The sequence below is a fragment of the Mesorhizobium sp. WSM3866 genome, from assembly GCF_002294795.1.
GTDB lineage: Bacteria > Pseudomonadota > Alphaproteobacteria > Rhizobiales > Rhizobiaceae > Mesorhizobium.
Map to the genome: position 1 here is coordinate 1 of NZ_NSGC01000011.1, position 177,219 is coordinate 177,219.

The 177,219-nt window shown below is 59.4% G+C and carries 140 protein-coding genes, 20 pseudogenes, 1 riboswitch and 1 other annotated feature; of the genes and pseudogenes, 59 read left to right on the top strand and 101 right to left on the bottom strand.

The features are described from left to right. Window positions 1–121: 121 nt before the first annotated feature. A riboswitch (TPP riboswitch) is annotated at window positions 122–233 on the bottom strand. Between the two features lie 119 nt (window positions 234–352). From CK222_RS23420 to CK222_RS23475, 12 genes are all read right to left on the bottom strand, one after another. Beyond that, the gene (locus CK222_RS23420) at window positions 353–1,249 is read right to left on the bottom strand and encodes a 2-dehydropantoate 2-reductase (protein ID WP_095802027.1); all 897 of its coding nucleotides are present in this window, start codon (window positions 1,247–1,249) and stop codon (window positions 353–355) included. 29 nt (window positions 1,250–1,278) lie between these two features. After that, the gene (locus CK222_RS23425) at window positions 1,279–2,262 is read right to left on the bottom strand and encodes a beta-ketoacyl-ACP synthase III (protein ID WP_095802028.1); all 984 of its coding nucleotides are present in this window, start codon (window positions 2,260–2,262) and stop codon (window positions 1,279–1,281) included. Then, entirely contained in the window at window positions 2,259–3,527 is a 1,269-nt protein-coding gene (locus tag CK222_RS23430) for an adenosylmethionine--8-amino-7-oxononanoate transaminase (protein ID WP_095802029.1), read from the bottom strand. Before CK222_RS23430 ends, CK222_RS23425 begins: the two co-directional genes overlap by 4 nt. Continuing rightward, window positions 3,524–4,162, bottom strand: a complete 639-nt coding sequence (gene bioD / locus CK222_RS23435) for a dethiobiotin synthase (protein ID WP_095802134.1) — start codon at window positions 4,160–4,162, stop codon at window positions 3,524–3,526. The genes CK222_RS23430 and bioD overlap by 4 nt, the downstream gene beginning before the upstream one ends. Then, entirely contained in the window at window positions 4,159–5,301 is a 1,143-nt protein-coding gene (locus CK222_RS23440; RefSeq protein WP_095802030.1) for an 8-amino-7-oxononanoate synthase, read from the bottom strand. Before CK222_RS23440 ends, bioD begins: the two co-directional genes overlap by 4 nt. Continuing rightward, a complete protein-coding gene (gene bioB, locus CK222_RS23445; protein WP_095802031.1) occupies window positions 5,298–6,296 on the bottom strand; it encodes a biotin synthase BioB in 999 nt (332 codons plus the stop codon). The genes CK222_RS23440 and bioB overlap by 4 nt, the downstream gene beginning before the upstream one ends. Before the next feature lie 59 nt (window positions 6,297–6,355). After that, a complete protein-coding gene (gene panD / locus CK222_RS23450; RefSeq protein ID WP_095802032.1) occupies window positions 6,356–6,808 on the bottom strand; it encodes an aspartate 1-decarboxylase in 453 nt (150 codons plus the stop codon). A gap of 68 nt (window positions 6,809–6,876) precedes the next feature. Continuing rightward, entirely contained in the window at window positions 6,877–7,209 is a 333-nt protein-coding gene (locus tag CK222_RS23455; RefSeq protein ID WP_095802033.1) for a hypothetical protein, read from the bottom strand. A 10-nt stretch (window positions 7,210–7,219) separates the two neighbouring features. Beyond that, entirely contained in the window at window positions 7,220–8,101 is an 882-nt protein-coding gene (gene nadC, locus CK222_RS23460; RefSeq protein ID WP_095802034.1) for a carboxylating nicotinate-nucleotide diphosphorylase, read from the bottom strand. 1 nt (window position 8,102) lies between these two features. Then, on the bottom strand, window positions 8,103–9,644 hold the full coding sequence (locus tag CK222_RS23465) for an L-aspartate oxidase (RefSeq protein ID WP_095802035.1): 1,542 nt from the start codon (window positions 9,642–9,644) through the stop codon (window positions 8,103–8,105). Continuing rightward, a complete protein-coding gene (nadA, locus tag CK222_RS23470; protein ID WP_095802036.1) occupies window positions 9,641–10,615 on the bottom strand; it encodes a quinolinate synthase NadA in 975 nt (324 codons plus the stop codon). The genes CK222_RS23465 and nadA overlap by 4 nt, the downstream gene beginning before the upstream one ends. A 64-nt stretch (window positions 10,616–10,679) precedes the next feature. Continuing rightward, window positions 10,680–11,648 carry a hypothetical protein gene (locus CK222_RS23475; protein WP_095802037.1) on the bottom strand — a complete coding sequence of 323 codons (969 nt, stop codon included), beginning with the start codon at window positions 11,646–11,648 and terminating at the stop codon, window positions 10,680–10,682. A gap of 364 nt (window positions 11,649–12,012) precedes the next feature. Here CK222_RS23475 and CK222_RS23480 point away from each other — a divergent pair, with 364 nt between their 5' ends. Then, window positions 12,013–12,225 carry a cold-shock protein gene (locus CK222_RS23480; protein WP_095802038.1) on the top strand — a complete coding sequence of 71 codons (213 nt, stop codon included), beginning with the start codon at window positions 12,013–12,015 and terminating at the stop codon, window positions 12,223–12,225. Between the two features lie 162 nt (window positions 12,226–12,387). Here CK222_RS23480 and CK222_RS23485 read toward each other — a convergent pair whose 3' ends face one another. Both CK222_RS23485 and CK222_RS23490 read right to left on the bottom strand, forming a co-directional pair. Further along, window positions 12,388–12,843: a MucR family transcriptional regulator gene (locus tag CK222_RS23485; protein WP_176477724.1), complete on the bottom strand. Its 456-nt coding sequence runs from the start codon at window positions 12,841–12,843 to the stop codon at window positions 12,388–12,390. 366 nt (window positions 12,844–13,209) lie between these two features. Next, complete coding sequence (locus CK222_RS23490) at window positions 13,210–14,406, bottom strand: DUF1173 domain-containing protein (RefSeq protein ID WP_095802135.1); 1,197 nt, start codon at window positions 14,404–14,406, stop codon at window positions 13,210–13,212. A gap of 354 nt (window positions 14,407–14,760) precedes the next feature. Between CK222_RS23490 and CK222_RS23495 the strand changes: the two genes are divergently transcribed. The 6 genes from CK222_RS23495 to CK222_RS33000 all read left to right on the top strand — a co-directional run bounded on the left by CK222_RS23495 (window position 14,761) and on the right by CK222_RS33000 (window position 20,854). After that, the gene (locus tag CK222_RS23495; RefSeq protein ID WP_095802040.1) at window positions 14,761–15,957 is read left to right on the top strand and encodes a DUF932 domain-containing protein; all 1,197 of its coding nucleotides are present in this window, start codon (window positions 14,761–14,763) and stop codon (window positions 15,955–15,957) included. Between the two features lie 198 nt (window positions 15,958–16,155). Beyond that, window positions 16,156–18,303, top strand: a complete 2,148-nt coding sequence (locus CK222_RS23500) for a ParB/RepB/Spo0J family partition protein (RefSeq protein WP_095802136.1) — start codon at window positions 16,156–16,158, stop codon at window positions 18,301–18,303. Window positions 18,304–18,475: 172 nt separating this feature from the next. After that, window positions 18,476–18,865: a hypothetical protein gene (locus CK222_RS23505; protein ID WP_095802137.1), complete on the top strand. Its 390-nt coding sequence runs from the start codon at window positions 18,476–18,478 to the stop codon at window positions 18,863–18,865. 198 nt (window positions 18,866–19,063) lie between these two features. Further along, complete coding sequence (locus tag CK222_RS23510) at window positions 19,064–19,648, top strand: DUF1419 domain-containing protein (protein WP_095802041.1); 585 nt, start codon at window positions 19,064–19,066, stop codon at window positions 19,646–19,648. A 418-nt stretch (window positions 19,649–20,066) separates the two neighbouring features. Beyond that, the gene (locus tag CK222_RS23515) at window positions 20,067–20,363 is read left to right on the top strand and encodes a DUF982 domain-containing protein (protein ID WP_095802138.1); all 297 of its coding nucleotides are present in this window, start codon (window positions 20,067–20,069) and stop codon (window positions 20,361–20,363) included. Window positions 20,364–20,467: 104 nt separating this feature from the next. After that, a complete protein-coding gene (locus CK222_RS33000) occupies window positions 20,468–20,854 on the top strand; it encodes a DUF982 domain-containing protein (RefSeq protein ID WP_245433201.1) in 387 nt (128 codons plus the stop codon). Between the two features lie 276 nt (window positions 20,855–21,130). Here CK222_RS33000 and CK222_RS32475 read toward each other — a convergent pair whose 3' ends face one another. Further along, complete coding sequence (locus CK222_RS32475) at window positions 21,131–21,298, bottom strand: hypothetical protein (RefSeq protein WP_176477725.1); 168 nt, start codon at window positions 21,296–21,298, stop codon at window positions 21,131–21,133. A 216-nt stretch (window positions 21,299–21,514) separates the two neighbouring features. Between CK222_RS32475 and CK222_RS23530 the strand changes: the two genes are divergently transcribed. The 5 genes from CK222_RS23530 to CK222_RS23550 all read left to right on the top strand — a co-directional run bounded on the left by CK222_RS23530 (window position 21,515) and on the right by CK222_RS23550 (window position 29,730). Continuing rightward, the gene (locus CK222_RS23530) at window positions 21,515–26,050 is read left to right on the top strand and encodes a strawberry notch family protein (RefSeq protein ID WP_095802043.1); all 4,536 of its coding nucleotides are present in this window, start codon (window positions 21,515–21,517) and stop codon (window positions 26,048–26,050) included. A 12-nt stretch (window positions 26,051–26,062) separates the two neighbouring features. Beyond that, complete coding sequence (locus CK222_RS23535; RefSeq protein ID WP_095802044.1) at window positions 26,063–27,106, top strand: toprim domain-containing protein; 1,044 nt, start codon at window positions 26,063–26,065, stop codon at window positions 27,104–27,106. A gap of 244 nt (window positions 27,107–27,350) precedes the next feature. Continuing rightward, complete coding sequence (locus tag CK222_RS23540) at window positions 27,351–28,292, top strand: DUF2493 domain-containing protein (protein WP_095802045.1); 942 nt, start codon at window positions 27,351–27,353, stop codon at window positions 28,290–28,292. Window positions 28,293–28,486: 194 nt separating this feature from the next. Continuing rightward, window positions 28,487–28,996: a GNAT family N-acetyltransferase gene (locus CK222_RS23545; RefSeq protein WP_095802046.1), complete on the top strand. Its 510-nt coding sequence runs from the start codon at window positions 28,487–28,489 to the stop codon at window positions 28,994–28,996. A 200-nt stretch (window positions 28,997–29,196) separates the two neighbouring features. Beyond that, window positions 29,197–29,730 carry a hypothetical protein gene (locus CK222_RS23550; protein WP_095802047.1) on the top strand — a complete coding sequence of 178 codons (534 nt, stop codon included), beginning with the start codon at window positions 29,197–29,199 and terminating at the stop codon, window positions 29,728–29,730. A 133-nt stretch (window positions 29,731–29,863) separates the two neighbouring features. Here the strand turns inward: CK222_RS23550 and CK222_RS33005 are convergent. After that, window positions 29,864–30,025 (bottom strand): annotated as a pseudogene (locus tag CK222_RS33005) (DUF736 family protein); the annotation flags it as partial. 421 nt (window positions 30,026–30,446) lie between these two features. Here CK222_RS33005 and CK222_RS23560 point away from each other — a divergent pair. Both CK222_RS23560 and CK222_RS23565 read left to right on the top strand, forming a co-directional pair. Next, window positions 30,447–30,770 carry a DUF736 family protein gene (locus CK222_RS23560; RefSeq protein WP_006339490.1) on the top strand — a complete coding sequence of 108 codons (324 nt, stop codon included), beginning with the start codon at window positions 30,447–30,449 and terminating at the stop codon, window positions 30,768–30,770. A gap of 58 nt (window positions 30,771–30,828) precedes the next feature. Continuing rightward, window positions 30,829–31,170 carry a hypothetical protein gene (locus CK222_RS23565; protein WP_095802048.1) on the top strand — a complete coding sequence of 114 codons (342 nt, stop codon included), beginning with the start codon at window positions 30,829–30,831 and terminating at the stop codon, window positions 31,168–31,170. A gap of 79 nt (window positions 31,171–31,249) precedes the next feature. On the opposite strand, the gene CK222_RS23570 is transcribed toward CK222_RS23565, so the two are convergent. The 4 genes from CK222_RS23570 to CK222_RS23585 form a co-directional block, all read right to left on the bottom strand. Further along, the gene (locus tag CK222_RS23570) at window positions 31,250–31,480 is read right to left on the bottom strand and encodes a hypothetical protein (protein WP_095802049.1); all 231 of its coding nucleotides are present in this window, start codon (window positions 31,478–31,480) and stop codon (window positions 31,250–31,252) included. Window positions 31,481–31,592: 112 nt separating this feature from the next. Beyond that, window positions 31,593–31,901: a hypothetical protein gene (locus CK222_RS23575; RefSeq protein ID WP_095802050.1), complete on the bottom strand. Its 309-nt coding sequence runs from the start codon at window positions 31,899–31,901 to the stop codon at window positions 31,593–31,595. Between the two features lie 286 nt (window positions 31,902–32,187). Beyond that, window positions 32,188–32,442, bottom strand: coding sequence for a WGR domain-containing protein (locus tag CK222_RS23580; RefSeq protein ID WP_095802051.1), 255 nt, complete (start codon window positions 32,440–32,442; stop codon window positions 32,188–32,190). Between the two features lie 626 nt (window positions 32,443–33,068). Continuing rightward, entirely contained in the window at window positions 33,069–33,593 is a 525-nt protein-coding gene (locus CK222_RS23585; RefSeq protein WP_095802052.1) for a helix-turn-helix transcriptional regulator, read from the bottom strand. Window positions 33,594–34,002: 409 nt separating this feature from the next. On the opposite strand from CK222_RS23585, the gene CK222_RS33010 reads away from it, so the two are divergent. Further along, window positions 34,003–34,272: a hypothetical protein gene (locus CK222_RS33010; protein ID WP_245433204.1), complete on the top strand. Its 270-nt coding sequence runs from the start codon at window positions 34,003–34,005 to the stop codon at window positions 34,270–34,272. Window positions 34,273–35,222: 950 nt separating this feature from the next. Here the strand turns inward: CK222_RS33010 and CK222_RS23600 are convergent. After that, window positions 35,223–35,654 (bottom strand): hypothetical protein, encoded by a 432-nt coding sequence (locus CK222_RS23600; protein ID WP_245433207.1) that lies wholly within the window; start codon window positions 35,652–35,654, stop codon window positions 35,223–35,225. Between the two features lie 297 nt (window positions 35,655–35,951). On the opposite strand from CK222_RS23600, the gene CK222_RS23605 reads away from it, so the two are divergent. From CK222_RS23605 to CK222_RS23640, 8 genes are all read left to right on the top strand, one after another. After that, window positions 35,952–36,632, top strand: a complete 681-nt coding sequence (locus CK222_RS23605; protein ID WP_095802055.1) for a ParA family protein — start codon at window positions 35,952–35,954, stop codon at window positions 36,630–36,632. Further along, window positions 36,629–37,039, top strand: coding sequence for a hypothetical protein (locus tag CK222_RS23610; RefSeq protein WP_141247115.1), 411 nt, complete (start codon window positions 36,629–36,631; stop codon window positions 37,037–37,039). The genes CK222_RS23605 and CK222_RS23610 overlap by 4 nt, the downstream gene beginning before the upstream one ends. A 491-nt stretch (window positions 37,040–37,530) precedes the next feature. Beyond that, window positions 37,531–37,938 carry a hypothetical protein gene (locus CK222_RS23615; protein ID WP_095802057.1) on the top strand — a complete coding sequence of 136 codons (408 nt, stop codon included), beginning with the start codon at window positions 37,531–37,533 and terminating at the stop codon, window positions 37,936–37,938. Further along, complete coding sequence (locus tag CK222_RS23620) at window positions 37,935–38,699, top strand: hypothetical protein (protein ID WP_095802058.1); 765 nt, start codon at window positions 37,935–37,937, stop codon at window positions 38,697–38,699. The genes CK222_RS23615 and CK222_RS23620 overlap by 4 nt, the downstream gene beginning before the upstream one ends. Continuing rightward, window positions 38,696–40,165 carry a relaxase/mobilization nuclease domain-containing protein gene (locus tag CK222_RS23625; RefSeq protein ID WP_095802059.1) on the top strand — a complete coding sequence of 490 codons (1,470 nt, stop codon included), beginning with the start codon at window positions 38,696–38,698 and terminating at the stop codon, window positions 40,163–40,165. The genes CK222_RS23620 and CK222_RS23625 overlap by 4 nt, the downstream gene beginning before the upstream one ends. A 319-nt stretch (window positions 40,166–40,484) precedes the next feature. Continuing rightward, the gene (locus CK222_RS23630; protein WP_095802060.1) at window positions 40,485–41,699 is read left to right on the top strand and encodes a hypothetical protein; all 1,215 of its coding nucleotides are present in this window, start codon (window positions 40,485–40,487) and stop codon (window positions 41,697–41,699) included. Then, window positions 41,696–42,142 carry a three component ABC system middle component gene (locus CK222_RS23635; protein WP_095802061.1) on the top strand — a complete coding sequence of 149 codons (447 nt, stop codon included), beginning with the start codon at window positions 41,696–41,698 and terminating at the stop codon, window positions 42,140–42,142. Before CK222_RS23630 ends, CK222_RS23635 begins: the two co-directional genes overlap by 4 nt. Beyond that, window positions 42,139–43,998 carry a DUF3732 domain-containing protein gene (locus CK222_RS23640; RefSeq protein ID WP_095802062.1) on the top strand — a complete coding sequence of 620 codons (1,860 nt, stop codon included), beginning with the start codon at window positions 42,139–42,141 and terminating at the stop codon, window positions 43,996–43,998. The genes CK222_RS23635 and CK222_RS23640 overlap by 4 nt, the downstream gene beginning before the upstream one ends. An 823-nt stretch (window positions 43,999–44,821) precedes the next feature. On the opposite strand, the gene CK222_RS23650 is transcribed toward CK222_RS23640, so the two are convergent. From CK222_RS23650 to CK222_RS23705, 12 genes are all read right to left on the bottom strand, one after another. Next, window positions 44,822–46,972, bottom strand: coding sequence for a type IV secretory system conjugative DNA transfer family protein (locus tag CK222_RS23650; protein WP_095802063.1), 2,151 nt, complete (start codon window positions 46,970–46,972; stop codon window positions 44,822–44,824). Between the two features lie 13 nt (window positions 46,973–46,985). Then, on the bottom strand, window positions 46,986–48,011 hold the full coding sequence (gene virB11, locus CK222_RS23655) for a P-type DNA transfer ATPase VirB11 (protein WP_095802064.1): 1,026 nt from the start codon (window positions 48,009–48,011) through the stop codon (window positions 46,986–46,988). A gap of 1 nt (window position 48,012) precedes the next feature. Further along, the gene (gene virB10, locus CK222_RS23660) at window positions 48,013–49,470 is read right to left on the bottom strand and encodes a type IV secretion system protein VirB10 (RefSeq protein WP_095802065.1); all 1,458 of its coding nucleotides are present in this window, start codon (window positions 49,468–49,470) and stop codon (window positions 48,013–48,015) included. After that, the gene (locus CK222_RS23665) at window positions 49,470–50,264 is read right to left on the bottom strand and encodes a TrbG/VirB9 family P-type conjugative transfer protein (protein ID WP_095802066.1); all 795 of its coding nucleotides are present in this window, start codon (window positions 50,262–50,264) and stop codon (window positions 49,470–49,472) included. Before CK222_RS23665 ends, virB10 begins: the two co-directional genes overlap by 1 nt. Beyond that, on the bottom strand, window positions 50,261–50,980 hold the full coding sequence (locus CK222_RS23670) for a type IV secretion system protein (protein WP_095802067.1): 720 nt from the start codon (window positions 50,978–50,980) through the stop codon (window positions 50,261–50,263). Before CK222_RS23670 ends, CK222_RS23665 begins: the two co-directional genes overlap by 4 nt. A gap of 66 nt (window positions 50,981–51,046) precedes the next feature. Beyond that, the gene (locus CK222_RS23675) at window positions 51,047–52,090 is read right to left on the bottom strand and encodes a type IV secretion system protein (RefSeq protein ID WP_095802068.1); all 1,044 of its coding nucleotides are present in this window, start codon (window positions 52,088–52,090) and stop codon (window positions 51,047–51,049) included. Window positions 52,091–52,272: 182 nt separating this feature from the next. Next, a complete protein-coding gene (locus tag CK222_RS23680; RefSeq protein WP_095802069.1) occupies window positions 52,273–53,007 on the bottom strand; it encodes a type IV secretion system protein in 735 nt (244 codons plus the stop codon). A gap of 9 nt (window positions 53,008–53,016) precedes the next feature. Continuing rightward, a complete protein-coding gene (locus tag CK222_RS23685; protein WP_095802070.1) occupies window positions 53,017–54,174 on the bottom strand; it encodes a transglycosylase SLT domain-containing protein in 1,158 nt (385 codons plus the stop codon). Continuing rightward, on the bottom strand, window positions 54,158–56,560 hold the full coding sequence (locus tag CK222_RS23690; protein ID WP_095802071.1) for a VirB4 family type IV secretion system protein: 2,403 nt from the start codon (window positions 56,558–56,560) through the stop codon (window positions 54,158–54,160). The genes CK222_RS23685 and CK222_RS23690 overlap by 17 nt, the downstream gene beginning before the upstream one ends. Next, the gene (locus tag CK222_RS23695; protein WP_095802072.1) at window positions 56,557–56,850 is read right to left on the bottom strand and encodes a VirB3 family type IV secretion system protein; all 294 of its coding nucleotides are present in this window, start codon (window positions 56,848–56,850) and stop codon (window positions 56,557–56,559) included. The genes CK222_RS23690 and CK222_RS23695 overlap by 4 nt, the downstream gene beginning before the upstream one ends. Before the next feature lie 3 nt (window positions 56,851–56,853). Further along, a complete protein-coding gene (locus tag CK222_RS23700) occupies window positions 56,854–57,168 on the bottom strand; it encodes a TrbC/VirB2 family protein (RefSeq protein ID WP_095802073.1) in 315 nt (104 codons plus the stop codon). A 12-nt stretch (window positions 57,169–57,180) separates the two neighbouring features. Continuing rightward, window positions 57,181–57,645 carry a lytic transglycosylase domain-containing protein gene (locus CK222_RS23705; RefSeq protein WP_176477726.1) on the bottom strand — a complete coding sequence of 155 codons (465 nt, stop codon included), beginning with the start codon at window positions 57,643–57,645 and terminating at the stop codon, window positions 57,181–57,183. Window positions 57,646–57,921: 276 nt separating this feature from the next. Between CK222_RS23705 and CK222_RS23710 the strand changes: the two genes are divergently transcribed. Further along, window positions 57,922–59,070: a hypothetical protein gene (locus CK222_RS23710; RefSeq protein WP_095802075.1), complete on the top strand. Its 1,149-nt coding sequence runs from the start codon at window positions 57,922–57,924 to the stop codon at window positions 59,068–59,070. Further along, window positions 59,067–59,231 (top strand): hypothetical protein, encoded by a 165-nt coding sequence (locus CK222_RS32480; RefSeq protein WP_176477727.1) that lies wholly within the window; start codon window positions 59,067–59,069, stop codon window positions 59,229–59,231. The genes CK222_RS23710 and CK222_RS32480 overlap by 4 nt, the downstream gene beginning before the upstream one ends. Here CK222_RS32480 and CK222_RS23715 read toward each other — a convergent pair. Further along, complete coding sequence (locus tag CK222_RS23715) at window positions 59,228–59,572, bottom strand: hypothetical protein (RefSeq protein WP_095802076.1); 345 nt, start codon at window positions 59,570–59,572, stop codon at window positions 59,228–59,230. The two genes, CK222_RS32480 and CK222_RS23715, sit on opposite strands and share 4 nt — an antisense overlap. A gap of 332 nt (window positions 59,573–59,904) precedes the next feature. On the opposite strand from CK222_RS23715, the gene CK222_RS23720 reads away from it, so the two are divergent. Both CK222_RS23720 and CK222_RS23725 read left to right on the top strand, forming a co-directional pair. Beyond that, on the top strand, window positions 59,905–61,521 hold the full coding sequence (locus CK222_RS23720; protein ID WP_095802140.1) for a hypothetical protein: 1,617 nt from the start codon (window positions 59,905–59,907) through the stop codon (window positions 61,519–61,521). After that, complete coding sequence (locus CK222_RS23725) at window positions 61,511–62,536, top strand: dienelactone hydrolase-related enzyme (protein WP_095802077.1); 1,026 nt, start codon at window positions 61,511–61,513, stop codon at window positions 62,534–62,536. Before CK222_RS23720 ends, CK222_RS23725 begins: the two co-directional genes overlap by 11 nt. A gap of 439 nt (window positions 62,537–62,975) precedes the next feature. Here the strand turns inward: CK222_RS23725 and CK222_RS23730 are convergent, their stop codons facing one another. Next, window positions 62,976–63,482, bottom strand: a complete 507-nt coding sequence (locus CK222_RS23730; RefSeq protein WP_245433213.1) for a helix-turn-helix transcriptional regulator — start codon at window positions 63,480–63,482, stop codon at window positions 62,976–62,978. 117 nt (window positions 63,483–63,599) lie between these two features. Between CK222_RS23730 and CK222_RS23735 the strand changes: the two genes are divergently transcribed. Both CK222_RS23735 and CK222_RS33410 read left to right on the top strand, forming a co-directional pair. Next, the gene (locus tag CK222_RS23735) at window positions 63,600–64,196 is read left to right on the top strand and encodes a hypothetical protein (protein WP_095802079.1); all 597 of its coding nucleotides are present in this window, start codon (window positions 63,600–63,602) and stop codon (window positions 64,194–64,196) included. A 1,461-nt stretch (window positions 64,197–65,657) separates the two neighbouring features. Continuing rightward, window positions 65,658–65,789: a hypothetical protein gene (locus tag CK222_RS33410; RefSeq protein ID WP_280951783.1), complete on the top strand. Its 132-nt coding sequence runs from the start codon at window positions 65,658–65,660 to the stop codon at window positions 65,787–65,789. A gap of 107 nt (window positions 65,790–65,896) precedes the next feature. Here the strand turns inward: CK222_RS33410 and CK222_RS23755 are convergent, their stop codons facing one another. Next, window positions 65,897–66,391, bottom strand: coding sequence for a hypothetical protein (locus tag CK222_RS23755; protein WP_095802081.1), 495 nt, complete (start codon window positions 66,389–66,391; stop codon window positions 65,897–65,899). A 232-nt stretch (window positions 66,392–66,623) separates the two neighbouring features. Continuing rightward, window positions 66,624–67,251, bottom strand: a pseudogene (locus CK222_RS23760) (IS630 family transposase); the annotation flags it as partial. Window positions 67,252–67,304: 53 nt separating this feature from the next. Here CK222_RS23760 and CK222_RS23765 point away from each other — a divergent pair. Then, on the top strand, window positions 67,305–68,339 hold the full coding sequence (locus tag CK222_RS23765) for an IS110 family transposase (RefSeq protein WP_095802082.1): 1,035 nt from the start codon (window positions 67,305–67,307) through the stop codon (window positions 68,337–68,339). 83 nt (window positions 68,340–68,422) lie between these two features. On the opposite strand, the gene CK222_RS33415 is transcribed toward CK222_RS23765, so the two are convergent. From CK222_RS33415 to CK222_RS23815, 11 genes are all read right to left on the bottom strand, one after another. Then, a complete protein-coding gene (locus CK222_RS33415) occupies window positions 68,423–68,962 on the bottom strand; it encodes a transposase (protein WP_280951785.1) in 540 nt (179 codons plus the stop codon). Between the two features lie 222 nt (window positions 68,963–69,184). Beyond that, window positions 69,185–69,598, bottom strand: coding sequence for a hypothetical protein (locus tag CK222_RS32715; protein WP_210201940.1), 414 nt, complete (start codon window positions 69,596–69,598; stop codon window positions 69,185–69,187). Between the two features lie 11 nt (window positions 69,599–69,609). Beyond that, window positions 69,610–69,780: a hypothetical protein gene (locus tag CK222_RS32485; protein ID WP_176477728.1), complete on the bottom strand. Its 171-nt coding sequence runs from the start codon at window positions 69,778–69,780 to the stop codon at window positions 69,610–69,612. Beyond that, window positions 69,777–71,144, bottom strand: a complete 1,368-nt coding sequence (locus CK222_RS23780) for an ATP-binding protein (protein WP_095802083.1) — start codon at window positions 71,142–71,144, stop codon at window positions 69,777–69,779. Before CK222_RS23780 ends, CK222_RS32485 begins: the two co-directional genes overlap by 4 nt. A 9-nt stretch (window positions 71,145–71,153) precedes the next feature. After that, a complete protein-coding gene (locus CK222_RS23785) occupies window positions 71,154–71,903 on the bottom strand; it encodes a hypothetical protein (RefSeq protein WP_141247116.1) in 750 nt (249 codons plus the stop codon). A gap of 25 nt (window positions 71,904–71,928) precedes the next feature. Next, window positions 71,929–73,137, bottom strand: a complete 1,209-nt coding sequence (locus tag CK222_RS23790; protein WP_095802085.1) for a DEAD/DEAH box helicase — start codon at window positions 73,135–73,137, stop codon at window positions 71,929–71,931. 43 nt (window positions 73,138–73,180) lie between these two features. Beyond that, window positions 73,181–74,173, bottom strand: a complete 993-nt coding sequence (locus tag CK222_RS23795) for an HNH endonuclease (protein WP_095802086.1) — start codon at window positions 74,171–74,173, stop codon at window positions 73,181–73,183. Window positions 74,174–74,175: 2 nt separating this feature from the next. Beyond that, window positions 74,176–75,270, bottom strand: coding sequence for a site-specific DNA-methyltransferase (locus tag CK222_RS23800; protein ID WP_095802087.1), 1,095 nt, complete (start codon window positions 75,268–75,270; stop codon window positions 74,176–74,178). 2 nt (window positions 75,271–75,272) lie between these two features. Next, entirely contained in the window at window positions 75,273–76,673 is a 1,401-nt protein-coding gene (locus CK222_RS23805) for a restriction endonuclease (RefSeq protein WP_095802088.1), read from the bottom strand. After that, entirely contained in the window at window positions 76,673–76,882 is a 210-nt protein-coding gene (locus CK222_RS23810) for a ribbon-helix-helix domain-containing protein (RefSeq protein ID WP_095802089.1), read from the bottom strand. Before CK222_RS23810 ends, CK222_RS23805 begins: the two co-directional genes overlap by 1 nt. A 369-nt stretch (window positions 76,883–77,251) precedes the next feature. Further along, the gene (locus tag CK222_RS23815) at window positions 77,252–77,677 is read right to left on the bottom strand and encodes a hypothetical protein (RefSeq protein WP_095802090.1); all 426 of its coding nucleotides are present in this window, start codon (window positions 77,675–77,677) and stop codon (window positions 77,252–77,254) included. Window positions 77,678–78,014: 337 nt separating this feature from the next. On the opposite strand from CK222_RS23815, the pseudogene CK222_RS23820 reads away from it, so the two are divergent. Continuing rightward, window positions 78,015–79,423 (top strand): annotated as a pseudogene (locus CK222_RS23820) (ISNCY family transposase). 175 nt (window positions 79,424–79,598) lie between these two features. Here the strand turns inward: CK222_RS23820 and CK222_RS23825 are convergent. The 10 genes and pseudogenes from CK222_RS23825 to CK222_RS23865 all read right to left on the bottom strand — a co-directional run bounded on the left by CK222_RS23825 (window position 79,599) and on the right by CK222_RS23865 (window position 90,693). After that, window positions 79,599–79,895: a hypothetical protein gene (locus tag CK222_RS23825; protein ID WP_245433216.1), complete on the bottom strand. Its 297-nt coding sequence runs from the start codon at window positions 79,893–79,895 to the stop codon at window positions 79,599–79,601. 429 nt (window positions 79,896–80,324) lie between these two features. Further along, window positions 80,325–81,367 (bottom strand): annotated as a pseudogene (locus tag CK222_RS23830) (IS110 family transposase). 530 nt (window positions 81,368–81,897) lie between these two features. Next, entirely contained in the window at window positions 81,898–82,068 is a 171-nt protein-coding gene (locus CK222_RS32490) for a hypothetical protein (RefSeq protein ID WP_176477729.1), read from the bottom strand. A gap of 82 nt (window positions 82,069–82,150) precedes the next feature. Further along, window positions 82,151–82,938: pseudogene (locus tag CK222_RS23835) on the bottom strand (crotonase/enoyl-CoA hydratase family protein). Beyond that, the gene (locus tag CK222_RS23840) at window positions 82,938–83,792 is read right to left on the bottom strand and encodes a hydroxymethylglutaryl-CoA lyase (RefSeq protein WP_095802091.1); all 855 of its coding nucleotides are present in this window, start codon (window positions 83,790–83,792) and stop codon (window positions 82,938–82,940) included. Before CK222_RS23840 ends, CK222_RS23835 begins: the two are co-directional and overlap by 1 nt. 287 nt (window positions 83,793–84,079) lie before the next feature. Beyond that, window positions 84,080–86,248 (bottom strand): acetate--CoA ligase, encoded by a 2,169-nt coding sequence (locus CK222_RS23845; protein WP_095802092.1) that lies wholly within the window; start codon window positions 86,246–86,248, stop codon window positions 84,080–84,082. A gap of 8 nt (window positions 86,249–86,256) precedes the next feature. Then, complete coding sequence (locus tag CK222_RS23850) at window positions 86,257–87,030, bottom strand: enoyl-CoA hydratase/isomerase family protein (RefSeq protein WP_095802141.1); 774 nt, start codon at window positions 87,028–87,030, stop codon at window positions 86,257–86,259. A gap of 258 nt (window positions 87,031–87,288) precedes the next feature. Next, window positions 87,289–88,434 (bottom strand): annotated as a pseudogene (locus CK222_RS23855) (IS256 family transposase); the annotation flags it as partial. A gap of 271 nt (window positions 88,435–88,705) precedes the next feature. Further along, window positions 88,706–89,684 (bottom strand): annotated as a pseudogene (locus CK222_RS23860) (transposase); the annotation flags it as partial. Between the two features lie 175 nt (window positions 89,685–89,859). Further along, window positions 89,860–90,693: a transporter substrate-binding domain-containing protein gene (locus CK222_RS23865; protein ID WP_095802093.1), complete on the bottom strand. Its 834-nt coding sequence runs from the start codon at window positions 90,691–90,693 to the stop codon at window positions 89,860–89,862. Between the two features lie 1,119 nt (window positions 90,694–91,812). Between CK222_RS23865 and CK222_RS33015 the strand changes: the two are divergent. After that, window positions 91,813–91,949, top strand: a pseudogene (locus CK222_RS33015) (IS3 family transposase); the annotation flags it as partial. 48 nt (window positions 91,950–91,997) lie between these two features. Here the strand turns inward: CK222_RS33015 and CK222_RS23870 are convergent. Both CK222_RS23870 and CK222_RS23875 read right to left on the bottom strand, forming a co-directional pair. Further along, a pseudogene (locus CK222_RS23870) lies at window positions 91,998–92,144 on the bottom strand (succinyl-CoA--3-ketoacid-CoA transferase); the annotation flags it as partial. 172 nt (window positions 92,145–92,316) lie between these two features. After that, entirely contained in the window at window positions 92,317–93,279 is a 963-nt protein-coding gene (locus CK222_RS23875) for a LysR family transcriptional regulator (RefSeq protein WP_095802094.1), read from the bottom strand. Between the two features lie 91 nt (window positions 93,280–93,370). On the opposite strand from CK222_RS23875, the pseudogene CK222_RS23880 reads away from it, so the two are divergent. The 4 genes and pseudogenes from CK222_RS23880 to CK222_RS23895 all read left to right on the top strand — a co-directional run. Continuing rightward, window positions 93,371–93,894 (top strand): annotated as a pseudogene (locus CK222_RS23880) (transposase); the annotation flags it as partial. Beyond that, window positions 93,653–93,769 (top strand) — a sequence feature (AL1L pseudoknot). (Overlaps the previous pseudogene by 117 nt.) Window positions 93,895–94,448: 554 nt before the next feature. After that, window positions 94,449–95,423, top strand: coding sequence for an amino acid ABC transporter permease (locus CK222_RS23885; RefSeq protein ID WP_095802095.1), 975 nt, complete (start codon window positions 94,449–94,451; stop codon window positions 95,421–95,423). 107 nt (window positions 95,424–95,530) lie between these two features. Continuing rightward, window positions 95,531–96,280 (top strand): amino acid ABC transporter ATP-binding protein, encoded by a 750-nt coding sequence (locus CK222_RS23890; RefSeq protein WP_095802142.1) that lies wholly within the window; start codon window positions 95,531–95,533, stop codon window positions 96,278–96,280. Between the two features lie 689 nt (window positions 96,281–96,969). Further along, window positions 96,970–97,223: pseudogene (locus CK222_RS23895) on the top strand (transposase); the annotation flags it as partial. Between the two features lie 217 nt (window positions 97,224–97,440). Here the strand turns inward: CK222_RS23895 and CK222_RS23900 are convergent. The 6 genes and pseudogenes from CK222_RS23900 to CK222_RS23915 form a co-directional block, all read right to left on the bottom strand. Then, complete coding sequence (locus CK222_RS23900; RefSeq protein ID WP_348628813.1) at window positions 97,441–98,028, bottom strand: UPF0149 family protein; 588 nt, start codon at window positions 98,026–98,028, stop codon at window positions 97,441–97,443. Further along, a complete protein-coding gene (locus tag CK222_RS32720) occupies window positions 98,025–98,606 on the bottom strand; it encodes a transposase (protein WP_280951786.1) in 582 nt (193 codons plus the stop codon). Before CK222_RS32720 ends, CK222_RS23900 begins: the two co-directional genes overlap by 4 nt. Next, window positions 98,515–98,799 (bottom strand): annotated as a pseudogene (locus CK222_RS33550) (transposase); the annotation flags it as partial. The gene CK222_RS32720 and the pseudogene CK222_RS33550, both read right to left, overlap by 92 nt. Further along, window positions 98,741–98,977 (bottom strand): transposase, encoded by a 237-nt coding sequence (locus CK222_RS33425; protein ID WP_210201942.1) that lies wholly within the window; start codon window positions 98,975–98,977, stop codon window positions 98,741–98,743. The pseudogene CK222_RS33550 and the gene CK222_RS33425, both read right to left, overlap by 59 nt. Continuing rightward, a complete protein-coding gene (locus tag CK222_RS32730) occupies window positions 98,880–99,593 on the bottom strand; it encodes an IS66 family transposase zinc-finger binding domain-containing protein (protein WP_348628814.1) in 714 nt (237 codons plus the stop codon). The genes CK222_RS33425 and CK222_RS32730 overlap by 98 nt, the downstream gene beginning before the upstream one ends. Window positions 99,594–99,957: 364 nt before the next feature. Beyond that, a pseudogene (locus CK222_RS23915) lies at window positions 99,958–100,296 on the bottom strand (ATP-binding protein); the annotation flags it as partial. On the opposite strand from CK222_RS23915, the gene CK222_RS31875 reads away from it, so the two are divergent. The 3 genes from CK222_RS31875 (at window position 100,234) to CK222_RS23925 (ending at window position 103,630) form a co-directional block, all read left to right on the top strand. Beyond that, on the top strand, window positions 100,234–100,497 hold the full coding sequence (locus CK222_RS31875) for a hypothetical protein (RefSeq protein ID WP_141247117.1): 264 nt from the start codon (window positions 100,234–100,236) through the stop codon (window positions 100,495–100,497). The pseudogene CK222_RS23915 and the gene CK222_RS31875 sit on opposite strands and share 63 nt — an antisense overlap. A gap of 256 nt (window positions 100,498–100,753) precedes the next feature. Further along, window positions 100,754–102,529 carry a CocE/NonD family hydrolase gene (locus CK222_RS23920; protein ID WP_095802096.1) on the top strand — a complete coding sequence of 592 codons (1,776 nt, stop codon included), beginning with the start codon at window positions 100,754–100,756 and terminating at the stop codon, window positions 102,527–102,529. Between the two features lie 42 nt (window positions 102,530–102,571). Beyond that, a complete protein-coding gene (locus CK222_RS23925) occupies window positions 102,572–103,630 on the top strand; it encodes a C45 family peptidase (RefSeq protein WP_095802097.1) in 1,059 nt (352 codons plus the stop codon). Between the two features lie 1,113 nt (window positions 103,631–104,743). On the opposite strand, the gene CK222_RS23930 is transcribed toward CK222_RS23925, so the two are convergent. From CK222_RS23930 to CK222_RS23950, 6 genes and pseudogenes are all read right to left on the bottom strand, one after another. Beyond that, window positions 104,744–105,136: a hypothetical protein gene (locus CK222_RS23930; protein WP_095802098.1), complete on the bottom strand. Its 393-nt coding sequence runs from the start codon at window positions 105,134–105,136 to the stop codon at window positions 104,744–104,746. 1,014 nt (window positions 105,137–106,150) lie between these two features. Beyond that, window positions 106,151–107,797, bottom strand: a complete 1,647-nt coding sequence (locus CK222_RS23935) for an MFS transporter (protein WP_095802099.1) — start codon at window positions 107,795–107,797, stop codon at window positions 106,151–106,153. Between the two features lie 349 nt (window positions 107,798–108,146). Continuing rightward, on the bottom strand, window positions 108,147–108,305 hold the full coding sequence (locus tag CK222_RS31880; protein ID WP_176477730.1) for a hypothetical protein: 159 nt from the start codon (window positions 108,303–108,305) through the stop codon (window positions 108,147–108,149). A gap of 262 nt (window positions 108,306–108,567) precedes the next feature. After that, window positions 108,568–108,795, bottom strand: coding sequence for a DUF982 domain-containing protein (locus CK222_RS23940; RefSeq protein ID WP_245433235.1), 228 nt, complete (start codon window positions 108,793–108,795; stop codon window positions 108,568–108,570). Window positions 108,796–109,108: 313 nt separating this feature from the next. Then, a pseudogene (gene pmtA, locus CK222_RS23945) lies at window positions 109,109–109,696 on the bottom strand (phospholipid N-methyltransferase PmtA); the annotation flags it as partial. 362 nt (window positions 109,697–110,058) lie between these two features. Then, complete coding sequence (locus tag CK222_RS23950; protein WP_095802100.1) at window positions 110,059–111,711, bottom strand: MFS transporter; 1,653 nt, start codon at window positions 111,709–111,711, stop codon at window positions 110,059–110,061. Between the two features lie 364 nt (window positions 111,712–112,075). On the opposite strand from CK222_RS23950, the pseudogene CK222_RS33025 reads away from it, so the two are divergent. Next, window positions 112,076–112,320, top strand: a pseudogene (locus tag CK222_RS33025) (IS6 family transposase); the annotation flags it as partial. A gap of 750 nt (window positions 112,321–113,070) precedes the next feature. Here the strand turns inward: CK222_RS33025 and ehuA are convergent. The 5 genes from ehuA to CK222_RS23980 all read right to left on the bottom strand — a co-directional run bounded on the left by ehuA (window position 113,071) and on the right by CK222_RS23980 (window position 117,474). Then, window positions 113,071–113,877 (bottom strand): ectoine/hydroxyectoine ABC transporter ATP-binding protein EhuA, encoded by an 807-nt coding sequence (gene ehuA / locus CK222_RS23960; RefSeq protein ID WP_095802101.1) that lies wholly within the window; start codon window positions 113,875–113,877, stop codon window positions 113,071–113,073. Between the two features lie 2 nt (window positions 113,878–113,879). After that, entirely contained in the window at window positions 113,880–114,548 is a 669-nt protein-coding gene (gene ehuD / locus CK222_RS23965) for an ectoine/hydroxyectoine ABC transporter permease subunit EhuD (RefSeq protein ID WP_095802102.1), read from the bottom strand. Then, the gene (ehuC, locus tag CK222_RS23970) at window positions 114,545–115,210 is read right to left on the bottom strand and encodes an ectoine/hydroxyectoine ABC transporter permease subunit EhuC (protein WP_095802103.1); all 666 of its coding nucleotides are present in this window, start codon (window positions 115,208–115,210) and stop codon (window positions 114,545–114,547) included. Before ehuC ends, ehuD begins: the two co-directional genes overlap by 4 nt. Before the next feature lie 58 nt (window positions 115,211–115,268). Further along, the gene (ehuB, locus tag CK222_RS23975) at window positions 115,269–116,114 is read right to left on the bottom strand and encodes an ectoine/hydroxyectoine ABC transporter substrate-binding protein EhuB (RefSeq protein ID WP_095802104.1); all 846 of its coding nucleotides are present in this window, start codon (window positions 116,112–116,114) and stop codon (window positions 115,269–115,271) included. A gap of 181 nt (window positions 116,115–116,295) precedes the next feature. Further along, entirely contained in the window at window positions 116,296–117,474 is a 1,179-nt protein-coding gene (locus CK222_RS23980) for a M24 family metallopeptidase (RefSeq protein ID WP_095802105.1), read from the bottom strand. Between the two features lie 424 nt (window positions 117,475–117,898). Here CK222_RS23980 and CK222_RS23985 point away from each other — a divergent pair, with 424 nt between their 5' ends. From CK222_RS23985 to CK222_RS24015, 7 genes are all read left to right on the top strand, one after another. Continuing rightward, on the top strand, window positions 117,899–119,191 hold the full coding sequence (locus tag CK222_RS23985) for a methylaspartate ammonia-lyase (protein ID WP_095802144.1): 1,293 nt from the start codon (window positions 117,899–117,901) through the stop codon (window positions 119,189–119,191). Further along, entirely contained in the window at window positions 119,188–120,339 is a 1,152-nt protein-coding gene (locus CK222_RS23990; RefSeq protein ID WP_176477731.1) for a CaiB/BaiF CoA-transferase family protein, read from the top strand. Before CK222_RS23985 ends, CK222_RS23990 begins: the two co-directional genes overlap by 4 nt. Before the next feature lie 11 nt (window positions 120,340–120,350). Next, window positions 120,351–121,235 (top strand): CoA ester lyase, encoded by an 885-nt coding sequence (locus tag CK222_RS23995; RefSeq protein ID WP_095802145.1) that lies wholly within the window; start codon window positions 120,351–120,353, stop codon window positions 121,233–121,235. Window positions 121,236–121,345: 110 nt separating this feature from the next. Then, on the top strand, window positions 121,346–122,281 hold the full coding sequence (locus CK222_RS24000) for a LysR family transcriptional regulator (RefSeq protein WP_095802107.1): 936 nt from the start codon (window positions 121,346–121,348) through the stop codon (window positions 122,279–122,281). A gap of 144 nt (window positions 122,282–122,425) precedes the next feature. Then, on the top strand, window positions 122,426–123,859 hold the full coding sequence (locus CK222_RS24005) for an aldehyde dehydrogenase family protein (protein ID WP_095802108.1): 1,434 nt from the start codon (window positions 122,426–122,428) through the stop codon (window positions 123,857–123,859). Then, window positions 123,849–125,399, top strand: a complete 1,551-nt coding sequence (locus CK222_RS24010; RefSeq protein ID WP_095802109.1) for a fumarate hydratase — start codon at window positions 123,849–123,851, stop codon at window positions 125,397–125,399. The genes CK222_RS24005 and CK222_RS24010 overlap by 11 nt, the downstream gene beginning before the upstream one ends. Before the next feature lie 208 nt (window positions 125,400–125,607). Next, complete coding sequence (locus CK222_RS24015; protein ID WP_095802110.1) at window positions 125,608–128,103, top strand: FAD-dependent oxidoreductase; 2,496 nt, start codon at window positions 125,608–125,610, stop codon at window positions 128,101–128,103. Between the two features lie 302 nt (window positions 128,104–128,405). On the opposite strand, the gene CK222_RS24020 is transcribed toward CK222_RS24015, so the two are convergent. Both CK222_RS24020 and CK222_RS24025 read right to left on the bottom strand, forming a co-directional pair. Continuing rightward, entirely contained in the window at window positions 128,406–129,812 is a 1,407-nt protein-coding gene (locus CK222_RS24020) for an aminotransferase (RefSeq protein WP_095802111.1), read from the bottom strand. A 70-nt stretch (window positions 129,813–129,882) separates the two neighbouring features. Next, entirely contained in the window at window positions 129,883–131,046 is a 1,164-nt protein-coding gene (locus tag CK222_RS24025; RefSeq protein ID WP_095802112.1) for a M20 aminoacylase family protein, read from the bottom strand. A 648-nt stretch (window positions 131,047–131,694) separates the two neighbouring features. Between CK222_RS24025 and CK222_RS24030 the strand changes: the two genes are divergently transcribed. Beyond that, complete coding sequence (locus CK222_RS24030; protein WP_095802113.1) at window positions 131,695–133,503, top strand: CocE/NonD family hydrolase; 1,809 nt, start codon at window positions 131,695–131,697, stop codon at window positions 133,501–133,503. A 387-nt stretch (window positions 133,504–133,890) separates the two neighbouring features. Continuing rightward, a complete protein-coding gene (locus CK222_RS32495) occupies window positions 133,891–134,091 on the top strand; it encodes a hypothetical protein (RefSeq protein ID WP_176477723.1) in 201 nt (66 codons plus the stop codon). A gap of 55 nt (window positions 134,092–134,146) precedes the next feature. Here CK222_RS32495 and CK222_RS33030 read toward each other — a convergent pair. Next, window positions 134,147–134,299, bottom strand: a pseudogene (locus CK222_RS33030) (M24 family metallopeptidase); the annotation flags it as partial. Between the two features lie 208 nt (window positions 134,300–134,507). On the opposite strand from CK222_RS33030, the pseudogene CK222_RS24045 reads away from it, so the two are divergent. After that, window positions 134,508–134,927, top strand: a pseudogene (locus CK222_RS24045) (IS21 family transposase); the annotation flags it as partial. Window positions 134,928–135,113: 186 nt separating this feature from the next. Here the strand turns inward: CK222_RS24045 and CK222_RS24050 are convergent. The 9 genes and pseudogenes from CK222_RS24050 to CK222_RS24090 all read right to left on the bottom strand — a co-directional run bounded on the left by CK222_RS24050 (window position 135,114) and on the right by CK222_RS24090 (window position 148,683). Then, on the bottom strand, window positions 135,114–136,880 hold the full coding sequence (locus CK222_RS24050; RefSeq protein ID WP_095802114.1) for a CocE/NonD family hydrolase: 1,767 nt from the start codon (window positions 136,878–136,880) through the stop codon (window positions 135,114–135,116). A gap of 54 nt (window positions 136,881–136,934) precedes the next feature. Then, a complete protein-coding gene (locus CK222_RS24055; protein WP_176477732.1) occupies window positions 136,935–138,761 on the bottom strand; it encodes a CocE/NonD family hydrolase in 1,827 nt (608 codons plus the stop codon). A gap of 239 nt (window positions 138,762–139,000) precedes the next feature. After that, on the bottom strand, window positions 139,001–139,495 hold the full coding sequence (locus CK222_RS24060; RefSeq protein ID WP_141247120.1) for a hypothetical protein: 495 nt from the start codon (window positions 139,493–139,495) through the stop codon (window positions 139,001–139,003). A 614-nt stretch (window positions 139,496–140,109) separates the two neighbouring features. Then, window positions 140,110–141,693, bottom strand: a complete 1,584-nt coding sequence (locus CK222_RS24065) for an ABC transporter substrate-binding protein (protein WP_095802117.1) — start codon at window positions 141,691–141,693, stop codon at window positions 140,110–140,112. Window positions 141,694–142,198: 505 nt separating this feature from the next. Further along, a pseudogene (locus CK222_RS24070) lies at window positions 142,199–143,186 on the bottom strand (IS481 family transposase). 443 nt (window positions 143,187–143,629) lie between these two features. After that, window positions 143,630–145,297: an ABC transporter ATP-binding protein gene (locus tag CK222_RS24075; RefSeq protein ID WP_095802118.1), complete on the bottom strand. Its 1,668-nt coding sequence runs from the start codon at window positions 145,295–145,297 to the stop codon at window positions 143,630–143,632. Then, complete coding sequence (locus tag CK222_RS24080) at window positions 145,297–146,121, bottom strand: ABC transporter permease (protein ID WP_095802119.1); 825 nt, start codon at window positions 146,119–146,121, stop codon at window positions 145,297–145,299. Before CK222_RS24080 ends, CK222_RS24075 begins: the two co-directional genes overlap by 1 nt. A 7-nt stretch (window positions 146,122–146,128) precedes the next feature. Continuing rightward, window positions 146,129–147,094 carry an ABC transporter permease gene (locus CK222_RS24085; RefSeq protein ID WP_245433221.1) on the bottom strand — a complete coding sequence of 322 codons (966 nt, stop codon included), beginning with the start codon at window positions 147,092–147,094 and terminating at the stop codon, window positions 146,129–146,131. Between the two features lie 5 nt (window positions 147,095–147,099). Beyond that, the gene (locus tag CK222_RS24090) at window positions 147,100–148,683 is read right to left on the bottom strand and encodes an ABC transporter substrate-binding protein (protein ID WP_095802120.1); all 1,584 of its coding nucleotides are present in this window, start codon (window positions 148,681–148,683) and stop codon (window positions 147,100–147,102) included. 435 nt (window positions 148,684–149,118) lie between these two features. Here CK222_RS24090 and CK222_RS33430 point away from each other — a divergent pair. Then, a pseudogene (locus tag CK222_RS33430) lies at window positions 149,119–149,328 on the top strand (IS21-like element helper ATPase IstB); the annotation flags it as partial. A gap of 448 nt (window positions 149,329–149,776) precedes the next feature. On the opposite strand, the gene CK222_RS24100 reads toward CK222_RS33430, so the two are convergent. The 10 genes from CK222_RS24100 to CK222_RS24145 form a co-directional block, all read right to left on the bottom strand. After that, complete coding sequence (locus CK222_RS24100) at window positions 149,777–150,181, bottom strand: hypothetical protein (protein ID WP_095802121.1); 405 nt, start codon at window positions 150,179–150,181, stop codon at window positions 149,777–149,779. Window positions 150,182–150,404: 223 nt separating this feature from the next. Then, window positions 150,405–151,799: an MmgE/PrpD family protein gene (locus CK222_RS24105; RefSeq protein WP_095802122.1), complete on the bottom strand. Its 1,395-nt coding sequence runs from the start codon at window positions 151,797–151,799 to the stop codon at window positions 150,405–150,407. 26 nt (window positions 151,800–151,825) lie between these two features. After that, window positions 151,826–153,220: an MmgE/PrpD family protein gene (locus CK222_RS24110; protein ID WP_095802123.1), complete on the bottom strand. Its 1,395-nt coding sequence runs from the start codon at window positions 153,218–153,220 to the stop codon at window positions 151,826–151,828. Window positions 153,221–153,325: 105 nt separating this feature from the next. Next, window positions 153,326–153,454 carry a hypothetical protein gene (locus CK222_RS33435; protein ID WP_280951784.1) on the bottom strand — a complete coding sequence of 43 codons (129 nt, stop codon included), beginning with the start codon at window positions 153,452–153,454 and terminating at the stop codon, window positions 153,326–153,328. Between the two features lie 283 nt (window positions 153,455–153,737). Then, window positions 153,738–155,162: an aspartate ammonia-lyase gene (locus CK222_RS24115; RefSeq protein WP_095802124.1), complete on the bottom strand. Its 1,425-nt coding sequence runs from the start codon at window positions 155,160–155,162 to the stop codon at window positions 153,738–153,740. A gap of 155 nt (window positions 155,163–155,317) precedes the next feature. Then, window positions 155,318–157,792: an FAD-dependent oxidoreductase gene (locus CK222_RS24120; protein ID WP_095802147.1), complete on the bottom strand. Its 2,475-nt coding sequence runs from the start codon at window positions 157,790–157,792 to the stop codon at window positions 155,318–155,320. Window positions 157,793–158,783: 991 nt separating this feature from the next. After that, on the bottom strand, window positions 158,784–159,965 hold the full coding sequence (locus CK222_RS24125; protein WP_095802148.1) for a Xaa-Pro peptidase family protein: 1,182 nt from the start codon (window positions 159,963–159,965) through the stop codon (window positions 158,784–158,786). A 1,026-nt stretch (window positions 159,966–160,991) separates the two neighbouring features. Continuing rightward, window positions 160,992–161,891: a succinate--CoA ligase subunit alpha gene (gene sucD / locus CK222_RS24135; RefSeq protein WP_095802126.1), complete on the bottom strand. Its 900-nt coding sequence runs from the start codon at window positions 161,889–161,891 to the stop codon at window positions 160,992–160,994. Between the two features lie 14 nt (window positions 161,892–161,905). After that, complete coding sequence (locus tag CK222_RS24140) at window positions 161,906–163,090, bottom strand: malate--CoA ligase subunit beta (protein ID WP_095802127.1); 1,185 nt, start codon at window positions 163,088–163,090, stop codon at window positions 161,906–161,908. A 19-nt stretch (window positions 163,091–163,109) separates the two neighbouring features. Then, the gene (locus CK222_RS24145; protein ID WP_095802149.1) at window positions 163,110–164,072 is read right to left on the bottom strand and encodes a CoA ester lyase; all 963 of its coding nucleotides are present in this window, start codon (window positions 164,070–164,072) and stop codon (window positions 163,110–163,112) included. 541 nt (window positions 164,073–164,613) lie between these two features. On the opposite strand from CK222_RS24145, the gene CK222_RS24150 reads away from it, so the two are divergent. The 5 genes from CK222_RS24150 to CK222_RS24170 all read left to right on the top strand — a co-directional run bounded on the left by CK222_RS24150 (window position 164,614) and on the right by CK222_RS24170 (window position 171,472). Further along, window positions 164,614–166,086 (top strand): NAD-dependent succinate-semialdehyde dehydrogenase, encoded by a 1,473-nt coding sequence (locus tag CK222_RS24150; RefSeq protein ID WP_095802150.1) that lies wholly within the window; start codon window positions 164,614–164,616, stop codon window positions 166,084–166,086. A 12-nt stretch (window positions 166,087–166,098) separates the two neighbouring features. Continuing rightward, on the top strand, window positions 166,099–167,502 hold the full coding sequence (locus CK222_RS24155) for an aspartate aminotransferase family protein (RefSeq protein ID WP_095802128.1): 1,404 nt from the start codon (window positions 166,099–166,101) through the stop codon (window positions 167,500–167,502). 348 nt (window positions 167,503–167,850) lie between these two features. Then, the gene (locus tag CK222_RS24160; protein ID WP_176477733.1) at window positions 167,851–168,921 is read left to right on the top strand and encodes a GlxA family transcriptional regulator; all 1,071 of its coding nucleotides are present in this window, start codon (window positions 167,851–167,853) and stop codon (window positions 168,919–168,921) included. A gap of 192 nt (window positions 168,922–169,113) precedes the next feature. After that, a complete protein-coding gene (locus CK222_RS24165; protein ID WP_095802130.1) occupies window positions 169,114–170,292 on the top strand; it encodes a M24 family metallopeptidase in 1,179 nt (392 codons plus the stop codon). Window positions 170,293–170,332: 40 nt separating this feature from the next. Further along, window positions 170,333–171,472: an amidohydrolase gene (locus CK222_RS24170; protein WP_095802151.1), complete on the top strand. Its 1,140-nt coding sequence runs from the start codon at window positions 170,333–170,335 to the stop codon at window positions 171,470–171,472. Between the two features lie 215 nt (window positions 171,473–171,687). Here CK222_RS24170 and CK222_RS24175 read toward each other — a convergent pair whose 3' ends face one another. Further along, window positions 171,688–172,149 (bottom strand): Lrp/AsnC family transcriptional regulator, encoded by a 462-nt coding sequence (locus tag CK222_RS24175; protein ID WP_027163259.1) that lies wholly within the window; start codon window positions 172,147–172,149, stop codon window positions 171,688–171,690. 399 nt (window positions 172,150–172,548) lie between these two features. Here CK222_RS24175 and CK222_RS24180 point away from each other — a divergent pair, with 399 nt between their 5' ends. The 3 genes from CK222_RS24180 (at window position 172,549) to ehuB (CK222_RS24190) (ending at window position 176,201) form a co-directional block, all read left to right on the top strand. Continuing rightward, window positions 172,549–173,619, top strand: a complete 1,071-nt coding sequence (locus tag CK222_RS24180; protein ID WP_245433223.1) for an aminotransferase class V-fold PLP-dependent enzyme — start codon at window positions 172,549–172,551, stop codon at window positions 173,617–173,619. Window positions 173,620–173,655: 36 nt separating this feature from the next. Then, on the top strand, window positions 173,656–174,801 hold the full coding sequence (locus CK222_RS24185) for a M20 family metallopeptidase (protein ID WP_095802132.1): 1,146 nt from the start codon (window positions 173,656–173,658) through the stop codon (window positions 174,799–174,801). Window positions 174,802–175,328: 527 nt separating this feature from the next. Further along, a complete protein-coding gene (gene ehuB, locus CK222_RS24190) occupies window positions 175,329–176,201 on the top strand; it encodes an ectoine/hydroxyectoine ABC transporter substrate-binding protein EhuB (RefSeq protein WP_095802133.1) in 873 nt (290 codons plus the stop codon). Window positions 176,202–176,369: 168 nt separating this feature from the next. On the opposite strand, the pseudogene CK222_RS33040 reads toward ehuB (CK222_RS24190), so the two are convergent. Continuing rightward, window positions 176,370–176,775 (bottom strand): annotated as a pseudogene (locus tag CK222_RS33040) (DDE-type integrase/transposase/recombinase); the annotation flags it as partial. Between the last annotated feature and the right edge of the window lie 444 nt (window positions 176,776–177,219).

A 177,219-nucleotide genomic window follows, 5' to 3' on the forward strand; every position in this document is an offset into this window, starting at 1 on the left:
GGCATTCATGAGTGAGCCTCCTTGCTCGAGTGCAACGGAGACCCAGTCCACGCGATGAGGAGGAAGTGACGCTTCGCCTAGGACACGGGGGTTGCCCGAATGCCGAAGCCGGATTGCCGACCCGCGAAACCTCGCACCGTCCCTACGCCAGTATGAACTGGATCAGGTTCAACGGGTCACTGCGCGCTCTAGCAGTATCTCAGCCCCTTGCCGGGACTCCCCTGGTGAGGCGCCTAGGTTGGACGATGAGATGTCGCCCTGTCAACTCGTACTGAAGCACTTATTGTTGTCGTGTTGTTGTCGTGCTTCGCTAAGGAAATTGATCAGCCACTGCCTGCCCCTCGGGTTACCGTCAGGCAACATTCCTTCGTTCAATCAGTTTCACCATGACGAGAAGCGCCCGGTTCGCCGAAGTCGAAATGCCGAGTTCGGTTCCTTTGCGCACGACGAAGCCATTTAGGAAATCAACTTCGCTTCTTCTGCCGCGCGCGAGGTCCTGAGCGGTCGATGAAACTTGGCCGGGCATGTCCCCAGCCAAAGCAAGAACGGAGTGCAACGTGTCGGGTGGCATGACGACGCCCATCGCCTGCGCCACCGCGGTACATTCGGCTACGACATCGCGCACGACATCGGCAACCTCGCCCACATTGAAGATCTGTCCGTAGGGGAGTTGCGATACCGCTGAGAGCGCATTGTATGCGCAATTGACGGTCAGCTTGCTCCAAAGTGCCGCAAGCACATCGTCGGAGACAGTGGTCGGGATGCCCGCACCGGTGAACGCCTCCGCAATCCGTTGGCTCGCGAGGGAAGGGCCGATCACCATTTCCCCACGTCCGCGATGCTTGACATGCCCTGGTGCCGTGATCTCGGTCGCGACGTATACGGCGGCTGGGACAACGGCGCTCCCAAGCACTTCTGCCAGGCGATCAGCATTGTCGACCCCGTTCTGAAGACTGAGAACGGCGGTATGCGCATCCAGATGAGGGCCGAACAACCGCCCCACCGCTTCGGTATCTCCCGACTTGACCGAAACAAGTACGACATCGGTGCCCGCTACGCCCGAAGGCTCGGTCGTAGCGCCGATTGGGACGTAGCCCTGGAATGTCTTTGCTTCGACCAACAGGCCGCGCGCCGCTATGGCTTCTATATGGCTCGGCCTGCCGATGAGCATCACCTCGTGCCCGGCTCGCGCGAGCACGGCGCCGAAATAGGAACCGACGGCTCCGGCACCCATGACTGCCACCTTCATGCAGAATCCCTCCGTTGCACGCTGGGTACCTACACCTCGACCACCAGTGCCCCGCCGGTGAAGCCTGCGCCGGCCGCAGCCAGCAGCAGCTTCTCGCCCGGTCGAAAGGGATTGGCGTTGTGGGCAACGGACAGTGACAGAGGGATCGTCGCGGCCGACGAGTTGCCATGGTCGGCAATGGTCTTGACGATGCGGTCATCCTCGATGCCAAGCGACTTGCCGACAGCGTTGAAGATGCGGGCATTTGCCTGGTGCGGCACGAATCGGGCGATCTCCGGCGCTGAAAGGCCGGCCGCTGCCAGTGCCTCGACGGAACAGCGGCTCATCATCTCCACGGCCTTGACGAAGACCTCGCGGCCGTTCGCGATGGTCATGCGGGTTTCGGCAATGTCGATTTCTTGCGCGAACGGACGGTTGCTGCCGCCCGCCGGGATGTGGATCAGGCCGTAGGCGGATCCATCCGAGGCAAAAGAGGCGCCGAGAATGCCGTGGCCGGGATCGCTGGAGGGGGCCAGCACCACCGCGCCGGCGGCATCGGCGAACAGCACGGCGCTCGCCCGCTCGGCCGGGTTGATCCGACGGCTCAATATGTTGGCGGCAATCACGATGGCTGGCTTGTTGTGCAGGCGCACGAAGCCGTCGGCGAAGGTCATGGCGTAGATGAACCCCGCGCAGGCACCGGACAGGTCGACCCCACCGGCCTTTTCAAGGCCGAGCCTGTGCGCCACCAGTGGCGCGCTCGGCGGCAGCAAATGGTCAGGCGTCGAAGTCGCCAGAAGCAGCAGGCCGATCTCCTTGCGATCGATGCCGGCTGCCTGCAGCGCCATGTCGCCCGCTTTGGCCGCCAGTCCGGAAAGCGTGTCGCCAGGCTCTGCCCAGAAGCGCGTGCGGATGCCGGTGCGCCCCTCGATCCAGCCTGCTTCAAGCCCGAGACCTGCCTCGATCTCGGCATTGCCGACCTTGCGCGCCGGGACGTGATGGCCAAGGCCAATGATGCGCGCTGTGCGGTTCACCTTTTGTCACCCGCAAGTCCGGCCGCCTCGTCTATTGCCGCGTAGAGGCGATCGAGTTCGTCCGACGTCACGCAATAGGGCGGCAGCACGTAGATGATGTTGCCGAGCGGTCGCACCAGCAATCCGCGATCGAGGAAAAAGGCGCGCAGCCTCGGGCCGACCTCGGCCAGATAGCCGGCATTGCCGACGCTGAGGTCGAGCGCGGCGATGGTGCCGGCCGTGCGCACATTCTCGAAACGCGGATCCCCGTTGAACCGCGCTACCTTCTCCGCCTGCATCCGCGACAGCGCGGCCACGCGCTCCACCACCGGCTCGTCGTTCCAGATACCAACATTTGCCAGTGCTGCCGCGCAGGCGATCGGGTTTGCAGTGTAGGAACTCGAATGGAAGAAGGTCTTGGACCGATCCGTCGAATAATGCGCTTGGAAGATCGCGTCGGTGACAAGCGTCGCCGCAAGCGGCAACGATCCACCCGTCAGTCCCTTGGATGTGCACAGAATATCGGGCGCGACCGCCGCCTGTTCGCAGGCGAACATGGTGCCTGTGCGGCCCCAGCCGGTCATGACTTCATCGGCGATGAAAAGCGTCCCCGAGCGCTCGGCAATGCGCTTGAGTTCGGCGAGAACTGAGGCCGGATACATCAGCATGCCACCGGCGCCAAGCACCAGCGGCTCGACGATCAGTGCGGCAACCTCGCGGTCGCGCGCCAGCCGTTCGAAGGCGTCGAGCGTTTGCTGCTCCTGGCCCGCGGCCGGGAAGGGGATGGTGTCGACCTGAAACAACAGCGGTTCGTAAGCGGCGTTGAAGACGCCGCGCGCGCCGACGCTCATCGTGCCGATGGTGTCGCCGTGATAGCTGTGCTCGATGACGACGATGCGCGAGCGCGCCGCGCCGGAATTGCGGTGAAAGCCGAGAGCCATCTTCAGCGCCACCTCGACGCTGGTCGAGCCGCTGTCGGAATAGAAGACCCAGTCGAGGCCCGCTGGCGCCATGTCGACCAGCGCCGAAGCCAATCGCTCGGCCGGCTCGTGGCTGAGGCCGGCGAAGATCACCTGGTCGAGCGATTCGGTCGCCTCACGGATCGCCTCCACGATCTTCGGATGGCGGTGACCGTGGCTGATGACCCACCAGGAGGAGATCGCATCGAGGATGCGCCTGCCTTCGCGCGTCTCGACATAGGCGCCCTCAGTCCGCACGATCGGCGGCGGCGCCGGCTCGGTGGCGTGTTGGCTGAAGGGATGCCAGACAGCGGAGCGGCGACTCATGGCCGGATCTCCGCGAAGTCGGCGGCGTTAAACGAAGTCTTCATGGCCGCGGAAAGTGTTCCAGGGGTCAGCGACTGGAGAAAGGGGAGACGACCCAGCACGCGAACCTTGCCCATCTGGACGATCGTTTTTTGCGTATCGACCATCCTGTCGCCGATGAACACCACGCCGAGCAGCGGGATTGAGCGGGCGCGCAGCGCCTCGATCGAGAGCAGCGTGTGGTTGATGGTGCCGAGCGCGGTGCGGGCGCAAAGCACCACCGGCGCGTTCCACTGTGCGAAGACGTCGATGTAGAATGTGCGCCTGTTCAACGGCACCATCAGTCCGCCGGCGCCCTCCACGACGAGCGGACGGTCCGTCCTAGGCAGTGCGAGTTGACCTGCATCAATCTCCACCCCGTCCAACTCCGCGGCGCGGTGTGGGGACAGCGGCTCTCTAAGGCGCCAGGCTTCCGGCAACACCCGGTCAGTAGACAGTCCTGCCAGAAGAGAGACAACCTCGCTGTCGGTCTCTTCGCGGTTGCCCGCCTGCACCGGTTTCCAGTAGATGCCATCGAGAAGCGCCGTAAGGCCCGCTGCGAACACCGTTTTGCCGATGCCGGTGTCGGTGCCGGTAATGATAATCTGCACCGTCATCGGGCGCGCTCCCATTCCGCAGCCAAAGCATCAAACAGTGCCGAGACGTCGGCCTCGCCGACATTGAGCGTCAGTGAGATCCGCAGCCTTGCCGTGCCTTCGGGCACGGTCGGAGGGCGGATGCCGCGCACGTCGAAACCGCGCGACTGCAGGGCCGCTGCCAGCGCCATAGTGCCGGCATTGTCGCCGACGATGATCGGCAGGATCTGAGAACCGCTCGGAGCCAAGCCAAGGTTCTCGGCCCTCTTGCCCACAAGCGCGACCAGCCCTGCCAATCGCTCGCGGCGATCCGGCTCCTGGACGACGATATCGAGGGCCGTTGCCGCCACCACGGCCATCAAAGGCGAGGGCGCGGTGGCGTAGATGAAGGGACGGCAGCGATTGACCAGATAGTCGCACAGCACAGCGGGCGCGGTAACCAGCGCGCCGGATGCGCCCAGCGCCTTGCCGCAGGTATGCAGCACCACGACATTGTCTCGGCCTTCGAGATCGTGCGCCAGGCCGCGCCCATCCGGGCCATAGACGCCGGTGGCGTGCGCCTCGTCGACGAACAGGAATGCGTCGTGGCGGTCCGCGACCTCGATCAGTTCGCCGAGCGGCGCCCGGTCGCCATCCATGCTATAGAGGCTCTCGGCCACGATCCAGGGCCGGCCGCCGCCGCCGCTCGCGCGCCAGCTCCGGATTGCGTCGTCCACGGCGCCCGCATCGTTGTGCGCGGCTAGCATGACTTCGGCGCGGCCGGCGCGCGCCCCCTCATGCGCACTGGCATGGATGAGTTCATCCAGCACGATCAGATCGCCCTTCTGGGGCAAGGTCGTGAGCGCCGCGAAATTGGCGACATAGCCGCCGCCGAAGAACAGCGCGCGCTCGGCGCCGAAGAAGCGGGCCGCCTTGGCTTCGAGCGCCTCGTGCTCAGGCGTGTTGCCGCGCAGCAGCCGCGACCCGGTCGCCCCGACGGGGGTGCCGGCGGCGAGCGCGGCGGCGACCGCCTCTGCCATACGCTTGGAGCGCGCGAGGCCGAGATAGTCGTTGGAGGCGAAGTCGGCGCCCGAGCGGCTGCTCAACGTGCGCAGCCGGTGCTTGCGAGCAAGACCATCTAAGGTCGCCCTGTAGCGGTCGAGGAAGCCACTGCCGTTCACAAGGCCTCACGCGCAAATGGCTTGATGCCCAGCCGGCGGAACAAGGCGCTGTCCTTGTCCTCTCCCGGGTTTTCGGCGGTCAGCAAGGTGTCGCCGACGAAGATCGAGTTGGCGCCGGCGAAGAAGCACAGCGCCTGCATCTCGTCGCTCATCGCCGTGCGGCCGGCCGAAAGCCGCACATGCGACTTCGGCATCATGATGCGGGCAAGCGCGATCGTGCGCACGAATTCGATCGGTTCGATGGGGTCCGCCTCGGCGAGCGGCGTGCCCTCGATCGGGATCAGCATGTTGATCGGCACGCTGTCGGGTGGCTCCGGCAGGTTGGCGAGCGTGACCAGCATGTCGATGCGGTCGGTCTGCTCCTCGCCCATGCCGACGATGCCGCCGCAGCAGACCTTGATGCCGCTGTCGCGGACATTGGCAAGTGTGTCCAGCCGCTCAGTGAAGGTTCGTGTCGAGATGACCTCGCTATAGTAGCGTTCGGAGGTGTCGATGTTGTGGTTGTAGTAGTCGAGCCCGGCCCGCTTGAGCCTTTGCGCCTGATCGAGGTCGAGCATGCCGAGCGTCATGCAGGTCTCGATGCCGAGAGCCTTCACGCCCTCGACCATGGCGACCACCGCGTCCATGTCGCGCTCCTTGGGGCTGCGCCAGGCGGCGCCCATGCAATAGCGCGTGGCACCGGCATCGCGCGCCTTCCTGGCCTCGGCGATGACGCGCTGAACTTCCATCAGCTTCGAGGCCTTGAGGCCTGACTGGTGATGGGCGGACTGGCTGCAATAGCCGCAATCCTCGGGGCAGCCGCCGGTCTTGATCGACAGCAGGCGCGATAGCTGCACCCGATTGGGATCGAAATGCTCACGATGGATGGTCTGGGCCCGGAACAGCAGGTCGTTGAACGGCAGGTCGTAGACTGCCTGGGCTTCCGCTCGGGTCCAGGGCGGATGGGCCCAACCGAGAGGGTCCGATGTCAGGTCCGGGCCAAGCTCCGCGTTCATTCCACCTCCATCAGCAAAAACGTTTGGGTATCAGCCGAGAAAACGGGCTTCGGAGCCCGTCACGATCTACCCACCAGCGCCGGCACGGGCATGACGTTGTTGGTTTCATTGAGTATGCAAAAGCTGTAGCCTCCGCCCGCATCGCGCTCGACCGAATAGGTAAGGCGGTCGAGGATTCGATTATCCTTGTCGAAGGTCAGCACACGCGGTTTGAGCGCGGTGAGCTCCGCCTGGTCCACATAGACCGAGTTGCAGATGATGACCTGGTCGCCTGGCTGGCAGGTGCGGGCCGCGGCGCCGTTGAGAATGCAGCAGCGCGCGCCGCGTTCGCCGAGGATGACATAGGTCGAAATCCGCGCGCCAGAATTCTTGTTCCAGATATCGACGAATTCCATCGGCAGGATGCCTGCCTGTTCGCAATGGTCGGGATCAAGCGTGATCGAGCCGTGATAGTCGAGATTGGCCTCGGTGACATGGATGCCATGCAGCTTGCCGGCAACGATTTTGCGCATCCCTTCCTCCCAAAACGACTTTCGATCCTGCCCACCCGCCCCCTGGCGGCCGATGGTGGTATTGGACGCTAGCCCGTGGTTTCTTGGCCGTGAGCGGATAAACGCTCCCTTCTGATCGCGTCGCATGACTCATTGAATGCGACGTCCAAAAGGTAGCCGATAAGTTCCAGCCCCTGCGAGGCAGCCAGCTGGCGCAGCTCATCGAGCCGGCAGACGATTACGCCAAGTGCTTCGACGCGGTCTTTTGCTTGTCCCTTTTCCGTCAACTCTCCCTCCCCACCCATGGAACCGTATTGCCGGTCATTGCGCAGCCTTTCGTCGACAATCGGTGGAGGTGCAACTGGAGCGGACCTCTCGCAGGTCATCCTGCGGCCAAAGGAGTTCCTGCGATTGCGGTTCATGTCCTCTCCGTCAGTTCAGATGCCTGCGGCAATTCCGGTCAGCCGGCATATCCAGGCCGATGTCGAGGATGGGGGCACTGTGGGTGAGCCAGCCGACCGAGATAAGGTCGACGCCGGTCGCCGCGATTGCGGGAGCCGTTTTCGGTGTCACCCGACCCGACGCCTCTGTGAGAGCTCTGCCTCCGACCATCGCCACAGCCTGGGCGAGGTCCTCGAGCGACATGTTGTCGAGAAGTACGGCGTCGACGCTCGCCTGCAGCGCCATCTCCAGTTGGTCCAGCGTGTCGACCTCGACCTCGATCTTGACCATGTGACCTATGGCGCCACGCGCCCTCTCGATCGCGGTGCGGATGTCACCGGCAATAGCGATGTGATTGTCCTTGATGAGCACGGCATCGTCGAGCGCGAAGCGGTGGTTGGCGCCGCCACCGGCGCGCACGGCATATTTTTCCAGAACACGCAGGCCAGGCGTCGTCTTTCTTGTGCACACGATCTTTGCGTTATAGCCCCGCACCGCGTTGACCAGCGAGGCTGTCGCCGTTGCGATGCCGCTCAGCTTGCATAGAAAATTGAGCGCCGTCCGTTCCGCAGTCAGCAGGCTGCGCGCTGGCCCGTTTACGATCGCGATGGTTTCGCCAGCCGAAACCTTGCCGCCCTCCGGACAGCGCAACTGCATGCTGATCCCAGGATCGACCAGCAGAAAGGCAAACATTACCAGATCGAGCCCGGCAACGACACCAGCCTGCCGGGCATTCAATGCAAGCGTCGCCTTGCAATCGGCGGGGATGATGGCATCGCTGGTGATGTCGCCGGCCCTGCCAAAATCTTCCAGAAGGGCGCTGCGCACGATCGGTTCCAGGATGATCTGGGGGAGCGGTGCAAGGGAAGTCATATCAACGGCTCCGTTCGGATCTCTGCCAGCTGAGCGCGACGGCATTCTCAAAGGCTGCGCAGAGCGTCAGTCGCGAGGGGAGGGCGGCAGCATCGCGCCCAGTGAAATCGGACCGGTAGTGCGAACCGCGGCTTTCCTCGCGGCGGAATGCTGCGATCGCGATCAACAGCGCAACCAGGGCCGGGTCGGCCGCGGCGGTCTCGCCAACGGCGATCGGCAGAAGCGTCGGGATCGCCTCGCGCAGCACTTTGCCATTTCGAAAGATGCCAAGCGCATTAGAGACAAGTTGGCGTACAGGTGAGGGGTCGGGTCGCAATGGAAAGACTGCCGGCAGCCTGGGCCATTGCCGGCCGGTTGAGGTGCCAGCCACACTTGCCGCGACCCAGGCGGCTGTTGCAACGGCTTCGCTCAGCGAGTTGCTGGCGAGACGGTTGGCGCCATGGAGCCCTGTGCATGCGACCTCGCCGCAGGCCCACAAGCCGCCAACGGAACTGCGCCCTTCAGCGTCTACCGCCACGCCGCCCATGTGATAGTGAGCCGCCGGACGCACAGGAATGGGCTCCATGGCCGGATCAATGCCGGCCTGCTTGCAAGCGGCGTCGATCGCTGGGAAGCGTTTTTCGAATTTTTGCCCGAGGCATCGTCGGGCGTCGAGATAGACACGATGCCCGGCGGCGAGCTGATTGGCGATTGCGCGGGCGACCATGTCGCGCGATGCGAATTCAGCGCCAGGTATAGCGGCAAGGAAGCGGTGACCGTATTCGTCCACCAGCACCGCGCCCTCGCCCCGTACCGCTTCGCTTATAAGCGGCATTGGCCGGCGCGGCGTGTCGAGCGCGGTCGGGTGGAACTGCACGAATTCCAGATCGGCGAGCTCCGCGCCGGCACAGGCGGCCAGCGCAAGACCATGCCCGTATGAGGAAAGCGGGTTCGTGGTATCGCCAAAGAGGCCGCCGATACCGCCAGTCGCCAGCACCACACGGCGGGTGGGCAAAGCAAACACGCGTGAATGCAAGGCGGCCAACAAGCCCACAATGCCGCCCTCTGCAACGACCAGGCGAAGGGCTGTCGCACCTTCCATGACTGTTATCGAACGGGTTCGCCACGCCACGGCGAGCAGCGCGCGGAACAACTCGCGGCCGGTGGCATCACCTGCGGCATGGACAATGCGGCGCCGCGAATGAGCCGCCTCCAGGCCGAGCCGCAGTTTTCCGTCTAACGCGCGGTCGAAAGGAGCGCCAAGACGAATGAGGTGGTCGATGGTTGCGGGGACTGACTCGACGACTCGCCTGGCGATCGCTTCATTGCAAAGGCCGTCGCCGGCAGCAAGCGTGTCGGTCAGATGGAGTTCGGGGCTGTCGTCGTCCCCCAGGCTCGCGGCAAGGCCGCCCTGGGCCAGCGTGCTTGAGGTTTCGGTTCCGAGCGGAGCGCGGGAAAGAATAACGACCGGCTGTGGCGCCAGGTGCAGCGCGGTCATCAGGCCGGCGATGCCAGCGCCGACAATGACCGGCGCCCCGCCAATGTCATGGATGTCTGGGGTCATACGAAGAGCATGCGCTCGACGGCCCAGCGGGCCCGCTCGGCTACACGCGGATCGATGGTGACGATGTGACGGTTCTCCTCGATCGCGCTGCGGATGTTACGAAGCGTGATGCGCTTCATGTGCGGGCAAAGATTGCACGGACGCACAAAATCCACGTCCGGGTGTTCGACCGCGACATTGTCGCTCATCGAGCATTCCGTCATCAGCACGACGCGCGCCGGTTTGTGCCGTCCGACATAGTCGGACATTGCCGCTGTCGAGCCGGCGAAGTCGGCCTTAGCGACGACCTCCGGTGGGCATTCGGGATGGGCAAGTACGGTCACGCCGGGATGCGCTCCCCGTAGCTCGCGGATATCGGCCGCGGTGAAGCGCTCATGCACCTCGCAGCGTCCCTTCCAGGCGATGATCTCGACTTTCGTTTGTGCGGCGATGTTCCTCGCCAGATATTCGTCGGGCAGCATGATGACGCGAGGCGCATTGAGCGACTTCACGACGGCCAGCGCATTGCCCGACGTGCAGCAGATATCGGATTCGGCTTTCACGGCCGCGGATGTGTTGACGTAGGTGATCACCGGGACGCCAGGATAGCGCTGGCGCATCAGGCGCACGTCTTCGGCCGTGATCGAGTCAGCCAGCGAACAGCCTGCGGCAAGGTCCGGAATGAGGACGGTCTTGCCGGGATTAAGGAGCTTTGCGGTCTCGGCCATGAAGTGCACGCCGGCGACGACGATCACGTCTGCCTCCACAGTCATCGCCTTGCGGGCCAGCGCCAGGCTGTCGCCAACGATGTCGGCCACGCAATGGAAGATCTCTGGCGTCTGATAATTGTGCGCCAGGATGACGGCGTTGCGCTCGCGCTTCAGCGCCAGGATCGCATCGATGTCGTCGGCAAAGGCCGGCCATTCGATCGGCGGGATCACCCGCCGGACGCGCTCATACAGCGACGCGGCCGTTGGTAACGCGCCAATCATCCGCGCCTCCGCTTATATTCGGGCTGACAACAAGCGGCATATATCTACGTCGACTATAAAGGTGTCAAGCCCGCGAAAGCGGCAATTTCGTTCCCAACACGACAGCGTTGTCGTCGAGAACAGCACGGCGGAAGCGGTAGAGCTTTGCTGGCCGGCCGCCTGTGTCGAGGGACGTCTCGCCGGTCTCCTCGACCAGCTCCTGCTGCTCGACAAGCCTGCGGAAGTTCGGCTTGTTGATGAGCCTGCCGACCAGCCCTTCCACGGTCCGCTGCAGCTGCAGCAGCGTGAAGGTCGGTCGCATGAGCTCAAAGACGACAGGCCGGTATTTGATCTTTGAGCGCAGCCGCGCGATCCCTGTCGCCAGGATCCGGCGATGGTCGGCGACCATTGCCCTGCCCGATACGCAAGCGGCGGGAGCGGCGTTCGGATCCACACCAGCCTCCTCGACCAGCGCGGCTTCATAGAGCAGTTCGTAGCGCTGGAGCGTGAGCTCCTCGTTCCAGGGACGGTCGTCGAAGGAGAATGCGATCGCCGCTCGCTGGCGGCGGTCGCGCCGGGAGGCCGCGTTCTCTGCGCCTTTCGCCCAGGCAATCAGGCGCCGCCGCAATAGATCCAGCGCTTCCGGCACGCCGGAGCGGTGATCCTCCCAGGGAAAATAGTCGTACCAGCTTCTCCAATGGGATTTGCGTGACGCCGTCATGGCGTCCTGCCGGGTCAGCCCGAGATAGCTGATGGAGATGCTGCGTTGCTCAAGGCCGGCGATGATCCGGTCGCGGTCGGCAAAGGTATAGAGTTGCTCGATATAGCCGAGCGGATGGCCTGTCTGCTGTTCGACCCAGTCTCTGAGGCCAGACTGCAGCGATCGGTGGCTGAGTTCGAACGGACCCGACGGAAGGGAATCCCGCTGCCCGACGGTGAGAACACAAGGCTCACGGTCGCTCACGGCGGCGACGACCGCGATCAGATCCACGTTGATGTTGCGGCCCTTGCGGGCGGTGCTTGCTTTTTTGCTTCGTGTTGGCTGGTCGTGCATGTTCCAGATCGTGGCCGCGCCGGAAGGCAGCTAAACCGATTTAACTAACGTGGACTATGCGCGGCTGCGCGTCAACTGCGTACCTGTACGGTTTAGGTCTTCGCACTGCCACGGGACTTCGCCAAACGCGACATCCGCGATGGGTAACCCAAGGGAAGTGCCCATTTTCGGCGAGACGGGGTAAGCGCAGTAAATAATGCGGTGGTCGAGAGGGGAGCAAAGGCATAGTCGGTATCCGGCAATTGGTTTTGCCGGACCCCGTGGCCTTGCGATTCCTCGCTTTTCCTGCGCTTATCCCAACGTCTGAAAGTTAACCGGCTAGGCCGTGAGCCAGACACGCTGCACTGACACAAAGGAAAAATGAATGGCGACTGGAACTGTGAAGTGGTTCAACAACACGAAGGGGTTCGGCTTCATCCAGCCTGATGGCGGTGGACCGGACGTGTTCGTGCACATTTCTGCAGTGGAGCGCGCGGGTCTCTCGACGCTCGCTGATGGCCAAAAGGTCAACTATGAGATCGAGCAGGACCGCCGCACCGGGAAATCCTCGGCCGGCAATCTCAGCAAAGCGAGCTGACTGCCGATGGCGTGCCCAAGAGCAGGCCGATGGCGAGGCATGTTCCGGCCGCCGCAGATGAAATCGCGCCTGGCGCAGCTACTGAGGCCTACCGGGTGAAACTAGAACGTCTCAGCGAAGGCGGGGTTCTCCCGCCTTTCGCGTTCCGGAACCCGACAACGTTCAGGCCGCGCCGTTGTTGCGGGCCCTCTTTACAGGCGCAGCCTGTTCGGCCTGCTTTCTACCCAGGCCCATGGTCTTGGCCAAAGCTGAGCGCGCTGCGGCATAGTTCGGGGCGACCATCGGATAGTCTGCCGGCAAGCCCCACTTGGCGCGGTATTCGTCGGGCGTAAGGCCATAGTGCGTAGAAAGGTGCCGCTTCAGGGACTTGAACTTTTTTCCGTCCTCCAAGCTGATGATGTAGTCGGGCGTGACCGACTTTCTGACCGGGACTGCAGGCTTGAGCTCCTCAGGCTTGGCGGCCGCTCCACCGATCGTGCCCTTCAACGCAGCATGCACGTGGTCGATCAGGGCCGGAAGTTCGCCCACGGGTACTGGATTGTTTGAAACGTACGCAGACACGACGTCGGCGGTAAGCTCGATGAGAGCGTCGGTATTGTTCTCGGCTTCTTCTGTCACGGAATCCTCCTGGTTTGCTCGTGGGCGAAATTTGGCTTCCCTAATGATGGCAGGAATAGAACGCAATGGAAGTTGCAGCAGGCCTGTCTCCATAGAGCCCGGCCCCAGGCAACACACGATTGTGGTAGCGGCGAGAAAAACCAGCCTGCATTGATGCCGGCTTAAAAATGCATGGCATCCCGTTCGGATGCGTTGATGATGAACAATTCTAATCCAATCTTAACCATCAGATGCGACCTTCACGGGGCGGATAAGTGCTGCGTACCGACATCCAAGCCCACTCGGCCACAGCCGGGTGGGCTTTCGCCCCTTCGTTCGCGTGGCGTTGCATGCGAGCGCCGTCGGCCAGACCGCTGCATGAAGTGATCATCCGGCGGGCAGCGGCGGCATTTCTCCCTCCGCCGTCCTCCATTGCCAGGCATCGATGTCGGGTCGCGAGGCGATCAACTCCTCAAGTGCTTCCATGTAGGACGGTTCGGAAGTTGGCGGGACGACGTAAAGCGCGGTCGGCCGCAGCTGCCCCTGCAACAAGGCGGCCGCTGCCGGCCGATCTGCCGGCAAATTGTAGCGCAGGCCCTTTATGCTGCGCGTGTTCACGCTGGCCAGTGCATCGACCAGCTTCTTTTCGTAGGCGGACTCGTAGGGCACCCAGTTTTCCGCCACCGCCATCAGCGCCAGTTCCTCGATGACGGCGAGCCCGGTCGCGGTGAGCGCAAATGTGGCGATCGCGATCAGGTGGGACGCCTCATCAGCGTCCCACAGCATGAGCTCGGTCTCGAAGCGAGACTGAAGCCGGAGATAAAGCCCATCGTCGACCAGGAATACGAACCCCGGCATGTGCTTGATGATCAGCTTGTGGCCGCTACGCGCCGGCGCGAACTCCTTGACCTCGCCAACCAGGATCATCAGCCGCCTCGGACCTGTCGCCGGCGGCAGGGCAGGCGCGAGCGCCAGGACACGTCGCTGCTCGATCCCGGTCTTTTCGGCGGACCGGAACGGCTCCGGCACGAACAGGATCTCACTCAACATGCCGCCCTTCGCCGTCATCTGCCGGGCGGCCTCAATCAGGTGCCAACGGATATTCCACCAATGGCGCTTGCCGGTCCAACGTGACGTCCATACCGTCAATTCGGCTTCGTGCCAAAGATAGTGAAGCAGGCTGCGCAAGGACAATTTCCTTGCGTCGCCAACTACGCTGTCCGAGTTGCCAGCAGCGGCCACAGGTTTTGCCCGGCTGCCGACCTTCGACAGGCTGAAATCCAGCTTCAGCGACGCCAACCCACTCTCGGGATCGACCTGGATTGCGCTGCCCATCAGCATCCCGAGACCTGATAGCTCGTCTGGCGGATCGTAGGACGAACAGGAGGGATCATGCCCGCCGCCTGAGGAGGGCATACGCTTGACGATGTAGTGGTCGCCGACCCGGGCAATATACATCGCCGCACCCGGCTCCCTGCACAAGCAAAGTGGCCGGATCTTGCGCTGATAGGCATCCGCAAGCACCGCCTGCAGGTTGGACACCGCTTCCTCGATGACCTGATCAGCAATTCTGAAGCGTCGCATCGCCTCCATCGCTCCGGACGCCGCCGCATCCCCTGGACGTGCATTGAGTCACGCCTTCGCCAGCATGGCAACCGGGATTGTTGTCGCCGGCAGGTCAATGAGCCCTTGAGGGCGTCCGGCCGATCCTCAGTAGTGACCAGGTGAGGCCGGTGTCTTCCTGGCCCCCGCCTCCGCTGGAAACCGATCTACGGCCGGTCTTCGCCATTCGGATGTGCATGCGTGATGCAGCCCTGCAGCAACGCGGCGCTCCGGCTGGCTTCGCTGGCGCCGGCAGAGGGAGAGGGTGGAGCGAATGCGGGGCGGCGGATGAAGGCCTGGAGAGTGGCTCCTGGCGTCCGCTGCGGAGCGAGAGCTATGACCCAGATGGAAATTCAGGCGCCCAGCCGGATCGGAACCAATGGTTACAAGGTGGATCTCAGCCGCGGCCAGCGCATTGGCCGCGTCTCGTCCGAGTGGTTCAACCGCCCGGCGGACGAGCGCTATCTTTCACTGGCCGATCTCAACAATTCGGTGAAGCGGCGATCGGAGCGCAGCCGCACGCGCATCGTCGAAAGCGAGGCGATCCGCGTCGAGGCCAGCCGCGACAATCCAGAGCGGCTGACGCTCATGCTGCCCGGCGCCGGGGCACCAGTCGCCCCGACCCACTGGAGCTTCGGGCAGCTCGCCAGCCTGGTCGGCGCGCCGGCGAATTACCTGCGCCAGCTTCCCGCGCCGCTCGCCGCAATCAACCTGCAATTCGGCCTGACCTCGCACAGGGCGGAACAGGTCAAGACGCTCGAGATCGACAATGAGCGCGTCGAACTGCGCGCGGTCACCGGGCCCGACTATGGCCGTATATTCGATAGCTATCTGGTCGAGGCCGTGCGCAAGATTGCCGGCGACGGCACAGGTGACACACGCTGGAAAGTGCCGGGCGTACTCGACTGGTCGAGCGGCGTCTACAATCCCAATGTCGACGTCTCAAGGGATACGACCACGCTCTATGCCTCCGACCGCGACGTCTTCATCTTCCTGGTCGACGATCTCAACCCGATTGAGGCCGGCAAGCTGCCGAATGGCGAGCCGGATCTTTATTTCAGGGGGTTCTACTGCTGGAACTCAGAAGTCGGGGCGAGATCCCTCGGCATCGCCAGTTTCTACCTGCGCGCGGTATGTCAAAACAGAAATTTGTGGGGCGTTGAGGATTTCGAGGAAATCACCATCCGGCATAGCAAATTCGCCCCGCAGCGCTTCGCCCGCCAGGCGGAGCCGGCGCTGATCCAGTTCGCCGAATCCTCGCCCATGCCCTTCGTCAATGGCATCAAGGCGGCGCGGGAGCGGATCGTCGCTCGCGATGATGAGGGCCGCGCGGAATTCCTGCGCAAGCGCGGCTTCTCCAGGGCCGAGACGACCAGGATCATCGACACGGTGCTGCTCGAGGAAGGCCGGCCGCCTGAGAGCATCTTTGATTTCGTCCAGGGCATCACCCGCATCGCGCGCGACAAACAGCACCAGGATGTACGGCTCGACATGGAGGGCAAGGCGAAGAAGCTTCTCGATCGGGCTTCGTGACTGCGCCTGCTGGCACAACGCCTCGGCGCGCGCAAGACGCCCTTTCGTCACTGGTATCCGGCGTCGCCGTCTGAAGCGGCGGCGCCTTTTCGTTTGTGGCCAGCGGCGGACGAGAGACAGAGGGGGGAAGGGAGTTTTTCTGACGGGCTAGGAGGTTCGGGGAGAGGCCCCGGGCCGCCCGTCATGGAGACTCTGACCATGGCAAAGGCCAACCAGAAGATCGCTATGAATGCCGCGGAAAACATTGGCTATGACAAGCTCGTCTTGTCGCAGAAGAACGTTCGCCGCGTGAAGGACGGCGTGTCGATCGAGCAGCTTGCCGACGACATTGCCCGGCGAAAGCTCCTTCAGAGCCTGAATGTGCGACCCGTGCTTGCCGAAGACGGCCAGGAGACTGGCACGTTTGAGGTCCCCGCCGGCGGGCGTCGTTATCTGGCGCTCGGCATGCTCATCAAGCAGAAGCGGCTGGCTAAGGACGAGCCCATCCCCTGCATCGTCAATCGCTGGGCCACCACCTCGGCGGAAGAAGATTCGCTCGCCGAGAACATCCACCGCGAAAACCTCCATCCGCTCGACCAGTTCCGGGCATTCAAGACCCTTGGCGACCAGGGCCTCGACGTCGAAGAGATCGCCGCCCGGTTCTTCGTGTCGGCAGCCACGGTGAAGCAGCGTCTGAAGCTTGCGTCGGTGTCGCCAAAGCTGCTCGGACTCTACGAGAAGGACGAGATCCGGCTCGACCAACTCATGGCGTTTTCGATCACTGACGATCAGGCGCGGCAGGAACAGGTGTGGGAGCGAATTTCGGCCTCCCACATGCAGGAGCCCTACTACATCAAGCGTCTGCTGACGGAGACCACGGTCCGTGCCGATGACCGCCGCGCCGTCTATGTCGGCGCGCAAGCCTACGAGGCGGCCGGCGGCATCGTGCTGCGTGACCTGTTCGAGCAGGACGGCGGCGGCTGGTTCCAGGACGCCGCACTTCTCGAGCAGCTCGTCTTCGACAAGCTGAAGGTCGATGCGGAGGCGATCCGCACCGAAGGCTGGAAGTGGGTCGAGCCGGCGATCAGCTTCCCTTACGGCCACACTTCCGGCATGCGGCGCATCTATGCCGAACCGCGGGAACTGAGCGCCGAAGAGATCGCGCGTTACGCCGCGATCAAGGCCGAGTACGAAAAGCTCGATTCAGAATACGCCGCAACCGACGAGGCCGACGAAGCGGTCGAGGAAAAGCTCGACCGGCTCGGGGCTGAACTTGACGCCCTGGATGATCGTCCGCGCCTCTACGATCCGGCGCAGAAGCCGATCGCGGGCGTCTTCGTGACGCTCGCGGCCGATGGGCAGCTTCAGGTCGAGCCTGGTTTCGTTCGCCCTGAGGACGAGCCGCGCGCCGAGACCGGCAACGGCATCGATGGTGGGGAGGGCGAGGAGGGCGATGCGCCCTGCTCGGCCGACGGCGTCGCCAGCGGGGTTGTCGTCGGCCAACCAGTGAACGGGGCGCCCGATGCAAATGAGGAAGTCGAGGACGACGGCATCAAGCCGTTGCCCGAACGCCTCGTCTTCGACTTGACCGCGCAGCGCACACTGGCATTGCGCAACGCGCTCGCGAGCGACGGCGACATCGCCTTTGTCGCGGTCCTTCATGCGCTCACGCTGCAGGCCTTCTATCGCTTTGCTCAGGACACCTGCCTTGAGATCAGCATGAGGAGCAACAGCTTCGGCCAGGTTCAGGACCTGGGCGAGACGCCCTGGGCAAAGGAGATCGCGGAACGCCATGAGGCCTGGGATCGTGATCTCCCGCAAAGCGAAGGCGATCTCTGGGATTTTCTCCTTGGTCTCGATGAGGCAAGCCGCAAGGCGCTCTTTGCGCACGGCGCCGCGCTCTCGCTAAATGCCGTCGTCGAGCCCTGGAACAGGCGCCCGGGAGCACTGGCGCACGCCGATGTTCTTGCCCGTGCTCTCCAGTTCGAGATGGCGTCGGCTGGCTGGACACCCACGGTGGAGAACTATCTTGGCCGCGTGACCAAGACACGGATCGTTCAGGCTGTTCGCGAGGCCCGTGGCGAAGAATCCGCGCAGCTGATCGACCATATGAAAAAGGACCTGATGGCCCGTGAAGCCGCGCGCCTTCTCGAAGGATCGAACTGGCTGCCCGAGCCGCTGCGTCTCGAACAGGAAGGTCCTGTTGCGGACATCGGCGAACCCGTGGTCGGCGACACTTCGGACGATCCTTCCGCCGCTGATCCGGCCGAATTGCCGGCCTTCCTGACCGACAGTGCCGATCCCCCGTCCGGCGAGCGCGCCTCTGGCGTCGAAGACGAAACAGACGAGCTTCAGGCCGCGGAATAATTGGCGTCCCGATCACAAGGGGTCCGGCACCGTGCCAGGAGCCTTGTGGGGCTTAGCCGACGAGCCTGGCGCCGATGTAATCGAGGACCGGGCGTCATCTGACCATTCCAACCATCAGGAACAGGCCTGCGGTCGCGCGACATCAGGCCTGTTCCCATTCATGGAGATCGACATGTTCGACTGGAACAAAAGCTGCGCCTACGATGGTGAGCAAAAGAGACGCTTTCATGCGACGGCCAGGTCAAGGTTGAAGAGGCTCGCCGCCGAGCTAGCCCTGCCATCAGGCAGCTACGAGCTGCGTTCAAACAAGGGGGGTATCGCGGTTTCCGGCGAAATCATCCTCCATCATGATCGCGCCTATATTCAGGTTGGCCAGTTCGGGCTCTCCTCGGGTCACGGTATTCTCATTCGCACCTGCAACGGCCGCACGGATTTTACCGGCGGCGCCAATCACTTTGTAGCACTCTCCCTGCTGAACGACATCCCGGCGCTCGCCGCCGCTGTTCGCGCCATCACCGGCATCGTTGCCAGTCGCCACGTGGCGGCTGCTCGCGCCGCCTGACGCCGCCTCCAGGGGAAGGAAGCCGGCCGACAGGCCGGACCTCCCCCCATCCCGAGAACGATTGAGCTCTGGCTCAACCGGCCGCGCACAAGCGCGACTCCACCGACCGTCAATCCACGACCAGAACCGGCACGTGGCCGCCCCGTTGCAGGAGCATTCCCGCGCGCGGGTTTGGCGTGCCTCGAAGGAGAAACCTCCATGCCTACACATCCTCCCTTCAGAAAAGTGTTCAACGGCATCGCGACGCGCGAGCAGATGTTTAGGCTGTTCAACCGGCAGCATGACGTGCCAGGCACAGACCCGCTGTCGGGCGCTCCCTACGCCGGGGAGTGGTTCGAGATCTCAAGTGTCGAGTACCATTTCATGCTTGGGCTCCTGCCGCCGTTGTTCCAGCGCACCGGCATGTTCGGCCTATCGGAATACAAGGCCGGCTATGTCACCAGCGTCTTCTTTGCGATCAGGGTTCGCGGTCGCGAACGCTGGTTCCACGGCTTCTGTGACCTATCCGACAAACACAGTCCGGATGCCATGCGGGCCGCCATCATTGCTCATGAGACGGGCGCTGCCGACAGCATGACGCGCGAGGAGAAACTCGAAGCGATCTGGAACGCCACGCATGCGGATTGCAAGGGGCGCGCCGGCGAGATCGACCCTGAGGCCTGGCCACAACAACACCGGGGCAAGCGGACGATTATGGTCAATGCCGGCGGCGAGGGCGCCGTTCTCAAGCTTCTCGAGGATCTGTCTGATGACGAGGTCGATCGCCTTTTGCCGACCAGGTGAGTCAACTCGAGGCCACTCATTTTCCATCGAGTCCAATCCCGGCGGCGCGCCAAATCCGATCGCCCAAGCGTGCTTGCGGAACGCCTTCGCAAGGAGAATGCCGAGCTGAAGAAAAAGCTCGGGCTCGACTGAGTCGTCAAAGCCAACATTTTCTGCTCAAGATCCTGCTCAGGTTGGGCCATCATGTAGTCCGTCCAGCACTGTGCCTGCGTCGCGGTTTCCCCAGCTGAACCGCTTTGGTGTCCGTCGTTCGGAAGGTGAAGGTGATTCACCATGGTCCCTTCTCGGAGCACGCCGCGGTTCTCACAAATTGACGCCTGTTCCCTTGAGTCGTCATCTCTCTGACAGCACATTGTGCTATGTCGCAGGGCTTCAGTGCCCCTGCCTCGGACCGGCCGTTAAGCACGTGGAGGACGAAATGCAGGCTGAGGCTTTCAGCAGCCCCATTTTTGTGAAGCGCGCCACATACATCGTGCAAGAGATCGCCAGTCTTGCCGACGCGATCGACTTTCTGGAGGAATGGCCCGAAGACTGCAGGAACATCATCCACGAGACCGCCCTGAAGGCCTGCTATGATGCGTATGACGGCCGCAAACCATTGAGCGCCGCGCGCCAGGCCTTCCAGGGCTTCGTCAAGCGCGTCGCTATATTGGAAGATCCGAGCTCCGCCATGCAGTGGATTGGCGCTTGCAAATCGGTCACCGGAAAAGTGTAAGTTGATGTTGATGGATCAGCAGTTGGGGCTGGCGCGAGGCACGCAGGAAGGGCATTCTGTCGTGACTTCACAATCGGCGAAGCAGAAACAGTCCTGAAATCCAGTTGAACGACGGCGTCCAATCCGATCAGGCGGCCGCGTCTGGCCGGCTGGATCACGGTGGCCGGGGCTCTCATGCAGCGGTTCCGTTCAGCGAAGCGTTGCGGGGCGAAACCTGCATCGTGGCTGTAGAGGAGGGGGAGATGGCAGGCTTGAGCAGGTTCGAGAGGCCAGTGGTCGTTCAGCTTGGCCGCCACGGCGCGGACCGCATCGTCCTCGATGTCAACGACGCAGCCACAATATTGCTGCGCAATGTTCCTCATCAAACCGAGAAGCGCCGGAGAGCAATGGACGCCTGCCTACAGGTGCTGCGTGGTCAGGCTCATCCCCCAGCCGCGCGGCGGGCTTTCGTGGCAGCCGCCCTCGAAGCAAATATCCTGCGTAGCGATTAAGACCCATACGCCGCCGCCACAAGCCTCAGATTTCGTGCGGGAGCGCGGTCGATGCTGCGTCTGCCAGAATGAAAGGATCGTAACTCGTGCCGGTCGGATCTAAGGGCCTGTAGCACCGCCGGTCGTGGGCTTCCTCGCCGGTGGCAATGCACGTGACGCGGACGGCGTGTCGATCACATCGCGCTTATCAAGGGCGCATGTTCGCCGTCGTGACCATGCCATGACACGGAAAAGCTGCTTCGCTATTTCCCACCAAAGCGAGAAATCTGATATCGCTTAGCGATGAGGGAAACCGTACTGGCGATGCTGGAGCAGCATGTGCTCTTGGGCGAGCGCCACATCGCGCGGCAGCGTGAGATCGTCGCGGATTTCCATCATAAGGGTTTCAGGACAGACTTGGCCGACGACCTTTTGAACCTGTTCGAGCAGATGCAGCTTTTGCACGTCGCTCACCGGGATCGGATTTTGCGTTCAAACTAAGACACCGCCACCGGATATCTTCGGTCGTGCCGCTGCTCGCTGTTCGGCCCCGGATCCCCTGAAGCGGCATTCCGGCGCGCTGTGTTCCTGGAGGCAGAGAGGGGCGGGGAGTGTGCGGGCCAGGCGGCGCAGAGAGAGCGCCGTTGGTCCCGGACCCTCTCCAGGACAAGGAACGACCCCATGAACATACTCGCCGCGCCGGCTGCCGCCACGGCCGCCGCCCATATCGCCACGCCTGCACTCGGCGCGCCCGCGCCAACTGACGCAATCCTTCAGACCGCCCATCTTCTTCTGACCTCACTAGAATGCGGGCGGCCGATCAGCACCAATGTGCTGGGGTCCGCCATGTCTTCGTGCTTCGGCGGGACCGACGCGGAGGGCTGCTGGATCTGGAAGGACGCCTACGAGGCACTCGAGGCCGCCCAGGTCTTGTTCATCCGCAAGTTTGGAGCGGCAATTCTTTCTCGCTCGGCTTCGTCGGAGGCAGCGCTGGCGATGCTGAAGAAAGTCGCGCAACTCGTGCCCACGCACACGCGGTGCTCACAAGAAAGCCAGGCGATGCAGCAGCTCTCCACGCCGCTGCCGCTTGCCTTTGTAGTCGCCCGAGCCGCGGCCATTGCTTCATCGGATTTGGTGCTCGAGCCCTCGGCCGGCACCGGCCTGCTTGCCGTCCATGCCGAAATCGCGCACGCCTCGCTCGCGCTCAACGAGCTCGCTGCCACGCGCGCCGATCTGCTCGACGTGCTGTTTCCGGGCGCTGCGCGCTCCCGTTATGACGCGGCTCACATCGACGACTATCTCGACGCCGGGGTCAAGCCATCCGTGGTGTTGATGAACCCGCCGTTCACCGTCGGCGCCTTCGTCGACGGCCGTGTCGCCGACGCCGGATGGCGACATCTGACGTCAGCGCTAGCCCGCCTTCAGCCCGGCGGGCGGCTGGTCGCGATCACCGGCGCCGACCTTTCGCCGGACAACTCAAAATGGCGATCGGCTTTCATACGCCTGCAGGAGAAGGCTACCGTCGTGTTCACGGCAGCAATCGACGGCCGCGTCTACGCCCGCCATGGCACGACGGCCGAGACCCGGCTCACCATCATTGACAAGCTTCCAGCCGCCGATCCGACCCGCTTCGCCGCCTCGCCGGGCCAGGCTCGGGATGTGGAGGCGCTGCTGTCGTGGATTGGCAAATTGCCGCCACGAACGCCGGGCGGCTATCCCGATTCCATTGGCGCACTTGCCAGCGGGGTGCTGCGCACCGCCGCGCGACGGATGGCTGGCCGATCCGCGGCAAGGCTCGCGCCCGCCGGCGCCTTGGCGAGCCCTGCGAAGGTTCTCCGGCCGGGTCGCCCGGTTGCCGGGATCGTGCGGGCCCGACCGCTCGCGGGAAACATTGTGCCGCTCGACCCCCTTGCCTACGAGCTGCGCGATTGGGCGCCGGAAGCTGGCGGCCGACTTACCGACACGATCTACGAGCCCTACGCGCTCCAGTCGATCTGCATCCCCAAGGCGAAGCCGCATCCCACCCCACTCGTACAGTCGGCCGCCATGGCCGCAGTGGCGCCACCGAAGCCGTCTTATCGCCCTTTGTTGCCGCAGGCCGTCGTAGATGAAGGCCTGCTCTCGGACGCCCAGATCGAAAGTGTGATCTATGCCGGCGAAGCCCATTCGGGTCATCTCGCCGGTACATGGACGATCGATGAAACCTGCGATGCCGTCTCGGCCGCCCCTGAAGGCGCTGAAAACGCCATCCGCTTCCGCCGCGGATGGTTCCTGGGCGACGGCACAGGCTGCGGCAAAGGCCGGCAGGTCGCCGGCATCATCCTCGACAACTGGCTCCAGGGCCGCCGCCGCGCGATCTGGATTTCCAAATCCGACAAGCTGCTGGAGGACGCCCAGCGCGACTGGGCAGCGCTCGGCCAGGAAAAGCTCCTCGTCCAGCCTTTGTCGCGCTATCGGCAGGGCACGCCGATCCGGCTGACCGAAGGCATCCTCTTCACCACCTACGCGACGCTCCGCTCGCAGGAACGCGACGGCAAGAAATCCCGGATCGCGCAGATCATCGACTGGGTCTGCCAAGCGGCGGGGAACGTCGACTGCCCGACGGGAACCGAACCAAGCTCGGCGCAAAGCGGAGAAGCCACGGCCGGACCGAGACAATCTTTCGATGGCGTGATCGTCTTCGATGAGGCGCACGCGATGGCGAACGCCGCCGGCGCAAAAAGCGAGCGCCGAGACGTCGCACCCTCGCAGCAGGGAAAGGCGGGCCTGCGCCTACAACATGCCTTGCCCGACGCCAGGGTGGTGTATGTGTCGGCGACAGGTGCGACAGCCGTCGAGAACCTCGCCTATGCCCAGCGCCTGGGTATTTGGGGTAGCGATGATTTTCCGTTCGCCAACCGCGCCGAGTTCGTGGCGGCCATCGAGGATGGCGGAGTCGCGGCGATGGAGGTGCTCGCCCGCGATCTGAAATCGCTCGGTCTCTATGCGGCGCGTTCGCTCTCTTATGACGGCGTCGAATACGACCTGCTCGAGCACGAGCTGAGCGAGGCTCGGATCCGCATCTACAACGCCTATGCGGACGCCTTCCAGGTGATCCACAACAATTTGACCGCCGCGCTCGAGGCGGCCAACATCACCAGCCAATCCGCCAGGCTCAACCGCAACGCCAAGTCTGCGGCGCGTTCGGCCTTCGAGAGCACCAAGCAGCGCTTCTTTAGCCATCTGATCACCTCGATGATGACGCCGACCTTGATCGGCGCTGTCGAACGGGATCTCGCCGATGGCCACGCCGCGGTCGTGCAGATCGTCTCGACAGGTGAAGCGCTGATGGAACGGCGCCTTGCAGAAATTCCGACCGATGAATGGGCCGACCTCAACGTCGATGTCACGCCGCGCGAGTATGTCGGCGGGTATCTGATGCACTCCTTCCCGACGCAGCTGTTCGAAGAATATTCGGACGCCGAAGGAAACGTCTCTTCGCGTCCCGTGCACGACAAGGACGGCAATCCGGTCCAGTGCCGCGACGCGGTCCGACGGCGCGACGAGATGATGGAAAGGATTGCCTCGCTGCCACCGGTCGGCAGCGCGCTCGACCAGATCATCCATCATTTCGGGACCGATATTGTTGCCGAGGTGACGGGCCGGGCGCGGCGCATCGTCAAGAAGATGGGTCGCGACGGCATCGACCGGCTCGCGGTGGAGAACCGTCCGGCCTCGGCCAATCTGGCCGAGACTCAGAGTTTTATGGATGACGACAAGCGCGTACTGATCTTCTCCGATGCCGGTGGCACCGGTCGCTCCTACCATGCCGATCTCGGTGCGAGAAACCAGAGGCTGCGCAAGCACTATCTGCTCGAAGCCGGCTGGCGCGCCGACAACGCCATCCAGGGACTGGGACGCACCCACCGCACCAATCAGAGACAACCACCGCTGTTCCGGCCAATGGCCGCCAATGTGAAGGCGGGCAAGCGCTTCCTGTCGACGATCGCCAGACGGCTCGACACGCTCGGCGCCATCACGCGCGGCCAGCGCCAGACCGGCGGGGCAGGGCTGTTCCGAGCCGAGGACAATCTCGAAAGTCCGTACGCACGCGCGGCACTGCGCCAGTTCTATATCTTGCTCCATCAGGGCAAGGTCGAGCGCTGCTCGCTAACCACCTTCGAGACTGTCACCGGCCTCTCGCTCACCACGGAGGAGGGCGGCCTGCGCGACGAGCTGCCGCCAATCACGACCTGGCTCAACCGGCTGCTGGCGTTGCGCATCGAAACGCAGAACCTGCTGTTCGAAGTGTTCGAGCAACTGATGACGGCGAAGATCGAAGGCGCTGTGGCCGCCGGCAATTATGACAAAGGTCTTGAAACAGTCACGGCGGAAAGCATTGTCGTCACCGACCGCCGCACCGTCTACACGCACCCGGTCTCAGGCGCGAAGTCGCACATACTAACCGTCGACCGCAAGGATCGCATTCGCCCCCTCGGCCTGGCCGATGCCCTCGGCATTGCACGGGCCGAGCCGCGGTCGGGCCTGCTCGTCAACACTCGTTCGAACCGCGCCGCGATACAGCTTCCGACTGCAAGCCTCATGCTTGACGACGGCAGCGTCGAACATCGCGTGCGCTTGTTGCGGCCAACCGACGAGCTGCGCTTCGGCTACGGCGCGCTTGCCGAAACGCATTGGCAGCCGGCGGAAAAAAAGCTGTTTTGCGAATGCTGGGAAGCGGAAGTGTCCGCGGTTCCGGAGTTCAGCACCAGCACCTTCCACATCGTTGCCGGCCTCCTCCTGCCGATCTGGCGGCGTTTGCCCGACAATGACTGCCGGGTCTACCGCATCCAGACCGATGTCGGCGAGCGCATCATCGGGCGCCACATCGCGCCGACGCTGGTCGCGACCATGTTGCGCAATCTCGGCCTCGACGATGTGCCGAGCCTCGCTCCGAACGAGGCGTGGACCGGCCTGATCGAGGGCCGGATCGGGTTGCAACTTGCCGACGGCATGATCCTGCGGCGCAGTCGGGTCATGAACGATTACCGCGTCGAGCTGATCGGCTTCACCGACGCGATAATCCCTCGGCTGAAGGCCCTCGGCCTGATCTCCGAAATCATCTCCTGGAAGTTGAGGCTGTTCATCCCGACCAGCGCGCAAGGCTGCGCCATCCTTGCCTCACTTCTCGAACGCCACACGCTGATCGTGGTCACCGACCGCACTGCGGCACGGTGATGGGAGGCGATCATGACCGGCTCAGCCTCCGAGCTGGCACGCCGTCTTGGCGAACATGCCGAGGCGGTATGCCGCGAATATCTCTCCAACGGTCATCGCTCCGGTAACCACTGGATCGTCGGTGATGTCCGCAACACGCGCGGCCGCTCCATGCACTTGCGGCTGAACGGCAATGCCAAAGGGCCTGCGGGGAAGTGGGTCGACGAGCAAAACGGTGAACATGGCGATCTGCTCGATGTCATCCGAGAAAGCTGCGGCCTCATCGAGTTCCGCGATGTCGCGGATGAAGCGCGTCGGTTCCTCGCCATACCGCGACCGCAGGCCCAAGACCCGGGCGCGCAGAGCCAGCCTGCCGCGATACGCGGCTCCCCCGAAGCGGCTCGTCGCCTGTTCGGCATGTCGCAGCCGATCGCCGGCACGCTGGCCGAACGCTATCTGGCCGGCCGTGGCATCCCCTTGACCGCCCGCGAGCGCGCCCTGCGCTTCCACCCCGGCTGCTACTACCGCGATCTCGTGACCGGCGCGACGCAGACCCTTCCCGCATTGATCGCTGCCGTGACCAGTCTCGACGGACGCATCACCGGCCTGCAGCGTACCTGGCTCGCTCCGGACGGCAACGGCAAGGCCCAACTTGACGATCCGCGCCGCTCGCTCGGTCACCTGCTCGGCAACGCCATCTGGCTCGGCCTTGAGCCCGGTCTACCTATTCCGGTCATGGCCGCCGGCGAAGGCTTCGAGACGATGGCCTCGCTGCGCACCGTGATGCCGGCACTGCCTGTGGCCGCCGCGACCTCGGCCAATCACCTGGCGGGCCTGTTCTTCCCGGCGGGCTGCCGTCGCCTCTATATCGCAGCCGATGCCGACGCCGCCGGCCGTCACGGCATCGAGCGTCTCAGCCGGCGCGCAGCCGAGTCAGGGATTCTCGCCCTGGTGCTGCGGCCGCAGCTCGGCGACTTCAACGACGATCTGCGCCATCTCGGCCCGGCCCATCTCGCGGCGTGGCTCAGCGATCAGTTCGTCCCGGAGGATGCCCGTCTTTTCCTGCCGCCCGGGTGAATGGCCCGAGCCGGCAGGCGGGCGAGGGGCGTCACCGGAATGCCGCAGGCATGGCGGCGGTCCGCGGGAGAGGCCGCGCCCACGGCCTGCCCGAGAGGCGACCCCTGCCACCCCCCGTTCACGGCCGCAACGGCTGCGCCGTCCTCCGCTCGCGCTCCGGCCTTCGGTGCGGCCGCGTCCGGGGCGCGGCCGGAATGCGCTGTCAGGCCGCGATAGGCGCGGCCACAACCGACGGAGACACGCCATGACCTACGAGCTTCCTTTCGACGATGCCTATGAGCCCTACCACGCCTCCTCGCCGACCGACCGCGTCATCCTCGAACTGCAGATGTACGGCCATCGCCCGCATCAGGACGAACCGGATCCTCGGCCACTTCCCGACGACGAAGTGATCCGGGCCGGGCTTGCCGGGATCGTCGAGACCTTCGCCGGCATGCTTGGCGACACCAGGCTCGAACCCGACCTCGACGACCTGCTCTGGTCCTTCGCAAACGTCTTCCACCGTGCCGCCGAGCGCGTCGCCCGCAGCCTCGACCGCAACGAAGAGGCCCAGCGTTCGAGCCAGCAGGAACAGGACGGTTCCGAGGTGAAGTCGGTTGAGCTGGAGCGGCTCACTGCCGAGGGCATCACCTATATCGAGCGCCGCAACGTGCTCGAAATCATGCGCGACGAGGTCGCCGACCTCTACGAGGCGCATACCGGTTCGGCATGGCGGCCGCGCACCGGCTCCAAGGTCAGCCACCAGGCGATGACCGCGTCGGTGATCGACAGCCGCGACTTCCTCGCTGCCCGCCGCCACGCCGAAACCGAGGTGCTCGTTCCGGCCGGCACCAAGATCGCCTTCGCGGGTGGTCTCGACTGCAACGATCACGACCGGATCTGGGACGCGCTCGACAAGGCCCGCGAGAAGCATCCCGACATGGTCCTGCTCCACGGCGGCAGCCCGCGCGGCGCCGAACGCATCGCCGCTTGCTGGGCCGAGAACCGGAAGGTCACCCAGATCGCCTTCAAGCCGGACTGGAACCGTCACGCCAAGGCCGCTCCCTTCCGCCGCAACGACCAGCTGCTCTCGGTGGTGCCCTACGGCCTGATCGTCTTTCCCGGCTCCGGCATCACCGACAATCTTGCGGACAAGGCCCGTCAGCTCGGCATCCCCGTCTGGCGGTTCGCGGAGGGCGGCGCGTGAAGCGCCGGTTTCCTCGCATCCGCACCATCGAACCCGACCGCGCGGTCGGGTTCAGGCCTGCGCGCGAAGTGCAGAAAAGCCCGCGCACGAAGCAGCCTCCCTCCATCTCCACGAATCGGTAGCGACGCGGTACCGCCGCGCCCCCGCCCAGGGCGGCCGAGTGGCTGCGTCGGTCCCCGCCCTGGGATCGCTAGGTGGCGCTTTCAGGCATTGAACTCCTCGACGACGCGCACCGCCTCGACAGCTTCGATTGCGGCAAGCCGGCGCTCAACGCTTGGCTGGCCGGCTTCGCGCGAACGAACGAGGCCCGCGGGTTCACCCGCGTCCTGGTCGTTCACGACCAGGGAAAAGTCGTCGGCTATTACGGCCTCGCGCCGGTCGTGATCCAGCCAAACAGAGCGCCGCGCGCCATCCGCACCGGACGCCCGCCCGACCCGATCCCCTGCCTGCTGATCGGACAACTCGCCGTCGACCATCGCTATGCCGGACAAGGCATCGGCAGCGGCCTGGTCAAGGACGCGCTGCATCGCTGCGTCGCCGGCGCCGACATCGTCGGCGGCCGCGCGATGGTTGTGCGGGCGATCGACGCCGAGGCCGAGCGCTACTGGCAGAGCTGGGGCTTCATTCCCGCGCGGGACAATCCGTCGGTGCTCATGCGCTCGATCCAGGACGTGAGCCTCTGGCTGGCCGACAAAGGCAACTAGCTCCACGCGCGTAGCGCCTCCGGCAGCGGCAGGGTCCGGGCGCGCCGGCCTGCGGCCGGCCGGGCTCTAGTCGCGGCGTCCCGCCGCTCCCCGCGCCGGCTTCGCCGTCTCGGCCTTCGGGTGACGATCCCTCGCGCGGGGCCAGAGGGAGAGGGCGGCCGGCGCCGGGCGGGGGACGCTGGAGAGAAGGGAAGGTCACGATGTCGATGATATTCATAGGTGGATCACGCGAGATATTCGAGCTGCCGGAACCTGCCATCACTCGCATCGGCGCAATCGTTGCTGCCGAGCACGGCGTGCTGATTGGCGATGCGTCGGGAGCCGATGCCGAGGCGCAGGGCCTGCTCGCCGGCTACAAGTACGAACATGTCGGGGTCTTCCATACCGGCAAGGAACCCCGCAACAATCTGGGCGACTGGGCCGCCTACCATGTTCCTTCTCCTGAGGATGCGAGAGGGTACTGGGTCCACGCCGCCAAAGACCGGGAGATGGCGCGGCGGGCCGACTTTGGCATGATGATCTGGGACGGCGCATCACCCGGCACGGCGGTCAACGTGCTTCGGCTCGCCATCGCGAACAAGCCGTGCGTCATTTACGATCTGGTCAGGGGCAGCGTGACGACCACGTACAATGTGGAAGACTGGTGCACCATGCTCGGCCATGCCGGTCCCGACAGTCGCCGCCAAGCCGAAGCCTGCATGACGCCGGACGAGCGTCTGGCGTTGCCAGGATGATGTAAGTGCGGTCCCGCCGACAGCCCGGCGGGTGCGAACCGATATGCTTGATCCGGCACCCGAGCCCTAAATCCACTTGTATGAGCGGCCGAAGCCGGCCCCTTTCGAAACCGGCCCACGCGCAGAGCCGCAGGGGGTTGTGCAGGACAATCATCTTGCCTGCCTCGCCACCCGGGGCGGGAGCGAGATCGCCGAAGATCACGCCGATCTCGGGGGCTTCCAGCTTGACCGAGAGGTATTCCTCGCCCGAACGCTGGGAGATGCGGTGCCAGCCGGCTCCGATCTCAAAACCGCTGTGCCGCCATACCGAACGCACAAGGCGGTTCACGCGCCAGGCTGCTGTTCGAGATGTGACAACGCAGACGGCATGACCCGAGAGGTGCGCGACAAACATGTTCCGGCGATCCGGCAGCGTGTGCGGCCAAGCGATGGCGGCCTGAGTTCTTTTCCTTCGGTCCATCCGGGGCCATTCCCGTTTCATGTCGCCTTTGTAGACGACCGCCTGCTTTGTGCGGTCAACCCCCGTTGGGGGTACACTCGGCGAAAATTCAGGAAAATTCGATTTCTGTTTTTTGTCTGCGGACAGGCGAAGGGCCTGCCCGCACTTTTTCGGCAAATAGAATTTTCCAGAATTTTCGCCGAGATGACCGCAGCAGGACGGCCCTCTCCTTTGGCGCCATCGGGAATGGTCCCGATGCAACCGAAGGAGAACTACCATGGCCACCACGATCGCAAACCTCACCACCAAGTCTGACGGCTCGATGGAAGGCGTCTTCGCCACGCTTCGGGTCAACGCCCCGATCACCCTGATCCCGAACACCAACAAGTCGCGCGAGGACGCGCCCGACTACCGGATCGTCAACAAGCGCACGGGCTTCGAGATCGGAGCCGGCTGGCACCGCATCTCCCAGCGTTCGGGCGAGGAATACCTCTCGGTCAAGCTGGAAGCCCCCGAGATCGGCGTGATCTTCGGCAATCTCGCTCCCGCCCCGGGTGGCGAGGAAAACAAGAAGGTCATCCTCTGGAACAACCCCCAGTGAGGCATCGGTGGCCGGCCCCTCGAGGGGCCGGCTTCCCCACCGGCAAAAGGAGGTTGCAATGAGCCGCTACACCATCACTGTCACTGGCACCGTCACCGGACAGGTCCGCTCGGATCCAGACGCTGTCATCGGCTACGACCCACCGCTTCGGACCTACTTCCTGCAAGCGTTCCCGCACGAAGAAACCGACGAGCCCGCGCTCTGGCTTGGCACCCGCGATCACGCGTTCGAAGCGCTTGAGGATCTTCGCCACGCAGCCATCTCACACGGCTACGACTTCATGCCGTTGTCGCCCAAACTGGCCGCAAAGTTGGTCGACGACAAAGCGGCAGCTAGCCGGCGTCCGGAGCGGGACGGCATCCTCGGGGAACTGCTGAAACACCGCAACCAACCCAAGTAGGCAAACACGTCTCAGGGCCCGCGACGAAGTGCTCCGTCGCGGGCCTTTTTTTGCGCGTCGTGACGAAGCTGTCCTTCCGTCAAGTCATAGCGGGAACGCTGATCAGGCAACCTTCCTTCTTCGATTTTCCATCGTTCAGGGCACAAACCCCTGCGGCGGCGGAAGAATCGAAGTTGGCGACGCCAGTGGCAAGCTCGCCCAGGCAGACCGAGCAATGGAACAGCAGCGGACGTTCAACCAGGGCGCGCGCGACGTCTGGCAATTTCCCTGAGGCGAACATGATGTAGACGGTGGTGTCCGGCACGAACATCGGGCGGCCGGGCAGATCGATGTCTGAAGCCGCGACCAGCCTTTCTCGCGGTCGCGGCTTCAGCTGGGTCGTTCGGGCTTGTAGCGCCGAAGTGCCGCGCGCAGATCAGAAGTCAAGCTTGTGACCCGCGCCAAGGCTGCCATGCGTGCGCTTGAGGAACTGATGCCACGGGGTCCGGCTGGGCAAGAGTCGCCAGCGCGAGAATGCCAAGGTCCGTCGGCGACTCGATGCCGCTTTCCCGCTTGGCCGCCTCGATCAAGGCCTTCGGTGCGCGGAAAGAAAGATGTTCGGTCCTCTCGCCATCGAGCAGGCCTGCCTGCCTGGCGTCTTCGAGCGCCACAGCCAGCGCGGGCGCCCTGGCGACCTGGTGCGTCTTGCCCGAAGCCCTGCCTCGCGAGGCTTTGATGGTGGTTGCGGTCATTTCCGTGTTCCGTGTTTATATGTGTGCAATTTAAAGCGCTTTGTCCCACAAAACAAAGGCTGATGGGACGCGCCGTCCTCCTGCGCTGCGTGCTTGTAAGCCACACATGGGCAGGTCTGTTCCTGAAGCCCAGATCGTCGCGCAGACAGCACCAGCCGCCATTGTCAAAAGCAAGACGGCCAGTCGCGCGCAGCCAAGTCGAAGTCCAATTGACGCTCAAGAGCGTGCTATCACGTTTGCATCATGCATATTTCGAGACCGTGACTGAGCGTGGCATTCACGACTCTCAAGCCGGATCGCTGGCGCGATATCCGCGCCGGCGCTTGGCATGCTGAAGCTTCATTGACGCGGTGACCGCATCGTCCTCGCTGTCAAAGGTTTCTATCATCGACTGACCGTTGGTTCCGATCCGGCCCCAGTTACGAATAACCGATGCCCCACCGAATAAGGTCGGTTGGATGGAAAGCGTGTAGAAGCGCCGCATGTTCTGCGACGGCTCTATGCGGCGAAAGTGAACCGAGCCGGCCTCTCCGTTTTCCATGGCCGGGAACTTCGCCTTCTTTGAAGGTGCAGTCCAATGCGTTCTTTGAATCGAACCGGCTCAACCGATTCGTTGCGCTGATGGGTCGCCGGCCACGGGTATCGCCAAATGCTAAGCTGAAGCTCGCGATCGCACAAAAAATGCGTCGTTGCTTCTAGCGACAGCCACGCGGCGTCGGCTCTCACCATTCTCGTCCTGGCGCTTTCGCCGACGACGGGTGCGGTCCGACTGAGGGCGGGCTTCCGCCTTCTCTCGTGAACCGCCGCAGGTAAACCCGCCATGACGATGAGCCCTCGTCACGGCGATCTTGATCGTTGCGCCTCCGGGGTAAGTTGCGACCTCGCCGTAAAGCCGGCACGCCCGACCTGCTACGCGTCACCGAGCGCAGCAATGTGAGCCAGGAACCTTCCGAATTATATTGTTGTCCTGCATCGTCGCCAGATCGCCTGGATTGCGAAGTCCACAGGAAGCCGACCCGACTGGCCCCCGGACGGGTTGAGGCCATTCTCTAGTCGCGAACCGCCGACCGGCTGACGCCTTGACGGCCAAAACCACGCTTGCCGCAGAACCTCTAAAAGCGGCACGAGGCTGTTTTCAAAGCAGCCTTTGCGATTGGCCGCGCTACATCAAGCCGGTTGATGCTGTCTGTAGGGTTCCTGAAACAGGAAGGTTGCCGGATCGCGACCGAGCGCCTCGCCGACGGCGGCGATCGTATCGACGCTGATGTTGCCGCTCGCGCGCTCCAGCTTGGTGAACGTAATCTCCGAGACGCCCAGGAGCTCCGCCATTTGATAGCGGACCAGATTGCGGCGCTTTCGCTCGCTGTCGATGATCGCGGCGAGACGCGCGCGGATCGATTTTTCGGTGAGCTTGTGCGCCCAGGGTTCCAGTTCAGCACCGCCGACCAGAAGTGTCGCGATCGACACCTGCAGCGCCTGAGCCATCTGTTCGACCGTGCGCAGCGTCACGTTGTTTCGCTTTCTCATGGTGCGAATGTAGGTGCGGTATGCGAGTCCTTGACCAGGCGACGTTTTGAACAGTTCAGCCATGTGTTGATGGCGAAGCTTTCGACTACGGCGCTCGGCTTCGAGGAACCACGCGATATTGTCCCGGAGCGGATTGTTCACCTCGCCTGCTTCATTTGGCAGCATGAACCTATGTATTCGCACGGGCCCGCCCGTTCGGTCTGCCCTTTTCCCGGACCCGAATCCATAGTAAAGTGTCAAAAAGCCTTAGAGGAAAGGGGCCACGACCGTGCTGAAATGTCTCGTTATGGGCGCTGCCGCTATCGCGGGCGCCGCGTCTGTTCCGTCCCAAGCATTCGCATCCGAGTGGGGATGTCAGGTCCTGCTTTGTCTGTCTGGTGACTGGCAGGGCACGCCCTCCTGTCATCCGCCAATAGATCGGCTGATCGACGCCATGGGATCGCCCGGGTTTTCGTGGCCAACTTGTCCGCAGGCCAATTCGTCCGGGGCCCGCTACGACCCGTACGAGGCCTGCCCACAAGGGTGGACGCCTTACGCGCCGGCTAGCGACCGGCCCGGACAAGGCCAAGCCAGCATGTGCCGAATCGCGGCTAACAATCTCGGTCAGCCTGCCAGCTCTGGACCGCGGCATGGTCAGGCCGACGGAAATGCGTCGGCGACCATCCAGCTCGGCGGCCGCACCGTGCCGGTCCAACTTACCTATGTCTCCAGCGGAGCGCATAACGATCGAACAACCACCTATTACGACATTCAACGCGCGCGCCGCGCAAAGCCTTACTACATCGATTACGACGACGCGAATGGACTGCGGCAGCGCAGCTGGTTCAACCTTAGCAGACCGTAAGCTCGAGTCACCCTGGCCGGCTAAATTAGTTCTACTGAAAGAGGCAGTTATAAGATGAAAAGCGTCAACAGGGTCACCATCCATGGCAATGTCGGGTCGCTTGCGCCCTTCGACAAGGCGACGATCCTGGAGGAGAAGCAAGCCGCCTGGCTGGGGAGGACGCCAAGCCCGGCGATGTCGTCTTCCTCGAAGGCCGTATCAGCAACTACTCTTTCAAACGCCATGGTGAGACGGTCTATACGACGGACCTTATCGCCTCGACTTTCAACGTTTTTCCGAAGCCGTAATCATGTTCAATGCGGGGGCCCTTATCATGGCGGCGGCATCCGGAACCTTGGTCTGCATAGGCGGCACGCTCGCTCTTTATCGGACACGACACCAGCTCTCCGCGGCGATTGCGTCCGAGCCGGCGCTCTGTGCGCAGTGGGCCGCAGCCGGGCTTGAGATTCCATCTCCGGCCGAGGCTTTGGAAGCTTTCCGGCGAGCAAAGAACACGGATCAAGCGACGCTGCGGCTGGGGTACTGCTCGAAGAACACCATGAGACCTGGCGTGCAATGCACCGTGAAATACAAGCTGCGCACTGCCTGGAAAGACGAAGGTGATGGCGTGGTTGCGTTCTCCAGGGACCTGATGGCTGGTAAGCGGTGCAACTGCAATAATTGTCTGCTAGCGAATGTCTGGTTTTGCTCAGTTCCGCGGTCCACCAGCACCCCCCTCGAAACCCCTCCCGCAGTGATCGCCCGCTGATCACACAGGCCTATCTGACCTGCCATCCGGTCCGTCGAAGCACCTTCTTTTGTGTCGCCGCAATTCCCATGCCCAAAGAGGCGGAGCCGGAGCGCGCCCTCAATAGCGCCTTAGGGACGGCGGAGGCCGGAGATGGCGGGTCGCTGGCGGTTCCGGCTCTACACAAGCGGTCCGCGCCTGGCGCGGTGCCGGTTCGCGGCGCTCACTTGTGCGGAGTGCAATAGACGCCTTGGGATTCCAAAAGGACGGCGCCGCCCTTCAATTCCGTCAGCGCGCCGACCCAGGCATCGGAATAGGTGTGACTGGCGTCCACCGCCGTCAGCCAGATGACGCGATTGTCGGCAAGCTCCACCTTGACCTCGCTTTGCAGAGGACTTGCCTGGACCGTTTGCTGATAATGCCGCTTGATGCGGACATTGCCGCTCGCAAACTCGATATTGTTGTTGTCGTAGTTGAGCAGGAATGGAGCATCCCCTTTAGCGACCTTGCACGAGCCGTTGCGCTCACACACAATTTTTGCCGCCGTCGCGCAATCCCATCGCAGCCCCGCAGGCCACATCGGATTGCTGCCGGCCCTCTTGGACTGATCACCTAGAGCGGCGGCGCCGACGCTTGCCGCCGCCGCGACGGCCACCAATATTGCCCTTATCATCCGTTCCACACGCCTCACTGTTCGCCACCATCAAGATCAGATCGCGCAGGCGCATCATGCCGACGGAGGCGAGGCGCTGTAATGCGCCAACGTGGCGGCTGCCGCATCGAGCGCGGCCTCGCAGCCGCCTCGCGTCGAGATCTCGGCTAATGCTGCCCTAAACACGGCTGTCCTGTCCGGTTGATCGCTCATAAATTGACACTACACTTTGGGTTCAGCTATGACAATCGCCGGGCAGGCGGTTGGCATAAAAGCGGTTCATAGAAGGTCCCTCGAGCTATGATCATATCTGCCGCTATCGCCAAAGGTGGCACTGGCAAATCGACCTTGCTGCGCGCGCTCGCATCGGTCGCTCTTGATCGCGGCTACGCGGTGACACTCATCGACGGCGACGTTCGCCAGAACATGAGCCGGTGGGCCCAGATGCTGAAGGAGGCCGGCAATCGTCCCGAGACACTCCAGCTCGTCAGCGCCACGACGCCGCACGAGATCCTGGAGGCGGCGGAGCTGCACAATGGGGACCGTAGCGTGGTGCTGATCGACACCGAAGGCACCACGAACGACAATCTCATGGCCGGGCTATTCGCCGCCGATATCGTCGTGGTGCCGATCTTCTTCGCGCTTGACGACGTGACCGCCGCAATCCAGATCACCGATCACTACATTCCGCTCGCGGTCGAAACACGCCGGCGACCTCTACCAGCGGTGTTTGTCCTGACAAAGCAGACCATCATTGATGCGAAGGCGAGAGCATTAAGCGAACTGCGCGCGATCATTCAGGCGAACGGCACGCCGATCGCAGAACATGCGCTGCAAAACCGTGTTGCCTATCGGGACCTGCAAAGCGGCCAGACACTCTATAGCCCAGATCAGCCTGACGCGAAGGCGATTGCCGAAAGTGAAGGGGTCTTCGACGATGTCCTCAAAACCTTCACCGAAGCAATGAGGCAGGCCTCATGACCGAAAAAAGCACCCCGCAGACGCAAGACGATAAGAAGGCACGCATGATGCGAGCGATCTCCACTGAGCCGCCTACTCTCCCGAGCATGTTCATCGCTCCGAAATCCGATCCCGCCCCTCAGCAGCTTGCCGCCGCATCCGCGGCGGCATCGGAGGCTGAAGCAGCGCCGACGTCACCTCGGCCGGACTTCCGTAAAATGCTGCGGCAGGGCCAGAAGAAGGATCCGGTAGCCGGCAGGAAGATCCGCGAAGAGGAAATGGTGCGCTGCGGCTATTACCTTACGGCCGGCGAACAGCGCCAATTCAAGCTGCTCGCGGTCAGCAATGGCCACAGCATGACCGAGTTGCTGCGCCAGGCGGTGCAGGACTACATCAAGGCCCATAAGCACAAGCTACCCAACGAATAGGTCGGCCCGCCCCCGCGGCATCCGCGGGGGTGAGGCTTGCAGTGAACGCTCAGGGCCCCGCAGGCCGGGCCGAGCAGAGGCTCGGCCCGGCGCAAATCAGCTGTGCCCGTCGGCCTAGGTCGCATGCCTTAGCTTATCCGCCCTACCTAGCACACGGGGACGCCGCGATCCCGATCGCACGTTCCCTGCTCGTTGCGATTTGTCTCCATGTTAGCATGATGATTCCGCAGCAAGGCAACATGTTGGCGCAGAAACATGTTGCAAAGTTGACCTATCGACAAGTTGAAAATGCAAAATGTCCCCGAGGAAACGCGTTTCCTTGCTAACATGTCTAGGTTATTGCGGAATGAAAGCTGGATTCGTCGAGGAGACCACCTAAATATTTTTGCAATGATGAGTTTTATCTTTGGCAGGATAGCCTATTTTGTGATACACACAAAATAGGCGGCGCGGCCCTGGCGGGCCTTAGCGCCCGCAAGCGGGCTTGAAAGATGGATGCAGACGCCCAGAAAACAGCGGTGAAGAGCGCATCACGACGCTACGGCGAGGTGACGCACATCCGCTTTTCGGCTAGCGAGCTGGCCGGCCTCAAAGCCTTTGCGGAGCGCGACGACGCAACTGTCAGCGAGATCGTCCGGCGTCTGGTGCGGGCTGAAGCCGGGCATCTGCCTATCGCATCAGAGGCTTTGCGGCCGGCGATCGAGGACATGACCGATCAGCTGCGGCGTGTCGGCGTTAATTTCAATCAGGCCGTGCGCGCCATGAACGACGGCCGAGTTGCCCCTGATGAGGATCTTGAACAGGCGTTGATCGCCGTGGGCGACCTCGTGCGGCAGTTCCGCGACGAACTGAAGGCGATGACTGGCGGATCCCGCAAGGCGAGGGAGGCCAGACCATGAGCGGTCGTCTTGCTGGCTACGCGGCCGAAATCGAACGCTATCTGCGGGCCGAGGCCGGCGTGAAGCGTGAGGAGCTGGACGACGACAAGTCCGCGACGGGCGCCCGGCGCGCGGCCAGCGAATTCCAGGCGATGAAGAATTATGAGCGGGCCGGTCGCGGCGGACGCCTCGGGCAAGCACAAGCCGGCTCGACTGTAGGTGGCGGTAGCAACGCCCCTCGTTCTTCGCCGGGAGGGGCAAGCCTGGCGGTGAGCTCCGTCTCCAGCAAGCCTCCGAAGGCTGCGAGCTCACCCGAGGCCACTGGCGTGCCCATCATGGTCTATGGCGCCACGCTCGCCGGTTTTCGGCCGGAAGAGGAGGAGGAAGACTGGAAGCGGCACGGCGGTGGGGGCGGCCGTGGTGCTGGTCGCCCGAGCGGTACAGGCCGAGCGGCGAGGGCGGGCTATCAGGCGGGGGCCGTGGCGGCACGGGCAGGCTATGCGGCGGGCGCGCAGCCTGCGGTGTTCAAGGTCATGCCCAATCCGCCATCGACCAAGGAAGCCGCCGCTCGGCTGCTCAATTACATTGGGAAGCCGAGGACGAAAAAGGCGAGAAGCACGACATCGAGATTTTTGACGAGGATGGACAGGTCCTTGCGACAGGCGGCGCACGAAAGGCGTTCCTGGAAAGGTTTTGCGAGACGTTCGAACCACCCCTGGAAAATACCAATTTTATCGAGGTTCGTTTCGAGCTCGCCGGCGAGGTCACCGATGCCGCCTTGAGCGAGGCGTTGAACAAGGCCTTCGGCGCAAAACCGTTCATCTATGCACAGTATGGTCAGGCGGTGGAGGTATACGCGCACACCGATGAGCGGGCCGGACCGCTTGCGAGAGTCCTTGCCGGTGGTCGGGAGAATTCGCGCAGCAAGGCTCTCGACAAGATCGAGGCGCGCTTATCTGAAGCCATGGGCGCGGCGGGGGTGGTAGCCAAGGCAGAAGTAACGGCGGCCGTGAGCCGTGAACCCAAAGCGAAATATTTCCTGCAGAAGTTCATTCGCACCCACAGCCAAGTGCGGTTTGCAAATGGCGAGCCTGTGCCTCGGGCAAAGAACCCTACCAAGGCGGCGGCTTCGGTCTATGAACAATGGCGCCCGCAGTTTTCGGCACGTGAACGCCGCAATGCTTATCACCTGCTTTTCTCGGCAAAGGCCGGCACCGATGCCAACGCCGTCATGACCGCGGCGCGCGCCGTGCTCGAGGAGCGAGCGCCAGGATACAAGTTCGTCCTGGCGCATCACAAGGACACCAAGCACGTCCATATCCATGCCATGGTGCAAGCACGGTCAGCCGACGGTGAGCGCCTGAAATTTTACAAGCCAGATCTGGTCGCCTGGCGCGAGACTTTTGCGGAAAAAGCACGCGAGAACGGCATTGCGATGGTAGCGACGCGGCGCATGGATCATGCGATGACACGGCCATTCACCAAGGAGCACGCCGGAGCCTATCGCCGCGCCCAGAGCGATCCGCGCTACCAGGTCAGCGCCAGGACGATCGAGCGAGTGGAGGCCAAGCGGCAACGCCGTTTGGATGGGCAATCCCTTGTCGTTAACGGCGATGCAATCGCTGCCGCATGGCAAAAGACTGTGACGACGATGCGGACCGCGGGCGTGGTCGGTCAGGCTCTCACGGCAGCGGAGTCGATCGGCAATAATTTTCGGAAGTTCCATCGCGATCGGACAGGGGAGGGGCAGCTAGGGTCTGCCGCGGGTCGCGGAGCTGATCAATCGGGGGAGAAGTCTTTCCTGTCCCATCCCGGTATGAGAGAATTGAATGCACTGATAGGAGATTTGAACATGGGGCAAACCCCCTTGGAAATGCGGCGTCAGATGGCTCGCGTCAATCAGGCTCTCGACAACATGCGCGAGACGCTGCCGCCGGCGCATCAAGGACAGTTCGAACAGTATCGTGAAGAGGTCAACGACAAGATGCACGACCGTCTCGCGCGGCTGCAATTCGAGCGGCAGCAACAGCGTCGTGGTGGTGGCGGTGGCGAGCCGATCCCCGAGCGCGAGGCGCGAGAGCGAGACCTTCCAACTCGGGACGAACCCCGCCACCCGGAGCAGCCGCGCACCGGCACTGAGCCGGAGATGAGAGCCAAGCAGAAGGATGCCAAAAAGCAGAAGGCGCATCAGGCGGAAGAGCAGGACCGCAAGACGCAGCGCTCGAACGATAACGATTACGAGCGCTGAGCAAGGGCCAACCTTGCGTCCTCGCGCGGCGGTCTATCAAAACGACGCATTCGTCACAGAATGATCAGGCTGTATGGCAGTAATGCGCCTCTTACCGGTCACCTTCGACAGTCGGGCCCCCGCTGAACCCGGACATGCTCGCCGCCTTTACCGAAGGAGACACCTTCCCCCTCAATAGCGGAGAAGGCGAAGTCGGCGACTGAATCGGTTGGATCGATAGCTCAATTCGCACTGTTGATAAATTGCAATAGCGATTTGCAACTGCTGGGTGTCGGGATAAACACTTGATGTCTGTTTTTGCGAAATCTGTAGGTAGCCCATGAGCGCGAGGTCGCGTGTCGATACGACTAGTGCGGAAGATAAATCAATCGGTTTCGACTATCAGTATTATTACTTTCTCGATGAGTTGCTAAAATTGAAGAGCGGGCAAGTCGTAGGCCTTGAGGTTCTCGATGATGTCCACGTTGAACGTCCTGATGGCAGCCATTTGCTGATCCAGTTGAAGCACACCGTACAGCGGAACGCGCAAGACCTCCCCATCAATCTTACGACCATGGACAGTGACCTGTGGAAGTCGCTATCGAACTGGTGCAAGGTGATCATCGACCCTGCGGAGGGGCGGATATCCGTCCCCGCTCAGCTCGCCTTCATCGAGAAGACCTCGTTCTTGCTCGCCTCCAACAAGTCTGACAGCGACAAAAACACCGTGTTGGTGTCAAGCGTCTCTTTTAGGGCTGGCACCAAGACCCACGCTGAACTGATCGCAGACATCACATCGATAAAGGCGCAGAGCAAAGACGCGACGATACAGGGCTACATCGACGATGTGCTCAAACTTGATCCCGCTGTTTCGCAGGGATTTTTCTACCATTTGCAGTTTGCGTTGGGTCGAGACCAGGTCATCGAAGAATGCAAGAAATCAATCGCTGAAAAGCAGATTGACGCGTCGCGGATCGATGACGTGTTTCATGCGGTCGACTCCGAGGTGAGGCAGAACTGCTTCGCTACTGTCAAGGCAGGGAACAAGATCACGATCAGCTTTGACGATTTCACCATCAGATACCGAAGGCATTTCGACAAAGCTCGGAGCAGCGGTCTGCTTTTCAGGAAATTTCCTTCTGTTTTGCCGGACAATCTCCTCCACCAGACGTTCATCAAGCAACTGGTGGATATCAATGACGTCTCGGAGGATAGCATTGATTTTCATACGAAGTTCACCACCAGGCGGCTGCACTTTCGCGACAACATGGAGCGACTGATCCAGGACGGAGATATCACTCAATCCGATATCGACGACTTGGAGGACGAGGCCTGCGTCATTTGGGAAGGCAAGTTCCTCCAAGCCTACTCGGGTCAGCCGTCAGTCGGTGACGAGAGCGAATCTGCCCGCGCGATTGTCGCAGATCTGCGGCAGAAAAAGCTGACGCTTGCTTCTCAGGAGCTTCCGATAGCCATGAGCAATGGCGGGTTCTACGATCTCTCTGATCGGCCGGTGATTGGTTGGCTGCGTAACTGGAAAGACCGCTACAAGTGAAGTTCAGCTCATATTACAACAACCTGGGGATCAACGCGTTCGCGATCTCATCAGTCCTGAAAGAAGCGAGATTTTTAACGGTCCCCAAAATTTCGTTGATTTTGCCGGTTGTTGCGCATCGCCAGATGTTGAAGACTCTCGCCCATGGCAGCTTCCGCTTCATAAGCTTTGAGAACTATCTAATTGACAACATCGAATTCTTCTACAATTTCAATGAGAGATATCTGGCGTCACTTGGTCCGACCATCAATTCTCTCCAATTTTTGCATGAAATTGGCGTCGTCCAATTGAAGGATGACGGTGCGGTCATTGCATCTGACTTGCCATTCGACGCCTCGATGGGCAAGCGCGCCGAACGTGTTAGGCGTGCGTCAGCCAACATAGCTGCCCTGGTATCGGGCAATGCCGAAGTGTTCTACCTCAATGCGAGGATTGTTCTGTGAAATTCTACATTCAAAGCCTGCACCTGTGGCTCCGTAGCGGGCAGAAAAGGTCTGTGAGCTTTCTGCCTAACAAGGTGAATGTGATCACCGGCGAAAGCCATACCGGGAAGACAGCCATCCTCGACATCATCGATTACTGCATGTTCGCAAGCAAGCATCGAATTTCTGAGAGCATTATCAACGAAAATGTCCTCTGGTACGGACTTCGTATTCACGTGAACGATAAAGTCTACACGCTGGCGCGACGAGCGCCTATGGGGACAAGCCCGTCGCCTGAATATTTCTTTTCGTCGCTAGGGGAGGTGCCAGAATCCGCGCCGAGCCCGAACGTTAGCGAGAACGTCTTGAAGAAGCAGTTGAGCGCTGATTTCGGCATCGACCAAGACGTCAAAATTCCTTTCGGTGGGAGAATGCTGCAGGCCGGCTCTCGCGTGTCGCTGCGATATTTCCTTCTCTTCAACACAATATCGCAAGACATAATCACTCACAGCGATCAGTTTTTCGACAAGCAAAGCGAGTCTCGCTATCGGGAGGCGCTGCCACGCATATTCGATATCGCTGTGGGGATCGACACGGTCGAAAACATACTCAAGCGTGACAAGTTGGCCGAGTTGGAGCGAAACCTCGCCCGCCTGCAAAAGCTGTCGGCGAAAACCCAGGAGAAGCGCGATCAGTTTAATGCGCAGCTGGCCGAAACCGTCGCTCGAGCTAAGGGGTATGGACTAATCACGGATAACACAGACGCTGATGCTTCAGTCACCGCATTGAAGCGAATGGTCACCGAGCGGGAAAGTGGCTCCGATCTGCATGTATCCGCGCAATATGAGGAGATTTCATCTCAGTTATACCGGGTTTCTCGTAAAATCAGGGGTCTTCACAAATTCGCTTCGGAGTATGGAAATCATAAGGTGACGCTCAAGGAGACGGCGGATAGCCTCCAGCCCGTCGAATATCTGATGAGGAACTACGAGGAGACCGTTCGAACATCCGTATTCGGCGATATCCTCAAAAACCTTTCCGACGGTTTACAGCAGATTAAAGGCGCTACCGCTGGCAACACGCCTTTGGACAGCAACATCTCTGAGATTATCAAGGCATTGGAATCTCAGCGTCAGAATCTCGAAAAAGACCTTCGTGCCCTTCCCACCGAGATGGAAAGCTTCGAGACCGACAAAGATAAGTACATGTTCATCGGCGAAATCAAGGCCAAGCTCGAGCTTTACGGCGATTCAGAGTCAGACAAGGCTCCGGACAACAGCGACTTGATCGCAAACCTGGAAGCTGAAATCGAAGGCCTGGCTGTGACGCCTGTCAACGACCGGCAGGAACTCTTCACCAGTGCTCTTGATGAAGCAATTCAAGATTATATTTCTCTAACAAAGGCGGCTCTCGGGAACTATGGCGACTATCGCTCCGCCTTCAATTACACGGAGAAGAAGCTTCATCTGCGCAAACCCAAAACAGCATCGACCGAGAACGTCGGCAGCAGTTCCAATCATATGTTCCTTCACCTGTTTCTGTTCCTTGGCTTGCATGAACTGATTATGCAGAACGGCGGCGTTCATGTGGCGCCGTTCTTGATTATTGATCAGTTCTCCAGGCCTTACTGGGGCGAGGATGATAAGAAGGACAGTGACGGCGAGAAGGATGTCGACGAGAGCGATGTCGCGAAGGTCAAGTTGGCACTGGAGCTTTTGGACCAGTTCATCACTACGGCAAACGAGATGGGAAAAGAGTTCCAGATGATCGTCTTCGAGCACATAAATCCGCGATATTGGGATGGGCTCAAGAACGTGCACCTGGTCGAAATCTTCCGGGATGGAAACGCCTTGATCCCGGTTTCTAGAATGGACTAGGGCGTATCGGTGCGAACGGCTGCCACCCGCAATTGATCTGGCAGCCGCCATATCACGTGGCCGTTTCCGGGGGCAGCGCTGCTATCTGACCGTCACGAGGGCGGGGAGCGATACGGCCGTTATTCGTCGCCTTTGGACGGAACCGGACGGACCGCTCCCGTGAAGAGTTTCGGGCGCCGGCAGGCGTACGAAAGTCCCCGAGGAAGGAACCCGCGGGTCACAGGCGACGGCTACGGGGATTTCGATTTGCGGCCGGTGTCGGCGATGGCGCGACCGTCGTCGGGAAGCTCTGGGGTGAATGCGGATAGACCGCTTCGATCATAACCGGGCCGGCGCAACAGCTGGCGACCGGTCAGGTGCCCGATGATTGTCGTTCGAGGATGTCCGATCGCCTCGATGATACGCTCCGTCTGTTCCTTCTAGGGCTTGAAGCGGCTGTGCACGCTCGTGACGACGAAATCGAACTGCTCCAAAACGTTATCCGGATAATCGAGTGAGCCGTCTTCCAGGATACTCTCATCTTTCACACCAGACTCCTTAGCCAAGCGTGAGGCGAGAGGTCTCCTCGGTGTGTTGCGCGCCGCAGTCGCCTCCGGGCTCGGGTATGTGAACCTCCTATTACGCAATCGGCAGACAGACATAATGTTCCAGGTCTACGGGACGGCGTGGCGTTCGTTAGTTGCTAAGGACCATGCCGCGCGTTCGCCGCTGTTGTTTCTGACCAAGGGAGGAACCCCAATGACACAAGGAAGCGCGATTTTCGCGACCGCGACCGAATCATCGCCCGGGTGGAGCAACTCGGCCGCCGCATCGGAATGCTAGGCTACCCATCGACTATCTCAGGCAAAGTATCTTCGACGACGCTCAAATTCCTATCGAAAGCTTCGATATCGGATGCGTTGGCGCGCAGAGACCGCACCTTGTTCAGAATCGCGGCAACCGCCGCTTCTTTGTCGGGCGCTAGGCGTGTAGTCTCCGCCTTGGCTGCCAAAGCGGAAAAGTCTATGGCCGCGTAAGCCGGCACGGTTGCAGAGTTGGTTGCTTTCTGCCGTTCTTTTGTGACTACGCGCCGGCCCGGCGGCGGAGCTATACGGCCCGCTTTTGCGGCAAATGTCGCGCCGCGCCGCAGGCGGGTCTGTAAGAGGCCTGAGCGGTACGCGGGTGCTGTCGGCACAATCGTCGGGAGCGCAGGAGAGGGAACCTCCGCGGAAGCGTCCGATGCAGGATTTTTCGTGCGCGAAACGTCGGTAGAGGCGGGCAGGTGCATGAACGCGCGTTTGGCGAGCCGGCCGTCGGCGAAATAGAAATTGCGCATGCCGAGGATCGGCAGTTCCCCACGCGGCAATATGATGACCTTATTCTTGTCGAGCGTACGGATTTCATCTGGCCGCATCAGGGGCCGCCGCACTTCCTTGTGGTGCTCCGAGCGCGTGTAATAAGTGTCGAACAACGTTGCCTTGGTGCGCGTCACGTCCTTTTGCACGTCCGACGTCTCGCCTAGCTGCTCGGAAACGTAGCGCAGATCGTCAGCGTCCTGCGCCCCGAAAAAGATCTGCACTCGAGCAGCGTTGATGAGCGTCTTGCGCCCCTCCTGGCGATAGATCTCGTCTACGGCCTTGAGCGACTGCACGAAAAACCACATGGAAACGCCGTTGCCGCCGAGCACGCTCGCCATCTCGGTCACATTCTCAAGCTTGCCGAGGTTCTGGAACTCGTCGAGCAGCACAAGCACCGGATGCTCGTCCGGACCCGGCATAGTTTCCGACATGAAGTTCATCATCTGCGTAATCAGGACGTTGAACAACGGTCCAAGAGAGGTGATCTGCTCGCGCCGCACGTCGAGATAAAGAGAGATCCGGTCGCGCTTCAGATTGCGAATATCGAACGTGCTGCGCGAGGTAGCTCCCATCAGGCGCTCGTTGAGAAAGGGGGCCATGCCGGTTCGGACGCCGGCGTAGATTCCGGAAAACTGCCGCTCAGACATTTCGAAATATGGCAGCAGGGTTTGCAGGGTGAAATGCGAGCATTCGCGGCGGCGTTCCTCGCGCAGCGAGCCGATGAATTCGAGGAGCGGCTGCTCGGCGCCGTTCATGACCTCGAGTATTGTGGAGAAGGTCTTCTTCTCGTTTGGGATCGCAGGCGATTCCATGACGAAGGACGCTATGCCGGTAAAAAGGAGGCGGGCATCGTTGACCCAATATGGATCTGCGTTGGACGGGGGGCGCGGAAACAGCGCCGCTGCGATATTGCGAAGGTCGATGTCGCGCTGCGCCGAATCCAGCGAGATGAAGTCCATCGGATTGTAGCGTGCGGTATTGCCGTCCGGATCAGCCGGCGCGAAACGCACCACACGGCTCATGGTTGAACGGTAGCCGGCAGTTGCCGCATAGGTCTCGCCCCGCAGGTCGAGAACCACGAGGGAATGCGGCCAGGTCAAGGAGTTCGGGATGATGAGCGACGTGCCCTTACCGGAGCGCGGCGGGCCTATGACGAAGCCGCCGACATCATCGCCATCAATCCACAATTTCTTGCCGCCGATAAGCTTCCGCTGCGTCAAGCGGATCCTGCCGGAGCGCTGATCGCGGCTGGGCGTCAAAATTTCGGCAAGCCTGCCGCCGGCCCGACCGATGAAGACGCCGCCCACTTTCGTCAGGCCGGTTTTCGATATGTCGCTCATAGTCATGAAGCGAGAGTCATTGCGCCTTCTCGGACGCATGAGAAACAAGCTGACCAGTGGCAAGAGAAACCCAAAAAATCCCGCCGCAATGGCGTATTGCACCCGGTCAAAATTTCTCGCAGTCACGTCAGCCCAGGCCAGACGAACAACCGGCAAGGGATTGGCGTTCAGCTGGTCGAACAGGACGTGGGAGCCAGCCCGGTACCAATCAGTCGCGGCATAGGCGACCGTGAAAAGCAGGGCGCCCATGGCCATCGCCATGAGCACCATGAAAATTGCTGTTGCGATTTTCTGCATGGGTGGGGCCTCGCTAGATCGTCTCCGCCTTGGTGAACTTGATCTCGCTGATGCCGCGCCGGCCGCCTTCGGTGCGGACCATCTGGACGACCACTGGAATGACCTCGCGCAGGTAATCGAGGATTTCACTCCGTGAGAGGCCCGTACTGCCCTGCATGACCATCAGCGCCAGCCGGTCGTAGGCGGACCGGGCGGAATTGGCATGAACGGTGGTGAGGGAACCAGGATGGCCGGTGTTGATCGCCTGGAGGAACGCGAAGGTTTCAGCGCCGCGCAACTCGCCCAACAGCAGGCGGTCGGGTCGCATGCGAAGCGAGGCCTCGAGCAGCTGTTGCGCGGAGACTTTGGCAAGGCCCTGGTCACCCTTCGAGGCAATCAGTGTGACGTTGTTGGGAGCCGGCAACCTCAGTTCGCGGGTGTCTTCGATCGTGATGATCCGTTCATGCGCCGGGATTTCCTTCAAGAGCGCATTTAGAAACGTCGTCTTGCCGGTCGACGTCCCGCCTGAAACGACGATCGAGACGCGGTTGCGCACTGCGTACTGCAGGAACTCCATTGGCGACGTGTCGTGCAACATCTCGACAAGTTGCTTTTCTTCGGTTGAAAGCGCTAGGCCGCTGCCCATCGTCGTGTTTTCGAATGCGCCGAGATCCTTGTAGGCAGCAAGGCTCATATCCATGATGACCTGCTTGCGGATCGAGATCGCCCCGCCTTCAGGAGCCGCGGGCGGCAGGATGCATTGGATGCGCTCACCTGAGGGTAGGGCGGCCGACAGGACCGGCTTTTCTTCGTTGATGACCTGATTTGTCGCCGAGGCGACGCCCGTCGAGATATTCCTAATCCAGCCAGGCGTGACCTCGCGCTTGACGATTTGCTCCATTTCCTTTGCGCCGAGGCGTTCGATGAACAATTCACCTGGCCTGTTGATCGCAATCTCGGAAACGGCGTCTTCGTTCAAATAGGACCATATTGGCTCCAGATGCGCGCGCAGGACCGGGGCTCTTGTCCAAGGGTCGGGGAGGGGATGCACGGCGTTCATTTCACCGGGCTCCCATAGCCGGATAAAAATGATCCTTTGGCGTCGCGTAAAGAGGCGTCGGATCGATCGCGGTCTTCGGCCGCCCACCTGCCTTCATTCGTGCCACTTCCTCCTGAACGGGATCGGCGTAGAAATCCGAGAAATCGAGATCTCGCCGCACCAGCACAACAACCGATGTGCCCTGGTCGACATAAACTGTCGGGCCAATGTTCTGCGTGTCGCGAAACGCCTCCTGCGCGAGTTGCTGCAGGGCGGTCGATGACTTGTCAAACGCGATGCCGCGGGCGTCGCGCTGCGAGCCATTGCCACCATAAGTTACGGTCGTGGTCTCACCGGTCGCGGGATCGATCGTCGACACCTGGCGCTGTTGTCCATTCTGGCTGCTGTCGCCAAGCGAGGACAGATATTCAGAGACGCCGCCAACGACCGAAAGCATGATGGCGTTGCCGTACCGTTCAACCCAGTGCGTATTGACACGGCCGCCCATGCCACCGCGGCCGAGCGCGTCAGCCCCTGGCGACTTGATATCGACGGAAATGCCGTCCGCGCGAATGACCCTGTTCCAGACGATGAAAACACGCTTTTGACCGCGCGCGAGCCCAGAGCGGTATTCCCCGGTCAGGCGCGAGCCCTTCGGAATGAGGATCCGCCTTCCGTCGAGCGAAAAGACATCCTCACGCACGACAGCGCGCACCGCACCGGGAAGGTCGGTGTTAACAGCGGTATCCAAATAGCCGCGAAGGATCGTTCCTTCAGGGATCAAGGCGTCGGTGCGTCGGAAGACCCTGGCTTTGACACCGCCGGAAGAACTTGCCTCAGACTGCGCCAGGAACGCCTTGTTGGGATCACTGTCGGCGCCAGGGACCGGGACGATCTGACCGTCGGGCGCGATTTCGACCTGTGCCGCCTGGGCGCCGGCATCTGTTGAGCCGGTTTCACCATTTGTCACCATCTGGTTCGACCGCAGGCGTTCCCACACCGCTTTTTCGTGCTCGGCGGCCTCAGCCTTGCGGCGAGCCTCGTCCTCAGCCGCGACCTTGCGGCGGGCTTCGTCCTCTTCGGCCTTGCGGCGAACCTCCTCGGCCGCCATTTGCGCCTCCAGCGCGCGCCGCTGCGCATCGAGATCCGCGCCCTCCTGCACAGTCTGATCGACATTGTCGGCTTGCTGCGTGCCGCTCTGGTCGGCGGCCGGCGGCGGCACGACGATCTGGTCGATCGTGCCGTCGGCCGGTTGAGGCGGCTCGTTCAACGCCGGCGGGCGAAACTCCGGCGGGTTGAAGTTTTCCTCGCCATCGGTGCGAAGATCGCGCGATACCGGCTCCCGGGGCCAGTTCAGCCATATCAGCGCGCCTACGAGCACCGCCCCGAGGCCGACCAGCGCAATCCTGGTACCCACGCCCGCACCGCGGCGCGCGACCGCCGGGCTGCCGTCCAGTTGGTTATAGTCGATCTGGGTCATCACCGCTCTCCGCTGGATCCGAACAGGAAACCACCTGTCAGTTTCGTTGGACCGTAGACTTGCTCGACTGGATCGATAGCGTTGGGTCGCGCCCGGTTGTAGAGGCAGAGCGTCTTGCCATCGGCCCGCAGGGTGAATTGCCGCCCGACTTTGTCGATGACGGTGTATTTGCCCTGCGTGCGAACGTTGACCAGCGACTCTTGGCGCTTGTCGTCGACAACAAAAATCGCCGGAATGTCACCCTTGAACTCCAAAAACACCTTGGTGCCGTCATCGAATACGGTGCGCGGCTTTAAGCTGTCGTCGCCCTTATAGGCATAGTCGTAATTGAGATCGGCATAGTTCAGGTCCTTCAAATCCGGATCGGCGGCGCTCTCCTTGGCCTGTGAGAGCAGGCTCGCGTTGACATCCTCGTCCGGGTATTTGAACCGGACCTGGAAGGATGCCCGATCACGGCTATCGTCAGTCGCCTGCAGCAGCAGGGAATAGACGCGCCGGTTGGTGACGACGTTAACGTTGGTCCAGGCATCGCGCTCCAGCGGCTTGACAAACAGAAATCGCGATCCGCGTTTGGGGATGATCGACCAGCCTTTCGTGTCGCCGGCGGAGACGGTTTCGATGACTTCGGTCGGGCTGAGCTCGACCATCGTCGAAATGCCAAGAGCTGCGCGCACCGACGTCACGTCGTCGTTGTTGAACGTGACATATCGGATGCGTCCGTCGCGTGCGGCCGCGGCGTGGATTGGGCCGAGCAGAAGGACGGCCGACAGCGCGAGGCTTACGCGCCATCTCATTGCAGGCTCCCCGCGGCCGGCGCCGATTCCTGGTCGCGGCGGTAATCAGTAACCTGAAATCCCAACGGGTTGTCGAAACGCCATTCGTTCTTGAGGGGTGTCGAGGTGTAGCGGAATTTTATCACCGCCACCCAATTGTCGGCCGTGGATGAATTGTCCCGACGCGTCGTCGTGCCAAAGCGCACCGAGGCTGTGTTGCGATTGAGCAGGGAAACCGACTTGATCTCGACCGCCACGGTGACATTGCGGCCATAGATCTTGTCTAGCGATTGGGGATTTGCAGGCGTGAAAAGCCATGTCAAGTCCTTGGACGCAGCGTCGGTGGAGTAGAGCTGCGCCAAGTCGTAATTCTGTTTCAGTTCACGGGAATCGAAGGTTTCGCGGGCCCTGATGTAGCGCACCAGATTTGCCGCCGTGACGGCCTCGTTCTGCGACAAATCTCCAGGCTTGAGCGCGCGCATGATCTCGAGGTAGCCCGTCGATTTGTCGACCTCGACAACGTAGGGTTCGAACTGCCGGAGCGGCAGGATCAACACGAGCGCCAGCAGCGAAAGCACCGCCACCAATCCGGAAACGCCGCTGACGATCCATGCCAATGTACGCGATCGCCGCATTGACCTGTGCGTGTCGTCTTCCCAGGTCGCGCCCGCCCTGTAATAGCGTCTGTCGACGAGCTCGCTGCCGCTGTTACCAGCTGTTTCCGATGGAGTTGACACTTGCTATTGCCTCGTTTGCGTGACGCATCCTGATCCAGGGCCGCGATCGATGATCGTTCGTGTGTTCTAGGCCAAAGGCCTGGCGTTATCGCGCGCGCCTTGCTGGATGGCGGACCGAGCCGCGTCGTCCGCCCTCGCTGCTCGCGGAGATCGGAAGCTGTTTGCCGCTAGCTGTCGGGCGCCCCGAGCGGCGCGGCCGGCGGCCCATTGGGCACCAGAGTAGCGCACGGCGTTTGTGCCGAAGTTTCTATAAGGGTTGTATGCGCCCACGGTGCTGAGATACCCGCCGCCATTCAGGATGGAAGCAATCGAGGGTATCTGCATGAGAACGTAGATCCCGATGATCGTCACCAGCACCAGGGGCAGCACCAGCGACATCTTGCTGTCCATGGTCGCTCCGCCTGATGTGGCGGTGTTCAGCGCCGCATTGACGAGCGAGAAGTAGAAACCGAGAAAGCCGTAGATCAGGATTTGCTGGATCATGAGAAAGGTGGTGAGCGAAAGGAAGCCTTCGCTCATGCGCGAGGACCAGCGGTAAAGCCAAAGAATGATCCATATCGGCGCCAGGGCGAGCGTGATGAACAACATCACTTTGGCGGCGATGATCGCAGCAATTGCAAGCGCTGCGAAGATGATGGCCGACAGCAGGACGAGCAGCGACAAGAGCGCGCCAAAAATGTCGTAGAAGGATCCGCTATAGACCTGATTGGCGACGTCCTGCGCCCCTTGATAGAGATTGTCGATAAGCGCTGGAATTGCCGCCTGGTCGTTGAGCTGATTCCCGGTGGCTCGCGACACGGCGCCAACGATAACCTTGCCGACCTCATCTGGAATGCTTTGGACAAGCTGATAGATCGTCGCGGAAAATGTGCCCCATCCGGTCAGCAGCAGATAGATGATGACGGCGCGGCCGAGGCGATAGGCCGCTTCGAGCGGCGAAATCGACTCCCGCCCGCTCAGGATCGAATAGCCCCACCACACGATATAGAGGGTCAGCATGAGGGTGAAGACGTTGCCCATCGCATTGCCCAACTGCATATAGACGGTGCGGACGAAGTCCTCACCGATGTTGTCAATGCCACCGAGAATGCTTGCGGCGAGACCGTTCATGGATCCTCGTCAATGATGCTGGCGAACGGTGTTGAATTGACCGGTTTTAGCGCGCCGCATTCGTCTACGTCGGCATACGCCAAAGGCCCGCACGGCGCTTTCCGTTCGCGATTGGCGCACCCCAACAGCACTGCGCCGAGCCCAATCACAACGCATATGCGCAGCACTCGCCTCGACAAGCGCTAGCCTCCGCTCTTGCCAAATTCCGCGAACGGATTGACGTTGCGCGGCGTCATCATCTTCTGCACCTGGCTCTGACGAAGAAGATCCCCCTTCAGCTTCTCATTCAGGGCCGCGACCGCACCGTTCTGGACACCGATCAATTCGTTGACCGCGCGCGCGTTTTCCAGCTGCATTCGTGTGTTCTGGTCCACCGATCCCTTGACGTCCTGAGACTGCCCGATCTGCCCGCTCGCGGACAGCAAGGACTGTTGGCGCTGGGTGACGCCCTGCGAGGCCTGCGAAGTCAGCGCGCTTAGCAGCGAGGCCACATTGACGCTGCCGCCATAGGCTGTGTTGACGGCGCTTGTCTCCTTGCCGGCAATCTGCTGGAGTTGCTTCACCAGCTGGAGCCCATTGATGACGGCGCCGGCGATTTTCTGGATTTCCGGCGACAGGCCACCAAAAGAAAGCGCGCCGCCGTTCAGGATCGATCCGAACGACGGAGCCTGGGCAATCGACATATTGCCGCCGAGCCCCATTTGTCCGATGCCGAGCGAACCGTCACGACTGCCGCTGAGCGCCTGCAGGATCTCCTCGCTCTTTTTCAGAATATCCTTATTCGAATCCATGATGGAGTTGGTGTTGTCCGCATTCTTGCGGGCGACATCGAGATTGGCGCCATCGATGACCGCAATCTGTGCAAAGCCCGCGCTCGTCCAAAGCGCCATGCCGGCAGCAATCGCGAATTTCTTCATGTCAGCCTCCTATTGCTGTAGGGAATTGATCACGCTGGCAGCACCAGCAGGGTCGGTGGAGATGATCGTCGAGCGGCTGTCGTCCGAGCTTGCCGCCGCGTTCTCAACCGCACATGGTAGCCACCGGCCGCGATCAATCTTCAACCGCTCCAGTTCCGCCGGATCACAAGAGAACGGGTTTGGAGAGCCGCTCTTCGGCTGTTGCACCACCTTGGACGACTGCGATGCCTGAACATTCTGCAACGACAGAAGTTGGGCCAGCAACGCCGTGAAATCACCCGCCTGGGCGAGGTACTGGTTGGTGATACCCGTGTTGACCCCCCGAGCCGACGAATTCAGCTCCCAAGCGTCCTTGTATTCGGTCACCTGGCCAACATTGCCCGAAAGCGCGTCGATTGCCGCGTTGTTGGCGCCCATCTGCGATGAGCTTGCATCGAGGCCGCCAGCCGCCTTTCTCACCGCGCCCATAGTGTCGTTCTGGGCCGAGCCGCCCGCGCCGTCGGCGGTGACGATCGAGAAGGGTGGCGGTGCGGCGGCCGGAGCCTTGCCGCTCGATACATAGTCGTTGAAGTAGCTGTTCCAGCGGCCGACACCGCCGGCCCACCCTCTCTGCTCGGCAGCATTCGATCCGTTGTAGAAGGAGGCGAGACAGCTGTAATTCGTCGCCCCGCATTGCTTCACGCCCATTCCGAGATACTTGACACCGCCTTCGACGTTCTGCTCGTTCACGTCGCGGTCAAGTCCCATGGACTTGCCGGTGCCCTTGGTCAGTTGCATGACGCCTTTGACGCCGGTGTGGCTGCCGGCGCATGTGTCGAAGCGCGATTCCTGATAGGCAACGGACAGCGCCAGGCCTTCCGGCACGCCGTACTTCTGCGCGTAATAGCGGATCATCTTCACGTTGCCAGCGTCACGCTGCAACGCTTCGGCAGGCGACCGGCGAAACATCTGCGAGCGGTATCTGTTCGAATACGTGCAGACGACGCTTTTCTTCTTGTCGGTTTCGTCCTTCTTGGCCTCATCCGACTTTGTGCTGTGCTGCTCGTCCTCTTGCCGCTTGTCGAGGTTCGGCCCGTCGATGACCGCGATCTGAGCGACAGTCACGGTCGTGCTTTCCGCCGTCGCGAGAGCCACGGCTAGACAAAAGCTGCTAAGCCGCTTCGTCATGCTCGTCCTCCCATCCGCAGAAGTACGGCAACCACATCTCCGGCTCGTCGCCGAAGGTCTCCCGGAGCCGTGCGCATTCCTTGCTGTTGGCTTCGTTCGAGGACAAGACCTTGATGAGATCCGGCATTGCCGACAAATCGAGCTTCGCTACGATCGAGTCGCTGTCGTGCTTGACGAGGAAGGTGCGTGTCTCCTTCGCGGTTCGGCGCACAAACTCGAATTCCTTCGTTGTCAGCGAGAAGCGCTCCATGCAGGACTCCTTGCTCGCCTTCGGGTTGGGGAAGAAAATGTTGGTCTTCGTTTGCTCGATCAGGGACGAGGAGATGGAGGAGCTGACGACGTCTTCCGCTGTCTGCGTGCCAAAGCCGACCACGCCGTTGCGGCGACGAATGGTCTTCAGCGTCTCATTGATGAAAGCAGCGAAAACCTCATCGTCCAGCAGCTTCCAGCCTTCATCGAGGAAGAGCATAATCGGCGAGCCGTCGATGACCTCTTCGAGACGATGGAAGATGTAGAGCAACGCCGCCGAGCGCAGCTTTCGGTCGCCCAGGATCTTCGTCATGTCGAACCCGACAACGGGTTTCGAGAAATCGATCAGATCGACGGGATTGTTGAAAAGCCAGCCCTTGTCCTTCGGGTCGAGCCAGGGTTGTATCCGCGCTGCCAGATCGTTCATGCCAGGCATAAGCGAGCCTCGCAGCACTTCAGGCAGCAGGTCGAAGGTCCGCTGTTCGCGCGGGATTTTGTAGATCATGTCGACGGCGGCGTTGATGACGCGCATCTCCGCCACGTCAAGCGCCCCGCCTTCCGGCGTCAGAATGTAGATGAGCAAGTCTTCAAGAAAAGAACGGTTTTCCGCCGTGTCATCAAGCTGCAGCGGCGCGAACCCAGTCGGCTGGGAGGGTTCCATCACCTCGTAACGACCGCCGAGCGCCCGAACGAAGATCTCGGCGCCGCGCATGTAGTCGAAATAGACACAGCGCGGCCGCGGCATGATGCGCATGGCCTGCGCCATCAGGAAGGACAGCACCACGGTCTTGCCCGAGCCGGTCGGGCCGAACACCGTGAAGTGTCCGACATCGTGAACGTGGAAATTGAAATAGTAAGCCGTCTGGCTGGTCGTCTCGAGCAAAGCGATTGGCCTTTTCCAATGCAGCCGCTCACGCTGGCCGGACGGGAAATTGTGTCCTGAAAAAAGGCCGGCGAAGTTAAGAGACGAGATCAATGCACGTCGCGCGATGTAGCTGAAATTTCCCGGCAACTGCGCCCAGAAGGCCAGTTCCGTGTTCAGTGTCTCGCGTACCGGCACGATCGACATGCGCGAAAGCTCGGCCGTGATGTCGGATAGCGCACGGTTGAGGCCATTCATGTCCCGCGCCAATGCCATGACGCTCATGTGATGTTGTCCGAAGACGACTTCGCCGCCGGCCAGCTTATCCGCGCCATCATGGACGGACTCCTCGACCGTCGTGCCCGCCTCGTCGGAACCCTCAACCTGGTTGGCGATGGTGTTGATCCTGCGCATCGCCATTACACGGTCTTCGATCGCGAAACTCTGCGTCAGGACAAACTCATGCGGCAGGCGCAACAGACCGTCCAAAGAGCCCGGCGCGGTGAACGGCGGATATTCCTTAATTGACACCATGGCGCCGAGCTTGGCTGCGTCCGGACCGCGAAGTTCCAGCGCCGACTTGCCAAAAAACAGCTGCCGTGTTGGCAGCACGTCGCCAAGGGACATGCGCGGCAAAGGCATTTCCACGTCGCCGCCACCGGCGAGGATTTTCGCCAGAAATTCCGCCGGCTCGGAAAAGAAGCTGTCGCGGCGCTTCACGACACCGAGAAGACGCCCCCCATAAGCGGCGAAATCCTTGACCATGCCGTCGAGGATGTCATGCAGTTCGGCTATTGCCTCTTCGCGGGTTTCTTCGCCGGCAGTGCTGATGCGGAATGCATTGAGCGCCTTGTCCACCCATCCGACACGGCCGACCATCGGGCGCCGTATGACCGTCAGATACGCCTCGTTGACGAAAAGGTTCTTTGATCCAAGCTCATCCATGTAGCGGGCGTCGAGCTCGGCCACGAAAGGATTGTCAAAGTCGCCTTCGATCTCCGGCGTCACGTGGCGGCGGATGATCGTTGTGTAGACCGCAAAGCGAGAGGTCGAGAGATTGCGGAACGTGGTGTTGCGGTTGAACATTCGACTGTTCAACTCGGCCTGATCCATCGTCTGGAACGGCAGGCCGCTGAGCTGGATGGCGCCGACCAGAAAGCCGCTCTTCGTCACGATCAAATTGTCATCGACGTGGCGAAGGTAGGGGATGTGCATCGCAGCGGGCTTTTCGCGGCGGCGCTCACGGCCAAATTTCAGGTCTGCATCGAGGCTCATGGCGAATAGCTCCTCGCCCCCCAGAAAGTGAGGTTTGCCACCGCTCCGCGTTTGGAGACGAGCCGCTCGAAAATATGAAACATGTAGGGGTCGCGCTGGCACAGATATGCGCTGACCAGGTGCACCACGCCGAACACGCCAAGACCGAGCATGAAGCTGCTCGTGGCGATAAAGCCGATCACCGCCAGGATGCCGTTCAGTGCGAAAACTTCATATCGCACCCCCCATTTCATTGGGGGACGTGTCAGTGGCAGGCTGACCGGCTCGACATAGACTTCCTCGTCGTCCATGTCTCAGCTGCCTCCAGCGGTCGCGCGAACCGCATCCACCAGCTGGGCAGCGCCGAAGATCAGAGCGATGCCAATGATGATGGAAAAAGCCATCATCCACGCCAGCCGCCCCGTCATGGCGAGGAAGCCGAGAAAACAGACGGCGATGATGGCGAATGAGCGCGCTATGTTGCCCTGCAGAACGCCGACGAACCACTCCAGCACGTTTTCGACTGGCGCCGCCGACTGGGCGTGCGCAGTGGCTGGCGCGAGCGCTATTCCGACCGCCGAGGCCAAGGCGAGTTTTAAGGCAAATATGCCCGCTTTCCTGTATTCCACCCTTGGCTCCTTTCAGTTGCCGAAATCCATGACATGACCATCCTGCCAAGCGTCCTCGTTTGCTGGCGGAGCGTCCGCGAGCATTTCGGATTTGGTCAGGGCAGACTTCTTCACGACACCGCCGAACTTCCAGCGGTTCAAAATTTTCACGATGTATTCAGCCGTCTCCGGATTCACTGGAATGCCCTGCGCCTTGTAGACGCTGTTGGGACCGGCGTTGTAAGCCGCAAGCATCAGCAGCGGATCCTGGAACTCGTCATAGAGTGACTTCAGATAGCGCAGGCCAGCCCGGACGTTCGCCTGCGTATCGCAACGGTCGCTCACGCCGAGATCGGCCCCCGTGCCCGGCATCAACTGCATGATCCCAAGGGCTCCGGCCTTGGACGGACCCTGACTGGCGCCGAGATCGCTTTCCGCCCATGCAATCGCCTCGGCCAGATCGGCGTCGAAGCCTTCGTCCTGCGCGATTGAACGCACAAGTTCAGCGACTTCAGCACGGTTTCCGGTCTTGCAAGCCCCAGGCCTCTGCGCCCCGACTGAGGGAAGGGCTTGCCCCGGCGTTGCAAAGGCGACTGCGACGCGGTCTGATGCCAGATCCCGGCCGTGCGCTTCCAAGGGCATTGCAGCGGCACACAGAGTGAGCAGAAGAGCTGTTCGAGTGTTCATACTGTCGCCAAAATTTAACACTTTACTATGGCTACACGCAGCCCTAGTAAAGTGTCAACACCATATGCACCACAAGGACGAATTTGGATGAAACAGTTTGCCCTTTGCACGGCTTTGCTGCTCCAGGGCGCCCTGGCTCATGCTGCCGGCGCCGACGCCCCAAGCGCCTTCGCGCAGCCGTCGGAGCGCTACTTGCTCCAGTTCGCCAAGCCGGGTGAGAAGGTGTTCGTCTATGAGCGCTACGATGCCAAAGGCGCGCTCTTTCAGCGCGATGCGGCGCCCCTCATCTCGCCAGTTAAGGTGCCGTCGGCAACCGAGCGCGTCATCAACGGTGTGACGTATCGACTGCGCGGCCTTGCGGCCTGCCCAAAACCAGAGATCACGTACAAGGCGCAGCAATGGGACTGCACGAAGGCCGCACAGGACTACGAAGAGGGAATTTACAACGATCGTGCTTCTGTCGTGCTTTGCAAAACGCTTGTGCTGCGGAGCGGGAAGGGGGAACCAGACGCCGTGTCGTGTTTTTCTCTCGTGGGTGCGGGCAATACGAACGACCCGTACAATGTCGCCTACGACGATGACGAAATGGTTTTTTTCGACATGGCCGCAATCGGACGCAACAGGGACGGCAAGTCGCTGCGCCCCGATCTGGAGCACTCTGCCGACCTTCGGTGGACAGTTCCAGGAATGAAACAGGCGCGCTTTGCAGTGCTGGCCGTTTTTGGTTTGTGCGCATCGGCACAGGCCCAGGATGCATCCGAATCTGCCGCGCCAACGCCCTTCGCGGTATCGAAATCGGCTCAACTGCTGACTGGAGATACCTGGCGTGACGGCGACCACCTTTTCCGCCTCTATGGCGTCCAGTCGTGTCTTCGCGGTACGTCGGCTGAACAGCCAAATGGGAACAAACTCGATTGCGGGAACATCTCGCTGGCGCACCTGGCAGCCCTGTTCGATAGCGCTGCGGTGACATGCCAGCCAATCGGCTACGCCCTCGACAAGGCGGCCTTTGTCGTCTGCGGTGCGCAGCTGAATGGCGACACAATCGACGTCGGCACCGCGCTCATAGCGACCGGATACGCGTTTGCCGCAACGACAGCAAAGGGCAAAGCCGTCAATGAGAACTACCTCGTCGCGGAAATCAACGCTAAGATGAAACGTGCAGGTTTGTGGGGCACGACGTTTAAGCATCCTGTTCAGCTGCTGCTAAATAAGCGGTCGGAGAGACAAGAATGAAGCACGACGATGAGGCGCACAGATATTACTATCCCGTAGAAGGACGCGGTGACGGCGCTATTGGCGGAGCCGCGGCGTTCTTGGCAATCATCTTGGTGCCTGCAGGGCTCTATGCGGCCTGGAATACCGTGGCCACGTGGATTTCGGCACTGTTCTCCTAGGACTGCAATTTCGTGAAAGAACCGAGCAACGCTCGCAAATCGTCGACGTCAATCTCGCACCAGTCGTTCCCCAACAACCGACAGAAATAAGCTGCCTTCATTTTCATCTCAACGACATCGGCCACCGGCGCAGCGGCCGCGCGCCGACGCGCGATAACCTCTTCCGCCATGACGGAATCCAATCGCCGGCCGGTCAGGGTCGCGTCCGGCCCTTCGGCCCCCATCCATCGCTTGCCGAGACGTTCAACCATGGCGACTGCTTGACGATGCGCCGCGATCAGATTCAGGACCCCGTCGGCCTCTTCCATCACTCCGTTGTTACAGACCACTTGAATGGGCATCGATTGGCTCCACGCTCATGACAATTCGTAAATGATACCTGGGGAGGCGAGAAAAATAGGGGTGGGTTCATCCCTCTGCTTCTCAGGCTCCCGAAGCCCTGGCTTCCCTTCGCTCATGCGGTCGCGGCCGATCCGGGCAGCTCAGTGCCTTGGCCGGCGGTTTGCGAAACATCTCCCCCGCAACAACCGTGTGCAGCCTCTCCAGCGGGTCACCAGTCATCGATCGTCTCCCGTGCCGGCCAAATCCAGTTGATAAAAGCGTTGATTGAGCACGAAGGCACGATAAGATACGAAGCCTAGCGAAGCGGAACGAAACTAGAGCCTATAAGTTGTTGTTTAAGAACGGAAAGTTATTTCTCCCTCCGCCCAGAGACGGGAGTGATTTCAAAGAATTATTCAAACGATTGGCGGCGGCGGGCGCGGGTCGACTGTTGGGCAAAGACGGGTTTCCTGCCGGCCCATGGACGCCCGAGCTCCTTGCAGAGGCGATTTCACAGATTGATTCCAACCGGGTTGGGGTCGATCTACGAACGGTGCAGCTTTGGTTTCAAGAGAACGAGAAGGGAATTAGCACTGCCAACATTCGTTGGCTGGCGAGGATTCTTGGATGCGATGATCCGGTCGCAACTAGCGAATGGCAGATGGAGCTTAGTGCGGCGCAATCGCGGCTATCGATCAAGAGACGAGGATGGAAGAGAGCCGGAAGCAGCGTTGCACAGGAGATTCCAGATACGGCACTGATTGCGACCTTCGACGACGAGACAGACTCCCCAGCAGTGCTGACACGGGATACTGACCCCAAGTGGGGGCCAAGCCGGCGTTTTAGTTTGGCGAGGAAATCGGAGGCGTTTTTTAGTCGCGGATCTCCCCTGAATTTACCGGCGTCGGTGTTTGCGGGTGTCACCGCTCTTGGGTTTTTGTCGTATCTTACGGGGATTCACAGCGTGACATATGGCCGGGCGGATGGCGTCGTCAAGCAGGTTGGGTTTCTTTGGACAGCGAATTGGACATTCGTCTTCATGGTATTTTTGCCACTGTTTTTTGCCTTCGTGACAGAGCTGGTGACCTTTTGGAAAGATGAAGCCCGCCCAAAGCTTGTAGCGCAGGGCGACAAGATGGAAAGCGACGATGCCTGGGCGCGCAGCGTACAAGCTTCTTCGTATTCATATTGGGCGGTTCTTTTGATTTGTGTGGTATTCGCCGGTCTTTTTCAGTGGATCGGCGTGTCTTTAATCCCGTTGCTCAAAGGTGGTGGCAGCTATGCGACGGACTGGGGCTCGTTGGCGATTGTGCGCCCCGAAGTTATATCGGTGCCGGAAGCGATCGTATTCACGGGGCTCGCTTACCTATACATGTGCCTATGTTTTTATCTGTTTTTCGTAGGCCTAATTTTGATTTATACAGTGATCCATGATCTTTGGAGAATTGGAAAAGCAGCGAGTAATCCGCCCGAGGTGGATTATCAATACGGGCTCCATGAAGCCAGCCTCAGGGTTATGCGTGCGATTTTTCGGTGTACTGTTTTGGGGCTTCTGATCGCCATAGTCATGAAGCTACAGAGTGCTTACCTGACATCGCGTGGGGAGAATATTGTGGCGTGGTTGGTCGGCGATATGTCTTCCGCTTTCTATGGGCGAAATGATGTGAGCGCCGTGATCAGCTACCGTAGGCCGACCCATTATAGTAGCCTTCTTATCGCTATTTCGACCTGTGCTGTATTTCTGTACGGCTCCATCCGTTTAGGTGTCGAACTTCGGTTTCGTATGTCTTTGTGGAAGATGTCAGCGATCGTAGCGTTACTCGTGGCTAGCTACTTGCTGATCGATGCATTTGCTGGCTTTTCGATCCTTCTGGGCGTTGGAGTGCTGTTCGCAATATATGGCCTGTTTGATCCAGGGTTGGGGCGACGGCAAGCGATTAAGTTGGGAAACAATCAGAGTGTATCATAGTTGGCTTGATCATTGGGATGAGCGGCGGGCGCGACGCGGTGAGGAAGGGAAGAAATCAACCGATTTCGCCCTTGACGCGGAACGCGCCTTTCCAGGTGCGGATAAGATAACAAGTATCGAGGAATTCTGTGCCCTTGCGGACCAAGCCGAGGCTGATCCAGCCTTTTTCGATGACCCGAATGTGAGTGATAAGGGGTTTGAAAGGCTAGATGGCTGGCTCAAATTTCCATCGGACATATCTACTGATATCGAACAGAACAATGTCGTCTCGGCGAAAATCACAGAAAGCGGGTCGTTCGATCAGGCGATGGTGATTTTTCACCATTGGAATGCAAGCGCCCGGAATCGTCAGATCGCCAACTTTTTCTCGCAACGTGGCATCACGGTTGTCGAGATCGCTATGCCTTATCACTTCGAGCGCAGCCGTCCCGGCTCCGCGCACGCTGACTATATGCTTAGCCCTAATCTCGGTCGAACGATTCAATCTGTAAGGCAGGCAGTGTTAGATGGGCGAAAGCTCATACGTTGGTTGAAGATCGAAGGCTATCGAGAGATTTCAGTTCTCGGTATGAGCTTAGGCTCCTGGGTTGCGGGCCTTCTCGCGGCGCACGACTCGGCTGTGTCGAAAGCCTCGTTGTTTCTCACGGCGGGGAGTCTAGCGGATATGGTTTGGACGGGTCGCGCGACACGATTGATACGCGCTAGTCTCGAGCCTGAGATTAAGCTGACCGAGCTCAGAAGGGCTTGGGGTCCACTTAACTTGGAGAATTACGCACATAGTTTGGCACGGCCTGATCTCGGTCTTCACGTTGTGTTGGCTAAGAGAGACAAAGTGGTGTTGCCAGAGCTATCGGAGAGGTTCATGCAGAGGCTGAAGGACGCCGGAGCTAGGCCAAATATTTTGGAATTAAACTGTGGTCATTATTCGCTCGCCATGCCGCCATACATTTTGTTGGCCGGTTTGAGCTTGAAGCGGTTTCTGTCGTGTGCTGACAAGTCTGTTCGGCAAGCATGAGTTTGGCGTTGGCCGGTCAGTTCACCAGCAAATTCTCTGGTGGGCATCACGACACGAAGTGATGAATCTGGGTCGCCCCCTACCGGAACCGACCCCTGGAATTGGCCGACAACGGCGCAGGCGTGACACCGGCAAAAGTCACGAAACCCTTTTACTCTACACGCGCCGGCAATCACACCGGCCTAGGTTTGACGGCTTGTTCTCATATGTTTTCGACCCTCAAGAGGAAGCTCTTCATCAGCAGAATTCCCGACGCCGCCACAGTCGCCCATGTTAAAGTCCCTTATCATCCCCGCCGTTGCAACAGGCTAGCAGCCGACGATGACAGGAGCGGCCCGACAGCCGCGGCGGGGGTGCTAGTCTAAAGTCGGCCGCCGGGCCTGACGGGCAGGGGCATGGGAGCGGTCGCCGGGGCCCTTTGGGAATACTCGTCAGGCGGCTAGATGTCGGCTCCGCCAGGCGGGATCTTTTCGGAAAAGAGGAAGGTCGCTGGATCAAGTTTCAACGCCTTGGCGATCGCCGCGATCGTGTCCACGCTGATATTGCCGCTCGCGCGTTCCAGTTTCGTGAATGTCGCCTCTGCCACGCCGATGAGTTCGGCCATCTCATAACGGTGCAAGGTACGTCGCTGTCGCTCAAAATCGATGACGTGCGCCAGCCGCTTGCGGATCGCATTGTCATCCAAGCGATGCGCCCACTCCGGAACTTTCTTGCCGCCGGCGAGCAGTGCTGCAAAAGACAGTTGCAAGGCGTTTGCCATGATCTGCAGCGTCGTCAATGTGACATTGTTTTTCTGACGCACAGTCTGAATGTAGGTTCGATAGGCCAGTTTTTCGCCCTCGGCGGTCCGAAACAGTTCGGCCATGTGCATGTGGGATAGACCGCGTCTAGATCTTTCCCGCTCGAGCGTCAGAGCAATGTTGGCGCGCAACGGATTGTTGACCACGCCTCCGTCGTCTCGTTTCATAAATCGATGTAGTCGCACAACCCTGCCTTTTTGACCTGTCCTTTTCCGAGTGGATAATCCATAGTAAACTGTCAAATCTGCAGCGAGGAAAAGGCTATGACCATACTCAAATTCCTATTGGGTGGTGCCGTCGCCATCGCGGGCGCCGCAGCTCTTCCATCCCAATCAAAAGCGTCGGAATGGGGCTGTCAGGTCCTCCTATGTCTTTCAGGCGACTGGCAAGGCACCCCCTCGTGCCACCCGCCAATTTACAAGTTGATTGCGGCGATGGAAGTCCCGGGTTTTAATTGGCCGACCTGTCCGCAAGCCAACTCCAGCGCGGCGAGATTTGAGAAGTATGAGGATTGTCCGTCTGGCTGGCAAGCAGTTGGCGCCCAATCCGATCGGCCGGGCGGTCAAGAACGGAACATGTGCCGCATCGCGGCCGATAGGCTCTCCCTGCCCGTCGTTGTCAAAAACGGCGCCCTCGGCGGGAATCGTCGAGACGGATCAGGACAAGTCCGAACCGAAATCGACGGTAAGGTGGTGACGGCAAAAATCCAGACCGCGGAGAACGATCGAGGGCATTCCCTTGGTAATGGCCCCACGTACTACACCATCCCTAGAGCGATGCGCGGAAAGCCCTGGTTCATCGAGTATGATGACGGGAACGGCGTGCGCCAGAAAAGCTGGTTCAATCTCAGCATGCCATGAGCCAGGCGATCACGCAGGACGAGAGACTATGAGGGTGACAATTCAGGGAGGTTTGCAGTGTTAAGGTGCTTTTCCTGTCCACTGTGATTTTGAACACAGGCGCTGTGTTGACGGCGGCTGGTCAGAGCGACAAGCCGCGATCAAACGTGGACAATCCTATGTGGCCCGCTTCACTGAAATGGGACTGCAAGACCGCTGCCAAAATCCTGTGTGAGCGTGATGGCAGTTGCTCAGTGGCTGAGGATCATACTGGATTTGTGCTGAACTACGGCAGCAAGAAGCTGAGTTCCCGACAAGCAATGTCAGGATCAAACGCCACTACCAACAGACCGTGCAGGCAAGCCCTTTGCAGCAGGAAGTTAAAGTTGAATTGGCTGACAATCGGGTTCTTTGGCTGACGGCCGTGGACGCCAGCCGCACTTATTCGCAAGCGTGGGTCGGCGCACTGAGCGAGTTGAAAGGTGGCGCGGTACTGATGGAATCCGAGGGAGTCTATTGCATGCCACACAAGTGATTGCGCAGAGAGGGGAGGCGGTTCCGGTTGCAACGCCGTGAGTGCTATGCTCTCCCACCGCGACCAGAAACTAAACGAATGTCACCGAAGCAGCTGAGCTCATACTGTTGGCCAACCGTGTAATGCGGAAGTTGCCGAGGGTTTCAGCCAGTTCGCAACCGGCCGAGCGCGATGAATGCGCTTCAGCTGTTCATCTCCTTCGCAGATGGAGGCCAGGTCCGAAGAAACTGGCTTGTTGCCGGCACTCGCGAGCTTGACCCGATCCGCATGTCGTGACCGCAGGCCAGAAAGAGTGCCTCAATCTTTGAACCCGACCGGTAGATTCCGATGGACGACTGGATATCGTGGCCTTGACCGGCCCTCCGGTAATCACGTCGACAAGAGCTTCGACGGCGAAGTTTGGAGATGCCCCCAGCCATGGGTCACTATATGACATAAAGGACATTATCATAGATAACCAACCATGACCAAGGCACTTGCTTCAACAGCACGCAGCGCGCTCTTGGCAACAAGAGCACAGGGTGCGATGTTGTTAGCAGAAAAAGAGGGGACGCAAAATGGCTGGCGATCGATATGGTACTTTTCGTACAGGTGAACTCGGGCGGGCTCTGGCGGCGTTGGCCGAAGATCCAAGCCGCTACGCCGAGTATGCCGCCCTCTCTCGCGTAGCAGTCCCTGCGGTGGCCGCGCTCTCCCACGAAATTGCTAGAGATTTCCCTCAAGTCAGAACCGATGACTTTGCCAAACAGGCTATCGGGGCGTTTGTCGGCAACATTATGCGCCAGTTCGGGCACACCATAGTGCGACGGGGTCGTGTTCCTGGCGACGTTTTCAGCTATGGCTCTGTCTGGTCGGCTCTTCCGGTTGAGCAGGTGCACACGCGGGCTTGAAGATTGCGCCTAGTGCAACCGCCGGGCGATTTCTTGCGCCCGGCTCGGAGGATTTCCGTGGACGGAGCGCAGGTTCTACAAATTCAGTTCTTCGGCTTCTCAGCATCTGCAAATGGCAGCTTTGCCGTCTGCATGCTGGCGGTTATCACGCTGGCCGTGATCCTCTTTCGCAGAAAGGGGAAGTCCTGAACATGCCGGTCGTGCCTCGGCGGGCGCGACGGATTCAGATGTCGATGAGGCCCTTCTCAGCCTTGGGCAAATCAAGGAGCATAACGTCCCCAAAGGTCGGTGCGGGCTTACCAGCGCCTTTCGAAGATGGCCCTGAGGTCGGAATGACACCGGAGCGCTTCAAGAAGGACCTCGATGGCCTCGGCAACTAGGCTGTCGTTCCGATCGGAATCTTGGTCGCCCGACTTGCCGCCATGGACGAGATTGTTGCGAACACGCCGGACGGCTACCAGGAGCTCAGTAACATTTGCCGGAGGTGGGACGGTGTCCCATCCCAACGTGCTGCCTTGCAGGGTTTGGCGACTCGGAGGATTGGTCATCAGAGTCGGCGCCAAAGCTTTGGCCTTCACCGCAGCAAAAAACGGCGCCTTTAGCTCCCGGGATGCAAACAGATCCCAGTCCGCCTCGACGACATTCTTGCGCCCGGCCTTGCCGAAGCCACCATCTTTCAGGGCATACTCAAACCTGGTGAACACCCGGATCTCGTCGCCGCGTGGAGGAAGCCTATTGGCGGCCTTCATGTCGATCGCCATCGTGGTCAGGTCCTCTGTTGATGAGATCATGACAGTTTCACCTTGGGCTACCTGGAAAGCGAGGGAAGGGCAGGGATCATTCTGGCTCCTCGACAACGATTGTTGGCGTTAGATCGCCAAAAAGGTCGCCGAGAATTTCACGCAAGCTGCTCCGGGGCACAAATGCAGCCCCCGGCACTTCATGATGATTCTTGCGTATCGGCCGAACCCCGTCCTTGTTGGGCGTCACGCGCCGAGAGTTGGGGAGGTGGTCTAGAGCGTTTCAGGTTTTGACGGAAGCATATCCTGCGTTTGCGAAGTAGTTTCTGCATTCGTTGGGTTCGATAGTTGATACCAGGTGGCCGAGATGTCGCCATGTGTCATCGATGGTTCGCTTCTGGGCCGCTCGCATCCAGTGTTTGATCTTGGCGAAGGCTTGCTCGATCGGGTTGAGGTCGGGCGAATATGGCGGCAGATACCAGAGCCTGGCGCCCGCGGAGCGGATCATCTGACGGATAGCAGCCGACTTGTGGGAGCCGAGATTGTCCATGACGACGATGTCGCCGGGCTGGAGCACTGGCACGAGCTGCTGCTCGACATAGGCGCGGAAGCTCTGGCCGTTGATCGGTCCATCGAAGACGCAAGGCGCAGCAAGACGGTCGAGCCGCAGGGCGCCGAGGAAGGTCAGCGTGCGCCAGTGGCCGTGTGGGGCAAAGCCGCGCAGGCGTTTGCCGCACGGTCCCCAGCCCCGCAGCGGAGCCATGTTGGTCTTGATCCAGGTCTCGTCGATAAAACACCAATCGTTCCGGATCGAGACCCGCCTGCCAGGAGCGCCAGCGTTGCCGTCGCCGCGCGATGTCGGCGCGAGCCTGTTCAAGGGCAAACAGCGTTTTATGGAATGGCCCGCCCTCCTTTGAGGCATCGGCTAGGATGCCTGTGTTTGGAAAGCGGAGAAGGACGAGCCATGACGATCATGATGCTGGGAATTGACCTTGGCAAGAACATCTGCAGCGTTGCGGGGCTGGATTCGGATGGGAATGTGGTGCTGCGTCGCCGCATGCAGCCCAAGACGGTCTTGAGCTTCGCCTCGAAGCTCGCACCCTGCACTGTAGCGATGGAAGCGTGCTGCGGCGCACATTATCTGGGACGGCTTCTGGCCGAACAAGGGCACGAGGTCCGATTGATGTCGCCGGAATATGTGCGTCCTTACGTGAAGGCGCAGAAGAACGACGACCGGGACGCGGAAGCAATCGCAGAAGCCGCCACACGTCCGACGATGCGGTTTGTCGAACTCAAGTCCCAGGCGCAACTGGATGTCCAATCGTTGCACCGGGCCCGCTCTCGGCTGGTCGGCGCGCGCACGACGCTGACCAACCAGTTGCGCGCCATCCTGCTTGAGCGTGGCACGGTCATCGCGCAGAGGCGCCATAAGCTTGAGCAGGCAGTGGATGCCTTGCTTGCAGATCCGGACTTCATGAGCGGCAGTCGCATTCTTCGCTTGCTCGCCGATATGCGGCAGGAATGGATAGATCTCGATCGCCGCATCGGGGCTCTGGACCGGGAATTCGTCGAACTCGCTCGCGACAATGTGGCCGCTCGGCGGCTGACGTCGATCCCCGGCATCGGCGCCCTCAACGCTACCGCACTCGTGGCTGCTGTTGGCGACGGCGCGACCTTCGCCAAGGCTCGCGATCTTGGCGCATGGCTGGGGCTCGTCCCGCGACAGCACACGACCGGAGGCAAGCCGAGACTGCTTGGTATCTCCAAGCGCGGCAACAAATACCTGCGCACGCTACTGATCCATGGGGCCAGGGCCGCCTTGCCGTCACTGGCCCGAAGCCAGACCACGCTGGGCGTTTGGTTACGCAATCTGCTGGCAAGACGACACCGCAATACGGTGGTCGTCGCGCTGGCCAACAAACTCGCCCGTATCGCATGGATGATATTGCGACACGAGGTAACCTTCCAGGCCAACCGAGCCACGGCGATGGCAGCTTGAAACAATCAGGTCAGCGGCGACACGAAATGAACGCCGTGTGACCCATGATGTCTGCGGGAGGACTTTGAAAGATGGCCTGACGGTCAAGCCGACGTTTTGGAAGCCTGGTTCAAAAGATGGCGCGTCGACGCCGTGAGTTTTATCAGGCCCGGAGCGTGCGGATCTCCATCTTGGCGACGGCTTCCGCCGACACGCCGTATACGTTGATGCAGACCAATAGTTGCCATCAGAAATAAACCTCTTGCCGAGGGGCGGGCCATACGTTTTTTGAACCGCAACCCCTCGCGCCGCAGGAAGTGCCACACCGTGTCGTGCGAGACCTTCACACCGCGTGCGGCAAGTTCGTCTTTCAGGCCGTGTAGCGACAGATGCGGCGTCTGCTTGATCCGCTCCACGATGAACGCCCGGTGCGGCTCCAGAACACGCTTGCGGTGGCCGCCCATCTTACCCGGCGCCACAGACCCATTCGCCCGATAGCGCTGCGACCACTTCACCGCCGACGAGACCGCAATGCCAAAACGAGCCGCTACCGAGCGGCAGCTCTCGCCGGCCTCGATCGCTCCAACAACACGCTCACGAAGATCGTTTGAAATGGGAGCCGTCATGAGATGCTGGCCTCCGATCCAGCCAGCATCTTGAATCACAAAATCACTCCGACAGGAATCCCACAGATTCAGTCAAAATCTGAACCGCTCTAGTGCCGCTAACGGCTGCCCAGGGGGGCCGCCAAACCAGAAGTACGGCCCCATCCTCAGATCGGATTCCAGCCGGATCCAGATGGCGCAGCCACTGGGCTTCTCAGCTAGGGCACGGGAGAGTGACACGGTGCCGGGCTTCTTCTGTGTTCAGGTCTTGAACTGGATATGCCGAACGATCTTTCCCCTCGCCATGACTAGGTCGTAGCCGTGGGCGTCGAACTCCGACCGCAGGACTTCAACATTGTAAACGCCATGCCGAACACGTGCTCGACGATGCGCTCCCGCAGCGTCGAGTAAAGGTAGTTTGATGCGACCGTCGTCATATCCGGCGTCCACGTCAAGACCGGCGTTCACCAGCCTACCGGCGATCTTTCGCATCTTGGCAAATTCAGTACCGTAGGCCGGCGTCAGCCCCACCGCTTCGCAAAACTCTTTGCCTGTTACACCCTCCAGAGCATCGGCATACTTGATCACCTGAACGTGGAGCTCGGCGATATATCCATTTCGCGGCGATGTCTCGATCGCAACCTTGATCTTTTTCAGTGCTTCGGCAGGCGTCATAGGCTCACCAATTATTCCGCCACGTTTTCCTCAGTCGCTGTCGCATGCTGTTCGATCAGAAGCGATACGCGAAGCAGGGAATCTTTCAGCATTTTTATGGTGTTGCTATCAAGCTTGGAGCGAAGTTTTTGAGCCTGCCACTCGGCCACAGCGTCATAAACGCAATGCCGGAAATAGTTCATGATGCCTTGCTCACCGGAAATCTGCGACACATGCGGATGCTGCATGTTGATGATAACGATGATTTTCCATCTGAGCCGGCCTCACAGACCACATAGGGGTCATACGGTCCGATGTCGGTGCTGACGACATATACCCATACCTTTAGGTCCCCAACCGTCGCTTGGATATCAGCCGCTCGACCTGCTTTCACTGGCTCGGCAATCCGCGACAGCGACTCTTTGATCGCCTCCTCGGGGGGCAGAACCTCGATTGAGATTTTGTCGACCATTTCAGGGGACATTAGCTCGTCCCGAAGGCCAGTAATCGCCAGGTCGATCTCGCCTTCTGACGGTCGACGGCCATCCTCCTGGTCCTTCCAGGGTGTCCTGGCGATGTTGATGAGATCGCTGATCTCCTGCGCCAGTTTCTTCTCGAAAAGCTCCTCTTCATCCCCATACCACTGGATGTTGTCTTTGGTATGGGTCACCTCGAAGTCCTCAAGATGGATCTCCCCCAGCAGTCGCTGGTTGAGCAGATCGTTTCGGTTCATGCCGAAGATGCGTTCGGGCCTCCATGCATCGGGCCAACCCTTCACGACCCGATCGGCATGCAATATCGAGAAGCCGGTGTCAGCACGTGCGCCCTTGTCCAGAACACCAGCCCAGCCATGTGCGATTTTGCCTTCGATATCGAACATAAACTCACGCTTGTAAGGTTCGCCGGCTCGATTACGGCGCAGTTTTGATTCAAATTCCTCCCATGATAGAAGTTCGTCGTTGTACCAAAGGTCCAAGGTGTTATTCCGAAAATCGACACGGTACATGGACTTCAGGAAGTCCTTAATCTTACCGATTGTACGTCCCTTGAACTCCCGGTTGTGCTCTCGTATTTCGATGCGGGTGTAATGTTCGTCTGGGGAAAGGCCGTCTATTGTCTTCGTATCGAGTGTCGGATCGCCTCCTTCAATGCGCTTGACGTCGACTTCGACGGTATATTCCCGGGTATCGCCCAGCTTTTTCGTAGCTATGGACCACCTATTGCCAATCCAGCATGAAGACGTTTTCATCCCCATGCCATAACGGCATCTCCCCGTATTAATGGCGGGCGGATTTGCAATCTTGAGCGCATGCTCCAACTCGGCGTAGTCCATGCCCATCGCGTTGTCGACAATCCCGAGTACAGGATCGTTGCCCTGGCGCTCGTAAGTGATTCTAACTTCGAGTTTTTCGCCTTCACGCTCATAGGCTGCGTCTAACGCGTCTTTGTTGTTCGCATAAGACTGTGTAGAATTATCTACAAATTCGGCCAAAGCATACCAAATCTCATAGTTCATACGCCGATAGCTCGCTATGGCGTTAAGACCGATCTCTATGTTGAATGTCATGCTCCCCCCTCAATTTATGGTCGTTATAGCGTACTGCTGATTTTCCATTCGAACCAATGCATATTTTTTACCTTGCTCGATCGGCATTGTACCTATCGGCGTAACAAAGCACTGGTTAGCGGTGTCGAAACGTTCCCAAAAGGTCATTTGACCATCCACGAGGATGGAGACTTTCTCGCCCGGCTTAAAGTCCAGCCGTGCCGGCGATTTTACCGACAAACAACGAGGCACCAGGCCAAAGGAAAGCTCACTCAAGACATCCTGAGAAACCGGCGGCAACTCGCCGTCAATCGCGAATATATGTCTATTGGACTGCTCTGACCGATAGATCTCGAAGGTCATCCTGTGGGCGCCATACCGCCGGATTTCGCGGCCCCATTCGTCATCATATTTATTTACCAGTACCAGCACCTCCGGGGCTTCGCCCCGGAGCATGTCGGATATTTTTGCAGCGTCGAGATCTTTACACTTGGAAGCCAGATAGCTCGCGTGTTCCTGGCCGTAGAGGCCCTTTCGCAGGGTATTGATCTGGGGGATGACATGCCGGTGCAGGTCGTGCCTCTTCATTTCAACCTCGACTACTACCCATTCCTCGTAGTCATGGGCTATGATTGCCAAATCCGCCTTCGCCGACTCGCCGCCTGCATAGACCGTCTTCTTAAAGGGAACGATCCAGGATGCGGCGCGCACAATGGCTGAATTTTGCATGAGCAAGCTCTCGAATTCCGCTTCGGCAAGGGCTGTCGGTGACAATTCCACGAACCATTCGCCACGGTGAAACAGCCTAGGCATCGGCTCGTACCCGACCTTTTTGCCATGTCACCGTCGTGATCCCCTCAAGGTTCGCAGCTTCCGTTTCCAGGCGCTTCTTCTCCTCATCAGTTGAGAAGAGAGTGTAAACAGTGGCGGAGTCTTTCCCTTTTGCCCGACGGAGGATGCGGCCCAGGCGCTGTATGCGCTGGCGCTGACTGGCCGTCGAGCTGGCAACCACACCCAAGCTTGCCTCAGGCACGTTCATCCCCTCGTCCAATGCCCGGCAACAGACAAGGACGTCAAAGTGTCCCTTGCGAAACAGCCGAAGGTTGTCTCGCCGAACGTCCGGTCCGATTTCGGCGTGGTATATGGTGGCCCGGTGTCCCCGCTTAAGAAGCGAGGCCAGTATCGTATTGGCTGCAAGGATTCGCTCATGAAAGATGACCGCGCGCTCTCCGCGGTGGGCTTCTACCAGCTTGATCGCCACGGGAATGCGCATGGTGGCGTTGGCGGAAACCGCCGCCCGCTGTTGAAGCAGCCATTTCAGTCTGTCTTCCTGGCCCTCGCCGGCGTTACCCTTGCGCAAGGCGCGTGCGATCGATTTTGAAAGACGCTGATATTGATCCTCTTCGTCGGGCAGCATGTCGACGTGGACATTTGTCAGCGAGAAGGGGCTGATCACACCATCCCGGGCGGCGTCTTTGTAGGTGTATTCGTAAATAATCGGCCCTAATTTTGGCGCGACCAGCGCACTGAACCCTTCATCGTATTCTCGCTCGGGGGTTGCTGACAGGCCAAGGGTCGCCGCGAAATCCCCCTGCATGGCTTTCGCATTTGCCGGGGAGCCAGCCCGGTGGCACTCATCTACGATGAGAAACACGCGGCGGCCCTTTGCAAAGGTCGAACTGAAACGGCGAGCCGAGTTGATCACCGCGATGATAATCGGCTCATCGCCTGTCGGCCGCTCCTGGCCGCTCAGCAGGCCTATCTGTCGCGGCGAAACGTTCAGCTCGTCCTGGAGAGCCAGGCACCACTGATCCAGCAGCGATACCGTGGGGACTACGATCAAAACTTGGCCGTTGGATTCCGATGAAAAGAAATCCAGCATGCAAAGTTGGGCAAATACTGTTTTCCCGCCGCCGGTGACCACCTGTACGATGCCGGCATCATTTTCTTTCCAGCGGTCCAGCGCAACGGTTTGCCATTCGCGGGGTTCATAAGCGAGCTTCCAACCCTTCATTCTGGCTCCTCTTGCTGTCCAGATGTGAAGGCGCGGAAGTGCATTACCATCCTCTGAGGCTGTTCGCCGAGACCACGAATTTCTTAGACAGTCGATCCTTTTTGTCCGGTGGGATGTGGATCACGGGCCGAAGGCCTGCCCTGAAGCTTTTGAGGCCTTCGTTGCGGTCATCCTTTTTCAGCTTGGAAGCCATGACCTCATTGAGGACGACAGAATAGTCGGGTTTGAACGTGACAAGGCCCCGATCATAGGCACGATGGTGGATCGCACATAGCGCAACCCCGTTTGACGTTTCATCCGTGCTGTCAGCATGAGCAACAGGAAGGATATGGGCTCCGTCAACCAGGCGCAGTTGGGTGCTGCACATGGCGCAGCGGTGGCCGTAGGCCCCTAGGATCCTCTTGCTGAAATCCAGAGCCCGCAATGCCTTGCGCGTGGTCACGATTGCATGCTTGCGGGCTGCGGCAACGGCTGCATCGATCTCGGCTTCGTCTACGTCGTCCGGATCTGCGCTAAGCTTCTCGAGGAGGGCGGCCTCGGCAGGCACTTTTCCACTGTCATGCAGGTCGTCGAGAAAACGCAGATAAGTGCCCATGAAGTCCGGACGGATGGCTATGGCGGTTTCACCCTTGGCGTTCCGATAGGGAGCAAAGCCGTTCAATAAGGCATCTTGTAGGCTAGCGCGCGAGATTTGCATCGAGGGTGACGCACCCAGCGGAGCGAGGTGCTGCCGAATATCCCAGCCGGCGAAAACCTCGGCGTCATCCCACCACCCGAGAATGACCGTCTTAACTCCGGCCGGGTTTGTGAGATGATCAAAGCCAGTCACCTGGATCCGGAATTCATCCGGATTCCGCCCCTTGCCCCCATGGCTTATATTCCAGATATAGACCCGAACGGCAAAGTTGCTGCCCTCTTTGAAAACCTGAAATCTCGCAGGATGTTCGTCTTTCGATAGAAAGAGCACGCCCCAACCGCCCATTTTGAGCGCTTCGACAAAACGGGCGACGAGTTCCAGCTTATTGAGGCGGGCCATGGCTATTCGTCCGGCGCTCGAGCTGCGAAGGAAGGTGCCTCGGACGCCATCGAGCCGCCTGTCGACCGCTGGGGCTTCTTGCCAGTGGTCGCCGGACGTTTGCGGCCGCCTTCTGGGTCAAGCGGAATCGGATCGGGGCCGTTCCAGAGCAGGCTAGGGCGAGGGATCTTGTAGAAACCCTCCTCGTCCTTGGCGATCGCTCGCTCGGTTGCCGGGTTTGAGAAGCGGCCGATGGCGCCGTCCAGATACTCTTCCACCAATTCCGCGCAGACCCAGCGTCTGCCTAGCCGCTCCGCGACTTCGCCGGTGATACAGCTGCCGCCGAACGGGTCGAAAACGGAGTCGCCGGGATCGGTCAACATGCGGATGAAGTATTCCGGCAAGTCGGCTGGAAACCGGGCAGGGTGCGCCTTGATGCCCTTGTCCTGGCAGTAGCGCATGTACGCGCTATTGCTCTCGGTGTTGGGGATGGCGAGCAGATTCGGCGGTATGGCCGCCCCGTTGTTCACCGCAAACTTGTCGCTGATATCGTGCCCCGAGGGCCGCAGCTTTGCCTTGTAGCCATTGGTCAGCAGCAGTTCCATGCTGGGGCTGTAGGGTTGCAACACGCGCCGGTTGCTGGCGCGCGGCCACTCGGTTTTCGACAGCCACCATATGGTGTTGACGGCATCCTTGACCCGGATGCGCCGGACATTCACCCATTCGGCCGGGGTCGGTAGCTTGGACGGGTTCCACCAATAGAATTCCTGCGCCAGGTGGAAGCCGTACTCCTCGCACAGCATGATCAGCAGTTTGAAATGATACAGGCTGCGCACTGGGGCACCGGGCTTCCAGGCGCCCCCGAGGTCAATCACCAGGCTCCCGCTGTCCTTCAGGATGCGATGAAACTGCTTCGCAAAGTCGCGAAACCAGTTCAGGTAGGCGTCTTCCTGCTCGTTGCCGTACTCCTTTTTCCGGGTCAGCGCGAAAGGCGGGCTCGTGACGATAAGGTCGACGGTCGACGCCTTCGTCGCCTTCATCACGTCGAGGCTGTCGGCGTGAAAGATGCGTCCAAGTTTGGTCGTAAGGAAGAGGGGCAGGGCGGTTACTTTTTTCATTGCTATACAGCCCCTAAGTCGATTTTTTTTAATGCCATGGCGTATTCTGCCTCGCGGCGGAATGCGTCGATTAGGTGGGCCGGCCTGGCCGTCACGGCCTCAAGGTCGGCCCGGTCGATCATGACGATCGCCAGATTGGAATCGCTCATGATCTTGTTGGCATAGCGCCGCGCTTCGGCGCCGATCTCACCTGTCGTGACGATCACGATGACGGTGCTCTTGAGGAAGTGCGTCAGCCCGACTTCCTTCGCCACGTCATCCAGCGCCACCCGCGCGGTATTCTTGCACTGGACCTGCCAGCGCGAATAAACCAGCCGTGCCGACTGGAAAATCAGATCAACCTCAGCGCCGCCCGTGGCGCTAGCGCGCAGCCGGGTTGCCACGTAGTCCATAGCGAGGTTGCGCATCAATTTGAAGGCGAGGGCCTCGAGGGCGAGCCCGGAAACGTAGCGATCCTCCGATTTTATTTCCTCAAGGATCTCAGCCAATGGCTTGGTAAGCAGGCTGAGCAGTTTCGGATCGACCTGGTCTTTCAGCTGATCGAGGAGGGGGCCGATAATCTCGGCGTCGACCTTGGCCGTGGGCGCGACCAGAAATGGCTTTGCTCCCCGTCCGGTCGTGGTTTTCGTCGCCTCAATATAGCCGGCAGCGCTCAAGGCATTGAGAACGTCCTTGGGCAGGCTCTTGTCCGGGAATCGTACGCCATAGGTGGCTGCGGCCAGTTTCACGATCTCGTTGGCCGGTTGCGGCTCGGTAATGCCCGTATTGGCTAGGGCGAGCAGAAACGCTCGCTGCTGTGGGCTAAACTTGGCAAGTGTCGGATAATCTTCAGGGTCGGTGCCTAGAACGGCCCGCAAGCGGATCGTGTTCACCTGCCAGCGGTTGCCGACGATCACACCCGCCTTCGCAAGCCACAGACGCATCATGCTGGGGTGTTTGCCGCCTCGGGGAAACAGCACGCCGCGTTCTTCCAACGCGTGGCGCAGCGTATCAAGCGTAATTTCCTCGCCGGCGGCCACCATGTCTTGGAGGCATTGGACAAGGGTCATGCCCTTCAAATTGAGAAGGATATGTTTGGCGAGCGCCTCATAGAGCGCCTGCTCGTCGCCACGAAAGTCAAAAAGCTCCTGACCAAACGGCGTAAATCGTGCCTGCCGATCGATCAGACCGTAGGCGATCATGCCGAGCTTGCAGTTGTTGGCGAGCTTGCCGCGGTTGTACTCACCGTCCTGGTCGGGCTCGGGCTGAGCGGAATGCTCGGAAAAATAGGTCGCCATGATTTCGGCTTCCAAGGCATGAAAGTCACCCTGGTGACGGTTCACGATCTCCAGCAGATCGGGCAGATGGATTTGCGATGGTGAAAATTCACTGCCAAAGGGAAGGTCGCTGCGTTGGATAGCCATTATTTGCGGCTTTCCAAGCGCCCTGCGGGCTTTTTAGACGACATCAGCGACGAGGACGACCGGCCCAGATAGTCCTGCACAGCCCGGCGAATGACCCACGCGGCCGACACGTCATTGCGTTCCGCCGTCGCGCAGACTTCCTTGTAATCTTTCTCGTCCAACGTGACTGTGAGCCGCGCAGGATGCTTGTCGGTTTTTGGCCGTCCCATGTGATTCGCCTTGGTGTTTTCTTCACCACGTTAGCACGGGAACGAATCCGGAATAGCCGGAGCAGGAAGTTCATGCACAAGGCACTGGCGAACCGCCCGCCAATTTAAAATGCCAGGCTGACGCGCTGATATTCTTACCTAACTGCTTTTGCTTACGCATCGATTGATCGAGAAGAGAGGGGCCCCCCCTCTTCTCGCATCCGCTTCAGTACGGAGATTTGACCAGCCAAGCTGGCGAGGGAGCGTGCCCCAGACGAACGGCATCGCGATAGTAACCCACGATGCTTTCCATCGCCCCGGTGCATCGCGTAGGCCGGATCGTCGTCGAAGTCGCGGCTCGGCCAGTATGGTCCTGCCTGGGCTGGGATTTTAATCGCATGCGACTGGAAACGGGTATAGCCACCACGCGTAGGACAGGTCAATTTGGATCAAGGTCTCGATTCCAGCCAGGCGGAAGCGCACCCTGTCTGGGTCCATTTCGACGATCCAGATGGCCGGGTCATCGAACATTCCTGCCACATAGCGGCCCGAGTGGGGCAACGCAGGCAGTTCGATGGTTTGAGGCGCTTCAGAGTCAGAAAGCGTCAACAGGCGCTGACGGAACTGCGCTTCTTCGAACCGCATATAGCGGCCCTTTGCGCCGGCGTCTAAAGCGGTTCTGAGCGCGGCGTGGGTGTTGTAGCCACACCCGCGAGCAATCGCCTCGGTAAGGTGGACAGACCCGGCGCTGCATTTGTCGACAAGCAAGCGCTTGAGGTCCCTGAGATAGGTAGTTGTGAGCTGGATGACAGCCATTGTCGTGCCTCGTCATGCGGTCGAAGATCGCTGTTTAAACATCGACCTCGATGAAGAGGAGCGACAAGGTCTTATTACGTATCCAAATCATTTTGACCCAGCGACAAGTCAGGCAGGACAGGCCCTAGGGCGGATATATCCCAAGGCTGTCTGGTGCCAGCGGTTTCTGATGATCAAGGGCCATTCAGGAGAGTGTCGGCGTTAAGCCATTTATGCGACTTCATATTGTAGCAGCTAAGTTAAAATGTCCGGATCTGGCAAAGAGGAATGTCGCTCCTGCCTTGCCAATCTGCCCGCGTTCGAGAGCGCGGGAGATTGCAGATTGGGACTGGTTTTGATGAGCGAACGCGAGCTGCGACGTATCGAGGTTTTGTCGAAGATTGTTGAGCGGCGAATGACCAGCGTTGCGGCGGCAAGCTTGCTCGACGTTTCAGTTCGTCAGGTCCAGCGGCTGTTGAAGACGTTCCAGGCGGATGGCGCTGCGGCTCTACGGCACAAGGCGCGCGGCCGACATTCCAACAACCGCATCATCGATGGCGTTCGCGAGTTTGCGCTGGAGCTGATCCGCGAACACTACGTCGACTTCGGACCTACGCTTGCCCGCGAGAAGCTGATCGAACGGCATCAGCTCGCGGTCAGTAAGGAGACGCTGCGCAAATGGATGACGGAAGCTGGAATCTGGACGTCACGCCGTGAGCGGAAGCGGCGGCTGCATCAGCCGCGCGGGCGGCGCGACTGCTTGGGTGAGATGGTGCAGATCGACGGCTCGCACCATTGGTGGTTCGAGAACCGTGGCGCCAAATGCGCCCTGCTCGTCTTCATCGACGATGCGACCGGCAAGCTGCTTCACCTGCGCTTTGCCGGCTCCGAGAACACGTTCGACTACTTCCACGCCGCCAAAGCGTATCTGCGGGAATGGGGCAAGCCGTTGGCTTTCTATAGCGACAAGCATGGCGTGTTTCGCACCACCCATGGTTCGGAGAAGGACCGAACGACTGGCCTAACGCAGTTCGGTCGCGCGCTCTACGAACTAAACATCGACATCATCTGCGCCAACACCCCGCAGGCCAAGGGGCGCGTCGAGCGCGCCAATCAGACGCTACAGGACCGGCTTGTGAAGGAACTGCGCCTGCGCGGCATCAGCACGATCGAGGCGGCCAATGCCTATGCGGCCGAGTTCGCCACCGATTCCAATGCCCGTTTCGGAAAGGAGCCACGCAATCCGAAGGATATGCATCGCCCCCTTGCCGATCATGAGAACCTGGACGGCGCGATGTGTCGCAAGGAATTCCGCACGCTGTCGCAAGCCTTGACGCTGCGCTACGACAAGGTGTTGTTCATCTCGATCCAAGTGCCTTTGCGAAGAGCCTGGCCGGTAAGAAGGTTGTCGTTTGCGACTATCCCGACGGCCGCCTCGAGATCATGGAGGGCAGCACGTCCCTACCCTATAGAACTTTTGACAAGCTGCGCTCGGTTCACAGATCGGAGATCGTCGAGAACAAACGCCTGGATGAAGCGCTTGCAATGGTGGCCGAGATGCAGGCCGGCCGTGAGCTTATACGCAGCCAGCATGGGCCGCGGCGCACAGGCCAGGCGAACCACATGTTCGGCATTCCGGATGGCACCCAGGCGAATGGATATGTGAAGCGCGGACGCAAGCCGGGCAAACAAACGGATTTCATGAACGATCCCGCCGTTATAGCTCGGCGAGAACAGGCGCTGGCAAGGCTGGAAGCTGCGGAATAAGATTTCGCACCGGATCCTCAGTGACATCGCGCCAATGTGGGCGGCAGCCGTTTAATCTGTTCTGAAGTTCGAGATTTTCAGCGCCGTAGCATGTGCAATGAACGCTTCAATGCTGTCCTTTGGGTAGCCAAGAAGAGTGCCTTTTAGCCTCGCTAAATCATTCGTCGTGAAGACGTCAAAGGTCGCCCCCGCTGCGGCACATTCGTGAGATCATTTGGCTAGGCTTACAGCGCCACTCCTCTGTTGGCAGGCAGTAGCGACGTTCCTCAATAGAGGTTTCAGGGTCAATGTAGGAGAACTTGAGAATACGCCCTTCATCGACAAAGGGTTTGAAATGCGCGTCACCGATATCTTCTGGATTCATACCCGGCTCTGCTGAGAACAACGCCATTGGTTTCTCGCCCCGAAGCATCATTTGCAGTTCGCGGCCATTATGTGGCCCGATACCAGGCGGGGGCGTGCGTTTTGTCATGGAGCGTCTCCAGTCTTCTGGTCGCTCCATCGTCGCAAGAAACACTTTTCTCAGCAATGCACTAAGGCGGCAAAAGGACGGGGCCTGCCCTTCGTTCAAAGCCGTTTACAGGCTCTCAAAGCTCACATGAGGAGTAATGCGTCAAGGCTATTTCATCTGTCCATGCTGAAGCCTTTCGGCTGTCTAATCGGTTCCATGGTCTGAGCCGTTTCGCTCGATGCGGCACGTTTCCGTTGCCGTTTCAAACTCACATACGGTCGCCGCTGGTTCGGCTGCACCACTATCCCGCTTGCGTTGCGGCAAAGGCTCAGGAGAACGAGTCCATTCTAAAGCGCGGCATTTGAAGCCAAACTTTGAGGCGGTTCGCTCACCTGGATCCGCCAGGTTGATCAGCCCTGGAAGATTGCTGTTCTGGGTTCCGGTCGGCCGTCACGCGTTCTTCATGACGGCTCCCTCGATCAGAATGCCGAACGCCGCGTACTTCCACAGCGCCACCAGCAGCTTGCGCGTCAAGGCAACGATCGTGCTTCGTTTCAGCCGGCCCCCATTCGATTGAACCCGCTGTGCAAACCAGCGGCTTAGCGCCGAATCCGGCTGGTTCCGCAGCCACAGCCATGCGAGCTGGATCATTGTCGTGCGCAGCCGCGGATTGCCTGCTTTCGGCACGCCTTGCTCACGATCAACAGTTCCGCTTTGCCATGGCGTCGGCGCCAACCCCGCGTAGGCAGCGACTTCGCGTCGATTGTCAAAATGGCGAGAGAACCCTTCGGCCCACAGGATGGCGGCGAACTCCGATCCAATCCCTTTGAGAGCACCCAGCATAGCCGCAGGTCCAGGCACTGGATGTGTGGCTCCCTTTGTAGCGGACATCATTGCATCGCGCTCGTCTTCCACCGCGCCGATATGCTGAATCAACAGTTCAAGGCGATCGAGCTCACGATCTATCTGAGTCCTTAGGTGCCGAGGCAACTGACGGCCGTCGCCGGTCACCAGACCTTCTAGTCGTTTGCGCCGATCCTTTCGAAGGGGCTCGTAGCCGCTGATACCTTGGGCAAATAGCAGGCCCTTGATACGATTGACGTGCTCCACCCGTTCCGCAATTAGGACCTTCCGTTCCCTGCAAATGCGACGCCGATCTTCGTCATCCGGACTTGGCGGCTTCACCATCGCACATACCCGCGGTTCTCCACGCTTGAAGGCAAGAAGTGTTCGAACCAAGGCCTCCCCATCGATCTTGTCCGTCTTCGCGCGCCGGCGGCGACGAGATGTTGCGTAGAAGCCGCGTCGACGACATGGCTCTCGAACCCATTTGCCTCAAGAACCCGATGAATCCAAAAGCCGTCCAGACCGGCCTCCTGAATGGTCACGATTGGGAACGATCGGGCAGTTCGTGAAAGCGCCTTCTTCCGAAGGTCTTCGAACAGGCTGAACAGTCCGGCAGTATCGCCGCCATCTACCGCACGTTTCGACATCTTGTCGCCGCTGCCCGGCGACAACGACGTAACCAGCCAGGTCGAGCGGCTCAATTCCAAGGATACAAAGATCGCTCCAAGGTCGATACGGACAGTGTTGGGGGATCCAGTTTCGGGGGACACATTCTCCACGGCGATCTCCTGTTGAGTGGGTGCTTCGATGCAGCCTCACCCTGACAGAGCGCCGGCCGCCGTTCACTCCTCATGGGATCTAAAGCCGAGGGAGCTTCACTGGAACGCCCCCGATCGGGCTCTGCAACCCCGACCAGCTGACGCCCGATCGGGCGCTCAAGCCGGAGCCAGGAAGGGCGTCACTGTCGCATTTCTAACTTGCTGAGCCCCTACCCTTTGAACAGGCCTGGCGACATTTCTACTTTGCTGGCAGCGCGACATCCGAACTTGGTTGCAACATAAATTGTAGGGGCTAGGCGAAACCCATCCCATTTCGGTTCGAACTGCCAGATTGGCCTCGAGCCCTGCTCTCGATCAACCGCTAACGTCAGGGACAAAATACAGCAACGCAACTCACTTCAACCCACGCCTAAGGACGAACAGGCCAGGCGTCTTTGGAGTAGCGCGTTGCCATGCGTTTTCTCATCACCATGTCCGATAAGGAATTGAGCCGCCTCGAAGCATTGCAACGTCCCGTCGAACAGCAAGCTTTGTAAAGCCGATCCCGCGTCCCCATAAATCTTTCTCATGTTTACACTCCAGTCATGGTACAGCCGTTGAGAGGTGATAGAGAAGCGACGAGGCGCTTCAATTGCCCTTGGGCGGTAAGGCTTACGCCTGCCATCGCGGCTTTCGGCGGTCAAAGAACGCGGCGATCCCCTCTGCAGCGTCGGTGGTTTCCCACACGTTTGCCAGCAGCGAAATCGTCTCATCGATCACAGTATGGTCGATCACCGGCCCAAGGCGGCGTGCCAATCTCTTGGAGGCCGCGACCGCTTGCGGTGATGCTGCGCGATAGGGGTGAACCTCAGCCGCGATCGCGTCATCAAGGGCGCCGAGAGGCACGACTTTGGAAATCAATCCTAGATCGCGTGCGTCGCTGGCATCGAATATTTTTCCCGACATGAAGACCCGGAGTGCATGACCCTCCCCCATCCGTGACAGCACATAGGGAGAAATCGTAGCAGGGACCAAGCCAAGCTTGACCTCGCTGAAGCTGAATCTTGCTGAGTCAACAGCGACCGCGACGTCACAAACACTTATCAAGCCGAGACCACCGCCGAAAGCTTGGCCATTGATGCGGCCTATGAGCGGCTTGGGCAATTCATTGAGCGCGCGAAGTGCTATTGCCAGCTCCTCGCCTCCGCTATTCGCTCGGGACGCGCCGCTGAGGCTTGAGCCCGCATCCAGCTGAGATCTCCTCCAGCACAGAAGCTGTCGCCCTCCCCGGTCAAGACCACAGTTCGTACCGTATCGTCGGCAGCAAGAAGCTCAGATACGGTTGCGATTTCGCGGATCATCTGCCCAGACATCGCGTTGTGCTTTTTCGGCCGCGTCAAAGTCAACGTGGCAAGTCCGGATTCATCGGTCGTAACCCGGATTGTTTCGTAGTTCATAATCAGTCCCTTCTTAGGCTTGCCGCGAATCCGGCCGCATCGCCCAACTGCTTCAAATTCAAGCCCGTCTCATATCCTCTCGTGGCCAGCAGATTGGCAACCGCGAGAGTGTCGACGTTGCCCTTTGCCCCCGGGGCGTAGGGGCAACCACCGAGACCGCCGACCGCGGCATCGAAGCTACGCAGCCCCCTTTCCAAACTCACCAATACATTGTCGAGGGCCCGTGCTCTCGTGTCGTGGTAATGTCCCGCTAGGCGTTCGGGCGGGACGTCAGTCAGCACGGCATCCAGCATCGCTGCGATCGTTGCCGGCGTGCCATGACCAATGGTGTCGCCCAGCGAAATCTCATAGCAACCCATCTTGAGAAGTTCGGTCGCAACCTTGGCGACCGCTTCCGGCGATATCGACCCTTCGTAGGGACAATCCGTGACGCATGAGACATAGCCGCGAACCGGAATCCCATCGGTAGCCGCCGCTGCCAGGACAGGCTGAAAACGTTCGAGGCTTTCAGCGATCGAACAGTTGATGTTTCTACGGCTGAAGGCTTCCGAGGCCGACGCGAAGAGGGCAACCTCGCTGACCCCGGCTGCCTGCGCTGCCTCGTAGCCCTTGAGGTTTGGGACCAGCGCCGTATATGCGACGCCGGCCTTGCGGCGAATGCCCGCCATTACGCCGGCCGCATCGGCCATCTGTGGCACCCATTTCGGCGACACGAAAGAAGTCGCCTCAATCTTTTGGAAACCGCATTCTGAGAGCATATCAACGAGTCGGATCTTTGCAGCCGTGGGTATGAGACCCCCTTCGTTCTGCAACCCGTCACGGGGCGCCATCTCAAAAATACGAACAAACTCTCCCACTAGAGCCCTCCTGGCCGACAGCGGACCAGCCCTTAGGTCTCCGATCCGCGTTTACCTACACTATTCGGGTCCACCATTGAACGGCACAGCGACCCATCGCGCGATACGCTCGTGTTCGTGGCGTTGTGGCTTTCGGCAAGTTCACTTGAGAGAGCGTTCTAGCGCAGCGATCGGAGCCACACCGCTGCGCGATTGATCGCTTTGGTGTGGCTCACTCATTTGATGTCGCCGCTAAACTGAGCGGGCGACATCAGCCACAAGGCAGTTTGATCCTTTCGAACGTCTGCTTACTTACCGACCAGTCTTACGTCCACGGGATAGATTCCGCTTTCGTTCGCGATGATCGGGTTAATGTCGAGTTCCGAAAGATTTTCCATGCTCATGACCGCGTGGGAAACCTTCGAGATGAAGTTCGCGAGCAGCCCCTTATCGACCTTCGGATAGTTCCTGAAGCCGTCGAGGATCTTCGCAACTCGCGTTTCGTTGATCATGTCCAAAGCCTCGTCGGGAGAGAACGGCGCTGCGCGAAAGGTCACGTCCCCGGCTGCTTCGACCAGTACGCCCCCAGAGCCAAACAAGATGACAGGGCCGAAGACCGGATCGTTTGTTGCTCCAACGAACAGTTCAACGCCGCTCTTCACCATCGGTGCAACGATGAAGCCGAAACTCGCTTTGGGGGCGGCGAATGCCATAGCGCTTTCAATACCTCGTGCGGCAGCGCGCGCGGCCTCTCGCTTCACCCCGAGGCGCACGCACCCGACATCCGATTTGTGCACGACACAGGCTGTGTCAACCTTTACAGCACAGGCGGCAGCAAACCTCGCCACAGCAGTTTCAACCGACTCAGCATCACTTGCCGGTACCCATTCACCTGTTCCGACGCCCAGTTTCTGCAGTATGCCGCGAGCCGTCGTCTCTGCCGATAGCCCACCTGGAACCGCAACGGACGCCGCGTCGACCACGATCTCACGTCCGTCGAGACCCTGCCTCGCCAACCAATCAGCCCTCTCAAAGAGCGCCTTACAGCCGGCCACAGCCCAATCAATTGACGGGAATACTTGAATGCCGCCCTGCCGGAGGATGTCATGGTTCTCGGGCTTCCGATTGGCGTAGCAGCTATGGAAAACCAGAGGGAGGCCGGTGACCTGCTGCAAACTCACGATCCGCTCGGCCGCTGAATTCTCAGCTGCCAACAGTGAACTATCAAACCTAACGTGATAAGCTCCAAACAGCCCGTTTATCACAACGAGCCCTACCTCAGGGTCCGAGGCCAGAATCTCGATGCACTCGGGGAAGACGTCGGGATAGGCATCCGCGGCACTTGCTACGTCAATCGGATTTAGTACGCTGGCTTGCCCGCCAAGGACACTTCTCAACCTGATTTTAGTGCTCTCGGAAAGAGAAGCGAATGGCACTCCCGACCTTGAAAGCGCGTCGACGGCGAGTGTTGCATGCCCGCCGCCGTCTGTCAGAACGACGACACCGGTTCCGGGTTTTGGAAGAGGGGTGGTTGCCATGAGCGCCGCCACCGGCAGCAGTTCATCCGAGCGCTCGACAAGGGACACCCCCATCTGGGCCAGCGTTTTCAGGGCAACATCGTCGGCCCCTGCAATCGAACCTGTATGGGAGAGCGCTGCCTTTTGGCCCTCAGACGATCGTCCGCCGCGCAGCATCACAATCGGGCAGCTTTGTACAACTCTTGAAGCAGCATCCAGAAATGCCCGGCCGTTGAGAAAGCCCTCATTGTAGATTGCAATCGAACGAGTGGTCTCGCGCAGGCAAAGTTCCTCGATCAACTCGGCGTATCCAACATCAGTTTGGTTGCCAAGCCCCGCAATGACATCGAAGCCAGGACCGTTAATTGCGCGCCTGTCTTCGACAAGCGATAGAACCATATTGCCGCTCTGTGTCAGAGCACTGACGGGACCGCTTGGGGGAAGTTCTGGCAGGCCGATGAAGTCCGCCCCCACGGTACAGTTGAGCATTCCCGATGTGTTCGGTCCAATGATCCGTACGCCGCTTCTTGCAAGGGCGTCACGCAGTCTTTCTTCCGCGGCAGAACCATTATCTCCCCGCTCTCGAAAGCCGTGCGCCAAAACCACTGCACCAGCAACGCCCCTTTCACCGCACTGAATAAGAATCTCCGGTACTTCTTCGGCGGGCCGCACGATAATTGCGATATCTACATCCCTGGGAAGGGCGGCGATTTCTGTAACGACCGGAACATCGAGAATCGTCCCTGTCCTGGGATTGACCGGGTAGATAGGATAGGCGTAGCCACCCTTTTTTAGCGCCTTGATGATCTGAAATCCGCGCTTGTCGGGATTTGAGGATGCGCCGATAACCGCGACAGAGTGCGGCTCGAGGATGCGACTTAGCGCCGTTGCCTCGTTCTCGCCGTGAGCAGCCGCAAACTGCTGCTCGCGCGAGATAGTTGCCTCGTTGGAAAATGTCATAGTTCTGCCTATTTTCCTGCGAAACGCGGGGAACGCCGTTCGGCAAAGGCAGCGACACCTTCCGCCCAGTCGTGGGTTTCCATTATTGATAGAAGGTCTTCGGCCTCGGCTCGGAAAAGCTCTTCCGGGCTTTGCGGGAAATTGATCGCGGCCTTTAGACGCGCCATCGGCAGGGGCGCGTTCCTGACGATTTTCTCCACTAGCGCTGCCGTGCGCTCCTTGAGCTGGTGCGCTGGGGGAGCCTCATTTGCGAGGCCGATCTCCAGGCATTTCGCGCCAGTAATCTTTTCGCCCAAAAGCAAAAGTTTCGCCGCGTTCCGTAGCCCGATGAGGCTCGGCAAGCGGAGCGTTACTCCCCCTCCAACATAAGTTCCAATCGCAACCTCAGGAAACCCAAGCTGAGCGTCCTCGGACATAATGAGAAAATCAGCAGAGGTAGCGATTTCTGCTCCGCCGCCCAATGCATAACCGTGCACCTCGGCTATCACCGGAGCGTTCATCATCTGAATCCGCTCGCAGACCCTCTGACCCAGCATAATATAGGCTTCGCGCTGAGCCGGCGTCCGTTCACCAGATTTGTGCGCTTTTAGATCTGCCCCGGCACAGAAAGCACGGCCGTTTCCTGATAGGACCACGCACCGAATATCCGGGTCGGCGTCCGCATGGTTAAGGGCATCCAAGGTCTGCTGATAAAGTGCTTCATTGACAGCATTCAACCGCTCCGGACGGTTGAGAACGATGTGCAATGTCTTGTTTTCTCTCTTAGTGGTAACTTCGCTCATGAACAATCTCTTGAGGGTGGCTATCGTCGACAGTCTCCTCAAAAAACTATTGCGCGTCCAACCTTTCTTAGGCATAGACTAATCGCGAATGGGCAATAATATACCTCAGGCGCCTACGAGCCCTTGTCGTCGATCGCGGAGCGAGGGGGATACACCGCTGCGGCGCGATCGTGTGTGCGTGGTGTAGCTGGCGGCATTGGTCGCCGTGGTCTCCGGCATGGGCCAGGCTGATCAGCGCCACGGCTGGCAGGCTGATCAGGGATCATCGCTCATCTGGCTGATCGTTTGCAGAGTGATATATCTGGCCCGGCTGCATTGCCCATTCACCGTTCTGTTCGAGCAGGATTGCGCCGACGAGGCGCACGATTGCATCGTCGTTCGGGAAGATTCCGACGACCCCGGTGCGCCGCTTGATCTCGCCGTTGAGACGCTCGATCGCATTGGTCGATTGGAGCTTGGCGCGATGTTCCTTCGGAAGCAATATAGGCCAGCACGTCGGGCTCGGCGTCATCCATGATTGTCGCCAGCCTCGGGACCTTGGGCCGGATCTGATCAGCCGCGGCGCGCCATTGCGTGCTTGCGGCCTCGGGCGTCTCCTGGCCGGAGCGTGAAGGCTGAGACGACCCTGCGGCACTCTTGCCGGCATGGGCCAGCACGTGGACGCGGCAGCGTTGCCATGTCGCCGGCAGCACCCGGTCACGGCGCTCCTGAGGCCTTCGTGCACGTTGGAGACGACGAGCTTGACGCCGCGCAGGCCGCGACGTGTCATCTTGCGCAGGAACTCCGTCCAGATCGGCTCGGCCTCCGACATGCCAATCTCCATGCCCAGGACCTCGCGCCGGCCGTCTGCGTTGACGCCGACGTCGATGATGACAGCGACCAATACGATCCGCCCACTGCGGCGGACCTTCAGGTAGGTGGCGTCGATCCATTAGGTAGGGCCAATCGCCCTAGATTGGCCGCTCGAGGAAGGCCTTCACCTTGCCGTCGATCTCCTCGCACAGGCGCGAGACCTGACTCGTGGAGATGCCGCTCATGCCCATGGCCTTGACCAGATCGTCAACCGACCGGGTCGAGATGCCTTTAACATAAGCTTCCTGGATGACGGCGGTCAGCGCCTTCTCGGCCATGCGGCGCGGTTCGAGGAAACCCCGAAAGTAGCTTCCCTTCCTGAGCTTCGGGATGCGCAGCTCGACCGTGCCGGCCCGCGTCTCCCAGTCCCGGTCGCGGTAGCCATTGCGCTGGGCAAGCCGCAGCGGGTTGCTCGCGATAGGCGGCGCCGGTGGCCGGGCCCACCTCCATTTCCATCAGCCGCTCGGCGGCAAAGCCGATCATCTCGCGCAGCAGATCGGCATCCGGGGTCTTCTCCACGAGCGTGCGCAGGTTCATCATGTCGTCGGTCATCGGTGGACCTTCCGAAATGGGTTGGCGTCAACAACCAAACCCTAACAGAAAGCGCCGATGACCACCGACACGCAACTCACTCGCTCCACCGCTACTAACGGCGCGCTCGCGAGCGGCTTCGTAACCCCGGAGCTACCACCTGATGGGACACGACCAAATCTAGCCGATGGGATGGCAGTGAACAAGTAATCGTGTGCGCCGGTTTCCCCACCACGGTACAGTTCATACTCCGTTCCTCGCTAACGTACGCAGCGTTTATCAACCAAAGACAGCTACAGCTGTTTTTAATGATGATGCCGCCATCCGGGCTTCGGCGCATCTGACGACCCGTGGCGGTGCGGAAAACCCTCCTCAATTGCAGCGCAGGCGGCACGCGCTACCACAGGGTCTGCACGCTCTTCCGGCCGTACCGGGTTTTGCGAATGACGTTTCCTGTGACGATGCGTGCGACCATCGGAAGCCAATCTCGTGGAAACACAGGTCGGCATGCTGCGGGCTGATATGATGAAAGACGCCGGCGATGGTACGGCGGACGCGGGAGTTGAAGCCCTCCACCGAATTGACGTGGACGGCGTCGCGAACATATTCACCACTGGAATGCCTCACAATCTCGTTTGCTCGTGCTGAGAGACCGGTCACGACTGCGGCACGCGCGTCACCGGCCAGACTGCCAGGCATGATGTCAGTTGGCCGCCCCACCATTGCCATGACTGGCGTTTTGTCCGTATTCGCTGTCGGTTCCGGCCGCGGCCTGGAGGCGGGTCGTCGGGATTCTTTCTGGGCCTCCCACCGGAGATGGAAATGGTCAATCTCCACCGTGCCGGCGAGCATGTTATTGCGCGCCACAATGAGCCGCAGTGCCTGTCCCATCCGCCAAGCCGTTGGCTGGTCACCCCCAGTGCCTCGGCCAGGCGCACCGACGACAAGCCCTTGTCGGATTGCAGTAACGGCCACATGGCCTTCAGCCAAACACGTAAGGGAAGCTTCGTGGAGTGCAGAGGCGTGTGTGTCGTACTGGAACCTGCAATCGCCGCTGGAACATTGATAAAGGCCCGGTCGGGCGCGCCGCTTGCCGGTATCGCGGCCGGGAAGTGCAATCGAGCGTTTGTATCCGCAGGCGGGGCAGATTCGGCCATCCGGCCAAACCATGCTTTTCAGCAGCCGCCGATAAGGATATTCACTGCGGACGGTCCGATCATGTCCTCAATGGTACGAATGTTAGAAAGCGCCGCCAGCATCGTTTCACGCATTCTCGGCCCCCAGGTCAAAGCCAAAAAAATCGCATGAAAAGCCATAGATCACAAGGATATTGCTGTCTTTGGTTGATAAACGCCGGCGGCGGCGTTGGTACCTTCTCGATGTTCAGAGCGTCTAATAACGGTTTTGCAATGGAATCGGCCCGAAATAAATCGGGCCGAACACAAGCTACTCGACGGTGGTATCTGCCCCGTACCACTTTATCGAAAGTTTAGACAGCGTTCCGTCATCCCTCATGGCCTTAACGGCTGCAGCGATCTTGTCTTCAAAGGCCGTGTCACCCTTGAGGATCGCTATAGCACCGGGCGCAGAATACAACGGTTCGTCGAGTACTTTGAGCGGATAGCCGGCCTTTATCGCTTCTACCGCAGAAGGCTCGTCGCAAAGAACCGCATCTAGGCGGACGCCATCGCCAAGCCGAAGATCGGCCAAAATAAGGTCCGTCGTCTGGAAGGTCCGGACGGAGCCCGGCGTGAACTTATATTCTACTGGCTTAGCGCCTTCGAAGTTCAAGATCAGCTTATGGTGGGCATAAGCCTCACCAGTGTCCCCTGTGGTAGTTCCTACCACTTTTCCGTCGAGATCGGAGAGCTTGGTTGATTTACTATCTTTGTGAACAATTGCTACCTCCCGACTGTACACGTACACTACAAAATTGAACTTTTCAGCACGGTCCTTGGTGGGTGTCATTTGGCCCATGGCTAGGTCCCATCGTCCATCCCATTTGCCTGACACTATGACATCCCAATCAGGCGTGACGAACTTGGCCTGAACCCCCAATTTTTCTGCAATGCCCTTCGCGACCTCAATCTCAAAGCCGTCTAGTTCATGTTTTTCATTCATGAAAGAGCTTTTGGGCCAAGCGAAAGAGGTAGCCACCGTCATAGTCTTTGTTTCAAGAACCTTGTCGAGCACAGAGCCGGCGAGCGAATCAGTTGCAAAGCCCATTGATGAGAGTGCAAGTGATGCTGCGGCGATAATGACCTGGGTAATCTTACTCATGATTTATTATCTCCTTGTTGGTTTCACATCGTGTTGTATTCAACGCTCCCAGAGAGTTTGGATCGCTGGCACGTGTCTTGTCTAAATCAGATCAAGCAACTCTGGGCTGGCTCCCTTTCTCGTGTGGCCGATCACTGCGGGGCCGTCACCTTCCCACGGCATCAGGATAGAGGTGCAGTCCGGGGTGGCGACGCGTTCGTTCCCGGGGAGAAATCCTCGGGAAGCTGAAGGTCGCCCCAGCAGTTCCACAGGAGGACCGTTTCAAAATCCTGCCGGACGCCGCAGCTATCCCCTCGATCTCGCGTACAAAGCGGGGATAGGTCGCGCGAGCCGATGATTCCAGCGTCTTCAGATAGTCTGATCCGCACCAGCGCTTCTCCAGTGCAATCTTGCTCGCTTCGCTGAAAGCCGGTGCTGGCTCGACTGTTGCTGCTGGCCGGCCTAGCCGCTGAAGCAGAGGCCCGCAAACCTGACGTCATTTGCGAGCTGGGCCGCGAAAGTTGGAATGATCGTTTCATTTGGGTCCTGGAGGGGATCATACAAATAACAGCCACATGGTTCCAGGACCGATGATCACCTTCATTCAATTCTCCCTATCGCGACATCGTTCTTGAATCTCCCGAATTACTGGCGTCAGGTTCCGCAGGTAGGCTTCGTTCTGGGATTTGGGTATGTAGCGCCCGTCACAGCATTGCGTCCAACATCTTTTGGACATCGATTAATCGCGAGCCAGCAACAGTATGAGCCTTAAGACGTTCCGTTCGTCGCGATAGCGGAGGGCGGCAGATGTCGAGCAGTGGCCGGTTCCTCGAACATCGCTCTAATTGTGAGCTTAGGGCGGACTGCGGCGCGGCGATCCAGGTTTGATGCCGCCCCAAGCGTTGCGCGCAGCAGACAGATCCCGGACGGGAGGTGCAGCGCCGTTCGGCCAGGTCGGCGTTGGGGACGGAGGGCTGGCTGCGCGAGTGGTTGTTCCTGCATGGCGGCACGCACACTTAATTCGCCAGGAACTCGCTATTTCTGCCATATGGAAGAATCGAGAGCTCGGATGAGATCAGGGAGCTGAAGGCTGGCGTATCGCCGAATTATCTGGGTCCTGCTATCTCACCCTATCGGCTCCTGAAGAAGATCCTTGCCGACCTGACGCTCGATTGGGGGATGCTGCAGGACGTTATCCGCCGAAAAATCTAAGGCCTGCCTGGAAGCGCAAGCAGATCCACGGGATGCTGGCGAATTGGATTGCCGGCGTGAAGCGGGTGGTCGTCGTCATGGACCATACTAACAAGGCAGAGGAGTCGAAGGTCTTAACATCCTGCACGCTGGCTGCGCAGCTCGCTGTCAGTGATGCCGTCGGCAAGTTCAACCATCTTTAAACCGCCTTCGACGACGTCGAGCACGCCAAGGTGGGTGATGATCCAATCAACCACGCCCTGGCCCGTCAGCGGCACGCTACCGAAGCAATGATCGTTGACTGATCTGCCGCGGCAAATAGCAAGCTAGACGTGAGCGAGCCCTATAGACTTCGAAAGTTCTACCCTGGGCACTCCATCGATTGGACAGAGATCAGGGGCTGTCCGGACTCTTCCGAAATCTGCAATAGTGGGTGCGCTTTCGCTAGTTTTCCTATTTCTTTTTCGTCGGGTCAGGTTGTGACTTGTCTAACCATCTGGCTCCGGTCGGAATTCTGAATCCCTGGGTTACTCCCTGCCGCAGCATTTCCATGAGAATTCCCGCGGCCGGAGGCATAGGTGTCTGTGGATCATGGACAAGATAGATCTCGCGTTCGACTACCGGACCCACCAACTCTTTTTGGGCAAATTCACAAAACTGCATCATGGGCAGGACAAGGCTAGGCACTGCGGATACCCCTAGATCGGCTGACACGAGACCCGCAACCGCACCGACGTCACGAACCTCTGTGACGGTCCCGAGTTGAATTTCGGCAATCTGCAAAGCGCGATCCACACAAGTGCGAATGCTGCTCAAGGGATCGAATGCGACGAAGTCTTCCCCGGTCAAGTCGTTCCAGGACACTGTATCCATGTCCGCAAACCGGTGAAATTTTGAGCAAATGCAGATCAGTCTATCCGCCGCGATCCGCTCGCAGACCAGCCGTCCTTTCGCCTTTGGAAAGGAAGTGATGCCAAAATCGACTTGTCCGTTGGATACGTAATTGACAACCTCCTCCGCAAAGCCGTCCTTTACCGATATTTTAACGTTGGGCCTGGCTTTCCGGAATTCGGAAATGATCGTTGGCAGCATGATGGACGCGACCGACGAAAGTGCGGCTAGGCTCACAACCCCATTCATTCCACTATGGTAAAGCTGGAACCGTGACAGTGCGCTGTCGAATTCCTCAAGGACACGGCGCGCGTTCATCAAAAGCTGGTCGCCGGATGCTGTGACAACGACCCGCCTTGTAGTGCGCTCGAACAGGCGGGTGTCGAGTTCCTCCTCAACTTCCACGATTGTTCGACTTAAAGCTGACTGCGAGATGTTCAGAAACTGGGCTGCAGCGGTATACCCGCCCCGCTCCGCGATCGCGACGAACGCACGCAAATGCCTGAGAGTGATGTTATTCCTCATTCGCGATCGATATACTTAGATCACGTTGGATGGGCAATAGCGAACCGCCCCGGGTTTGATCGGAGGCTCCAAGTCCTGAGAAGGCGGAGCCATGACAAGCAAGACGACCAACAAGTTCTCTGCCGAGGTCCGAGCCCGAGCGGTGCGGCTGGTTTTGGATCACGAAGGCGAGCATGCCTCGCGGTGGGCGGCGGTCTCATCGATCGCCGCCAAGATCGGTTGCACGGCGCAGACGCTGCATGAGTGGATGAAGAAGGTCGAGCGCGACAGTGGCGTGCGAGCCGGTGTGCCTACGGATGTGGCGACGAAACTCGGCTTTGGAAAGCGAGAACCGCGTGCCTCGCTAGGCCAACGAGATCCTTCGCAAGGCTTCCGCATATTTTGCCCAGGCGGAGCTCGACCGTCGGTTCAGCCATAATCGCGTTCATCGACGATCACCGCGATGCGCATGGGGTCGAGCCGATCTGCAAGGGTGCTGCCGATCACCCCGTCGACCTACCACGACCATGTCGCCAAGCGCATCGATCCCTCCCGGCTTCGGCTCGGGTGAAGCGGAAAGAGGCTTTGAAGGATGAGGTCCGACGCGTGCTCGAGGCTAACTTCCGCGTTTACGGCAACATCCCGCCGGCCGAATGCCGAGGAACGCTACTACGCCATGTTGGATGAACCAGCCATAGCCGCGGGACTCAAACGAAACAGCCTCCGGAAAACCCGAGGCGGTTCAACTCGCCCCCTCGACAAAAACGCAGAAAATCTGCAGCGGAGCCAGGAACATTGCAGAACTTCAGCAGAAGAGGACGTTTAACATCTTATGACCCTGATTAAATAGCGGTTCGGTGTTCGCTGAAGCCGCGACGCACTCAATTTTGATGCGCCAGCGAATGCCGATTTGATGCGCCAGCGAATGCCGAGAATCTTTGGGTCGAAATGAAGTGATCCATGGCGCGGGCGTGGGTGGAAATGGGCATCCCAGCTTCGACGCCGAAGCGGCTTAGATGTCGAGCGCTTATATTAGAACATTAGAAATGGACTCTGACCGAAGAAACCTAAATAATCGCATTCTTGGCAACGCGCCACTGGGTTGTCAATCAAAGCTGTCCAAGGAGTGACGATTTGCAATAAGTAGCGGCCCGGCGCGTCTGGGCTGCCCATCATGGCGGAAGAATAGAATGCTCTACCGAGACTCAGTTGACTCTGAAGCGCTTGTTCATAAGCCGCTATTTATCGGCTCTATTTTTATGGCTGTACTCGCAGCTTCAATGATGTGTGATTTTTCGGGCACCCTTATCGGTCAGCTGCTGCGCCCGGTGATAGGCGATCCGCTGCAAAGCGGCGTGTATGGGCGTTTCGCTATATCATTAGTGCTTTCTCTGCTATTTTGTCTCAACATCGTCCTGATCGGCTTCGCTCCCTTAAAGGTGCAGATAGGGGTCGTCTGGCTGGAACTTCTGTTGCTTTTCCTAGGATTTTTTTCGGTTTTTCACTTAAGTGTGCCCTTCATTGTCAAAAATTTGCCGTATCTAATAACCCAGGGGGCTTTCACAACTCTATACGTCTCTGCCATCTCACTGCTTTTCGCATCCTTTATTGGACTTGTTGCAGCGGTTGCAAAGCTTTCGACGAATGGGTTCGCCTACGGTGTCGCGAGCTTTTACACCTCATTTTTCCGCGGCGTACCGCAGTTAATGCAAATTTATATCATATATTTGGGTCTTCCGCAGTTAGGCGTTTCGCTGGATACTGTTCCCTCTGGGGTGCTGGCAATATCTTTGTGTAGTGGCGCATATATGGGGGAGATCTTTCGCGCCGGTATTCAAAGTATCGACCGTGGTCAGTGGGAAGCTTCGCGATCGCTGGGTTTCGGCTTCGGACTCACAATGCGAAGGATTATCCTTCCCCAGTCTTTCCCTATAATTATTCCGCCCATGGGTAATATGTTTATTGGTATGCTGAAGGACAGCTCGTTGGTGTCGGTGCTGGGTGTCTGGGAGCTGACCTTCCTAGCTCGGAGCATCGGTGTGCCGACGTTTCAAACGATGGAGATGCTTATAGCGGCTTCGATGATATATTGGGTCATGTCAGCGTGCCTCGAAATGGTCCAGGCTCGCATCGAGCAATATTTTGCAAGGAGCAAAGCACGATGACGCGGGGCGGAAGCGATCTGATCACAATTCGAAAGGTGGAGACCGCTTCCTATCTCGGATTGAAGGATCCGCGGGTCGGTAATGATTTTTATAGTGGAAAAGGAAAAATGCTTGACGCGTCAAACAAGATCATTGAAGCGCGGCACGTGTCAAAATGGTACGGCGCCTTCAAGGCATTAAATGACATTAGCCTTTCGGTTCATTCGGGGGAACGAATCGTCATTTGTGGCCCCTCTGGATCTGGAAAATCGACGCTGATACGCTGTTTCAACCGACTTGAAGCACATCAGGAGGGCGAGATCGCCGTCAACGGTATTAGATTGCATAACAAAATGCGTAACGTCATGGAGGTTCGAAAGAATGTTGGAATGGTTTTCCAGCATTTTAACCTGTTCCCGCACATGACGGTATTGATGAACTGCATGGCTGGTCCGATGTGGATTAACGGGGTGACGGAGACCGAGGCCAGAAGGATCGCCTTGAAGTTCCTTGAGCGCGTTCGCATTCCGGAGCAGGCCAACAAATATCCTGTTCAACTCTCAGGTGGACAACAGCAGCGCGTTGCTATCGCACGGTCTCTCTGTATGGAACCTGCCGTCATGCTTTTTGACGAACCCACTTCCGCGCTCGATCCGGAGATGGTTTCGGAAGTACTCGATACCATGACGGGATTGGCACGTGAGGGAATGACAATGGTTTGCGTCACTCACGAAATGGGCTTTGCACGCGCGGTCGCGGATCGGGTGATTTTCATGGATCACGGCCAGATTATCGAAGAGGCCCCGCCAAACGCCTTCTTCACGAACCCTCAACATGAAAGGACAAAGTTGTTCTTGCGACAGATATTATCTCACTGAGACTTCGCTTTCTCATCTCCCCGATCTTGACCACCGAAATCCCTCTCCCGAAAATCGGGAGAAGCATTGGCGATCACGCGCCGCCGGTCTCCCGGAGCGCTCCGGGAGACCGGCGGCAGCACTAAACTGGGGAAGATTCAAACGGCACTTCTGGGGAGTATTGAGCCGGCATCGACAGTCGCGCCAGCGTGACGGCGTCCGGTTGATGCTTGAGGATCGGCTCGGCCCATCCCAGCAACCCTCGTCTTTTAATCGCACGAAGGGGCGGGCCACCGATCTCCGCTTCGGAACATGACGTCTAGCATGGCCGCCTCGGCTGCACTGTCTTAGCGTCGGCTCCGTCCTGCTGAAGCCTCGGCTTGCCAATGCGGGAGACCGACCAAGGGCGCCGGCTTGCGGCGCTCGGAGGTCAATGTGCAACAATTTGACTGAAATCCTCCCGACGGCTCGGTGGTTGGCCGAGAGCTTTGAACCTTCGGGGACGCTGCCAAGTGGGTGTTCAAGATCCGCAACTTTTCACAACGGCAAAGATGTCACTCCTGCGGACATTCTCGCATCTATGCGACACCATATGGTGAGGGACCAACTCCGATGCGAAGGCCATGCTGCCTTCTGGATCCCCGATAACTGGATCGTTTTTGGTTAGAGTTTTTCGCTGTATTTTCCCGGCTGGGAGAAGGAGCGGAACGATGAAGGCATCGAAGTTTTCGGACGCGCAGAAGGCGTTCATTTTGAAACGGGCGATGATGGCGTGAGCGTGGCGGAGATCTGCCGCAAGGTCGGGATCAGCCAGGCGACGTATTTTAACTGGCGCAAGAAGTATGCTGGCTTGCTGCCCGATGAAATGCGCCGGTTTAAGGCGCTGGAAGATGAGAATGGGCGCCTGAAGAAGATCGTTGCCGACCTGACGCTCGATCGGGAGATGCTGCAGGACGTTATCCGCCACTGGCGCTACGCGCCCGTGGTCGTGGCGTTGACTAGGGTCGCCGTTTGGTGGCGGGGAGCTTCTCTCCCGATACCCAAACGGTGCATTTCGCACACGGCGAGCACTGAACCGCTTTCGAAGTAAGCGGTGCACCGAGGCACCTTTCCAGAAGTCGCCTGATGCGTGTATGGCGGTCAGCCGTTCGTCGGCGCGCCGGGGCGATCACTGCGGGTTATCATAATGGGTGACATAGTGGAGTTCGCGAACGGCGGGGATGACGAGGGCGATATCTTTGTATGCCTCGTGCTCGATGAAGTGCGCGGTCTCGGGCCCCGGCCTGGGCTTGCCGAGGACGGGCCGCCCCTTCTTGTCGACGCAGTAGATCAGGATCGGCAGCAGCGGACCGTGGTTGGGGTTCCTGAGGTCGAGTAGCCGTTTCCAGCATTTGATGTTGAGATTTATGGCCGTAGAAGCCTTGGCACCATGGCTGCGGGTCGATGCCGCCGCCGGGCTTGGTGATGAAGCGGGGCGCATAATCCTGCGGTCTGTCGAACAGCGTCTCGTTGATCCGGTTGTGGATCCTGGCGAGGCTGGCGAACACGGCGTGATCGGTTGCAGAGCCTTTGCCCAGGACGTCGCGCGACAAGCCCATGAGCGGGCACATCCAGTCTTGCGTGTCGGCGAACCGCGGCCCGGTGACCGATGCCGTTACGAAGCCATCCAGCGCCGACATGCTCCGCACCAGCGGGCGGGGGTTTGTCTTGGCGGCCATCCAGGCCTCGAGCGCCTGGTCCGACAGCGCCATGTCATCGAGCGCGCTCATGCAGCCGAGGGGAGCGGCATCTCTTGGCGGCGCACCCAGTTCCACGGCATCAGCTCATCCCAGCGCGAGGCTGGCCAGTCGTTCTGGATGCGCTCGATGACATCGGCCATGTAGGCTTCGGCATCGACGCCGCAGAGCTTGCAGGTCTCGATGATGCTGAGCACGACCGCTGACCGCTCGGCCGCGGCGAAGCTGCCCGAGAAAAGCCAATTGCGCCTCCCACCCGAAAAACCACGAATTGCGCGCTCCATGATCAGGTTGTCGGGCTCGAGCTGGCCATCGTAGAGGAAGCGGTTGAACGCGCGCCATCGCTTGGTGCCATAGGCGAAGGCCTTGGCGATATCGGCATGGCGCGACAAACCCATGGCGTGGCGCATGAGCTGTCGTCGCAACGCGCGGACCAGGGGTCGGGTCCGCCTTCGTCGTGCGGCCAATCGCTCGGCCGGCCGGGAGCCCCCGTATCTCTTCCTCGATCCGGTAGATCGCCTGGATACCGGCCATGGCCGTCGTGCTGAGCTCGGTCGGCTGGCTGTCGTGAACGTCGAATATCTTGCGACGCAGATGGGCCAGGCAGGCAGCTTCTCGAATAGCGCCGTCCTTGTAGATCTGGTTGTAGCCGGTGAACCCATCGGCCTGGAGCGTACCGGCAAATCCGGCGAGCTCGCTCATCACGCTCTCGCCGGCGCGACCCATGGTGGCGCGATACCAGGGATCAGTGGCTCCTGCGAACCGAATTGCGGTCGTCGGCCACGTAAACCCAGAGCGCGCCATTGTGCGTCGTGCCGGTGCTGGGCGCCAGGATCGGAGGCCGCGTGTCGTCGGTATGAATCTTGGTGCGGGTACGGCCGATCTCACGGATGCGGTTGTAGATCGGATCGAGCAAGGCGGCGGCGTAGCCGGCGCTGCGCGCAAGGGTGGATCGCTCGATATCGACGCCCTTGGCGGTCATCATCTGTGCCTGACGGTAGAAGGGCGAAGGGCGGATGATAACCCCACTTGGCCATCATGATATGGGCGAGCGCGGCATAGCTGAGCTTGCCGCGCGCAATGGCCTTGGCTGGTGCCGGCGCCTGAATGATTTTATCGCAGGTTCGGCAGCTGTACTTGGGTCGAACGGTCTCGATCACCTGCCAGGCTTGGGCGACCAGGTCGAGCATCTCCTCGTGATCTGCGCCCATGGCGCGCAGATCGCCGCCGCAGCCCGGGCAGCATGCGCAAGACGGCTCTCGAACGATCCGCTTGCGCGGCAGGTTGGGGTTGAGCTTGCGCACCGGCAACACCCGGACCTTGTCGGTGTTAGCGACGATGGGCAGCTCGGCATCGGGCATGCCGGCGGCGACATCGGTCTCGAGATCTTCGAGTTCGAGCAGCATCTGGCCGAGCTTCTCGGACGAGCGGCCGAAGGCCTTGCGGTTGAAGCGATCGATCTGCAGCTGCAGGCGCTGAATGCGAAGTGCGGCCTCGGCGCGCTCTCTTCGCAGCTGCTCATCGCGTTCGGCGATGGTGGTGTCACGGGCAGCAACGGCCGCTTCCAGAAGCGCGATCCGGGCGAGGAAATCAGCGATTGAGGGAGCTTGGTTCCGACACCCAAATTACATACCCGAAATAGCCCCTTCAAGGAAGCAAAATCCGCACAAAATCAATAACAAACGAGCAAAATCAGCCAGCCAGACGCGGCCGATAAGTCTTGCTCGGCCGGCGCCAGTCGATCCCTGCAGGACGAAGGAAAGCAGCTGCTGGCGTTTGCGGCGCTGCGGCTGCGGCTTCGCGGGCTTGCACCAGATCGCGGACAGCCTGATGGACCACGTCCGGCACCCACACCCTGATCAGTTCGCCCGCCCGATGCAGTCGCTGTCAATGCCGCTCGAATCTTCCCCAAAGTGCCGAAGTAAAATTCCCCAGTTTCGCCGCTCAGGCTGTCACGGAAGGTTATCCATTTTTCGGCGGCCTGCCGCGTGGTCGTGGTGGTGCGTTGAGCGTGGGCGGCGTGATGGAGGCCTTTGATCGCAGGTATTCGGACATGAGCTCGGCGTGTTGGCGGAGCCGATAGCTCGATCCTTCGATCTGGACGACGACGGCATGGTGAAGCAGGCGGTCGAGAAGTGCGGTTGCGACGACAGGGTCGCCGAAGACCTCGCCCCATTCGGCAAAGCCGCGATTTGAGGTGAGGATCATTGCGCCCTTCTCGTAGCGGGCGTTGACGAGTTGGAAGAACAGATTGCCGCCACCGTGGATGACTGGCAGGTAGCCGATCTCGTCGACAACGAGGGCCGCTGCAGAATTTGGACAATCGAAGCCCGGGTGAAATCAGCGACCGGAAGGCAGGAAGCACTGGCAAATCCCGGCGTCAACCGCGATTCCGACTCTATTAACTTATTCGTACCGTCCGTTAATGCCGCAACCTGCACCAAATATGCGGAAGAACTCAATCCTTATCGCCGCGCCGCAGTCCGGTCTAAAGTTCAATGAGCGATTCAAGGACCGGGTCGCTGTGTGATACAAGCCGCCTCCGCGATCGCGACGAACGCCGAAGTTGCCTAAGGGGCGTACTGTTGCTCATTCGCGATCAGTCCATGACCAAAAAATGTTGGACGCAATGCTGTGGCAGGCGCCAAGTATCCAAGTCGCCAGAACGAGCTACCCGCTCGCCGGAATGAGCCTATCTGCGGATCGGACGCGATAATTTCGATGCATTGTGGAACGACGTCGCGATGAGGAGAACTGCATGGGCCTTTCGTCTCTGGAAGCGTCACATTCGATCTTTGCCTATGACTTCGATGGTGCTGCCGCTGCCAAGGCCTACAAGGTCGGCCCGCTGAAATCCACTTACGTGACTATGCGCGATGGCGTAAGGATTGCCTTGGATATCGCCCGTCCGATGGGTGACGGTGGTAACATTAAGCGCGACACCATTCTTGCGATGACGCGCTACTGGCGTGGGGTCAAAGAGGGTCCGCCCCATGAGTTTGTAAGCCGGCTTGTGCCGCATGGCTATGCTGTGGTCGTTGGGGATTCTCGTGGCTCCGGTGCTTCTTTCGGCCAGTGGCCCTATCACCGTGCACGCGCTGAAACGCTCGATTTCAGCGAAATACTTGACTGGATAGCGGCCCAGCCCTGGTCTACGGGTCAAGTGATCGGCTACGGCCTGTCCTACACCGCCAACACGGCGGACTGGATGGCGGAGCGAAATCATCCGGCGCTGAAGGGCATCATACCGCGGTTTGCGGACTACGATTCTTACGAAGACTGTTATTTCCCTGGTGGAATTCCCAACCTCTTCGTCGTGAAAACCTGGGCCGAACTCGTCAAGCAGCTCGACCGCAACGCAGCAGTTCTCGCCGATGGTCAGAAGTCGCCTGGCGTTCGTCCGGTAGGCCCCGGCGGCGAGGCGGACCTTGCCGCGGCACTGCGTGATCACGAGCGCGCGGTGCCCATTTCCGAGGGATTCCAGCAGGTGACGTTCAAGGATGATCGTCCGACCACTTGGGGAGGAGCCTCCATGATCGAGTGGAGCACCCAGGAAGTAGCGGACCGGATCTCTCGCTCAGGGACACCAACCCAAAACTTGGCGGGCTGGTTTGATAGTGGAACGGCGCAAGGTGCAATCCGTCGCTTTCTAGGACAGTCAAATCCGATGAACGTGATCATCGGTCCTTGGAATCATGGTGGCGATTATGCCTATGATCCCCTCCGCGACCCTGGTGAGACGATCGTTCCAACCATCGTGACGCAGCACGCAAATGACATCCGCTTCGCCGACTTGTGCTTCAACGGCCAAGCTGCCCACGAGCAAGGGAAGATCCTTCACTACTACACGCTCGGCGAAGGTGCATGGAAGTCGACCCGGTCGTGGCCGCCCCCGGCCACCTCTCAACGGTGGCACATGGCAAGCGGCTCCCGGTTGAGCCCATCGCCCGGAGAGGCAGGATTCGACCCGCTTCAGGTCAACCCTACAGCGGGTGACGTTGAAACGAACCGATGGGCAACGCAGATTGATTGCGGACAGGTGGATTATGGAGACAGGCGGCAGTTCGACGGTCGTGGCCTCGCCTATACAGGCGAGCCGTTGACGCATGATCTAGAGATTACCGGACATCCTGTCGTCCACTTGAACGTAACATCGACACGTGAGGACGGTGCATTTCTAGTGTATCTAGAAACCGTACGGCCGGACGGGATGTCCCTTTACCTTACGGAAGGTCAACTGCGCGCCGTGCACAGGAAGGTGTGGACCGCTTCACCGTTCCGGGTACTTGGTCCGCAGCACAGTTATCTTAGACGCGACGCCGAGCCACTCATTCCGGGCGAGGCCGCCATCCTCACCTTCACGCTAAATCCAATATCTGCATTCCTACCGGCGGGTCACCGCTTAAGGGTGGTTCTGGCCGGCAGCGACAGGACTACATTTGCTACTGTGCCCGCCGACGGCCGGCCACCGTTCCTCAAGTTCCATCGTGGTACGGCAGGCTGTTGCATTGACCTGCCCGTTATTGAGGCCTGAGCAGAAGCCGATATCTTCGAAATCACACAAAACGGAAGTGCAATGTCCAGAAATACTATCTCCAGCGTCCGCGCCAAGGGCGACGCCTTCTCCATCGGCGTCGCCCTCGGGCGCGCCAGCGCCGGCTTCCTCGAACAAGCGCAGCGAAGCGAGCAAGATCGTGCACTGGAGAAGCGCTGGCGCGGATCAGACTATCTGAAGACGCTGGAATCAGCGGCTCGCGCGACCTATCCCCGCTTTGTGCGCGAGATCGAGGGGATTGCTGCGGGCGTCGGGCAGGATTTCGAAACGGTCTTCCTCCGGAACTGCTGGGGCGACCTACAGCTTCCCGAAGACGTCTCCCCGGCAACGAAAGCGCTCGCCACCACGGGCTGCACTTCCCTCCTCATGCCGCGGGAAGGTGACGGCCCTGCAGTAATTGCCCATAACGAGGACGGCGATCCCGAGATTCTCGGCGCCTGTCTCTGGGCCGAGGTCGAGCCCGATGAGGGCCCGGCTTGGAGCGGCTTCATGTACCCCGGCCAGTTGCTGGGGCACACATTCGGCTCGAACGAGGCAGGGCTCGTCCAGACTGTCAACAACATCAGCGCCCATGATCTTCAGCCGGGCGTGCCGCGGCAGATCATCTGCCGCGCGATCCTCGATGCGAGAAGTCTGGACGAAGCAGTCGAAATCCTAAGGCGGAAGGATCGTGCCAGCGGCTTCCATCACAATCTTGGTGAGGCGAAGACGCGCCGGCTCCTTTCTGTCGAAGCGCCCGCCTCAGGCTTCGCAGTTCAGGAGGTCGCCTCGCAGCGAGCCCACGCAAACCACCTGCTCTTCAGGGAACTCGACGGGCTGGACCAGACGATCACGCCGTCTTCCCGTAGCCGGCAGGAGGCAGCGGACCGGATGATCGCGGAAGGTGCGCTCACAGGCGGTCCAGAGGCGGTACTCTTTGATGAAACTACTCCGATCTATCGCGGCGAGGATCGACGGGACGATTACGCCCGGACCCTTGCCACGGCCGTCTTCGCGCTTTTCCCGGACCGTGTCGAATGGCGCGTGCACGCCATGCCAGAGGAGCGCAACGCTCTGAGCGGGACGGTGCGCGTCGTCTAATCCGCTGCCGCCTTTTTGCCCGCTATCCAGCCATAGCGATCAGCTTCAAACTATGCTTTATTTATATTGTAGGCGATAGCGGTGAAGCGAATTTGGCACCTGCCTTAGCAAGCCTTCGCCATCACATCCGGCGAAGGCCGTAGATCCGATTCCAGCCCGAAGATCTTCTCAATCCGGCCACGAATGCGGCGGATCGGTTGGTTCCAGTGCCAGTGTTTCGGCTTCGTCCTGTACGTACATACGGTGGCGACCACCCTTGGCACGCACCGCGTCGAAATGGTTGCCGCCGCTGTCGGTAAACCTCCGTCGGTATTGCAGGCATACCATCGGGCCTTGCCCCGATTAATGTTGGCGGGCGTGAGGCGATATAGCCTCTACCAGAGCTGCATCGGCGTCGACAGACCCCTGTTCGTCATCTTCGCCGGCCGGAGGCCTCGTGCATCGACAAGTGCGTGTTCCAACGATTCCGGAGAGTCGCCGACACAGAAATCCGGTACAGGCCTTGGATCGAGGCGCACAATGCCACCTACAGGTTTTTTGGGTGACGCAGCTTCTGACAGCGACAACACCAACGCGCGGTGATCAAGGCTTGTCCCTTCGATCGATGGTCAATCGCTCTTATACGGATATGGCGCGACAGTACAGGCGCAGTTTTTCCTGCACGCCCTCGAAAGCCCGGCTCCCAAGTCAATTCTGCTTAGTCAAGCTGTCCGCTCCGAGGGGCGCACTCCAAAGACCGGGTAAATCTTGCCATGGCTCAACAGGAAGGATCGAATCTCCTGGCGCTTGCGGGTTCGATCCTTCACCGCAGCCTCGCGGGCGCGGATAAGGCACGCATTGCCGCGTCCCTAGCCTCCATGTCAAACACGGCTTAGATCTGTCACTTCGTCTAGGCTTTCTGCTTGCTCCAGCGGCGTGACAGAGAGCGCAAGGGATACCGTGTGCGACGATCCTTGTCGATTGTCACAGTGGCACCGAGGTCAAGCGGCTGCGGTCCAGAACGGGCAAGCAACATCCAAAAGCTCGGCAGCCAGCAAAGTCTCAGAAGCCGACTGCCCGCGCGATCGGGCTGCTTGTGCCAGTAGCCAGGGCGCCAGTCGGGGAGCCAGGTGGTCAAACGGTACCCCGTTGGCCGCCTCTATCAGCGCCAAAGACCCATAGTGGATCAGCTCCTCGCCAGATCGCTCCCCATGCCCAGTTCCGAGCCCAGAGAGCTTCGCCAAAACGCCTCGGGTCCAGGTGTGTGAGCGTACAAAAGGCCACCGCGCGTCGTGATTCCGCCTCGTCATTCAACGCAATCTCGAACAACCAATTCCAAGCTTCATCGCTTAAGGGCCAGCGAGACACCATAAGCATGGTAAGCAAACTGCTGACCGTGTCCGGGTTCGCCCCCTTAAACTGGGAAATCACGGTGTCGGCTTCGTCGGCCGAGAGTTGACCCAAGATCTCCTCGTAGGTCAGATCGTCACCCAGGCCGGCCGACAGGGCGTGCTCGAACTGCGCCAAGGCGCAGGTCGGCTATCTCCATCATCATGAGATTTGAAGCGGCGGAAGCTCGCGACACGATCGAGGCGATCAAGACCACTTGTCTGAATTGCATGAAATCAAGCTCGTGGCGCTCGATCGTCGCCTGCCAAGGAACGCCGTCCCAGGCACGAAGCGGTCATGGCCCTGCTGGTTTATCGAGAGAGGAAGGCTGCAAAGGCGGAACCGAGCCGGCCATCCATATTGGCGCACGAATGGCCAAAGGCTCAACTGCTGCGCGCTTCACCCTGAGGACAGCAGATGGCGAAGGCTCCGGGCCCGCGAACAATTCGTGAGGGTGCCTCGAGTGCGACGCCGGCCCTCCATTTCTGGCCGACGATCCGTGAACTTGCCGTGCGCACATCGTGCCGTCGCTCTACTGATCGCGACATTTGCCATCGCCCTCTTCCAACCGGCCGAACCTCCCGCGCGCCGGGTCGATGATGATGATTATCCCTCTGGAAATGGCCGTTGTGACGGTCTGAGCCGCCTTGAAGCGTTGTGATCTCCATCACTTTACGCGGACATGCGATTCGAAAATACGACAGAAGATGCACAAACCGCCTGTTTGGCGTAGAGCTTTTCAGCAACCAAAATCCGAAACAGCAGTTACTCCAGCCGTGAAGACCACCCTAAGCCGCGCATCGGGCTGCAGGTGCGATCGCCCCTGCCGCAGATTTGTGCAAACGAAAGTCTTAGGAAAGAAACTGAACCGCTTGTCCTTTTCGGGTAAACAAATTTGACCGCCGTTCCCTGCCTCCCCTCGCTAGCCACCATCTAAGGGGATCACGCCGTCGGCCAAATCGCCACCAGCACCGCTAGCCCGCCTGCATACAGCAAGTTGTATCGACGACTTTTTTGCTGGCGCGCGGAGGCGTGTCGGTACCGGAACGACAACCCATCATTTGGATCTTCCCCAGTCTGCAGCCGTCCGCATCACTCGCGAATTCGGATTCTAGATGCGAGAGTGCCCGTGCAGTTCTCTCTCAACATCCTTTAGGGACGCGACACAAAAGGCACGGGCTGGACTTCGCTGCCGGAGGCCGGACTTGTCGACCGCTCGATCGAAAGCGCGACATGAGGAGGAGCCTCACCGGCCTGCAGGGCGGCGAGGCGCTCGTCTAGCTCCCTGTCAGCCACGGTGAGCCGATGGTTTAGACGAAGATAATCGGTCCATGTCGGGGTGCGGAACGTCTCGGTCCACAGCGCGGGCTTCTGAAGATTTCGCTGCAGCGTCCAATTGCGCGCGCCGGCGCGGCTCTGGACGCGCCGCCTTTCGCGCATGCAGCGCAGAAATGCAGAGATGTTCGCTTCGGGGATCAAATACTCGACCTTGACCACGATCGGACCGCTCCTTGGCCTTAAAGTGAGTGCCAGTTCGGGCGGAATGAAGTCGGCCGCCCCCTGGTCCGATTCTTCCCAAAGTTCGATGGGCAGCACTTTTCCCGCCGCCGCAACCAGCAACAGTGCCACTGCAGCGCCTTCGAATGCCCATGTCAGGGAATGGTTCTGCGCGACCGCACCCCAAATCCAGCTGCCGGCCGCCATGCCGCCATAGGTCAAGGCATAGTAGATAGACAGAGTGCGACCGACGACCCACCTTGGGCTTGCCAACTGCACACACACGTCGGTTCCGGTCCAGGTGACAACCCAGCCGGCGCCACCGATGGCAAGCGCGATCGCCGCCACAGCAACCGACGATGTGAGGGCCAGCAAAAGGCAACAGGCCGCGCAAGCAACGGATGCAAGCGTGACCAATTTCTCTTGCGAGGCGATGCGTCTCAAATAGCCATTGCCCAGTCCGGCGATGAAGGCGCCGGCGCCGAAACCGGCCAGCAGAACGCCGTAAACGAGTGGGCCGCCCGCCAGCTGATCACGCACCAGCAGCGGGAGCAGAGCGAGGATCGAGATGCTCGCCAGCCCAAACAGGGTTGCACGCGCAATCGCGAACCGGATCTCCGAGGAGATCGCCGTGAAACGCATGCCATCGCGGATGGCAGTGATCATCCGTTCGCGCGGAAGAGGCGAAGACCGCACGTGCCATTTGGAGCGCAAGACAGTGTTCAATGGGACGAGATCGCTCAGCGCCGCCAAGGCGAAAGCGGCCAAAGGTCCCAGCAAAGCCAAGATTATGCCGCCTAGCGCCGGCCCGATGCTTCGAACAACGTTGTAACCAACCGACATCAGCGTCACGGCAGCGGGTATCTCCCGCTTTTCAAGGATATCGCCGACGGAGGCATGCCAGGCCGGATCATTCAAGGCAAAGCCGCACCCGGCCAGGAAACTCAAGCCCAGGATCAACCACGGACTGACGAAACCCAGCGCGACAGAGAGAGCCAGCGTGGTGGACGCCAGCGCGATCAGGCAGTGTCCGGCAAGCATCACCCCGCGGCGGCTGAGACTGTCGGCAATCGCCCCGGCAAGGATCGACAGAAAGAAGGCGGGCAGCGTCGAGGCTGCCTGCACCAGCGCAACCATCAGATCGGAGGCTGGAATGGTGGCCATAAGCCAGCTGATCGCCACGCTCTGGATGAGCCAGCCAAGGCTGGAAATCTGCGTGGCTGTCCAGATCGAACGAAAGACCGAGTTGTTGAGAGGGATCAAAGTAGTCGCCGCAAAGGGCGAGGAATTTTCAGGGCGCATGACGTTCTCAACCTCCCTCACTGCTGACAGCCGGGCCTTTGGCGCTCAGCTGCGTCACAACCAAGTTCGTTCTCGCGCTCTCGACACTGGAGAGATTTCGCATCGCCATGCCGATGTGCATAATGGCGCCGATTGGGTGTAAGCTGTTCGGGGTCGCGCAACCCGGTGGGTGCGGTCAGTTCTGCCCTGCGATCTCAGCTTTGGATGGTGCTACCGCGGCGAGGGGCGGCTTGTCAAACGGTCGCCGGCTGACAGGGTCAACCGGCTCGACCCGCGGCAAAAACGGGAACGGGCTGCGCCTAGGGCCGAGCCGTTTTTCACCCTTGGCATCGGACAAGAGCCCAGTGGGTCATGGAGTGGTATCGCGGTTGTTCAGCGCCTTCTTGATCTCTTCGAGCGTGTCGGTTCCGTTTTCGAAGAGCGCCATGATCTTTGCTGCCAAGGCCTCACGTTCGGGGCTGTCCGGCGGGAAATGGCCGCCGAGCTCCGCGAGCGCCTTGCTGAGCATTTCCAGTTGTTCTGGACGTGCGAAACTATGGTGCGGCATGGCAGACCTCCCTCAAAGCGGCTGAAGCCATTCACTATGTCGCCCGCCGCATTATCGCAGCCCGCGTGTCAATCGAACAAGCCGCTTTTGCGAGCCGGCGCTATGCGCTATCTCAAAGCGCCGGAACACATACCTGTTCCGTGTGTGAACCCGTTCGCGCACCGCTCCTCCAAGTCGCCCGAATTCCTCGAGCACGATAGATTCACCCCTCCCACGCGAAACCCTAAGCCAAAAGCTTTTTGCACGCGGCGATCCACTGCCTGGCCGACATCGGATCTTCCAAGATCGCGGCGCTCGTAGCGGATTCCAGAAAAGCCTGGTGTGCAGCGCTTACGGGTTGGTGCCCATCATATGCATCACAGCACGGCTGAAGGGCCGTCTGGTGAGCGAGGTCCTTTTGCTCCTCGGGCCAGTTATTGAGAAAATCGACGGCGTCCGCAGCGTTCGCAATCTCTGCACGATATCAGGCAGCACGCTTGCCGAAGATTGGGCTGCTGAAGTCCTCCGCGTTCATTCGGTCCTTCCAAGCAAATGAACTCTCACTGTGGGCCCGGCCCGGCAATCGTCGCAAATGTGTCGTCAAGACGGTGACCATTCAGGGGCCCAGCCCTCTCGTTCCACTCTCGACGAGACCGACTAGCCGCATCTGCAACAGCTGCACCAGTGCCCAGCGCCGGCTCAGCTCCAGGTTGGCCTGCCTACTGCCCTGCTTGAGCGCGATCGCGCGGAGCAGCAGCCGAACCGGCCATGCGGCGTCCGACGGCCCGCCGGTATGTCCAAAGCTGCGCGGGTGGAATGTTGCGAACGATGAAATCATAGTGCGAAACAACGTAGCGGTCCGGCATCTTGTTCACCGGAGACAAAGGTCCGTAGGTGATCTGGATGACAGGCGCGCCAGCAGGAATGCGCGCCAACAAATCCTCAAGCAAGGCAACGCGCTGCTCCATCGGAAAGCTCAGCATGGGCACTGCACTGATTACACAGTCGAACTGTTCGGCTTTCCGCTCCGCTAGCACCTCGTCCAGCGAAAAGGCGTCGCCCAATCGAACATCGACATCCGGAAAGCGCCCCCGCAGACGGTGATAGAAGTCCTCGGAATATTCCACTGAAACCAGCTGCTGCGGCTTGATGCCCGTTTCCAGGATTGCCTTGGTGATGACGCCAGTTCCGGCGCCAAGCTCAAGAACCGGCAGTCCGGACGCTGGCCTGACCACGCTTGCCATGCGCCGTGCCGCATGAACCGACGTCGGCATGAGGGCGCCGACACCTTTCTTGTCCTTTTGCCAGCACTTGAAGAATTGCACTTCTTCTTCAAATTTTCGGCCGAGGCGCTCCTTCAATCGAAAGACCATGTTCGCTCCCTGAGGCGGGCTGCCCGGCCGCCTGACGGGCGTATGTCTGGACAATTCAGGCAGCATTTTCAAGATGCTGACCGCGGCCCCGTGGAGAACAAAAATCATAAAATCGATTAGCTGCGGGACAGCACCATCGCGGTTCGCTTGCACTTCGCCAGGTTCCGTACAAGTACCGGCTAGACAGCTCAGCACATCAGCGCTTTTGGACGCGCGAGGCGCCTTCGGCAACGCAGTGATTATCTGGAACGGAGGCAAAAAGACAAATGCATTGAGCTGCATCTGTTTGAAGCCGCAAAGCGCGGCAAGCAAGCCCGTCCCCGCGTCGTCTGTCGAGCAGAGAAGTGTTGCGTTTGCTTTGATCACCGCCGGAAAGAGAAACTCGTCGGCTGATCCCGTTTGCGGGTCGCCTCGGTCGGGCGCTCAATGGCAAGCCTTTGACGAGGCGGAAGCTCGCCGGCATGCAATTCGCGAAGGCGCTGGTCCAGTTCTTTATCCACCGATGTCAGGCGATGGTTCAAGCGAAGGTAGTCCATCCAGGTCGGCGTGCGGAATGTCTCGGTCCACTGCAACGGCTCCTGCAGGTCGCGCTGAAGGTTCCAGTGCCGGGCGCCGGCGCGGCTTTGCACCCGACGTCGTTCCCGCATCTGATCGAGAAATTGCTCGAGGTTCGCTTCCGGGATGGCGTACTCGATCTTGACCACGATCGGACCGCTCCTCGACTTCAGGTCGAGGGCGAGTTGCGGGGTCTCGAAATCAAGCGAATCCTGATCGGACTCCTTCCATTGACGGATTGGCAACAGGAGCCCGGTGGCGGCAACCAGCAGCAAGGCGCCGGCGGAACTCTCAAGCGCCAGCGTGAGGGAATAGTTTTCGGCCAACACGCCCCATAGCCAGCTTCCGGCCGCGATGCCTCCTGACGCAAGCGCAGAGTAGATCGAGAGCGTACGCCCGACGACCCAGCGGGGGCTCGACAGCTGCACGCTCACGTCAAGTCCCGTCCAGGTGACGACCCACCCTGCCCCGCCAAGGGTCAAGGCAATCGTCGCCACAAAGATCGAAGGCGTGAAAGCAAGAGCCAGGCAGCAGGCGGCGCAGGAGATGCACGCCAGCGTGGTCAGCCGCTCCTGCGACAGCTGCCGTCTCAGCGCGTTATTGGAAATGCCCGCGCACAGGGCACCAGCGCCAAATCCGGCCATCAGGACACCGTAGACGATTGGTCCTCCCCCCAGCTGATCGCGCGCGACGAGAGGCAGCAGCGCCAGGATGGAAATGCTTGTCAGTCCGAACAGAGCTCCGCGCGCGATTGCCGCCTTGATCTCTCCCGACAGCGCCGTGAAGCGCGCGCCGTCATGAATGGCGGTGGTCAAAGGCTCTCGCGGAAGAGGCGAAGACCGGCCGCTCCATTTGCAGAGGCCAATGACCCAGAGCATGGCGAAATAGGTCAGCGTCGCCAAGGCAAAGGCGGTCAGCGGGCCGAAGGAGGCGACAACGATGCCACCGACTGCCGGCCCCACGCTTCGCATGGCATTGTAGCCGACCGAGATCAGCGTGACGGCGGCTGGCACCTCGCGCTTTCGCAGAATGTCGCCAACCGAGGCGTGCCATGCCGGATCGGTGAAGGCAGCGCCGCATCCTGCCAGACAACTGCATGCGAGGATCATCCATGGATTGTATATTCCCAGCCCCACAAGGGCGGTCAGCATGATTGACGACAATGCTATCACGCACCAGCCGATCGCCATGACATGCCGGCGGCTGAAATTGTCGGCAATGGCGCCGGCAAAGATCGACAACACGAAGACGGGCAGCGTCGTGGAGGCCTGCACCAGGGCCACCATCACGTCAGAGCTGGAGATGGTTGCCATGAGCCAGCTGACCGCGACGGTCTGAAACAGCCAGCCCAGGCTCGACACCTGCGCGGCGAGCCAGACCGCCCGGAAGGTGGAGTTCTGCAGTGGAGCGAACGTCGCCGACGAAACTGAAGCCGCGTCCGCGCGCACCACGCTGCTCATTTGCCGAGCCTCTCAAAATCGTATGAGGTTAAGTTCGAGATTTCCCTTGCCGCAATTGCCCATGGAGCGTGGCAGGATCAGGGCATTATCAGCGTAAGGTCCAGATTATTTTTCAGGAAACTGCCCATTTCGCTGAAACGAACTGTCACCTGGAGCCCGACGATTATGGGAGACCGGTCGGCGGCGATTATGATGGCCGGTGGAAGGCGGCGCCGAGTGGTGTGATTTGGGTCTTACCGGGTCGGTTGTCTGGCAACCGGCCAGCGAGAATTATCGGAGTGTAACTGTCGCTGTGGCATTGTGACGGGCTCTCTCGCAAACCTTTCGGCAAGCAGAATATGGCATGGAGCGTTGTCCTCTGCTAATGGAGGAGCACGTGATATTCACGGGCCGTCATGTCGACCAGTCGGTGGTTCTCCTGTGCGTGCGCTGGTACTTGGCCTACAATCTGAGCCTGCGTAATCTAGAAGAGATGATGGCCGACGCTGCTTGAAGGTCGACCACTCCACCGTGCGTCGCTGGGTCGCTCACTTCTCGCAGCTGCTGCTGGAGCGCTTCAACCGGTGCAGGCTTGCGGTTGGCAGCGAGTGGCATATGGACGAGACATTCGATCGTGGACGACATAGTCGGCGGCGCTGCGAGCGAGCCCCTTGGTAGCCCGCTCACGATGCAGGGTCTTGATGAGGTCGCCGCCCTCGCCGATGGGCCACAGGGTTGGCCTCGAGATCATCGTCCACGCGCCATTGGCCTGAGCCGATCTCGGCCGCGAGACCAATCCGTTCGAGCTTGGGGAGGCGACCCTGGTGCAGGATCTGGCGAAGACCTCGGCACCAGGCTCGACTGAGTCGCTGTCGATCATTTCAACACCGGTCATCCGCACACGCAGTCATGGTCTGCGGCAAAGATGATCGACGTGGGAATCTCGTCATCGCGAGGGAGTCCTATTGGGTGGTTCACGTCGAGGCGTGGCAGCGCAGCGGCCGACGGAATATTGCCGGGTGCACCGCCTGACGAAGGACACGCTGGCTGAAGTACTTTGCGGGCAACGACGCAGTCGTAAATCAGGCGGGATTGCGCCGTCAGAAGCCTCCTGGAAGAGCGTGCGAAGCGGCAGAAAAAGCGAGCTCAGCGGCGCTTTGAGATAAGCACCGATGTGCGCAACCGTGGTGTCCAGGCATTCTGGGCGATGCATGTCGAGGCGATTAATTGGAGCGGCATGGGCGTTCGCGAATACGCCACGGCGCTGCATCTGTCGCCGTATTCGCTGCTGATCGACTGGACGAGGCGAGGTCGAAATCACCCAGTGCGCCCTGCGCAGAAAAGCTGAAGAACTTACCGATTAAATTACGGTGCGAACGACTAAATCGCTTCCTTCACGGCGGAAAGAAACTGCTTGGTGCGGTCTCGCTGAGGGCTGCCAAACAAAGTTTGCGGAGGGGCCTGCTCTTCGATCGAACCGCCATAGAAGAAGCAAACGCGATCAGAAATGTCGCGGGCGAAGCCCATCTGATGCGTCACCATGATCATCGTGAGATTGTGTTCCGAAACCAGTTTCCGGATCACCGCTGTCACCTCGCCGATGACTTCGGGATCGAGGGCGGACGTGACCTCGTCAAATAGCATCACTTTAGGCCGCATCGCTAGAGCGCGAGCTATGGCGACGCGCTGTTGCTGTCCACCTGAAAGCCGGGAAGGATGCTGGTCACGCTTGTCGATCATACCCACCATCTTCAGAAGCTCTTCGGATCGCTCAAGCGCCTCTTTCCTCGACAGTCCCAAGACCTGCATGGGACCTTCCATGCAGTTCTGGATCGCGGTCATATGGGGAAAAAGATTGAATTGCTGGAAACACATCCCGATCGATGAACGAATCTTCCGTTGGTATCGTTCGTCTGCCGGCACAAGGACCCCATCGCGGGCCATATGTGTCAGCGGCTTGCCATCAATGTAGATCACACCATCGTTGATCGTTTCGAGCGTCATCAGGGCTCGCAAGACCGTTGTCTTGCCCGACCCCGAGGGTCCGATTATGGTGACCATCTCCCCTTCGGAAACGTCAAAATTGAGGTGGCTGATGACGTTGAGCTGTCCATAGCTCTTGCTGACGTTCATGAATCGCACCATCGGGTGGTCATGCTCGGGCAACTCAAGTGGATAATCGCTCATCGTTACAGTCCTAGTCCCAGCCGCAGCCGGCGTTCGAACAGCCTGAGGAGGCCGGCTGTCGGAAGCGAAATCAACAGGAAAATCAAACCAACCAGTGTATAGGGCTCCAGGTAGCTGTAGTTCTCGGACCCTATCGCATTGGCTGTGTGCATAAGTTCCATGACGCCGATCACCGACAGCATGGGTGTATCCTTGAGGATGCCCACGAGGTAGTTCCCGAGCCCAGGCACGGCAGGCGCAAGTGCTTGCGGAATGATGATGCGAACGTAGGTCACCCGTGGCGACATGTTCAGCGCCCGGCACGCTTCCCATTGACCACGAGCAACTGAATCGAGGCCGCCCCGGTACACTTCTGATAGGTAGGCCGAATAGTGCAGCCCGATCGCGATGATCCCTGATGTCCAGGGGGACAGGACTATCCCGAATTGGGGTGCGACATAGAAAACAAAGAAAATCTGCAGGACGAGCGGCGTGGAGCGGATGAATTCAACGAATTCCCTGACGGCAAACGTCAGGAGGGGCCACGTTGTCCGTTGCGCGAGCGCCAGCAACAAACCGGCAAGGAGCGCGACCGCATACCCCAGTCCGGCTGCAATCAAGGTATTGAGGGTAGCCCACAGCAACTTTGGCAGGATTTCCCACGTAAAATCCCAACGCCAGTTAAGCGTCATGCCCTTCCAAGCCTCCGAGCCATCAAGCGTTCAGCCCAGCGCATCATCGGCGTTATGAAGAGTCTGGCGAGAATGTAATAGATAATCAGAGCTGTTCCAAAAGCCTGCACCGACAAGTAGGTCGAGGCGTTGATCTGCCGTGTCTGGAACATAAGATCGGCGACGGAGATGAGAGACACCAGCGCGGTTGCCTTAAGCAGTTCGATCAGGAGATTACCCCAAGGTGGAAGCATGATCGCCAGCGCTTGCGGCAATATGATCCTGCGCATTCTCACACTATGCGGCATCGAAATCGCGGTTCCGGCTTCCCATTGTCCGCGCGGAACCGCCTCAATGGCGCCGCGGACGATCTCTGCGCCATAGGCACCGATATTGAGCCCAACGGATATGTAGCCGGCGATGAATTTCGGAAGAGTTATGCCAAAAAGCGGAAGAACAAAGAATATCCAGTATAGCTGAACCAGGAGCGAGGTTCCGCGGAAGATTTCTATGTAAAGCACGCTTATACTGCGGACCAGCCGGTTCCTCGATAGCTTGCCGATGCCTGCGATCGCGGCGGCAGCTATAGCGACCAGTGCGGCAAGCAGGAATTGCGCGCATGTGACCAGCGTTCCCTGGAAGAGCACCTGGCCATAGGTTTGGAGGAACTCCAGGAATGACATCCCATATCCTTTGTCAAACACGGCCGGTGGGCAAGCCTCCCGGCCGTGCGTTGCGCGGTCAGCGGTTGGCGCAAACCCAATCCGCGCTCTTGTCGTTTGGTAGCAGCTTCGCGTCGTAGCCATAAGGCTCGACGGCCTTCAGCATCTCGGGAGTCCCAATGTATTTCTTCTGAGTTTCGTTGAATTTCTCGACAAAGTCTTTGTCCGAGCCTCGGAAGGCGATGCTCACCCAATTTTGGGTCGACTCGGGCATAGCATCCGGGTCTGTGACCTCGAGCTTGCCACCGGATTTGCCAGCCACTGATCGAGACAAAAGGTATCCGGATGCTCCAGCATCTGCTCGTCCCGCTTCAACCGCTGCAAGAATTTCCGTCTGCCCAGGCACTTGCATGATCTGGGACTCCGGCACTCCGGCCTTTTTAGCTTGCTCGATATTGCTGTATCCTATGCCAGTGACCATGGTCGCGCCCTTGGCCGCGACCTCACCGTAGTTGTGCAGCCCCTTCGGATTGCCAGCCTTCACGATAAGGGCGTCCGTCACCTTTGCCAAAGGTTCGGAGAAGGTAACGCTTTGGCACCTGGATTTGAGGATGTAGAGCCCCCCGGTAGCCATATCAAATCGTCCAGACTGCAGTCCCGGTATAAGTCCGCCCCAGTCTGTCACCACAGTCTCGACGTTTTCGTATCCCATCTGCTTCAGCACGCCGAGAGCAATCGCGTTTACGAACCCTACCGGGTTGCCCTTACTGTCCGGAAAAGCGAACGGCTCTTCGTTCGCGAACCCAATGCGAATTGATTTGCCAGCGGCGATACGGTCCGTCAATTCTCCTGCGTTAGCTTGCACGGCGGCAAAGGCGACGGCAAGGCCTAGGCCAGCCGCAATGTATGAGAGCCTGATCTTCATTTCTCGTTCCCTTCTTGTTTGTCTTCAATCGTCGAGCGGTGCCCGCAATGGGCGTTGCTGCTATGTAGACGCGTCTTGTGAGAGCTCACTCCTTTCTAGCCGAGTGCACGACTGGGTTGTGCAAATGGCCGCGCGCTAAGCGCCCGGCCGAAGCGTTGGCGCAAGTTGGTCGGTCGCATCATCAATCGACGACGATCAAACGCCGCTCCACATCGCAGAAACGCTGGCCACCTTTCGCCGTCACCACGAACGGTTCTGAGATGGCCGCGCCAAAATCGTCGAGCCAAACTCCGGACTGGAAGTGGAAGCACATTCCTTCCTGTAGAGGCGTTGTTTCGCCGGCGCGAATGCTGACGGTGCGTTCGCCCCAGTCCGGCGGATAACCGATACCGATCGAGTAGCCGACGCGGCTATCTTTGCTATAGCCGTTGCGCTTCAGTATACGTTGGAACACAGCGGCCACCTCTTCGACGGCGACGCCCGGTTTGGCCGCTTCGAGTGCGAGATCGCCACCTTCAACGATCACCGACGCCAGACGCGAGATCTCCTGTGGCGGCTGCCCGACATGGATCGTACGGGTGAGGGGCGTGTTGTAGTGGCGGCGTGCAGCACCAAGCTCCATGACCACCAGGGCTGACTCGGGGATAGCCTGCCCGGTCCATGTAAGATGACAAGTACTGGTCCCTTCACCAATCTGGATCAGTGGACACAGACCAGTATAGTCGCCGAATTTGTTTTCACCCAGAATCTGGTTGCGGTAAATGTCCCCTACAACCTCGAAGTCGCGAACTCCGGGCTTGAGTTTCGCAATCGCCTCCCACATCGTTTTGCTGATAATACGGCCCGCTTCTCGCATGTAGACGAGCTCGGCTTCCGATTTGACGAGCCTCGCCCAGTTGACAAGTTCCCGGCTATCCGAGATCTTCGTATTGGGCAGGCCCCGCACCAGGTGCTGGTGGGCTCGCGCCGTGTAGTAGTGAGTGTCGAGCTCGACTCCGATGCGGTCGGAACCCCAGCCTTTGGAAATGATGAGCCGGCACAAATCATCAAACGGATGATTTTCAGGATGGTGGACCAATGTCTCCGCGAACCCGACGATGTTCTCGGCTGGCAAGTTTGTTGTAACGGAAGCCGACTTTGCGTCGATCGGGCGCCCGAACCAGAAGGGCATGTCCTCATTGACATGGACCAGCACTGCCTGGGGTGTATAGAAGGACCAGCTGTCGTAGCCGGTAAGCCAGTACATGTTCGCTGGATCCTGGCAGATAAGGAGGTCAAAACCAGCCTTTTCCATCCGCTTCTTCACGTCATGTACGCGGCGGTCAAACTCCTCGCGCACAAAAGGTTTTTGATAGCTCATCCGTAAGATCCTTCTCGAAACTGAGTATGCGCGATCCGGAGTGCGCCCATTCTCGCGCAATTCTGGCGGCAGCTCGTGCTAGGCCGCAGCCCGGAGATCTTAATTCCCATTGTCACTCTGGAATCCCGCTCGTTCCTTGTTTTGTTCGCGTTGCGGGAGGCCAGACGAGCATTTGTCGCGAGCCATTCGCAGTCAAATGCAGTGTTTATATCGGCATCATCTCGCTTCGAGATGCTCCAATCCCCGGGCGGGGCTCCGCTTCGATGGCACTGTCGGAAAACCGCCCAAGCGCCTTGTATCCATCTGAAAACACGATGGCGCGCGTATGAAATTTATATTGGGCTTGGACCGCTTGCTCAGGTCTTAATCACCTGACGTCGGCATTCCAGCGTTGCAGGCGCACATCGTCAGGGCGAACGAGCAAGTGAAAATCAAAGATATCGTGTTGGCGCCGGGTACGGGCGCATTTTTCTATGATGACCAGGCTGCGATTCGAGCAGGGGCAAAACAGGACGGATTCCTATATCCTGGCAAACCGCTGACAGACGGCATGACGTCTATCAGGACGCCTGCGACTTGCCTCAGCATCGGACTGGTGCTCGCAGATGATATGATCGTCTGGGGGGACATGATGAGCGTCCAATATTCGGGCGCCGGCGGCAGAGATCCTCTCTTTGATCCTGAAAAGATATCTGGTGTGACAAGGCAGGTTGTTGCTCCTCGGCTTCTGCACGTCGACGCAAATTCGTTCCGTAAGGCTTGCGCTGAAGTCCTCGCCCCGACGGACGGTGCACGCCTGCCGCTGTCGCTGGAATACGGAATTAGTCAAGCGCTGCTGGCCGCCGCCGCGCACATCAAGCGCCAGACCATGGCGGAAATCATCTGCTCTGAGTTCGAACTGCCCCTGCCGACAAGCCGGGTGCCAATCTACGCCCAGAGCGGTGATGCGCGAGAGATCAATGTCGACAAGATGATCCTGAAATCAGTCGATATCCTGCCGCATGGCCTCATCAACTCAAGGCAAAAATTCGGTGTGGGTGGCCAAACCTTCATTGAGTTCGTGCAATGGGTGGCGGCCCGAACACAACTGATCGGCCATCCGGGATACCGGCCGGTGCTGCACTTTGACGTTTACGGCTGGATTGGCCTTGAACTCGGGCTCACCCCACAGATCATCGCCGACTTCATATGCCGAGTGGCCGAGTCCGTGCCGGATTTCGTACTGAACATCGAATCTCCGGGCGACTTCGGTTCGACAGATGCGCAGGTCGAGAACTACGCGCGGATCGTATCCCTCCTGGACGGCCGTGGGTCGAACGCGCGGATCGTCGTCGACGAACGCTGCAACACCCTCGAAGACATCAGGCGGTTCGCCGAGGAGCGTGCAACGCACCTGGTGCAGATCAAGACGCCTGACGTCGGCTCGATCGCAGATACAGCGCAGGCAGTGCTTATCTGCAAGCAAAACCATGTTGGAGCTTATGTCGGGGGCAGTTGCACCGAGACTGACCTGTCCGCCCGAGCGACGGTCCATGTGTCGGTCGCAACTGAGGCCGACATGATGCTGGCCAAGCCAGGCATGGGTGTGGACGAAGGCATGTCGATCGTCGGCAACGAGCAAAACCGTCTCCTCGCAATTCTGGAAAGAAAACGGGCGAGAGCTGAGCAGTCTGACCAAATTTCAGGCGGGCCCCTACCGCCGATGGTGCTGCGGTGATGAAAGCTCTTACAGGGATAACTGTCGTTGCGGTCGAGCAAGCAGTCGCTGCTCCTTATGCATCTTCGCGACTTGCCGACGCCGGTGCGCGGGTCATCAAGGTGGAACGACCTGAAGGCGATTTCGCGCGAAACTATGACAGCCTCGTTCAAGGACAAAGTGCCTATTTCGTATGGCTCAATCGCGGAAAAGAATCGGTCTGCCTCGACCTGCGCCTGGAAGCGGACCGGGAGCTTCTGGACGCCCTCATTGCGTCGGCGGACGTATTCATCCAAAACCTGAAACCGGGAAGCATAGCGAAATTCGGCTTCGGGTCCGCTCGGCTGCGCGAGAGGTATCCACGCCTGATTACCTGCGACATTTCAGGTTTCGGCGAAGGCGGGCCCTACTCTCATCTCAAGGCCTACGATCTCATCGTGCAGGCAGAAAGCGGCTTGTCCGCCATTACCGGGACCCCCGAGGGGGCAGCGCGGGTCGGAGTGTCGGTATGTGACATTGCGGCGGGCATGACGGCCCACAGTGCCATTCTTCAGGCGCTGTACAGCCGTCAGGTATCTGGAGAAGGTGCTGCCATTCAGGTTTCGCTCTTCGACGCAGTAGCGGACTGGATGAATGTTCCAGTGCTTCAACACGATTATGGGCATTACCGCACCTTGCGTTCCGGAGTGAACCATCCCTCGCTTGCACCTTACGGTGCCTACCGGTGTTCCGACGACAGGGTCGTCATCTTTTCGGTTCAGAACGACCGCGAATGGGTCAATTTCTGCGCTATTTTCCTGAACAAACCAGAGATCACCCGTGCCGCCGGCTTCGCCTCAAACATGGACCGGCTGGGCAATCGCGCGGTGCTCAATGAGATCGTCCAGGGCCGCTTTTGCGAAATGTCGAGTGACGAAGCCATGCGTGAACTTGAGGCCGCCGGACTTGCCTATGGTAGGCTGAACGAAATTGCAGAGGTCTCAGTCCACCCCCATGTTCGCAGAGCGCGGGTCGAGACACCCGGCGGTAACGTTGACGTGATCGCCCCGGCAGCCATTTTCGACCACGAAGCACTGGAGTTGCGTTCAGTGCCATCTCTGGGATCCCATACTTCCGCCATACGTCAGGAGTTTGGGTTGCTGCTCCATCAGGCGGAGACGGGTGGGTGAGAGCGACTGACATGGGCGAGAATCCATCCAGCGCTTCCGGCAAGCATCGTTGGCGCTCGCTGCTGTTTGTGCCCGGTCATCTTCCGAAGTTCGTCGACAAAGCCCACACGAGGGGCGCTGACGCTCTCGTGCTGGACTTGGAAGACGCCGTGCCGTGGAGCTCAAAAGCCGAGGCCCGTTCAAGTCTTGCCGGGAGCATAACTCGGCTGCGCCAGCAGGGTGCGTCGGTGCTGGTGCGCGTGAACAATGGTCTGCGTGCGCTCTCCGCGGATCTGGACGCGGCAATCGTTGATGGTGTTGAAGCCGTTGTGTTGCCCAAGGTCGAGTCAGCCGAGTGGATTTGCGCCGTTGCCGAAGAGATGCTGACGCTCGAACAGGAACGTGGTCTGCCGCCGGGGGAAATACGGCTGGTCCTTCAAATCGAAACGCCGACCGCATTGCCCAGACTCCACGCAATCGCATCAGCGCATCCCAGACTGGTCGCAATGGCCCTTGGTCCAGAGGATTTCAGTGCGTCCGTCGGTGGACAGCCGATACCTGATCTGCTCTCGGCGCCAAGTCTCGCGGTTCTATTTGCTGCCCGCGCTGGAGGCCAGCTACCGCTTGGCTTCATAGGAAGCATCGGGGATTTTGCGGATCTTCCCAAATTCAGAGACACCGCCCGCCAGGCTAGAAAACTCGGCTTTGCGGGCGCCTTCGCCATACATCCTGCCCAGGTCGCAATTTTGAATGAAGAGTTTTCGCCACCGGCTCATGAACTTGAATGGGCGAGACGTGTCGTGGAGGCAGAACAGGCGGCCAGGTCACAGCACTTGGGGGCGTTCGCGGTGGATGGAAAGATGATCGACCGCCCCGTGTTACTGCGTGCGCGGGCGCTGCTTTCTTTTGATCCCTGACGCCGCAAGCTCGCCGGAGGCTGCTGTCCGTCCAGCAACCTGCATGGTCCCTTCCGTGCCATCTGATTTCAAGATAGGTTGGTGCCGGAGTAGAGTAGGTCACGCTCAAGTTGGAATTCAGGCAGCTCAAATATTTCGTCGGCGTCGTCGAGGCGGGCAGCTTCACGAAGGCCGCGGCAATGCTGAACGTCGCCCAAAGTGCGCTCAGCCTGCATGTCCGGCAACTCGAAGAGGGGTTTGGTACTCAGCTTCTGATCCGTGACAGGAGTGGCGTTACCGTAACGCCTTCCGGGGCCAAGCTGCTTGAGCGCGCTCGCATCGTTCTGAACGAAATCAGAATAACGAAGGCCGAGATGAATAGCACCGCGGCAACTGGAGAGGTGACCATTGGCATCCCTTCGGGCGCCGCGCGTGTTGTCTCGGGGCCGCTGCTCGAGGCCGTCGGCAAGGAACTCCCGTCAGTGACCTTGAAGATGGTCGAGGGAATGACCGGGCCTCTTGAAGAGTGGATGGCAGCGGGTCGGTTCAACCTGGCCATCCTTTATCGGACCGCAGACGCAATTGCTGGCCTTCCCATCCTGGCCAAGGAAGATTTTTGCCTCGTGGCTCCGCCCAACAGACCGCCGTTCTCTGACGTGGTCGCACTGTCGGACCTGCATGCGTTTCCGCTCGCGGTACCCATGAGAAACAACAATGTGAGACGCTCTGTTGCCGACGTCGTTGCCCAGCATGGATGCCGCCTTGACGTCAGGTTTGAAGTGGACTCTTTATCGACGATCATCAGCATGGTTATCGAGGGGAAGGCGTATTCGATCCTCACCCCTTCGGCCGTCCACAGGGAAGCACAGCAAGGGCTGGTGCGGATGGTTAGAATTGTCGATCCGGTGATTACGCGTTCGGTGGTCCTTGCGGTGAACCCCAAGGATGAAAATGCCCCGGCAGTTGCAGCGGTGCGCAAGCTTATACCCGGCATTGTGCGAACCTTGATTGAAAGCGGTCAATGGCCGGCCAAACTGCCGACAGAAGGCTCCAGCGTCCGAGTTTGAGCTCGCCGCATCTGGCTTCAAGATGGCAATCGGCAAAAATCCATATTTGACGTCGCGACGCAGTCAATATGAAAGTGCGGTTGACCGGTCACCGGTCCGGCTGGCGCACCGAACACGGCCTCAAATTCTGGACCGGAGCACCAGATGTCGGACGCCAGGCGGTATGAGCTATTTGTAGATGGTGCGTGGCGGCCCGGCGGGAATGGTGAAATTCCGGTCATAAGCCCGGCAACGGAAAGGGCCTTCAGCTCTGTCGCGTCGGCATCGTCGCGAGACCTCGATGACGCCCTGACCGCTGCCGAGCGTAGCCGGCCGGCCTGGGCCGCCATGCCGGCGCGAGAGCGCGGTGCTATTCTGATCTCGGCTGCGAAGATTCTCGGGGAAAGAATTGACGCGGCGGCCAAAGCGCTTTCGGCCGAACAAGGAAAGACCATAGCCGAGGCAACAGGTGAATACCGCCGCGCTCTGGAAATGCTGGAGTGGAATGGCGCCCACGCCGAGGAGCTTTGTGCCTCTCTGCCCATCGGCGCCGACCGCGTTTTGGTGCCGGAGCCGCTTGGGGTGGTCGCCGCATTTACGCCCTGGAACTATCCGGCCGTCCTTAGCGCACGCAAGCTGGGCGCCGCTTTGGCTGCCGGCTCTTCGGTAATTCTCAAGGGCGCCGAAGAAACACCAAGCGCCAGCGTGTTTGTAATCGCGGCGCTCAGCGAGGCAGGCATTCCAGCCGGCGTCGTGAACCTTGTCTTCGGTCTGCCGGCAGACATCTCGAGGCAGTTGCTCAAATCTCCCATAGTCAGGACGCTCAGCTTCACGGGCTCGACAGCGGTCGGGAAGCAACTCGCCAAGCTGGCTGCCGAAAACCTTCAGCGCTGCGTTCTGGAACTTGGCGGTCACTGCCCGGTGATCGTCTGCGAAGATGCGGATCTGGAAACCGCGGCAAAGGCAGTCGCGGATTACAAGTTCGAGTGCGCAGGTCAGAGTTGCAACGCCCCGAGTAGAATTCTTGTCGCGAGGCCGGTCTATCGCCAGTTCGTATCAAGAATGGCTGATCTGGCGAAAGCAATAAAGATAGGAGCCCCCGATGACCCGGGCACTGAAATGGGTCCAATGGCGAACGGCCGGAGGATTGAAGCGCTTCAGCGCCTGACCCAAGACGCGGTCGAAAGGGGTGCCCGCCTTGAGACTGGTGGCAGGCGACTAGACCGGCCAGGTTTCTACTGGCCACCTACGATCCTGACCGACGTGCCGTCCGGATCTGCTATTTTGCGCGAGGAACCATTCGGTCCAATTCTCACTATCTCTGCATTCGACAGCATCGAAGAAGCGATCGACGAAGCCAATGACACCGAGTATGGGCTAGCCTCCTATGTCTTTACGTCATCCGCCGAGACCAAGCGTCTGTTGGCCAGCGGTCTGTCCGCTGGAGCGGTGAGCGTCAATTTCCTCAAGGGCGTTGCTGCTGACGCTCCTCATTCAGGCGTCAAGCAGAGCGGCTACGGCTATGAAGGGGGCGAGCAAGGCGTACGAAGTTTCCAGAATCTGAAGCTGGTCAACGGGCTGAACTCGCTTGAGGAATAGACGCGCACATACCGTAATTTCCGGGAAGGACATCACGGAAAGCGTCGCTGACGCCCTCCAGTACATCTCATACTACCATCCTCCCGACTATATCCGGTACCTCTCGCAGGCATACCGGCGCGAGAAGAGTGCACCCGCAAGGAATGCCATCGGACAGATTCTGCTGAATTCCCGAATGGCGGCCTTTGGCCGGCGCCCGATCTGCCAGGACACGGGTCTAGTCGTGGTCTTTGCAAAGGTCGGTATGTCGGTACGCATCGCAGCCGATGTTTCCTTCGTTAAGCTGATCAACGAAGGCGTGAGGCGCGCCTACCTTGATCCCGACAATCCATTGCGCCCATCGGTCGTCGCGGACCCGCTGGAGGGGCGCACGAACACTCGCGACAACACGCCGGCGATCGTCCATGTCGAACTGGTGGCGGGAAACACCATTGAATTCACGGTCGCTGCAAAAGGTGGAGGCTCTGAGAACAAGGCACGCTTCACCACGCTCAATCCTGGAGACTCCGTTGCAGATTGGGTTGTCGAGACGGTCGCTGGCCTGGGGAGCGGCTGGTGTCCGCCAGGGATGATCTCGGTCGGTATCGGGGGGAGTTCGGAAAAGGCCATGCTGCTCGCCAAAGAGGCAATGAACGAGCCGATCGACATTGCCGAGCTGGCTGCACGAGGTGCTTCTTCGCTCGAAGAAGCCCTGCGGCTCGAACTTTACGAGAGGATCAACGCCTTGGGCATTGGCGCCCAAGGCTTAGGCGGGTTAACGACCGTGGTCGATGTGAAGGTCGCGACCTATCCGACCCATGCTGCCTCCAAACCAGTTGCTCTTATTCCCCAATGCGCAGCGAACCGGCATATTGGCTTCGCGCTGGACGGATCTGGCGCTGCGCGTTTCGAACCGCCCGATCTGTCGCAATGGCCGGAGGTTGGGCCGGAGGAGTTACGTCCTAAAGGCGTGCGCAGGGTGAACCTGGACGCCCTTACAAAGGATGAGGTTACCCAATGGCGTTGCGGCCAAACCCTTCTCCTTTCCGGCAAACTCCTGACAGGCAGGGACGTGGCGCACAAACGGCTTTGCGAGTTGATCGAGGCAGGCCGACCACTCCCCGTCAACTTTGCCGGGCGCATGATCTACTACGTCGGTCCGGTGCGTGCTGTTGGTGACGAAGTGGTGGGGCCGGCTGGGCCCACGACATCGAGCCGGATGGACGCATTTACCGACAGTGTTTTGGCCGCCACCGGGCTTGCCGCGATGATTGGCAAGGCCGAGCGCGGACCGGCGGCAATCGAGTCCATCATCAAGCATCAGACCCCATACATGGTAGCAGTCGGCGGGGCTGCGTACCTGATTTCGAAATCAATCAAATCAGCGCGCCTGATCGCGTTCGAAGACCTCGGTATGGAGGCGATCCATGAATTTGAAGTGCAAGACATGCCAGTGATCGTGGCCGTGGATGCCTTTGGCTCTTCCATTCATAGCTCCGGCCCCGCCGAGTGGAGAAAGCGGATGGCGGCGGACAGTATCGCCCGCAGCATCGGGGTTTGACGGCGTGGCCCTTGCTTAGGTCCTGCGATTGGACTTCGAGCAATGATCTCCCCAAACAACCGGCAACATTGCCCGCATTCCTCGTTTCCCTGACAGCCTTCGCGCCGCTGTCGTGGCGCTGCGATCGAGTGCTTGCGGGCCGTATCCAAAATGGAATTCTCTCGCCGCAAGCACGCTCAAACTACAGCAAATCAGAAGGGTACCCAAAATGGGCAAGAAGCTACCGTCTCATGCCGAATACGTCATCATAGGAGGAGGTATTATCGGCCTGTCGATAGCCTACCATCTTACCCGTCTCGGCCATCGTGACGTCCTCCTTTTGGAACGTGACCAGCTTACATGCGGCACCACCTGGCATGCTGCAGGCCTTGTGACACAGCTCAGAGCCAACGAAACGATGGCCAGGCTGGCGCAATATTCCGCAGAGCTGTTCAGGGACCTCGAACATCTGACGGGTCAAGCAACAGGATTTCGCCAAACTGGGTCCGTGACAGTCGCGACTACCCGGGAACGGCTCGAAGAGTTGAAGCGGGGCTCATCCATGGGTCGCTCTTTCGGGCTCGACGTGGAGATGATCAGCGCTGCCGAAGCGGAGCGCCGCGTTCCCCTGCTGGATGTCAGCGACGTTCTTGGAGCGGCATGGATCGCTTCCGATGGCATGACCAACGCCATCGATACAGCCCGCGCCTTTGCAATTGGAGCTCGCAAAGGAGGAGCTACCATCCTTGAGCGAACATCGGTCACACGCATTCTCATCGAGAAGGGCCGTTTCGTTGGGGTAGAGACCGGTCAGGGGATCGTGCGCGCTGAACGGGCAGTGATCTGCACCGGAATGTGGACACGGAACCTGGCAGCGGAACTTAACTGGTCTGTACCCCTTCAGGCAGCCGAGCATTTTTATGTTGTGACGGAGCACATTCCCGATCTCCCTCTCGATTTGCCGACAATTCGCGACATGGATGCAAGCGTCTATGCCAAGGCAGACGCTGGGAAGCTGCTCGTGGGTTTCTTCGAGGCGGATGGGAGGCCTTGGGGGATGGACGGCATACCACAGGACTTCAGTTTCGATTCCTTGCCGGAAGATCTCGATCACATGGAGCCGTATCTCACAGCTGCTATCAAACGCATGCCGGTTCTGGCGAATGTCGGTCTGCAACTGAATTTCAACGGCCCAGAGAGCTTCACGCCAGATAATCGCTTTCACCTCGGCCCGGCGCCCGAAATTCAGGGGCTATATGTCGCCTCCGGATTCAACTCATGCGGAATCGAGTCCTCGGGCGGGGCGGGCAAGGTCATGGCAGAGTGGATGTCCGCAGGTTTACCTACTGACGATTGCTGGGAAATGGACGTGCGTCGCTCAATGCCGTTCCAGCGGAACAGGCGATATCTCTATGACCGCACAGTAGAAGCCGTGGGCAATCTCTGGACGCTTCACCTTCCGCACAAGTCACCGAAGACGGCACGGAATATACGTGTCTCCCCATTGCATGATCGCCTTGCGAAGTTGGGCGCCAATTTTGGCGAGAATGCAGGTTGGGAACGCGTCCAGTGGTTTGCGGCACCAGGATCTCCAAACGCGAACCACGCTACCTTTGGCCGGGACGAATGGTTCGAGCGCAGCGGCGCGGAGCATGCGGCTACCCGCTCCGGTGTAACTTTGTTCGACCAGACGTCGTTCGCCCACATCCTGGTACAGGGTCCCGATGCTCTTGCGCTGCTCCAACGCTTGTCCACCAACGACGTCAACGTTGCGGCAGGCCGTGTCGTATATACGCCATGGCTGAACGAGCGTGCAGGCATGGAATCCGACGTAACGATTGCGCGCACAGGTGAGGAGGAGTTTCTGGTCGTGACAGCGGCCATCCAGCGTACCCGTGATCTCGCGTGGCTGCGTCTGCATGCCACGGCTGCCGGCCACGCTTCGGTCGTCGACGTCTCCTCCGGTTATACGACGCTGTCGGTCATGGGCCCGCGTTCACGCGAATTGCTCCAGCGCGTCAGTCCCGCGGATTTCTCAAACGAGGGATTTCCCTTCGCAACAGCACGCGAAATCGAGGTCGGCTACAGCCTTGCACTGGCATGCCGGATGACCTTTGTCGGCGAACTCGGCTGGGAACTTCACATCCCGACTGAACAGACGCTGGGCGTCTATGACGCGTTGGTCAACGCCGGTGCCGACCTCGGCCTGGGCCACGCCGGATATGTTGCGCTCAACACTTTGCGCCTGGAGGCCGGTTACCGTGACTGGGGTTCGGATGTGGGCGACGAGGACACTCCGCTTGAATCAGGACTGGGATTCACGGTTGCCTGGGACAAGCGCGAAGGCTTCGTCGGACGCGCCGCCCTAGAGGCTGAACGTGGTAAGCCGTTGCGTCGTCGGCTGGTCCAGCTCGCTTCTCCTGATGCCAGGTCGCTGATGTTCGGCACCGAACCGGTCTGGCGAAACGGCAGCCTGGTGGGGTATCTGCGCTCTGCAGGATTTGGGCACACGGTTGGATGCGGCGTTGGCATGGGATATCTCAACTCAGAAGCCGGGGTGACGGCCGACTGGCTATCTGGAGGCTCATTCGAGATCGAGATCGCTGGCGAGCGCTATCCTGCCATAGCCTCCTTGCGCCCCTTCTATGACGCCGCACGTAGTCGCGTTAAGGGCGATTTGCGCGACGCCCAGGAGCTGATCGCACCAGAGCTGCGTAAAGTCTGAACTGCCCGATCATCAGCAACGGCGCTTCGGGCTTTCCTAGTTCCTAGTCTAAGACCGCACCGGATGACTCGATCCGAGAGTTGCGGGCAGTCTGAGCACGGCTGCTGGCCCGCGCCGTTGCCTTCACGTCGAGAACCGGATCTTTCGGAACAGCGTCAGAACTGCTTTTTATGCGCAAAAGCGCTTAAGCGCTCTGGCAAGAAGAAGTTGCTGCAAACAGCCGGTGTTCTGCATAAACACACCTGCCGTATGAGATAGGAACAGTCGCGGCCGGGCTGGCCCGGCCGTGGAGCCTTGGGCGGCTAGACTGTCCCTTCGGACTGAAGTGCCCGATACGTCGTGTCGACCGCGCGAGCGGTGGCGTCGACGATAATATCGATTTCATTCTTCTTGATGATGAGCGGTGGCGCATAACCCAACGTGTCAGCGTGAGGCATCGCCCTGGCGATCACGCCATTTTCCAAAAGCGCCGCAGTTGCGCGCACACCCACCTGGAGAGCAGGGTCGAAGGGTACACGCTTGACCGGATCACGCATGAACTCCACCGCAGACAAAATGCCGACTCCGCGAACTTCACCGACGATGGGATGCCCCTCAAGCCTGGTCTTCATCTGCTCAAGCCAATAGGGGCCTACTTCTCGGACGTGTTCGAGAACATTTCGTTCCTTCAGCACCTGAATGTTGGCCAGGGCAGCAGCTGCGCAAAGCGTGTGGCCCGAATAGGTCCAGCCATGACCCAACGGCCCGAACTTTTCAGTACCCTGTTCCAGCACCTTCCAGACCCGCTCACCGACAATGGATCCCGATATAGGCAGATAGGCAGAACTCAATCCCTTAGCGATCGTGACGAGGTCCGGTCGTATGCCATAGAGATGCGAACCGAACTTTTCCCCCGTCCGAGCAAACCCGCAAACCACCTCGTCGGCGATCAGAAGGATGTCGTATTTGTCCAGGACGGCCTGAATGGCGGCCCAGTATCCCTTTGGGGGCGGGACAATCCCGCCCGTGCCGAGTACTGGCTCTCCGATGAAGGCGCCGACGGTTTCAGGCCCTTCCGCAAGGATAAGTGCTTCAAGCTCTTCGGCACAACGCTTGGAAAAGGCTTCCTCGGTTTCGTCCTGCTTCGCCTGACGATACCAGTGCGGGGTGGTTGTGTGACGAACGAGGTCGAGCGGGAGATCGAAGTGGTTGTGGAAAAACGCCAGGCCGGTCAAGCTTCCGGTCAGCAGGCCCGATCCATGATACCCGCGCTGCCGCGAGATGATCTTCTTCTTGGCTGGACGTCCAAGTATGTTGTTGTAGTACCAGACCAGCTTGATGTTTGTCTCGTTGGCATCCGAGCCCGACAGCCCAAAATAGACGCGGCGCATGTTTTCGCCGAAGTATTCGACGACGGCTTCCGCAAGGAGGGCCACGGTTTTGGTCCCCTGGCTTGCGTAGACATGGGCAAATGGAAGCTCGTGCGCTTGTTTTGCGATCGCATCAGCGATTTCGCTGCAGCCGTAGCCCATATTGACGCAATAAAGGCCGCCGAATCCGTCAAGACTTTTCCGTCCTTCCGTGTCCCAAATATATACGCCTTCAGCACCGGCCATTATCCGATTCGGGGTTTCGCCGCGTGTGTGCTTGGCAAGATGGGTTGAGGGATGAAAGACGTAGCTACGGTCCTTCTCCTGGATCTGCTGCGTGCCCAAGTTCGATCTGGTCATGGTTTCTCTCTGCATTCAAGCCGAAGAAGTCTATGGTGCCTTCGGAGGCGGTTGCACTGTTCCGGGAAGATCAAACCGCCAAAGTCGTCTCGACCAAATTGACCCAATACCCGATCCCGAACGGTATGGCTTCATCGTCGAAATCGTATGCCGGATGGTGGAGGCCGGCGGTGGCGCCATTGCCAAGGAATATGAACGCTCCCGGGCGGGCATTGAGCATGTAGGAGAAGTCCTCCGAGACCATGATCGGCTTGGTGCTATCGTCTACTGACTCTTCTCCGACCAAGCCTCGGGCTGCGGCAATTGCGGCTCTGGTCCCAACGGTGTGATTGAAGGTCAAGGGCTCGAGCCGGCGATGTCGAAACTCAACTTCAGCACCATAGGCACGAGCAATGTTTTCCGCACAATTCTTGATCTGTTTCTCTGCAAAATCCCGTAATGCCGGCGACACGCTACGAACCGTCCCACCCATTGTAACGCTGTCTGAGATGATGTGATAACCCTCGCTGGCGTTGATCCTCGTCACGGAGATGACCAGCGCCTCCGTTGCATCGGTGTAGCGTGAGACCAGCGTTTGCAGGCCAAGGATGATTTGGGCGCAAATGACGACCGGATCGATCGCTTTGTGGGGTGTTGCCGCATGCCCTCCCCGGCCTTTTACGATGAGGTCGAACTCATCGAGTGCAGCCATCATGGTGCCGTCGCGCAGCCCGAACTTGCCAACTTCGATACCTGGCATGTTGTGCATGCCGTAAACCTGGGAGATGCCAAAGCGATCCATAAGTCCCTCTCGGACCATCCGGTCAGCACCTTGTCCATCCTCCTCGGCGGGCTGGAAGATCAGCGCTACCGAGCCTTTAAATTTTCTGGTGCCAGCAAGATACTTGGCAGCCCCGAGAAGCATCGCGGTATGGCCGTCGTGCCCGCAAGCGTGCATCCTGCCGTCGACTAGCGACGACCATGGCTTTTGAGATGCCTCGTGTATCGGCAAAGCATCCATGTCCGCCCGCAATCCGATTGTGGGCCCCTCGCCGCCTTCGCCCTCTATCACCGCCACCACGCCAGTTTCAGCAATTCCAGTTTCTATATGATTGATTCCGAAAGACGCCAGCTTTTCAGCAACGAACTCCGCTGTCTTGTGCACCCGGTAGTCAAGTTCGGGATTCTGGTGAAGGTGATGGCGCCACTCGGTGGCTTCAGCCTTCAGACCACGGAATTCTTCGACGCCTCGCATGTTCTGTCTACCCAATACAGAGTGAGTGATTTAGCGCTCCGCTGGCGCGGTGACATGGTGGAGGATTGTCATCGCGCCTGCCGAGGTCAAATGCATTGTCTATATGGCATCATCTGGCTTCGAGATAATGGATTTCGCGCAGGCAGCGAAGCGGCGGGGTGACGGTCTCGGCGGGCCGCTGTTCGCGAGATACTGCCTAACGCACGATCGCCCTGATTGCCAAGCTTGACCAGGACGTGCCGAACCCGCGACCGTACAAGCCGCGATTAAAAGGCACACGGAGCAACAGAGGATCGCCACTCGGCGATCAACGTGGAAGTTCTTCCCGGATCGCGGTGCTGCTGGAGCACGTTCGGCGGGACGCGACAACAGTGCGATGTCACCGTTCCGCTTCACTCTTCCTGCCGTGTAGTTCACTTGCCGAGTAGCCGTTTTTTGCCCAAGGCGGATCAATTGTGCAGCTTTTCTGCGCCTTTGAGTAAACTCCGCAGAAAAAGGTTGTGGCAGCGCTGCTACGCTTTGGGCTATTCGACGAGTGTGCAAGTGCATATTGAGACGCAGGAAAAACTGATGAAAATTTCATGTTGCCATTTGCTAGAAACTATTGGCCTTGAGACGGTCGCTTCGCGTGCGGGCGAGGATCGCTAGATGCCAGCGCTTTGCGACATTGATGTACAGGGCGATTTCAGTGGTCTTTCTCATGGTCTTTACGAGATCGGTCCGGTTGAATCGATCTACGTCCCAATGCGTGATGGCGTGAAGCTTGCGTTGGATATCGTCCGGCCGAAGGGTGACGGCCCACTCGACAAACGTGACACGATATTATTGATGACACGTTATTGGCGTGGCGTGAAAGGATCTCCGGATTCTTACACGGGCGATTCGTATCCGGGCGACGCATACGTCGGCTTAGCCGAAAGGTTTGTGCCACATGGATTTGCGGTTGTTGTTGGCGATGTCCGTGGCACCGGGGCATCGTTCGGCGTATGGCGGCATCACTATTCACGCGCCGAAACACTGGACTTCGGCGAGGTGTTGGACTGGATCGCAGCGCAGCCTTGGTCGACGGGTGGCGTAGTTGGCACCGGCCATTCCTACTCGGGCGCCACCGCGATGTGGCTGCTCGAGCGAAATCATCCCGCGCTGAGGGGCGTCATCGCGAGCGGCGTTGAACTCTGTCCATACGAAGAAAACTACCATCCTGGCGGAATCGCTAATATCGCTCAGGGAGAGGTTTGGGGCAATCAGGTCAAATTGTTGGACAGCAATGTGCTCTCTCGCTCTGACCAAGGGGCCGGAACATTGACGATCGTACCATCCCCAGGAGTGCGTCCCGTTGGGCCGCAAGGGGATGCGGACCTCCAAGAGGCGCTGCGCAATCACGAGGCGGCCCCTTCTGAATGGGAAGGCCAACGGCTGGTGAAATATAAGGACTATCGGCCCCCCACTTGGGCAGGAGAATCCTGGGTGGACTCGAGTACCATGCATGTCATGGATCGAATCTCTCGCTCAGATGCCGCAATACAGAACTGGATTGGTTGGTTTGACGGAGGGTTGGCTCAAGGAGCTGTTCGCCGCTTCATGGGTTTGTCAAATCCACAGAGCCAGATCATCGGCCCATGGGGGCATTCCCTTGCCCGAAAACCCTACGATCCGCTCCTTGCAGCCGACAAGACTATCCTCCCAACAATGCCGACCTTGGAAGCTGAGCAAGTTCGCTTCGCGAAAGCCTGCGTAGTTGGCCAGCTTCCTCACCCACCCGGCAAGATCCTCCATTACTATACCTTGGGCGAGGGATGGAAAAGGACCGGTTCGTGGCCGTTGCCTGGCAGCACGAACCGTCGGTGGTACATTACAAGCGGCTCCCGACTCAGCCTATTGCAACCCAAGACTGGACTAGACTCACTTAAAGTTGATCCGGCTCTGGAAGGTCATACTTCACAATGGTGGAACCGGCCCGATATTGATTTTGGAGACCGGCGGAAATTCGTGGATGGTCGCCTCACTTACATGAGCGAGGCCCTGACAGGTGACCTCGAAGTCACTGGGGAGCCTATCATCCATCTAAACATTACTTCGACCCGCGAAGATGCTGCTATTTTCGTATACCTCGACGGTATAAAGCCGGACGGGGAACCTTATTATCTCACGAGGGGGCAGTTGCGTGCCCTACACCGGAAGGTGTGGGTGGATTCACCTTTCAGCTTACTGGGCCCCCAGCATAGCTTTCTAAGTCGCGATGCCGAGCCGCTTACACCGGGGGAGCCTGCCATTTTAACCTTCACAATGCTTCCGATTTCCGCCCGTCTCCCTGCGGGACACCGTCTTAGGGTAATCATTGCTGGCAGCGACGTACCCACCTTCGCTAGCGTGCCCGCAGACGGTGACCCCCCCCACCTCCATTTTCATCACGGTCGCATTGGTTGCTACATCGACTTGCCAATTATCGAGGCATAAGAGAACGCCAATCTAAGGTGACGTGAGCACGATGTGCTCATTCACCCAATTGCAATCTGCATCCCTCAGTTTGGCAATACGCAGAGAACGACCATAGCCAGATAGGCAGTAGCTGTGATCGCGCCAACGCCAGGGATCGACGTCAGCGATGACATTGCTGGTTTCTTGTCCTTCCGCGAGCAGCTGCTTTCCAAGCCTAGCCGCCTGGAGGCGCAGGCTACCCCACGCTTCGAGTAAGGGCAGGACTATCCTCGAAGGGCGGCGTTGTCACTCAGGGGGAGTGAACATGCATCCCAAACGTGCCGCCCATATTGCACGGAACGATAAGGCCGAACATTTTTCATCAAACCCCGAATCTGGTTTGCCACGTCGGGTCGCATGGGTTTCGTGCAAGCCGTGACCAATGTCCGAGAAGGCCTGCTGTCGAAGGCCTTTACTCGAGCGGAAGAAACCGACCTCCGCCAGGTGCGCGGGCCCATCGGCGCCATTAGTATCCGTTTTGTTGGCGGCCAGGTCGAGCGCCGCCTCGGCATGCCGGGCATCGACGCCGTGGCTGGAAGTCCGGGTAGCCAGAACGTCCTTTCTTGACGTAGCCGTGGCGCTCCAAGACGCTCAGCCAGACGGAATTCAGCTCGTCGACGGCGACGCCCGGTTTCGCCTTTTCAAGGACAGCGTCGCCCCCTTCTACGATGGCATTGGCCAGATACAGCGCCTTTTTAGGTGGCTTTCCCATAGGGATGGTACGCGTCAGCGGTACATGATAGTGGCGTCTCGCTGCACCAATTTCCAAGAGCACCAATCCCGATGCCGGCAATGGCTTATTAGACCATGTGAGGTGCGGGGCGTTTGTTTTTCACCAACGACCAAGGCCGGCACCCGTGGTGCGTATTTCAGGCGATCGTGAGCAGTTTCAGGTGATCGTGAGCACCTTTCGAAGGTGCTGGACGCTTCGGCCGACAACTCAGCCAGTCTACAGGCTTGCTCGTTCACAACGAGGAAGCCTGATGCCAACCCAGAGATTGTCGATGCGCCGGATCAGAGAAGTTTTACGTCTAAGGCATGTCCAGGGCCTGACCGAGCGCGCCACCGCGCACACGCACGGGGTGAGCAATGGCGTCGTGCATGGTTATCTGCGGCGCGCCCGACTTGCCGGGCTGAGCTGGCCGCTGCCTGAAGGGATGGATGTCGAAGGCCTTGAGCTGCTGCTGTTCCCGGCACCGAAGACGGCGTGGCAAAGCCCCCGCCGCCCGGTGCCCGATTGGAGCTATGTAGAGAAGGAGTTGCGTCGCCGCAGTGTAACGCGGGTGCTGCTATGGGAAGAGTATCGCGCCGCCAATCCCGACGGCTTTGGCTACACCTGGTTTTGTACGACCATCGAAGCCTGGAAAGGGCGCGCGCGCCCCTCCAAGCCGCTTCATCTCGGTTGGCGCAGTCGGCTGCAATTAACTTTCAGGGGGAAGAGTTTCAAAGAGGCAGTTTATAGAATCGGATGGTAAAGCCTGCCACAACCCCAAGGGACGGTAGGACTATGAGGACTTATACTTTTCAACATTCAGCGACTCTCTACTTCACACGAGTTCGTTAAAAGCTCCTCGCCGATGGGGCGTAGACTACGGAATTGGCAGTCCGCCAGCCACGAACTCTTCGTCTGTGCGATAGGGTTGACCTCGAAGAGCGGCGTATGCCGGAGCGGGGGCTTGCGCCACCGCCCCGGGAAGGACGGGCAGAACTATTCTGGAACTATATCGCGCCGAGTGATAGACCCTGTTGATAGATGGGGCTCCGGCAGGAATGCTGCCGAGGACGCTATGGGGAATGGGATTTGTCGCACCAACAGTTAGTTCAAGGCTATGACCTTGCCTGACGACGTGAGCGATGGGCGAAATCAACGACATCCGGAGTTCATAGATTTCACCCGGAACAAGTTTCTCAGACCTCCGAAACGAATGCACTACCTCGTCAACGTATGTTCTGTCTTTGTCGATCGCCCGGAGCGAAGCCCGCAACACTCCTGATTGAACGAAGAGCACGCCGTTGGGACCGACGTCTTTCAAGGTAAGTTCGATGTCGGCATCGTCGCCGTTATCGATGCTGAGATACAGCACGACTTCTGGATTTCCTAGCAACACCATATCCGAGGTAACTGGCGCTGTTCGGTAGTTGAGGACGCCACCGGAATAAGGTCGAACCTGGAATTGCTGATTGTCTCCATAGAGCTCTGTCCCCGTTGGGTATAGGTAGGCGCGGGATCCCTCATTGGAGAAGGCGCCCGGCTTCTCGGGAGAGATTTGTGCGTCCGCCGTAAGGTAGAAGGTGCGGCGCTCAACTTTCGGGTCTGGCCACGTGTTGTGATGCGTCACCCAGCCCGCCACCGATTTCTTCGGTTCTCCGTCGGGCTGCTGTACTTCCCAATAGACAGTGATGGGCGGCTCGCTATCTATTCCGTTGGTAACACCTTTCACCCAGCGATCTAGGAACTTCATTCGCTCCTTATCTACAAGGCTATAGCCACGGGGCCCAGGTCCATTGATCCCATGATCACCGTTCATCAGAACAAGCTTCTTGTTCTTCACGTTCTGCATCAAATGCGTAAACATTCGAACGTTAGCCCTGGCGGCGCCACCGTAGGCCTCTTGCCAAGCTCCAATGATCATGCTGGGCACCATTACTCGATCGGCGAGTTTCTTGCTGACCAAAGTCTCACATTCCCACCATTCATCCTTCAGTGGGTGCTTCCTCCACAGGTCAAAAAAAGAACTCTTGATGACCTGCCTGCCGCTCCCACGAATCTTGGCGCACTCGGTATCGCCCTGATCGATGCGCCACTCTGCACCGCGGGGGCCGGTCACAAACTGACTCTGAATCACCCATTCTCCCTCGGCCAGCGGGAGCATTCCGCCAGAGTATCCCATAAACTCATAACCGTCCCCGAAACCGCTCGCAACGATTCCACGCAAATGAGGCGGCCGCTCGGCTGCGACCCAGAACTGCGGCTGCCCTGCCGATGAATTGCCAACCATTCCGATATTGCCATCGCTCCAGGGCTGCCTGGCGATCCATTCAACCAACTCAGCACCGTAAGGTCCGCCTTTAACCATTCGCTGTTCATGCCAAAAGTCGATGAGACCTTCAGAGCATCCGGTTCCGGGGAGGTTGGCACCCACGAACGCGTAGCCGGATTCAAGAAATTCCTTCGCGATTTCGAAAGGGGTCGCATTTGCTATGTATGGATCGTATAGGAAAACTGTCGGATACCGGCCCGATTCCTTCGGACGATATGAGATGTAGGCCATGCGCGTTCCATCGTTCATCGCGACGTAGCCGATGTCGCGGATCACATCCGCCTCATTGAAAACGGGTGCTTCTGCACTTTTCATGCTCAACTCCGTATATTAAGAAAGTTCGCCGGCTTTAAAAATTTGCGGCTTTTTTTAGCTTGCGACTTTGTCCGACCTGCCGTGGATTTCTATCCCTCCAGATACATCGGCTGCGACAGGCATCAATATGTAGGACGGGAACACTGCGCAATGATGCACTGCGTTGTCGGCGACGTTCCATTCCGTTTCGTCCCAGTTGTTGCCCCCCGTGTTCAAGTTGCGGTCAAAGCGGGGAAACGAGGAACTCGAGATTTCGAGTCTCAAGCGATGGCCGGGTGGGAACCAGTTACTGGTAGCGTCCAGATCGATCTCGATTTGATAGACCTCTTTTGGCTTCATCATCACAGCCCTGTCAAAGCCGTCGCGATACCGGACACGGAGTATTCCGTCGACAACGTCAAGCACTCGACCGTCCGGATGCACATCCAGGAGTCTGGCCACAAAGTCGGTGTCTACGGCCGAAGAAGAGATGAACAGGATCGCCTTCACAAATCCGGTTACTTCCATGCCTTCGTTTAGGACCTCGGATGTAAAGCAAAGAACGTCGTGACGGAGTTCGACTTCCTGGTAATCGCGTGGGCCTACCGTCGTCCCCTTTGCATTCCCGCCCTGAACGCCCAAATACGGCACCGGATTTCCGGGGTCGTATACGAACGAGTCGGCCGGCTCGTCGTCGGAAGGCGGCGCTAGGTCGAGCCACCCGTCGCCAAGTCGAGTATTGGCACTTCCACCGCTGCGCAGAAACCATCGCTGTAGTTCGACCCCTGCGGGTGGCCATTCTGACGCGGCTCGCCACTCATTGCGACCCATCACGTAATAGTGGATGGGAGGCATATCCTCGATTCGATCGGACTTGTCCTTGAGCCAGCAATCATACCAATTTAGGTAAATCTGCCAGCAATCGAGCCGCGCATCGCCCAGCTCGCGCACGCCTACCACCGTCGGGGCCGTCAGTGTCGCAGTGCCACAATGCACCGCCGGCGACAAAATGATATGCTGGTGCTCTTGAGCCGCAGCGGTAATCCCGCAAGAGCTGAAGAGTCGCCGTTGATGGAGCGCGTCGCCCGCGCCGACATCGTACCATGAATGCACGAACAACGCTGGGAGGTGGATCTTGGAGTCCTCTCGAAGGAAGCCCAGCCGGTCGAACCAAGGGTCGTCAGGGTTACGTGAGACCCAGTCTTCCCATTCAGTCGGAGGTGAGCCCAAGCCTTTGAGGATGTCGATGATGGGCAATATCGCGAACGCGCGCTCGTATTCCGCGTCGGGTTTCGGTTGGGGCCGGGAGCGGTCTTTGGCATGCGATTGATGAAAGTGGGGGACCCACATCCCAAGCTCCACCGCTCCACCCCAACGCAAGCTGCATAGGCGCTGGTCTCCCAAGCGGTGTCGGTGTCCCGTCATCGAGCCGCCAGCCCCTTCGATGATCGCACATCGATGGGCCGGATGGCACAGCTGAGCAACAAGCACTTGCGTAGTTCCGAGCGCGGAGCAACCGTATGTACCGACTCGTCCCGTCGACCATGGCTGCGACGCAATCCACGACAGTGTATCGTAGCCGTCCCTCGCGTCGTGCTCGAGAAGCCCAAAATTGCCGCCGGAATCAAAGAGACCGCGAAGTTCCTGTACCACCACTGAGTACCCTTGCGCCGCGAACATCATAGCTTCGGGGTTGTTGGGTTTTGGCAGGCGATACGGGGCCTTGCCGTACTTTGTCCGGATCAAAATCGTTGAGAGTTTGTCGCCGTATCCGACCGGCTGATAGAGGTCCGTCGCAAGTTCTACGCCGTCGCGCATTGGAACACGCAGCCCCGTTTGCAGAACCACATCAAAACGCGGCGCAGGCAGCGACTTCGCACCACTCTTATCGCAGTCACACATACCCGGCTCCTCCATTCTCCTAACGGTCAAGGGTGCCTCGCGCTAACTTGCAGCTTGAACATCGGGCCAAAGAAGGACGCTTATTCACCGCTTCGCTTCGGTCATTCTGAACTGAGTGCCCTGCATTGTTCAAAAGGTGGAAATCCGCATTCCGGATCATCTTCGCCAAGCATCATGCCGCGCTCCCGCGGCACGGATCATTCTTTGACCAGATGATCAACGTCTCAGCCCGGACCTGATCAAGATACGGGAAGATGTGTTTCTGTTGCAGCTGTGTAAAGGCGCGGATCCGTCTCCTCTTCAGGGGCATTCTCAAACATCTCGTATTGTCCGCGCGCCGGTGGCTGCCCGATAAGCCTCTCGCCTCGCATCTTCCAGATCTTCCCATAGGCTCGGCAGTTCTTCCGCCAATCGGCAATGTATTCATCTTCGGTGGGCATTGGCAGGGAGTAATGGACTCTGTCGGCAAGCTTGCATCCAAGCTTCATCGCGCTCGTCTCGCCTGGGGACAGGGCGCTGGCAGTCAGCAATACGAGCCTGGAAAAAGATCGGGACGAACGATAGTAATCCGCGCGGCGACGAATGAGCCTTCTGAAATGGGGCAGTTTACTCTGCTTCAATTCGAGCGCCTCAATAAAGGCAATCACGTGAGCCATACGATCGATCCGGTTTATATATTTGCGATCGACAGGGTAGTCCGTTCCCCCGAAATGGAGCTGATCAACAGCGATCACTCTAAAACGATCGAATAGCCGTTCAGCTGCCGAATAAAGGAGCTTTTTGCCCCCCGTAGGGACCGGCACCATGTAGCAACACAATGGGGTCGCCCGCCCCTTTCTCGTAGTAGGACATCGTAACACCACCAACCGATATGCGTTTTTGTGCGAGCATTTTTTCTCCCAAATTTGGTGTCATCAACCACAGGTCTGTCGACAAGTGGAACGGCTAGCGGGGGACCGTTAGCAGCACTTGGGGATTGACGGAGGCCTGCCTTCAGAGAAACTGGTTGCGCGGGGCCTGCTCCCGCTTCGTGTTGTGGCAGGCGTCTGACGGTGATCTCGTGCTCAATGAATGGTCCTTCAATAAACTGCGCATGATCTGGAGTTTGCTGAAGGACCAGCCCTAGACTATCCGACAATCGCTTTCGCCAGGCTGATGCTCGAAGGAGGACAGCCCGACAGATCACTACCTCGGGGGACGGACCGCTACATGTTCGGTCCACGCTGAAGTGGTTTCCGGCAGCACGATCATCCGTACAATATCGCCACGGAGACCGCGAAGATGCGGAGAATGCCCAGCGCGACACTGGGCAATCAGCATCAGAACGGGCGAGCCCACAAAGCTACGTTCAGCCTTCAAGCCAACATTTTGCCAACGCGGTGCTGTTCATTAGATGGTCGATCTCACCGACATAGCCTCCGACCTTGTCGGAGATTGCGTCAATGAACTGGTTGAACATCGGCACGATCACGCCGCCTTCGTCGCGAACGATAATGGCCATCTCGCGATAGAGATTCTTGCGCTTTGCCTGGTCAAGTTCGCCGCGCGCCTCCAGGAGCAGCTTATCGAACCTTTCGTTAAAGAAATGCGTGTCGTTCCAAGGCGCCGTCGACAGAAGGGCGGTCGCGTAAATCTGACCCTGCGTCGCTCGCCCACTCCAGTAGGCAGCGGAGAAGGGCTGCTTTAGCCAGACGTCTGACCAGTAGCCGTCCCCCGGCTCGCGCTTCACCTCGATCGCGATGCCAGCCTTGGCAGCGCTCTGCTGGTAGAGCTGAGCGGCGTCGACAGCGCCTGGGAAGGCGACCTCCGACGTCCGGAACAGGATCGGTCCACTGTGGCCCGACTTCTTATAATGGAAGGCTGCCTTTTCAGGATCAAAGGTGCGCTGCTCGATGTCGTCGGGGACGAGCGGGTAGGTTGCATTAACTGGAAAGTCGTTGCCGACGCTACCATAGCCGCGGAGGATCTTGTCAACCATCTCCTCGCGATCAACCGCGAGCTTCAGCGCCATCCTCAGATCCGGGTTATCGAAGGGCGCCGTATCGCAGAACATGTTGAAGCAATAGTAGCCGGGGCCCGATAGGGCCTCGATTTTCAGGTTAGGCATGCGCTTGACATGATCCACGACCTTGGGCTCAACCCCGGAAATCATGTGCACCTGGCCGCTCTGCAGCGCGGAAAGGCGGGCTGTGGAATCATTAAGAACTAGCATCTCGATCTGGTCGGCAAAGCCCATCTTGTCGGACTGCCAGAAATTAGCGAAGCGCTCCCCGCCGTGGCGGACGCCGGGCTCATTGACGCTCACCTTATAGGGACCTGCGCTGATGCCTTCGGTTGGATTGTCCTTGCCGCCATTGGGCTGGATGATCAGATGATAGTCCGTCATCAGGAAGGGCAGTTCGGCGTTCGGCTCCTTGAGAGTGATGACGACGTCGCGGCCATCGGCCTTTACGCTTTCAATGCCAGCCAAGATGCCCAGCGCGCCAGACTTCGTTTCCTTGTTGGAATGGCGTTCCAGCGTCGCCACCACGTCCTCTGCCGTCACAGTCTTGCCGTTGTGGAATTCCACGTCTCGACGTATCTTGAAGGTCCACACTTTGACGTCTTTGGATGAGCCTATTTCCTCCGCAAGGCGGTTCTCCAGTCCCCCGCCGGCCGTCAGCGCCACGAGAAACTCACCCCAGCATTTGCCGAAGCTGGCTGGGACCGATGAGAAGAGCGCCGGGTCGATGCTGTCCGTTGCCGCCCCGCCTGATTGGCCCGCTTTCAGGACGCCGCCCCTTTTTGGCGTCTGCGCCTTCGTGGCGGTGGCAAGGAGCGAGTTGGCGAAGGTGGCGCTTGCACCTAGGGCCGCTGCACGGCCAAGAAATTCACGTCGGCTCAACCTACCTGCCGCGAAGCGGTAGCTGAGATATTTGAGTTCGTCGGACATTATATCCTCCTGCGCTTGCTGCGTTTGTTCCCCTGGTGCCGCGAACGACGCGACCACCGTCTGAAAAGTACCATCTACAATGGTTCATCCTGCGCGAACTTGCCCTTACTGACGCAGGAACTCCGCGTTTTTTCCCAGCCTACGCATAATAGCAATTGGGGTAGGCACGCGGGGGCGCTGCGATGTCACGATGTCAATGGGGATCCTTGAGGCTGCGCTCTGCTGTTTGGGCCTCTTGGCCCGCGCGCCGGCAACATTCGGGGCATGCGCCTCGGCTTGACTGGAGTGAGAGACCCTTGAGTGCCTGCGGCAAAGGAAGTTGCAACGTCCGGCTTCCGCCGCGTCAGGACGATGATCCAGCATCCCCGAGAAGGCCCGTCGCCCGTCGCTTGTGAGCTAATATTCCGGCGGACCGCTGGTTTGCCCGTAGGTGAGCGCGAATAGTCTCGAGCATCAGCCCTGCGCTTGCAAGGCTGCAAGTGATCGCCTCCACTTGGGGCGCCACTTAGATGTTTGGTCCCGGCATTTGCTGGAGCGGATTGAATTTGAAGCGTTCCGGTTGTGAGGCCCACGCCTTGCAGATGAACTCGTAGGGTGTGAGACCTTTGAGGGTCTTGAGCCGGCGAGCGAAGTTGTAGGCGGCAACGAAGTCGGCGAGATGGGTGCGGAGTTGGTCGTGGCTCTCGTAGTAGAAGCGCTTGACGGTGGCGTCCTTGATAGTCCGGTTCATTCTCTCGACCTGGCCGTTGGTCCACGGATGCCTGGCCTTCGTCGTACGGTGCTCGATGTCGTTCCTGGCGCAGGCGTATTCGAAGGCGTGAGCGCGGAAGATCTCGCCATTGGCGATTGCCTCCTTGATCAGCGGCACCGCCGAGCCACCGGCACCGGGGGTGGTGAACTGAATGCCGTTGTCGGTAAGAACGGTGTGGATCTTGTAGGGCACGGCCGCGATCAGGCGCAGCAGAAACTCTCTGGAAATGGCTGTCGGAGCCTTCTCATGCAGTTCGACGAAGGCGAACTTCGAGGTGCGGTCGATGGCGACGAACATGTGCAGCTTGCCCTGTTCGGTTCGGACCTCCGCTGATGTGGAAGTAGCCGATCGGGTAGCTCTTAAATTTCCTCTTCGCCGGTTTGTCACCCTCGACATCCGACAGACGGCCGATGCCATGGCGTTGCAGACAGCGGTGCAATGAGGACCGCGTCAGATGCGGTATGGTCGCTTGAAGCGCATAGAGGCAGTCATCGAGCGGCAGCAGCGTGTAGCGGCGGAAAGCGACAATGACCGCCTCCTCCTCAATCGAGAGCACCGTCGATCTCGGTTCCCTCGGACCAGTCGGCAGATCGGCGACCGAAGCTCGCCTCTTCCACTTCGCTACCGTCTTCTGGTTGATCCCGTAGCGCTTGGCGAGCCGCCTCAGGCTCTCTTGACTATGCTGTATCGCTCGACGGACCGCCTCTGTCGTTGTGGCGCTCCCATGCAGAACTTGGCCCATAGCGCATCCTTTGATTCGGAAGATAAGGATGTCCCATCAAAGCCTGGGATCAAACATCTAGTACCGGGGTCGGCGACGTGGCTTGCGCCTTCGCCACAGCAGCGCCGCCACGATTACGCGCCGTCGCCGCCTCTCACTGTCACTGTCGGCCGGTGATCGGCGTATCATAAGATTCGGCCGCTAACATTTGGTCCACAGCCGGAATTCAGGATATGGAGAGCGGAGAGGAGATCGCCACATAATTGCAAGTGGCTGGCCGCATGAAGCCGTCAGGTTCGATCAGGCGGCTAACGGACGAGGGTTTCGACACCGGCTTCGGCATTATCCAGCCCCACGCGCGCTTAACACAATCCAATCCAAATGGTCTTCACTCATGGCGGCCATGGGGTCCCGCTTGGAGTGACTGTCAATTTTTCCGGCGTTGGGACCAGCGGCGCATTAACTCAGTTCCCCGCGCTCTCCATGCGGCGTCCCTTGATAGCGCTTTCCAGCCAGCCAACCTCCATCTCGGGAACCGAGGAGAGCAGTAGGTCGGTATAGGCGTCAAACGGTGGACGGAGCACTTGGGTCTTCGGGCCGTACCGGACGACTTCGCCGCGATACATGACCGCGATGGAATCGGCGATCGCCTTAACGGTCGCAAGATCGTGGGTGATGAAAAGATACGCCACATCTTCGAACTTCTGCAGGCGAAGCAAGAGCTTGAGAATGCCGTCTGCGACGAGCGGATCGAGCGCGCTGGTTACCTCGTCGCAGATGATAAGCTTGGGTTTGGCAGCGAGCGCGCGGGCGATGCAGACCCTCTGCTTTTGCCCGCCCGAAAGCTCCGCCGGATACCGGTCGATGAAACCCTTGCTCATCTCAATCTCATCGAGTAGCTCGCCGACGCGGGCGTTGCGCTCCTTTCCTCGCATGCCAAAATACAATTCAAGCGGCCGGCCAATGATAGTGCCCACCGTGTGGCGCGGATTCATCGCGACGTCGGCCATCTGATAAATCATTTGCAGTTCTCGAAGATCATCCCTTGATCGGTCTGCGAGCCTGGGCGCTAGCGTACGGTTAGCGAAGGTGATGCTGCCGGCGATCGGGGGCAGCAGCCCCGTGATGACGCGGGCCAGCGTGGATTTTCCGGAGCCTGACTCGCCTACGACCGCGAGCGTTTGGCCTGGATGGACATCAACCGAAACCTCCTGCAAAACCTTCACGGCACCACCACCATAAGCGGCAGTGACATTCCTCACGGACAAGAGAGGCTGCTGCGTAGGTTCCATTTCTTCATGAGCAATCGAACGCACCGACACCAGCGCCTTGGTGTAGTCCATGCGCGGCGCCTCGATGATCTGCCGTGTTTCGCCGTGCTCTACCATTTTGCCATCTCGCAGCACCATGATCTCGTCCGAGACCTGGGCCACCACCGCGAGATCGTGAGTGATGTAGAGTGCCGCGACGCCAGTGTCGCGGATCGCATCCTTGATGGCTGCCAGGACGTCGATTTGCGTCGTCACGTCGAGGGCCGTGGTCGGCTCGTCGAATACGATCAAGTCGGGCTCGGAGCAAAGTGCCATTGCAGCCATCACGCGCTGCAGTTGGCCGCCAGAGACCTGATGTGGATAGCGGGATCCAATTTTTTGAGCATCAGGCAAGCGGAGTTTCTTGAACAATGCGATAGCGCGCTTTTCCGCCTCGGCCCTGGTCCCGGGGCCGTGCCGAAGCGCTGCTTCCACCACCTGGTCCATGAGCCGATGCGCTGGGTTGAAAGCGGCAGCAGCCGACTGCGCAACATAGCAGACCTCGCTGCCGCGCACTTTTCGCAAACCCTGGACGCCTCCTTGCAAGATGTCGCGGCCGTTGAGCAGGACCTCGCCGCCTGTGATGCGGACACCACCGCGTCCGTAACCCATTGCCGACAGGCCGATTGTCGACTTGCCGGCGCCCGATTCGCCGATCAGTCCAAGCACCTTGCCTCGCTTCAAAGCCAGCGACACGCCGTCGACGATAGTGACGTCGCGCGGCTTCTCGTTCGGAGAGTAGACAGTCGCCTCGACTTTAAGGTTGCGGATTTCCAGCAGAACGCCGCTTTCGGGCCGCGGTTTCGCGTGGTCATTAGCCATTAGTCGCGACCTCCCTTGAAGCTGGTAGTGCGAGTGAGCACCCAGTCGACGACCAGATTAACGGAGATTCCCAATCCTGCGATAGCGGCGGCCGGGATGAGTGCGGCAGGAATGCCGAAGACGATGCCGTCCTTGTTCTCCATCACCATGCCGCCCCAATCTGCATCCGGTGGTTGCACGCCAAGGCCCAGGTAGGACAATGCCGAGAGGAACAGCACCGAAAAGATGAAGCGCAGGCCCAGTTCCGCCACTAGGGGAGAAATTGCGTTGGGCAGGATCTCGCGAAAAATAATCCAGCTGAGACCCTCTCCCCGTAGCTTGGCCGCTTCGACGAAGTCCATTGCGTTGATGTCGGCAGCCACGGCACGTGAGAGGCGATAGACACGCGTCGAGCTTAAAATCCCCATCACGAGAATGAGGGTCACATTGTTCGTGGGCAGCACTGCCAGGACAACGAGACCGAAGATCAACGTCGGTATGGCCATTAATAGATCGACAATGCCTGACATGAGCATATCGACCAAACCGCCGACGACGGCCGCCGTAAAGCCGAGGATGGCGCCGAGAGAGAAGGACAAGGCGGTGGCCATGCCGGCAATAAAGATCGTGATGCGAGCACCGTATATCATGCGCGAGAGCAGGTCTCGCCCGAGATTGTCAGTGCCCAGCCAGTGCGCCGACGACATTGGCTCCCATACGTCGCCTACGATCTCGCCATTGCCGTATGGGGCGATCCATGACGCAAAAAGCGCACTGATCATTAAGAGCCCGGTCAGGAGTAGACCGATCCACGCTGCGAGCGGGATTCGCTTAATTTTGAACATTGTCCACCTACTTGGGATGCCGCAGGCGCGGGTTGGCTAGGATTGCAGCGACATCCGCGACGATGTTGAGCCCGATGTACACACCAGCAAAGATGAGACCGACGGCTTGGACCACTGGCACGTCGCGCTTGACGACGTGGTCGACAAGATATTGCCCCATCCCGGGATAGACGAAGATCACCTCGATCACGACTACGCCGACCACGAGGTAGGCCATGTTAAGCATCACGACATTGACAATTGGCGCGATGGCATTCGGGAAAGCGTGCTTACAGATAATATCCAAGGCTGAAAGCCCCTTGAGCTCGGCCGTCTCTATGTAGGCCGACTGCATCACGTTCAAGATAGCTGCACGTGTCATTCGCATCATGTGCGCCAGCACGACGATCACCAAAGCGATGACCGGCAGCACAATCGCTTTCATCTTTTCCAGGAAGGGCATTCCGTCATAGACGGTCGAGATCGATGGGAACCATTGGAGCTTCACGGCAAGGAATAGAATAAGAAGATAACCGATGAAGAATTCAGGCAGTGACGTCGACGCCAAGGCAAATCCCGAAATAGCTTTATCGACTGGACCGTTGCGGAAACGCACAGCTATCAGCCCCAGGATAATTGAGAGGGGAATTGACACGGCGGCGGCCCAGAAGGCAAGAAACAGAGTGTTCCACAGCCGGGGCAGCAGCGTCACAGTGATCTCCTGTCGCGTGGTGAGCGCCTTACCGAGATCGCCGGTCAAAACCCCACCAACCCATTGGAAGTAGCGCACATAGGCAGGATCATTGAGCCCCAGTTCCTGACGCAAATTGGCGACCGCCTCGGGCGTGGCCGACTGACCAAGGATAGACTGTGCCACGTCGCCTGGAAGAATCTGGGTCCCCGCGAAGATCAGCACGGAGACGGCGAAAAGGAGGAGAATGCCCAGCGCGATGCGCTGGGCAACCAGCCTTAGAACGGGTGAGTTGACAATCACTTAGTTCAAGCCTCGAGCCAGCACTGCGTCAAAGCGTAGCCGTTCATCAGCGAGTCGACCCGTCCGACGTAGCCGCCAACCTGATCGGAGATCGCATCGATGAATTGGTTGAACATCGGCACGATCGTACCGCCTTCATCGCGAACGATGATGGCCATCTCACGATAGAGGTTCTTGCGCTTGTCCTGGTCAAGTTCGCCGAGCGCTTCAGTGAGCAGCTTGTCGAACCTGTCGTTGTAGAAGTGCGTGTCGTTCCAAGGCGAGGTTGACCGACAGGTCGTCGAGTACATCCACCCTTGAGTGGCGCGCCCCCTCCAATTGGCGGCGCAGAAGGACTGCTTGTTCCAAACTCCCGACCAGTAGCCATCTTCTGGTTCTCGTTGGACCTCAATAGCGATGCCGGCCTTGGCCGCGCTCTGCTGATAGAGTTGCGCGGCGTCGACAGCGCCTGCGAAGGCGGCATTTGAGGCCCGGAGCAGGATCGGTCCACTGTGGCGCGACTTCTGATAAAGGAACTTGGCTTTATCAGGATCGAAGGTGCGCTGCTCGATACCCTCGGGAAAGAGAGGATACGCAGCGTTGATTGGAAAGTCGTTGCCCACAGTGCCGTAGCCGCGAAGGATCTTGTCAACCATTTCTTGACGATCCACCGCGAGCTTGAGCGCCCTCCTGAGATCCGCATTATCAAATGGCGCAGTGTCGCAGAACATGTTGAAGACATAGTGGCCCGGACCCGACAAGGTTTCAACTCTCAGGTTTGGCACGCGCTTGATGAGATCGACGACCTTGCTCTCAACCTTGTTGATCATATGCACCTGGCCGCCCTGCAGCGCCGAAACGCGGGCCGTTGTGTCGTTAATGGCGAGGATCTCGACCTGGTCAGCGAACCCCATCTTGTCGGACTGCCAGAAATTGGCGAAGCGCTCGCCCCCGTGGCGAACGCCGGGTTCGTTGACAGCCACCTTATAAGGACCTGCGCTGATGCCTTCCGCAGGATTGTCCTTGCCGCCGTTGGGCTGGATGACGAGGTGATAATCCGCCATAAGGTAGGGCAGTTCGGCGTTCGGATCCTTAAGGGTGATGATGACATCGCGGCCATCGGCTTTGAGGCTTTCAACACCGGCCAAGATGCCCTGCGCGCCCGACTTCGACTCCTTGTTTGAATGGCGCTCCAGCGTCGCCACAACGTCTTGGGCCGTTACAGTCTTACCATTGTGGAATTCGACGCCCTGGCGGACTTTGAAGGTCCACACTTTGGCGTCTTTGGACGATCCTATTTCCTCGGCGATGCGAGGCTCCAGGCCGCCATCGGCGGTCAGCGCAACTAGAAACTCGCCCCAGCATTTGCCGAAGTAGGACATCAACTCAATAAATTTCCCTGGATCGAGGGTGTCTGTAGCCGCTCCGCCCACGATGCCGGCTTTCAAGATGCCGCCTCTTTTGGGGGCCTGCGCATTCGCGGCGCCCGCAAGTAGCGAGTTGGCGAAGGTGGCACTGACACCGAACGCCGCTGCTCGGCCGAGAAACTCACGCCGGCTCACCTGGCCAGCAGCAAAGCGCCGGCTCAGAGAATCGAGTTCTTGCGTCATGGCGATGCTCCTCCTAGGTTGTTCCCATAGGGGCCGACGATCGGCCTTCTCTAGAACAATAATACCAAGTGTCCGCGCTGGTTTGCGCAGTTTGTTCGGAGATCGGTGCAGAAAAACGGCACATTGTCGCGGTCTTGCGCCAAAGTGCGTCGATAGGGACAGCGCCGCCGTGACGCTCAGCACCATCTGCCGATCGCTACTATCGACAACCTTCAGCTTGCGCCGTCGAGGCCGCCTGCCAGCAGGCGCTCGCCGATAACGTCAGCTCGTCGGCATTCATACTCAACATCCTGGCTCCGCCGGCATGATTCGGACCGGGTTGCGACGATCCTCACACTCGCCTAGCGATCGAGCCACCGGCGGACTGCGCCCGCTCCACAGAGCAAAGCTGAAACGCACCGAGATGGACCTGATAGGACGGTGAAACTGTATGAGATGCGCAGCGCCTATGAGGAGATCATGGCCACCCAAATCAAACGGCAGCACGAGCCGCCCGGGATCGTCGGCGACCTGCTCTCAGCCCAGATGACCCAGAAGCAGGCCCACTCCCTAAATACCGGCGCCGATCAGCGCAACGCCGTTCTCATCGGAGCGCTCATCCGCAACCGGACGCGGGGTCGCTTCACCGCCGTCGTCGATCTCGTCACCGGCTCGAGACCGAGCACCGCGCCGGAAAGCAGGACGCATATCGACCATCCGATCCGGGTGCCCGCGGCAGAACTCATCGGGCGGCAAGGACGCCTCGGCGGGATTAGCAAGCAGAGCGATGCATATCCGCCGGCTTTTCGTGGTGGGTGCCCATGCCGTACTCCGCCAGCCGAAAAGGAGAAGCGCCACCAACTCGCTGACGGCCAACCCTTCTGATGGAGAAGCCATACAACGTCGTCGCCGTCGCCGGGGGAACAAATGGCGAGGCTCGAAGCAATCGAGAAGAATGCCAAGATTGGTGACGCGCTGATGGTGTGATCACGGACGGTCGAGATCGGACAAACCCGCTCAGTGGGTGGTTAAAAAGCCGGGCGTTGTCCTACCGCAGCGTCGCACCATCCGGATGAACACGCCACGACCGACAACGCGGCTCAAATTTGGTGCGTCAGCCCCAGCGGTAGGCCGTTCCGTGAAGTTCGCCGCCATCAACACCTTGCCGCCGGTGGGCGAGCAGAAGCACTACAGTCCACAAATTCGCACTTCCTTCCACGCCATCGAACAGAATTCGCTGCAAGGTCGCGAAGCCGATCGACTGGAAGGTGGTGACCAACTTGCCGGTCGAAGGTCTCTCCGTGGCGTTCGAAAAGCTCGGCTCGTGCGCCCTGGGCTGGAAGGCGGACGTGTTCCACAACACGCGAGCTGAAGCGTCCCCCATCTGGTCTCGCTTCCGATTACCGAGGGCCATTGGAGGCACGGTCGCGTTCGGGATGTCGATCCGGTCGAGCGCAGTGATCTCGGCGAACGTAAGAGCGTTGCGCCCCGCGGCGTCGCTGACCCGCGTTTGCGGCACGGATCGGTAACCCCGGCGTCAAGTTCCTTCAAATTCCGAGTTTCTGCTCTTTCAGAGAAGCGGCCAACGTCCTGTCTGGGCCATAGCGAACGCGGATTAGATCAGAGGGGGAAGGCCACCAACACGCTGAGTCTCTTACCGGTGCTTACGAACGAACCGGCCAGCGGCTTCTGAGCAGAAGCCTATCGACCATCCTTCCAACCCGCGCTGACCAGTAATGTCATCACTCTGTAACGAGGCATGTTGTGAGTGGGCCTAGATCGGATAACTCCTCTAACTGCTCGATTGCCGCAAGCGCTCGGTCAGTCTGAGTGGGACCCAGCACGGCAGCCCCGCAGTCACGGAATTTCTCCACAAACTCCCAATCCGCCATTGGGTTCTCTGGATGACCACGCATGTGATGCACGGCTTTCTTTACGACCTGTCCGTCCTCAAGAGTGATTTCAACCCGGGCAGCTGCACAGAAGCTTCTCGGATCACGGTTAGTCAGCTCCGGATCGAAGTCAAGCCTTGAGATGCCAATCAGCCGGCGTACAGCCGGGTCATTAAGAACTTCCTGAGAAAACTCGGCAAGAGATACACGCCCTCGGACTAGCGCGACCGCGGAGCAAAACTCCATACTAAACTTGCCCTCCATAGGCGTTTTGGGGGCATGGTACGCCAAGTCACCACCCACACCTGGAGCAAGCAGACATCGAATGGACTTTACGTCTTCAGGTCGAATGTCATGCCTGTTGCGCAATTCGAGAACAGCATCGATGGCCGAATGGGTATCGAGGCAGGAGGGGTATTTCTTGAAAACGATCCCGGGGGAGCGGAGATCGAACGGATTGCCCAGGAGTGAAACCACATCCACGGAACGATCACGTTGTGGCACATACGTGTCAAGAAAGCCGTTCGAGCCGGCAAGCGCATCCGAATTTGCGGTCGCATCTGCTGCTGCCAAGAGTGCCGCCTCTAAGCCATCCCTTGCGGCGAAACCGCAATGCATGGGCTTAACCATCGTTCCAATATTCGAACGAATGCCGGCAACACGGGAAGCTGCGATGCTAATTGCGGTAGCTGTGCGTTCTTCGTCGAGTCCAAGAATCTTCGAAGCTCCAGCGGCGGCGCCAAACACGCCAAGTGCAGCGGTGGCGTGCCAACCCGACTTATAGAGCTCGAAGCCAGCAGCGCGGCCCAGCTTTCCCATCACTTCGATGGCAGCGGCATACGCAAGGAGGACGTCTCTGCCAGAACACGCCGCCATTTCACCGGCAGCCAAGATCGCAGGGAGTGCAGGCGCGGTAGGATGCCCGCACATAGGATCGCTAACGTCGTCAAAATCGCAAGCGTGCGCCATGACACCGTTGGCGAGCGCGGCGCCAAGCGGCGAACTGCGAACTGAATGGCCAAAGATGGCCGCATTCCCGCCCGTGGGGCTCGCATTCACTATCTTGTCTAGGACCATTTGCGTCACCGGCTCTGTTGCGCCCGCAATAACGCAGGCCAGGCAGTCCATTATGCCGTATTTTAGAGTATTGAGGTCGGTCGGCGACAAGGCGCCAAATTCTAGCCGACTGACGAAGTTCCCTATCGCCTTCGTCAGCGAGCCAGCACCGTCTGCAGTTGAGTTCATAAGGCTTTCCCGGCTCTTGCTAGCTACTACTTAGCCGCCACGAGCAACTCAAAGAGCGGCTTCAAGGTGGCCTGCTTGTCGAGGTCGTTGACGAAATCCCCGATCAAATCGAGTTGCTTAGCGGCGAACGGTATCATCGACGTTTCGGCACAAGCCTTAAGCTTCTGGACGCCATCAGCGATGGAAGCCGGGTTTTCTGGATGTCCAAATGCCTTATCGACACGGATGGAATGTTCCACGCCACCTTGTAGCGTTACTTTGACCGTTATAGGCGAATTGGAGTAAAGACCGTGCGTGCGCTCGATCTCAGGATCAACTTCAATTTTAGTGACCCCCATAATCCGGCGCACGGCCTTATCAGTCAGCGCGTCCGGAAGGAAATCGCGGATTATGACTTGGCCACGCTGCGCCGCGACAGCGGTGGCGTAAGGCAGGCTGAAACGCGCCACGACCGGTTCCTTGGGATCCCATTTTTGATCGCGAGGTTGGACTACAAAATCCTCAGCGAGACGATTCAATCCGAGCTCAATTGATACGATACTATCACCCGTAAATTGGTGCCGCTTCCGCAATTGCAAAAGACCATCGACGGCCGGATGTACGCACTTGCAGGCCGGCCAAGGCTTGAAGCTAATGGAGGCGTTAACATACTCCTTCCCTAGCCCGTCCATGAGCAGATTGGGATCATAGGCGGGTTCGAAGGCTCTATAAAAACCATACCTCCCAAAGAACGGATCCCGCGGTCCGTTGAAGCCCACCATCGCCGATAGCGCCGATTCCAGACCAGCACGCGCCCGCAAGCCTTGCTGCAACGAGACGGTGTGGGAAGCTTCCTCATACATCTGGAGCTCGCCCGCGGCATGGGCATAAGCGATTCCGAACGCATTCCGCGTTTTCTCTTCATCGAGCCGCAGCAATTTGGTGCTCAGTGCGGTTGCGCCCCAGACGGCGACCATATTGTCACGACCCGTCTCTATAGCGTTGGTCGTAACGCTGCGGGCCAGGCGTATGTGGAGATCCATAGCCGTCGCGACAGCCGACACCAACTCACTACCGGTGATGGACGTATCCCGTTCCGCCAGGGCCAGTGCCGGCGGAACATCGTATGCGCTTGCGTGACAGCCATTGATGCAAAGCTCGTACGTCTCGTCGAAATCGAGCGCTCTGGCCGTCGTCGCGTTGACAAGGGCCGCCAAGCTTGCAGGAAGCTGCGCTCCAGAGATCCAAACAGTGCACTCTGGGTTGCCACCCGACAAGGCAGCTAAATCGCGAGCGGAATGCGCGATAGGGTCGTTTGACCCGCCGATGGCGCAGGCAATCGTGTCCAGGATGGAGAGTTTCGCACGTTCTATCGCTTTGGCGGGTATCGTCTCGATATTGGAATCGAGAACATGCCTTATCAGTTGCGTTGTGGTATCCATTGTCGAACCTTCAAACCAATCGAACGAGCGTCCCGGGTTCCCAGGCAGAGCCTATCACGACGACTGCGCTGATCGGTGACGACTGAGAAAGCCGCTCGCGCCAATTCAGTCGGCGTGAGTACAGATAAAGCGGATCGGCATAATTTTTGCGCAATTCAACAGGCATTCGGCGCAGGAAAGCTGCATCTTTGCTCTATCGACGCGAAAGAGCCGCAGCAAGATTTTCAGGGTCATCCTGCGGCCACCTGCTTTAGCGACAAGCCGAGCGGAACTTTTCGGCGATGCGGCTAGGCCAGGAAGCACTAAGCGCCTTGAGACAGCACATTTGGCTTCGCCGTTCGATCAATCCTGTTTGGTCCACCAGCTGTGCTGCTCGGGGGGTCGTGGTCCTCCAGCAGCTCGCTTCGGCGGAAGCATTCACAGGAACGAATTTGTTAAGTGACGCTGCTCTCGTTTGACAATGCGCGTGCAGAAAGGTGTCGATCGGCAATGCCAAAGATGCCTTAACTGACCGCAGTTACGATGCCAATCGTGATCGCATTGGCCCGGTCAAAAGGTGCGGATCGGCGGTTTGCGCGATGAGGTCCTCCGAAAGATCAGGCTGCTCAACCAGGACTTCGCGAATCGTTTTGCCGGAGGACAAGACTTGCTTGGCAAGCTCCGCTGCCCGCTCGTAGCCGATCACAGGCGTCAGTGCTGTCGCCACGGCGGTACTGCCCTCGAGGTGTTTGCGGCATGTCTCTGCATTGGCAGTGATGCCCGCGACGCACTTCGTGCGCAGCACATCCACGGCATTGGTCAGAAGCTCAAGCGAGTGCAGTATGTTGTAGGCGATCACCGGCTCCATCACGTTCAACTGCAGCTGCCCCGCTTCGGAGGCGAGAGTGATCGTGAGATCGTAGCCGATGACCTGGAAGGCGACCTGATTGACCACCTCCGGCACCACGGGATTGACCTTTCCGGGCATGATCGAGGAGCCCGGCTGAAGCGCTGGCAAATTGATTTCGTTCAGGCCGCCGCGCGGGCCGCTGGAAAGCAGCCGCAGATCGTTGCAGATCTTAGAGAGTTTCGTGGCAGTCCGCTTCAGCATGCCCGAGAAGAGCACGAAGGCGCCGGTATCCCAGCAGGCTTCGATCAGATTACCGGCCGAGACGATGGGCAGGCCGGTTATCGCACGCAATTCGGCGACAGCTGCCGCCTGATAGTCGGGATTCGTATTGATCCCCGTGCCAATCGCAGTGCCTCCTAGGTTGATTTCATGGAAGAAGGCGGCAACCTCACCGAGACGAGCCACATCTTCCTGCAGCGTCGTCGCGAAAGCCTGAAACTCCTGGCCCAGCGTCATCGGAACTGCATCCTGCAACTGCGTCCGGCCAAGCTTGATCACATCCGAAAAGTTTTCCGCTTTGGCCTCCAACTCGCTGGCGAGTTGCTCCAAAGCTCGCTGCAGCGCCCCGCGTGAAAGAAGGATCGCCAGTCGAATCGCCGTTGGATAAACATCGTTTGTAGATTGAGCGAAGTTGACGTCGTTGTTGGGATGCAGCTGATCGTATCGTCCGCGTGGCAGCCCCATGATTTCCAGCCCGCGATTGGCGATGACCTCGTTGATGTTCATATTAGTCGAGGTACCGGCACCACCCTGAAACACATCGAGCGGGAACTCGCCAAGATGCATGCCTGTCGCGATTTCCTCGCAGACCTCGCAGATGATGTCTGCCTTTTGCTTTTCCAGATCGCCGAGCGCAGCGTTGGCGCGGGCTGCTGCCATTTTCACATAGGCAAGCGCCTTGATGAGGTTTGGGAAATGGCTGATCTGGATGCCCGAAATCGGGAAGTTGGCAATGCCACGTGCCGTCTGCGGGCCGTAATAGGCATCGACCGGGATGCTCACCAGGCCGAGCGGATCCTTCTCAATGCGCTCGATTTGTGAACCTTTGGTCACGAAGAATACCTCGTCATTTCACTGCCGCTCTGGTCGAAGGTGCGCGTAAGTTGGAGCTTTACGCCAGAATGAGGGTGAGCCCACCGGGCTTCGAAGTGGTTGCGGGGCGGACCTACCTAGGATTGAGCTCCTTCCGGTCTCACAGCCCCGCACACCTATTGCTTAGCCCGATCCCCGTTTGGATCAAAAAACGCCCGCAGCGATGCGTCGGCTTCGTAGAGCTTGCCGGCGATCTCGATTTCCCACTGACTGTTCTCGATCAAGTCCTTCGTGACACCGACGGGATGGTTCACATAGCCCAGTCCGATTGAAGTTCCGATTGTGAAGCTCTTCACGCCAGAGGAAATATAGCCGACTATCCGCCCGTCGCAGCGGATAAGCTCTTCATGAAAGAGAACAGGTTTGGGATCGCGAAGCTTGAACGATACCAAACGTTTTTTTAACGCGCCGGCATTTTTTTGTGAAGCCAGAGCATCTTTGCCGATAAATCCGCCTTCTTTATTCCAGTCCACCGTAAATCCCAAACCGGCTTCAAGCAGTGTATCGACTGGCGTGAGATCGAGCTGGTATTCGCGGTAGGCGCGCTCGGAGCGGAGGTGTTCAAGCGCGTGGTATCCCGCAGCCTTGAGGCCATAACTCTGGCCGGCCTCCCACACGACGTCGAACACATGCTGTGCCATTTCGGTTGGAATATGAAGCTCCCAACCAAGCTCTCCGACATAAGTCAGCCTATTGGCTATTACACGAGCATACCCGATATCGATTTCCTGACTGGTGGCGAATGGGAAGGCCGTGTTTGCCAGATCTGTATCCGTTACCCGGGATAGGATTTCGCGCGATCGCGGGCCTTGCAATGAAAGGACCGCGTACCCAGACGTGAGATCGGTGACAGTGACATTCCATTCATCGGTAATATGCTTTGAAATCCATGCCTTATCCCTAGGATGGACGGTCGCTGAGGAGATAATGAGGAACTCCGTCTGCGACAAGCGGTTTACAGTAATATCTGTTTCTATCCCGGCCTTTTCATTGAGCATGTGGGTGTACACCAGCTTTCCAACAGGAACATCCACATTGCCGGCGCAAAGCCACTGAAGGAAGCGGCAGGCGTCGCGACCCTGAACCAGATGTTTGCCGAAAGAACTTTGGTCCAACAAGATAGCATCGTTGCGGGCAGCCCTGCACTCCTGACTAACATACCTGAACCAGTTCGGCTCGTCGTAGGAGTAGATGTTTTTGGTCGGCTCCCCCACGCCTGCGAACCACATGGGACGCTCCCATCCCATTCCTTCACCAAAGCTGGCTCCAAGCCTCGCCCACCGGTCGTGAAGGGCGCTTTTGCGAACCCCTCGGGATGTCTCAGGCTGGTAGGCCGGCCAGTGCATCTTGTAGTGAAGGCCCAGCACTTCGGCTGTGCGATCGTGCAAATATCGCTTGTTGACCTGGAAGGGATGAAATCGGGCGACATCAACGAAGCTGATGTCCATTTGAGGCGCGCCCGCGACGATCCACTCTGCCAGAGCTCGCCCTGCGCCTGCGCCGAATTCAATGCCCTCTGAGTTATAACCGGTGGAAACGTAGAGGTTTTTCAACCCAGGAACTTCACCGATCATGAACAGAAGGTCTGGGGTGAAACTTTCCGGACCGTTGAAAAACTTGGCAATGCCGGCATTCGCGAGATCAGGGACAATTTCTATCGCCTTGGTCATCGGCAGTTCAAAGTGCTCCCAGTCTTCCGGCAGCTCGATGAAGGCCGAGTCCTTTGGAAGCTTTGCCATCGGCAAGGGTTTGCCCCAAGGCTCGAAGGCACCCACCAGGAGCTTCCCTGTGTCTTCTTTCAGGTATACATGTCCGTCGGTGTCGCGCAGCACAGGTAAGGTCGGCGTCGCAAAATCCATCGCGTCGGTCACCACATAAAAGTGTTCTGCCGCATAGATCGGAATGCGTGCACCTAACTTGGTGGCAAGATCTCTTGTCCAAAGCCCACATGCGAGTACAAGAATTTCAGCTTCGATGACACCATCCTTGGTCCGGACCTGGTAGTTGCCGTCTACTGTCTTCCAAACGTCGGTTACTTCAGCGTTTTCTGTTATTTTCACACCGTTTTTCTTGGCCCCAATTGCCAATGCCATGCACGTGTCAACAGGATTGGTTTGGCCGTCGCCCGGGATAAAGACTGCACCTTCGATGATTGAGGCGTTGAGGGCTGGATAGAGCTTCTTCGCCTCGCTCGGCGAGATCATATTGGCCTCAAGGCCGAAACTCTTGGCGATCGATGCGTTGCGAGCGGTTTCGTATAGGCGATCTTTGGTTCTGGCGACCCCGAGCGTGCCATTTCGCTTGAATCCAGTAGCTTGGCCGGTCTCCTCTTCCAGAGCGGAGTAGAGTTCTGCATTATACTTTGCGATCTCCGTTAGCGCGTGAGTACCACGCGTCTGCATGATCAAACCCGCCGCGTGCCAAGTTGTGCCGGATGTAAGGGTATTGCGCTCTAAGAGAGCGATGTCCTTCTTTCCGTTCTTTGCAAGGTGAAAGGCAATGCTTGCGCCTGCTATGCCTCCACCAACGATCAGAATTTCGTGGTGCCGAGTCGGTACTTCACGAGGACGGGAGGGCGGGATCGTGATCATATCGGTATCCTTGTTCGTTCTCAGAGAAGGAGCGGCAAAGTATTGCAACAATTCAGCTTGAGCCTTGATGCAGCGCTTCAGCGCACTTACAGCCCACGTCCAAAGTCCGTCCTTTTTCAACAGACTAGGGGGCGACGCTGGTGGAGATGGTGCTAAATAAGCCCGATTGCGGTGTCGTTCTGCATATTTTGGACTTCAGCGCTGAATTATTGCACGCGCGGGACGGCGGGGCACAAACAACCCGAAAGTGCGCGGCGCATACCTTGCGCCCCGCGTCCAGGGCCAGGTCGCCGCTGCACAGTCTCTGCGACGGCGGCTCTCGATTTTGGCCGCCCTTTGGCGGTTCCGATAAGAACTCTCCCAGCATGCGCACGAGCCTTCGCGGCCGTGGGTCGCCGGATTATGTGGTAAGTTGCCGACACCGTCTTTGATCAGAGCCGTGTCGACCCGATCTTGGGGTGCATCAGAGCCGAAGGGTTTTTGCAAAAGGCCACCTAAATCGAACTCTCACCTTGGCGGCAGCAGGGAAAGGGAGCGCCCGAGGAAAGGAGCGGTCGAGCAGCGGATGTGACTGATCCGCTTCCGATGCAAACGCACTCGACTCAAGGGGAGCTTCGTCAAGAAGGCACGAAGCCAAACGTCGAATCTCCGCCTGTCTTGGCGAGACGACAAATGCAGGCGTTTGTCTGTTTTAGTTATAGGAGCCAGGTCTGCGTGGGGAAGATCATCCTCGGAGTTCGGCCCGCCGTCCTGCACGCTTGCTGGTGAGGTTGTTACCGACGACGAATGCGCGGCCGGCACTCCTGCTAGGCGCTTCGATGGCCACCGACGAGCCAAGACACCGCGCTATCCACGGGACTTTCATCTGCCGGCTGCCCAGGCCGCCCCACCCAACTCAGTTGCGGCAATTGTGTGAAAACTGGCCGAATTGGGAACGACTTCAGTGCGCCTTCCCAATCCGGCTGAGTAGACAAATGCAGAGGCTTTTTTGCTAGTCCACGACTATTAGCTCGCGGGCGACATCGGCCAGCCGCTCGCCACCCTTATCGGTAACAACAAACGACTCCGAGATGGCGGCTCCGAAGGCAGGAGGCCTCACCCCTGATTGGAAATGGAAGCACATTCCCGCTTGTAGCACCGTCTTTTCGCCGGCGCGAATGCTCACAGTACGCTCGCCCCAGTCCGGCGGAAAATTCATGCCGATCGAGTAGCCGGAACGGCCTTTTTTGACGTACCCGTGACGGTTGAGAACGCTCAGCCAAACGGTGTTCAGTTCGTCGACGATTACACCGGGCTTTGCCATTTCTAGAACAGCATCGCCACCTTCGATGATGGCATTGGCGAGGTGCTGGGCCTCCTTAGGTGGCTTTCCCATGTAGACTGTACGCGTCAGAGGGGCGTGATAATGGCGCCTGGCCGCCCCAATCTCCAGGAGAACCAGCCCCGACTTGGGCAGGGGCTTGTCCGACCATGTGAGGTGTGGAGCGTTCGTCTTCTCGTCAACCTGTATCAATGGACAGAGGCTTGTATAATCACCGTACTTCCCATCAACGCCTCTTGTCTGATCGGCATATATCTGAGCGACGATTTCGTACTCAGGAACTCCTGGCTTCAGATTATTGATCGCCTGGCGCATGGTGTGGCTGACAATCCGACCCGCTTCCCTCATATAGACGAGTTCGGCGTCGGATTTGACGAGCCGGACCCAATTAACGAGGCCGCGGCTGTCAGAGAACTTTGCATTTGGAAGACCGTTGACAAGGTGCTGGTGCGCTCGAGCGGTGTAGAAGTGCGCATCGAGCTCAACCCCAATGCGATCGGATCCCCATCCACGCGATTTTATGATTTCGCTGACTTCGTCGTAGGGATGCAGTTCCACGTGATGGAGCCGGTCATCGGAGAAGTTGATGATATCCTCAGCGGCCAGGTTCGTCGTCGCACGGGCGCCGTTAACGTCAACCAGCCGCCCGATCCACACTGGCGAGTCCGACTTCAGATGCAATAGAACCACTTGAGGCGTATAGAAGGACCATGCGTCGTAACCGGTCAGCCAACACATATTCGCGGGATCTTGGCAGATTAGCAGGTCGAATCCTGCTTCCTCCATCCGTTTCTTCACGTCTTGGACACGGCGTCGATATTCCGCCGGCTGAAAGGGTTTTTCAAAGTCCATTGTAGTCGTCCTCTGCACCTAGGTTGGCTGACCGGACCAAGCATTGTTGCCCAATCCGTGCTGGTTCCCAACCTAGCATGCTTATATGCTTGCTTTGCGCGGACCTCTTCGTCCAATCGCAGAAAACCTGCGTTATTTGGGCTCCGTGCGCAGCTTCACCTCCCTTGTGAAACGGCTCGACGCATGTCCGGGATGCGATACGGCCTTGTGTTGGAGCCAAATAGCCGGACAATGGTGGAAATATGACCCTCCGCTTGATCACGGAAAAGCGACGCCGAGAGCGGGCTCTCTGGAGAACGCTGCAGGATGCGCACGCTGGCGTCATTCAGATCAGATGGTCCACCTGGGACGGCCCACGGCTGTGCAAATATCCTGTCGTCCCAATCGGTTGTGCTTTGTCTGATCTTTTCGACATCGTCGTTCTCTCTCTTTTCTACTAAAAAACACTTCGCCGCTTCCCGCAACGCGAATCTCCGTTGGCGTCGTCAGGTCCGGTGCGCCGTGACGCCATGATCATCGACGACGCACACAGCCGTCTCGTCCAGTCCACAAAAGAATTCCATCGTTCGCCTCCTGCGCTGTTTCACAGGCGCAGAATGTTCAGCCGAGTCGCCACCCCTCGCCAGCGGCGCCGCAGCCGACGCACAGGTTTGCTGTCCAGCCAGGCGCCCGCCCCGATTACGGGCGGCATTTGCAAAGCGGCGTTGCGCATGGCCCCGGTAGGGCATTGGGAGCGAAGACAATCCCCGATTTAGCAGCCCAAGACCGTGCTACTACGCCAAGCCCATGCCAGAGCCCGCTTGGCATGACAGATAGCGGCGACGTGCTGACCCGCACCTACGTGGTTCCATTTATCCACTGTTCAACCCGCTAAAGACGCACCGAAACTTGGCTTTCGCAAGACGCGGGGCCGCGACATCATTTGACCGAAGCGCCGCCGAAAGTCGCGCTAATTTGCAAGCTTCGTAGTCTTGAATGCGACGAACGGCTCCTTTTACCGGTCCTCAAATTGACCGGCATGTTGCGCTATGCTGCCTTGGTCCGATCCGCCATCACGCCGGCCACGACCTCGCCGAAGGATGACGGCGTCGGCACGATGACGACGCCGGCTTCTTTCAGGATCTCGACCTTTTCCTGCGCCGACTCGCCGAAGGCGGAGATGATGGCGCCGGCATGGCCCATGCGGCGGCCCTTCGGGGCGGAAAGGCCGGCGATGTAGGCGATGAGGGGCTTCCTCATATTGTCGCGCGCCCAGATCGCGGCTTCGGCTTCCTGCGGTCCGCCGATCTCGCCGATCATGACCACGGCATCGGTTTCGTCATCCTGTTCGAACAGCTTCAGCATGTCCTTGAAGGACGAGCCGTTGATCGGATCGCCGCCGATGCCGACGCTGGTCGAGACGCCGATGCCGAGCGCCTTCATCTGCGAGGCGGCCTCGTAGCCCAGCGTGCCCGACCGCCCGACGATGCCGACGCGGCCGGGAAGGTAGATGCTGCCAGGCATGATGCCCATCAGCGCCTGTCCCGGCGTGATGATGCCGGCGCAGTTCGGCCCGACCAGCCGCATGCGGTCCTCGAAGCGGTAGCGGCGCATGTAGCGCTTGACCTGCATCATGTCCTGCGAGGGGATGCCGTCGGTGATGCAGACGCAGAGTTTTATTCCCGCATCCGCCGCCTCCATGATCGAATCAGCCGCGAAGGGCGGCGGCACGAAGACGATGCTGGCCTCGGCACGGGTTTCGCGCACCGCGCCCTTGACGGTGTTGAAGATCGGCAGGCCAAGATGCGTCTGGCCGCCCTTGCCGGGGGTGACGCCGCCGACGAGCTTGGTGCCGTAGCGCTTCATGTCCTCGGCATGGAAGCTGCCGATCTTGCCGGTGAAACCTTGCACGATGACGCGCGTGCTGCGGTTGAGCAGGATTGCCATTTTTCTGTCCTCCCTCAGGCTGCTTTTTTATTGGTGGCCGCGCGCCATGCGGCGACGGCCCTTTCGGCGGCTTCTGCAAGCGTGTCGGCGACGATGACGGCCTCGCCGGAATCGGCCAGGATCTTGCGTCCTTCCTCGGCCCTGGTGCCGGCAAGCCGGACCACCAGAGGCACGTTGACGCCGACTTCGCGCATCGCCTTGACGACACCCTCGGCGACCCAGTCGCAACGGTTGATACCGGCGAAGATGTTGACCAGGATGGTCTCGACATTCTTGTCGCCGAGCACGGCGCGGAAGGATTTCGCCACCCGCTCGGGCGAGGCGCCGCCGCCGATGTCGAGGAAGTTGGCCGGTTCGCCGCCGGCGATCTTGATCATGTCCATCGTCGCCATGGCGAGGCCGGCGCCGTTGATGATGCAGCCGATATTGCCGTCCAGCCCGACATAAGAGAGGCCGCGGTCGCTGGCGAAGGTCTCGCGCGGGTCCTCCTGGCTCTTGTCGCGCAGCTCCGAGATTTCGGGGCGGCGGAACAGCGCGTTCTCGTCGAACGACATCTTGGCGTCGAGGGCGACGAGATTGCCGTCGCGGGTCACCACCAGCGGATTGATCTCGAGCATCGAGGCGTCATAGTCGCGGAACACCTGGTAGCAGCCGAGAATGGTCTCGGTCGCCTTGCCGATCAGGTTGCTTTGAAGCCCGAGGCCGAAGGCGATCTCGCGCGCCTGGAAGCCCTGCATGCCGACACCGGGATCGACCGTGGCGCGGATGATGGAATTGGGTTGCTTCTCAGAAATGTCCTCGATCTCCATGCCGCCGGCGGCTGAGGCAACGATCATGACGCGCTCTTCCTTGCGGTCGAGAACGAAGCCGAGATAGAGCTCCTGCGCGATATCGACGGCTTCCTCGAGATAAAGACGCGAGATCAGCTTGCCGCGCGGGCCGGTCTGGTTGGTCACCAGCTTGCGCCCCAGCATACCTTCCGCTGCGTTGGAGATCTCCTCGTCATTGGAGCAGAGCTTGATGCCGCCGGCCTTGCCGCGGGCGCCGGAATGAACCTGCGCCTTCAGCACCCATTTGCCGCCGCCGATCTCACGCGCCCGGTAGGTTGCCTGCTCTGGGCTATAGGCAAGGCCGCCGCGCGGGACGTGAACCCCGTGGCGTGCGAGCAGTTCCTTGGCCTGATATTCGTGAATGTCCATCTTGTCCTCCCAAGAACCTTCAGTGCGTGGCGGCCTGCGCGTGGCCGGCGCGTTCGATTGCTTCGTTGACCACCAGCACATTGCGGGCCATGCGTTCCGACGCCGCGTCGATCATTTTGCCGTCGAGCGCTGCGGCGCCCCTGCCGAGCGCCTCTGCTTCCTTCAGCACTTCCAGGATGCGCCTGGCGCGCGTGACCTCTTTCTCAGGCGGTGAGAACACGTCGTTGGCGAGCGCGATCTGCGAAGGGTGGATCGCCCATTTGCCTTCGATGCCAAGTGCTGCGGCGCGCCTTGCGGCCGCCTTGTAGCCCTCGGGGTCGGAGAAGTCGCCGAACGGCCCGTCTATGGCGCGCAGGCCGTAGGCCCTGCAGGCAACCGTCATCCGCGACAGGGCGAAATGCCACTGGTCGCCCGGATAGTCGGGATTGAGACCGCCGATGTTGACGGTGCGCGCCTTGTTTGAGGCGGCATAGTCGGCGACGCCGAAGTGCATCGCCTCCAGGCGGCCGGGCGTCGCGGCGATCGCCTCGACATTGGCCATGCCGAGCGCGGTTTCGATCAGAGCTTCCAAGCCGACGCGGGTCTTGTAGCCCTTGGCCATCTCGATCTGGTTGACCATGGCCTCGACCGTATAGAGGTCGGCCGGAACGCCGACCTTCGGCACCAGTATGGTGTCCAGCCGGTCGCCCGCCTGTTCCATCACGTCGACCACGTCGCGGTACATGTAATGGGTGTCGAGGCCGTTGATGCGTACGGACACGGTCTTGCCCTTGGCGCGCCAGTCGATGTCGTTGAGCGCCTGGATGATGTTCTTGCGGGCGCGTTCCTTGTCGGGCGGCGCCACGGCGTCCTCGATGTCGAGGAAGATGAAGTCGGCGGCGCTGTTGGCCGCCTTTTCGATCATCTCCGGGCTGGACCCCGGCACAGCCAGTTCGCTGCGCTGGAGTCGCAGCTTCTTCAGATGGTTGATGGTGTGGCTCATTTTGCGTCTCCTCTGCTCCCAGGCCGTTTGACCAGGCCAGACATTCTCCATGCCCGCTTGCCTTCCTTCACAACGATAGCACGCCTCGACGCCGGGCTTGTGCTTCCAGGGAGCGAGGTGCCGAACAACATCTGCGTTTTTTGCGTGTCCGCGCAGCTAATCCTCTTCCTAGTTCATTCGGCCTTACCAGGCGGGCGACGCCCGCTCGGAACTCCCGCCACAATGTATCTTTGGCAAGAGGGAAGTGGTGGGGCGGGTTTGGACGAATTAGATCTCCAGGCGGCGAAGGCTAAGCACGTTCGAGACGCTTGCCAGGGCACATCCCGCAAGTCATAGCCCACCACGTCGTAGGCTGCGCGAAGACTGGCATAGATGTTCGCCTTTCTTAATACGGCTCCCAAAAGCGGGCCGAGATCGACGGAAAAACTCAGCTTACCGTCATTATTCGCAGGAGAACGCCTTGGTTGCCATACATCACGCTGCCAATCGCCGCAGCAGCGGGGCTAGTTTGATGAAAATGGACAATGGATTCGGGGTCAACATGAAAGGTTCAGCAACCGCACTAAGGGGCCTAAAACGCCAGGATCTTTTACAAAAGTGTGCGTATGTGAATGGCGCTTGGCTGTCCAAGACTGAAACACTCTCCGTCGTCGATCCGGCCACGGGCGAGGAGCTGGTTCAAGTGGCAGCCTGCGAGATGTCCGACGTAGACACCGCAGTCCAAGTCGCGAAAAGCGCATTTGAATATTGGCGCGATGTTCTTCCTTCGGCAAGGGGCGCATACCTGCGGAAATGGGCCACGGCTATGCGCGACAATGCGGAAGACCTTGCCGTTATCATGACTGCCGAGCAAGGCAAGCCGTTGGCCGAGGCGCGCGGTGAAATTTCATATGCCGCTAGCTTTCTTGACTGGTTTGCAGCGGAGGGCGAGCGGGCCTATGGCGAGACCATCCCGAGCCACCTCGCGGGCAGCCGACTCTCCGTGCAAATGCAGCCGGTCGGTGTAACCGTTGCCATAACCCCCTGGAACTTTCCCTCGGCCATGATCACCAGGAAAGCAGGAGCCGCGTTGGCTGCGGGTTGCACCATGATTGTCAAGCCCGCCCCGGAAACGCCCTTGTCAGCTCTGGCGCTTGCCCGGCTGGCCGAGGACGCAGGAGTTCCCGCCGGCGTGTTTCAAGTGATCACGGGAGAGGCTGCCCCACTCGCCAAACGACTGCTGAACCACACCGATGTGCGGGCATTCTCCTTCACGGGTTCGACCGAGGTCGGTCGAATCCTGCTCGAGCAGTCCGCAAAAACGCTGAAGAAGGCTTCACTCGAGCTCGGCGGCAACGCTCCTTTTATCGTGTTCGACGACGCACCGTTGGAGGCTGCCGTAGCTGGATGCATGGCAGCCAAATTCGCCACATCCGGGCAGGACTGTCTGGCAGCGAATAGGATCTACGTCCAGCGGGAAAGCTATCAGCGCTTTGTAGAGGAATTCGCAAAGGCCACCAGTAAACTGAAAGTGGGCCACGGATTCGAGTCCGGTGTCGACATTGGTCCAATGACCAAACCTTCCGTCGCGGAGAAGTGCAGACGACAGGTTTCCGACGCTCTTTGTGCCGGGGCTCGCATCGTTGTTGGCGGCGACAATCCGCTCAGCGGGAATTTTGTGACGCCGACTGTTCTAGCTGACGTCACTGACGACATGCTGATCGCCAAGGAAGAGACCTTTGGGCCGGTGGCTGCAATCCTTCTGTTCGACAAAGAGGCGGAAGTGCTTATGCGGGCCAACAACTCGGAAATGGGCCTTGCGGCTTACGTTTACACAAGAGATCTGAACCGCGCCATGCGGCTGACCGACCAATTGGAATACGGCATGGTCGCCGTCAACACAGCAAAATTTACCGGCGCACCCATACCTTTCGGCGGATGGAAGCAATCCGGGCTGGGCCGGGAGGGCTCAAGGCATGGTCTCGCCGAATATCTGGAACCCAAATACGTGTGCATCGGCAACATCTCGGACTGAAAGGAAAGCCCTATGACTATCAACATCAAGGATATCAGCGAAAAAGATAGAAACGCTGTGCTGCATCCATTCACGCAGCTCAAGGATTTTGCCACCGGCAAGCTCGGTGAGCCGACCATCGTTGAGACAGGCAAAGGCATTAGGATTCAGGATGCGCATGGCAACCAGCTGATCGACGGATTCGCCGGTCTCTATTGCGTCAACGTCGGGTATGGCCGCACGGAGGTCGCCGAAGCGATTTCCCGGCAGGCTTTCCGGCTGGCTTACTACCATTCCTACGCTGCCCACACCACGGACGAGCTTGCGATCCTGTCCGATCGCCTCGTCAAGATGGCGCCGGGCAAGATGAGCAAGGTCTTCTACGGCATGTCCGGGTCGGATGCGAACGAGACCCAGGCGAAGCTCGTCTGGTACTACAACAATCTGCGTGGCAAGCCAAACAAGAAGAAGATCATCTCGCGTGAACGCGGCTATCACGGCTGCAGCGTCGTGTCCGGCTCGATGACCGGCATGAGCTTTTATCACGACCACATGGACCTGCCACTTCCGCAGATCGTTCACACCGGTGTTCCACATCACTACTGGGGCGCGCATCCAGGCGAGTCCGAACGGGAATTTTCAGCGCGGCGCGGCGAGGAACTTGATCAGCTAATCGAACGGCTTGGGCCAGACAATGTGGGCGGCTTCATCGGCGAGCCGGTGCTCGGTACGGGCGGCATCACGCCTCCGCCGGAAGGCTACTGGCAAGCAATCCAGGCCGTGCTCAAGAAGCACGACGTGCTGCTCATCGCAGATGAAGTCATAACCGGCTTTGGCCGAACCGGCTCCATGTTCGGCTCGCACCATTACGGCATCGAGCCAGACCTCATCACGATCGCAAAGGGTCTGACTTCGGCCTATTTCCCGCTTTCCGCGGCCATTGTCGGTGAAAAGGTCTACAAAGTCCTGGAGGACGGGGCGGACAGAGTCGGCGCATTCTCGCACGGTTACACCTATTCGGGCCACCCGATCGGGGCCGCCGCGGCCAACGCGGTTCTCGATATCGTCGAGAAAGAGGACCTCCCCGGGAATGCCCGCGAGGTCGGTGCATTCTTCCAGGCGCAGCTGAAGGCGAAATTCGCGCAGTTGCCGATTGTTGGCGAAGTTCGCGGCGTCGGCCTCATGGGCGCAATCGAGTTTGTGGCCGATCGAGACAATCGGAAGCGTTTTGATCCGGCACTCAAAGTCGGTGCGCGAATTTCCAAGGCAGCGCGTGAACGCGGCCTTATCGCTCGCGCCATGCCGCATGGGGACATCCTCGGCTTCGCCCCTCCGTTGGTGACAACGAAGGGTGAAGTCGAAGAAATCGTTGGCATCGCTGAGAGTGCAATTCGTTTTGTCATGGATGAGCTCACGCGAGACGGGCATAACATCTGAAGCGCGGGCAGCCGAATTGCGGTGTCAGGAGGCCCAGAAACCTCCAAAGGTTCGGCCGGCGCAGCCTGGGCCGGCCTGTACTCGAGCGGTTCCCGGGTGTGCGTGGAAAGTTGCAGAAAACCGGCCCCCGAATGCGGGGGCTGGCGCCAAGCGGCGGCCCAGACCGGAGCCTCGCCTAGTTGCTTGCCGGCGGACGATCGGGCGTTTCGAAGCAGCAAGCGGAATACGGTTCGATGGGGCGTCTTTGTTGCGTAGCTGCTCTGGTCTCCAATGAAAGAAGGCGGTCGTGCAAGTTTTGGGACGACTGCTAGACGCACGAGAGATCAGGGTCGGAGAAGGAACCCCGGGATGCTAGACTCACAGTCAACGTGCCAAAATTTCTGCTTTTATCTCCTGCCGGCCTTTTCGCTCCGGGCCTTCTCGTCGGCAGTTGAAGCGCTGAGGCTCGCTAACGAGGTTTTGGGGCGGGACGTGTATAGCTGGCAGGTCATTTCGGACGACGGGCGACCTGCGGCCTCGAGTTGTGGGCTGTCGGTTTGCGCCGATTCATCGTTGCCCTTCGAACGTGAAAAGACCCGGCGGTCGATCTCAACCCCGGTCGTCGTAGTCGTGGGCGGCCGCAATGCTCCTGGTCCGGACAAACAGCTTGATGCATGGCTTCGAGAGTGTCGCAACCGCCGCGGTAGCCTCGTAGGGATAAGTAGCGGCACGATCGCGCTTGCTCGGGCGGGGCTTGCAGAAGGGCGGCGTTGCGCGGTTCACTGGGAACAATTTCCAATATTCTCTGAGCGGTTCCCAGGCGTGATAGCCACTCAAACAGCCTTCGAGCGGGACGGGAAACTCTACACTTGCGCTGGAGGAGACGCCCCGTTCGACATGTTTCTTGACTTAGTCGACCATCATCATGGGGCGATAGTCGTCAACCGAATTTGCGAAAAAGCTATCGCGTGTAGCACCCGTTCAGCGGGGGACCGGCAACGTCTACCGCTTCATTCTCGAATGCAACTAAATCACCAAGCGGTCATCAAGGTAATTGAAGCGATGGAGGCAAACCTCACCGAGCCATTGCTGTTGGACGAACTTGTGGGAGTCGCTCGACTATCCCGTCGTCAAGTTGAGCGGCTGTTTAGGCGGGAACTAGGATGTTCTCCGAGCCGCTATTATTTGGATCTGCGTCTGGAACGAGCGCACCTCCTACTCATCAGCTCTCGCTTGCCAGTCGTTGAAATCGCAATGGCTTGCGGCTTTGTTTCTGCATCGCATTTCTCAAAAGCTTATCGCGAAGCGTACGGATGCGCGCCGCATCAGTCACGATTGCCGATTTTCCAACGAGAGAGAATGCGGTCGAACAAGCAGGGCAATAGAACCCGGCAGATCGATCGGAGGCTAAGTAACGAAAGTATGCCAAACTGCCAGTAGAGCGCCGCATGTATTCTCGAGATAGCGTATGGCGCTCCTTGGCTGACCGGCCTCAGCAAAATCAGTGGTAGACGAGAGGTCGAACGGGTCGGCTTTGGTCAGTTCTTGCCGATTGCCCTTTGCAACCCGGGGCGGCACAGTCCGCTCAGACATTATGTGAACACACCCCGTGCCATAGAATAGGATGATTCGATGATCCAATTGCCCTTCGCGCTCAGCGAATACCGCAGCAGGCTCTCTGCCATCCGCGCCGAAATGGCGCGCCGCAACCTTGATCTGCTGATCGTTAACGACGTCACCAACCAGCACTACATCACTGGCTATGACGGCTGGTCCTTCTACACTCCGCAAATGGTTCTGGTGCCGCTCGCCGACGAGGAGCCGGTCTGGGTCGGTCGGGCCATGGATGCCGCCGGCGGGCTGTTGACGGCATGGATGATGCCCGAAAATGTCGTTGGCTTCCCGGAAGACCATGTCCAGCGCCCGGACCGCCATCCGATGGACTGGATCGCCGACTGGATCGAGAGGAAGGGCTGGGGGCGCGGCAATATCGGCATCGAGCTCGAGGCCTATTACTATTCTCCTAAGGCGCACGCTCGTCTGACGGCGGGCCTGCCCAACGCAGTGTTCCACGACGCCGACCTTTTGGTGAACTGGATTCGCAGTGTCAAATCGGACGCCGAGATCGGCTATCTCCGCAAAGCCTCGCGCCTTGCGGAGGCTGCGGTCACCGCGGCCTATAACGTGATTGCGCCAGGCGTTCGCGAGTGCGACGCCATCGCCACCATCCAAGCCGCCCAGATCGCGGGCTCGCCGGATTTCGCGGGCGACATCACCGCCCTGCCGCCGACCATACTAGGCGGCGCAAACGCCTCGGCACCGCACATCATGTGGAGCGACCGACGCTTCGGCGACAACGAAACCGTCGCACTCGAACTCGCCGGGGTCGTGCGCCGCTACGCCGCCGGGCTGGCCCGGACGCTTCAGTTAGGCGCCATGCCAGCCAAGGTCGGCGACACCGGCAAGGCCGTGCTCGAAGGCATGGACGCCGTCCTTGCTGCGATCAAGCCTGGAGTTGTGGCGGAAGACGTCGAGGCAAGCTGGCGCAAGGTCATCGAGCGCCACGGCCTGAAGAAGGAGTCCCGCATAGGCTATTCGATCGGGGCCGCCTATCCGCCAGACTGGGGCGAACACACGATCAGCCTGCGACAGGGCGACAAGACCATTTTGAAGCCCGGCAACGTCCTTCATTCCATCCTCGGTATGTGGATGGATGGCTGGGGGATCGAAGTGAGCGAAACGATCCTCGTCACTGCCGATGGCTGCGAAACGCTGACCAGCTTCCCGCGAGAAATCCATGTCAAACGTTGAAACTTGCAATGGATTTATGGATGCCGCTCTGGAGCGCGGGATGATCGAGATCCGCCGCCACCTGCATCGCAATCCGGAGCTCTCGAACCAAGAGAGCGAGACGCAGGCATATCTCAAGGTGCTGGAAGAAGCAGGGCTCGCCGGTATCAGGCCAGTCGCCGGCTTCGGTCTCGCCGTCGACGTGGTTGGCACGGCCAGTCGCTCGAACCGCAAGGTCGTGATCAGGGCCGATATCGACGCGCTGCCGATCACGGAAACCTCAGGCGTGCCATTCAGCTCGGGGCGTCCGGGCGTCATGCATGCCTGCGGCCACGACGCCCATACCGCGATGGGCTACGCGGCGAGCGTCCTTCTGGAGCGCCAGAAGCAGTCATTCAGCGGCACGGTCAGGATCATCTTTCAGCCCGCCGAAGAGGCGGAACCGCTCGGCGCCCGCCGGATCGTCGAGGAAGGGTTGCTGGACGACATCGACGCGGCGATCGGCATCCATGTCGATGCGTATACCGAGACGGGGAAGATCGCGGTCGGCGCAGGGCCGTATACGCTTGCCTGCGATACATTTGACATCATCGTCACCGGCAACTCCGCGCACGCGGCAAAACCCTCCGAAGGCGTCGACGCCATCGCCGTCGCCCGCTCGATGGTGAGCGAGCTGCAGAAGATCGTGTCGCGCGAGATCGACCCGTACGATCCGCTGGTCATCTCCATCACCGGCATTGAAGGCGGGGGCGCCTACAATGTGATCGCCGCCGAGGCGAGGTTGAAAGGCACGATTCGAAGCGGGCATGAATCGACCCGCCAGCACGCTTGGAAGAGGCTGCGCCAGGTTGTGGAGGGCCTCGCTTCAAGCCACAATGCCAGTGCCGAGGTGGACCTCAGACGTGGCGAACCGCCGGTCATCAACGACCCTGACATGGTCGAGCTCATCCGCCGAACCGGGGCCGGCTTGCTGGGGCAAGACAACATCCTGAGCGCGGCGGGCTGGACCGCAGCCGATGATTTCGCCTTCTACAGTGAGAAGTGCCCATCGGTCTATTTCCGGCTGGGCATCCGCAACGAGAAGCTCGGAGCGATCTATCCACTTCACCATCCACAATTTCGAGTGGATGAACAGGCGCTGTCGATAGGCGCTGTTGTCCTGTGCAACGCTGCCCGAGATTTCTTATTGCCACAATGCTAGGGCAGTCACCTATGATTGAAATCGGCAGCACTCGCACGCCCACTGACTTGCCCGCGGGTCGATGGCGCCGCGACCTGCGGCCGAGCTGGAATATTCAGCGAGGTGCCCGATCTTGCAGGACTCTGATTTCGTAGCTTGCGTGATCACCGGATGAAGGCAGCTTTTCCGGACAGAAAGACCGCACGATCAGTACGAACCCGGATGCAGTGCCGTCACTACTCCTCAATAGGCAAAGCTAATGATGCCTTGATCCGGTCCATCACGACCATCGTCTTGACTGCCTTGATATCGGACTCGTGAAAAAATCGACGGGTAAATGCCTCATATTCGGCCATGTCCCGCACCGAGATCAGAAGAACGAAATCAGCTTCACCCGTGACATAATACGCACTCATGATTTCAGGCGTGCGCCTAACCGCTTGCTTGAAGCGATCAATGATGTCTACCCGCTCGCGCTCCAGACTGATAGACGCCAGCATGAGCATGGGACGCCCCACGGCTTGGGGGGAGACTATGGCCACGTCAGCCTCAATCACACCATCATCGCGCAGTCGCTTCAGTCGCCGCTGACAAGCGGTTGCAGAAAGGCCCGCAAGTTCGCCCAACTCGGCGGTCGTAAGGCGATTGTCGCGCTGCACGGCGTTGAGAAGCTTCCGATCAACTCGATCCAGGTCCATTATCATCATCACTGCAAAAAACGGGGCTTTCGCGCAGAAAAACGGCTCAGCTTTGGTGATATTAGCCTGACTTCCACAATGATCAAGCCATAAAATGATCTGATCAGCGAAGCCCTTCACCCAGCCCAGGTGCTGACCTCTTGTTAATGAATCGGCCCGGGGCACGGGCGCCTGCAAAGGTAGCCTCGACGGCTCACTAAAATGGCAACTTCGGCTCATAACTGTGGGCTTAATGAGTAGGTTTTGCTTTCCCAACCCATAAACACGGATCTGATAACGAGCATGACAAGCCACTTTCTGCCCTTGGACCTCCTTCGCCAGGAGTTTCCGGCCACTGGAAGCGCCATTTACATGGATGTTGCAAATCAGGGGCTTATATCCAGGACGACTCGAACGTCTATGAATCAGCACCTCGACAATAGACTGAATGGCCTGAATGACGAAGAAAGAATGATGCAACTTGTCGAGCGGACTCGTTCCAGGTTCGCCACGTTCATCGCGGCCGACAAAGATGAGATTGCCGTCACGAAAAACGCATCCGAAGGCATAAATATCATCGGGCATGCGATCGATTGGAGGTCCGGCGATAACGTTGTCCTGTGTCAAAAATTGGAACACGCCAACAACATCCTGCCGTGGCTACAGCTTCGGGATAAATACAAGATCGAACTTCGGATTGTAGAACCGGATAACGGCTCAATTCCACCCGGGGCGGTCGCCAAGGTCATCGACTCTCGCACCCGCATCGTCACAGTATCGACGGTCACAATGGTGCCGGGTTTCAAGACGGTGATGGAGCCCATTGCTGAAGCTTGCAAGCGGTTTGGCGCTTTTCTTTTGGCCGACGCGTCTCAGTCCGTCGGTATATTGGATACTGATGTCACCCGGCTTGGTGTCGACGGGTTGGTGGCATCATCTTACAAGGGATTAATGGGGCTCTATGGGTTGGGGTTTCTGTATTGCCGCCGAGAATGGGCCGACCGCCTGAGCCCTGCCTACCTCGCGCGCTTTAGTGTCGATCTCGGGGCCGCACCAGAATCGGCTCCCATATTCGATTCGGTTAAATTGCGCGCTGGGGCGCCCCGTTTTGAAATTGGCCATTATAATTTCGCCGGCGTGATAGCGGTCTACGCATCAATCGGACAACTGATGGAGATCGGCACGTTGGCGATTGAACAAAGCGTCACATCGGTTGCAAGACGGCTGGCATCGGGCTTGTTGGATCTCGGCCTACCCGTTTGCGGCGGCGCACCAGGGAATCACACCGGAAGTATCGTTGCTCTCGGAGATCCAGCGCTTGATGGTTCGCGAGGCGTGGATGGCCGCATTCACTCGCTCCATCAACACCTGACCAAAAACCAGGTGATCGTTTCGATGCGCAGGGGCATGCTGCGGTTTTCACTGCATCTATACAACACGGCCGACGAGGTTGACCGTGTGATAGCTCTGGCAAAGAACTGGTCGGCCTAACCGGAACCTACATTCTCAAGGAGGTATAAGAGTATCATGTCGTCCATAAGCACACAAACGGTCGAGCTTCTCAAACAACTCATCAAAATTGAGAGCATCAACCCGTCAGCGTCAGCAAAGGGGAGCGGAGAGCAAAAAATCGCCGAGTTTCTCGAGGCTTTTTGCCGCGAGCGAAACCTGCCGTATGAGTATCAGGAAGTTGAGGGCGGCCGATCGAACTTCTTTACCTGGGTGCCTGGGCAGGAGCCCGATAGACGTGTCCTGTTCATATCGCATATGGACACGGTGCCAGTTGACAACTGGGAGGCAGATCCTTTCTCGCCAGACGAGAGAGACGGGCGAATTTATGGGCGAGGAAGTTGTGATGATAAGGGCCCGCTCGCTGCAATGCTGATGGCTCTTACCACTCTCGGCGACCGTAAGCCACGAGCCACGATTGTGCTCGGAGCGAGCGTCGACGAGGAGTATCGGAAGAAGGGTGCGCGAAAAATCGCCCAATCGGGTGTGTCCTACGAAGCCGCTGTCGTCGGTGAGCCGACTGACTTGGAGCTAGTCGTTGCGCATAAGGGGTCGGTTCGTTGGCAGGTCGAGGTGGAGGGTGTGCCGGCTCACAGCTCCAAGCCCCACCTCGGGGTGAACGCAATCACAGGGATGGCCAAGGTAATCCTGGCGATCGACAAAATTAACGAGACTTTGTCTCAACGCGTGCACCCGCTAGTCAGCCCCCCTACCCTCACCATCACTCTCATCGAAGGGGGTACGGAATTGGCGACGGTACCACCATCGTGCCGCGTATGGATCGACCGGCGGCTTATACCGGGAGAGCGACCGGCAGACGCGCTCCAGGAAGTTGAAAACATCCTCGAGGGCCTGCGCCAGGGTCCCGATAAGATCAACGTGCGCTCGCTGCTACCTGCTCTGGAAGATCCAGCTCCTCCAAGTGCGGAAGCAACAAAAATCGCCGCAGTAGCGGCAAAGGCCTGTGCTGAAGTTGCCGGAACGGGCCAGCACCGCGGAGTTCCATATGGGACGGATGCGAGTCAGCTCTCCTTGGGAGGTATCCCCTGCGTTATTCTCGGTCCCGGGAGCATTGATCAGGCTCATACTGCCAACGAGTATGTCGAAATTGACCAGGTGGCGAAGGCGGTCGAGATCTACCAAAAGATTATGCTCAGTTACTAAGGCAATTCGATATTAGCACGTTTTGTGATGGTCGCGGGCCCGGCGACGGCGTCGGGCTCGTTTAAGCAGCGCATAGCCGTTCGACGCTGTATCGACCCCCCTCACGCCACTGCGTCAAACGGAAGTAACTTCCGCGTTCAGGCGGATCTGCGGCTCCTGTAGTTCGAGCATCCGTCGCCTCAACGCTAATCCTGGCCCCTGCCGTTCACAAGATAAATCAACTGTCGGCGGCCCCCCCTCGGGCGTTCAAGACCGTCCTAGAGCACTGCAAAATCGCCGATTTGATGCGCGCAGCAGCAAAATTCCGCATAATTGGGGATCACAACGCTGCTAATTTTACCAAGCGGGAAAAGCTGTCACACATCTGACCCGAGAAAGAAGATCTCCAGATGCCGCGACGTGACTTTCGGCCTGCCAGAGACGGGAAACTGCCGCATTCTGGTCCATGTAAAAGCACTGCCCGATGTTGTCCTTACAACCTCATCCGGCAGGACCAGCGGCCAAGCGCAATGGAAGGAACTTTTCAAATGAATATGTGGCGCCTTGAAACTGGGAGCAATCTTTGGAGACGTGTACTTCTGAACGTGGCTGCGTTGGCTATGGCCCTCGCAACCGTGGCGCTCGCTGGGTCAGCGTCGGCTCAGTCGCTGCTCGACAAGATCAAGAACGGAGAAACTGTCCGGCTGGGCTTCTCGAACGAACCTCCTTTTTCCATTCCGGGCCCAAACAACGAGCCGCTCGGCTGGGTCAACGCAATGGCGCTGGACCTACTTAAAAAGCTGGGCACCACCAAGGTCGAGCCGGTTGTGACCGAATGGGGTTCGCTCATCCCCGGCATGCATGCCGGTCGCCTCGACATCATTACCGGCGGCATGTACATCCTACCAGACCGCTGCCGCAACGTGCTGTTCACAGAGCCACTGGCTGTTCTAAGCGCAGCTCTGATCGTACCAAAGGGCAATCCGCAGAACCTCCGTTCTTATAAGGATCTGCGCGATAAGGGGCTAACGGTCGCCACCGGCGCGGGCTGGGACGACGTTCAGAATGCTCGCAACGCCGGCATCCCCGACGAGAATATTTTGCAGGTCGCCGGATCCGCAGAGGTCCTGCAGGCCGTGAAGGCGGGTCGCTCGGCCGCGGGTGTAGGCGACTACTTCACCATGAAGGAGTTCGCCGCCAAGGACGCCAGCATGGATGTGACCGATCTGCTTCCCGATAGTCCCAAAGGGTATCCGGCTCTCGCCTTCCTGCCCAACCAGCAGGCGACCGTCGACGCTTTCAACGCGGTATTGAAAGACTATCTGGCGTCCAAAGAAATGATGGAGTCCGTCGGCAAATACGGCTACACGACAACCAACCTGCCGGACCGCACGACGGCAGCCCAGCTCTGCAAGGGCTGAAGCCCCAGCGGGTTTTGCAAATGGGCTGAGCGCCACCTCGACGAGGTCGGGGAGGCGCTCAGTGGCACAAGGGCCTGAAGTTATCTCTCTTTTTTGGCTCGCCTTTCCCTCGGGTTTCTGGATGTGAAACGGCTGAATAGCGGCGCAGAGAGGGCTGTACGAGGCCAATCAGGCGTCTCCTCGGCCAGGGGCGGGTTCGGATTTGAAGGCGTACTTCGCCTGTCGCTTGCGCATCCTGTGGATCATTTCGATGCCGGACACGACGCTTGATGCGCTGATAGTCCTGCGCGATCCGTTTGTTCAGATACTGGCGCCGGTGGATGCCGATCGGCTTAGCTGGCGCTGGGAGCGATCCTGCACGCGATTTGTGATGTCGCAGGAACCGATCGCCTCGTGGTTGGTCTGGCTGCCGCCGATCACGGCAATATCCGGTCGGCCATGACGCCCCAGCGCTTTTCTGAAGAAGCGCTTGGCCGCCGGAAGGTCGCGCTGTTCGCTGAATCAAAACTCGACTTGTCACCGACAGTATCGATCGCGACAAAAACATTCGCTGGCCGCGGACCAAGACCGCAGACGAGCGTATCCGGCGGCCATGAGCACCTGAGCACCGCGGTGCCGGGATCAAGGTTTCGATGGTGAGAAGCGATGATCTTCTTCTACGAGGAGTTTGACCTCTCGATGCCTTCATCGGTGAAGGCCAAGATCCCGTCGTCATCGTTGGCCCCGTAGACGCAGATGACGCCGTCCTCGAGGGCTCGAGACCGAGCCGAAGGTCCTGGATGAGAGCTTCGCTCGCAACCCGCGAGCCGGCGAGCACTGGCCGGCCGGCGAGAGTGGCGGGAGGAGTTGACGGGGACTTGCCATTGCAGAGCGCAGTCGATCCGCCGGCGCCTCAGGAAAAGGCTCTGACGAAGGCCAGGCGCCGGATCAGGGAATTAGAGTGCGCATTTCGCAAAAGCCGGACAGGGGTTCCGCTAATTCCCGGACAGTGGTTTCGCTAATGTCGGGACAGTCTGGC

Bases quoted from the DNA above. Each gene is read 5' to 3' on its own strand.
- CK222_RS23420 (WP_095802027.1), bottom strand. From the start codon at position 1,249: ATGAAGGTGGCAGTCATGGGTGCCGGAGCCGTCGGTTCCTATTTCGGC.
- CK222_RS23430 (WP_095802029.1), bottom strand. From the start codon at position 3,527: ATGAGTCGCCGCTCCGCTGTCTGGCATCCCTTCAGCCAACACGCCACC.
- bioD (WP_095802134.1), bottom strand. From the start codon at position 4,162: ATGACGGTGCAGATTATCATTACCGGCACCGACACCGGCATCGGCAAA.
- bioB (WP_095802031.1), bottom strand. From the start codon at position 6,296: ATGAACGCGGAGCTTGGCCCGGACCTGACATCGGACCCTCTCGGTTGG.
- panD (WP_095802032.1), bottom strand. From the start codon at position 6,808: ATGCGCAAAATCGTTGCCGGCAAGCTGCATGGCATCCATGTCACCGAG.
- CK222_RS23455 (WP_095802033.1), bottom strand. From the start codon at position 7,209: ATGAACCGCAATCGCAGGAACTCCTTTGGCCGCAGGATGACCTGCGAG.
- nadC (WP_095802034.1), bottom strand. From the start codon at position 8,101: ATGACTTCCCTTGCACCGCTCCCCCAGATCATCCTGGAACCGATCGTG.
- CK222_RS23465 (WP_095802035.1), bottom strand. From the start codon at position 9,644: ATGACCCCAGACATCCATGACATTGGCGGGGCGCCGGTCATTGTCGGC.
- nadA (WP_095802036.1), bottom strand. From the start codon at position 10,615: ATGATTGGCGCGTTACCAACGGCCGCGTCGCTGTATGAGCGCGTCCGG.
- CK222_RS23475 (WP_095802037.1), bottom strand. From the start codon at position 11,648: ATGCACGACCAGCCAACACGAAGCAAAAAAGCAAGCACCGCCCGCAAG.
- CK222_RS23480 (WP_095802038.1), top strand. From the start codon at position 12,013: ATGGCGACTGGAACTGTGAAGTGGTTCAACAACACGAAGGGGTTCGGC.
- CK222_RS23490 (WP_095802135.1), bottom strand. From the start codon at position 14,406: ATGCGACGCTTCAGAATTGCTGATCAGGTCATCGAGGAAGCGGTGTCC.
- CK222_RS23495 (WP_095802040.1), top strand. From the start codon at position 14,761: ATGACCCAGATGGAAATTCAGGCGCCCAGCCGGATCGGAACCAATGGT.
- CK222_RS23500 (WP_095802136.1), top strand. From the start codon at position 16,156: ATGGCAAAGGCCAACCAGAAGATCGCTATGAATGCCGCGGAAAACATT.
- CK222_RS23505 (WP_095802137.1), top strand. From the start codon at position 18,476: ATGTTCGACTGGAACAAAAGCTGCGCCTACGATGGTGAGCAAAAGAGA.
- CK222_RS23510 (WP_095802041.1), top strand. From the start codon at position 19,064: ATGCCTACACATCCTCCCTTCAGAAAAGTGTTCAACGGCATCGCGACG.
- CK222_RS23515 (WP_095802138.1), top strand. From the start codon at position 20,067: ATGCAGGCTGAGGCTTTCAGCAGCCCCATTTTTGTGAAGCGCGCCACA.
- CK222_RS23530 (WP_095802043.1), top strand. From the start codon at position 21,515: ATGAACATACTCGCCGCGCCGGCTGCCGCCACGGCCGCCGCCCATATC.
- CK222_RS23535 (WP_095802044.1), top strand. From the start codon at position 26,063: ATGACCGGCTCAGCCTCCGAGCTGGCACGCCGTCTTGGCGAACATGCC.
- CK222_RS23540 (WP_095802045.1), top strand. From the start codon at position 27,351: ATGACCTACGAGCTTCCTTTCGACGATGCCTATGAGCCCTACCACGCC.
- CK222_RS23550 (WP_095802047.1), top strand. From the start codon at position 29,197: ATGTCGATGATATTCATAGGTGGATCACGCGAGATATTCGAGCTGCCG.
- CK222_RS23560 (WP_006339490.1), top strand. From the start codon at position 30,447: ATGGCCACCACGATCGCAAACCTCACCACCAAGTCTGACGGCTCGATG.
- CK222_RS23565 (WP_095802048.1), top strand. From the start codon at position 30,829: ATGAGCCGCTACACCATCACTGTCACTGGCACCGTCACCGGACAGGTC.
- CK222_RS23570 (WP_095802049.1), bottom strand. From the start codon at position 31,480: ATGTTCGTGCCGGACACCACCGTCTACATCATGTTCGCCTCAGGGAAA.
- CK222_RS23575 (WP_095802050.1), bottom strand. From the start codon at position 31,901: ATGACCGCAACCACCATCAAAGCCTCGCGAGGCAGGGCTTCGGGCAAG.
- CK222_RS23580 (WP_095802051.1), bottom strand. From the start codon at position 32,442: ATGGAAAACGGAGAGGCCGGCTCGGTTCACTTTCGCCGCATAGAGCCG.
- CK222_RS23585 (WP_095802052.1), bottom strand. From the start codon at position 33,593: ATGCTGCCAAATGAAGCAGGCGAGGTGAACAATCCGCTCCGGGACAAT.
- CK222_RS33010 (WP_245433204.1), top strand. From the start codon at position 34,003: ATGTGCCGAATCGCGGCTAACAATCTCGGTCAGCCTGCCAGCTCTGGA.
- CK222_RS23605 (WP_095802055.1), top strand. From the start codon at position 35,952: ATGATCATATCTGCCGCTATCGCCAAAGGTGGCACTGGCAAATCGACC.
- CK222_RS23610 (WP_141247115.1), top strand. From the start codon at position 36,629: ATGACCGAAAAAAGCACCCCGCAGACGCAAGACGATAAGAAGGCACGC.
- CK222_RS23615 (WP_095802057.1), top strand. From the start codon at position 37,531: ATGGATGCAGACGCCCAGAAAACAGCGGTGAAGAGCGCATCACGACGC.
- CK222_RS23620 (WP_095802058.1), top strand. From the start codon at position 37,935: ATGAGCGGTCGTCTTGCTGGCTACGCGGCCGAAATCGAACGCTATCTG.
- CK222_RS23630 (WP_095802060.1), top strand. From the start codon at position 40,485: ATGAGCGCGAGGTCGCGTGTCGATACGACTAGTGCGGAAGATAAATCA.
- CK222_RS23650 (WP_095802063.1), bottom strand. From the start codon at position 46,972: ATGCAGAAAATCGCAACAGCAATTTTCATGGTGCTCATGGCGATGGCC.
- virB11 (WP_095802064.1), bottom strand. From the start codon at position 48,011: ATGAACGCCGTGCATCCCCTCCCCGACCCTTGGACAAGAGCCCCGGTC.
- virB10 (WP_095802065.1), bottom strand. From the start codon at position 49,470: ATGACCCAGATCGACTATAACCAACTGGACGGCAGCCCGGCGGTCGCG.
- CK222_RS23665 (WP_095802066.1), bottom strand. From the start codon at position 50,264: ATGAGATGGCGCGTAAGCCTCGCGCTGTCGGCCGTCCTTCTGCTCGGC.
- CK222_RS23675 (WP_095802068.1), bottom strand. From the start codon at position 52,090: ATGAACGGTCTCGCCGCAAGCATTCTCGGTGGCATTGACAACATCGGT.
- CK222_RS23680 (WP_095802069.1), bottom strand. From the start codon at position 53,007: ATGAAGAAATTCGCGATTGCTGCCGGCATGGCGCTTTGGACGAGCGCG.
- CK222_RS23685 (WP_095802070.1), bottom strand. From the start codon at position 54,174: ATGACGAAGCGGCTTAGCAGCTTTTGTCTAGCCGTGGCTCTCGCGACG.
- CK222_RS23690 (WP_095802071.1), bottom strand. From the start codon at position 56,560: ATGAGCCTCGATGCAGACCTGAAATTTGGCCGTGAGCGCCGCCGCGAA.
- CK222_RS23695 (WP_095802072.1), bottom strand. From the start codon at position 56,850: ATGGACGACGAGGAAGTCTATGTCGAGCCGGTCAGCCTGCCACTGACA.
- CK222_RS23710 (WP_095802075.1), top strand. From the start codon at position 57,922: ATGAAACAGTTTGCCCTTTGCACGGCTTTGCTGCTCCAGGGCGCCCTG.
- CK222_RS32480 (WP_176477727.1), top strand. From the start codon at position 59,067: ATGAAGCACGACGATGAGGCGCACAGATATTACTATCCCGTAGAAGGA.
- CK222_RS23715 (WP_095802076.1), bottom strand. From the start codon at position 59,572: ATGCCCATTCAAGTGGTCTGTAACAACGGAGTGATGGAAGAGGCCGAC.
- CK222_RS23735 (WP_095802079.1), top strand. From the start codon at position 63,600: ATGACCATACTCAAATTCCTATTGGGTGGTGCCGTCGCCATCGCGGGC.
- CK222_RS23755 (WP_095802081.1), bottom strand. From the start codon at position 66,391: ATGATCTCATCAACAGAGGACCTGACCACGATGGCGATCGACATGAAG.
- CK222_RS23765 (WP_095802082.1), top strand. From the start codon at position 67,305: ATGACGATCATGATGCTGGGAATTGACCTTGGCAAGAACATCTGCAGC.
- CK222_RS32715 (WP_210201940.1), bottom strand. From the start codon at position 69,598: ATGACGCCTGCCGAAGCACTGAAAAAGATCAAGGTTGCGATCGAGACA.
- CK222_RS32485 (WP_176477728.1), bottom strand. From the start codon at position 69,780: ATGAACTATTTCCGGCATTGCGTTTATGACGCTGTGGCCGAGTGGCAG.
- CK222_RS23780 (WP_095802083.1), bottom strand. From the start codon at position 71,144: ATGACATTCAACATAGAGATCGGTCTTAACGCCATAGCGAGCTATCGG.
- CK222_RS23790 (WP_095802085.1), bottom strand. From the start codon at position 73,137: ATGAAGGGTTGGAAGCTCGCTTATGAACCCCGCGAATGGCAAACCGTT.
- CK222_RS23795 (WP_095802086.1), bottom strand. From the start codon at position 74,173: ATGGCCCGCCTCAATAAGCTGGAACTCGTCGCCCGTTTTGTCGAAGCG.
- CK222_RS23800 (WP_095802087.1), bottom strand. From the start codon at position 75,270: ATGAAAAAAGTAACCGCCCTGCCCCTCTTCCTTACGACCAAACTTGGA.
- CK222_RS23805 (WP_095802088.1), bottom strand. From the start codon at position 76,673: ATGGCTATCCAACGCAGCGACCTTCCCTTTGGCAGTGAATTTTCACCA.
- CK222_RS23810 (WP_095802089.1), bottom strand. From the start codon at position 76,882: ATGGGACGGCCAAAAACCGACAAGCATCCTGCGCGGCTCACAGTCACG.
- CK222_RS23815 (WP_095802090.1), bottom strand. From the start codon at position 77,677: ATGGCTGTCATCCAGCTCACAACTACCTATCTCAGGGACCTCAAGCGC.
- CK222_RS23825 (WP_245433216.1), bottom strand. From the start codon at position 79,895: ATGACAAAACGCACGCCCCCGCCTGGTATCGGGCCACATAATGGCCGC.
- CK222_RS32490 (WP_176477729.1), bottom strand. From the start codon at position 82,068: ATGAGAAAGATTTATGGGGACGCGGGATCGGCTTTACAAAGCTTGCTG.
- CK222_RS23845 (WP_095802092.1), bottom strand. From the start codon at position 86,248: ATGACATTTTCCAACGAGGCAACTATCTCGCGCGAGCAGCAGTTTGCG.
- CK222_RS23850 (WP_095802141.1), bottom strand. From the start codon at position 87,030: ATGAGCGAAGTTACCACTAAGAGAGAAAACAAGACATTGCACATCGTT.
- CK222_RS23865 (WP_095802093.1), bottom strand. From the start codon at position 90,693: ATGAGTAAGATTACCCAGGTCATTATCGCCGCAGCATCACTTGCACTC.
- CK222_RS23875 (WP_095802094.1), bottom strand. From the start codon at position 93,279: ATGAGGAATAACATCACTCTCAGGCATTTGCGTGCGTTCGTCGCGATC.
- CK222_RS23885 (WP_095802095.1), top strand. From the start codon at position 94,449: ATGCTCTACCGAGACTCAGTTGACTCTGAAGCGCTTGTTCATAAGCCG.
- CK222_RS23890 (WP_095802142.1), top strand. From the start codon at position 95,531: ATGCTTGACGCGTCAAACAAGATCATTGAAGCGCGGCACGTGTCAAAA.
- CK222_RS23900 (WP_348628813.1), bottom strand. From the start codon at position 98,028: ATGAGCGCGCTCGATGACATGGCGCTGTCGGACCAGGCGCTCGAGGCC.
- CK222_RS33425 (WP_210201942.1), bottom strand. From the start codon at position 98,977: ATGACCGCCAAGGGCGTCGATATCGAGCGATCCACCCTTGCGCGCAGC.
- CK222_RS23920 (WP_095802096.1), top strand. From the start codon at position 100,754: ATGGGCCTTTCGTCTCTGGAAGCGTCACATTCGATCTTTGCCTATGAC.
- CK222_RS23925 (WP_095802097.1), top strand. From the start codon at position 102,572: ATGTCCAGAAATACTATCTCCAGCGTCCGCGCCAAGGGCGACGCCTTC.
- CK222_RS23935 (WP_095802099.1), bottom strand. From the start codon at position 107,797: ATGCGCCCTGAAAATTCCTCGCCCTTTGCGGCGACTACTTTGATCCCT.
- CK222_RS31880 (WP_176477730.1), bottom strand. From the start codon at position 108,305: ATGCTCAGCAAGGCGCTCGCGGAGCTCGGCGGCCATTTCCCGCCGGAC.
- CK222_RS23950 (WP_095802100.1), bottom strand. From the start codon at position 111,711: ATGAGCAGCGTGGTGCGCGCGGACGCGGCTTCAGTTTCGTCGGCGACG.
- ehuA (WP_095802101.1), bottom strand. From the start codon at position 113,877: ATGAGCGATTATCCACTTGAGTTGCCCGAGCATGACCACCCGATGGTG.
- ehuD (WP_095802102.1), bottom strand. From the start codon at position 114,548: ATGACGCTTAACTGGCGTTGGGATTTTACGTGGGAAATCCTGCCAAAG.
- ehuC (WP_095802103.1), bottom strand. From the start codon at position 115,210: ATGTCATTCCTGGAGTTCCTCCAAACCTATGGCCAGGTGCTCTTCCAG.
- ehuB (WP_095802104.1), bottom strand. From the start codon at position 116,114: ATGAAGATCAGGCTCTCATACATTGCGGCTGGCCTAGGCCTTGCCGTC.
- CK222_RS23980 (WP_095802105.1), bottom strand. From the start codon at position 117,474: ATGAGCTATCAAAAACCTTTTGTGCGCGAGGAGTTTGACCGCCGCGTA.
- CK222_RS23995 (WP_095802145.1), top strand. From the start codon at position 120,351: ATGGGCGAGAATCCATCCAGCGCTTCCGGCAAGCATCGTTGGCGCTCG.
- CK222_RS24005 (WP_095802108.1), top strand. From the start codon at position 122,426: ATGTCGGACGCCAGGCGGTATGAGCTATTTGTAGATGGTGCGTGGCGG.
- CK222_RS24015 (WP_095802110.1), top strand. From the start codon at position 125,608: ATGGGCAAGAAGCTACCGTCTCATGCCGAATACGTCATCATAGGAGGA.
- CK222_RS24020 (WP_095802111.1), bottom strand. From the start codon at position 129,812: ATGACCAGATCGAACTTGGGCACGCAGCAGATCCAGGAGAAGGACCGT.
- CK222_RS24025 (WP_095802112.1), bottom strand. From the start codon at position 131,046: ATGCGAGGCGTCGAAGAATTCCGTGGTCTGAAGGCTGAAGCCACCGAG.
- CK222_RS24030 (WP_095802113.1), top strand. From the start codon at position 131,695: ATGCCAGCGCTTTGCGACATTGATGTACAGGGCGATTTCAGTGGTCTT.
- CK222_RS24050 (WP_095802114.1), bottom strand. From the start codon at position 136,880: ATGAAAAGTGCAGAAGCACCCGTTTTCAATGAGGCGGATGTGATCCGC.
- CK222_RS24055 (WP_176477732.1), bottom strand. From the start codon at position 138,761: ATGTGTGACTGCGATAAGAGTGGTGCGAAGTCGCTGCCTGCGCCGCGT.
- CK222_RS24065 (WP_095802117.1), bottom strand. From the start codon at position 141,693: ATGTCCGACGAACTCAAATATCTCAGCTACCGCTTCGCGGCAGGTAGG.
- CK222_RS24075 (WP_095802118.1), bottom strand. From the start codon at position 145,297: ATGGCTAATGACCACGCGAAACCGCGGCCCGAAAGCGGCGTTCTGCTG.
- CK222_RS24080 (WP_095802119.1), bottom strand. From the start codon at position 146,121: ATGTTCAAAATTAAGCGAATCCCGCTCGCAGCGTGGATCGGTCTACTC.
- CK222_RS24090 (WP_095802120.1), bottom strand. From the start codon at position 148,683: ATGACGCAAGAACTCGATTCTCTGAGCCGGCGCTTTGCTGCTGGCCAG.
- CK222_RS24105 (WP_095802122.1), bottom strand. From the start codon at position 151,799: ATGAACTCAACTGCAGACGGTGCTGGCTCGCTGACGAAGGCGATAGGG.
- CK222_RS24110 (WP_095802123.1), bottom strand. From the start codon at position 153,220: ATGGATACCACAACGCAACTGATAAGGCATGTTCTCGATTCCAATATC.
- CK222_RS33435 (WP_280951784.1), bottom strand. From the start codon at position 153,454: ATGACCCTGAAAATCTTGCTGCGGCTCTTTCGCGTCGATAGAGCAAAG.
- CK222_RS24120 (WP_095802147.1), bottom strand. From the start codon at position 157,792: ATGATCACGATCCCGCCCTCCCGTCCTCGTGAAGTACCGACTCGGCAC.
- CK222_RS24125 (WP_095802148.1), bottom strand. From the start codon at position 159,965: ATGGACTTTGAAAAACCCTTTCAGCCGGCGGAATATCGACGCCGTGTC.
- sucD (WP_095802126.1), bottom strand. From the start codon at position 161,891: ATGGCAATCCTGCTCAACCGCAGCACGCGCGTCATCGTGCAAGGTTTC.
- CK222_RS24140 (WP_095802127.1), bottom strand. From the start codon at position 163,090: ATGGACATTCACGAATATCAGGCCAAGGAACTGCTCGCACGCCACGGG.
- CK222_RS24145 (WP_095802149.1), bottom strand. From the start codon at position 164,072: ATGAGCCACACCATCAACCATCTGAAGAAGCTGCGACTCCAGCGCAGC.
- CK222_RS24150 (WP_095802150.1), top strand. From the start codon at position 164,614: ATGAAAGGTTCAGCAACCGCACTAAGGGGCCTAAAACGCCAGGATCTT.
- CK222_RS24155 (WP_095802128.1), top strand. From the start codon at position 166,099: ATGACTATCAACATCAAGGATATCAGCGAAAAAGATAGAAACGCTGTG.
- CK222_RS24160 (WP_176477733.1), top strand. From the start codon at position 167,851: ATGCTAGACTCACAGTCAACGTGCCAAAATTTCTGCTTTTATCTCCTG.
- CK222_RS24165 (WP_095802130.1), top strand. From the start codon at position 169,114: ATGATCCAATTGCCCTTCGCGCTCAGCGAATACCGCAGCAGGCTCTCT.
- CK222_RS24170 (WP_095802151.1), top strand. From the start codon at position 170,333: ATGATCGAGATCCGCCGCCACCTGCATCGCAATCCGGAGCTCTCGAAC.
- CK222_RS24175 (WP_027163259.1), bottom strand. From the start codon at position 172,149: ATGGACCTGGATCGAGTTGATCGGAAGCTTCTCAACGCCGTGCAGCGC.
- CK222_RS24180 (WP_245433223.1), top strand. From the start codon at position 172,549: ATGAATCAGCACCTCGACAATAGACTGAATGGCCTGAATGACGAAGAA.
- CK222_RS24185 (WP_095802132.1), top strand. From the start codon at position 173,656: ATGTCGTCCATAAGCACACAAACGGTCGAGCTTCTCAAACAACTCATC.
- ehuB (WP_095802133.1), top strand. From the start codon at position 175,329: ATGAATATGTGGCGCCTTGAAACTGGGAGCAATCTTTGGAGACGTGTA.